We start from the raw sequence: 230,686 nt of genomic DNA, 5'->3' as shown, positions 1-230,686 counted from the left end.
TATCCGGGCGGGTGCCGTGTCCTTGTCCTCTCGCCGTGCCTCGCGGTGTTGGTCCCGCTCACCGAGGTCAGCGCGTGAAACGGAGTGGAAGACAAAACGGGCAGCGATTGGACCAAACCAACCGGTGCCCGCGTTCGTCTTCGTTCGCCTTCCCAGCGTATAGGCTATGTAACAATGAAATGGGGTGGATGATGGGATTCGAACCCACAGCCTCTGGAGCCACAGTCCAGCGCTCTCACCATTGAGCTACATCCACCACAATATTCCTGTTCAGCTCCGGCACGCACCCGTCAGGCCGTTGCAATGATGACTCGCGGCGACGACCAGAGTTGTTGATACCGGTGTTCGTTCTCCCGCGAGGGCCACTCAGAGGATATCACAGAACCCCTGCGGCGTCAAGAGCACGGCACTTCCCTCCAAGCACCCGCTCTCCCGACCGCCCACCCGCCAAGGGCCGGGCAATCCCGCTGCCCAGGGACAGCGCCTCACGTTCGCGTGGCGCCACGCGTTCATCCCTTGAGCGCGCCTGCGAGCAGTCCCCTGATGAAATAGCGGCCGAGGAGCACGTACACCACTACCGTAGGCAGGGCCGCGAGCACCGACCCCGCCATGGGCAGGTTCCACGACACAGCCTGCCCGCCCGCCAGGTTCGCCAGAGCCACGGTGATCGGCTGGGACGCCGGCCTAGCCAACGTCACTGCGAAGAGGAACTCGTTCCAAATCTGCGTGAACTGCCAGATGGCGACCACCAGGAACGGCGGACCGGAGAGCGGGAGGATCAGCCACCGGTATATGCGGAAGAAGTCCGCGCCATCGATGAAAGCGGCTCCAAGGAGCTCGTCGGGGATCTCCTCGTAGAAACTGCGGAAGAGAAGCGTAGTGATGGGCAAGCCGTAGACTACGTGGACGAGCACCAGACCGGGAAGGCCTCCGTACAGGCCTATCCCGCGCATGAACTGGAACAAGGGAACCAGGATGCTTTGGTATGGTATGAACATGCCGAAAACCACGAGCGGCAACACAAAGCGGGCGCCGGGGAATCTCCACTTGCACAGCACGTATCCGTTGACGGAGCCGAGCGCGGCCGAGAGGAGGGTAGCGCTCACGGCAAGCAAGACACTGTTCTTGAGCGAGGGGGCGAACTTCGCGAGAGCCGTCGTGTAACTAGCCCAATATGGACGCGCCGGGGGCACCCACGCCGTCATCAGGTTTATGTCGGCCGGTGCCTTCAGACTCGTGATGATCGTAAGGTAAACCGGGATTAGGTACACCACTGCAAGAAGGATGACAAGAGCCTGCATGACCCACCCTGTCCTGCCCGCACCGTGCTGATACATGGCCCGCTCAAGCCCTCCTTCCCCGGAAGGTCGCGACGAGATACGGGATTATCAAGAACGACACCATGACAAGCAAGACGACAGCGATGGAGGCTCCCTTCGCGAGCTCATTCCCGCGAAACGTCGTCAGGAACATGAGAATCGCTGGGACGCTCGTGGGAGCGTTGTCCGGTCCCGCCATCGCAAAGACGAGATCGAAGATCTTCAGCGCGATGTGCCCGAGGACTATTACGGCGCTCCACGTGATCGGAGTCAAGAGCGGGAGCTCCACGTACCTGTATACCTGAAGGGGACTCGCGCCGTCCACGCGCGCCGCCTCGCGCAGCTCGTCCGGGATCGTGCGAAGTCCGGCGAGGTACAGCGCCATAGTGTACCCCGACATCTGCCACGTCGCGGCTATGACCACCCCGATGAGGGCGAGGTTGAAGCCGTGAGGCTCCTCGAACGGGAGGATCTCGAGGCGCGCCAATCCCCCCGCAGCCGACCATGCCATCAGCACAACGCCTGGTAAGCCCGCCAAGGCGGCCGCACGGAGGCGCCGTCTGGCCGCCAACCACGCTGCCCAGGTGATGAACGCCGCCGCCGCGACCGCCACCGCGAAAATCGGCAGGGCCTGCCAGTTAAAACGGAGGGCTTGATCGCGGCTGCTGAGCCACAGGAAACTTGCGGGCGGCAAGCCCACGTACGAAGGGAGCACGTTCACGCCGCCACGGGGTTGAAGAAGCCATCGCCAGATCGTGCCTGTGACGATGAACGAAAGCGACATCGGAAACAGGAAGACCGTGCGGAAGAACGCCTCGCCTCGGATACGCTGGTCGAGGATGGTCGCCAGCATGAGGCCTAATCCGAGCGATGCGGCGACGAAGAGGACAGTGAAAAAGACCATGTTCACGAGGTCCTGTCGAAACCGCACATTGAGAAACCCGGTGAACATCTCCCGGTAGTTGTAAGCACCGACGAAGCGAGTATCGGGTTTGAGTGCCAGGGCGGCCCCCTGTCCCCAGTCGGTAAGCGAGATGTACACGGTCTGAGCGATGAAGCCATATACGAACACTGCGAGCAGGATAAGGGAAGGCAAAACGACAATCAGGGCCATGACGTGGTCGCGCCTGGACCGCACCTGCCACTCACCCCTTTCGATCCCGGACCGGGAGCGTGTGCCTCAACGTCTCAACGCGTAGTGTAGTCGGAACGCCGAGCTCGGCGTCCCCGGGGCCTTGGTCGAGGGCCCGCCGCCGCCCCCACGACGCTCGGAAGGTGCTTTTCGGCGTACCTAAGACGCCTCGCGGCAGGCCCTCTGTCGCCCGGTCCCCTAACGAGCTATGCCGGCCTGGATGGCTACAGCCTGAGCAGCGTTCGCCGCCGCCTCCGGGTTGCGGCTGCTCAGGAAGATCTCCATGACCGTCGCGAAGTCATTCATGAACCGCTCGTTGGCCACCACGCCGTGTGCGAGGCTGCCCGCGATGGCGTTTGTCCTCCAGTCTTTCGCTGCGCTCTGGAGGTAGGCGTTGTACTTGGACAAGTCGCTGTCCACTCGAGCACTTATGGACCCCTTGAGCGGGTTGAACGTGTCTTGGGCCTCCTTGCTGCCGAGCATCTTGAGCCACGCCAAGGTGTTCTCACGATGCGGCGCTCCCACCGGCAGCCCGAAGGAATCGGAAAGCATCATGAACACACCCGCCGTGCCTGGTGCAGGCGCCCAACCGAAATCCTTTCCGGGCTGAAGTTTGAGGGTGGTGAACATGTACCCCGCCGCCCAGTCGCCCATGACGTTGAACGCGGCCTGTCCCTTCACCACCATGTCGGTGGCCTGCTGCCAAGACAGGGACGGAGCGTCCTGGTTCGTGAACTCGAGCACCTTCCCGAAGACTCTCCAAACGTTCACGACGTCGGGGCTCTTCCACGAAAGCTTACCCTGCCACAACGCCTCCCATTTGTCCTTGCCCAGGCAGGCGAGGGCGACGCTCTCCCAGAGATGGGTGACAGTCCAGTTCTCGCCCAAAGAGAGAGGCACTATGCCCTTTGCCTTGAGGGTCGGCGCGATGGCGAGGAAGTCATCCCAAGTGGTCGGCACGTTGACGCCCCACTTCTGGAGGTTACCCGGCACGTACCAGAGCACGTTGGACCTATGAATGTTGACAGGCACAGACCATATACCCTTGTCGGTGCTGAGCAGCTTCAGCAGTCCCTCAGGGAATGCGGTCTTCCAGCCTTCGCTTGCATAGAGCCCGCTCAGGTCCTCCATACGCCCGGCCACGACCCACGTGCCGATGAGTTCCTGGCCCGCGTGCACCTGGAAGGTGTCCGGCGGCTCTCCGCCCAACATGCGGGTCTTGAGCACGGCCTTCGCGTTCACTCCGGCTCCGCCCGTGACTGTGGAGTTGATGACCTGAACGCCAGGATACTGCCTCTCGTAAAGCTTGATGAGCGCCTCCAACGCGGGGCCCTCATCTCCAGCCCACCAGGAAAAGATCTCGAGGCTGCCGCTGAGAGGAGCTGAGGTCGCCGCGGTGCCCAGGCAAGCGAGCAGGGTTACGCAGACTACCAGGACAGCCAGCCACTTCGAAGTCCTCATCTCTATCCCTCCTGATCTAATGATATCCGGGAGCAAGTCTCCCTCCACACTCTAGCGACTTCACCACAATCGAAGCCAACGAATCTCGCGGATCATTGGAGCCACTGGGCTCACTCCGCCAAGGTCCGACCGCGGCGTCGCCCGCGGCCGACACCACCTCCTTCCTTGTCTCGGCATGGCTCGCGGGGACGTCCCAGATCGCACGCCGCCACCGCGGCGTCGCCGCTCACGTCGAGGTCACGCACGCCCAGCCTGACCAAACCCAGCAATGCGAGGACAGCTTCATTTATGCTGTGAACTAAGTGAGCCGCCGCAGACTCTTCAGCCGTGCTCCGAGCGGCGCTCTTCCCCGCTCGAGCCTCGTCTTTCCTCACATTTCCTCGATGAGGAAGTCCTCCCTCGCTGAGAAGCCTTCCCCCTGTTCCGGCGGTACTTTCTACATCGCTCAAAGAACTCCTCCTGGCAGCGCCGCGCACCGCCACAATTGTCGGCAACGCGAGCCCCTTTGAACGTGAGGCATCGGTGGCGCTGCGCCGGTGAGCCATCCAGGCTTGGGCTGAAGCGGGAAACGTACGGAGCATGCCCTCGGTCAGTTCGGTTCCGACCGTCGCCTCAGGGGAACAGCTTGCGTCCTGAGGAAGGTAGCCCACCCGCACACCGTTGCGAAAGAAGAGTGCCCTGCCGCGCAGGCGCGGTCGACCGCGCCGGACTGTGACAGGGAACTCAGGGCAGTCACGTGCCGCACCCCGCTATCCTTCGGCCAGGAAGGCTATTTCCGTTGGGCACAGATTATCGACGTAGATATGCTCGTGGACAGAGAAGCCGACCACGGAGGCGCCTGCCCCGCAGGCTCCTCTGGCGTCCGCCGTGTACTAGAGAACTTTGCGAACCGTGTTCTGTTGATTGGGAAGTCTACCTGTTCCTCATCGCAGTCTTCCCGGTCGGCCTCCGTGAAAGGGGATGATGAGGTTCTGTCATGGGGTTACACACATGGCATTATGCCACGTTACATCACACATGGATCGCCATCCTGTGGACCGCCTCGGCGGCTTCACCTATCGCCTCCGCAAGCGTTGGGTGTGCGTGTATCGACCGTGAGAACTCCTCTACGGTCACTCCCATCCTCACCGCCGCCGCAGGCTCCGCAATCAGCTCCGTGGCGTGCGGACCCACGATGTGAACCCCGAGGAGCTTGTCAGTGCCTCCGTCCGCCACAATCTTCACGAACCCTTCCGCTTCGCCCATGGCAAGGGCTTTGCCGCTCGCTGAGAACGGAAACTTTCCGACCTTGACGTCGAAGCCCTTTTCCCTCGCCTGTCGCTCGTTCAGCCCCACGCTCGCCACCTCGGGCGAGGTGAAAATGGCGCTCGGCACGGCGTCGTACGACATGCGCCTCTTCCCGCCGGCTATGTTGTGAGCCGCCACGATCCCCTGCGCCGAGGCCGCATGCGCCAGCATGACCTTTCCGACCACGTCTCCGATGGCGTATATGCCCGGCACGTTCGTCGACATGCCGTCGTCCACCACGATCTCTCCCTTCTTCCCCACCTGAACGCCGGCATTCTCCAGGCCGAGCCCTTCCGAGTTCGGTCTCCTTCCGATCGAGAGCAAAGCTCTCGACGCCGTGAGCTGCTCACCAGAGTCGAGGCTGGCCACGGCTTCGCCTCTCTCCACAGCCATCCTCTCAATCTTCACGCCTGTCCGTACCGCTACCCCTCGCTTCTTCAAGGAAGCTGCCACGGCGGCTGCCGCATCTGGGTCTTCCATGGGCAGCACGGACGGCATTATGTCTACAACTGTGACCTTGCTTCCCAGGCTCGAGAAGATGAAGGCGAACTCGCACCCTATCACACCCCCGCCAACGATGAGCAGGCTCTCGGGCACGTCCTGAAAGTCGAGGGCTTCGTCGCTCGTGACTATGGTGTGGCCGTCGTGCCCGAACGACGGGAATATCACCGGTCTAGAGCCTGTCGCGATGATCGTGTCGCGCGCCCTCACCTCCACCTGCCCTTGCGCGTCGTCCGTCTCCACTTGAACGCGGCCCGGGCCGGTCATCCTGCCGGTGCCCGCGATGACGCTGACCTTGTTCTTCTTCAGAAGGAAGCCTATTCCGGCGCGAAGCCTCGCCACGACCTGGTTCTTGCGCGCCACCATCTTGTCGAAGCTCGCCCGCACCTCCCCAGCGGCGCCTGCCTCCACACCGTAATCGGCAAGGCGCCTCGCCATATCGAGAGCCTGTGTGCTCGCCACGAGCGCCTTTGTCGGGATGCAACCCCGGTTCAGGCAGGTCCCGCCAAGGTTCTCCTTCTCCACGAGGCACACTGAGCGCCCGAGCTGCGCTGCTCTAATGGCCGCAACGTACCCGCCGGGGCCTCCCCCTATCACCACCACATCGAACTCGGCCAACCCGCGACACCTCTTTCCCGGCAGCTGTCTTCCAGCTGGACCTGTGCACTATGCTTGCGATGAGTATATCCGCGGCACGCGCTTGCCTATGCCACACACGACTTCGTAGCTGATGGTCCCCAGTTTGTCCGCAACCTCTTCAACCGAGATCTCCTGGTCCCCCTGCCTCCCTATGAGGACCACCTCGTCGCCCACCTCCACCTCTAGGCTCCCCACGTCCACCATGCACTGATCCATGCACACGCGTCCGACTACTGGAAGCCTTCTCCCCCGTATCAGCACCTCGCCGCGGTTGGACAAGCCCCGCGCATAGCCGTCGGCATAGCCCACAGGGAGCGTGGCAATCACCGTGTCTTTCTTGGTAACATAGGTCGACCCGTAGCTCACGGGGGTGCCTGCACTCACCCTCTTCAGAAAGCTCACTCGTGTCTTGAGACACAAGGCCGGACGGATGTCAAGGTCCCTCTTTACCTTTTGAAACCTCTCCGTGCTGAACGGCGAGAGGCCGTACATCAGAATCCCCGGCCTGACCATGTCGAGCCAGGCTTCGGGAATGTCCACGCAAGCCGCGCTGTTCGCAGCGTGGCGAAACTGGATCTGCACCCCCGCGGAGTGCAGCGCCTCTATCACATCCATGAATCGAGACAGCTGCTCGTGGGCGAAAGTCTTGTCTTCTGCATCCGCACAGGCGAAGTGAGTGTATATCCCTTCGACTTCGATGTTGGGAAGCATCGCCACGCGGCGGACGAACCCCGCGGCTTGTCGCGCAGGAACACCGACGCGTCCCATCCCCGTGTCGACCTTGACGTGGCATTTCCCTTTCTTGCCTTCCTGCGTCGCAGCCACAGACAGCGCTTCGGCGAACTCGTATGTACTCACCGTGCAGGAAAGGCTGTAGTGAAGAGCCCGCCGCGCCTGGTTCGGAAAGAGCTGCCCGAAGACGAGAATTGGGGCTATGATTCCGCTCTTACGGAGGACCACACCTTCCTCGACTAGGGCGACCCCAAGCCACGTAGCTCCGCTCGTGAGCGCTGTGGTCGCCACCGGAACGGCTCCGTGGCCGTAGGCGTCGGCCTTCACCACAGCCATGATCTCCGGCCCAGGGCCGACTCTCCGCCGGATGGCCCCAATGTTGCGACTGATGTTCGCTAAGTCTATTTCAGCAACGGTAGGTCTGTCTTGCTGGCCCTCCCACATCCCCCTCACCCCTCTCGCCTACCAGGCCTTTGAAGCCCGCAAGCCTGGCCAGCGCCTCGGGCACGCACTCCAGGATGTCTCCAGCGATCATACCCATCTCGCCGCGCCTCGCAGCCGCGATGTCGCCGGCCAACCCGTGCACGTACGTTCCAAGCACCGCCGCGGCCAGCGCACTCATGCCTTGTGCGAGAAGACCAGCGATGAGCCCGGTGAGGACGTCACCGCTTCCTGCCGTGGCCATGCCCGAGTTGCCGGTCGGGTTGATGTACGCTTCTCCCGAAGGATCCGCTATCACGGTCCGCGCTCCCTTCAGGACCACCACCTTGCCCCATTGAGCCGCCGCCTTCATGGCGACCGCAAGGCGGTCTCTCTTGATCTCGTGCACTGAAAGACCGGTCAGCCTCGCCATTTCCCCAGGATGCGGGGTGAGTACGACGGGAGCCTTGGACGTCCTCAATGTCCCCGGGTCTTGAGCCACGGCGTTGAGCCCGTCCGCATCTATGACAGCAGGCACCGAGGTCGTCATGACCACGTTTCGCACGAGTTGGGCGGTCTCGCTGTGCATCGAAAGGCCAGGACCTATGGCGAGCGCCTCGACTCCTCTCAGAATGCCGTCAAGGAGAGCCTGCGCCTGCAGGGACACGCTTCCGGACTCCGTCTCGGGTAGAGCACGGGTGATGACCTCTGTGAACCTCGAGTGCACGATATCCTGCAAGCTCTTTGGGACCGCCAGCGTAACCAGGCCCGCACCAGATCTGAGGGCCGCGAGGCTGGTGAGCGTGGCCGCTCCCGCCATTCCTTGAGATCCGGCGACGACAAGCACCTTGCCGAAGCTGCCCTTGTGAGAATCGGGGTCGCGCACAGGAAGGCATCGCCTCACGTCGTCGGCCGTGGAAAGGTTCAGTTTGAGCCGTTCGTCTGCAAGGAAGGTCCTAGGGATGCCTATGTCCGCCACCACGAGCTCTCCTGCATAGGACGCGCCCGGGTAGAGAAGGAGCCCGATCTTGGGTAGTCCGAAGGTCACCGTGCATCTTGCCTTGACGCAGCTGGCGGACACCTTGCCGGTGCTCGCGTCCAGACCTGATGGCACGTCCACCGCCACCACCGGCCGCCCGGACTCGTTGATCGCATCGATCACTTGGGCGACGTACCCACCAGGCTCGCCCTTGAAGCCCGTTCCGAATATCGCGTCTACGACCACGTCCGATACCGACGCGGCGACTCTCACCCTGTGCACGTCGTCCGGGCCGATCTCCTCCACGTCGACTCCCATGCGCCTCAGAACGTCCAAGTTGACCTTGGCGTCTCCGCCCACCTCATCGGCCTTTCCGACAAGGAAGGTCTTCACCCGCACCTGGGAGTTCACGAGATGGCGCGCAGCTACGAACCCATCTCCGCCGTTGTTCCCCTTGCCGGCAACGATGCACACACGGCGCCCCGGCGTGCCCTCGAGAAGCCGCTTGACCGCATCGGCCACCGCCCGTCCGGCGTTCTCCATGAGCACCGTGCCGGGAATGCCCACCTCTTCGATGGCCTTCCTGTCGATCTCGCGCATCCCATCAGACGTCACGACCTTCAAACTCCCCACCTCCGAGCCCGATGGCGACTGCGAATGCTATGGCAGTGTCGCGAGTGTGGGCGATGCTCACCTCAACCCTGAGGACACCGCGTCGAGCGGCCTCTTCGGCCGCTCCGCCCGTGAGATGAACGCACGGCCTGCCTCCGGGCCCCTCCACGATAGCGATGTCAGTCCACCGAAACCCGCTTATCCCCGTGCCTAGGGCCTTGGCCACCGCCTCCTTGGCTGCGAAGCGTCCGGCGAGCTTGTCGTACCGGCCTCCCGCCGAAGCTCCCATCTCCTCGGACGTAAAGACCCGACCCTCAAGGCGATCGCCTTTGCGCTCTGCGAGTTCGCGGATGCGGGCCACCTCAACGATGTCCACGCCCACGCCCGTCACGCCGGGCACGCCTCTTCCCAGGCCAGCGCCGCTACCGGAGCCCCACCTCACCATTGGCGAGCCAAGGCCACCTACCGGGGAAGCGTCGTCGTCTCCCGTTGTCGGGATGCGGCTGCTGCCGCACCCGCTGCCTGCTTCCCCGGCTCGCGCCGGTGCCGTCCGGCGCGGGTCTTCCTCGTCCCGCGTTTCATTCGCCGGATCGGTCATCGGTCCCTCCGCCTCGTCCGGACGCCGGTGTCGGTCCCCCACGCGCCTCATTCCACTGTCACGCTCTTCGCGAGGTTCCTGGGTTTGTCTACGTCACATCCCCGCGCCACCGCCGCATAGTACGCAAGGAGCTGCAGTGGGATGACCGCCAGCACGGGCGCGAGGCACAGGTTGGCCCTTGGGATACGGATGACGTGGTCCACGTACTTGCCGATCTCATCATCTCCCTCGAAGGCGAGGGCGACAACGGTGGCTTCCCGTGCTTTCACTTCTTTGATGTTGCTCAGCATCTTCTCGTACACCTCGCGCTGTGTCGCGAGGGCGATGACGGGCACGCCCTTGACCACGAGAGCGAGCGTGCCGTGCTTCAGTTCGCCCGCCGGGTACGCCTGGGCGTTAATGTAAGAGATCTCTTTTAGCTTGAGGCTCCCCTCCATGGAGACCGCGTAGTCCAAGCCCCTGCCGATGAAGAACATCTGCTCCGCCCTGTGCAGCTGCTGCGCGAGGTCACGCACGACGCTGTCCTGCCCTAGAAGGATCTCTTCGGCGTACATGGGAAGCTTCTCCATGTCGCGGACGATCTCCTGCTCCTCCTCGGCACCCATGGTGCCCCTGCGCCTTCCCAGCCCCACTGCGATAAGAGCGAGCGCCACAAGTTGCGTGATGTATGCTTTCGTTGACGCGACTGCGATCTCCGGTCCTGCCCAGGTGTAGAGCACGTCGTCGGCTTCCCGCGCCACCGAGCTTCCCACTACGTTGGTGATCGCGACGACCCGGGAACCCCGTCTCTTCGCCTCTCTGAGCGCTGCGAGCGTGTCGGCGGTTTCTCCCGACTGGCTCACCACTACGGTAAGAGTCTTCGGTGAAACCATGGGATCCCTGTACCGGAACTCGCTCGCGACGTCAGCCTCCACAGGTATCTTCACGAGCCGTTCTATGAGCGCTTTGCCCACGAGCCCCGCATGGTAGGCCGTTCCGCACGCGACGATGAACACTCTCTCGATGCTGTCGAGCTCCGAGGCGGTGATTGGCACCTCGTGAAGGCTCACGGTCTTGGCGTCCCTGTCTATCCGCCCGGTGAGCGTGTCGCGGATGGCCCTGGGTTGCTCGTGGATCTCCTTGAGCATGAAGTGCTCGTATCCGCCTTTCTCGGCCATCACGGGGTCCCAATTGACGTGGACGATCTGCTTTCGCACCGCGCGCCCTTGTGAGTCGTATACGGTGGCGCTGTCTCGCGTGATGACCGCCACCTCCCCGTCTTCCATAACGAGAATCTCCCTGGTCGCCGCCATGACCGCGGGTATGTCCGACGCAAGGAAGTTCTCACCCTTTCCCAAACCTATGATGAGCGGGCTGTCCTTCCGGGCGGCGACTATTCTGTCGGGATCGCGCCGCGATATCACGGCTATGGCAAACGACCCTCGGGCGCGAGACAGCGCCTGCCGAACCGCACCTGCGAGATCCCCATCGTAGTGCTCCTCGATGAGATGCGGCAGCACCTCGGTGTCTGTCTCCGACTTGAACACGTGCCCTCTAGCCTCGAGCCAATCCCTCAGGGCCAGATAGTTCTCGATGATGCCGTTGTGGACCACGGCAAGCTGCCCCTTGCAGTCGCTGTGGGGATGGGCGTTCACATCGGAAGGCCTCCCGTGAGTCGCCCAACGAGTATGGCCGATCCCGACGCACCCGACTGGAGCTTCCCTGTTCAGCTGAGCCTCCAACTTCGCCAGCCTGCCCTCGGTCTTCCTGACCTCGATCGCCGCATTTCCCAGCACGGCGACGCCCGCGGAATCGTACCCCCTATACTCGAGTTTCTTCAGGCTGTCGATCAAGATGGGTGTTGCCTGGCGCGGCCCGATGTACCCGACTATTCCACACATGGTCTTGCTCCTTTCGAGTGGCTCAAACGATCAGTCGCTGCCGCTCTCTGCGGCCCTCCCGAAACCCGATGTCCCTCGGGGCACTGGGCCATCAGGAGAGAGCGTCGCCGATCACCTTGGCGACATCTCTTACCACTTCTTCCACGGCCTCCCGATCAGGTCCCTCCCCAAGCACCCGAACAAGAGGCTCCGTGCCTGACGGGCGGACGAAAATCCTCCCGTCGCTGCCGAGACGCGCTGCGGCGCGGGCGATGGCGCTATCGATCACCCCGTTGCCCACCAAGCCGTTCTTGTCGCGGACCCTCACGTTCACGAGGACCTGTGGAAACGTCTGCATCCATGAGGCCAACTCGGACAGACGCAGCCCAGTCTTGCGGACAACCGAAAGGAGCGCGAGGGCCGTTATGGCGCCGTCCCCAGTAGTGCTGCGATCGAGGAATATGATGTGACCCGATTGTTCCCCGCCCAGGACGACCCCTCTCTTCCGCATCTCCTCGAGAACGTACCTGTCGCCCGCCTTGGCCAGCACAACGGACCCGCCCTCACGCTCAAAGGCCTTCACAAGCCCCAGGTTACTATAGACAGTAGCAACGATGGTCTTCTGAGGCAACCGCCCCTGGCGGAGGAGGTACAGGCCGCATATGGCCATGATGTGGTCGCCGTCCACCAGTTGGCCCCTCTCGTCCACGGCCACGAGCCTATCTGCGTCCCCGTCGTGCGCCAGGCCGATGTCGGCTTTGGTCTCCAGCACCGCCCTGCACACCGCGTCAGGATGGGTCGAACCGCAATCAACGTTGATGTTGGTCCCGTCCGGCACGTCGCTTACAGAGACGACCTCGGCCCCCAGCTCCCTCAGCAGCCTCGGAGTGCTCGCGAATGCCGCGCCGTTCGCGCAGTCGACCACGATTCGCAGACCTTCCAAGGTCACGTCGCACGTGCTCTTCACAAACTTGACATACCTGTCTCGAGCGTCCGCGACCTCCAGACTCTTGCCCACGCCGCCACCGGTGGGCCGAGGCAAGCCGTCATCCACATCCAGCCTGACTCTCCCCGCCTCATCGAGGACGTGCCTCTCTATCTCCTCTTCCTCCTCGTCAGACAGCTTGAAGCCGTCGTGGGAGAAGAACTTGATGCCGTTGTACTCCACAGGGTTGTGGGATGCAGAGATCACGGCTCCCGCGTCCGCGCCGAGCTCGCGCACGAGGTAAGCCACGCCTGGCGTAGGCACGACCCCCGCGTGCAGGACGCGCGCACCGGCAGACATCATGCCCGCCGCCAAAGCCGCCGCGAGCATGTCCCCCGATAACCTGGTGTCGCGCCCGATGACGATGGACGGAGCGCCGGCTGTCGCGCCACGCTTCGCGGCCACCACTGCTGCTCCCGCGCGTCCGAGACGGAACGCGAGCTCGGGGGAAAGCGCGCCGTTGGCCACGTCACGCACCCCGTCAGTGCCGAAGAGTCTTCCCATCCGCATTGTCCCCCCGGTTTTCGTTTCTCCTCAACGGGAACTCTCTATCTTCCTCAGGTCCGCCCTCAACCGACTCTCTCCGGACCTTGGTTCAGGAGCGCCAACCGACCCAGCCTCACCCGCCTGCTCGAGCCGGTCGGAAGCCTCGCCAGCGCCTTGACCAGACATCTGACCAAGGCCCGCGTTGGAAGCCGCGGGCATTGACGGCGCGAGGTCGGTCCTGCCCTGAACCGGGACCGTGACCCGGGCTGCCGCCGGGTACACGCTCACCCCGTCCACGGGACTCCCGCCGCCGTCCACGGGTAGCACCGGCACGTCCCGCGAAACCTCTGCCGCGACCCCGGAGACGTCTATCTGGGCGAGTGCGTTCGTCACTGCTTCCACCTTGCTCCTCGGTCCCGCTATCGTCACCGATCTCGGTGTCGAGCTCGGTTGAAGCGGAACGTAACCTTCGGTGGGAAAACCCACGAGGGAGACTGACACGGGCATGTCTCGCCCGATGACCGCCTCCACCGTCACGCTGGTGCTGGCCGGCACCACCTCGATGACGTGCACTCCCTCGGGCACGAACGTCTGTACCCTCACCCCGTGTTCGCCCTCTCCGCGTCCCGCCACGGACACGTACGCCCTTACCTTGGACCCGTCTAAAGTCTCCACGACCTGTCTCGCCCCACGGATGCGGAGTTCCACGTCTTTGGGCTTTGACGTCACTATGAGGTTCGACGCTACGCCGCGGACCTCCAAGCCTACGGTGACTATCTTCTCGACCGTGTCCCCCTGGTTTCGTCTGATGTCGGCTCCAGCCACAAACCATACCACAATGGCGAGGAGCAGAGCCGCTATTCTAAGGTGCAGGTCGCGCGCCACCGGGAGCCTCACGTCGCATGCCCCCTCAGCCAGCCAGGCAAGCCCTGTCGGGCTCGTCCGGGCTCCAGCAACTCGCCGAGCCTCTCCCTCAGAGCGCCTTCGTCAAGGTAACGAGCAAGCTTCCCGTTGAAAGCGAGGGAGATGACCCCGGTCTCCTCCGAAACCACCACGACCGCCGCGTCGGACTGCTCAGAGATGCCCAACGCCGCCCTGTGTCTCGTTCCGAGCCTCTTGCTCACTGCCGGGTTCTCCGTGAGTGGCAGGTAGCACCCTGCCGCCACGAGTCTGTTCCCCTTTATGATAGCTGCGCCATCGTGGAGAGGCGTGTTTGGGGTGAAGATGTTGACCAGAAGCTCTGCGGAAACCACGGCGTCGATCTTCGTGCCGGTTTCCATCAGCTCAGCCACGCCGGTTTCACGCTCGATGACGATGAGCGCCCCCACCTTTTCGCGGCCCATCGTCGCCGCAGCCCGAGCCACATCGGTGATCAGCTTCGCCGCGTCCTCTTTCCCCAGGAATCCGAGGGGCCCCGCGAAAAGGCTGCCACGGCCGATCTGCTCCAGCGCCCTCCGCATCTCCGGCATGAACACTATGGGAAGAGCCACGAACAGCATGGTAATCGTCTTCTGCAGAAGCCAGTACACAGTCTGCAGCCCTAGGAGGTTGCTCAGCATGGTCGCGACAAACAGAATGGCGATGCCCTTCAGCAGAGACACCGCCCTCGTTCCTCGTATGATCACGAGTATCTTGTATATGACGTACGCCACTATGAGGACGTCCGCCACGGCGCTCACAGCCTGCTTGACGTTTATCTTGGCAAGGTCTTCAACAAACCTCGCCAAGCCGATGTCGAACGGCATGGGCCTCCTCCTCGGCTCTCGGTTCCGGTCCTGCTTGCAGCCTCTGCCACAACTATATACTATACGTTTGCGTTCGACGGCGCAAGGACCGGCGGCTGGGATTGCGTGGCGCTGAGTACGAACGACTCCGCCGCGTCGGTGAGTCGAACTACGCGACGCGGCGGAGTCACTGGAACAGAGATCTACGCTCCGAACTTCGCCAGTTTCAGAGCGTGCGCCATCGAAAGGGGCAACACGCCGAGGGAGGGGAACGTCCCGAGAGAGCCTGCGGCGCACGCTGTCTCTCCAAACTCCGTGATCCGGTCCGGGCGCACCCACTTGGAGAATATCAGGAATGGCACGGGATGCCAGCTGTGGGCCTTGAGCGTAGCCGGCGTAGAGTGGTCGCCCGTGATCACTAGGACGTCGGGCGCAAGATCCATGATCGCGGGGAGATTCCGATCGAAGTCCTCGAGCACTTCCACCTTGCGGGCGAAATTGCCGTCCTCTCCAGAGCTGTCCGTCTCCTTCACGTGGAGGTAGAAGAAGTCGAATCTTGCGAAGTTCTCCCGGAGGGTCCCTACCTCGTCCTGGATCGTCGTGCCTGTCTCAAGCACCTCCATTCCGACCAGCCTCGCCACGCCTCGATACATCGGGTAGGTGGCGATGGCCGCGGGGGTGAGCTTGAAGGCCTCCGACATCGTCGGGATGTCGGGATGCTTCGCGAACCCCCTCAGAAGCACCATGTTCGCGGGATGCTCGCTCCGTAGCACGCATCTCGCCTTATCCAGCCACTGGTTGATGATGTTCGCGGTACGAGCAGCTTCAGGACTGCGTGGCGCGGCGGGTTTCGGCTTCTCCCCCGTGTGCTGCGGATCCGTGTCCTCGATGTCCCCGGAGAGCCCGTCGCCCCTGAACACCGCCACGAACCTATGCAGCTTGCCCGGCTCGAGGATGACACTAGCTCCTTCAACCTGGATCGTTCGAAGCATCTCCACGAGCTCCCGGTTCTTCTCCGTTGGAATCCGCCCTGCGCGCCTGTCTGTGATGATCCCGGACTCGTCCACGGTGCAGAAATTGCCTCGAGCCGCCACGTCCGTTCGCTCGAGCTCCACTCCCACGCCGAGCGCCTCGAGCACGCCCCTTCCTATTTCGTACTTCAACGGGTCATACCCAAAGAGGGCAAGGTGGGACGGACCGCTGCCGGGCGTGATCCCGATCCCCACCGGTTCGACCAAGCCGCAGCTAGACCTGGCTGCGAGCGCGTCGAGATTGGGCGTTCGCGCCGATTCCAGCGCGCATCTACCGGTATCCGGATGTGGAAGACCACCCAAACCGTCAACGACCGCCATGACGATCTTCGACTCTGTCTTCTGAGCTAGGGCTTTGATGACTTCGATTTGCACCATCTCGGAATCTCTCCTTCCGTATGGGTCTAACAACTACGTGTCAATCTACGGCTGTTTCTATACACGTCGCGGTTTTCCTCCTCATAGCGGGGGAACATACTAAGGCAGGGTTCACCAATATCTCTGTCTTTGTCATCGAACGACAGGCCGCCGGTGACAAGCTCTCGCCTCGAGTCGCCGGCAACCCCTCCCGCGAATCGGATCGAGAGCAACGGCCGCGCGGACGGAGTTCCGGAATCCGCCACACCGGCCTGCCAGGCGGGAACGAGGTGCGGGGCTTGCGGAAACGGCACACCGTGCACAGACGAGTTGGACGGGAAGGCAAGCGAGATCAGGGTCGCCCTGAGGGCGAATCCGGAAGGACGCCGGGGTTGCGCCGCGGCGCGGTGTGGCGCCACATCGTCTTGGCAGCCGTGGCGACCTTGCTCGTGGCATTCGCGCTCGTCAGGGCGTTCCCGTTGCCGGCGAAGCAAGTCGGCAGCGTGTTCTATGACATTCGCGGGGAGGTCATCACGTCCACCGCGGCCGGCACCCGAATACAGGTACCCCTTTCCGCTGTCTCAACCCACCTTCGTGAGGCCATCGTAGCCGTGGAAGACGAACGCTTCTACAGGCATCCCGGCGTCGACCCCATCGGCATCGCCCGGGCGCTCGTGAGGAACATACGCGCCGGTCGCATCGTGGAGGGAGGAAGCACTATAACCCAGCAGCTCGCCAAGAACATGTTCCTGCCTCCGGAAAGGACCATCGCACGAAAAGTCGCTGAGCTCTTACTCACGTTCTATCTCGAGCTGAAGTTCTCGAAGGACGAGATCCTCGAGCGCTACCTCAACCTCGTGTACCTCGGTCACGGAGCGTACGGAGTCGAAGCAGGGGCGAGACTGTACTTCGGCAAGAGCGCACGCGATGTCACACTGGGGGAGGCCGCGATGCTCGCGGGCCTCACAAGGGGGCCTTTCTACTACTCGCCGTATCGCGACATGGAAGCCGCCCTTCGGAGGCGCGAGGTGGTGCTGCACAAGATGGTGTCAGCGGGATACATCACTCAATCCCAGGCCCGGGCGGCGACGCGGGAACCTCTCGTGCTCGTTGGGCTAGGGACGCGCGAGGTCCGCGCGGCACCCTACTTCGTTGACTACGTCATGGGGGAAGTGCTCAGGCGTCTCGGGGACGACGGGAACTTGCTATACTCCGGCGGATTGAGGGTGTACACCACTCTCGACATGTCCATGCAGAGAGCCGCGGAGATGGCCTTCTCAGCGGGGCTCGACCCCCTTACTACAGAGAGGCCCGCCGGGTCGGTGGTTCAACCCCAGGGAGCCCTCGTCGCTCTCGACCCCACGAACGGCCACGTACGAGCGCTCATCGGGGGAAGAAGCTATCGGGAGACTCAGTTTAACAGGGCAACCGAGGCAAGGAGACAGCCAGGCTCGGCATTCAAGCCTTTCTTCTACGCGGCGGCGTTGGACGAGGGCTTCACCGCCGCGACCACGCTCGCGTGCGAGCCGGTCACTTTCTGGTCCGCGCGGACTCCTTACACGCCCACTGACTACGGCGAATTCGACTACCACTTTCGGAGGCTCACGTTGAGAGAGGCTCTCGTGGTGTCGTGCAACGTGGCCTCTGTCCAACTTGCCAACCTCATCGGGCCCGCGAAAGGCGCGGAGTACGCGAAGCGGCTGGGCATCAAGAGCCCTCTCGGACCGCATCTCTCCCTCGTGCTCGGAACGTCAGAAGTGACGCCTCTCGAGATGGCCACGGCGTTTGCTCCTTTCGCCAACGGCGGGAAGAGCGTCGAGCCGGTATTCATCTTGTCTGTCAAGGACCGCCGCGGCCGCGAGCTCCTGCGAGACCGTCCGCGCGTGAGGCAGGTTCTCGACCCGAGGACGGCCTTCATAGTGACGGACATCCTCAAACAAGTCATCACTAAGTGGGGCACCGCAGCGAGCATCGCGGGCAAGGTCACCCGACCAGCCGCGGGGAAGACGGGGTCCACGCAAAGCTACACAGACGCTTGGTTCGTGGGGTACACCCCCGATCTGGTGTGCTCTGTGTACATCGGTTACGACGATCCCTCGACCCCACTCGGCAGGTCGGGCGGTGCGGCCGCCGCGCCCATCTGGGCCGACTTCATCAACAAGGCCTTGGCAGGAAAGCCCGAATCCGCATTTCGGCGGCCTTCCGGAATCGTATCCCGGGAGATCTGCCATGACACCGGGTTCCTGGCGACGCCCGCGTGTCCCAACACCCGTTGGGAGTTGTTCAAACAGGAAGCCGCGCCTAACGAGACGTGCCCTTGGCACGGCGCATCGCCGGTCACGGGCGCCAGCCTCCAAAGCCATTGACCAGGCTCGGGAGTGTTCGCACACCGGGGTCACGTTCGTCGGCCAGAGCCCGAAGAGCGGGTTGGTCAGACGTCTCGTCCGAGAACGAACCGGGATACCGCTTCCACGACCCCGTCGCCGCTTTCGCCGTGCGCTACGTAGTCCGCGGCTTGCTTCACTTCCTCGCGAGCGTTTCGGACGGCCACGCCGATCCCGGCAAACTCGAGCATGGGCACGTCATTCTCACTATCGCCAATGGCCAGAACCTCGTCGCGCCGAACCCCGAGATACCGCGCGAGTATAGAGAGAGCGGAGCCTTTGGACACACTTTCTGCGGTGAACTCAACGTAGCGCGGCATTGACCGAACTACGTGAAGGCGGTCGCCGAAGTGCTTCTTGAACTCGGGCAGGCGCCGCTCCACCTCCTCTTCCGACGCGACGACCAGCAGCTTCGTGGGAGGGCGCTTCATGAAGGCTACCAGGTCCCCGACGACCACCGCCTCGACCTTTGTGTGACTCGTGTACGAAGCCGTCTCGTCGTCGTAGCGTTCGACGTACAGCGTGTCATCCACGTACACGTTCAGGTGGAGACCCTCCCGCCGCGCATAGGCTGCCACTTCCCTTGCCTGTTCCAGCGGCACGGGCCTGTGGCATATGATCTCCCCGGTCTTGACCGACTTGATGAGCGCGCCGTCGTACGTGATGAGAGGGCCACCGATTCCGAGTTCCTCCGCAAAGGGAACAGTCGCGCGAAACATCCGTCCGCTCGTCAGGGTGACCACGCAACCTGCCTCGGTGGCCGCTTGCACGGCCGCCCGCGTGCGTTCACCGATCTTGAGGTCTCTTCCTACAAGAGTTAAGTCCACATCTATCGCCACAAGCCGTATCCCGATCTCTATCACCCCACAAGATTCAAGCCGTCAGGGGAGATCCGCACGACATCCGCTGTCGCCTGCTTCGGTGTCCGCCCGTTCCCCGACCCGTCTCCCCTGCACCCAGGCCATACCCACGTCACGTTTGCTCTAGAATGATCTATCACGTACCACGAAGCTCAGAATGCTGCTCCCGATTGATAGCAAGACTGAAGCCAGCACCGCTGGCCAGAAACCGGAGACGTAGAAGCCGCCCACCCATCTCGCGACAAGCCACAGCATGAACCCGTTGATGACGAACGTGAACAGACCCAGCGTGAGCAGCTGGATTGGCAGCGACAGAATGATGAGGACCGGCCGTATCAGAGCGTTCACTATCCCAAGCACGAACGCCGCGACGATCGCCGACAAGACTCCCCTCACCTGGACGGCTGGTCCCATGACGTACGGGATGAGAAGCAGTATGATCGCGTTGACGAGGCACCTATAGAGAAAACCCGAGAAACGCAAGGCCTCCATCCTCCTTCCTGCGCGCGCCGGGAGCGACTTGCCCGATAGCATGGCCACGCTAGTTGGGACTAAGCAAGGGAAGCATCCGTCCGGAAGTGGCGAGCGGGCTTCTCATCCCATCGGCGGAGCAAACACGAATACGACCTAAACCAGGCGGACAGCGATCTGGGTTCCGCTGGTGCCCTCGGCCACTTCGACCAGCGTGAACCCGCCCTCGAGCCTCAGGGCCCTTATCACATTGGCTGCAAGAAAGAACCACGAAGGCTCCCAGTCCACAGAGAATTCGATGGAAGATCGCTCTTCCCTCCCTGGCCGGCACCCGAGAGCGTGGGTCCTCTCCTTCATCCGCTTCATCCGAGCGCCCCACGGGTCCGGAAGGACGCTCGTCCCCGCCGAACCTCTGCCCGGAAGACCGGCCTCCCCATCCGTGTTGCCCCGAGCCCTTGGCAAACGAGCGAACCACAGATGAGAGAATACCGAGGCGAGCCAGCCCGCCGACTCCAGGACATCTTCCAAGACGAACAGCGGGAACACGACAGGAAGCGCGCGCCTCCACCCGGGGAGCCTCAGCGTCACGAGGAGGAAGAACGACGGCAGGCGAAACCCGGCAGCTGCCGCCCGGGTCTTGCGCCGCGCCTCCCCGTGACTCAAGAAAGGAGTGTCGTTGGCGCGGGCCGCACCTCCAGTCTTGGCCTCCGCCTCAACATCAGTCGACATAGACCTCCACCTTGGCCTCGTCGCTATCTATGTCCACGATCTTGCCGACCGTGGCATCTGTGATGCTCGCGAGGATCCCCTCCAAGTCGATGTTCTGCTCCTGGATCTCGGCCGCCACGTTCTTCGGTATGAACTTCATGGCTACTTTCACCAGAGCCAGCGGGAGATTGACGTGTACTTTGGTGTTGTCCTCCAGGTCGAGCACGCGCACCCGCAGCATTCTCGCGGCCTTTCCGACGCCCACCCCACCGGATTGGCCGGGCGGCGAACTCTCCAGGGCCTCGAGGAGCTTGAGCCCCTCGTCCACCGAGATCTTCCCTTCCCGCACCATCGTCAGTATCTGCCTCTTCTCATCGATCACAGCTGCAATCCTCCTTAGCCCCGAGAGTTGGCTCGGTCGCTTCGCACCCAGCACTTTCTCAGCTCAGCGTGTCAAGCATGTCATCGGTGTTCGTCCGGTTCCGGCGCGTCCGAGCCCTCGGCGGCACGGCTGATCTCGCCGCCCCCCAGGATCGTTATGGACCCGTTGGATGTCTCAGCTTTGATCATCACCTTATGTACACTCGCCTCGTAACCGGGTGTCGCAGCCACGATCTCCTCGTGCCCCATGGATTTCGTGTTGACTTGGTACGCGAGATCGGGCAGAGCTAGGCGGATCGCTCCTTGGGACGTACGCGCGTCCACGCGGCAGCCCACGCCGCCGCCCGCGTCGAGGAGGACTTGGATAGACCCATTGGAGGTGTGGAGTTCGTAGAAGGCCTCGCCTGTAAGCCCGGTCGGTACCACAAGTATACTCCCGTTGGATGTCTCGGCGGCCAGCCTCTTCGCCGTGCCCCTGTGATTGATGCGCCCGTTGGACGTCTCAAGCTCTGCATCGGCAGAGCTGGTGCCGTCCAGATCTATCCTGCCATTGGACGTCTCAACACTGATGGTCCCACACTCGAGCGCGCCGATCTCGACCTTGCCGTTTGAGGTCTCGAGCTCCAGGTCGTACCGGAAGCGTCGCGGGAGTCGAATGACGAGCGAGGCCCCGCTTACCGCCCGTCCGCAGCAGCAGGCGATCCGAAGATTGCCCGGGCCGGCCTTGTAGTCTATGGCCTCTTCCAGCATGCTCCGGGCACTCGAAGGATCGACCCCGGCTCCCCTTGCGCGGGCACGAATCTCGACACTGAACCCCGGGCCATCGCATGGTTCTACGGCAATGCTGCCGTTAGACGTGGCCGCTTCCACCGCCACTCTCTCGCAACTCCCGTCAAAGGCTCCCTCGAAGGTCTTTCTAACTTCGACGCCTGGAGCGAAGGTTCCAATGAACCGTTTGGCGAAGGTCTCCCCTACCAGAGGCGATTGGCCCGACCCGGGACATCCGGGCGCCCCGGAGTCGCCTTCGTCGTCCGACCTCTCGGCGGTGCGTTCCCTCGCCCGCCTGATGCGCTTCATGGCACGCTCTTTCTCTTCGACTGCCCTCTCCATCACCTTCTCGATATGGCCCGCCAGGCTCTCCAGCACCGGGCCGCACGAGGTCTCGGCGAGCTGCGCGAGTCTGTCCGCCAAGGCGTTGATCTTGGAGAGGTCCGGCCACGTGCCGGTGGACTCGCGCTTTTCGGCGCATTTGCCTGCCTGGCCGCCGCCAGTCCCTCCGTCATCCTCACCATCGGCTTCGGCCTCTTTGCGGCCGTCTTCGCCCGAGTAGCCCTGGTCGTCCCGGCCACCTTGGAAACCCGGCTCGGCCTGCGTCGCCTCGTCGAGAGCGTCTATGAGGGCAGCGGCCTCATCGCTCGTGATCTTGCCCTCCTCCAGCATCTTCAGGATCATCATGTGTTCTTCCCGCACGGTCCTCGCTCCCCCTGTCTGGGCTCTCCTGCACCGAGCCTTCACCGCTGTTTGAGAAGCTTTATGGCTTCGTCGGCACGTATCTCGCCTCTCGCGAGCGAGTCCAGGATGCCTTTGCGCCTCGCTTCCGTTTGTGCCTCGTCCTCCTTCTCTCGCTCGACCGGATAACCCAAGGCTTGTATGACCGCGTCAAGCCGGCCCCGAACGGTGGGATACGACACCCCGAGCTCCCTCTCGACTTCTTTGATATTCCCGCGCGACTTGATGAAGATCTCCACGAAGTCCTTCTGCTCATTGGAGAGTTGACAGAACTTGCACGTCTCGAAGCGACCCTCTATGGACGTGTCACACCTGGGGCAGGACAGCCTCGCCACGTGGAGGGCTTCTCCGCACACCGGGCATCTACCCAGCGCCCTTCGTCTCATGATCTTCCACCCTTCAATATCATCAACATGGTCCTCAATCTCGTTAAGCTCTACATTAACATCATAAATCCGTCGACTTTCGCTGTCAACAAGTTTGCCGGGTTTTCATCGCGGTTCCCGACGCACGAAAACCGCAAGGTGCTCGGCAGGAAAGTCGGGGCACATATCGAATGTATGTTCGAGCCGGTAAAGGAAACACCGTCATATGCTGGGCAGGCACACTCATCGGTGGGATCTGGTAGCGTTGCACTTGTGGCATGAGTGTCTTAGAATTGTAGAGTGAGGCGGCGCGCGGCCTGCGACGGCCCGCTCGCGGTGCGGATGGCCTCGATGAGGAGCTGCGGTGCAGGTGAACGAGTTCAAGCTCAGAACCAATCTCAAACCAAGGGGTGACCAGCCGAGAGCCGCGCGGGAGCTCGCAGAGGGAATAAGAGCGGGTTACCGTTGTCAGACGCTTCTTGGCGCGACGGGCACCGGGAAGACGTTCACGGACGCCCTTGTGATCCAGGAGGTCCAAAGGCCCACGCTGGTGATAGCCCACAACAAGACCCTCGCAGCTCAGCTTTGCAGCGAGTTCCGGGCGCTTTTCCCCGAGAACGCCGTGGAGTACTTCGTGAGCTACTATGACTACTACCAGCCGGAGGCGTATATTCCGCAGACCGACACTTACATCGAGAAGGACTCATCTATCAATGACGAGATCGACCGGCTCCGCCACTCCGCAACGAGCGCTCTGTTCGAACGGCGAGACGTGATAATCGTGGCGAGCGTGTCTTGTATTTTCGGACTCGGATCACCGGAGGACTACAAGAACCTCACGGTGATGCTCCAAAGGGGCCGCGAGGCGAACAGGGACGCTGTGCTGAGGAAGCTCGTGGGCATACAGTACACTCGAAACGACATCGGATTCACTCGAGGCACCTTCAGGGTTAGGGGCGACGTGGTGGAGGTAATCCCCGCTTACGGAGAAAACGCCGTTAGGATCGAGTTCTTCGGAGACGAGGTCGATCGCATCCTGGAAGTGGACGTGCTCACCGGCGAGGTGGTGCGAGACAGGGAGTCCATAACGATCTTTCCGGCAACTCACTTCATCACCAGCGACGAGAAGCTCAAGAAGGCCCTCATCAGCATCGAGCGCGAGCTGGAAGACCGGCTCGCAGAGCTCCGCGCAGCCGGGAAGCTGCTCGAGGCCCAGAGGCTCGAGCAGCGCACGCGTTACGATCTGGAGATGCTCGGCGAGGTGGGCTATTGCCAGGGGATAGAGAACTACTCAAGACATCTCACCGGTAGACAGCCGGGAGAACCCCCGGCAACGTTGCTCGATTACTTCCCCGAGGACTTCTTGGTCATAATAGACGAGTCTCACGTGACTCTTCCCCAGCTGCACGCGATGTACTCGGGCGATCGGTCGCGCAAGGAGACCCTCGTGGAGTACGGATTCCGGCTGCCGTCGGCGTTCGACAATCGACCGCTTACGTTCGATGAGTTCGAGCAGCGCGTGAACCAGGTCATATTCGCTTCGGCGACGCCCGGGCCTTACGAGCTCCGTATGAGCAGCCGCGTCGTCGAGCAGATCATTCGCCCGACGGGGCTGGTGGACCCGGAGGTAGAGGTGCGTCCGGTGATGAACCAGATAGACGACCTCCTCACAGAGATCCATGCGCGGGTGCGGGCGGGCGAGCGGGTCCTCGTCACGACGCTCACGAAGAAGACAGCCGAGGATCTCACAGATTACCTCGCGGACTTGGGCGTGAAGGCTCGGTACCTTCACTCGGAGATCGACACCCTCGAGCGTGTGGAGATTCTGCGGGACTTGCGGCTCGGGACGTTTGACGTCCTTGTGGGCATAAACCTGCTGCGTGAGGGCCTTGACCTGCCCGAGGTGTCCTTAGTGGCGATCCTCGACGCCGACAAAGAAGGGTACCTGCGATCGGAGACGTCGCTCATCCAGACCATTGGACGGGCCGCGCGCAACGTACACGGCAAGGTCATCATGTACGCCGACACCATTACCCAGTCCATGCGGCGGGCGATCGACGAGACCAACAGGAGGCGCCGGATACAGACGGAGTACAACGAACGCCACGGCATAACCCCGGAGTCCGTCAAGAAGGGCGTCCACGACATAGCGGAATTCACGAGGGCGGCCGAAGAAAGACCCTCGTACGGGGTCGCGTCTCGGGCTGCAGCTGCTGGAGCGCTATCCGAGGCCGTGTCCCGCGCAGGGTCGCATGCCGGGTCGAAGGCCCGGCGATCGTCGGCCGGGGTAGATGTGGACGCGGGGGCGGTGGAGGAGCTGTCCGACAAGGAGATAGCGACGCTCATACGCTCTCTCGAGGAAGAGATGCGCAAGGCGGCGATGGTTCTCGAATTCGAGCGCGCGGCGGAGCTGCGCGACAGGATTCGCTTCCTCAGGCGGCGGTTCGCACCCTAGGCATGCGCCCCAGGCATGCATGAACCGCCGGATGGGACCGCGCCAAAACCACTCTCACTGAAGCGCTCTTGCGGATTGACAGGCGGACTGGCTTCAGATAGTGCTCTTCGGCTCGGGCGCGTATTCGGAGGAAACTAAAGGTGAGCAAGCAGGAGATCATAGTAAGAGGCGCACGTCAGCATAACCTGAAGAACATCGATCTCGAGATCCCTAGAGACAAGCTGGTGGTCATCACCGGCCTCTCCGGCTCGGGCAAGTCCTCTCTGGCCTTCGACACCATCTATGCCGAAGGACAGCGACGCTACGTGGAGTCGCTCTCGGCATACGCGCGACAGTTCCTCGGCCAGATGGACAAGCCGGACGTGGACTACATCGAAGGGCTGTCGCCCGCGATAGCCATAGATCAGAAGAGCGGCAGCCGTAACCCCAGGTCCACGGTGGGCACGGTGACGGAGATATACGACTATCTGAGGCTCCTATTCGCAAGGATAGGAAAGGCCCACTGCCCGAGGTGCGGTAAGCCCATCACCCAACAGACAGTTCAGCAGATCGTCGACCAGGTCATGGCGCTTGGAGAGGGCACGAGAGTTCAGATCCTCGCCCCGGTAATCCGAGGGAAGAAAGGCGAGCACAGAAAGGTAATCGAGGACATACGACGGGAGGGCTTCGTCCGAGTTCGCATCAACGGGCAAGTGCGCGGCGTGGACGAGGACATATCGCTCGAGCGTTACAAGATCCACAGCATCGAGATAGTCGTGGACCGAGTGGTGGTTCGCCCCGGCGCGGAGACGCGCCTCGCCGACTCGCTGGAGCTCGCCATGAAACGCGGCGAAGGGATAGCCATCGTGAACGTCGTGCCCAACACGGCGTCCGGAGAGGCCGGCCGCGACCTCGTCTTCAGCGAGAAGTTCGCCTGTCCTGATTGCGGCGTGAGCTTCGAGGAGCTCGCGCCGAGGATGTTCTCGTTCAACAGCCCCTACGGAGCCTGCCCAGAGTGCGCAGGCTTGGGTACCAAGGAGGAGATCGATCCCGAACTCGTCCTCGATCTGGACAGGAGCATCGTGGACGGCGGCATAGTGCCGTGGGAGAGATCCTGGGATGGGACGCGGAGCGACTACTTCGCCCGACGGGTCATGGCGGTGTGCGAGCGACTCGGCATAGACCCATGCGTGCCCATCGGCCGACTGACCGAGGAGCAAAGACGCGTGCTGCTGTACGGAGCGGGCAGGGAGAGGTTCCGATACCAGTACCACAACTTTGCCGGAGACCTCATCTGGCACGAAAGCCATTATGAGGGGGTGGTGCCGTACCTGGAGCGCCGGTACAGGGAAGCGCACTCCGACGCGGCGCGAACGGAGATAGAGCAGTTCATCACAGCAAGACCGTGCCCGGCGTGCCGGGGGGCGCGCCTCAAGCCAGAGAGCCTCGCCGTCAAGGTGGGCGGCAAGTCCATCATGGAAGTGACCGCCATGTCGTGTTCGGAAGCGAAAGAGTTCTTCGAGGGCATTGCCCTGACCGAACGCGAGACGACCATATCGAGGCAGATTCTCAAGGAGATACGGGAAAGGCTAGGATTCTTGGTGAACGTCGGACTCGACTACCTCACTCTCGACAGGGCGGCCGGCACACTCGCGGGAGGCGAGGCTCAACGGATCCGCCTCGCGACCCAGATCGGCTCAAGCCTCGTGGGAGTCCTGTACATCCTCGACGAGCCCAGCATCGGACTGCATCAGCGCGACAACAGGCGTCTCATCGACACGCTCAAGCGTCTGCGCGACATGGGGAACACCGTCCTCGTCGTAGAGCACGACGAGGAAACCATCCGTTCGGCTGATCACATCATAGACATCGGGCCGGGCGCCGGCGCTGAAGGCGGGCGCGTGGTGGCTTCGGGAAGCATAGAACGCATCATGTCTTGCGAGCAGTCCATCACTGGGCAGTACCTCTCAGGCAAGTTGAGCATTAGGGTCCCGCCTCGCCGTCGCCCCCCGAACGGGAAGTCCATCATCGTGAAAGGGGCCCGCGAGCACAACCTCAAGAACATCGACGTGGAGATCCCACTCGGGGTGTTCGTGTGCGTCACCGGTGTCTCGGGATCCGGCAAGAGCACGCTTGTCAACGAGATCCTCCATCGCAAGCTGGCACATGAGCTGAACCGAGCGGCCGTGAAGCCGGGTGCCCATGACGCCGTCCTCGGCATCGAGCACCTCGAAAGAGTGATTGACGTAGACCAGTCTCCCATCGGGCGCACGCCCCGTTCCAACCCGGCCACATACACGGGAACGTTCGATCTGATAAGGGAGACCTTCGCGCTCACGCCCGAAGCCAGGGTGCGGGGATACGGGCCTGGCAGGTTCAGTTTCAACGTGAAGGGCGGACGGTGCGAGGCGTGCAAGGGAGACGGGATCATCAAGATAGAGATGCACTTCCTTCCGGACGTGTACGTTCCGTGCGAAGTGTGCAGGGGGAGAAGATACAATCGTGAGACCCTGGAGATCAAGTACCGAGGAAAGAGCATAGCGGACGTCCTGGACATGCGGGTCGACGAAGCGCTCGAGTTCTTCAGGAACCTTCCGAGGGTCAGACGAAAACTGGAGACCCTCAACGACGTAGGTCTCGGTTACATCAAGCTGGGTCAGCCGGCTACGACTCTCTCGGGCGGCGAGGCCCAGAGGGTCAAGCTTGCGACCGAGCTCGGCAGGCGAAGCAACGGGCGGACGCTCTACATCCTGGATGAACCCACCACGGGTCTCCACTTCGCAGACATAGAGAGACTCCTCAACGTGTTGGGACGCTTGGTGGACGCCGGGGACACGGTTATCGTCATCGAACACAATCTGGACGTCATCAAGACGGCGGACTACATCATAGATCTAGGTCCCGAGGGCGGAGACCGCGGCGGCACCGTCGTGGCTTGCGGCACGCCGGAGGAGGTCGCGCTGTGTGAGCGGTCCTACACCGGTCAGTTCCTCAGGAAGGTGCTGAGGACATGAATCACGATTCCGAAGACGGGTACGCTATCTCGACCGGGAGCCCGGGATCAGGAGGAAGCGACTCGGCGGGCTGGGACAGAGAAGCCAATGTCGAGAACAAACGGGCCGCGGCAAGGGAACGCCTTCGTGAGAGAGCGAAGGACCTGCCCGACAGGCCTGGAGTGTACCTGATGAAAGACGCGACAGGACGCGTGATCTACGTGGGCAAGGCGTCCTCGCTCAGGAACAGGGTTCGTTCGTATTTCCAGTCACCGAAGACGTTCGCCAGGCGCACACGACTCCTCGTCGGGAACATCGCCGACTTCGAGTACCTGGTCACCGACTCGGAAGTCGAGGCGCTGATCCTCGAGAACAACCTCATCAAGCAGCACCGTCCGCGGTACAATGTCAGGCTGAGGGACGACAAGACCTATCCTCACATCAAGATCACTTTGGCGGAGCCGTTTCCCCGGGTGCTGGTCACGCGGAGGGTTGAGCAGGACGGGTCGCGTTATTTCGGGCCGTATCCCGACGTCAGCGGAATGCGCAGCACACTGGCTTTCATTAAGCGCCTTTTCCCCGTCCGTGGCTGCTCGAAGAGGATTGCGGAGAGTTCGCGCGAACGTCCGTGCCTCAACCACCACATCGGTAGGTGCCTCGCTCCATGTGCGGGAGCTATAACGCGTGAGGCATACGCAGAGCTGGTGAAACAAATCGTTCTGTTCCTGGAGGGAAGGCAGGACCAGCTCGTCCGGGAGATGAAGAGGCAGATGCAGGCCGCATCGACCCTTATGGACTTCGAAACCGCGGCCGCCCTGCGCGACCGGATACGGGCAATGGAGCGAGTGATGGAGAGACAGAAAGTAGTGCTGAGTTCCCACCGCGACATGGACGTCATCGGCTTCGCGCGGGACGAGGACGGCGCAGAGGCTTGTGTGGAGGTCTTCTTCGTGCGCGGCGGAAAGCTGGTCGGTCGCGAACGGTTCTTCATGGCGAACTCCGACGACACGCCTGATTCGGAGATGCTGGCTGCTTTCCTGAAACAGCACTATGCGGCGGCAGCCCACGTGCCGGCTGAGATCCTGGTGCAGTCGAGCCTGGGCGACGAGGCCGGCTCGATCGCATCGTGGTTGGGCATGCTGAGCGGCTCCAAGGTGCGGATCACGTCGCCCCGCAGGGGCGAGAAGAGAAGCCTGGTGGAAATGGTGCAAGCCAATGCCAAGCTGGGGCTGGAGGAAGCCCGCATACGAGCCGCACGCGCTGCTGACATGGAGGAAGGCGCCATGGCGGAACTCCAGCAAGCTCTCGGACTTCCAAGACTCCCCCGCAGGATAGAAGCGTTTGACATCTCGACCATACAAGGCGCCGATGCGGTCGGATCGATGGTGGTTTTCGAGAGCGGGCGCCCGCTCAAGTCCGCGTACAGGCGGTTCAGAATCAAGACAGTGAAGGGACAAGACGACTTCGCGATGATGCGTGAGATCGTCACAAGGAGGTGCCGTCGGCTTGGAGTCTCGCGAGAGGAAGGCCGCGGCACGCCGGCGGCTCGAGGGCGGACGAGCGGCGGTCACGAGGGGCCGGAGAGTCAAGAGTGCGGTGAGGCAGCTCAGGTTCTCGACGCTCGCGGCAGGCAACGACGGGTATCCGAGAAGGACCCCTCGTCCGTGACAGTGCCGGGCGCGCCGGGCGTTCTGCCCGACCTGATGCTCATCGATGGCGGAAAGGGGCAGCTCAACGCGGCTCTTGAGGCTCTGCGCCAGTGCGGCTTGGATGAGGCGATCCCGGCCGTGGGCCTTGCCAAAGAGCACGAACTCGTGTTCCTCAAGGACAAACCGTGCCCGATATCCCTTCCGAGAGACTCGAAAGCGCTGTTCCTACTCCAGCGCGTGCGGGACGAGGCGCACAGGTTCGCTGTGTCCTACCACCGACAGCTTCGCACGAAGAGGGCGACCCTCTCCGCGCTGGAGGATGTTCCCGGAATCGGACGAAAGCGTCTGAAATCCCTCATCACGGCATTCCGCACGGTGGAAGCCATTCGGGAAGCCAGCGTCGAGGATCTCGCGAAGGCGCCCGGTATGACGCGAAAGGCCGCAGAGCGGGTCAAAGAAGCCCTGAGCTCCTTGCCCCGGCCATCCGTGGACTCCTCGGACTAGCCGGAACGAGGGTTTGCGTCATCTCCTTCGGAACACCTTTGCGAGCGGCCCGTCCACGCCTGCAGTGGGAATGCTTACGTGAGGTGGGTCCCCCGGGCTCGGCACGGGGACTATCCCAAGCCTATCCACGTCCCCGGGAATGGACTTAGTGAAACGCCGAGTCTGCACGTCGACGGACCACGGCGCCCCGTGGGTCCGGTGTGTCGCCTCCGCATCACGCTCGGCCTCAATGTAGAACCACGGAGGGGATCCGCTCATGGCGTCGAGAAGATCTGCGGCGTTCCTGACAGGCTGACCGTTCACGGCGATGAGCACGTCCCCGCTGCGCAGGCCCGCTCGCGCCGCGGGCGAGCGAGGCACTACGTCGAGGACTTTCAAGCCGCGCGGGTCGGGCACGTACGCAGCCCTCGACCTCGTCTCGGCCCGCCTCCCCGCCGCGATCACCATTTCATGTCCGAACGGTGAGAAGAGAGCGGCGAGCCAGCGCATCCAAGGCCAGATCGAGGCGCCGAGCGCCAGCGCCAACAGCACCACGCTGAACGCCATGAGGTTGCGCGCCGTTCGCGCGCTCCTTTCCTTGGGCGTCCTCGCTACGGCGAAGTCGCCGTACCCAAGCGCGGCGGGCAGGGCGAACATCGCGAAGAGCAGCTCGTGCCCCTCAGGCACCGCCATGTCCGGTTTGATGAGCGGCCACCAGTCGGGCATGCTTATCAAGCCTCGGGCCAGGCTCTCTATCTCGCTCAAACGCGGCGTAAGCAGCATCATTCCGACCAGCGGGATCGGCCAGAACTTCTGAAGAAGGAAACCTCCTACAACGTCGCCGTCGCGGGTTTTCATGTAGAGCGGAAGCGCTCCCTGAGACCCGGTCGTCCAGATGAGCGCGCTCTCTATGAGGTGAAGCACGGCCACGAGGATCATGAGCTCGGGTATTCCCACTTTGGGAACGCCGAAGGCAAGGCTGGAAAGCGCGAGCAGCCCCCCAGCATACGAGAAGCATAGAAACCTGGGATCGATGAGCATCAGCACAAGCGCAACGGGGAGTAAGAAGGCGACCCCTGCCCCTGTCACCGTGACGCCTACGAAAACGAAAATGAGGCTCGCGACGAAGCCCGCCGCCGCGCCCAACAGAAGAGAGGAGAGCACCAAGGACGCAGGGGACTCGATGGCCTGGCCAAATACGCGTTGCTCCACTCTGGCCATGCGTGCGTATTGCATCGCCACCAGGACGACTACCATCCAGAAAGTGGGATGCAAGAGCACCTGTGGAATGAGCATGAGAATCGTTGCGACGACCTTGCCGAAAGGAAACATCCAGGCCACTCCCTGCCGCCGGACGAATTGGACGCCTCAAGACTATTATACGCCGTCCTGCAAGTCCCGTTGCTCCCGTCGTCCCACGCCGGCCATCCTACGCTGCCTTGCGTTCCTCGATCTTCGCTTTGAGAGTCTCGATTGCCTTGTCAAGCTGCACATCGACCGGGGCCTCGCTCTCTGCTTCGTCCCGCGCATCACCGGCTGGCTTGGGCGGACTCACCTGTATGTCCGGCACTATGCCTCTCTTGTCGATGGAATGGCCGCCTGCCGTGAGGTACTTGGAGGTCGTAATGGAAACGGCAGATCCGTCAGAAAGCGGGTATATTGTCTGCACAAGCCCCTTCCCGAAAGTCGTCACGCCTATTACCGTGGCGACCTTCATGTCCTGCAGCGCGCCCGCTACGATCTCGGAGGCGCTCGCGCTCGCCTCGTTCACGAGCACGACCATGGGAACGGAGGTCTTAGGCCCGGGCCCCGCGTAGTAAGTCACCTTTTGACCGTCCCTTCCCACGACGTGCACCACTGGCGACCCGGCGGCCATGAACCTGCTCGCCACCTCGATCGCAAGGGGAAACGACCCGCCCGGGTTGTACCGAAGATCGAGGATGAGCCCTCGCATTCCCTTGCTGGCAAGCCCGCCCAACTCGCGATCGAGCGCCTCCGCGGTGTCGTCTCCTAGGAAAGATGAGATTTGCACGTAGCCGATGCCGTCCTGAAGCATCTCCGAGGCCACGTGGGGAACCCTTATGGTGTCCCTGATTATCCTCACCTCGAAGAACCGCGTCTTTCCATCCTCGTCGCGTTCCACCCCCAGCACTACCTCAGTGCCCTTCTTCCCTTTCATCAGGGAGACGGCGTAATCGAGAACCATGTCCTTCGTGGGCTTTCCATCGATGAACTTGATCCTGTCCATGGAACGGAGTCCCGCCCGGTCGCCAGGGGTGCCCTTGAGCGGCGCGACTATCGTGAGCTGTCCGTCGCGTATCCCCACCGTGATGCCTATTCCGTCGAAAGTGCCTCTTATATCCTCCTGCATAGTGCGGTACTGGGCAGCGTTCATGTACCGAGTGTAGGGATCGTTCAGAACGGCCAGCATGTCAGGTATGCTGCGCTTCTCATTGTATGCCCGCAGCAGGGCGCCCACGTCTACCTGGGAGACATACGTCTGCTTGAGGAGTTGCACTACTTCAAGGGCCACGAGAGCGCTGCCCTCACTCGATGATACACCGGAAGCATCTTTCTGTCCCGCAGGCTTCGTTTCGGTTTGGGCTTGTTGCTGAGCTTCCGTCCCCTTCTCAAACGAGAGGCCAGCTTCCGCTTGCGCTTGCGGCGGCGTTTGGACAGAAACCCCCGCTGAGGCGACTGAGGGAGGTCCGGTGCAGCCCGAAGGCGCACTGAGCCACCCGGCAAGACTCACCGCCGCGATGACCGTAAGCGTTGCCAGAAAGATTCCTGTTGCCCGAGCAAATCTGCTCATAATGTCCCACCAGTCTCCACGCGCTCCGGAATGGCCTCATCCTAGCCCGTGTACCGAGCTCCCCGGCCGTCATCCGACTACCCTGCGCAGCCGGCTCCTCGCTCCGCCTTCCGCCATCGGTCGTCCCACATCGGCCTGCCGCAAGCATGCACGCAAGTCCTCTTGGCCGTTCTCCTCGCGCCTTATTCGCGTCTCGTCCACGTCATTTCAACCACTGCCAGGGGTTCACCGGGGTGCCGTCATCCCTTACCTCGAAATGAACGTGCGGCCCCGTAGACAAGCCTGTGCTGCCCGACTTGGCTATCCTGTCTCCCTGGAGCACCGACTGGCCGCCCTTCACAAGCAGGGATGAATTGTGGCCGTAGAGAGTTGACAGCCCTCCACCGTGATCGATGATCACCGTGTATCCGTAACCACTGACCCATCCGCTGTATATCACCACGCCGTCGGCAGCCGCACGGACCGGTGTGCCGGTAGGCACGGCGATGTCTATGCCGGAGTGGAAGCGTGACTTCTTGAGTATGGGATGGAACCTCATTCCGAAATCAGAGGATATCCTGCCGCTCACGGGCATGACGAACTTCCCGGTCCATCTCGGCAAGGCCCTCCCGGCTTTCGCCTCACGCGCCTGCAAATCCCGAATGGCCTTCTCCAGCTCGCGGCTCATCTCTTCGAGCTCGTCGAGCGCCTGCTCGTACCGGGCACGCTCGCTCTGGATCCTGGAGAGAAGCGCCTCTCTCTCCCGCACCTTCGCCGCGAGCTTTGCCTCCTGGACCTTTACTTGCTCTTGCACGCGCGCTAAGTTGTCGCGTTCTTGCTGGAGCTTGGCTTTCTTGTTTGAGACCTCGGCCATCTTAGCCTCGATGACGGCCACCTCGGCCTTGGCCTCGTCCAAGCATTGGGCGTCGTATCTTGCAAGGATCTCTACGTACTCGAACCTGCTCACGAAGTCGGCGAAGTCGGTGGACAAGAACAGCACCTCGAGGTAGTCCGCGGGGCCTGAGATGTACATGGCTCTAAGCCTCGCCCGCAGCCGCGAGAGCGTCCGGTCAAGACGCTTTTGCGCCCCGGCGAGGTCGTCCTCGGCGGCGGCCAGCTCCCGCTCAGCCTGGGCAACGCCTTGCGTCAGTTGCTTCGCCCGGTTCGCGAGCGAGTTCAGGCGAGCCCTGGTTCTTTCCAGCTCCATCTCGGCCTTGTGGATCTCCGCGAGGACGCCCTTCTCCTTCTGCTGTACAGTTAGGAGCTGCTTCTTCGCCTCTTGCATCTGGTCGTTTATGTCACCGAGCTCGTCGCGCTTGCGCAGTAGCTCGGATGAGGACTGCCCAGATGCGAGGGAACACAGCGCCATGACGGTCGCGAGAAGCACAGCCATCATGAGAACGTGAGTGGACTTCATCCTGGTTTTCACCGCGGCACCCCCGACTATCAAGGCCTCGTCCTGGCGCCGGCGCCAGTCCCGTCGGAAGCTCTGCCTTTCCTGTTCCTGCGGATCCGTCAGACGCGTAAGTATCTCTTCACGAAGACGCCGCCGGCCACGGCCCCCATGAGCACGCCGGCAAAGAGCAACGCAACACACAATGCTGCCACCGGCTCGGAGGATGTGATGAGGGGAATGAAGGGTGCCAGCCCCGCCACATACCGTACTGCGAAGTTATAGCAAACAAACAGGAGCAGCCCCGACGTTGCGGCTCCCACAAGCCCCACTACCATGCCTTCGACCAGGAAAGGCCACCTTATGAACCAGTCCGTAGCGCCCACGAGTTTCATGACCTCTATCTCGCGAGCGCGTGAGATGACTGTGAGCCTGACGGTATTCCCGACGATGAACACCACGGCTGCCGCGAACAAGACGGCGACGCCCGCCCCTGCCACGCCGACCAGGCGCGTCGTGGCGAGGAGCTTCTCGGTGAACCCCTTGCCGTAGTTCACGCTGAGCACGCCCGGTATCCGCGCTATCCTCGCCGCCACTTCCGCGGTGTGCTGAGGATCGTCAACCCTCACGTCGAACGCGTCTGGAAGCGGGTTCTCACCGACGACCTCGAGGAGGTCTGCCCGCTCTCCGAGTTGGCTCCGAAGCCTTCGCAAGCCCTCCTCCTTGCTCACGAACGCCACGCGCGCCACGCCGTCCGTGGCCAGAATCTGTTCCTTCATGGCGGCAACACCTTCAGGTGAGAGGCCGTCCTCCAGGAACACCCTGACCTCTATCCTGGCCTGGAGCAGCTGGGACACATAGTTGAGGTTCATCAGAACGAGCCCTAGCACTCCCAGGACGAACAAAGACGCAGCGACCGTTCCCAAGGATATGAGGCTGACGTTGCGCCTGGCCGAGCGCCAGCCCTCAGCCAGGAAGTACCATGCCGTGGTCAGCCTCACGCCTGTACGCTCCCCTCTCGTCATCCCTGACGATCTTGCCGCCATCCAGTTCGATGACCCTGCGCATCATTCCATCCACGATCGATTCGTTGTGTGTTGCCATGATGACCGTGGTACCCCTCTTGTTGATCCTCAAGAGCACCTCCATGATTCCCCAAGACGTGTCGAGGTCTAGGTTGCCGGTGGGCTCATCGGCCAGTAGAACCGTCGGGTCACCCACAATGGCGCGGGCTATGGACACGCGCTGCTGTTCCCCGCCGGACAGCTCGTCTGGATATGCTCCGGCCTTGGACGCGATTCCCACAAGCTCCAAGGACTCCATCACCCGTGCGCGAACGTGCCGCGGGCTCGCCTCGGTCACGCGGAGCGCGAAGGCAACGTTCTCGTATGCCGTCTTGTTCGGAAGCAGCTTATAGTCCTGGAAGATCATCCTTACGGCACGGCGGAGGTAGGGGACCTCCGAGGGCCGCATGCGCACCACGTTCCTGCCATCCACGATGACCTGGCCTTGTGTGGGAAGCACCTGTCGGGTGAGGAGGCTCATGAAAGTTGTCTTCCCCGCACCACTCGGTCCAACGAGAAACACGAACTCGCCCTGCCTGATGAACGTGTCTGCGTTTAGGAGCCCCACTGCCCCGTTCGGGTACACCTTCGACACGTTGTAGAGGCGGATCAAGAGCATCACTTCCCGAAATCCCTAGAGGATCGAGCTTACCAGGCATACTTCGATATGCCTCGGGAAAAACCTCCTCACTCCCTCAAGAAGTATCTTCCATGCAAGGCCCAGGCACAGTCGCGACGCCATACTCGAGAGACCGGAAGGCGGCGCCAGCTACCGCCGGTCGGCTCCAGCGATGCTCAGAAGCAGCTCCCAAGCTGCTTCGGGGTGTCTTGTCTGGGCGCTGACTGCCAAGACCGTTCCCGAGTCTCTTGCCAGGCCGTATATCCCTCCGCCGACGCGCATCCCCTCAAGCGATCCGGGGGGAAGCCTCCTTGAGTCGTCGTTTCTCTCGATAAAGGGTTCGAGGTTCACGAGCGCGCCCTTTTCCGCGTAGAACTCGTATCTCTCCCTGGGCAGGTACATGACGTCGGGAGCGTTCCTGGCGGCGATGAGAACGATGAGCTTCTGCTCGTAGGCGGTAACCCCCCCGGCTATGTGCGTGCCAGGAGCGATCTCCAGTTGCACCCGCACGCCGGCATTCGCGGCCTCGAAGGCCCTTGACGCCTCCTCGACCCTACGCTGCTCCTCTGGCTCTCCCCACATCGCGACCCTTAGAGTCGTCCCGGCGCTCTTCGGTCTCCCACACCCACCGACAGAAAGCGCCAAGAGCACGCAGGCTGCCACGGTCACACAGACCCGCCCAGCCAGAGTCCCTGCCAACCGCGACACCCCGCTCACCGCCATCACCTCCTGAGGTCCGTCTCACGGCCCGTCCGGTGCTTTCTCTGGATAGCTCTCAAGGCCGCTTTGACAATGTCCTCGGCAAGGAGTCCGTAAGCCTCGAGAAGCTCCTCCGCCGTCCCTGACTGGCCAAACACATCGCGTATGCCGACCCTTTCCACAGGCACGGGGCATCCTTCCGCTGTGATCTCGCACACCGCGCTCCCGAGCCCCCCTATAACGCTATGCTCCTCGGCGGTCACGATGGCACCTGTGTCGCGGGCAGCGGCTATCACGGCGTCGCAATCGGCGGGCTTTATGGTGGCCATGTTCAGAACCCTCGCCGAGACGCCGCTTTCCGTGGCGAGGCGTGAGGCGGCCTCGAGACACGATGACACCAAGGCACCGCACGCTATGAACGTGACGTCGCCGCCTTCCCTCAGCACCGCCGCCCGTCCGATCTCGAACGAGTATCCTTCATCGAAGATGACCGGCACGCCGCTCCTCCCAAGCCTTATGTAAACCGGCCCCTTGTGGCGTGCCGCGGCGAACACCGCCTTTTCCGTCTCCACGGCGTCCGCGGGGACGATGACGGTCATTCCCGGGATCGCCCTCATTAGAGCGATATCTTCCACAGACTGGTGGGAGGCGCCGTCCTCGCCCACCGTTATCCCTCCGTGGGTAGCGCATATCTTGACGTTGAGCCCGGTATATCCTATGACCTGCCTCACCTGGTCGAAGGCGCGGCCCGCCGCGAACACCGCGAACGTGCTGGCAAAGGGGATCTTTCCCGCCGCAGCCAAGCCCGCAGCCGTCCCCATCATGTCTGCCTCGGCTATTCCCATGTCGAAGAACCTTCCAGGGAACCTCGCGGCAAACTCGTCGGTTTTCGTTGATTTCGCGAGGTCGGCATCGAGAACCACCACATCTGGGTTCACTTCCCCCAGCTTCACAAGGGCTTTGCCGTACGCCGCGCGCGTCGCCACCTTCTTCGGCATATCCGCCATGCCGTTCAGCCTCCATTTCCTCACGGGTCTGTTTCACGAAGTTCTGTGTTCGTTCAGTCCTGCTTTCCCCGCTCGATCCAGCGGATGGCCTCCTGCGCCTCCTCGCGAGAAGGGGCCTTCCCGTGCCAGTCCACTGCATTCTCCATGAACGGGACGCCCTTGCCCTTCACAGTCCGCGCCACCGCAACCGTGGGCCTGCCCTTCGTCGCTTTCGCCTCCTCGCACGCGCTGAAGACGGCACTCACATCGTGCCCGTCTATCTCCACCACGTGCCATCCGAAAGACCTCCATCTGGCGGCGACGTTCTCCATCGACTTGACGTCTGTCACGGGACCGTCTATCTGAAGGCCGTTACAGTCCACGAACGCCATGAGGTTGTCCAGCCTCCGGTGGACCGAGGTCATCGCTGCCTCCCAAACCTGACCCTCCTCAAGTTCGCCGTCGCCTAGCAGGACGTACACCCTCGTCGGACGTCCGTCGAGCCTGGCCGCCAAGGCCATCCCGTTCGCCGTTGAGAGACCCTGCCCGAGCGAGCCTGTGGACATATCCACGCCAGGCGTGTGCTTCATGCTCGGATGCCCCTGGAGCCTGCTGCCGAAGCGTCGCAGCGTGAGGAGCTCCTCAACGGGAAAGAAACCCGCCTCTGCCAGAACCGCATAGAGCGCAGGCGCTGCGTGTCCCTTGGACAGCACGAACCTGTCCCTGTCGGGCCAGCCGGGATCGTTGGGATCGATCCTCATGACTTTGAAGTAGAGCGTCGCTAGGATATCTGCGGACGACAGCGATCCGCCGGGATGGCCAGATCCCGCTTCAGCGGTCGCCCTCAACACATGAACCCTCACTCGCTTCGCCTTTTCCTGCAGCATTCGGACGTCGTCGTCCGTGAGAATGGACGACTGACAACGATGTAGGTCGTTACCGAGCACGTTCGTCACTCCTTATCTAGCCGTTTTAGAGGTTGCCCCGTGGGTCGCCACGCAGGAGTCTCTTCGCAAGTGCCATCGAGAGAACCTTGGCCATGAATCTCGGTAGAGCCAGCATCCTCGGAAACCTCTTGGGCTCGTGGGCCAGGCGATACAGCCACTCTAGACCCATTTCCCCGATCCACTTCGGCGCGCGCGAAGAGCGGCCTGCCAGGACATCGAAGCTTCCGCCGACCCCGATACACACCGACGGCGGCAGACGTTCCTTGTTACGGGCGATCCATCTGTCCTGGCGGGGCGCACCCATCGCAACGAAAACGAGCCTCGCGCCGCTCGCGGCTATCCCGTCCACTACGCTCCTCTCGTCTCGCTCTTCGAAGAAGCCGTGATGAGTCCCGACCACCCTCACCCCCGGCGCGCGTCCGGCCAGCACAGCTCGCGCGTCGTCCGCGACGCCGGGCGCTGCTCCGAGCAGAAACACCGGCCACCCCTCCGAGGCCGCGCATCTGATGAGTTCGAGCATGAGGTCGAACCCGGCCACCCGCTCGCGGAGAGGGGTGCCTAGCACCCGCGAGGCCCAGACTACGCCTGCCCCGTCGGGCACGACCAGGTCCGCGCCGTTGATTACTGAAGCAAGGTCCTCGTCCTTCTGGGCCATCATCGCCATCTCGGAGTTCAGCGTCACGACCTGGTACGCTCGGTCGTTCGCACCAAGCATCTGGCGCACCTTTCGGACCGCTCCCTCCATGTCGACCCTGTGCACGCGAAGGCCCAAGACCTCCACGAATCCCGTCTCGCTCACCCTATCACCCCTGCACTCCCTTGCCTGCCGGTGCGGGCGGTCTCGGCTGCAAGGAAAGCAGCTCTCTTCGCGGCCTCCGCTAGCGCGGGTCGTATCGCCTTGAGCGCCTCCCTGATGCTGTCGCGCCTCTCCCAGACGTCCGTCACCTTGCGGACAAGGGCTTCCTCATCCACTTCCTGCTCGCCCCGAGAGGCCGTCGTGATCCCCGGCTCCTCGCCCAACATTTCAAGCAAGCCATCGATCTTGGGGTCATACGACACGGCCACGAAGGGCTTGGCACGCGCCGCCGCGAACACCAGCGCATGATATCTCATGCCTATCACCAGGTCAGCGCGGTCGATCAGCGACATCATCTCTTGGGGAGAATAGTCTCCTTTCAAGACGTAGGACCTCCCGCGCATGAGTTCAGCCACCGCCCTGCTCGCGACCACGTCGCCGGGCTTGTGAAACGGCGTGAACACTACGGCCGCCCCAAGGGACCGTTCTGCTTCGTCCGCTGCTCGCGCGATGGCTTCGAGCCACCCAGTCCCGGCTTTCCAAGGTCTCACGGACACTACCACGAGAGGCGCGTTCGCGGACACCGGAACGCCCTCGGAAGCCAGCATATCCTCACCGCTGCGCACGGACGGCGAAAGCTCCATACCGAACACCGGGTCCGCGGTCACCTGGACGGGTGGGCGCCTTACTCCGATCGCTTCGAGGAGCCGGCGGGACGGCTCATCCCTCACCGTGATAGCAGTGGCCCCGTTCGCCACGAGCCTCACGAGCCATCGACTCCATGCGCGCCTCAGCGGCCCCACACCCTGGGAATAGAAGAACACTGGCGTCCCCATGAGTCTAGCCAGAGCGACAAGCCCTAGGTAATACGCGAGCGATCTGAAACTCGTGACGTCCTGCAGGAGGCTGCCGCTCCCACTGATGACAAGGTCGGCCGCAGCAACCTCGCGGATGATCTGACGCAGGGCTGTCCTGCCAATCGCGGGAATCCCGTGTGTCTGCATCGTCAATTCGGGGTGATTCGAAAGGGCGACTATGGCGGCGTCCGGGTCTACGTCCCTGAGGTGCTGGACCATTGCAGCCAACATGGCTTCGTCGCCCGTGTTCCCGAATCCGAAGTACCCCGAGACTACGAACCTCATCCTTCTAGTCTCTCCCCTCCTCCTACGTCAGTGTCTCGCCGGGACTCTCCAAACCCGACGCCCCCGCGTGCTGCAAGCCTCACGTAGGCGGAGTACAGACCGTAGCCGACCACACCGACGATCGCGCCCACAACGAGCCCATACACCGTTCTCAGGGCGGTCGCCAAGAGCGGAGTATGCAGGTGAGAGAACGTGTTCACCATGGAGATCTGACCTATACACCCGAGAAGGGCCAGCGGCAGCACTGACCGCCTGTCGCCTCGCACGAAAGCCAAAGCCGCCAGAATCATCGCGGGGTGACCGATGAGGAACTCTTTGGTCCTCGGGCGAAAGACTAGTGCTCTCTCGAGGAACACCCTCATCCCTTCGTCGAAGAACGGGACGGGCATCCCCAAGTAGACGTTTCCGGTCCGCATGATATACACGAGTCCCGCCATGCCGGTCGCGGCCAGCGCGACCACGTGCCAGACTCGGATGGGCTCCGATAGCAACTCGCCCGCCGCCGCCACAAGGCTTCTGCCTGCCCTGCTCTGCACAACGTGGTACATCCAATACAGAGATGCCACTACCATCAACGGAACGACGTGCGCGACCTTCACACCTGCGAATTGGTCGAGATGCAGCATGAAGCTCGTGCTGGACAGAGTGGCGGCGAGGAGCATGCCACCCAGCACTGATACTGCCGAAGCCTCGAGCCACAGCACGTAGGCGTCGCGTAGCCAGGCGCCTTCGCCCCAGCGGGCGCTTCGCGCACGGCGGGACCTCGTCAGGATGATGCCCACAGCCAGCGCAGGGAACACGATGGCAGCACCCAAAGCCGCAAGCTGGCGGAAGATGGTAGCGAATCGAGTGGCAACGAAGCCGCCATACGCGATGAGCCCGAGGACGAACAGTCCTAGCTCTACGACGGGAGGGACGTATGCGACCATGTCCAGGAGCATGAATCCTCCTGCTAGAATGCCTGCGGCCACCAGAACGAGCAGCACTCTGGCGGGACTGTACCATTCGAACGGGCTAGCTTCTCCGAGAGTGAAGCCGGAAGCTGAGATCCCGCGCGCTATCGCCTCGATGTATTCGAGGTTGTGGTTCACCGCCGCGAGCCCCTCCCCGGCCTTCGCGGGAAACGGACGGATGTACATGACTCTGATATTCCGCTCGCGAGCGGCGCGCACAAACCTATCCACCGCCGTCTGAACCTGAATCTTGTTCATCTCACGCTCAGTTATGCTGTGGACGCGCACGACCTCAGGCCCCATGAACTTGGCGAGGGCGGTGTCACCCTGTTGGGCCGCGAACTCCACGTGGCCGAACAGAAGCCCGTGAGAACCGAGAACGTTCGCCGCCTCACGGATGTGGTCCGGGTAACCGAGCACGTCTTGCCCTTCGAAGATAACCAGTCTGACCCCATCGATCTCCGCCAGCCTTCCCAAGAAGAACTCCATCTTCTCTGGGGTTACGGCCGTGTAGTTCCTAAACCTCGCCACGACGCGGAGATCGGCGGCCTTGGCTTCGCGGATCTCCTCAGGGTCAAGACCAAGGTTCACTTCCTCGACTTCCTTGAGCCCCTTTGCGGTCTCGATAAACCGCCCGAGTCGCGGAGAGTCGAACACTGACACCCGCTCGCCCGAGAGCCGCACGCTGATCAGCGGGGCGATCTCGCCATACGTTGATGCGTCGCGAGGGAGAAGGTACGTGTTGCCTCCGAACAAGCGTCCCTCGTCTATCATTCGTCTAAGTACCGGATCGGTCGTTGGGGCCAGCTTGTCGTAGTCCAGTATCTGCCTACCCGTGAAGCCCCGCACCTTGCCCGTTTCTATGAGATCGCCCACGGTGAGCTCATTCAGGGCCACTGACGTGAGCCCCGCCGTCCTCGCTCTCCTCAGGAAAGCGTCCAAGGGGTACCCGGCCATGCGGCAGAGCTCAATGGCAGCATCATAGTCCAACACCAAGTCCACCTGGCGGTTGGAGCGTTCCAGGGAAACCCGCCCGGCCGCGATGTACGCTGACGCCAGCGCAGCGGCTATCAGCGTCCACACCCAAAGCTTCCTCGCTCTCCATGATCCTGCCATCGAACCTCCACCCCACATTCCCGATCAACCGGCGGCCGCTCTCCCGAGCCCCACTCCGAAGCTCAGCCCCACCCGACCCAACCCAACCCTCTGTCCGGTGAAGTCCGGCATCCCCGACGGGTACCTCATCCCCTTCTCCGCGCGGCCGGACGTGCCAAAGGGGTCGGCTCTCGATCAGTGCGCCTTCCTGTCACTCGCCCGAACACGCGCTTCCGAAGATGTAGGCGACTCCATCTTGAACGTTCACGTCCTTCAGCGCAACGGGGACGGGCAGGCCGGACACGTCCACTGACAAGTCCACACTCCTCAATAACCCGTCCTTGATGACATCTGGAACCACCGTTCGTCCGACCGTGACGCGGTCGACGACGTACGCGAGGCGTGTGTCGCCGCTCACTACGAACCTACCCTCCAGCGCGAACTCCACCTTTGCACCTAAGACGCTTGCGCTGCCCGAGACTGTGGCGAAGTCCCGTCGGAGCCTCACCGTGAGGAATCTCAAGATCCCGTCGCGCGAGTGAAAGTACGAGTTGAGGTCGTCTTCAGCCAGCACGACCGTTACGTCACTACGGCCAACGCGTCGTACGACGAGCTTGCCACCACCTAGCACGGAGCTCACGTCTACCTCCGCATTGCGCGCGTCGATGAACAAGCGCCGCACCCGCAGCCCGTCCACGACCATGTTTCTCGCGTCAAGCCGGAGCGAGTGTATCTTACCGGCGGCGAGCGCAAGGGCGGGAAAGGTCCTCACGTGAACGTGGACGGACTCGATCCCGTCCACGCTCGCCGCTATCGCTCTCTCCAGCCTAGTGCTCACGACCCCTGGGATCGTCACCTCGCCGACCAGGAAAAGGCAGATTATCACAAGGCCAGCCAGCGCCGCAGCGTACTTCATGGCATCCCTCTATTCACCCTACGCGCATCACCCGACGCGCGCCCCACTCGGGTACGTAGGCAGGACTAGGCCGACGCTCTGGCGCTTGCCCTGAGGTAGGCCTCGATGAACTCGTCTATCTCGCCGTCCATCACCGCCTGGACGTTACCGGTCTCGAGGCCGGTCCGATGGTCCTTCACCATCGTGTAAGGTTGGAACACGTATGATCTGATCTGATTGCCCCAAGCTATTTCTTTCTGCTCACCACGGAGCTCGCCTATCTTCTTCTCCTGTTCCGCCTTGTAGTGCTCGAACAGACGAGCCTTCAGGATCCTCATGGCGACTTCCCGGTTCTGATACTGGGAACGTTCATTCTGACAGGCCACTATGATGCCGGTGGGGATGTGGGTTATCCTCACGGCGGACTCGGTCTTGTTGACATACTGGCCGCCGGCCCCTCCAGACCGGTACGTGTCGATCTTGAGATCCTCCGGCCTTATCTCAACGTCCACGTCCTCCGGTACTTCAGGGATCACATCAACCGACGCGAACGACGTGTGGCGCCTGGCGTTGGCGTCAAACGGCGATATCCTAACGAGGCGGTGGATTCCCTTTTCAGCCTTGAGGTATCCGTACGCGTGCTCGCCGCTCACGAGGACAGTGGCGCTCTTGAGGCCCGCTTCCTCGCCCGGCAGGACGTCGGTGATCTCTGCCTTGTATCCCCGCCGTTCCGCCCACCTCAGGTACATCCTTAGGAGCATCTCCGCCCAGTCCTGGGATTCCGTGCCTCCCGCTCCGGGATGAATGGACACGATGGCGTTGGCCCGGTCGTACTCCCCGCCGAGCAGATGCGAAAGCTCAAGGCCAGTCACAGCCTTCGCAAGAGCTTTCATACCCTGGCGAACCTCTTTCTCGACCGACTCATCGCCTTCCTCCAACCCCAGCTCAAGGAGGACCATGAGGTCCTCAGAGTCGGCGCGGGCCTTCTCCCAACGCTCGACGTCGCCCTTGATCTGGCTCACCTGTTGAAGGACTCTCTGCGCGGCCTCCCTGTCGTCCCAGAAGCCCGGGCTGCTCACTCGCTGTTCAAGCTCAGCGAGCTTGGCCTTCTTCGCTTCGACGTCAAAGATACACCCTCATCTCTTCGACCCTGGAAACGAGATCTTCCAGAGCGGGTTTCAACTCACTCAGCATGTCATCAGGCACTCCTTCCGCAGCATTTCTTGTACTTCTTTCCACTTCCGCACGGGCATGGGTCGTTCCTCCCGACCTTCTTCACGCGCCGCTGCTCCACCCGCGGTCGTTCCTCGTCCTGCTGGCCGCCACCGCTCATCGAAATGTGGTACCGACGCGCCTTGGGCTGCTTGTCGCCGCTCTCGACGCCCACGCGGAACATCCACGTCACGATGTCCTCTTGAATGCTCTCCTTGAGCGCCTCGAACATCTGCCAGCCCTCGATCTGGTATTCTTGCAACGGGTTGTGCTGACCGTACGCCCGAAGTCCTATTCCTTCCCGCAGGTCGTCCATAGCCTGCAGGTGATCCATCCACTTCGAATCAATTATCCTCAGCATAACGAGCTTTTCGAGAGCCCTCATGCGCTCCGGCCCGATGAGGGTCTCCCGCTCCTCGTATGCTTTTCGGGCAGCCCCCACGATGCGCTCCTCTAGCTCCGGACGGCGCAAACCGGCCAGTTCCGCTCTCGTGACGAGCGACGCCCCCGGTGCGAAGGTCCTGTTCACACGGTCCGCGAGCCCGTCGAGATCCCATTCCTCCTGGAACACCTTCTCGTTCGCGTACGTGTCAAGAATGCCCTTGGCAACCTGGGAGATCATCTGCATGATTCTGCCCCTTAGATCCTCGCCGCGCAAGATCATGCGCCTGTCGCGGTAGATGACCTCACGCTGCTTGTTCATGACGTCATCGTACTCGAGGACCTGCTTACGGATGTCGAAGTTGCGCGCCTCCACACGCTTCTGAGCGGTCTCGATCGCCTTCGACAGGCGCGGGTGTTCGATCGGGGTGTTTTCATCCCACCCGAGCCTGTTCATGATGTTCGTTATGAACTCCCCGCCGAAGAGCCTCATGAGGTCATCCTCGAGCGACACATAGAACCGGGACGCTCCCGGGTCACCCTGGCGCCCGGAACGACCGCGGAGCTGGTTGTCTATGCGTCTACTCTCGTGGCGCTCCGTTCCGATGATGAACAGCCCGCCCAGTTCGACTACTTTTTCATGCTCCCCTGCGCAAGCTGCCCTCGCCTCCTCGAGGTACTCGCTGAACTCCTCCCGGGCCTTGAGAACCTCGGGATCCTTCGTGGGAAACCTCTCCGCCGCCTCAGCCACCACCTCGCTGGCGTAACCACGGGCACGCAGCTTCTGCTTGGCGATATACTCTGGGTTGCCGCCCAGCACGATGTCTGTTCCACGCCCGGCCATGTTAGTGGCTATGGTAACCGTCCCCAAGCGCCCGGCCTGCGCCACGATCTCCGCCTCACGCTCGTGGTGTTTCGCGTTCAGCACCTGGTGCGGAATGCCGCGTCGTCTGAGCATCTCGCTGAGTCTCTCCGACTTCTCGATGGAGATGGTGCCCACCAACACGGGCTGCCCCTTTTCGTGGAGCCTTTCGATCTCCTCGACGACCGCGTTGAACTTCGCGCGCTCAGTCTTGTAGACCACGTCGGGATGGTCGACCCGAATCATCGGGAGGTGCGTCGGGACCACCACCACGTCAAGCCCGTATATCTTCCGGAACTCCTCTTCCTCCGTCGCCGCGGTGCCCGTCATGCCTGCTAGCTTCCGGTACATACGGAAGTAGTTCTGGAACGTGATTGTCGCCAGAGTCTGGCTCTCCCGCTCGACCTTCACACCTTCCTTTGCCTCTATGGCCTGATGCAGGCCGTCGCTGTACCGCCTCCCGAACATGAGGCGTCCGGTGAACTCATCGACTATGATGACTTGGCCGTCCTTTACCACGTAGTCCCTGTCCCTGTGCATCAGGGCATGGGCACGCAGCGCCTGGTTCAGATGATGCGCGAGCTCCATGTTGGAGTCGTCGTACAGATTGTCTATGCCGAGCATCCTCTCGACCCTCGCCACACCTTCTTCGGTTAGCGCCACGGTGCGGGCCTTCTCGTCCACGGTGTAGTCCTCTTCTCGTCTCAGCCTCGGCACAAGCCTCGCGAACTGATAGTAAAGGTCCGTGGACTCCTCAGCCTGGCCTGAGATGATGAGGGGCGTTCTCGCCTCGTCTATGAGGATGCTGTCGACCTCGTCGACGATGGCGTAGTTCAGCTCTCGCTGGACCATCTCGTCCTCTGAAGCGACCATGTTGTCCCTTAGATAGTCGAACCCGAACTCGTTGTTCGTCCCGTAAGTGATGTCAGCCGCGTACGCGGCCTTCCTCTGTGCGTAGTCCAACCCGTGGACGATGACACCCACGGTGAGCCCGAGGAACTTGTGGATAGTCCCCATCCACTCCGCGTCGCGGCGCGCGAGGTAGTCGTTGACGGTCACGACATGAACGCCCTCCCCAGAGAGGGCGTTGAGATAAGCGGGCAGCGTCGCCGCCAGGGTCTTGCCCTCGCCGGTCTTCATTTCGGCGATCCTGCCCTCATGGAGCACGATCCCGCCCATGACCTGCTCGTCGAAATGGCGCTGCCCGAGGACTCTCACCGACGCTTCACGGACAACGGCGAACGCTTCCTGGAGGATTTCGTCCAGAGACTCCCCGTTCGCGAGCCGCGATCTAAACTCCACCGTCTTCGAGGCCAATTCCTCGTCGGACAGCCTCGAGATCTCTGGGCCGAGAGCGGTCACCGCCGCGGCCATGTCCCGCAGCCTGCGAAGCTCTCTCTCGTTGAAATCAAGTGCCTTCTTGAGGAAGCCGAGCACCAGTCTTCCCTTCTTTCAATCCAGCCCACATACCCGTCAAGTCGTAATGTCCAGCGAAATGCGCTGCAACGCCTCAGGGTCCGGTGCCTCAACGCTTAGCCGGTCCTGTCCAACGCGTTCGTGGGTGCATTCGTGGGCCGCCCTCTTGGAGGCGGCTTCTCGGAACCCCACCGTCGCGCGAAGCGGCGGCGTCCTTTGGAACGGCTCGTCAGAGCGGCAGGCCGCTATCTTCGCCCCCGGCAGGCGTGTAGTGTCCATCCGGCGCCTTGCTGCCGCGAGGCGCCCGCTTGACGGCATTCGCACCCGCACAAGCTAACGCCAGAGGCGTCGCCGCTCGCGCAGCGAGGTCCCCTGAGCGCGAGATAATTATACCATCCACGCGCCGGTGCAGCAACCTCACGCCAGGCGGGCGGTCCCGCCACAAGCGTCCACAAGCGGCCACGAAGTCCATGGGCGAGAGTCGGGTGATCTGGAGACGCACTTTCTGCCAATGATGGGATCTGCCAATGATGGGATTCAGCTGCGGCGCCAGGTTCGCCCCAGTGTGCCGGCTCGACGGCCGAGCCGGGTCCGCGGGCTTCCATTCGCCAGCATCGCATGTTGAATGAGGAGGAATACGCCGACGGCCATGAGGACGTCGCCGACGCTAATGACTCGGTGGATAGGATACGGCCAGCCGATGGGGATGACGTCTCCGAGCTGCCACAAGCGGGTGCCTGAGTCTATGAGTCTGTACGTAAGGACGTTCCCCGCCTCTATCGAGGCAACCTGCCGCGCCATGCCCACCGCGTCCAACATATCTGCGGACACGGGCATTCGCATACCGTTGCAAAGGATGACCAGGAAGTTCAACGCCACGCCTATCCCAATGAGCGGCATCCAGCGAATACGGCGGTTCTCCCAGATGGCGTAAAGGAGCAGAACGTAGCCGAGAAAGAACGCGTAAGGCGCCACGGCGCGCACGACGGAAGTGCCACGGAGCCCAAAACCAACGATGGCGGTTTCGATGACGAGCGACGCTACTATGCACTCAACTCTCTTGAACGGAACTCCCCCGAGACTCGATAACGTCCCGCCCCGGAGCTTGCCGACGACCAAAGAAGCTACAGCCGTGTCAACCAGCATCGTCTACCACCTTCTGCTTCTTGAGGTGCTCGACAAAGGCCCTGACCACCTCCGGATCGAACTGCTTGCCTGACCCCGCCAGCAGGCGCCTCACGGCTTCCTCCGGAGGGTACCCGCGGCGGTATGGTCTGTCCGACGTCATGGCGTCGTAGGCGTCGGCCACAGCAAGAATCCGGGCGTGGAAAGGGATGTCTCGCTCGGTGAGGCCGTTCGGGTAACCATGCCCGTCGAGACGCTCGTGATGGCAACGTATCGTTGCTGCCACGTCCCTCAGGAAGCTGATCTCGGAGAGGATCCTGGCGCCCGTGACCGGATGTTGCTGTATCGTCTGGAACTCGTCCGTCCTTAGCTGGCCTGACTTGGAAAGGAGCTCGTCGGGAACGCCGATCTTTCCTATGTCATGCAGCAGCCCTGTGTACTCAACCTTCTCGACTTCGCTCTCGCCCATGTGGAGCTGGCGAGCGATAGCGGCAGAGTAAACGGCCACCCTGTCTGAATGCCCGCGGGTGTACTTGTCTTTCGCCTCTAGAGCAGCCGCCAGCCCGCGAACAGTGCCGGCGTACAGCTCCTTCATCTTCATGTACTCTTGGAATGAGTAGCGGGCGAGAACAAGAGGGATGAAGAATAGCGTCGTGCCCAACATACCTATGTATGGGTACGCTGCACCGATAAGAAAACCTAACGGAGCAAGAGCAAGGTAATTCCTTAGTACTCCAGATATGTTGCCGGACCAGGTCACGCGAAAGGGAGTCCCTTCTGAAACCGAGATAACCCCGGTGACGAGCGAAGCGTTCACTAGGAAGTACGTGAGTGCACTGAACAGCATCGGCATAGCATCGTCTGGCAGCTGAGGGAAGCCAATGTGACCGCCTGAAAACTGGTAGGCAAACCCCGATGCACCTACAGTCACTATGACCTGAGCAACATTGAACGTGGCTCTCTCCGGGCTGGCTCGTCGTCGCACAACATTCGCCAGACCGTCGAGAGACGCGACCCATGCCGCTCCGGGTCCGCACAGGAGGATGGCGGCGAAGTTGGTCGCAAAGCTCACTGATACAGCGCCACCTCGGGGAAGCGGCACGGGAAAACACTCTGCAACCACGGACAAGGCACCAAAGAACACTAAGGTACGCCACCAAGGGGTTTGCAGGAATGAACTCACAAGCAGGAGCACGATCACAGCAATACCTGCAAGAGCGAGTATGTATATGGTGAGCAAGCTGCTGCGACCCCGCTGACCGGTCGCGCGGTCTACGCCCTGACGCAAAATGTGTCCCACCTCGAAGAACATCCTATTGGGAACCCCCACCGGGGGCAGCTCCGTCGTGGTTGTACCAGAAAGGAGGTCACCTTCTCCATCTGCTACTGCAAACACGGAAAAGCAGAGCATCTAGCAGTTGGAATGACCACCCCTGATACACGCTTGCTTTCGCCCTATGAGCAGACGTCCCACGTGACGCGAGTCCCGTCTCCCACACGGTGAATTGGTACGTCTTACCACCAGAACGTGCCGCCGCCCGCCAAAACCAACGCCACAAGTGCAAGGATCGCCTTCACGATGTTCTTCATCTGCCTTCCAGCCTCCATTCGCATTTGTGAAATGCCGGGCTAGATCTGGCCCGGAGAACTCGGATCGGGACCTATTCTCCGCTCAAGGCGTTGTTCCAGGCCGCTTTGCCGCTCCTAGAGTTACTACGGTAACCCACGATAGCGGCCTGTTGGCGGTTCTCCGGCGGGGGGTTCCAAGGCTGATGACGATGTTCAGTTCTCTCGCCGCGTGTGCGTTGTCCCGAGGAGACACTATTGGGGGCTACCCGGCGTCTTCCTCGTAGGAGTCCTCTCCTCCGTATGTGAGAGTCACGCACCTGTTTACGGCGTGAAGGAGAGCCCTTATGACCGCCTCCTCTTCACTTCGTGTTACGTAAGACGCACCGCTAGAAGGCACATCGCCCCATGGCGAGCCGATGGTGGCAAGCACCACGGCGGTCTTCCTTCCCGACAGCCGACATACCTGTATGTCGTCCACCGAGACGCTCACGAGCCCTCCGAACGCCTTGTCGAGGGCCTTGAGCGCCGCAGCAGCGGGCACTCTGAACCTGTTCTGTTCGTTCGGAAGGTCGTCCTCCTCACCGACGAAGGTCTTGGAGCCGCATGACAGCTCGACCATGGCATGTATCCGGTCAGGGTACACGTTCACCCCCAACCGTTTCACGCCTATGCGTGGGTCAGGCCGGACGTCATCTTCACCGCCCTCACGCTCGCCGCCCCCACGCGGCGGCCTTTCGGCGCGTCCGGCAGCTGTACTGGACCGTGACACCACCCTGTACTTCTTCACCGCAGACACCTCAGTGCCCGGGCTTGTCGGGAGTTCGCCTCCGACGACCGCGTAAGCTGCACCGTCTGCCCCAGGCACCCGGTCATCCCGGACGCCGTCTCCGTGTCCCGCGGGTGCGCTGCAGACACCCGTCTCCGCTCCGCCCAAGGCCAGGCCGACCGCAGGCCCTGGTCTGAGGCCCGCACGTCTTCCATACATGGCCCCGGCGCGCTCCCTGGTAATGGTGATAGCTTCTGACGGCAACCTGCGGCCTAGGTGCGCTGCGCATGCAGACTCCACGTCTCGAACGATCCGCCGGGACTGGACTCCTTTCTCAACAAGCACGTCGATGGCACTCACGCGGCCCTCAGGATCGCTGCTGACGCTGACTGATGCCACACCCGATATCTGACTTATAGCCGCCTTGAGAGCGGCCGCCTGCTCCGGAACGCCTTCAGCGCCGCGTTCGTGACGCGTCCCTCGTTGGGGTGCCATAGAACAGGCTCCCTTGCTTTCAACTTTATGCCAACGCCTAACCTATTCTACCTCATAGATGGGAATCCTGCCTGGACCCCGGGGAGTGGTCACTTTTTTGTCTTCCTCGCCGGACAGCAGCGTCCACGAGCGCCCGCAACCCGCCCGACACCAGGCAATGGCCTCCCAGCACCACCGGAACCCTTGCGCCGAGAACACATCCTGTAAACTCTCGTGCCACATGGTTTACGATATCTCCAGGACGCAGCAAGTCGGAGTTGAATCTGTCGTTCGCCGAGAGTCTCAGGCCGAAGTGATGGAAAAGGACCCTGGAATCCACGAAGGCCGCGGTCGCTACCCTCTCGAGCGCCTTCGTGAGAGCGGCGAACCCTACCTGCTCGACCAAGCACCCGATCAGGGACACAACCTGCCCGCTGTGTTGTCTCCCGAGAGCCTTCATGCCCCGTTCTTCCGAGAACACCCGTGTCCTGCACTGGAGATGGCGATTGACGTACGAAACCGCATCGGGGTTCACCCGGCCCATGATGGCGATCTCCGCGAGAGGGGTCGCAAGGGCATCAAGCGCCGATAGAAGGCGCCCTCGCGCAGGCTCCAGGTCAAGCGCGCCTGTGACCGACCTGACGTGCGAGCCCGCAGCCGGATGCAAGCTCAGCACAGCCACGTCTGCCGGCGTGTCCACGTCAAACGTCGTCCCCACCGTCTCACTCATGCGCGTGATCGGCAGCACGCTCGACAACACCATGGCAAGAGCGTTGTCGGAGGGCGGCAGCGCAGCGGCGAGGCGCACCGCAGCGTGCGCTGGCGTGAAGCCCACTATGTCGCTGGAGAAAACGTTGTTGGCCACAACTAGCGTCTCAGCGCGCGCAAGAGCGCCTACGACTTCCGATACCTCTTCAGCTTGGAGGAGGGAACCCGACGCGCCGCCCATATAGAGCACGGCCTTCAGCCGATGCTTGCTGATGACCGCGGCCAGCTGCTCCCCGAAATGAAACCGGCCGCGCGAAGGCACCAGCTCAACTTTGATGTTGTCTCCCGTGCGCGCTGCTGCGGAAGCAAGGTCTTCATAGGTAGTGCATAGCAGGATTCCAGAGAGGTCTGGCAGGCACGCGAACCTCGCGAGGTTGTCAAGGACCACGGCCTTCCTGACGGCGACAACGAGCTCCTCCACCTCGCTTCTCGGTTCTCCTCCCTCGAACACGACCAGCGTGACCGCGCCCACCGCATCACTCCCCGACGTGCGGCGTTCCAAGCGACTCCCGAAGATTGCTATGTGACACGCGGCTCCCGCGAAGCCCGCGAAAGCCGCGCCAGTTGAACACTCATGCTCGAAGGCGAGACGCTGACTCAAAACTCCGGCTCTATCAGGCCGTAGTTCCCGTCCTTGCGCCTGTAGACCACGTTTACCTCCTCCGTCTCGGCGTTGGAGAACACGTAGAAGTCGTGCCCTAGAAGCTCCATCTGCATCACCGCTTCCTGGACAGACATGGGTTTCACCGCGAATCGCTTCGTCCTGACGATTCGAGCCTCGTCCTCGGCTTCCTCCACCGTCCCAGGCCCTTCGGGTACGAAGGCTTCTTCCACGAGGTGCGTCCCTATCTGACGGAGGCGGCGGTTGATGCGGGTCTTGTACTTGCGGATCTGCCTTTCGATCTTGTCAACGGCCCCATCCACTGACGCGTACATGTCACCTGTCTTCTCCTCGCCCCGGAGGAGCAGACCGTTTATCTGCATTGTGACCTCCACGATGTGAAGCCCTTTCTCAATGCCCATGGTCACCTGGGCATCCACCATATCGCCTTCGAAGAACCGCTGAATCTTGCCGACCTTCTTCTCGGCGTACTCCCGGAGAGCTCTTGTGACTTCCATGTTCTTGCCTTTGATGGTGATCTCCATCTCGACCAGCTCCTTTCCGGCTCGTGAGCGTAAGGCTTCCATGTATAGTATTCCCTCCTGCGTAGGGAAATCCTGCTCTGTAGCCTTTCGCGTCACGTCCCTCGAGTCTGCGGCCGAGCCCGTCCGGCCTTGCTCCTCCTCAGCGCTCAGCGCCTGACAAGCCCGCCGCGCCCTCGGTCGTCGCGCGCAAGCCCTAGCTGGCTGGCTCGTCTTGCGACGAGTTACCCCGGCACGTGGAGCTTCCTTTCAGTGACTGCCACCAGCCGTGAGATGGTCAAGGTCATCATTAGGTACATGAGCGCCACCATCATCCAAATCTCGAACGGCCGGAAAGTTCGGCCTATGACTATCTGGCCTTTTCTTACAAGTTCTTCCATGGCTATCACGGATACCAGAGACGAGTCCTTGAGAAGCGCAATGAACTCGTTCCCGAGCGGGGGGACTATGCGCCTGAACGCCTGAGGCAGAATCACGTGCCTCATGGCTTGCACGTAGGTCATACCGAGCGCCCTCGCGGCCTCCATCTGCCCGCGGTGGATCGACTGAATCCCCGCGCGCACTATCTCAGCGACATAGGCTCCGCTGTTGATGCTCATTGCGGAGACGGCGGCAACGTATGGCGGCACAGGGAACCCCAGCACCTGCGGAAGCCCCATGTAAATGATGAAGATCTGTACGAGAAGAGGGGTTCCGCGCAGAAAGTCCACGTAGACTGCTGCGAGGTACGAAACCAGCTTGGTCTTGGATATCCTGGCTATGCCTACGAAGGTTCCAATGATGATTCCGATCGCAATGGAGATCGTCGTGAGGCGCAGGGTCATCCACGCCCCCAGCAGGAGAAAGGGAAGCGACCTCTCGATCACGTCCCATCTGAACCCGGGCAGTATGCCTGAAAGAAATGAAAAGGCAGCGTTCAACTCTCTCCACTCCCACTCGCTTGTTGTGCCTTGCGTTGCCTCTCGGGCGACCTCGCGTGCCGGTGCCCAATGTTTCAGTAGTGCCCCGTCCCGGACTTGTACATCCCGGGGATACTCTACCGTCAGCCCGGTCAAACATGGTTCTTTAGAGGAGCCAGCAGATGCCTCTTCTGCTCCCGATTTTCGCTGCCGCACCTGTGTGGCGTCGGGAGCGCCTGCCGCCTTCCGGCTGGGCATGGGCGGTTGCAACGGGTCATTGACAGCACAGCGCCCACAAAAAGCAAGGCGTAACGCAGCCGCTGCTTCACCCGGACGGTGCCGTGCAGCTGTGTCACGCCGTGATCCCTTATCACCCTTCGTCTTTCGATCGGTCCTCTTGCGTACTCTTCATTTCGGTCCCACATCGGACCCGCGTCGGGCAGCCGGCTACCTTCTTTCGGTCTTTCGATGGCGTAGCCGGCTTGTCCATACTTGATTACTCACCGAAATACTTCGCGTAGATCTCGTCGTACTTCCCCGTGCTCTTGAGTGTGGCCAGAGCCTTGTTGATATTCTTGAGGAGGTCTTCCCTGTCTTTACGCATGGCGATCCCGTAGTACTCCACCGTGAACGGAGCGCCCACTATCCTCAGAGAATCGTCGTTCTTGACGGCGTCGGCCGCGACCGCGATGTCCATCACGCATGCGTCCACCGCGCCGTTCTTGAGCTCCAGGAACGCGTCGGGTGCGAGGTTGAACCTCTTCACTTCGGCAACGCCCTCGATCTTCGAGGCGGCGAAATCGCCCGTGGTGTTGATCTGGACGGAAACCTTCTTGCCCTTCAGGTCGGAGGGTTCATCGATCCCCTCCGTGTCTTTCCTCACCACTATGACCTGGCCAGCCGTGAAGTATGGATCCGAGAAGTTGACGCTCTGGGCGCGCTCGTCGGTGATGGTCATGGCCGAGACGACGACGTCGTAGTTGCCGTTGAGGAGGCCCGGCAATATGCCGTCCCACGCTGTATTGATGATTTCGGCCTTCATGCCCATCTGCTCCGCTATGGCCTGGATGAGCTCTATGTCGAAGCCTTTGAACTCCCCGGTTTGTTCATCCTGCCACTCGAAGGGTGGAAACGCAACGTCAGAGCCTACCTTGAGTACCGGGAGTTCCGCCTGGGCCCCGGGCCCAGTAACCGTCGATTGCTCCGGTGCTTTCTTCACGGCGAGGACCACGGCCAGTAGCACGATGACGGCGACGCCGATGACGAGTAAGAGGCCGGACTTCTTCATGTCTACTCTGCACCCTCCTTAAAGGCTCCTGGTTTCTAGTCCGATTATATTGCACTCGACTACCCGTAGCAAGTACAGGTTTTCGCCCTTCCATCACGGCACGAGTCCCGCTCTCGGCTGATCTAGCCTTGTCCTCAAAGAGGTCGCGACACGTCACGACGCCTGCCGGCCGAGCATTGCGGCTTAACCGACCGGCGTCCACGGCCTCAGGGGTAACCCCTGCCCATGGGACCTACTCTGGGACCTCATCGAGATCACGGGACTAGGTCAGTGGCACCGGGCATTGCACAGGAAAAGCGCGGCCTTACGGCCGCGCCTCTCGCCAGCTTCTTCGGACGGCGTCACTTGGACGCCGCGGACGACGCCGTCCGGCTCCTCTATTTCGTCAGTGTTCCGCCCGCCAGTGTTCCGTCCGTGTCACCACGAACTAGGCACCCCTGTAAGCCTTGTTCGCCTCGAAGCACTCCCGGCAATAGACCGGCCTGTCTTCACGAGGTTTGAACGGGACCTGAGCTTCCTTGCCGCAGGACGAACATATGACCGTGTACATCTCCCTTGGGCCATCGTTGCGCTGACGTTTCCGGGCCGCACGGCAGTCCTTGCAGCGCACGGGTTCGTGCTCGAACCCCTTCTCTGCGTAGAACTCTTGCTCACCTGCGGTAAAGATGAACTCCGCGCCACAGTCGCGACACGTCAACACCTTGTCCTTGAATTCCATGCTGGATGAATCCCCTCGCTTTGTGGTAATGACACCCCTGCTCAGATGACCCGTTGTACCCCGGCGCTCTTCTCTGGTCTGGTTGCGCCCTTGGCCCGCGGCCGGCCTCGAGTATACCGGAAGAACCTGAACAAGTTGGGCTTGAGTCTATTCTATCCGGCCCCCAAAGTAAATGCAAGTAAATTTGCAATTTCCTTTCTGTCCGCCAGAGCACGCCTGCACTCGGGCAACCGCCACCGCAGGCTCCCGCACCCGGCGGCTCGCACCGCAGCCGGACCCGGCCACCTCAACTCCGCCCGCACCGCAGTGAATGCCGATGCGGCCGCAGCCAGCGCTCCCGCCCGGCTCACGAAGTCGCGTCGCCTGCCTCCTGCGTGCCTCTCTCACCGCCGCGCGCGCGACCTCGCCCTCAGCCTGTCCACCGCCTTCAGCGTCTCCCCAAATGCGATCGTCGACATCGAAAGCGCCCAGACAGTCGCCCACTCTCCCGGCGTGAGCACGACCGTATCGAAGACGGGACGCATGACCGGCACCATCAGCGCTGCTAACTGCAAGGCTGCCGACGCTATCCAGGCTCCCACTAGGTACGTGTTGCCCAACGGACCAAGGCGGAACAGGGACTGAAGCGTCGAGCGGAGGTTGAACGCATGGAAGAGCTGGCTGAGCGACATCGTGGCGAAGGCCATGGTCCGCGCGGCGAGAATCGGGTCACGGCCAGTGCCCGTGTCTTCGCGAATTCCCAGCCAGAACGCTAGGAGAGTGATGCCGCCGATGAACGCGCCATACAGTCCTATACGCAGGACACCTCCTCTGCCGAAAACAGATTCCGCCCTCTTGCGAGGGGGACGCTTCATTACATGGGGATCCGGCGGTTCAACACCCAGCGCGAGCGCCGGGAGGCTGTCGGTCACGAGGTTCACCCACAAGATCTGAATGGGCGTGAGCGGTCGGAAACTGCCGGACACTATGGCAGTGAACACCGCCACGATCTCTCCGATGTTGCATGAGACCAGGTAGGCGATGGACCGCCTTATGTTATCGAAGATGGTCCTTCCCTGGCGGACCGCCTCCACTATCGTGGCGAAATTGTCGTCCGCGAGCACCATGTCCGCCGCTTCCTTCGCCACGTCGGTGCCGGTGATTCCCATGGCGCATCCTATGTCTGCGCGCTTGAGCGCGGGGGCGTCGTTGACCCCGTCGCCCGTCATGGCCGCGACGTGCCCCTGGCGCTGAAGCGCCTCAACTATGCGGACTTTGTGCTCCGGGGAGACCCGCGCATATACGGACACGCTCCGGACCGCTTCATCGAGCTCCTCGTCGCTCATGGCGTCTAGGTCGCTTCCGGAGAGCGCTGCGGGGAATCTGGATTCTGCCCCGCGGCGAGCCAGGATGTTCGCAGCCGTATCGCCCATCTTCGGCAGACTGCGATGGTCGTCTCCGCCGATCGCGCCAGCGCTCGGGCCGACACTCGCTGCGCCCTCGTATCCCGCCGCGTCCCGGCGCGAGCCCAGGCTCAGCCCGATGGCCTTCGCCACCGCCACCGCTGTGTCCCGGTGGTCGCCCGTTATCATGATCGGCACGATGCCAGCTTCACGGCACGTTTTCACCGCGGCGGGGACCTCCGCCCTCGGTGGGTCCATCATTCCCATGAGACCCACGAACACCAGGTCCCGCTCTACTTCGTCTGCCTCGAGGCGCGACGGCAGTAATGGCATGGCCCGGTACGCGAACGCGAGCACTCGGAGGGCTTCCGCGGCCATACTGCTGTTCACGCTCATTATCCGACGGCTCACACCTTCATCCAGCGGGCGCACGCTTCCCCGTTCGAAGACGAACGAACACCGCGCGAGAATCGAGTCAGGGGCGCCCTTCACCAGGGCAACGTACGCGCCATCTTCGCTCAGCTGGAGACTGGTGGATCCCGCGGGATCGGGCTCGGCCTCGCTCCCTTCCCGCAACTCCTCATAAGCGGGGGGAAGCGGCCACGAGACACGATGCACGGTGGTCATGCGCTTCCGGACGGAATCAAAGGGAATCTCTGCCACCCTTGGCGCCCGCTCCGCCTCGACATCTCCGAACCCGGCCTTCCTTGCCGCCACAACGAGAGCCCCTTCCGTCGGGTCGCCTGTCACGAACCACTCGCTGGACTCAGAGTCCCGGCGAAGCTCAGAGTTGTTGCAGAGCGAAGCGATTCGCACCAGCATGTCAAGGTGCGGGTCCTCCAGGCCGACGCCCGCATCGCCCACGGCAGTACCGGTACCAGCGGCGACTTCGTCAGACGCCGCGATGGAGTCGCAAACCGCCGACCCGCCGAGCGCCGGACCGCCTGCCACCTGGAACTCGCCCTTCGGCGAGTAGCCTTGGCCTGTAACGTTCAGGAGCCGTCCGTCGACGTACGCTCTCACCACCGTCATCTGGTTCTCCGTGAGAGTCCCGGTCTTGTCGGAGCATATGGCCGTGGCGCTTCCCAACGTCTCCACGGCGGGAAGTTTGCGGACGATGGCGCGGTGGCGCGCCATTCGCTGCACTCCAATGGCGAGCACCACGGTGACGATGGCGGGTAGCCCCTCTGGAATAGCGGCAACGGCAAGGCTGATGGCAGTGAGGAACATCTCAAACGCAGGGATGCCCCGCAAGAGCCCGGCGATGAACATGACGGCGCACAAGCCCAGGGCCGCTCCACCCAGCCACTTGCCCAGCTCTTCAAGACGCTCCTGTAGCGGGGTCTTCTTCTCGATGGACGTCTCCATGAGGCCGGCGATGCGTCCCACCTGCGTGTTCATGCCGGTTGCGACCACTACCGCGCGGCCGCGGCCGTACACGCAGATCGTCGCCATGTGAAGCATGTTGACACGGTCGCCGATGGATGCGTTTCTCGGAAGCACTGCATGGGCGACCTTTTCCACGGGCACGGACTCGCCTGTGAGCGCCGCCTCTTCCACCTTCAGGGTAACCGCCTCGACGACGCGCATGTCAGCCGGGATGTGGTCCCCCGCCTCTATCAGGACCACATCCCCCGGCACGAGTTCTCGCGCGGGTATGCTTACGGTGGCTCCTCCCCTGCGCACCCTCGCGTTAGGCGCCGCCAGTTTCTTGAGAGCCGCGAGAGCCTTCTCGGCTCGGCTTTCCTGCGTCACCCCCAGGACCGCGTTGAGCACGACTATCGCCATGATGACGACGCCCTCGGTGACCTCGCGAAGCGCCATGGATACGGCAGCGGCAGCGATGAGGACCAAGACGAGTGGCTCTTTGAACTGGGCGAGGAACATCTCCAGCACGCTCGGCCCGGGCTTCTCGCGGAGCTCGTTTGGGCCGAAGCGCTCCAGGCGCGTCTTCGCCTCATCTGGCGCAAGTCCGGTCGCGAGGTCCGTTCCGAGAAGGCCGGCGACGTCCGAGGCCGACATGGCATGGTAGGCCAACGCCGCCTCCGTGGCGTTCGTTGCCGGTCGCGAGTTCGCGTTGTCAACGGGTGTAGCAGCTGCTCTTCCTGTCATACTTCATTTCCTTTCGACCTGGTATAGGTTTGTGTCACGCTTTCGTCCGATTCACCGCGTGATCCTTCCTACTTGGACAAGAAGACCCTCACACCATCGCAGTGGTGCGAAGGTCTTGCCAAGCCTACAGGAGGCTGGTAAAGCCAGGCCAAAGGGCCGATTGTTGACTTTACCCGAACCAGCTACTCCCCTTCGCTCAACACCGGTTTCGGGGCTTCTCGTATGTCATTATACCCGTCCAACCACAACGTTCGCAATACAGTTGGTCAACACACGTTCCGCTTGCTCCGAAAGTCCGCTCCAAGTCCGCTCCCGCGTCCCCGAGACCGCCCCGCGCCCCGCGACCAGCCCCGAACGCAGGAAGGCGCAAACGTGCCGGCTCAGCGCACGGAGAGACCTGGGCACGGCGCTATCTCACGATAGCCCGCACAACCGCGGCACCCACGAGGACCGCTTCCGGCACCGCTATAAGCTTGCAAACCCTCCCGAAATCCGCCTTGAAATGCGCGACGGTTAGGGTGAGACACAGATGCGCCGGGGACAACATGACCCCTGCCTGGCCGCTCACCACGCCGAGGAGGGCGTAACCGATGGAAGGCTCGATGCCGGCAGCGCCAACCATCGCACCGACGCCCGCCGCCGAGGCCCCGAGGCCTGCTACCACAGGCAAAGCAAGGCCGGCGTACGCCGGAGCGTAGCCCGTGAGGAACCCCACTAGGAACGGCATTAGGAACGCTACCAGCACCATCGGCACCCCCGCTGCCTCAAAGAAGGCCGGCAACTCATTGAGCGCTCCCGAAGACTCGAGAACGCCTTTGAAACCCATGACACCCGCCACCAGAAAGATGACGTTGCTCGCCACTGCCTCCCTCGCGAACTCGATCACCATTCGCGCGGAAATGCGCGCGTAGGCGGCGGTGAGCAGAGCAACCGCGCCAAGCACGAGAGCGATGTCCAGCTTGAGCAGCACCGCCCCAATGACGACAGCCATGATCGGGACAAGGCCGTTGGCGAGCGCCACCCAGTCAGCGCGAGTAGCCCGTCCCGCGTCGCGATCAGCCCACACCGAGCGAGGAAGCCCGTGAAAACCGACTAGCGCACCTGAGATTATGGCGATCACGAAGAAGGGGGCTGTCAACGCCACGTACGCGGAGATGCCCAGTCCCAACAGCTTCGAAGAGATCATGACCCCTGGGTACAACGGCATAACGAACTCCATGGGGTGTCTAAACCAGAAGTTGATGAAGCTCCGTCTCTCCGGCGACACGGGCATCCCACGCGTGGCTTCGCCCACCATGGGCGCGGAGAAGAGTGCGCCGCCAGCCGAGGGCAGGAAGCCCACCAAGAGGGGAAGCGACGCCGCCACAACCCTCCTGTCTCGCACCAGCCTGCCGAGCGCGCTTGTCATCCCGCCCAGAAACCCGGCTTGACGCATCACGTTCTCGAGCACCATCACTAGTAGCAACGCCAACACCAGTCTCAGAGAGTCCAATGCGAACACCGACGCGACGATCCCTTGCGCAAGCGCTGCGGGCTTCATCCCGAACATCAACCCAAGGCCTACGGCGGCCACGAACATGGCGACGCCTAGGTTGATCTGACGCCGAAGCGCCACCACAATGAACACGCACACAAAGACTAGTTTAGCAAGCGCAGCCACTTTCAGCCCTTACCTCCGTCTCCTTGTCCCTGTCTTCGCCCATGGTCGTTCTTTGTGGATGCGGATCGAACTCGGGTGCGGACCGGACTCGAGTCCGGGGACACCACCTCTCCCCCGGCCTCTCCGGTCTGCGAGCTCGCGACCAGCCACAGCTTCGGTCACTGCGAGCCGCCGCACACTACGTGACTCCTGCCGCCTCAAATGACTCGTATGGCGAACTCAGGACACACGGGGCTACAGTAGCCGCACAAGATGCACGCGTCCACGTCCACGGTCGACTTCCCGTCCACGAGTGAGAGCGCGCCGTTTGGGCACGCCTCCACGCAGGCCCCACACCCCTTGCAGTACTGAGAGACCACCTTGAGCCGTTTCGTCCTGAGCGTGGCTTCTCGTTCGCTATCAGGAATGGACTCCCCAGAGAAAATGCGGCAGTTCATTTCGACTTCCGCTTCGGACACCATCCCGACCGCAACGGCACCCACCCCGGGAAGCCCAAGCACGTACCTGAACGCTTCCTCGCGCCTGGCGACCAGATGCCCGCCACCCAAGGCTTTCATCGCGTACACGCCTTTGCCGCGTTCAGCCGCAAGGCGTATGGCCGCCGCCATCTCGTCGGCAGTGCCGCCGAGGATGCCCAAGCCCGCGACGTTGATGAGCGGGTGGATGACGTCTACGTCGTCTCTCTCGGCTGCCGCCCTCACCACGCCGACCCTGTGCGTCGAGATGCCCACCGCTCTCACGAGGCCCTTCGCCTTGTATTCGCGGAGGCAGGCGTGTGCGCCGGCTCGCTCTTGGAAAACGCTCTCCCCCAGCCGATGCGCGTGCAGCAGGACTATGTCCAGCGCCTCGACATCCAGTTCACTCAGGGCAAAGCTGACGTGTGCCTCGGCCTCCTCGTATGACGATGCCGGAGTCTTCGTGGCCACGACGAGCGGCCCGGTCCATCCCTCCTTTGCCCTTCGAATATGCTCGTACGTCTTGTACCCGTGGGCCGTGTCGATGAACGTGACGCCCCGCTCCAGGGCGCGCCGTATGACTTGCGCCGCCTTCTCGACCGGCAGGTCCGCCTGCACGGGTCCTATCGGCAGCGCGCCGAAGCCCAACCTCGTTACCTCGATGCCGGTTCTGCCGAGCGTGGCTCTTGGTAGCAATGATCAACCCTCCCCTGCGAGTGCCGCCGCATGTCGTGACTTCATCCGCCTCTCCCGCGCCATACTTCCCTGCGCACCACGTGCGGAGGAACGGGTTCGTCGCCCGGACCGTGGGTGTGACCCGCTCCTGCATCACTCGTCGACCTCGTCTTCGGCCTCTTCCTCATAATGTCGAGCTGCCGCGGATATGCCCGCACCCGGCTCCACGCGGTGGCCTGCGAACGCCAAAGCGTCCTCCAACGCGCTGAGGAACAGCATCACGTTGGCCCGAGTGCAAGAGTGTCCCATCAATCCCACGCGCCATATGCGCCCTTTGAGTGGGCCTAGACCGCCACCTATCTCCAAGCGGTACTTGGTGAGCAGGTATTGCCTGACGCGGGCGTCGTCAACTCCGGCAGGCACCTCGACAGAGGTGAGCATCGGAGCTCTGTACCCCTCTTGAGCGAAGAGCCGCAGGCCCATGGCTGACAACCCTGCCTTGAGTGCGTCGCTGTGAAGGACGTGCCTTGCGAATCGCGCCTCGAGCCCCTCTTCGTGGATTATGCGGAGGCTCTCGTAGAGCGCGTATATCATGTTCACCGGGGCTGTGTGATGATAGAATCGGTCCTTGCCCCAGTAGCTGCGCAGCATGGTGAGATCCAGATACCAGCTCTGCACCTTGGTCCTGCGCGCATCCAGCTTCGCCCTGGCACGGTTCCCGATCGTGATGGGAGCAAGTCCCGGGGGACAGGAAAGGCACTTCTGTGTGCCGCTATAGCAGACGTCGATGCCCGTCGCGTCTACGCGCACTGGAGCCCCGCCGAGGGACGTCACCGCGTCCACTATCAGCAGCGCTCCGTGCTCGCGCGCTGCCTCCGCCACCTCTTTCAGAGGCTGCAGCACTCCGGTGGACGTTTCCGCATGAACGATCGCCACTATGTCCGCGCGGGAAGACTCAAGCGCCCGCACTACGTCCTCGGGCTCGATTATCCGCCCCCACTCCGCTTGAACGACGGCGAGATCGCCCCCGCACCGTGTGACGATATCGGCCATTCGCTGACCGAAGAGACCGCTTTCGCACACCAGAACCTTATCCCCTGGCTCGATGAAGTTCACGAGCGCGGTCTCCATTCCGGCGCTTCCGGTGCCAGATACCGGGATGGTGAACTCGCTTTCTGTCTCGAACGTCTTCGCGAGGAGCTCCTTGGAGAGGTTCATTATCCCGAGGAACTCCGGATCAAGGTGACCAAGCGTGGGCACGGCGAGAGCCCTGAGCACTCTGGGATGAACGTTGCTCGGTCCCGGTCCCATGAGCGTCCTGCCCTCGACCGTGACTCCGGGGTAATCGCGCACGGTAACCACCTCCATGCAGCACGAAGCTCGAGTCGCGGAACTCGCCGCACCACAATCACGATTCTGCGCCTGGAGGCCATTTCCTTCACGCTGTTCGTTTCAGTTGTCTCCCGCAAACTCGAACTCATGCTGACGCGGTCAGACCGGATGCCTTGCGCGGTCACGCCCGAAGGTTTGGGCGGCCGACCGCTCCAGCGCGAGCCTCTCCTGTGAGTCTGGCAAGGACGGCGTTCTTGGAACGGACTATGTGAAGGCGTCCGAGCCTTTCGGATTCCTCCGCGTCCCCGCACGCTATCGCGGCTAGAATGTCTTCATGCTCGCGCATGGCCTCGGCTACTCTGCCCGGGTTCGATTCGATGGTTCTGCACAGAACCCCTATCGATTCCCTCAACACCGGGAGCAGCTCCATGAGCTTCCGATTGCCGCTAGCTTCCACTATGATCTCATGGAACCTTGAGTTTTCCTCAACCCACTTGTGCGGCTTGGTCTTGGGAGGCAGGAGATCCCCCATGCGCTTCACGCAGCTACGCAGCTCGGACAGCTTCTCCGAAGAGATGTTCCGGGCGGCCAAGCGGGCCGCTAGACCTTCGAGCACCTCTCTCAAGTCATAAAGCCCCACCGCCTCGTCGGGAGGCATATTGATCACGGTGACCCCTCTGACCGGAGCGACCTCGACCAGGCCCTCCGACTCCAGCCTTCGAATGGCATCCCTGACCGGGCTCCTGCTCACCCCCAGTTGCTGTGCGAGTCTGTCCTGTATCAGGCGCTCGCCGGGGGCGAAGTGTCCTTCGACGATTGCCCTGCGCAGGCGGGCGTACACTTTCTCCCTTATGGTCTCCCGAATCTCGCGGCTGTCCAACACGAAGAAGTCGGGTGCAGCGTCCTCCCCCAGCTCTCTTCTTTGACGTTCGGCCATCGCGTGCGTCCGTCACCTCCGAGGTCGTTTGATGTTGTGTCCCCCCTGTCAGCAGACACACCGACAGACAGATAGGTAGATAGATAGACAGATACGTCTCAATGTCACTCTAGCGGCGCCTCGACGCCCGATCGAACAGGAGAACCTGCTCCGCCTGCGAGAACGCGCCCGATGGCCATCGCCCTCTGTCTCACCGCACAGTAGCGCCTGTAGCCGCACACGAAGAAGATGAGCCCACACGCGCCTACCCCAGACATGCACCAGTATACGGCGTCAAGAGGGAGCCTCTCGGCAATCCGTCCCGCTGCCACACCACCCAGCGCTATTCCCACGTCGTACATGCCCATCAACGTCCCGAGCGCCGCGCCCCGGCGCCCGGCGGGAACGTGGTCTACCGTGAGGGCGGTGACCGTAGGCTGCATCACTGAGAAACCCATTCCGTATATCACGGCCGCAAGCGCGAAAGAGGACAGGGATCTCGACGAAGCCAGGGTCGCCATGCCCAAGGATATCGCTGCAAGGCCCGGGGCTATCACGGACGCCCTACCGTGTCTGTCGGAGATCTTCCCCGCAAACGTGCGCGTCACGAACATCGACAACGCGAAGACCGTGAAGAATACGCCTGAGTTGCGCACGCCCCTCCAGCCGGCGTACACGGCCACAAACGACGCAATTGACCCGTACGTGGCCGAGCCGAAGCAGAGCGTGATGGACGGGAACAGCGCCTCGAGACCGAAGAACGACACTAGACCAGCCAAAGCCTTACGCCACCAGGGTGGCCTCGGAGACATCCGTCTCGCGCCGTTCCCCTCGGAGAAGGCGCCGCCTTCGGTCGGCCCCGGCCTCCTGTCTTGCCGACGCGTGGTGAATGCGGAGGTTGTCGGGGACCCCAGACTCTGTGCGGGAGGCGCCGCGATGAAAAGCACGCAGATGACGACGATCCCTGCCAAGAGGGCCGACGCCCCAAACAGGGCGCTGTACGACATCGCCTCGGTTATCGCCACCCCCACGACAGGTCCCACTGCCATCGCAAGGCTCGTTGCGAGGAGGAAATAACCGAGACCCTCGCCGCGCCGATGACGCGGCACCGACTCTGAGACGAGGCTAGACGCCGCCGTCGAGTACATGCCCATGCCGAGACCGTGAAGCAGCCTCACTGCGACAAGCCCTGTGACGTGCGACACGACCCCGTACAGGATCCCAGACGTGACGTACACCACGGCCCCGGCTAGCATGAGGCCCTTCTTGGCACCGCGGTCGACCCAGCGCCCGGCGACAGGCCTCATGAACACCGAGGTCATGGCAAACGCGCTCATCACCAGACCGACGTCGCCCTCTGTCCCGCCGAGTCCGAGCACGTACATGGGCAGCGTCGGAAGGAGAACGTGAAAGCTCATGTAGAAGAGGAGCGTCGAGAAGCACGTGAGTATGAAGTTGCGGGTGAACAAGGTCTCCCCGCAACCAGCCTTCTTCGTCAAAACCCTCACCCGTAAGATATGATCGTGCACCTTCGCTGCACTTTGATACTCCCGCGACTTGTCGCGTGTCACGACGGAAAAGTCAGCCGCCTGTCGAGGGGCACCACTCTCGGCTCGTACTGATAGTCGGGAGTGGGCCATCCGAACTCGCGCCTTTGGTTGAGCCTGTACATGCCTGCGTGTTTCTTCGATTCCCATCCAAGACCGCTCGCCGGTATCAGCGACGGGTCGTGCGGCTCGACCTGGATGTACCCTGCGTCCTGCGCCTTTCGCACGAGATCCTCGCCCACATCGGTTCTGGTGACCGTGGCCACTATCCGCCTGTCACCGGGTCTCACGGGCTGGAAGATGTCGCCGCACGAAACATCCGCGAGCTCTGCCGAGAAGTCGGTACACATCAAGCATCTATCCCGCTTGAACGTACCTGCCCCCAGGAAGTGCCAAGTATAATCGTGCTTGCTCGCTACGAAATGGATCTTGGCGTCCCTCGTCACTGCGTACATGCCTCCAGGCCACTGTCCACCGCGGTAATCAAGCCTCTGGACCTCACCCATGTCCTTGATGTCGCTGAACTCACGGACTAGATGCCTCACTCCCTCCCAGTAGTACGTCGAGGCGCAGAAGAGGCCTATGACGAACTTGATGGACGCTGCCAGCTTCTTCGGCCGGCCTTTCATCTGAAGCTTCCTCAGTCCGTGAACGTGGCAAGGAAGGCCGACGACCCCCACTCTCTCGTGTTTGTCCCCGAGCACCGCCTCGGCCAGGAGCGCGTTGTTGGGCACTATCACCATAGCCGACCGGGCGGCCTCGGCGACCTCCCGGGGGCTCGTGCAAATGATCGGTCTGCAGCGCGCGGGCTCGTCCTTGCTCCAGCCGGCCATGATGACCGCATCCACGATGCCGTTCTCTAGGGCGTAATTGCACAGCCCGGTGACGACACCTCCGCTGCTGGACGTGGCCTTTACGTACGGGTCCGTGGACCACCCTCGATAGCACGATCTGAAAACCCCGACAGGCTCCTTCTCCTCGTCTCGCTCGCGTCCGAAGAGGAACCTGTCCATATCCCTCAGCGGCACGTCCTTGCCCGGACAGGCATCAACGCAAGCCCCGCACGAAGTGCACCTCCCCACGAGTCTTGGCAGAGGCTCGTCCAGTGCGTAATCCATTTCAATGGCTTTCGTCGCACAGACGCCGACGCACGTTCCGCATGAAGTGCAAAGCCCCACCCTGACTACGTCCTCGTGTAGGTCCTGGAAGCTCCGTCTGACACGTTCTGCGTTCACCGCCATATCCCTTCCTCTTCCCCTGCTCTACAGCGTCGTTTTCGTGCCCGCCGCCTTGAGCGCGGCTCTCACTTTCTCCGGAGTAAGCGGCAGGTCCGTGATTCTGACGCCCGTCGCGTCGAAAACGGCGTTTGCCACAGCGGCCGCCGTGGGCGTGGTCACGATCTCGCCCAGCCCCTTCGCTCCGTATGGGCCGAGAGAGTGTGGGGCATCTTCAACGATGACCGGCACGATCTCCGGAGTGTCCGCGGACGTGAACACCTTGTAATCCAAGAGAGTCGGGTTGACGACCCTGCCCTCACGAACGATGGTCTGCTCCCAGAGAGACTGTCCGAGAGCGAAAACCACCCCTCCCTGGATCTGCTGCTCGCAACCTAAGCGGCTGATGGCTTGGCCCACATCGTGCGCGGCCACCACTCTCAATACTCTCACGTCGCCCGTCTCGAGGTCAACCTCCACCTCTGCTGACTGCGCCGCGTACATCCAGAAAGCGACTGGCGCTTCCGACTGCCCCGTCTCCCTATCAAGGGGTATGACGTAATCGGAGGCGAACATCCCTCTGCCAACGAGCTCGTTCGTGGCGCGGTGCTTGCCTTTCCCGAGCACGTCCGTGATGGCCACCGACTCTCCCAGGCCCTCAGCGATTACCCTGCCCCCTTCGAACCTCAGCGTCTCTTGAGGCACGCCGAGCCGCTCGGCAACTATCGACGCGATCTGATGACGGAGATCGCGAGCCGCCGCGCGCGTAGCGTTACCGGTATGGAAAGTCGCTTTGCTTGCCGTGGTAAGCTCGTCGAACGGAGTGAAGTCCGTGTCGGGCTGCGTCACGCGCACGTCGTCGACATGAATCCCAAGTTCCTCCGCGACGATCTGCGCGACGACCGTGTGAAGGCCTTGGCCCATCTCGCTCGCGCTCACGAGAGCCCGCACGCGCCCGTTCCTGTTGAACCGCAGCACGACAAGGGACTCGGCGGGACCGGCGCAAGCCTTCACCGTAGCGGCGATTCCCCTGCCCCGCGCCTTGCCTGGAGATGTCGTCACTTTGGGCTCTCCCCATCCGATTCCCTTTGCAGCAGCCTCGATACACCGGTCGACCGCCACGTGCCTGACCTTCTCGCCGTTGGCGTTTTCGCCGCCATCTCGGAGGACGTTCTTCAGCCTGAACTCAACCGGGTCCAAACCCAGCTCCCGACAGATCATGTCGGTATGAGACTCGTACGCCCACGTCATCTGAGGCGTGCCGAACCCGCGCAGAGCGCCGGCCGGCACCTTGTTCGTGTAAACGCAAGCTCCGTCGATCCACACATTGGGGATGTCATAGGGGCCGCTCGCGGCGATGCTCCCATTCCGCAGCACCAGGGGACCGATGCGGGCGTACGCCCCCGTGTCCAGCACGGCGTCGACTTTTCGGGCGATGATGCGTCCGTCGCGATTCACACCGGACTTTATCGTCACGACACTTGCGTGCCGGGTCGTAGAGGCCGCGAACTCCTCCTCGCGGTTCAGCACGACACGCACAGGCCGTCGGCACTTGAGAGCCAGCGCCACCGCAACCGGCTCTACGTGCATAGGCACCTTGCCACCGAACCCGCCACCATACGGCGGCTGGATCACCCGCACTTTGTAGAGGGGGATCCCGAGAGACGCGCTCAACAACTGCTGGAGAAGGTGGGCGCCTTGCGTGCCGCTCCACACGGTCAGCGCGCCGGTGCAGTCATACTCCGCTATGGCGCAACACGGCTCGATGTAGCAGTGCTGTATGGGCGGCGTCGCGAACCTGTGCTCGAACACGAAATCAGACCTGGCGAAGCCAGCATCGACGTCGCCTTTCCTGATCCTGAAGCTGCTGCACATGTTGGTGCCGGGGACGGGCGTCGGAATGGGCCCCTTGCGATAGGATTCCAGTTGAGGATGGACGAGCGGGGCCGTAGGACTGAGCGCCTCCTCGACATCGAACACCGCTGGAAGCGGCTCATACTCCACGTAGATGTGATCCAGAGCTGCCTCCGCCGTCTCTTCGTCCACAGCTGCGACTGCCGCCACAGGCTCGCCTATGTACCGAACGACCTCGCGGGCAAGGAAGGGCTCGTCCTCCACCATGCGGCCGTATGAGTAGGGGGCGTCCGCTCCAGTGACGACCGCTACGACACCGGGCAGTCGCTCTGCATCCGAAACATCCAGCCGGACTATCCGTGCGTGGGCTTCAGTGCTCCGAAAGACCTTCCCGTGCACCATCCCAGGTACGCTGATGTCTGTTACGTACTTGGTTTCGCCCGTCGCTTTTCCTGCCGAATCGATCCTCGGCACACTTGTCCCAACCACGCTAGTATTGCTCATGATCTATCGTCACCCCCGCGCTCTCCCGCACTCGAGGCCGCCTGGGCCGCGTCGGCGATCTTGTGGTATCCGCCGCACCGGCAAAGATTGCCAGAGATGGCGCTCATGACTTGTTCGCGAGTCGGGTAAGGCTCGCGGTCGAGCAATGCTTTGAGAGACAGGAGCATGCCCGGGGAGCAGTATCCACACTGAATCGCGCCGTACCTGATGAAAGCCTCCTGAAGAGGATGCAGTCCGCCGTTCTCCGCCAAGCCCTCGACAGTGAGAACCTCGCCGTGAGCGGCGTCCACAGCGAGTACGAGGCACGAGTTCACGGGCTTTCCGTCCAGGAGCACCGTGCACGCGCCGCAGTCTCCAAGGACGCATCCTTTCTTGGTGCCGGTGAGCCCAAGCCTCTCTCTGAGCACATCGAGCAGCGTCTCGTTGGGTCTCACAGACACCTCCCGAGCCTTTCCATTCACCCGGAGCCTGATAGTCACCATGTCATCGCCCGCATGTCCAACCCCATTCATCCCCGACCATCCCTCCCACAGGAGGCGAGAGCCGTGAGGGCCCTTGCGACCAGTGTCTCGCACATCTCAAGTCTGTACCCAGCTGAGGCGCGGACGTCGGAGATGGGCCTTGCGGCACGCGCCGCAAGTCTACCCGCTTCCCTCGCCGCCTCCGAGGTGAGGATCCTGTCCTCCAGGTAGGCTTCAGCCTCTCGCGCCCTGAAGGGCGTGGGTGCGACAGCCCCTAGGGCGATCCTGGCTTCCCTCACGCGGCCTCCGTCCTTGAGCGCAAGCCCGACAGCCACTCCCACGACCGCGATGTCCATGGCCCTGCGCGGGCTGTGTTTGATGTAAGTTGTCCACATGTCTTGAGGAGGCTCCGGCACGGCTATCCCAAGGAGGAGCCTGCCCGACGAGCACAAAGTGACCCCTGGACCCAGGAAGAAGTCATCGAGGTCGACGACCTTCGCCCCGCCTCCGGGCTCCGCCACGTGCGCCTTGGCACCCAGCACCAGCAGTGGCGGGGCGGTCTCAGCCGACGGCGCCCCGTTGCAAAGGTTGCCTCCCACCGTGGCCCTGTTGCGTACCTGCCACGAGCCCACGACGCCAGCGGCCCGAGCAAGGCAGCCAAACCCACGCGCCACTTCCGGGCTGTCCGCCACGGCCTGCATAGTGGCGAGAGCTCCGATAAAGAGCCCGTCGGCGCGAGCTTCGATCGTATCGAGACCGGGAACGGTCTTCAGGTTGACCAGGGCGTCAGGCCTCGCTCCCTTCATTCTCATGGCCACGAGGAGGTCCGTTCCCCCGGCGAGCAGCTTCGCGCCGGGTCCCAATTCTTTCAGGAGAGACAGAGCCTCCTCTACCGAGCGGGCCTCCATGTATCTGAATCTGGGCAATCTCTCACGCATGAGCGGCAATCACCTCTCGAGTCGGGCTGCACCCCAATAGCGCCCACAGCGCCACGTCCGCACTTCGGACGCCGCTGCGATTTACCTGACCCTTAATTCCAACCGTGCGCCAGATGCGGCGAGCGACCTCAGGGGGATCGCGGTACCGTTGATGACAAGATCTTGTTCTCCATCGGACACCCTGACCCTGACGAAAAGCGGGTCGATTCTCTGGTTCATCCCGCGGTACACGGTCCAAGCGCCCTCCCGGACGACCTCCAGGGCGTAACGTGCAAGCTCTTCTATCTCGGGCCTCAGGATCTCCGCCCGGACCTCTCTGAGGACGATTCTGCAGTCGGGACCCAGCGCAAACCTCATCTCCATTGGCCCGCCCGTCTGACTGTGAGTGTACCGCAGAACGAACTCCAGCCCGGGAGCCGCCGGAATCTGGAGCACAGGCCGAGCGCGATTTTCGGCGATGACGACCAGACTGCGACTGCGGTCCCGATGCCAAAGGCACCACGCCGCGACGCCACAGACCGCAAGGATGACACACAGCACGGACAGAGCGGCTGCCCGCGTGGTCCTTATCCTATTCTTCGAGCTCGAGCTCTCCGTGCGAGGTTCACAGCCTCCGTGCATCGTGTTCCACCTCGACCCACCTGGATGTCACCGCCTGTCACCGTCGAAGATACCACGGTATCTTCGGAGCCGGCCTCCCTGGCCGCCCGGGCGCGGCCGAGGCCGCCGTACCTAGCCGGCTTCACGCGAACCAATGGTACGGCCCGTTTCGGCGGTTCGGCCGTGCCCGGGTGCCGTCACGCATCCGCAGCCACGCGGGACTCCTGCGCCCTGCTGACCGGACGGCACCCGGCGTGTGACATCGCCATCATACGAGAACCACGTCCACATGAGGGCGGAGGGTCGGTCGGACAGGAGCAATTGCCCGTGGCCAGCTGGTCCGGCTTGCTCCTTTCACCTCCGTAACCTGCGACCTCTCAACTAGCTGGAGGGGTTCATGCAGTTCAGATCGACACTTGAGCCGGCTCCTTCGTGCTACTCCCTGCCAAGCTCCACCCCGTCCCTCAGTGAACCGTGATCCCTATCTCCTTGTAGTACTTCGCCGCGCCGGGATGGTACGGGATCTTGACGGTACTGGCGTTCTCTGGACGGATGTTGGCCGCCTCCTTGTGGACCTTCGCGAGCTCATCGTTGTGCTCCATGATCGCTTTCGTCAACTCGTACACGACGTCGTCCGGCACGTCCTTCCGAACTGCAAGGACGTTCCACGCAGCGAAGCTGCGAACCTCGTAGTCCTGGGATTTGTACCGTCCCTTCGGAATGACTGTTGGGACATAGTACGGTACCTTCTCAACTATGGTGTTGAGCTCCTTTTCAGTGAGCGGGACTACCCTGATGGGCTTGACGGACTCCAGGTCCAACACCCACGAGGACGGAGCCGCGGTGACGATGATGGCTGCGTCAACCCAGCCGTTCTTCATTCCCTCGGCGGTCTCGCTGAACGAGAGGTACTCGGGCTTGAAATCGGTGAACTTCAGGCCGAGCGCGTCGAGAAGCAGCTTGTTGCTTTCCAGGATGCCGCTGCCCGGTGCTCCGACGGATACTCTTTTCCCTTTGATGTCCATTATCGACTGGATGGGAGAGTTGGCCGGGACTATCAACTGATAGAGGTTGGGGTACAGCGGTGCCAGAGCCAGAATGTCTTGCTTAGAGGTGAACGGGGTAATACCCCGATATGCTTGGTCCGCAACCTCCGGGGTGAGTATCCCCAGCTCTATCTTCCCTCCGTGGAGCAACTTCGTGTTCTCCACAGCGCACGCCGTGACCTCGGCTGTCGTCGAAACGTGGAGGTACTTCTCTATGATTTGGCTCACACCCGCGCCGACGAGGTAGAAGGTTCCTGCGGTGCCACACGCGCCGAGCGACAGGTGTTTGGGCAGAGTGGTGCCTGCGACCGCAGCAGATCCGCAACTCATCAATAAAACAGCCACAATCACCAACCAGACGATTCGCTTGGTCATTTTGCCAACTCCTCTCGGCTGGACGAATTGGTGCGTCGAGATGACCCGTTACCGTTCCGTTGGTCGTTCTGTGCCCCGAGACTACTCAACCTACTGCACTCCACGCTCCTCCGCGTCATCCAATTGCGCCGCTGAAGTCACCTCCTCTTGTGCTCCTCGATCTCGTCGCCCGGAAGCGCTGGAGGGCGACAACGAGAGCGAGACCGACGAGTCCCATAGCGTTGGTCAGCTGACCCGGGTCGATAAGCCCTAGAGCGCTCGCCAAGAGCACAACCCTCTCCGGAACGCCAATGTCCCCCATGAACCACCCGATCGCCGCTCCGCTCAAGAGAGCGGCTCCGACCGCAGCGGTGGCGCCAGCCCACAGTACTGAGGGCAACGTCCCCTCGAAAAGCAGAGGAGGGTTGAAGATGAAGAAGTACGGCACAATGAACGCAGCCACGCCAAGCTTGACGGCGTTAATCCCCGTTTTCCAGAAGCTCGACTTGGCGATGCCGGCAGCCACGTACACGGCAAGCGCTACAGGCGGCGTTATCATGGAGATACATCCGAAGTAGAAAATGAACATGTGTGCGGCGAGGAGCGGCACGCCGAGCGTCTGGAGCGCTGGAACCCCGAGCACCGCCAGCACCAAGTAGGCCGGCGTGGTCGGCAAGCCCATGCCCAGCACCAGCGACGCAAGCATGATGAGCACGAGCAACAGTGCAACGTTGCCTCCGGCGGCGCTCACCACGATGTTGGAGAAGCGCAGACCGAGCCCGGTGAGGTTGACTATTCCTACAACGACGCCTGCGCAAGAGCAGGCCGTGATCACGCTGATGGCACCCCTGGCCCCATCCCGTATCGCCTCGACCGCCTCGGTCAACCCGAACTTCCTCTGGTGCTGCAGAAAGCCGACGATCACGGTGGCGAGCAGCGAATACACGGCGGATTTCGTCGTGGTCCACTTGACCACGATGAGAAGGAATATCATCGCCGCAAGGGGCACGAGATAGAGCCACCCTTCTCTCAGTACCTTGCGAAGGTTCGGGATCTCGTCTTTCGTCAGCCCAGGAATCCGCGCCCTTGCGGCCTCGAAGTCGACCGAGAAGAGGAGCGCGGTATAGTAGATCAAGGCAGGGATGAACGCGGCCTGAACGATACGGACGTAGGGAACTCCGAGGATCTCGGCCATCACAAACGCCGCCGCACCCATGACCGGAGGCATGATCTGCCCCCCGGTAGAGGCGGCCGCCTCCACCGCCCCGGCAAATTCAGATCGATAGCCTACGTTCTTCATGAGAGGAATCGTTATCATCCCGGTTCCCGCCACGTTGGCTTGGGCGCTGCCGGAGATCGTCCCGAACAGCGAGCTGGCTATGATGGCCACCTTGGCAGGACCTCCCCTAGCCCGCCCAACGAGCGCCTTGGCGAGGTCGATATAGAACTGCCCAGCTCCCGTCGCGACCAGGAACGACCCGAACAATATGAAAAGGAAGATGTAGTCCGCGGAGACTCCCAACGGTATCCCGTAGATGCCTTCCGTCGTCAAGTACATTTGGTTGAGGACTCTCGGAAGATCGTATCCCCTGTGATAGAGGATGCCCGGGAGGTACGGCCCCAGAAACGCGTATAGCAGGAACCCAATGGCGATCAAGGGCATTGCCCATCCCAGGGTTCTCCTCGCGGTATCTAGGACCAACAAGAGGGCGACGGCGGCAAGCGCGAGGTCGAGGCTGTTTGGGCTGCCGAAGCGCATGATTATTGCGTCGAAGTTGGTGATGACGTAGATGCCGGTGGCAGCTCCAAGGGCCGAGAGTCCCAGGCCGGTAAGCTTCGCCGATGTCGTCTTGCTCTTGGATGAATGCATGAGATATACGAGAAGGAACCCGAATGTAAGGTGGATGCTGCGTTGCCACATCGAAGTGAGAGAGCCGAAAAGCGCAGTGTAGGTGTGGAAGAGCGCCATCGCAACTGATACCGCTGTGAGGACAGCGCTCATAACCTTGTCGTACTTGACCATTTCAAACACCGCCCCTCTCGCACCAGACTGTCGCAAAGAAAGGTCATGAGGGTCATGGGCGCTGCGGGAGACATGACACTACCCGTCTCACGTCGTCCGCTTCGCACACCCTTCAGATTCAGCAGATTGGGCGTAAACGGCGCCCTGAACGGCGTCCCGCTGCATACATCGGCGTGCTCATCGCCTCTTGACTCGAACCCGTCATCCCGACCGCACCACCTCCGTTTTCGGCTGCCAAGAGCACTGCAAGGGTGGTATCCTCTAATATATGCTTTTTGGTATACCAGCCAATTGACCAAGTCCCTCTGCATCAGGAATGGGACGACCTTGGAAGGCAATTTGGATACAGTACCCGGGATATGATTCATTCACCTCTTCGCCGCGATCGCGCGTAATCCTGCTGCCCAGAGTGAAAATACCATGAGCCACCGCTCCCCTTGGCCCTTGGCGGACTAAGGTAGCGAACGGGACAGGCCCGAACCTCCTTCCTCAACCGCAAGAATGCCTCCCCAAGCACGTCGTGGCGGCGCCAGGACCAAGAAGGAACCGGGCCGCGGCGCGGGAAATCGCCTCCATGCGCGGTTTTCCGAGCCGGGCCCGGTTTTCGTCCGGTTTTCGTCCAGAGCCCATGGCGTCCCTGAACCTTGACCTGCTTCGCACCCGGAACCGGATTAGCACCTAGAACCGAAGCCTTTCCCACTTCTCAGCGGCTCTGGCGAGGTGCTCGGCGGGCGGCATGGCTATAGCGGGGTACTCGTGCTTCTTCGTCGCGTCTATGAGCACCTTGGATGAGACGTGCCGCGATGGATCCTCTTTGGTGACCCCTTTCGCGGCCTGAGACGGGTCGTTCATGACGGCCGCCGTTCCACTAACGATGTGCAGGTCCCGCTCCGGTTGAACCCGAAAGCTCATGGCCCAGTCGAGCTGGAACGGATCTCTGATGTCTATGTCGTCGTCCACTATCACCGTGATCTTCCCAAGCGACGGGTCGACTGTCCACGCTGCCCAGGCAGTCTCCCACACCTGACCGGGGTACTGCGGTCGCATGGAGATAGCAAGGTATGCCGCGCTCCCGCCGCTCTCCTTCAGGTGAACGTCTCGAATGGGCAGCTTGTGATCGGCGACGAGGTGGGCATATATCGAGGACTCCCGCCCGCACCCCCTTATCAGGCTGGACTCGCTCGGAGGCATCTGGCTTACGAAGGCGTGGAACACGACGTCGTTTCTGAACGTAATGCACGTGACGTCCACCACCGGCGCGTCACCCGACGCTCCCATGTAGCCGGGATACTCCCCGAACGGCCCCTCGAGCTCCCTGTATCCTGGCCTGATCAGCCCCTCGATGACTATTTCCGCGGTCGCAGGCACTTCAAGGTCGACCGTCTCGCACTTGACCACGTCCACCGGCTCGCCCCTCAGCGCCCCCGCGACTGCCAGTTCATCGACGCCGAACGGCACAGATGACACAGAAGCGAGACCCACGGTGGGATCGCTCCCCACGACAATGGCCACAGGCGTGGGCCTGCCCTTGGCTTCATTCTTCTGTATGTGTCTGTAAATGTGGCGGGTCTTGCCCATGTGGATACCCGTCTTGTTGCGCTCCTTGAGTTGAATCCGGTAGGTCCCAACGTTCCTCGTCCCTGTTTCGGGGTCCTTCGTCACCACGCACGGCGCGGTCAGAAAAAGCCCAGGATCCTCTCCTACCGTCCACATGGGCACCGGAAACCTGAACACGTCTATGTCGTCGCCGGTGAGGATGTTCTCTTTGCAAGGTCCGGTTGTCACGAGCCTGGGCGCGACCGGGTTCTTGATGGCTCGGGCCCACCGCTGTGCTATCTCCGTGAGCACGTTGCCACCGAAAGTGTCGATGCCCAAGGCCATCGCGTACACACGGCGCGACGCTCCCAGCACCCCGGCCACTACCGGCGAATCGAACCCCTTGACATTCTCGAAGAGAAGAGCCGGCCTCGTCTCCGACGGCAGCTTGGTGAAGGCAAGACGGCACAACGCAGCGATTTCCCAGTCTTTGTCGACTTCCTCAGAGATTCGTTTCACGAGCCCGTTCTCCTCGAGCGCCCGGACATACTCCCTCAGATCAGCGAATCTCAACTTCGCACCCCCACTCGGTTTTCGTCAGCTCTCTTCGTGCCAGCCAGCTTGCATTCGGACGCGCGCCCGGGTCAGCGCAAGTCACGGCCAGATGCCGCAGTTCATCGGGACCTTGAGGAGCACGTCGAACGCGATGTAAAGGCCAGCTCCCACGGTCAACGCCAAGCCAAGTGATACCGCGAAGCCCTCCCTGAACTTGCCCCGTGCCATCAGGAACAGGAAGACCGGAATGGCCACGGTGAACCCAACGAGCCAGATGAGGGCGGTGAACCCCACGATCCACCCTATGATCGACACCTCCGTCGCAAGCGTGACGCGCGCCCCGCCGCCCACGCGTTCCCCACTGGCGTCCTCCCCACTAGCTTCGGTGTGCGATCCTTGCCCCCCTGCCTCGCCACTCGGCCCATCTTTCAACGCGCGCGCTCTGCCCTGGCTCTTCATCCGCTGTAGAAGAATCAGCATGAGACCCAGGGTCGGCAGTCCTATCGAAAGCGGCGCCAGTCTCGCTTGGGGCAGGTACCCCATCCCCATGACCACAAAGCCTGCAAGCATCACCGCCACCACGAGGCCGAAAATGTACTGCTCAGATGCTTTCACGCTTCAACACGCCTCCTTCCCGCCACGACGCGCTGCACTGCCGGACCGAACGCAAACACGAGGATCAATGCTAGGATGACCAAGGCTATCGGCCGGAGAACGAATCCCAGGCCATAGATCTGCAGCGAAAGATGGAGGTTCACCTCGGCCAGACCCCCTAGCACGAGCCCTATCATCAGGGGCGCGCGCGGATATCCGAGCTTCTTCATCCAGTAGCCAAAAATACCGAACACTAGCGCCACGAGCACGTCCGCCACGTTTCCAGACGTAGCGAACGCTCCCAGCAGCGATATGGCGATGATCGAGGGGGCCAAGAGCGACACCCTCACCGAGCACAGTCGGACCAGCCAACTCATGAAGGCAACTCCGATCAGGGAGGCTATGATGTTTGCGAACGCCACACCCCACGCCATCTGGAACACGAGGTCAAGGTGTTCCTTCAGCATCTCGGGTCCCGGCACGAGCCCGTGCAGCATGAAAGCGCCGAGGAGCACCACGCACATCTCGCTGCCAGGGATACCGAAGGCCACTGTCGGCACGAGGGCTCCACCGAAGCTGGCGTTGTTCGCGGACTCGGGAGCTATCACGCCTTCAGGCACTCCCGTCCCGAATCTCTCCGGACACCTGGACGTCTGAACCGCGTGGCTGTAAGCCACGACGTTCGCGGTCCCGCCTCCTATGCCTGGAATGATGCCTATCACTGTTCCGATGACGCTGGATCGGAGGAAGAGCCACCAGTGCCTGAACACGTCCTTCATGCCCTCTACGAGCCCGCCAGGCTTTTCCTCGACGTTCCCCGATACGATGGTGCTCCCTTCAACCATCAACGACATCATCTCGGCGATGGCGAAGAGGCCGATCACCGCGGCCACAACGTCGATACCGTCGTACAGGTACAACGCGTTGAAAGTGTAGCGGAGCGTGCCCGTCACGGGGTCGTAGCCAACGAACGAGAGAAGGATTCCGAGCCCTCCCATGACCAACCCTTTCAGCATGGTCTTGCCGCTCACTCCGGCTATGGCGGTGAGCCCGAGGAGGCAGAGCATGAAGTACTCGGGAGGCGCAAATGCCAGGACGACCTTGTGCATGACCGGGATCAGGGCGAGAAGGACGATCGCGCCCACCACGCCTCCCAGTGCCGAAGCTGTGGCACTGATGCCTATCGCCCGCCTGCCCTCTCCACTCCTCGTCATCGGGTACCCATCGAGACACGTCGCCACGCTTTGGTTAGTGCCCGGCGTGTTGATGAGGATCGCGCTGACAGACCCCCCGAAGGCGACGGCGCTCGCCGCGCCGATGAGGAGCGCGAAGGCGCTCGTCTGGCCCAGCTTGTAGGTCAGAGGAACGAGAATGGCCATCGCTGTGATTCCGCCGAGACCCGGAGCCACTCCGAAAGCGAGCCCCACTAGGATTCCCAGCAGCATGTACGAGAACGGCTGTACGGCAAGGAGGGCGCTCACGCCCTGGAATGCTTGCGACAACATGAAACCTACCTCCCAGGGACGGGCGGCACGGGGCGCGAGTCCGCCCCGTCCGCCTGCCCTCTTCCCTCTTCTTTGCGGTTTGACTCGCTCTTTCGCAGTCTTGCTCGATCCGCAACGTCAACCTTTCTCGGTTATGGCTTTGAGCTCACGCTCGAGTTTCGTGAAAGCGTCAACGTTCTCTCTTACCAACTTGTCGAGCGCGGCCCCGTTCAGGTAGTCAACGGGACACTTCATCTTCACCGACCAATCGATGAACTCCTGATCCGCGAAGACCTTGTCGAACGCTGCCCGCAAGGCGGACACGCGCTCCGCCGGCACCTTGGGTGGAGCGGCGATTATGTACTTGATCTCGAAGAGGCTAGTCAACGCACGTGCGAGTTCGCGGTTCTCAGGGGGAACCACCTCGAGGGCAGTGGGGACGCCCGGAAGGTCCTTGTGGCGCTCGAACGCCAGTTGTACCACCGGCCTTACGTCACCCGTCTCAATGAGGGATACCAACGAGCCGTAGAACGCTGAGGTTCCGTCCACGCCTTCGCCGCGCACCACCGCGAGGTTCGCCTCCCGCGAACCCGGAAAGCCGGTAACGACCTTGTAGTTGATTCCCAGGGCCTTCAGCAGCAACAGTGACCCATAGTAGTCTCCGCTGCCCACCCCTGTCTGGGCGAAGACTATCGGCCTTCCGGCACCGGCGAAGTCCTTGACCGTCTTGAACGGGGACTTGCCGGACACGACGGTGAGGAGCGGTTCGGTCGTGACCCGGGCAAGCCAGTTCATCTCCTCCAAGTTGAACCTCGTCCCCGGCGTCTTCAACACCTGATTGATCACCGCTCCTGCCCCGTGCGCAATGCCTATGGTCAGGCCGTCCGGGTCTGCGGCGTACAGAGTATTGATTCCGATCATCCCGCCGCCGCCAGCGACATTCTGCACCACGACGGTTACACCGGGGATGTACTCCTCCAGATACGGCGCCATGGCCCTGGCGTACGAGTCAAACCCGCCCCCAACGCTGTACGGCACGATGAACTTGATGACCTTGCCCTTGAAGAACGACAGGTCCCCGTTGGCTGCGGCAAGAACCCCGGCACCCGCGAGACTGGCGAGGACCATCATGGTTACGCTCGCTAGAACTATGCGTCTTATCGCCTTGCTTGCCATGATCGTTTGCCTCCTCTGGCTTTACTGCAGATAAGGTTTGTGACGTCGGTTCCTCCCACTCGTGTAACTTCACATCACGTGCCACCAGGCTCGCGACGGCTCGGCGCAACGACTCGGCGCCGCCCCACGCTGGACCGCGTCTCTCCAATAGGACGCACCTTCACTCGCTGTCGCCGCGAAGCGCCCCTCCGCGTACGTGCCCGCTACCCTGTCGCACGGCCCCGGCTACACAGCTCCGGGCGAGCTCCCACGCTATGTCCCGCAGGCACTCAACGTCGTCCGGCGTCGCCCCGTCCACGTGTATCCCGACCACAGCCACTACTGCCACCTTGAGCCTCGCAGCCATGAACTCCGCTATGGGCTTCGCAAGCTCATCATCCTTGTGTCCGACGAGAGTTATCACTGACGCGGTCGCGCTTGTCACGGACGGGTCACGCAGACTCGGCCTCGGCACCGCCACGGCGACCGAGCCTATGTGAGGAGCGTCCCCGCCGGTAATGGTAACCACGAGGTCGTTCCCGGCCCACGTCGCTGCGAGCGACAGACGGAACCTTCCTTCGCCCGCCGAGATCTCGTACACAGCCCCGCTATTCCCTCCGCTCATGTTCGCAAGACCCCCACCTTGGGAAGAGGTCGTGGCTCAACCCGAACCTATCAAGGATCTTCCCAACGAGATGGTTGACTACATCGTCGATGCTCCTCGGACGGCAATAGAAGGCGGGCACCGGAGGCATTATCGTGACGCCCAGACGCGCGAGTTTCAACATGTTCTCCAGATGAATCGCACTAAGCGGAGTCTCCCTCACCACGAGAACCAGAGGACGGCTTTCCTTGATGGTGACGTCCGCGGCTCTCTCAAGAAGGTTCTCCGAGTATCCGTTGGCGATAGCCGCGAGAGTCTTCATGCTGCAGGGGGCTATGATCATGCCTGCGGTGAGGTAGGACCCGCTCGAGATCGGAGCGTCGAGTGCAGAAGGGTCGTGACAGTGGGAGGCGAGAGCCTTCACTGTTGCAACACTATACGAGGTCTCGACCTCTATCGTTTTCTCCCCCCATGGGCTTATCACGAGATGAGACTCGATGCCGCCTGCCTTGAGTGCTTCCAACACCCTTATCCCGTATATGGCTCCCGTGGCACCCGTGATCCCGACTACCAGGCGCATTCAGTTTCACCGTCCCGTGCGACTTGCAGATGTCCGCGGATTGCCCGGACCAAGTCTCGCCTCGCCGTGAACCGCGCCCCCGCGATGCCCGAGCACCGCGGGGGCTTCTCTACCAGGTATGATGGGCGCAACGCCAACGCCGGCTCATGCCGACGGGAACGTGAGCGTCCTCGGCAGGGCGGTCACAGCCAGCGGATACTGGTAATCCGGGGTGGGCCACCCATACCTCTTCCTCTGTATCAGCCTGTACATCCCGGCGTGCTTCTTAGCCTCCCACCCCATTCCACTTGCCGGGATGAGAGCCGGGTCGTGGGGTTCTATCTCGACGTACCCCTTTGCAAGCGCGCCGGCGATGAGCTCCTCGCCCACGCTCGTCCTGGGCAGCGTCGCCACGAGCCTTCGGTTCGAGTGGCCGACCTCCTGGAAGATGTCGCCGCACGACACATCGGCGAGCTCCGCGGAGAAGTCTATGCACATGAGGCACCTGTCCCGCTTGTAGCTAGCCGATCCGAGGAAGTGCCACGTGTAGTCGTGTTTGCTGCCCGCCCAGTGTATCTTGCGATCCTTGGTCACTACGTAGAGTGAGCCCGGCCACTTGCCCCCGCGGTAGTCCATGGCGATTATGTCGTCGAGGTTCTGCACGTTCGCGAACTCCTGGACCAGGTGCTTCGTCCCTTCTCCGTAGTAGGTGGCGGCACAGAACACCCCTATCGTGAACTGGATTGCGTCCGCGAACTTCTTGGGCTGCCCTGAGGCCTGGAGCTTGCGGACTCCGTGTATGTGGCACGGACACCCCACAACCGCGATTTTGGACAGCTTCCTTCGGGATACCGCCTCCGAGATGAGGGAGTTGTTGGGCACCATCATCATGCCGGTGCGGAGCCCCATCGACACCTCCTCCGGCGTCGTCGCTATGAACGGACGGCATCGCCAGTACGGAGGTTCCGGATTCCAGCCCGCGAGGAGCACTCCGTCGATCAGCCCCTCATTCAGGGCGTAATTGAGAAGCGCCGACGTCATCCCGCCGCTGCTCGTGCTCGTCCTTACGTAGGGATCAGCGGCCCAGCCCTTGTAGCACGCCTTGTAGATGCCGAGCGGCTCCTTCTCGGGGTCCCTCTCCCTGCCCAGAAACCTCTTGTCAAGGTCCCTCAACGGAATGTCCTTGCCTGGGCACACCTCAACGCAGCGCCCGCACTCCGTGCATTCCTTCACCAGTTTCGGCTCAGGCTCATCCAGGCTGTAGTCGATGGCAATGCTGCCGGATGCGCATACTCCGACACAGGTCCCGCAGCCCATGCATAGCCCTTGATCGATCACTTCGCGCTTCAGATCGTCGAAGGTCTTCACGCTCGTCCCTCCCTGCAGAGTGTGCTGTTCACTTGGCCGTACCCATGGGACTGTCGCAGATTGTCGTCAGCATGACACAATCGGTCTGCATTACCCCTCCTCCCCCGGATGACCCCCTAGCAGAGCCGTGTCAGCTCCTTGCCCTGCCGCCGGGCAATGCTCTTTCGGCACCGCGCACCCGCGCCACCGCGCCGCGTCGCTGTGCAGCTCTCGCCCAGCGCCACGGCGGCGCGCGTCGTCCGCGGCTCGAAAACCAGCATGGGCCACTAATGCCGGGAGTGCGGCGCGCCGCCCGCGTTTCATCCTCGACCGCCCGGAACGTTCTGGCATGGCGGACGCCGGCGTTGCGGACGGCGGACTGCGCTTGTTCTACTCAGGTATCGCCATGTCAGGCTGGCCAGGCTCGGACTGCTTCGCCTCTGGGAAGTACCGCTGCATGATCTCCTTCACGATTGCGCACTGAGCAGCCATGTTCCTTCCGTCGTTCGCGTTGGTGATTATCCCGTGAGCGCTCACCGCCGAATTACCTGACTTGAGATACACGGGGGATGCGACTCTTACCATCTCAGGGGCTTCGTACGTCCTGATGAAACCACCCGATGCGGGCGGGTTGTCCGTGTGCAGATCAATGGGCACGTCCACGGCTTGCCTAAGTGCAGCGATCATGGGGAGCTGCAGGTCACGTATGGGGTTGATGCTGTTCGCGCCCAGCCTCTCGAACAGCTTGAAGGAGGCGGGGTTGCAGGCGCCCATGTGCGCCGATAGTTTGATATGAAGGTTCGCGGGGAGCTCTCCGGCCTTTCTCATCTCGTCCATGACCCAGAGCATCCCCTCGTCGTACACGATGATCCCCCGGACACCCAGATCGCACGCTCTCTTCACATCTTCGATAGCCCTCACGAGCTGCTCCATTCCACGCAACCTGTACCCAACCCGCACGCCCTGCGAGCTCAATACTGTGGCACCGGTATCGTAAGTAGCCCTCGGACCCACGGAGAAGTTGAGCTCGACGCCGTAATCCTTGGCGATGGCGACGTACTCCTTTATCTCCTGCGCCGTGTGTCGTATGATCCCGTACGTGTCGTCCACGCGGTTTATATTGTGATTGTACACCTTCTTCGCCGTCTCCACCAGCACTCTCATGGCCTCCGCCGAGTTGACCGTGGGAACCTCGCTCCGCCAGTGAGCCCCGTCGGGAAAGGTCTTGCCCGACGTGGGGAGATCCCACGCGTCTGAGCCGGGTAGGCCCAGCTTCTCCATGAAGGCCCTTGTCTTCTCGAAAATCATGAAGTCCACTCCTTCCAGCAGCCATCTCGCCACGAGCCCTGCTCTCGTGAAACCGGGTGGCTTGATTCCGAATCAGCTTGAGTCAGCTCGAGTTGCTGTGGGCTAGCCCCGAAGTCGCTTCGTCTCGTGTCGCTATGAGGGCTCGTTTTTCGAGACCCAGGTCCCGTCCCACATCCTCCATCCCTCGCCGGACCGGTGCGCGCGCAGGCGGCGCCCGGTCCGGCGAAAAGCAAGACCGTCGCCGGCAGGAGGGGCCTATTTATCCTTCCACGCCGCGTACTCGTCTTTGATCCACGTGTTCATGTCCGCCTGGTGTTTGGCTGTTTCCTGGTACCACTTGCGCTGCTCGGTGTCGACGAGGTAGGCCTTGACCATGTAGTGCAGCATCTCGACGATGTTTACATTGATCTTCTCTGGTATCTGGTCCACCACCGCGACGCCGGAATATCCGTATGGCGAGGCTATCGCACCCGCCCACGCCGCGGCTCGCAGGATCCTTTCCTCGTCCTCCGCGGAGTGAATGATGTCGGTCCTGCCAAGCAGCATGGCCAAAGCCGCCTCGATCCCGTAAGCGCCCCAGTTCGACACGAACGAAACGATCATGCTGTCCGTCTCGGTCGTGGCAGCCACCCCTTGCCCGCACGGGCAATGGCACTTCGCGCCAACGGGAAGGTACTTCTCGATGGCGTCCCTGATGCCGCCCAGACCTATCTCGTTCCCGCCGTCACCGATCCCTATCGTGAAGATGCCGCGCCGCTTGGCCTCTTCGACCAGGCGATCGTACTTTCCGGTGAGCGGGGTGATGTCTATTCCCCACAAGGAGTGGTAAATCCCCGTCTTACTGCGGCTTCCCTTCTCAACCGCGATGACTGCGGAAGGCTTGAGTTCGTCGAGGATTTGCTTGATGACTCTCTCCGACTCCTCCACACTCATGTACGGATGGAGCGGCGTTTCCACTACGACCCGCCTGGGTATCTTGAGGGCCTCTTTGCGGTCATACACGCGCAGCCCAGCCCCTCGGCAGCTCGCCTCCACGATCTCCTTGAGCTTCGGCTCAGTCATGATCACGGGAGTCGCGCCCAGACCGAGGTCGATCGCACGGGCGAGACCGGCCGTCCCCGGAGGTCCATCAGTCTCTCCCGACATGAAGTGAGGAAGGTACCATCCCGTCACCATCAGCACCACATCGCCAGGTTTGACGTGATCGACGAGTCCCTTGGCCGCGTAATACGTGAGCGGCACCTGGCCCGGCGTCCGCTCTCTCGCTACTTTGTACAGAGAGCGAATCAGAGGTTCCTTCTCCCACTTGTGGAACTTCCCGCCGACCGCTGCGGTGACTAGCGTGTCTATACCGTCCGCTGCAATCTTGACTTCTTCTTCAGTCATCCGTTCCATTGACGTCATACCTCCCGTGCTTCAAAATGATGGTGAGATGCGAGACCCTTCCAAGCAGAACCCCCGGACTCACCTCCCGCGAGGCGATTCTTCGACCCCACGACACATCGCGCACCTCCGCGCGCCTCGCTGTGTCCTTGCAGCCCTCGTCTGCTATCGCAACACGCTATCGCCACGCAGACCTGACATCGTTCACGAGTTTCTCCGTACGTTGTCTCACTTCCTCCGGATCCACCTTCACCCGTGCGACGCCGGACTCCATCGCCGCTTTCGCGACCGCGGCAGCCACCGCAGGCGCCACACGGGGATCGAATGGCCTCGGGATGATGTAATCAGGCGAGACCTCTTCGTCTGAGACCAGGTCCGAGATAGCGTATACGGCCGCAAGCTTCATGTCTTCGTTGATGTCCGTCGCGCGCACGTCGAGCGCGCCTCTGAACACCCCCGGGAAAGCGAGGACGTTGTTGATCTGGTTCGGAAAGTCCGACCTGCCTGTAGCGACGACTCTCGCTCCTCCCTCTCTCGCCTCGTCAGGCATGATCTCAGGCACGGGGTTCGCCATGGCGAACACCACGGCGTCACGGGCCATGGCCTTCACCATGTCCTTGTCCACTAGACCGGCCTTGGAGACGCCGATGAACACGTCCGCGCCGGCCAGGACCTCCTTCAGCCCGCCTGTGACGCGTTGCCTGTTGGTGACCTGAGCGATCTCTTCCTTGTACGGGTTCATGCCCTCTCTTCGACCCTCATAGATCGCACCTTTCGTATCGCAGAGGATGACGTCGCCCACCCCCAGCTTGAGGAGGAGTTTCGTGACTGCTATGCCCGCCGCCCCCGCTCCGCTCACTGCGACTCTGATGTCCTGAGGCTTCTTGCGCACGATCTTCAGGGCGTTGATGAGTGCGGCGCAGGTCACGATGGCCGTTCCGTGCTGGTCGTCGTGGAACACCGGGATCGCGACTTCCCTCTTGAGCCGAGACTCCACTTCAAAACATGTGGGGGCTGAGATGTCTTCGAGGTTTATCCCCCCGAAAGTGGGTTCCAGTAGCTTGATTGCTTCAACGATCTTTGCTGCGTCTTTTGTCGCAAGGCAGATTGGAAAGGCGTCTACCCCAGCGAATGCTTTGAACAAGACAGCTTTGCCTTCCATGACCGGCATCCCAGCCCCAGGGCCTATATCGCCGAGTCCGAGGACGGCCGTGCCATCGGTGACGACCGCCACAAGGTTTCCCTTGCTCGTGTACTTGTAGATCTTCTCCGGGTCCGCGTGAATCTCTTTGCAAGGCTCCGCGACTCCCGGCGTGTACGCCAGGCTCAGGTCTCGCGCGTCCCTCACAGGGACCTTGCTCTCCACTCTGAGCTTGCCCCTGTTCGATTCATGAAGGCGCAAGGCCTCCTCTCTCATCGACACCTCGTCGCTCCCCCTTTTGTTGTCGTGTGTAATCATCCGGTGCCAGGTGTGCGCAGATCACGGCGCGACGCACCATGGCTGACGTGCCAAGACGGTCGGGTATGACACGCGGGATTCTATTTGGTATACCACTATGCGCACTAAGAAGGTTCGCCACCCATCACGAAATTCCTTCCGACACATGTCGGATTTTCCGACATTCGCGGGAAGGACCTCATAGAGTCAGAGGCCTATCCCAAACCCGCCCTGTTCAGTGGTTCTTTGTGCGGCGTAGAGCAGGCCGGCAAGAAGGCCGTCGATGTGCTGGCGCATTGCCTCTTCGGCGTATATCGACGTTCCCTCCTTCCGAGACCTGGCGAGCTCGCGAACGATAGCCTCGTGTTCAGCCACGGAGTTGCGCGCCCGACCTGGTGTCAGCAACGACGTCAGCCTATGCCGAACGGTCTGGGTCTTGAGGAGGTCCAGCGTTTCCGCCAGGCGCTTGCTCCCGCTCGCGTCCACTATGATCCGGTGGAAGACTCCGTTCAAGTCGGAGTATCGGTAGAGGTCGTTCTCGTCAACGGCCTTCTCCATTTCTACGAGAATCTCCGCCAGTCGCTTCATTGCGTCGTCTGTCAATCGTGGGACGGCAAGCCTGCACGCCAGCACCTCCAGCGCTTGCCTCATCTGAAGGATCTCAATGGCGTCCTCTGGCGAGAGGTTCACCACAACGGCTCCCCTGTTCGGCACCAGCTCGACCAACCCCTCGGAGAAGAGCCTCTCGAACGCCGCTCTCACCGGGGTACGACTCATACCGAGCTCCTCCGCGACGGTCCGCTCCACCAGACGGTAGCCGGGACCCCAGATGCCCTTCTTAATGCGGTCTCGGATTTCGAGGTACGCTTTCTCGGCTTGCTGACCTCTGTTTGAAGCATCGCATTCTTTGCTCACACACCGGTTCCCCTTCTGTCTGATGATTTGGGTCATGACCCACCGAGCCCGAAGCAGACCCTCAGAGTCCCGGTCTTAGTTTCGGTGTGCGGTCAGGCATTCCTGCTTGTCGCCATCCGCAAAGCGGCGACTGCGGCGACTGCGGCGACTGATGAGAGCGTCTTACGTCTTCCATCTTTGGTCACACCGTCCGCCAACACGTGCCAAGTCGCACGCGACAAGACGACGGCACTGCAAAGCCGGGCATCTCGCCCGGCCTGCGTCAGCTCCCAGTCCTTGCGGCGGCCTGGAGCTTGACACCCGCCGATCGATTGCGCCCCGTCCTCATGCGGTACCAGCGGTATGCGATGACGGCGATTATGATGGTTACCCCAACGTACGACCACATGTCAGGGTTAACAAGCATCAAGCTGCCGACTCCCATCAAAGCCCTCTCCCAGGTGGATAGCCTGCCCATCAAGTATCCGTGGGTGCAACAAGCCGTCGACAGACACGCCACGGCGGCCACGCCGACGGAGACGAGGAACCTTGAAAGCGTGGTGTGTAGGCCTAGCAGTTCCGGCCTATACACCAACAGGAACGGCAGAAGGAATCCAGGCGCCGCAAGACGCAGCGCAGTCATTGCCGTCTTGTTCGGGCTCGAGCCAGCGATCCCTGCGGCCGTGTAGGAAGCCAGTGCCACCGGAGGCGTTATCCCGGACAAGCAGCCGAACCAGAACACGAAGAAGTGTGCCGCCAGTGGCGGGACGTTCATCCGCACGAGCGCCGGAGCGGCGATGGTCGCGACCACGACGTAACACGCGGTAGCGGGCAGCCCCATGCTCGCAACGAGGGAGGCCAGAAGCACGAAAACGAGCGCGAGAATCAAGCTGCCCCTTGCAAGCTCTATCATGTTGTAAGCGACCACGGATCCCAAGGCGGTCATTCCGGTCACTCCCACGATGAATCCCACCACCGCGCAGGCAAGGCCTATGGGCACTATGCTCCGTGCGCCTTGGGCAAGGGCTTCCACTATCTTCTTCAGACCCATCCTCGACTTCCTGCTCACAAAGCTTACAAGGACCGTCGATATGAGGCCGGCGAACGCCGAAGTTATCGCGGTGAGACCGGAGATGAGGGCGTAGATGATCACGAGCACGGGCACGATCAGGTAGCCCTTCTCCTTCAGCACCCTGCCCAACCTCGGCAGATCCGCCTTCGGAAGACCTTGTAGTCCGAGCTGCTGCGCCTCCATGTCTATCACGAAGAACAGAGAGAGATAGTAAAGAATCGCCGGGATTATGCCCGCAACCATGATGGTGGTGTATGGAACACCAAGGAACCCCGCCATCAAAAACGCTGCTGCGCCCATGATCGGCGGCATGATCATCCCGCCGGTGGAGGCGGTGGCCTCCACGGCTCCCGCAAAGTCAGGTGTGTACCCGATGCGTTTCATGAGCGGGATGGTGAAGCTCCCCGTAGTCGCCACGTTTGCGATGGAACTCCCGCTTATAGTGCCCATGAGCGCGCTCGAAACCACCGAGACTTGTGCGGGGCCACCCCTTCTGTGGCCGATCAATGAGAACGCGAAGTCGTTGAAGAACTCACCCACCCCGCTCTTCGCCAGGAACTCACCGAAGAGGACGAAGAGAAAGAGGTACGTCGAGGAAATGGTGAGGGTCGTTCCGAAAACCCCGGCGTCGGTCATGAACATCCTCGACACAATGCGGGACCACGGAAACCCGCCATGCGCGAAAACGCCCGGAACGTATCGGCCGAACCTCGCGTACAACAGGAACACGATTGCCAGGACCGGGAGTATGGGTCCCGTGGACCTCCTCCCTGCCTCGAGGACGAGGAGAATGCCGATGACCGCGACAACGTAGTCCCGCGGAAGAGGGATCATGCCACGGTTGTACAAGGCATCGAACGAAAAACAGAAGTACAGGGCACACCCCGCCCCAACTATGGCCAGGATCCAATCTACGGCCGGTATCCTGTCTCTGCTAGCCCCCCGCCGCGCCGGATACAGAAGGAAACATAGGGCCATCAGAAAAGCTAGGTGAATCGCGTTGATCTTCAGGGTGGGAAGGAACGAAAAGCTGTTGCTCCATATTTCGAAAACCGCAAAGGCTACGGCTATTATCGAACATATGGATGCCGCGATGCCTGCTACACGCCGTGGTCCTGATCGAGAGCTCGATGTGTTCTCCGAACGCGCTGTCACTTGCGTGCCTTCCATGCGTTATCATGCCTCCAACGCCGCCTTGAGCAGCCAAGCTGGCGCCGGTCGGGCCCCGCAACCGCTTTCCGTCGTCGGGGCATCCGGGGCCCGACCGCTCGCCGCCGGCCCAAGTCAGCTCAAGGTCATCTGTGCGGCGTCACTTGGTTCCTCTGGTTGAACGTGCTGCTCTGCCTGGCGAGTTCCCTGTCGCTTGCCTCGAGCCGCTCGTGGCGCCGAGTCATCCTTTGTACTCGGGCGGAATCAGCTTCTCAGGGATCTTGATGCCACGCTCCTTGAAGTACCGGATCGCCCCGGGATGCAAGGGAGCGACGAGCCCCGGTATGGCACGCTCGAGCGACATGTATGACAGTCCGGAGTACGACCTGTGAATGTAGTCTAGGTTCTCGAATATGGTCTTGGTGATCTTGTAAACGAGGTCCTCCGGGATGTCCTTTCTGATACCCAAGGCCGTCGTCGTGGCGATTGTACGCACCGCGTAGTCTTGGCCCGGGTACGTGTTCGGCTCTATGGTGAACTCAGAGAACTCCGGGTGCAGCTCAGACGCGCGCTTGACCTCGTCCTGCGTCATTGACAGAAGCCGCACCCCTACCCTGCTGGCGAACAGGTCCAGCACTGACGGATGAGGGATACCTCCGGACAGCTGCGCGGCCACGATTCGCCCATCCTTTATCGCGTCTGCGGACTGGGAGAATCCCAGGAACTCCGGGACTATATCCTTGTATGTCATTCCCGCGCCGTCCAAGGCGGCTATGGTGTTCGGCTCTGTGCCGCTTCCAAGTTGACCGACTGAGACCCGCTTTCCTCTCAGTTCCTGGTACGTCTTGATGCCCGATTTCTCGGTCACGACCATCTGGACGACGTTGGGCCACAGCACCGTTATCATCCGAAGGTCCCTGTAAGGCCTGTCCTTGAATGCCCCTTTGCCGTTGTAAGCGTCAACCACGACGCTTGCAAGTAGAACCGCGGCTTCCGCCTCGCCTTTAGACATCATGTTGATGTTCTCGGGAGATCCTCCTGATTCCTGGGCAGATGCAACGACGCCTTCCTTACCCAGCTTGTCGTTGATGAGGCTCGCGATGACCGAGCCCGCGGGATAGAACGAGCCTCCCATGCTCGCCGTGGGAATGCGGATGAATACTTTCGTGGCAGCCTCCCCGCCGATGCCCACCATGCTCAAGACGAGTGTGAGCGCCGCTACCATGACCATCGCCTTCGTGAATCTTCGCACGAATATCCCCTCCCGGCTTTCGCCCGCCAAAGCGGGGCTGATTCATCAACCGCTTTCCAGCTTCCTCTTGGTGACATGCTGCTGCAGCTTCTTTACGATGTCTTGTTCGGGATTCGTCCTAGCGCACGCTCGGCTACTAATGCTAGACCTCCTATAGCTTCTTGTAGCCGGTCCCCCCTTCCCTGGTGGCGTTATCTCGTCGGCATTCAAGCGGCAGCATTCCAGAGGGCTGTCCGCCCCCCGTCCGCTCCTGGGGATCGTAGACGCATTTGGTACACCAAATGTCATACCATACCACCTCAATGTGTTCTACACGGAGCGCCGGTCTCCTGCTTCGGAAACGAAAAACGGTGGCGGTCCTTCGTCCGCGCGGTTCGTGAAGGAGATCAGGGGGCGCGTGGGGAATTCTTATTTGGCAGTACCATTACACCACCATCGCCGCTGCCCGGCATGTCACACCCGCCAAGCACGTGATCGTGCGCCGCCGCAGAGCAGGTCACACTCCAGGCGATCTGCAGCTTCGACCGTCGCGCCTTTTCGGAGCATGGTCGGGAAACCCGATGGATGGCTGTTGGCCCGGCTTGCCAACCTATGAGGTGATGTGACATGGCGACAGACGTTCGCATACGCAACGCGCGGCCGGACGACTCCCCGATAGGCGCGGCTCTCTTGAGGATGTCCTTTCCGTCGGAACGCGCGGCAGACGCCGTTTTCGGACTAGGCGATCCTGATCGCGCGCGCGGAGCGCTGAGGGCCTTTTTCATGAGGGACGCGAACCGGTTCAGCTATGAGTTCGCCTTGGTGGCTGAGGAAGGAGACCGCGTCGTCGGAATGCTCCTCGGATACGAAAGCCGTAGAGTGAGACGGCTGAATCTCAACATGGCCTTTCAAGCTCCGTTCGTGTACGGATTGCGGAGGGCCTTGCGCGTCGCCATGTCCTCGGGTTCCCTCCTTTTTGCCATTCCCCGGCCAGGACCGGGCGAGTTCTACATAGAGCGCGTCGCTGTGCTTCCGGCGTGGCGAGGGCGTGGCATCGGCACACAGCTCCTCGAAGCGGCTGAGAAGAGGGCCAAAGCCGCCGGAATCGGCAAGTGCTCCCTGGACGTTGACATCGACAACGAGGCCGCTCGAAGGCTGTACGAGCGTCTGGGCTACAATCTTATTCGCACGTACGTTCTCCGGGGGAAGGCGCGCAGGTGCGGAATCAGAGGCCTGCACCGGATGGTAAAGACACTAGCATAGGTGCCGCCTCCAAAGATTTCGCCTGGACGCGGTCACGTAGGTCAGGGCTTCGGACCGCGCGAACGCTGGTCTAGCGGAGAGATTCATCATGGAGAGAATGGAGACAGCGATGACTTCACGCAGAGCCGGTACAAGCTCATTGACGAGGGTGGCGGTCTTCGCCGCGCTCACGAGCGTGCTGGCATTCATATCGATCCCCTTGCCGTTTGGCCCAGTCCCCATGACGGCGCAATCCTTCGGAACGATGCTCGCGGGCCTGATCCTCGACCCCGGTGAGGCCGCGTCAAGCCAGGTGCTCTACATATTCCTCGGCATCGCGGGCATGCCCGTTTTCGCAGGGAACTCCTCGGGCTTGGGAGTGCTGACAGGGCCCACCGGGGGATATCTCTGGGGGTTCGTTGTGGGAGCGTACGTGATAGCCCTCCTGACTCGAAGAGGGACGCACGGCAAGCCGCCCAGCACGACCTCATCGATCACGGCGTGCGTGTTGGGCGGCGTACTGGTTGTCTATGCCCTGGGAGTCCTGCAGCTTTGGACGGTTACACGGCTTCCGCTGGGCAAGGCCATCTTTGCGGGAGCTCTGCCTTTCCTTCCTGGCGACCTACTGAAAGCTTGCATAGCAGGGTCAGCCGGCTCGCGGCTCCGCAGGGCGGTGCGCGCGTCACAAGCCCACCGGACCATAGGATGACGCCTTCGGACCGCATCTGAAACCCTTCCCAGGCGCAGAGACCAAAGACCGCGACCCACGGGCCATGGTCGCGAGCGGTGGAGCAGTGGGCCGCGGGCACGCTGTGGACACAATCGTCTCTGATTCAATGGTCATCCAGTTGGCCATAGTTGGCCTTCAGGAATTCGACCTGCTTATTCACTACTTCCTCCGGAACCGGAGCGGGTCCGCCGGCAAGCCTGCTGAGAAGGAACACCATAGCGGCCCTCTCCACGATCTCACACACGTTCATGGCTTCGTCGAGGTCGCGCCCCACCCCGATCACCCCATGGTTCGCCAGAAGCACGGCGCTGTCTCCGCCGAGGGCACGCACCGCAACCTCCGCGAGCTCCCGCGACCCCGCGGGGGCGAACTCCGCCACCCTGACCTCGCGCCCCCTCGTTGCGGCTATCAGCGTCTCGAGAAAGGGCGGAATCGCGAGGCGCGCCGACGCGACCGCCGTGGCGTACGTGGAATGGGTGTGCACGACCGCTGCCACGTCGGCTCTCGCGCGCAGGATGGCGGCGTGCATCATGTGTTCGATCGACGGTCGTCTTGCGCCATCTACCACGCGTCCGTCGAGGTCCACTCCCACGATGTCTTCGGGTCTGAGAGATTCGTATGCCATGCCACTCGGAGTGATGTAGAAGCAGTCCATGCCAGGAACTCGCGCACTGATGTTGCCGCTAGTCCCGTATGTGAGGCCAGACCGTATCATGTGAATCCCAGCATCGACTATCCGTCTCTTGAGGACCAGGATCTCCTCTTGCGCCATTCACAATCCCTCCGCAGTGGCCGATGCCCGGAACGCGCGCGATGCCTGCGTACGTGTGCGAGTAAGCAAGTGTGCGAGTATTCGGCGTCCGTGGCAGCGCCTTATCCAGGCCAGCGTGCTCTTCTATGGCAGTATCTTCCCGGGATTCATGATGCCCGCGGGATCGAACGCACGCTTCAAGACGCGCATGGCAGCCATCGTAGGCTCGTCCAAGGCTTTCGGCATGAACCTCTTCTTGAAGATGCCTATGCCATGCTCTCCGGTGATCATTCCTCCGAGGCTGAGGGCTGTCTCGAATATCGCCTCGTTCACCCTGTCAAGCTCGGCGTTCCATTTCTCGTCGCTCACTCCACGCTTGAGGACTCCCACGTGCACGTTGCCGTCGCCCGCATGACCCCAGTTCACTATGGGCAAGCCGCTCCGCTCTGATATGTCCTCCACCGCGCTGATTAGCTCCGGGATCCTCACCCTCGGCACCACGACGTCCTCCACTTCGACCCTCTCACTGATGGCCTTGAGCGTCTCCAGGAGCACGCGCCTTGCGTGCCACAGCTGCTCTCTTTGGAAGGCGTTGTCCGCCACCAGCACGTCGTCGGCCCCGCTTTCGAGGCAGATCTCCGCCACTATCTCCGCCTGGGCGTCGATGTCCTCCCTCCTATTCCCATCAAGGCCCACTATGAGCTGCGCTTCGGAGTCGCTGAACGGCAGCTCCTTCTCCAGGTACTGCTCGCACGCCTTCACGCTCTCCCTGTCCATGAACTCCAACACCACCGGCACGATGCGTTTCGCTCTGATGATCTCGGTCACAGTGCGCGTGGCGTCCTGAAAACTGTGGAACGGAACGAGGAGATCGATCCGGCATTGAGGCAGGGGGATGAGTTTCAACACTGCCTGCGTCACGATGCCGAGCGTTCCTTCGGATCCAATGAGCACGTTCGCAAGGTCGTAGCCGGTGACGTTCTTTACGGTCTTTCCTCCGTATCGCATCACGCTCCCGTCGGGAAGGACCGCCTCGATGCCCATGACGTAGTCGCGGGTTATCCCGTATTTCACCGCCCTCGGCCCGCCAGCGTTCTCTGCGATATTGCCGCCTATGCTGCAGCTATCAAGGCTCGCCGGGTCGGGTGGGTAGAAAAGCCCTCGTGCCTCGACTTGCTTATGTAGCTCACCTACTACCAGGCCGGGTTCCACGACAGCCATGAGATTGCTCTCGTCCACCTCGACGAGGCGGTTCATCCTCTCCATGGATACAACCATGCCGCCATGCACCGGGAGGGCTCCTCCCGAAAGGCCCGTCCCCAGGCCTCGCGGGGTAAGGGGGATGTTCTCCGCCCCGGCAAGCCGAACCACGTGCGCCACCTGTTCTGTCGAAGCCGGCTTCACGACGACATCGGGCTTGAAATGCCAACCAGGCATCTCGTCGTGCGAGTACGGCTCCAGGCCTTCCTCGCTGGTCACCACGGCCTCGGGCCCCACGATCCGGGCAAGCATTTCCACGATCCGCTCATCAACCTTGCGATACACGCTCATCCCCTCCCGCGAAGAGTTTACCACCGCGGACACGGATGCGCAAACCGCCCTCTTGGCCAAGTGCGGGGCTGTATCGAGGCCGATCGCACAGGCCGTCACCCGCGTGGCGCCTCGGCCGACCCATGCGCTCCGGAACCATGGCTAGCTCGTCGCGGGCTGTTTGGACAAAGACGCAAGGGAAGAACTGCGACCCGGCTACCGCGTTAGCCGTTCGCGCTTGGAGGAGGCTTCGATCTCCCTTGCCCTGAGGACTTCCTCAGAAAGAAGGGACCTGATGGTGTTGAAGAGCGGAAGGAACCCGGGCTCCCCACGGATCTCCGAGACCTGTCTCGGGCGGGGCAAGGTCACGTCGATGGACGCCTTGACTCTGCCTGGACGGGCAGTCATGACGATAACCCTGTCACCCAAGGCGATGGCTTCGTCAATGCTATGAGTGATGAAGATGGCGGTCTTGCGAGACCGCTCCCATATCCTCAGGAGCTCCTGCTGGAGGAGCACTCTGGTTTGCTCGTCCAAGGAGCCGAAGGGCTCATCCATGAGCAGGATCTCCGGGTCGTTCGCAAAGGCTCGCGCCACGCTGGCCCTCTGTTTCATTCCCCCGGAGAGCTGATGCGGGTACGCGCGGGCGAACCCGGAAAGACCGATGAGCTCGATGTAGTGTTCGGCTATTCTGCGTCTGTGTGCCACAGGCACGCCGCGCAGCCTCAAGCCGTACTCCACGTTGTCGCGGACCGTCATCCAGGGAAAGAGAGATTGCTCCTGAAACACTACAGAGGCGAGAGGCCTCGGCGAACGCAGCGGTCCGGAGTACAAGAGCGCCTCTCCGGGAGTCGGACGCCCCCGGGCCACATTGGGACCGCCGCCCGACCGGTCCGGACGATCCCCCTCGCATCCGCCGAGCGCGTTCGAGGGGCAGCCGAGCGAGGCTCCCGCTTGGCCGAGCCCGATCTCTCCGGGGACCAGAGCGCGATACCTCACTAGTTCCCCGGTATCCTCGGCGAACTCGGGGTTTGCTCCGACTGAGATGTACACCTTGCCAGACGTCTGTCGGTCGAGCCCCGCAAGTATACGCAGGAGGGTCGTCTTCCCACACCCGCTTGGCCCGACCATGCACACGAATTCTCCCTCGGCAACGCCGAACGAGACTCCGTCCAGAGCGAGAACGCCACCGGACCGTCGCCGGAAGACCTTAGTGATGCCGCGCACATCGATCTTCGTATTCTCCGAAAGCAACACCGGTCTGCGGTGACGAGGCATCCCTTCGGGAGCTTCGGCACTCCCCGCCGCGGTCTCGCGAACCACTTTCTCACCACCCGCAATCGTCCACCGCGCTTCGCCCGTCCAGAGCCCAGACTCACTTTCATCAGGTCGGTGCGTCAGCCGTCCCTCGAACGTTTGCGCCGGCACGGTTCGCGCCGACCTGCCTACTAATCAAGCGTCAGTGCTTCCACGGAACGACCACGCGCTCGATGGCGTCCAACAAGTTGGAGAGGACGTATCCCATCAACGACATTGTCATTAGGCCTACGAACATCCGCTCGATGTCGAACATGTCGTACGCTCTCCAAATCATGTACCCAACCCCAGCTCGCGCCGCGGAAAGCTCAGCAGCCACGATTAGGAGCAGCGCAGTGCCCATGCCCAGCTTGAGACCGGCGAATACCATCGGTAGCGCCCCCGGCAGCGCCACCGTAAGGTAGAAGTCCTTTCGGCTTGCGCCGAAGCTCCTGGCCACATCAAGATATATCTTGTCGATGTTCATTACTCCAGCCATCGAGTTGATCAGCACCAAGTAGAACACGCCCACCGCCACTGTAACGACCTTCGACGCCTCTCCCAACCCAAAGACCAGCAATATGAGGGGCATTATCGCAAGCTTTGGGATGGGGAACGTCGCTGCGACCATCGGACCAAGCGCTGCACGCACAGGCGGGGCCAGGCCCATGGTTATGCCGAGGAGGATCCCGGCCCCGCTTCCGATGAGAAACCCCAGTAGGACACGCTGCAGGCTCACGAGTGTGTTGACCCACAACTCCCCCGACGCCACCACAGGCACGAGGGCCTTGAGAATGAGGGAAGGCGCCGAGAACAGCCTCACGTCCACGGCGCCCGCCCGCGCCAGAAGCTCCCACGCAACCAGGATGAGCGCAGGGGAGGCGAAGTACAACGCCCGGACGAGGAATCCGTTCACGCCGAACACTCTCTGTGCCAAGGACGGCTGTCGCTCTTCCTCCAGCACGAGCACCCTGCGCCGTACGCCGCCTGGTCGCGCCTCACTTCGTCGTGGGTCGCCTCGTCGCGCACGGCCCGTGTTGCGCGCTGCCGACTCCCCCACCCCGCTCTCCGTCATTTGTACTCGCCCAAAACCTTCACCGCGAAATCGCACCATTGGTTATCCACCACGTCCTCCGCGCGGAGCACGCCCTTGATGAGGCCGTGTGCCTGGTACCAGTCAAGGTCCAGCTGAATGCCTTTCATTCGCACGTATCCGTTGGGGTTCAGGCCGACTGGGAACATCTTATCGTACACGGCCGGGTCGTTCACGACAGAGGTCTCCGCCAGTATTCTCACTATCTCCTGTCGGCCTTTGTTCTTGAAGAAGGCGTCGTTGTAGTCGCGGAGGGACTTCAGGTACGCCACCATGAACCTCTTCGCCACTTCGGGCCTAGCCTGCATGCTCGCCCCGAACACGACTATGGCTGTCTGAGCGTGTGGATCGTACTCCGAGGGGTCCTTCCAGGGGTCTATGATTCCCTTTTCCACACCCTGCGTTACGAACGGCTCTATCACCATCCCGGCGTCTATGCTTCCGCTGCCGAGCGCGGCCAGGATGTCGGGAAAGGACCTTATTATCTGCAGGTCCACGTCCTTCGTGGTCAACCCACCTGAGGCGAGGCATCTGTCAAGAGCGATCTCGTCGAGGGAAGCCGTCCCCACGATCGCCACCCTACGCCCTCGTAGATCGGCCGCGGTGTTTATCTTTCCGACCAGGTCCTTTCTGATCACAAGGCGGTAGTAGCCCCTGCCCGGCACGTTGGTCCCCTTGTCAGCCACGACCTTGATAGGAAGCCCGCGCAGCATCGCGTTGAACAGACCGGCCGCGGTCACGGTGCACCCCACGTCAAGTTGGCCGGACCCGAGCAGGTTGATCATGTCCTGCCCCGTATTGAATTGTACCTCTTCGAGACGGATGCCCAGCTCCTTGTAGTATCCTTTGTAGCTGCCGATGAGGAGGCCACAGTCTGATGGGGCGCGTTTCATTCCTACGGTAACCTTGACCTCCGGGTTGAGCGGCTCGAGCTCGGTCTTACCCATGGCGAACTCGGAGGGCGCGACCGCGGCGCCGACGAGCACGCATATGAACACCACGAGAAGGGCCCGTATCCTCAACTCCTCTTACCTCCCCTGCTGCCAGTCTAGACGGGATGAACCCGCCAGGTCGCCTCGCGCGGTGTAGTATCACGGAACCTACCGGTCTGAGCTAGAGCGGCGTGCTAGTGAGTGTCACACAGCCTCATCACCTCCCCGAACATCCTCCCGCCTCTCCTTGGGGCATGCGCTTCCGCGTCCGTCGCAGGGATCCACCGCCCCGTCCTCGACACGCGTTCGCGCGCTCAGGGGCGTCACTGTGCCTCTCTGACAGAGCACGCATCGTCGGCGTGCAATCTCCGAGATAGACTCACGCAAAGGCCTCCCAGGCTAACGCTACCGTCGGCGCTGAGCTACCATGAGGGATGCGGATCCCGCGCGTCGCAGGCTGCGTGCGCGCGCTTCGCAGGTGCACAATCCATGATATGAGGCTCGGCGATGAAAGGTGAGGCGCGAGGAGCCAGGTGGCAGGCAGAAGAGCAGGTAGCCCAAGGATCATCGGGCGGCTAACGAGTTCACCTGAGCCGCACCGGGAGAGACGCAGAGAGACGCGAAGAGACACGAGGGGCTATATACGAGAGTGCCGCGCTTTGGAGGAGCCTCCGGAGCCTGAGATCAGGTCGAAAAGGGCCTTGGCCGCACCCTCCGGTCCTGCCAGCTCCCAACCGGGGATGCCCAGCCTGGTGCGGACTTGCCCGACGTACACCCCCGCCTTGAAGGCCGCATGGAAGACCCGTCTTGCCAAGGTTTCATGCAAGTCGCGGTACTGCGGTGGCCCGAAGATGTTAGCGAAGTAGGCTCGCACGAGACCTTCCGAGGCCGTCGTGCCTTTGGACATGGCCACGCCTTCCCGGAACACCTCTAGAGCCTGTTCAGCGTTGGAGAACCTCTCAATGACCGGGTGGTCCTCGTCCACTTCCTCGTAGTTGTTGGCGTAAAGAAGGTATTGTACGGGGTATCCCGCCAGCACCTCTTCGATGTTGGTCACGGGAATCACGGCGCGGGCGTTCGTCTTGTGTGGACTCATTATGATGGCCCGGTCCACCTGATCGAAAGCGTACCCTGGCTGGAGATCGTCCAGACGAACGAAGGCCCCGACCTCCGTGCCATAACCTCGGATGCTTCCGTCTGGAGCCACCTCAAACGAGCCCATGTCATCGGCGACGACCCGGAGCTCGCGGATGAGATCCTGCCCAAGCACCCTGAAAGCTTCGAGAGACTCCGATTTCCCGGTTCCGGTATCTCCCACTATCACGACACCCGCCGAGGGCCCGCTCCTGAGCGCGATCCTGGTCATCGCCCCGTGGAAGGGCATTCGACCGAGCTTCTTCATGACGAGGACGTTGTGGAGCGTGAGGATCATCTTCTTCAGGTATCCAAAGTAACCAAACCTGTCCTCTCCGGGGACGGCCGCAACGAAGAGGTCGTTGCGGCGATCCTCGTGAAAGACGGCCGGAAGCTCACCGAACCTTCTCATGTTCTCGGACGGGACTCCGAAGGCGTATATGGCGTCAGGCCCCCGTCTGACCTGATCCTCCGTGGCCAGCTCGAAGAGGTTCGCGAGCGAGCACCCGAGGCCCATGAACTTGTGATGGAAGTACACGAACACCACCACGGGGCCGACCTGGGCGGGATAGCACAGCCACTCCTCCGGCCTGAGGATCGCCCCCTCCAGGGGATTCTCGTCCACTCTGAGGAACTCCCCAGTTCGCTTGTTCATCAAGGGATCGATGATGAGCGGAGGATCGATGAGGACCTGGCGGACGAAGCGCACGTCCCGGAGCCCCTTGTAATCCTCAGGACACGGCCAGTCCTTCGGAACGGCGATGAGGCCGGCTTGTGCCCCAGCGGCCACCTGCCTGTAGATGCGGGGATGATCCCCCGTGATGTTCTCGCAGATGTCCCGGTACGCCGCCCTGACCACGTGCGTGAGCTGTTCCACGGTGTCGTTGAAGGTGCGGTACGGCCTCCGGTCGAGGCCAACGCCGGCGCCGGCCATGTCGCTCGGGCCGCCGTCGGCTTCGGAGTAGCAGATGAGGAAACGGTTGAAGCGACGCCAATAGTCGTAGAGAGCCTCCACGAACTCGTGGAGCAGACGCGGATCCCGCGCGAACCCCTCGGCTCCGGGAACGCTCCTGGCAGCTTGTTCGAGAGGAAAGGCCGCGAGGGCTCTAAGGAGAGAAACGAGCACGGCCTCCCTGCGCCGAATCCGCGTCTCGGAATCGTGTGCGAGCTGTGAAGCGTGTGTCGACTGGCGGTCCCCGTCCCCGTCGGGCTCCTCCAAGATGGCGAGCAGGGGCGAGTCTCTGCGCTCCAGCCAGCGGACGAAACTGTGAACGACCTCGCCGAAGAGGCCGCTGGACAAGAGCTCCCTGGTCGTGCTGCATACCGCGCCACGTGTAAACATGATGACCTGGCGCGGCAGCCAAGAGATGATCATGTTGGACATTGCCTCTCCTCCGGGCACGTCAACCTGGCGCCGCATGGTGCGCTGAAGCGGCACGCTGCTTGTGTTGCATTATATGTCAAGACCGTGTGTGAGTCAATCGCGACCAGCTCGGGTGATGTTCAAGCTGACTTGCACGTAAAAGCCCTGTGAAGAGGTTGACCCACGACATCCCCCGGTCTAAAATGGAGGAGGGTTTTGACTGACACAGGAGAATGTTACGCTAGTGGCTGGTTCTGCCGGTCGGTGCACGGCACCTCGTTCCGGACATTGGCACGGGTATGCCGCCGACGGCTATACAGCTTGTCGAAAGTGGATCCAGTATCAAGAGCCGTGGACACCCGCCGTGGTCTTGCATGTCAGCCCACGGAAGGCTCCAGCGCGAGAGCCTGACCCTGACGAAGCACTCACGGGTTCGAGGAAGCGTCTTGGTGCTTTCGCGCTGTCTAGCTCTTGTACTCCAGTGAAGTGACCACAATCACGCTCTCGCCGAGCGAACGAAAGGCACCATCGTGACATCCGGGGACGCTCCAATGATGGACGAGGGCGGACGTGTAGGCATGTTGCTGGATGGAATCGTCGTCGATGGACCGGTCGCTGGAGGAGGACTAGTCGCCGGAGGAATTCTCGAAACATTACACCTGGGAGGTCGTCGGGCAGTGGACGTTCGGAAGGTCGGCATCGTGGGCGCTGGCACAATGGGATGCGGCATCGCTGAGTGTGTTGCGGAGAGAGGATACGAAGTCATCCTCGTAGACCGCACAGAGGATCTCATCGAAGAAGCACGGAACCGAATTGAGGCGAGTCTCAACAAGAAGCTGGAGAAATGGGCGATCACGGAGGCCGAGAAGAGGGTCACCCTCGCCCGCATCCGCCCCAGCTCGCAACTGGCCGCCATCGCCCCCGCTGACCTCGTGATCGAGGCGGTAGTGGAAGACCCCGATGTCAAGAAGGAGGTCTTCCGAGCGCTCGACAATACCTGCCCTGAAGGCGTGGTGTTCGCGACGAACACGTCCACCCTGAGCGTGACGGAGCTCGCGGAGGTCACCCGAAGGCCCGACAGAGTCATCGGTCTTCACTTCTTGAACCCCGTGAACAAGATCAAGCTCGTGGAGATAGTTCGGGGCCTGAAGACGTCCGACGAAACTTTTGCCACGGCGAGCAAGTTCGTGACGAGCCTCAGGAAGACAGGGGTGGAGGTCCACGAGTCGCCGGGTTTCGTCACTACGAGGGTACTGGCACCGCTCCTCAACGAGGCGATGTACACCCTCATGGAGGGAGTCGCGTCGGCGAAGGGCATCGACACGGCGATGAAGCTAGGTTTCGACTTGGGCAAAGGGCCGCTCGAGCTTGCGGACCGCATGGGTCTGGACACGGTACTCGCTTTCATGGACCGGCTCTTCCGCGACTTGGGGGATCCCAAGTTCAGACCGTGCCCGCTTCTGAGAAAGCTGGTGCGCGCCGGGCACTTGGGCGTGAAGACCGGGCAGGGGTTTTTCAAGTACGACGCGGACGGAAACCTCGTCGATTGACGTACGCGGCTTTCCACTTCGGCGTCTTGATGCGGCATCATAGAGCGACATCCGTCAGGAGGCAGCGCCATGAAGGTATTCGTACTCAATTGCGGTAGCTCATCTGTCAAGTACCAGCTATTCAACATGGATGACGAGTCGGTGATGGCGAAAGGACTGGTGGAGCGGATCGGCTCCGACGACGCGATCCTGACGCATAGGCCGGCAGGGCGGCAGCCGGTCAAGCAAGTTGCGCCCATCCTGGATCACACCACCGCCATCGGTAAGGTCCTAGCCGTGCTCACTCACCATGAGCACGGCGTCATACGAGATATCAGCGAGATCGCGGCGGTTGGGCACCGCGTGGTCCATGGGGGGGAATCGTTCACCGGGTCTGTGCTCATAACCGAAGAAGTGAAGAAGGCGTTGCGCGACTGCATCGACCTTGCGCCGCTTCACAATCCGCCGAATTTGACAGGCATCGCGGCGGCGGAAGCGCTGATGCCGGGCGTACCTCAGGTTGCGGTGTTCGATACGGCTTTCCACTCGACCATGCCTAGGCACGCCTTCCTTTACGCCATCCCGTACGTCCTGTACCAGCGCCACAAGGTCCGTCGCTACGGGTTCCACGGCACCTCTCACAGGTACGTGGCCTGGCGCGCCGCAGCGATCCTCGGGCGGCCGTTGGAAACCCTCAAGATCATCAGCTGCCATCTCGGCAACGGAGCGAGCATCGCCGCGATAAAGGACGGGAAGTCTGTGGACACGAGCATGGGATTCACACCGCTCGAGGGGCTCATGATGGGCACCCGCAGCGGAGACGTGGATCCAGGTGTCATATTCTTCGTGATGGACCGCGAGCAGCTGACGCCGGCAGAGGCCAACTCCATGCTGAACAAGCACAGTGGACTCGTGGGGTTGTCGGGCTTGAGCAGCGACATGCGGGAGATCGAAGCTGGAATGGCCCAGGGCGATCCGCGGGCGAAGGACGCTTTCGACGTGTACGAGTACCGGATCCGCAAGTACATCGGCGCATACGCCGCCGCCATGGACGGCGTGGACGTCATCGTCTTCACGGCCGGTGTAGGCGAGAATTCTCCACTAATGCGGCAGCGGGTCTGTGACGGCTTGGGCTTCTTGGGAGTCAAGATCGACGCCTTGAAGAACGACATCAAGGGCAAAGAGGCTGACATCTCCGCCGAAGGCTCCGCTGTCAAGGTGCTGGTCATTCCCACCAACGAGGAGCTCGTGATCGCGAGAGACACGTTGGAGATCGTTTCCACCCTGCCGGCGGATAGTCGGATGCGTGCAGATCGCCACAGGCAGTAGGCCACCGTTCGGCTACCTCAGGTACTGCCGTATCGTCTGGATTTTGCTTTCTATGCCCTCAGCGCGAACGAGACTGTCGATTAGTTGCTCTCGGGGCATATTGCGGATTTCCTGGAGACGGTCCTCCCAGTACTTCACCTGTAGGCGGGCCTGATTCTGGAACTCCTCTTCGTAGCTGTGCTTCGCTTCCTCCAAAGCACTCTCGCTGCCTCCCGAAGCCCTGACGACGGCAGCATCCACAGCCTTCCAATAGGACGGACCCCGCACACCAGCGGGGTCCGGAATGGTCTCTCCTACTTGCCAGATGAGCCGCAGATATGGCCGCTGACCTGCTGACCTCGCTGTCCTCACCAGAAAGTCCACATGAGCAAATGACAAGAGTGTCACATTGTATCGGATCGCCTCATCATATAGCCGGCTGTTACCGCCCGGAAACTGAGTGTGCGGCGCCACCAGGAACGCATAGTCCGCTTCTTGGTTCCTACGCCACCTGTCCACGGCCTCAATCTTATAGTCCTTAGGGTTGAGGGCAGTTCGGCTTAATCGAAAGGACTTCACATCACATATCGATGAGTACCCCGGGCCGTCGATACAGAGGTCTGCGGCATTACTGCGTACATTGCTCACAGCTGACTGAAACCCCATTGCTCTGAACGCCTCCGAGACAACGATGTCGCAGTACTTGGCATAGACCTTTTCTTCTGATGAGTCGTGGGCGTACATCTCTGGGATTACCCCGGCGGCGCGGAGTCTGGCAGTAATTGTATCCACATCCCACGGCATCAACCTCTCGTACAACCTGTTGACCTTCTGAGGAAAACTCCCGCCCGCCTCGCAGACTTCTGTGATCAAGCGAGTGACATCCCCAGACACTGTGTCTCGTCCCCTTTCACAGTGACCGGCGCGACTTGAGGCTAAATTCAGGGATGAGCTCTCGAGTGCGGTGGTAGCAGGTTTCAACTATACTGCGAACTCTCACCTCGTCCTCCCGATCGCCGGTACTCCATGATAGGCTCTCTGAAAGTTGCCAGCCTGCACGCTGCACAAAAAGCGCGAGGCCGACCTCCATGGGAGACCAACCGTCCTCTAGAAGAACTCTCTGCACAACGGAAAGCCTACTCTCCTGCTCTTTCTGATCGAGCCATCGCCGTCTGCCACTGGCACCTGCCTTAGTAGCGACGATCACAGCAGAAGCGTGCACAGCTCCGTCCGCGAGCCCCCTCGGCCGCGCCCTCCTCTCTATGCAGAACGGCCAGCAGGCAGAGACAGTGAACCCGGCGCCAACAACCGCAGAGAAGGCCGCAGCCCAACCGTCAAGCGTGCTGTGCGAGAAAATCAGGCTCAAGACCCCTCCGGGTTTCAACACGCGATATCCCTCGGCAAGAGCAGCCTTCAACTCCCTGGAGTAGAACTCCATGGCCCGATCTGAACTTCCCTGCCGACGCGACGAGGCGACTATCTCCTCGTCGGTAGGTGCTTGCAGCAGAGCGAACTCCCCGGGAAACACGTCATGCAGACAGAGGCGTTTCCACGTGTAAATACAGTCAGAGAGAACTGAGTAATACACATTATCAGCATACGGCGGATCCGTGACGATGGCATCAACAGACGAGTCGGGCAGACAGAGTCTAGTGGCGGTACCAGACAGGACAGTCGGCTTATGAACGAAATGAGGCACGAGTTCACAGGCGTGCACGATACGCTCCAGTTTGTCCCATAGATTCGCGGGGCCCCGACTACAGGGATCTATCTCGGCAAACGTCCATTGCATAGGCATCCCAGGGCCAGCAAGGGAGCGACCCATTTGCTCGTTCGTAGGCAGCCAGATACTGAACGAGGAATTCCAGTCTACCAGTTGGTCTATCAGTCCAGATAGGAAAGCAACGACGGCTCTCGCTGTCTCTAACCCATCTTCCGCAACGATTTCCCGATAAAGGATGCGTAGGTTCCGTATGAGAGTCAGAAGAACTAGGAGCTGCCTCGGACTAAACATGTCCCGATGACTCACAACCCCGTATACCGTGGGATTCGTTATTCCGGACCATCGCGGTAGCCCCGTGGAAGGCAGCGCGCTTCCTATCGCAGACAACTCCCGATCGATGAGGGTATCGATGGGCAACTCCTCGCAACGATAGGGAACATAAGACTTGCCTTCTTTCCCCACGACACACCTTGCTGCCGGTGTAAGCGAAAAGGCACCATCCTTCAGGTGAAGGTCATCTTTCCCGAGCATTTGACCGCAAAACGGACAGCGTGTAGGCCAGTCTTCCGTATCGGAGTGACGTGACCGTTCCGCGTCCGATGTCTGAATCTCGAAGCAACCAACATCTCTTGATGCGGCGAACACAGCCCAAGTGCGAGACCCTCTCCGTGACCTCAGGAGAACCTTCCTTGTCACGGGCAAGACCGCGGCACATTTCCGATTCGGACATCGGCTGCTCCGGACCCAGAAGTAGGCCACGGTATCCCCTTCCGCCGTCGACCGATATGGAAAGAGCGGTGCAGTGTCGGCGCGCAAGCGACGCAACAAGCAATGACCGTACCGTCTGACCTTACGGGGCAACTCCTCGACATTTTGGCTGTAGTCCATGAGGGTCCGCTGGACGAATACTGCCAGTGGGTTCAGTTCTACGGAGATGGCCTTACATCCCAGACGGGCCGCCTCGAACGCAATGCTCCCCCCACCACCAAAGAGATCGAGAACCACACGACCGTCCCCAAGTACTTGTCGAGCACTCATGACTGCCCCAAGAGGAACAGGCTGAAAGCGGGCGAGTGCCGCACACAGATCAAAAGAACGCTTGAAGTCCTCCTCGCTGCTAATCCTCGCCAACGAGGCAAAGACGAGAGCACGCATGGAGCTGAGAGGTCGCCTCGCCCACCAGACATGCACACTGTGAGGTGTCTTGCCGTGCGAATAGCGCTCCGCAGTACCTTGAGCACTGATGGTCCGGGACGGCAACGCAGTACTGATTAACACCGAGTTCGGCGCCTCGAAACCAGATAGACGATCACAACCTTCACTGAGGTCCGTAGCTGAGCCCTCGAACATGCTGAGCTGCTCTTGTTGCATGACCAGAGACCACGCCCTCCTGTCAGACTACCTGCGGTGCGCGCATGGCAACACCCGCATGCCAGACCGACTGAAACAGGTACTTCCCTTCTTCTCGGACCCACACCTTGCTAGTTGTCTCAAACACCTGCGGCCAGGTCTACATTTTCAATGTAATGGATTTGCGGTGCTCGTGCAACCAGCAAACCCAGCAGCGCAGCAAGATTCCTAGCCTAGTCCTCTATGGCAACCACGGCGCCCAACAGCAAGAGAATTGGAGCGGCAGCTACCACCTTGCTGACGAGTCCGACAAGGTCACGGCAGCAACCAATGCGAGCTCCGCGACGCCGACCGCGAAGTGCCTGGGCAGAGGCGCAAGACCGAGCGCCGTCTGCCCCGCGTTCGCCGCGACATGAGGCAGCGCCACGAAGAGACCGCCGGCCGTCATGGCTTTCAGATAGACCCCGGGAGACATGAACGGGCTCACTCTGGCTCCGCCTCCTCCCTCGCCGGCCCTAGCGCAAGTGCCGCTGACCCGTGTGGCGCCCTCTACACAAGTGCCGCCGCCGTCTCGGACGCTTCCCTTCCCACGGTCCAGCCGCTCTGACTTCCCTAGCTTCCCCAACCTCCGAGACGATCCTGACCGCTGCAAGAGCACGAACCCGGTCACGAGCGACCCCGCAGCGGCCTGCAGCGCCCCCGACCCGCACGAGGTAACAAGGACACGCATCTCCGCCCGCCCTGTGAGGGCGGCCATCGCGAGCAGAACGACGACCGACACCATGTACGTCGTCGTGGCCACGGCCGCCTTGGCTGCCAGAGTCCACCGGGCCTCCACGGGAAGGGTTCTCACGTAAGATTGCCCGACCGTTTCCACGTTGAACAGGGCAGGCACCGCGGTGACCGCCATCAAGGCCATGAAACTGACAACGCCCAGTGAACCCGCGCGAAGCCGGCCGCTCGAACCCATCACCACTGCCCAGGGAATGACGGCCGCAGCCGGCATTATCAGCAAAGCCGCCTCAGACGGCGACCGGAACACGAGGCGTATGTCTTTGACGAGCACGCCCAGCCAAGGTGTCACAGGCCTCACCCGGAAGCTCCCGTGCGAAGCAGTGGGCCGCGACACGCCGCGACGGGCGCCGGCGACTCCGCCCAGCGCCCGCGCCCTCAGGCGCGCACCGACCCACGCGAGACTTCGAGCTGCGAGCGCAGCATACGCGGCAGAGGCCACGCCCGAGGCCACGAGCATCCCGCGCGTGGCGCCATCTGCGCCGCTCGCCGCAGATGTAAGAAAGCCGAAGCACGCTGGATACGAAAACTGGAGCGCGCCGGCGAGCGAGGGATTCTCTGCAATGGCCGCGAGGATGGCTTTGCCAAGGGAGGCCTGATAGGAGAACAAGAAGTACATACCCATCCCAGGCATGATAGTCATCACGAGGTATAGCGTTCTCGCCAAGTTCCGGAGCCCGCCTCCGGTCCGATTGAACACCTTCGCGTAGAAGAGCTCCGCCAGAGCGAAAGCGAGCACCACCGCGAAAGCCTCCGCGGTCGCGACTCCCGAAAGATAGGCGATCGCCCCGACGAACGAGCGCGCGAGGACGGCATGGGAAGCGGCGAACGCCAACAAGCCTACCACCAAAGGGACATCGAAGATTCTGAGGAATCCGAGCAGCGCCGCGGCCGCCACCTCATGTCGAGAGAGAGGCAGTAGCACCAGTGTGTGCACGGCTTTCGACGCGACGAACCCTGTCACCATGTCCATCGCCATCACCGTGATGATGAACCCTACCAAGAGGAGAGACACGCCCGCGGCCACGGCCATGCTTGCAGCACGGCTCACACCCGGAAAGGAGGCCTTGGCGGCCCCGAGAGCACCTCCCACGGCGGCGCCCGCCAAGAACACGCAGAGAAGCAGCTTCATCACTACCGCGCTCTGTCTCATGAATCTCCTGAAGTCGCCGGGCGCCTTTGTCTCGGGGAGCCGGCCTCCCCGCTTGAGACCGTAGAGGCTCTGAAACATCGCTTCCCTGTAGACGATCGCGGACATGCGCCATAGGTCGGCTCGCGTCCGAACGGTGCGCGACGTCTCAGTCTTTCGCCCCATTCCCCCCACCCTCCCAATCGCCTTCCAAGGCCCTTATGGTTTCGGCGATCCCGGCCTCCTCGGCTGTCACCTTTAGGAATATGTCCTCTAGTGATTCATCGGCGTGCACGAGCTCCCGCAGCTCCTGGATGGTTCCCTCTCCCACCATGCGACCGTGGTTGATTATGCCCACCCGCGTGCATAGGCGCTCAGCCACCTCCATGACGTGGGTGCAGAAGATGACGGCGCCGCCCTTGCGCGCGTGTAGGCTCACGAGCTCTTTCAGTATGCGCGAAGTACGAGCGTCCAACCCGTTGAGAGGTTCGTCGAGCACGAGGAGCGGTGGGTCGTGAAGGAGCGCCGCGATGACCGCCACTTTCTGTTTGGTGCCCAGCGAGAGCGTTGCGATGGGACTGTCGAAGTACGGTTCCATCCTGAACGCCCTGACCATCCGCTCTATCCTTGCGTTTGCCTCAAAGGCAGCAAGACGCCGAACGGAGGAGATGAACTCCAAGAACTCTCTGGGCGTCAGGGAGTCGAAGAGGAGGACATCCTCCGGAACGAATCCGATCAGGCTCTTTACGACCATCTCATCCCTGTGCGAGTGCCCGAACACCCTGACATCCCCTGAAGTGGGCTCCACAAGTCCCACGAGCGTCTTGATCGTGCTGCTCTTCCCCGCGCCGTTGGGACCGAGGAGCCCGTATATCTCGCCCCGCCCCACCTCGAAAGAGAGGCCCTCCACAGCCACTACAGAGCCATACTGCACGACGAGCTCGCGGACGCTCACCGCCTCAAGACCTTCGCATTCCATCGCCATCGCTTCCCGTCTCCTTGCCTCGGTCGCCTTGGCGACCCCACTTTGGGACCCGTGGAAACCCAGACTACTCCCCGCACGCGTGGCCCAGGACCAGCCCAAGAACCATGCCGCGTGCTTCCCACCCGAGACCATTGCCCGGTACTGTTGGACGACGGGCAGGGCCGTATCATTCGCGTCCTGCTGCGCCGTCCTGAGCTGGACTCCGTCGGACTATGGGACCGTCGGAGTCGGAGCTGGCGGGGTCTTCGCGGAGAACCGCGACGAGACAGTTAGGAGTCTTGGCGTGCCCATGGAGGCAGGCGCAGAAGCCACCCACACCCACCCACGCCGCCGATGCAGGACCGGTCGACCACTCCAAGCGCAATCAGCGCCAGGCGAGACGTGCTCTCATCCCTTTAGCCCCGACATGGACATCCCCTGCACGAAGTACCGCTGGAACAAGAGGAAGACCACGAGCATCGGCAGGATGTTGAACAGCGACCCCGTCAGGACCAGGTGCCAAAAGGTATAGTACTGGCCCCGCAGGTAATTGAGGCCGAGGGCGAGCGTGAAGTTCCCCGGCGAGTTGAGCACGACGAGCGGCCAGGTGAAATCGTTCCACGTGCCCTGGAACGTGAAGATGGCGAGCGCGGCCATCACAGGTTTGCACAAGGGGAGTATGACGTGGCGGTACGTCCCGAATCGTGAGCAGCCGTCGATCTTCGCAGCCTCCTCCAGTTCCTTCGGAATCGCCTTCATGAATTGAACCATCAGGAAGACGCCCAAGACGCGGGCGACATCCGGGAGGACCAAGCCCGCCAGTGAGTCAACCAGCCCCAATCGGTGAACGATGATGTAGCGTGGTATGAGAGTGATTTGCCCCGGTATCATGAGGGTGCCGAGGGTGGCCATGAACATCGCATCTCGGCCCGGGAAGCGTAGCCGGGCAAAGGCGTAGCCTGCGAGCGAGCACAAGAACAAGTTCGTCGTGACCGTGATCGTCGACGCCAGAGCGCTGTTCAGAAGCCATTTCGGGAAGAGCGGCGAGACGGTCCAGACCGCCCTGTAGTTGTCCAGGCTGAGTCTGGATGGGATGAAGGTTGGAGGCCAGTCCAGGACCTCGGAAAGGGTCTTGAACGACGCTGATATGGTGAACGCGAACGGAGCCAACGTGACGATGGCGACGACAATGGCTAAGACGTGTATGGCCACGCTTGCAGCACGCCGCTCAAATGCGTGCCTTCTGCTCTTGAGGCGAGTGCGCAGACGGGACGGCTCGACCGAGGCTCCACAGCCTGGGATTCCACGATCGGAAGACATGTCTCGCACCTCTCCCTTTCCCCTTCCCGATGTCCGTGTGTCCGTGTGCGGTCGCCTGGCAGAGACTTGCGCAGAACACGTGTGCGACCGCGAGAATCAATACTCGATCCTGATATCGAGGAGCCTCCGCTGAATCAAGGTCAAGACGAAGATGACCGCAAACAAAGCGAAGGCCATGGCCGCTCCGTAACCGAACTTGAGATCACCGAAAGCCTCAGTGTACACGAGGTACACGATGGACATCGTGGACTTGAGCGGCCCACCTCTCGTCATGATGTAAACTTGATCAAACACCTGCATACACCCTATGGTCCCGAGCACGACGACCAGGAATATGCTCGGCCTCAAGAGCGGCAGCGTCACGTGCCGGAAAGTCTGCCAGGTGCTCGCGCCGTCTATTCTCGAAGCCTCACAAACACTCACAGGTATGTCCTGCAGCGCAGCAAGGAACACCACCATGAAATACGCGGATGTCGTCCATATCACGAGCGTCATTATGGCTGGAAGTGCGGTGGATGGGTTTCCCAGCCAGTCAGTATCCGAAGGGAGCCTCAAGAGCGACAGGATGTAGTTGATGATGCCCTGCTTATAGTAAAGCCACATGAAGATGATGGAGCTGGCCACCGAGGACGTGATGCACGGGACGTAGTACGCTGATCGGAAGAACCCTCGTAGCTTGAGCCGCTGGTTCGCCAGGACCGCAAGGAAGAGCGCCACAGCTGTCTGGATTGGCACCACGCCCGCGGCATATATCACCACGTTGCGAAGAGCTATGCGGAGGTCGCGGTCGGCCAGGAGCCTTCGATAGTTCGCGAGCCCCACGAATTCAGGGGGAGTGAAAAGATCGTACTTGTGAAAGCTGAGATATAGCGCATATACAGCCGCCAGGAAAACGAAGGTGCCTATCGTCAGGAGAAACGGTGCGACGAACAGATAGCCGGTTATTGCTTCGGACACCTTCTCCTTCCGAAGGCGGGCCGCCGCACGCGACCACGCCGAGCCTGGTTGGGCGTTGGATTGGGTGCCAGGCAAAGGGTTCATCGCTCTCACCACCTATCGAGCAAGCGACGTGCAAGAGACACGTCTCCTCCTGCAGCGGTTGCTCTACAGCAGTCGCTCTCCGACGCCGCCCGGCCGGCCGGCTCAGGCTGTGCCGGCCGGCCGGGCGCCTTCCTTCCGTCATGGCACATGCCGCGACGTGTCAACGAGCGAACCCATACTCGTCACTCCGACAGGATCCCGTCGATCTCCCGGACCGCGTCGTTCATGGCCTTGTCGGGCTGCTCGTTCTTCAGGTATATCTTCTCAATGGACTGGTTCAGCACGTTCATTATCTTCTCGCCGTGCTCACCGAATTGCCACGGAACGGCGTACGCGTAGCCTTTGAAGATCGCCGCCATGTTGGGGTTGCTCTTGAAGAACGGATGATCCCCCAGCGCAACCCTGGTTGGGAGGGCGAAGCCCGTTTCCAGGACCTTCTTCTGGTTCTCGTACCCGGTCAGGTGCTCCACGAGGAGCCAGGCTTCCTCGGGGTGCTTGCAGCTTGCGGCCACGCTGTAGGAGACCGTGAAGTACACGTTGCCGCGTCCCGCGGGGCCCTTGGGCAGCTCGCAAACGCCGTATTCGACGTTGGCGAAGTTGTTGTCAAGGTAAGGAATGAGCCAGCCGCCCTCAAGCACCATCGCGACGCGCTCCTTGCCGAAAGCGTCGCCGCCCCAACCTGCGCCGACCTCGGAGGGTATGACCGCCGACTTGTCCTTCATCTTGAAGCTCGTGTAGTAGTCGAGCGCCCTCACGCCTTCAGGCGAAGCGAAGAGGCACTTCTTCCCCGTCTTGTCCAGGAACTGGGCGCCGCTTTGAACAAGGAACGGACGAAAGCGCGCGGCGTCCACAGGCAGGCATATCCCGTAGCGATCCTTCGAAGGATCTCCCACGATCTTCGTCAACTTCTTCGCAACTTCGCGCAGCGTTTCCCATGTCCAATCCGGCGTGGGATAGGGTATCTTCGCCTCGTCGAACATCTTCTTGTTATAGAATAGGCCAAGCGTGTTGAAGTCCTTCGGAATCCCGTACGTCTTGCCGTTGTATGTAAAGCCGTTCAAGAGAGTCTCGGCGAAGTCGGAGCGCTTTGTTCCGGTCTTGGCCATGTATGGGTCGAGAGCGAGAAGCATTCCGCGGGACATCAGCGGTTCAGCCCAGAAAATGTCAACGTAGAAGACGTCGGGAGCGTTACGGGCGGCAAGCATTGTCTTGATCTTCGTCGCGAAATCCTCCACGATGGGCTCGTACTTCACCTCGATGTTCGGGTGCTTCTGGGCGAACACCTTCAGGGCATCCGCCACGAGTTGCTGCTCCTCGGGCGAAGCCTGCCAGCCGGAAAGCACGAGGGTCACCTTGTCCGCCGCAACGGCGCCCGCGGCCAACGCAGCGATCAGCACAGCGCACAACACCACACACGCAAGTCTCTTCATTCCAGGACTCCCTCCTCTTGTATTAGTCGAAACGGCACCTTCCAGACGCGCGACTCCTCCAGTTGGTCTCCAAGTCCGCTTCGTCGCGTCTTCCACCTCCCTCTCTCGACCGAGCTTTAGTCTTACGCCGCACCCTGTTCCCTTCCCCAGGCCCAGGCGCCACCATCCACGAACCGCGGCCTCCTCGCCGTATGGCCAATCATGGCGAGACGTCAAAGAGACCTCTCAGCCGCAGACTCTTACGGATGTATGGCAAGATCCGTCAAACTCCACGCGCATTCGTGTGCCACGCCAAGTGAGAGTCGCCGACAGGCGCCTCCACCGGCCTGGCAGACGCGGGTCGACTCGCAGCGTCCCGCCAGCCCACGGAGAGAGACTGGCATCCCTTTCGCGAGGCACGCTCACGGGGGCCTGAATTCCCGCGAAGCCGTTCACTATGGCTTGCCACAGGCCACCTTGAGTGGCCATGTGGATTCCGTTCGCAGAGTTACCCATGGCGTCTGCAAGGTCGATTCGGGCGGCGCGCTCGAAGTAGCGCCACGCTTCCTCGTCGAGCCCCAACATGCTGGCAATGGTCGAGTGTATGGCGCAGCTCAGGGACGAACCGTGATCCGTCCTCGGCTCATAGTAGTCCCAGTTCGCCCGCACAACCTCCTTCCAGGAAGCGCCCGCAGGGTGCCGCAGTGGCAGCGCGTGACCGCCACCAGCGGCGATCCCGCCGCCAGCACCGATCCCGCCACCAGTGCTGGTCTCGCCGCCAGTGCCGATATCGCCACCGGCGCCGACCTCACCGTCAGCACCACCTGCGCACGTTTCACCAGCAAGACTGATGTCGTCCGCAACGCTCTCCCCCAGGAGGTAGAGAGCCATGAGAACGTCTGGCTGCTTCACCACCTGCGATCTGGCTACAGCTTCGGGTCCTATTACGGTTTCCATCGGCCTGAACTCCGGCCCGTCCAGCTTGATCACCACGTCAGCGAGGTCTCGAAACCCGTCGAACTGTTCGATCACGGGCGCCCCTGGGACGAGGGGCTCTCGCTGTCCCCCAGCCCCAGCTCTATCCCATGGCTTCCCGCCTGGCACGTCCTGGGTCACAGCGTCCGCGAAAGGCTCTGGCGCGAAGAGCGCTCGGCCGCACACGAGCCGCCTGGCTACGTCAGCCATGTGGGCTAGTTCGTCATGGTTGATACCGATGGCGGATACAAGACGTGACCACTCAGCCGGGTGGCTGGCCATCAAGTAGTTGCTCAACGCCAACGCTGCCCGAATGTTCCAGCGCGCCATGGCATTGGTGTAGTAATTGTTGTTCACGTCCTCGTGGTACTCATCAGGGCCTATGACGTGCAGGATCTCGTACGCCTGAGTCGACGGGTTGTAAGACGCACGGCTAGCCCAGAACCTACCGGTCTCGATGATGATCTCCGCCCCTCGACGCAGCAGGAACTCCTCATCCCCTGTGGCCATGCAATACTGCCACACGGCGTAAGCCACGTCGGCCGTGATGTGGTGCTCCAGGTCACCGCAGAGGATCCGCCGTCTCGCGCCGGTCAGCGGGTCGGGATCCCCCCACGAAGGCGTGGTCTCTTCGCCCGTATCGGCGCTCTCCCACGCAAACATGGCGCCGCGATAGCCTTTCGAGGCCGCGTTCCTGCGCGCGGCCGCGAGCGTGTTGTACCTGTATCCGAGGAGGTTGCGGGCCACTTCGGGCAGGGTGAACGTGAAGAATGGCACCACGAACGTCTCCGTGTCCCAGAAGACGTGACCCTTGTAGCCTTCTCCGGACAATCCTCGAGCGCCTATGCTCACGCGGTCCGTGTGGCGCGGCGCGGCCTGTACCATGTGGAACATCGCGAAACGCGCCGCCCTCTGGGCGAAGTCATCCCCTTCTATGACGATGTCACATCTGTCCCATATGTCGCGCCACACCCTGCGGTGCTCTTCCAGGAGTCCCGCAAAGCGGCGCTCGGCGCCGCGCCTCGCGGCGCTCAACGCAAGCGCGAGCGGGTCGGCGACGTCACAACAATCACTCGTCGCGGCATCGAGGGACGTGCCGAAGCCTACGTACTTCTCAACGGCAACGCGCTCCCCACGCCGGCACGTCAGCTTCAGCAAGGCCGAGCCCGTATCATGCGAGACCCAGGTTGCGGCGGGGCAGGGTTCGCACCCCTCCGACCCGGCGTCCCCTCCAAAGGCCTCCACTATCTGAGCCTCGGCTATCGTGACGCCCGACGACCTGGTGCGCGCCACGACATAGCTAGCCTCCCCATGGCGCCCCTGCTCCACCACGTCAAGGTGAACAGCCCTGGCATTCGAAACTCGTCCGTCGATGGCACAGTCCACAACGACCTCGACGTCGCTGTCCTCGGGTTCGATCGAGAGGCTCACCGCTCCCACGTGGATGTCCGCCATCGACACCAGCCGACGCCACGTGAAGCGCACGGTCCGGCCTCGCGAGCCTCGCCATCTCACGGCGCGCTCCAGGATCCCTTCACGCATGTCAAGCGTTCGCCTGAAAGACAGCAGCTCTCCTCGAGCCATTCCGAACTCTTCGCCATCGACGGTGATGCGCATGCGCAGCCAATTGGGCGCGACGACGAGCTCCGGCACGCCGCCCGGAGCGGTGTCGAACACCCCTGCGATGAAAGTCGCCGGGGTCGACCCTGGGTGGCCTTCCTCGGGAGCTCCCCTCACGCCCAGATAACCATTTCCCAAAGCGCAGACTGTCTCCCTGTGTCCTGCTTTCGCAAGGTCGAGTTCGTCCTCGACTATGCACCATCCGTGTCTCTCGCTGGTCAACTCGTTCCCTCCATCCGATCCCGGCCGGTCCGTCTCTGGTCCCTCGCTCATGCATCCCTGGCGATCCGTCTGCGTCGTGTGGCGCCGTGAGGAGCTGTACGGCGCCGTGCGAAGCCGTGCGTGGCCATGCTAAGCCGCGCGTGGCCGCGTCGCACCCCGGGGCGCCGCGCTCCGCACCGCTCAACAGCCCACTACGCTTGGGGGAATTCCCCAAGGAATGGAGAGCCCCGGGGGAAATGCAATTACTTCAACGTTAAAGTAACCAAGGGTTATCTCACACGATTTCTCCCTCGAAGTCCCCCTGTCGCCCGCAGCACGCGACGGGCTTGCCACGTCCGCGTCCCCCGCTCCGCATTCCCCGCAGCCACCCGCCGCCACCAGCCACTTTTCGGCGCCGCCTTCCTTGGCGCACCGCGTCAGGCGCGTTCGCTACGCGGCGGTGCCGTAGAGCCTCTCACGATGAGATTCGTCGCGAGCCGGAACCCAGGAGCGGGAAACGCGTTCCCCGATCGCCCGTCCTGCAGACGGCCCAACACCATTCTCGCAGCCGTCGCTCCAAGATCGTACCGGGCCTGCCTCACCGTGGTGAGCGGCGGGTCCACGTGCGACGCGCTGGGTATGTCGTCGAACCCCACCACTGACACGTCCTGGGGAATTGAGAGCCCCATAGCCTTGAGCGTCTGTACAAGGCCAATTGCCATCAGGTCGCTCGCCGCCACCACCGCGGTCGGACGCGTGTCGCGCGGAAGCATCATGAAGTACTCCGCAGCCTGCGCCCCGCACTCGCTCGAGAAATCGCCTTCGAACGTCAAGGCTGGGTCATACGGTATCCCGGCGTTCATGAGGGCAATCTTGTACCCTTCGAGCCGCTCCCCGCTGACCGTGGCATGCGCGTGTCCGTTCAGCATGCCTATCTTCCTATGCCCAAGTGAAATGAGATGCTCGGTGGCGGTCTTTGACCCGAGGACGTTGTCGGACGCCACGAAGCCTATCCCATCCCCCGGCGGAGCCACGTCTATGAGCACGCATGGCACGTCGAGCTCGCTGAGCGAACGGTACTGCGGGTCATCCGTGCGAAGTCCCATCATGATGACCGCGTCCACCTGACGCTCCTTGCATTTCCCCACGTACGACCGGACGCACGACCTCCCGTTGGGCCGCCCGCCTTCGGACGGACCGCCGACTCCGTAGAGCACGAGGTCGTAACCGGCCGCGCTCACCGTGTCCATGACACCCAGGATGACTTCGTACGCGAACGGATCACCGAATCCGGTAGGGCCCCTTCCAAGGACGAAGAGACCGATCGTGTCGGTCTTCTTGGTCACGAGCCCTCTCGCAATGGCATTGCGCCGGTAACCCAGCTCCTGAGCCACTCGCTTGATCTTCTCGCGCGTTTCCTCGCCGATGTCGCGGTGATCGTTGAGCGCCCTGGAAACGGCTGTCGGGGAAACGCCCACTATCTTTGCGATGTCCTTAATCGTTACAGCCATGAAAGCCCGAAACCTCCCAGACTGTCGCAGGCAGCAACCGGGCCGATCCCAAGACAGCGCGTGTTGGGTCGGACTCTCGACATCCGATGGCTCACCCCGTCTACTTGAACGTTTCAGCGCCCTCGTATGTTTTTCTGTACGTCTGACGAAAATCCTCCTTTCGCTTTCGAGAATCGTGTGGACTCGCACGCGCGCCCGCCGCCCCTTCATATGGCTGGACGTCGCGTACTGTCGCGTACTGACCGCGCAGGCTGGTAATGATATCATGTATCTGGTTTATCGGCTCTCTCGCACGATGACGCGCACGAACAACGGCCGCCTCCGCGGGCACCCCCAGACGCCGAGTCAATCCCCAAGTCGATCGACAGTCGATCGACAATGGGGTGCCTCGCGTGGCCCGTATCCGAGAACTTGAACAGAGGAGGGTGTCGCCGGGAAATGGTTTCGTCACAAAGTGAGCTCACGTCGATTCTGCGACGCATAGACCACCGAGGCTACAAGGCGTATCAGGACATCCGCGGGCATTTCGCATTCCCAGGATTCGAGCTCTTCATAGACCACGTGCAGCCCGACCCGTTCGCCCCGCCAAGCAGGTTCAGGGTCCGCGTCCCTCAGAGTGTGGCGCGTTTCCCAGCGCGGTCCTATTCTACGCCTTCGCGGCGAATCGCCCTCTCGGATTTCCTCACCCGCCGTTTCAGCGGCCTCGCCGCTTCCGAGGCAGCTGCCGGAGGCATCGGGCGGAGCGGCCGGATCTCGATGGCGCGTCCGGGACAGGAGGTCCTCGCCCGTAACTCTGTCCTCGTGGACGAGGACTTCGTCGAAGCCCGGTTCACAGTGGGGCTCCCCGCAGCGGGGCGCACGGTCCTCGGCGGCGTGGCCGAGGACCTCATTTGCGGCGCCGTCCCCAGGCTCGTCCGGGAGTCCCTCGTGTTCGCGTCCCTGTCTGATGCTGAGGCCGCCGCTCTCGAGCGACACGTCGCCGCGGCGGAAGACGCCGACGCCCTCCGCGAAGTCCTCCCCGAGCTCGGGATCGTAGCGTTCGTCGCGAATGGCGCCATCCTGCCACGGCGCAGCGGTGTGGACGAGCGTCCCCTGGACCGGGGCAACGTTGTGCCGTTCGAATCCCCGCCGTCACTCGAAGTCGAGGTCGTCCTCCCGAACCGTGGCCCGGTCCGAGGGATGGGCATCCCACTAGGCGTAACCCTCATCGTGGGCGGCGGGTACCACGGCAAGTCCACGCTCCTTCGCGGGATAGAGCGAGGTGTTTACAACCACGTCCCCGGCGACGGCCGCGAACTCGTGGTAACCTCTCCGCTGGCCGTGAAGATCCGAGCTGAGGACGGCCGCGCCGTCACCGAGGACGACATCAGCTTCTTCATCGCCAAGCTCCCTTTCGGCGCCGACACCCGGCATTTCTCCACTGAGAACGCGAGCGGCAGCACGTCCCAGGCGGCAAACATAGTGGAAGCCGTTGAGGCGGGGGCGAGAGTGCTCTTGGTGGACGAGGACACTTCCGCGACGAACTTCATGATCCGGGACCGCCGCATGCAGGCGCTCGTGGCCAAGGACAAGGAACCCATCACCCCGTTCATCGATCGCGTGCGCACCCTAGCGGAAGACGGCATCTCAACCGTGCTGGTCCTCGGGGGCTCGGGAGACTATCTCGACGTCGCGGACACCGTGATCATGATGGACGAGTACAGGCCGGTGGACGTGACCGGCCGCGCGCGTGAAGTGGCCGCTCGCTTCCCTACCGGGCGCGCCTTCGAGGGCCGCGACGAAGATCTGAGCGTCGCCGGCAGGGTGCCGGTCTCCCTTGGGTTCGCAAGGACCGGGGACCGCCGCTCCGGAAAGACCAAGGCCAGGGGCACCGACGCGATCGTCCTCGGACGCGAAGAGATCGACCTGCGCAACGTGGAGCAAGTGGTGGACCCGGGTCAGACGAGATTCATCGCGGATGCCCTCCGCTACATAGAGACGCGCCTCCTGGACGGCAAAGCGACAATCCGGGAGCTCATAGAGCGGCTCGAACGGGAGGTTGCCGCGCGCGGGATGGACGTGGTCGCGCCGTACGTCCACGGCGACTACTGCCTCGCTCGCCCTATCGAGATCGCAGCCGCTCTGAACAGGTTGAGGACCATACAGGTCAGAGCCATTCAGTCTCGGCACTCGGTGCAGACTTGACGAGGATATGATTACGCGGAGCTGATACAGCTATCGCGGAACCTCTCACGGTATCCGGAGGACATCCCCAGGGTAGATCAGCTCCGGGTTGGCTATGCTGTTCGCGGCCACGAGCGCCTCCACCGTGGTTCCGAACCGCTTGGCGATGGACCAGAGACTGTCGCCAGGCTGCACCACGTATGTGCGACTCCCGGGTTCCTCAGGGTCTCGAGGACGGTCCGACCCAGGGGTCCCGAGCCCCCAGGGTTTTCCACTCTGCCCATCAACTGAGGACGGGCTCCCCGCGACGCCGCCGGCTTTCCCGAGGGACGGCCAGGAGCTCACCGGCCCGGTGATGACGATGACCGGAGTGCCTATGTCCACGAGGCCGTAGAGCTCTTCGACGTCCCGATTGTGCATCCTCACACAGCCGTTGGAGACCGCCTGCCCGATGAGCTCCGGGCGGTTCGTGCCGTGGATGCCATGCATCTGGTGCGTGAACCCCATCCACCTCGTGCCGAGACCCCCACCGGGGTACATGATCTTCTCGAGGATTCTGTGGGTTCCCACGGGCGTAGGGGTCGAAGGCTTGCCGATGGCCACGGGGTACCGCCGCACGAGCCGGTCGCCTTCGTAAAGACCAAGAGCGCGTTCGCCCACGCTTATGACGATCGCCCGACCTCGATTAGAAGCGTCCGACTCGGCCCCAAGCCCGTCGCGTGCGTGTCGGACGAGACCTTCACGGCCGGACCCTTCAGGAAACTCGCTGCCGCCGCCCTCGCCTCCGCCATCACCCTCCCCACAGCCACCGCCACCACCGCCACCACCGACGCCACCGTCGCCACCGTCGCCACCGCCGCCACCGCCGCCACCGCCGTCGACTTCGACGTCGACGGGCCCTTCCATCAAGACGGATGGATACCCCTGCGGGTCTACCTCCTCGTATAGCAGCTTGAGCGTCGCACAATCCAGAACGCCCGTGACCTCGAGCCCGTACTCCCGCTGAAAGGCGCGCACCGCGTCCTCGGTCTTCGACACGAACACACCCTCGGGAAGGCCAGGGTCGAATCCAAGTCTCGCCAGCATCTCCTGGGCTTCAGCAATGAACGGACCCGAGTCGCCGCGCTTGAATTTCACGGGCCGTTTCGCCACCATGGCCATGCGCCACCCCCTCCGCTCGCCTCGACCCTATCCTATTCAGCACCCTCCCTGCCTGCACCAAGGCGCCGTGCGGCGACGTCGGCGTTGGGAGGAGTGGCGGGCCGCGCGGTGGATCGGGATCCGGGCCAGGCCGCGAGCTGCGGCCCGGTGCTGTTGGACCGTCCGGGAAACGCGAGGCAGGCGTGATCTCAGCGACCAGATGTCGCGACATGACGGAATGAGACTGAAGAGAGACGGCGTGATGCAAATGGGCGACACGGCTCACAAGTCCGAGGCGTGAAGCTCAACTTCGCCGCCTCAGTCTGGGATGAGAGTGGCTTTTGCGCGCGACGTATTGCGCGCGACCATGATTGTTGGCTATCATCGTACAAAGAGGATTCGCGTCGGACAAAGCGAAGGACTTAACTTGGAATGCAACCGGTTGCAGCGCCGGGACGCCTATCCGGGACGAGAGCCGCAGTTCCGGTAGCCCAAGGGCGGCGGTCTCAGTCTCACGTCCGGTCTCTGTCTCATGGCCGATCTCAGCCTGACGGCCGATCTCAGTCTCAGAGCCCGCCTAAGCCTCGGGCCGACGGAGGCGAGCTGGTGTCTGCTGGTCTTGACCGTCGAAGTGGACGCGGGTTTGGCCGGAATGCCGGCGTCAGGCCAAGGAGGATGACGACGTGCCCGTCACCATGCAGGACCTTGCCGAGTGGCTGAAGATCTCCAAGTCAACCGTGTCGAGAGCTCTCGCAGGCGACCCGCGCGTAAGCAGCGAGACGCGCGCGCGAGTCCAGCATCTCGCTCGCGAACTCAATTACAGGCCGCACTCCGCCGCGAGCGGTCTTGCGCGACGCCGCACCAACGTCATCGGCCTCGTCATCCCGTTCGCGCCCCGTTCCCTGTCCGACCCGTTCTTTCTGGAATTCGTGGGCGGCATAGGAGACTACGCTGTCACCAAGGGGTTCTCGATACTGCTGTCAAGCCCGAGAGCGTCCCAGGGCGGGCCGTCGGGCAGCACGACCTTCGCGGAGATCGTGAGCTCCCGACGGGTGGACGGACTCATTTTGACAGAGCCCAGGATCACCGACGAGCGGGTGGACTTCCTCAAAGAGCGCGGCATTCCCTTCGTGTTCTTGGGCAACCCCGGTCGAAACAGCGACGTATGCTGGGTTGACGGAGACAATGAAGCCGGCGTGGAGATGGCCGTGGACTATCTCGTCAGCCTTGGGCACAGGAACATCGCGTGCATCGCGGGCCCACCTGACCAGACCGCCACGTTCCGCAGACTTGAAGGATATCGAGCAGCCCTCGCCCGCCACGGCATCCCCCATGATGAGTCGCGAATCGCGCAAGGGGATTTCACGGAGCCCGGAGGCTACCGCGCGACCATGGACATCCTCGATCGAAACACCGGTGTCACTGCGGTGTTCGCATCCAATGACATGATGGCAATAGGTGCGATAAACGCCGCAAGGCAACGCGGCCTCAGGGTACCACAAGATCTCTCGGTGGTGGGGTTCGACGGAATCGCCCTGGGTGCGTACGTGACCCCCGCCCTCACAACAGTCACGCAGCCCATCTATCGCCTTGGCCAAGCCGCGGCTGAGCTGCTCATAAGGCTCGTGGAAAGGCAGAGCCCTTCAGAACGGCACGTGCTGTTTCCCCTCACCCTGACAGTGCGAGAGTCCGCGGCCAGAAGAGCGGAGACCGCCACCATGTGGCCGCATTCGAGGCCAGCGCCGCCGGTACGCACCTGAGCACCGAAGCTCGCGAAATTCCGCCGCCGAAACCGCTTCCAGGGCACCCTCACAAACCGAGACCGGCCGCCAAGACCGGCCCGTCAGAACGCTACCACCCACTCTAGATTGAGCGTGCGGTTATGACCGTTCTTGAGAGACGCGTCCTCCTGCGTCCACCACGACTCTCTGAAGACCACAGAGGCCGTGGACCGTTTTCCGACGGCGAGTTTGACCGTACCCTCGAAACCCGTCTCGGTCTTGCGCTGTATAGGTGCTGAGGACGGCCCGCTGAAGCTATCGCTTGCCGTCGTGAAGAGAGTGAGCGTCCCCTGGAGGCGGTTCGGCACGATCTGCCCGCTTGCCGTCACCCTCGCGGTTGCCGAGTCCGTGCGCTGTCCGTCGTCCAGCGATTCCTTCCGGGACATGTCAAGCCTTCCAACTGCGCTCCACGACCCGATCGGAGCTGAGCATGAAGCAGACAACCACGCGACCCGTGACGTCTTCCCCAAGACGCGGTCCTCCGTCGAACCAGCGGAGTACGTTCCCTGAATGGCCAGCTTACTTCCCCATGCGCGGAGCTGTCCTGACACTCCCAGCGACGCGGTCGCCGAAACCGAGTCTATGGTGCGGTTCGGACGATCGTCGCTCTGCTTGAGCTCGCCCTGGTACGACGAGCGCACGTTCCAGCCCACTGCCAGAGGATAGTAGTATGTTGCAGCCAGGTTGAGACGGTTCACGGTGTATGGCGCGGAGCCGTCCAGATTGTCGCGGGTGAGAGCCGCGTTCACATTGAGGACGCCCTTCGCGGAGACCTTCGCCATCGTCCGGAGCCCATACCGTGCCACCCCGCCCCTTTGAGGAGAGAGCGAAGCCGGTGCGCCGGGGAGAGGATATCCCGGCTGGATCAGCGCAACATCCATGCCCAAGGACGACGACGCGAACGGCACGTCGAAGTGGGCGGCAAAGCCGGCTCCGGCCTCTGTGCCGTCCCTCGTCATTCCGTACACCATCTCGAGTCCGAGGCTGGACCTCCCGGCCACTTGCGTCTGACAGGTGGCTCCCAACATCAGACGTCCATCGGACCCTCCCTTGTCCATCGAGACGCACGTCGCACCGAGCGTCAGGCCGCTTTTCGCCTTCCATCGTTCGCTGAAGCCCACTACATCGTATACTGAGAGCTGCAGGCCGCTCGAGCTTGCGAGCTTGCCGTAGAAGGCGGAGATGTCGTGCTGTCCCGCCGGGAGGCGAACCGAAGTGCTCGCCACGACGCCCCTAACCTCCCGGCTGACCTGGAATATCTCGGATGAGATCGGGATCGAGGCATGTCCGGCGGCGACGGTGGACGAGCCTCTACGGAATTCGAGAGAGTATCTATCCAGGTAAGCATTGTACTCACCGTGGCTGAAGAGTGGGTTCCCACCAGGGTAGTTCGTCCCACGGCCTTGGAGTCTAAGGCGCAAGTCGGAAGACGCGAGTCTCGCCTGCACTGTAAGGTCCAGTGCGTCCGTTGCCTTTGAGATAGGGTACCATTCGATCTTGAGGGTGTTCCTGCCTCCCACTTCAAGACCCTCGAAGAACGGCTCTACCTCGAAGGTCCATCCCACCTCGGCGAGGTTCCCCGCGCGGTCTCGAACGCTGAAATGCACCTCGTGATTGCCCCGAGCAAGCGGCACGGCAGGCCTGTACCTGACCTTACCTGATGCCCTGAAAGAGCCCGCAATTGACCCGGCAAGCTCCGGCCACACGACAGCCATGGAGGTTACGTCCACGTTATCGACGGAAAGACGCAAAGTCGCCTCGTCTATGCCCGAACCCACGTCCTCGAAAGCCACTTCGATGGAGGGCCTGCCAGTGGTCACGGTAGCGCCTTCCACGGGTGAGACGACCTTGAGGACTGGTGGGAAGATGTCGGCCGCCGCGTCGACCGGCACGAGCTCGGCCGGCTCGTCAGTCTGTGGTGTCTCCTGAGCCTGGCCGACAGGTGCCACGAACGCGAGGCAGCCGATGACAAGGAGGAGGACCGTTGCCGCGTATCTGCTGTGCCGCGCGGTTGCCATCTGAGATGCCTCCGATCCTAGTGTTCGACGACTGCGCGCTATCCGCCAGAGCAGGCAAGCTTGTCCATACTCCGGTTCAATGCTTCCCCGCTCGATGCCCCCGCTCGACAGGAGGGCAGGCGCGCCGGCCTGCCCTCCCGAGCCCGGGTCTCTCTACCTCTGCGCTGCGCCTGCGCTAGGCGCAACCGGTGTACACGAGGTCAACTCAGTGCCCAAGGCCTGGAACCCCGGCACCGAAGCCAAAGCCTCTGGACACCGGGACCGACGGTCGAGCGGTGGCACGCAGCTTCGTACCAGACTCAAAAGTGATGGTCATGGCTGTGGCCTTCCACTCTCCGCTGATCTTTGCGAAATGCCAGGTGATCTCCCCGCTGTCCGTGAGCAGCGCGCTATCTGGGCTTATCCCAAGAGCGGTCGCGCTCTCGTAGACCTCGTGGGTCTGGGTCACGATAGCTCCGGTGGCTGTGACCCTCGAGAACACCTGCGTCCCAAGCCTGAGATCCAGCGCGTAGCCGAAGCCTGCCGGTTCAGGCTCCCTCCAGGCGAGCTGGCTCTGCTCATCCGCCTCAAGCTCGCTCTGGAGCGTGGCAAAGTCCTTGTCGTACGAGTAACCGTCCTCGATCAGCGTCAGCTTGAAGCCCGAGCCGGACAGGCATTCGAGCATTCCGTCGACGTCATAGGCCTCCACGGCTTCCTCGAAATCGTGTATGACTGCACCGATGCCGGCCTTAATCGCCTCCTCGTCGATGGGCGGGGGCGCCTGCCCGCCGCGGATGCAGCCGGAGACCGTGACGAGGGCCAATGCTGTGACTGCCAACAGCAAGACTCGTCTTGTCATCTATTCATACCCTCCTTAGCTCAAGGTGGCTCCCCACTTGCACCTTCCCGCTCCCAGGCGCGGGGCGGGCGGCGGGGCCGGGCTGCACAACGTCCAACCCCGCCGTCTCCTTGTCGATGTCCTCCCGCAGTAGGATCACCCCTGGCTGCAGGAGCCTCGCATAGCCAGCCGCTGGCCTCTGGGCGTTGGAAGCCCTGGGAAGCCCTCCTAGTCGGCGTCCTCGTCGGGGAATCTCAGCCTGCCGAAGCCGAAGCCTTCGCGGTAGAGCTCCACCTTGAAGCAGGCGTGGATCGTCGACTCGTTCCCGACGACATCCATTGCCTTGACCTCGATGGAGTGCCACTTGTCGTCGTAGGCCTCGAACGGGAGGTTCACCACGTAATAGAGTGTGCCACTCACTATCGCGGTGGGAGCCACCCATTCGCCCTCATCGATCTTCAGCCATACCTCGGACTGGTCGATGCCCGAGCCTCTGTCGAACAGCTCGGCGAGGATCGTGGACGCCGTCGTGATGTTGAGCCTCGCGCCGTTCTCCGGGTTGATGAGAGTGATGATCGGCGCCACCGTATCCACCAGGACCTCCGCCGGCCCGGCCCAGGCGCTCAGGTTACCCAAGTCGTCGAGCGCCCTGACCCTCAGGTTGTGCACACCGTCGGCGAGCGCAGGTGCGGTGAAGCTGGTCGCATCGCCGACATCCACGGGCGCCGCGCCGTCGAGCGACACCTGGTATCTTTCGACGTCGCCCTCGGAAGCAGTCCATGTCCACGTCGGTGTGTTGTCGCTGGTCGGGCTCGGCACAGCCAGGTTCGTGGGAACGCCAGGCGGTGTCATGTCGATCTCGACAAAGGCAGCCGCGCTCCAACCACCCACGTTACCCAAAGCGTCGTATGCCCTGACCATGACGTAGTGGGTGCCGTCGGTCGTGAAGTTCGTCTCGTAGACGTCCACGTTGCCCACGTTCGTGTACGTCTCGGGCGGCGTGACTCCGTCAACCGACTCGCCGAAGTCGTACCTCGTGGCGTCAGAGGGTCTCGACCAGGCCCATACCTGCGGTGTCTGGTTGGACGGACTCGGCGTGATCCGCATGACCACTGGCGCCTCTGGGCCGGTCATGTCTATCACCACATACCCGGCCTCAGACTTGGCGCTTTCGTTGTCGAGGCCGTCGATCGCGCTCACCTGCAGGTAGTGCTCGCCGTCCTCGAGCGCGTCCTCGTCAGGCACCGTGTAGCTGGGCTCATCCATGTTGTCGACCAGCTCGTCGTCGAGGTATACGTTGTAGCTCGCCGCTCCCTCGACACCAGCCCACGTCCAGGTGGGTGTCGCGTCGGCGGTCGGGCTCGTCGTCTGCGGCATGCCCGGCACTCCAGGCGGCGTGGCGTCAGTCGTTACGACAGCGAACACCAGAGGCTCGCCCTTGTTGCCGAGCTCGTCAACGCCCACGACCACCACTAGGTGATCGCCGTCCTCGAGACGGGACGCCGGCGTGAACCAGGTGTCGGTCGTCCAGACGGTGATGTCCTCATCGAGGGTTACCCAGTAACCCGCGACACCGCAACCGTCACCATCGTCGCCGCTCCACTCCCAAGTCGGCGTCGCGTCGTTCGTGTCCACCGGTTCGGTCGGCCACTGCGCCGTCACCACAGGACCCGTCCGGTCCACGGTCGTTGACACCACGTTCGACTCGTCGCTCACGTTGCCGGCCGCGTCATAGGCAACCACCTTGCCCTGGATGACGTCGCCATCCTCCGCACCGCTGATGTCTACCGTGTACGTCTGCACCGTAAGGTCGGCCACCTGATCCCACGTCTCTCCACCGTCCACGCTGTAGCTGAAGTCGTAGCCCACAGCGTCGGTCACTGCGGACCAGATGAACGTCACGCTGTCGTCTTTCGTGTACTCCGGCAGCGAGAGCATGCCGGGCGCCTCCGGCTCGGCGGTGTCTATCACCACATACCCGGCCTCAGACAGCTTGCTTTCGTTGCCGAGCGCGTCGAGCGAGCTCACCTGCAGGTAGTGCTCGCCGTCCTCGAGCGCGTCCTCGTCAGGCACCGTGTAGCTGGGCTCATCCACGTTGTCGACCAGCTCGTCGTCGAGGTATACGTTGTAGCTCGCCGCTCCCTCGACACCAGCCCACGTCCAGGTGGGTGTGTCGTCGGCGGTCGGGCTCTCATCAGGCCGCGGCATGCCCGGCACTCCAGGCGGCGTGGTGTCAACCGTCACCGTGCCGATGCCGGACCATTCGGAGTAGTTGCCCGCCACGTCCACGGCCTGCACGCGGATGTCGTAGGTGCCGTCCTCGAGCCGCAGAGCCTGCTCCCACGTCTGGTCGCCGGGGCTGCTGGTGGAGTCGGGAATGTCAAGCACCGTGTCAAGGACGTCCCAATCCACGGAACCGGCTCTCCTGATCTGGATATGGTAGAGAGCCACGCCGGAGATCGCGTCCTCCGAGCCGGCCCACGTCCACACGGGCGTGGCGTCTCTGGTCGGGCTCGTCGTGGACGGGGCGCCCGGAGCCGTCGGCGGATCGGGGTCGTACACGATCTCGGGGTCGGCCCACTCAGAGGCGTTGCCCAGCGCGTCGAACGCCTTCACGCGCCCTGAGTACTCCACGCCCGCGGACAACGGAAGATCAGACGCCGGTGTCCACTGCTGCACGCTCGTGCCCGGCGTAGCAGCGATGTCGCTCTCGTCCACGAGCGCCTCAGGCCATTCGTTTGTTTCCGAGCCGGGCTTGGATGCCCAGGTTCCAAATTGGAACGTGTACCGGTCCACCCCAGAGCCGGCCGTCCCGTCCGAAGCGGGCGGGTCTATCCCGGCCGGCCAACTGAAGGTGGGACGCAGAGTGTTGATGTACCAGCGCCCATCGTCCCCTATGTTCCCCGCGACCGGTCCGCCAGGCTGAACCGGCCCCGTGGCGTCGACCTGGAACGTCCACTCGAGCCGGTTGGAAGCATTGCCCGCCCGGTCGTAGGCTTGGACTTCCACAGTCCACGTGCCGTCGGCATAGTCCGCTGGGCCGTACCAGATAGTCCCGGAGGTCGCGCCCCAGGCCGGTTGGTGTAGTGAGCCTATCGGGACGTTCGTCGGATCGGTGTCGTCGGCGTCGTGGAACACGAACTCCGTGAGGTCCGAATCGAGCCCGCTCTCGTCATAGAAGTAACAGAGAAGAGTGATGTCGTCGCCGCTGGAGAGCCAGTCGGTCGGGCTTTCATTCGACAGCTCCGGGGCGACCGTGTCAATGGCCACATAAGCCCCGCTGAAGGTTTCGCTCTGATTACCCGCAGCGTCCACGGACCACACCCGGATCTCGTAGGTATCGTCGATAGTCAGCGCATCCGCGTCAGGCAGCGTCCAGCTCAACGGGCCAGCCGCGTACGCCACCTGATACGGCCCCCTCACCAGAGAGCCTTCGCAGTATATCTCCACGGCATATCCTGCAAGGCCGCTGCCCGGCGATGGGTCGCTCGCGCCGCTGAACGTGAACGTCGGGGTCGTGTCATTCGTCCAGGTGTCCGCGCTCACCGTGGGCGGCGTCGGAGGAGTCGTATCCACGAAGAAGGTCCACTCCAGAGCCGCAGAGTTTCCGGCCCTGTCTTCCACGGTGATGCTCACCGTGTGGGAACCATCTTCGAGGCCGGACGTGTCCTCCTCGATTTCGCCGGACAGGTCTCCCACAGAAGGCTCGTCAATGGGAGGCAGCAGGCTTGTGCTGTCGAGGTCAAGAGCGGTCGTCGAGCCGTACCCGGTCTTTACCGGTCCCGCCGTGTCATCGAAGGAGACTCGTATCGTGGGACTGTCGTTATTGATGAACCCTGTTGGCCCGTTGGACCCGAGCGTCGGTTCGGTCGTATCGATGACGACCACGCTCGTGTCGTCCCCGACCCAGGCGCTGCGGTTCCCGAGCACGTCCACGGCGCACACCTGTAGGTAGTAGGTGCCGTCCGCAAGGCCTTGCTCGCCGGGCGTGACCGGGTCGATGTCGCACGCCCACGTCGTGACGTTCCCCACGTTCGTGGCCGCAAGGACGTCCTCGCCGCCCACTGTCGTGCCGATCCTGACTTCGTAGTGGTCGACGCCCGACCCATTCGTCCCGTCTGGGGCTACCGGGTCACCAGCAGACGCCCCCCACGTCCAGACCGGCGTGGCATCGTTCGTAGGCGTGGTCGTGCTCGGCGATCCTGGCGCCGCCGGCGCAGTGGTGTCGACAAGGAAGACCCACCCACAAGAGAGGGTGTTTCCCGCTCGATCCTTCATGTCCAAACCTACGTTCCACTGGCCGTCAGTAAGGCTTCCGGGAACGTAGCTGATCGTGCCGCTCTGATAGTCGGGCCCGCCTGTTGCGGTCCACGTGCCGTCCTTGATAACACCATCGTCGGACCGGCGCAGCCTGATGTCGTTCTCCGCCGAGATGTCAAGTCCGGAAGGATCAGCGGTGTAGTTCACGCTCACCGTAGGTGAGGCGTCCGAGATCCACCCACGAGGCTGCCAGTCGCTGTGCACAGGCCCAATCAGGTCCACCCCGAACGCCCACGTGGCCTCGGCCGAGTTGCCGTCAGGCGCGGCGTTGTCGAACGCCTTGACGTACACCGTGTGTATTCCAGTGACAAGCTCTGAGAATTGGCCGCTCAGAACGCCTCCTGAGAAGCTCTGCGTGCCGTCGTCGGGCGGGTTGCCGTCGACGGTGAAGATGGACGCTTCGTCATCCACACCCGATATGTCGTCGGACACCTCGACCGAAACGGTCAAGCTGGCGACGTTGCTCCATGACCCTTCCTCGGGCTCGACGGTCTGCATGTCGATCTCGGGTGGTGCGTCGTCCTGCGTCGAAGACTCTACCTCGGACCAGTCGCTCTCGCTACCCGCAAGGTCACGTGCCTTGACGCGGTAGTAGTATTGAGTGCCGCTTTCGAGATCGTCGAACGTCCAGCTCGTCCCAGGTATCCATTCGCTGGAGGCAAGTGAAGTCGCGAAGTCGTCATCGCTCACCTCGACAAAGTACTCACACGTACCGGTAGTCGCATCGCTCACCGCATCCCACTCCACCGTGTTGCTAGTGCCCTTGGTGAAGGGTGGTTCACCAGTGAGCATTGGAGCGTCTGGCGGTTCGGTGTCAACGATGAAGGTAAGCAGAGCCGCTTGTACGCCGGTATTGCCCGCCTTGTCTTCCGCCTTCACGCGAACGGTGTACTGGCCAGGAGCGAGCTCGTCCGCGCCGGGCACGGTGTAGCTCGTTCCCTCGACCTCTCTCCACGAGAACTCGTTACCGATCTCAATCCAGTACTTCGCAATGCCGGACGGCGGGTTCCCGGTGTCGGTGGCTGCGGTCCAAGTGAAAGTGGGCGTGCCTGTGTTCACGTACCCGTCAGGCCCCGGATTGGCGTCTTGCGTGATCCCAAGGTTCGTCGGGGCGTCCGGCACGCTGTTGTCCACGATGATCGCGCCCGTCTCCCAGTCAGTTACCGGATTTCCGTCGCTGTTGGTCAAGATGACTCTCGCATCGTAACTGCCCTCCGGCAGCCCCGCGGGAATCGTCAAGTTGATCGATGCGGAGAGTCCCGAGCCGTTGGGTAGATCCTGCCAGGCCTCGACCAAGACGGTATCGAGCCCCGGATCGTTTGGGTCCGCGCCCACCTTGCAGATCCTGGCGAGCGCCCGCGTCGTCGTAGGCGCTACGCTAGGATTGGAAGTGTACTGGAAAGCCACCGTGACCGACGCGCCCGGTTTCCTCGCCAACCAACTGGCCCCTGTCGGCTCGGTGATGTCCACGTACTCGGGAGGCGCCGCGAGCACCGGAATCGCGGGAAGGGCCACGGCCGCGACGAGCGCCACTAGAACAGTGCGAAGCAACCACTTCGGCTTAATCCGTCCCATCTACTTCTCCCCTTTCTTCTTCGGATAATCGACCTAGTCGGGGTCGATTACCTCTCTTTGTCCTCCTCGACAACGCTACCCGCTCCTCAACCGTATGATGGCTTCGATATGGGTCACCTCCCGCCGGATAGCGAATTCCACATGCCCCGCCAAACCGCCAAGGTGATGAATGCAGCGCCTCTCGCAGCTCTCGAGAAGACGAGGCTTGTCCACGTGCTGAGCCGGGAAGCCCGGGAAGCCGCGCGCGGTGCGCCGGACGCTTGACGCCCTCGACCTCCGCCACGCCCAACCCCACCGGCGGCAATGCTCCAAAGCGCGCGTGCGTGCCTACCTCAGCCGGACCTTCTCCGTGCGGTCTATCTGAACCACCTTGCCGTCCTGGACCATGATGACCACCTGGCCGTACGAGACACTGCTTATGGCACGGACGATCTGGTCCAGCGCCTCGCGGCCGAGCTCACTCGCCCACCACTTCGCGCTCGCCGTGCCACCATCGCCTGTCTCGGAGCCGCCGCCTGCAGACAGCCTCTTCTGGCGATCCGGCTCGTTGGCATCAATCCAACCTGCTGCCATCCCCTGCACCATCCCCTGCCGCTCCACTCCGCCTCATACCGGTCAGGATGGAACTCGTGTGGGCTAGTTAAGTCGGGCGAACCGCAGTGGACTAGCCACCCCCTCCTCCCGTCCTTCGCAATCGCCGTGCCAAGAGTGCGCGGGACCGTGGACGGAGGTCGAAACCATGTTTACCTGCGTGTACGCTGCCGTAGACGTCCCGGCACAGCCCGGGCGCCGTGCCCTCGCGCAAGGAGCATGTGTCCGGCACGCGGTACAGCTTGTCAACCACTTGGCTCGTTCCAGAGCGCTAGCACCTGTTTGCCAAGGTGTGTGGGAGAGCGCACGTGTCCGGCGATCGGGACGTCCGGACGGTGAGGCCGCCTCCCATGGACCACGGTACATAGCAGGAAATCGCGAAGCGTCGACGAATCGTTCCGATGGGAGGGAAGCCAGTTGGTCCGGAGCATCGCCGACGATGAGCTCGTGGCCATGTGTCTGGCAGGGCGTCGCGAAGCGTGGGAGACTCTAGTCACCCGGTACGGTTCGTACGTGTACGCCATAGCCATCAGGTCTTTTCACATGTCCGCTGACGAGGCCGAAGAGGCATTTCAGGCGGTGTTCACGAAAGTCTACACGAGTCTCGAGCAATACCGAAGCTGCGACCGACAGGAAGCGGGCGGCTTCAAGAGGTGGATCTCCAGGGTCACGAGGAGCGTCTGCATCGACCAGATGAGAGCGAAGGCCAGGTCGGGCGGCCCTGAGATTCCGTCTGGACAGGTCGAGGCTTGGACGGACGGGCACGAGCCGGTCGACGGACGAGCCGCCTCGCGCATTGATGATGAGATCTCGAGACTTGCCGACAGGGTCACGGTAAGGCAGGCCCTGGCCCGGCTTCCGGAGGAGAGTCGCAAACTGCTCTACCTCCGCTTCTACAAAGACCTGCCCTACAATGAGATTGCGAGACTCACGGGTCGCAGCGAGAAAGTGGCCGCCGCGCTGACGTCGCGATCGCTCGCGCGCCTCAGGCAGGTGCTAGTGAACATGGGTGCCGTAACCTAGACGCACGCGCCTGACCCGGCTCACCCGCGGGAAGCAGCCCGCGGTGGGCACCTCCCGGGGCGGAAGGCCGTCATTCGAGCGGCCGAGCGGCGACCGGCGCAAGGCAGGGATCGGGACCCGGATGGCGTTCGCCTAGGACAGTAAGGTAAGCATTGGGAAGGGCATGGTGTTGAGAATGCGTTGCCTCACCCGTAGGGAGATAGCTGATTACGCTCTCGGTCTCTCTGAGACCGAGACTCCGTCGAGACTTGTAGCTCGCATGCACCTGGCCGGCGGCTGCGAGAAGTGCAGCAGAGAGCTCCAGGCCATGAAGGCGCTCGCCGCGTCGCTCCGCGAGGACGATGTGTGGGAGGAGGTTCCTGAGCGTGTCCTGAAAAGGGCGTTCGACATATTCCCCGCCGGCGCCGACGCACGAGCGGAAACAGGCTCACGGGTGGGGAGGCGCCCACAAGGCGTGTCAAGAAGCCGCGCTGCTGGGCGGCTTCGCGTGTACGGACCGGGCTTCCTCGTTCCTCAGACCGCCACTCGCTCAGCAGAATCCGCTCCCTTGCCTTCGGGCGGGACAGTACAGGTCGTCGTCAGGGGACACGACGTGCGGGGCCAGGTCTTCGACGCATCGCGCGAGGATCTTTCAGGGCTCACTCTGGAGCTCCTGGACGTTCAAGATAGCCTGGTCGAGCAGACCACCACCGATACCCTCGGTCGATTCGTGTTCAGAGGGCTGCGACCGGGCACGTATACTCTAGTCGTGAAGAACCACAAGGGCGACGCGAGATGCCGCGTTGATGTGAAGGCACACTGATGCGAACCGCAGCGGGCTGAGAAGCGCGTCAAAGCCGAGCCGGGAGGCACGAGCACCGTGGACGCAAGCCTCGCCGAGGCTCTCTTGCAGATCTTCACCCTGCTGGATCAAGGCAAGGCCGAAGCCGCATTGGACGCCGTCGGACGCTGCAGGCAAGCGATCGGGAGCCCCCCGCCGAAGGGTAACGCAGGAATGGTATCGGGAGGGGCCCGCGAGGCTCTGCCCGAGGGCCTCTCGGACATGCCGGCGACGACCGACGGGAAAGGCACACCCTGGACACGACTACTCCCTGGTGCCGCCGCCGGGCTGCTCTGGCTCAAGGTGGCTGAGGGCAGGGCCCTGTCCCTATTGAGCAACCACGAAGGAGCCGAGGCTGTCCTTGAGGACGCCCGCAAGCAATGGGAGTCGCTGGCCGAGTACCACCTCACCGGCGCGCCCGAGGACACCGCCGCGCAGGATGAGGGCGCGCTCAACACTGACAGCTCCGGGAGGGCCTTGGCGCTCCTCGGACTCGCAGCGTGCGAAGCGGCACTGGGAGAGGTGCACCATAGGAAGACGGAGTTCCGCCAAGCTCTGCACCATTTCAGGAACGCCCTGGCGAATTACCGCCTCATCGGAGAGTCCGCGTCTGACGCCGCCACCCACCGCACTGCCGCCCAAAGCCCTCCGGACGTGGCGCAAGGAGCCTTCGTGAGCGATCCTTCCCCGAGCTTCGCCCGCGTCCCGCGCGGGCCAGGCTACGCCGGTGATGCACGGTACGTCGATCGAGAAATTGCGCGCGTAAAGGTGATGATGGCAGAGTCTCTCATGTCGTGTGGCGAGTTTGCGGAAGCTGCCGTCTTGTCCGACGAGGCCTTGGCGACGTTCACGCAATGTGGCGACCTTGCATGGCGCGGCCGGGCGGCGAAGGCCAAGGGCACGGTGTCCTGGTACCAGGACAGGTTCAACAACGCGCTGGAATGGTACGAGAGGGCGGAGGCCGACCTCGTCCAAAGCGGCATGCTCGTCCAGGCGGCCTTCGTGAACAACAATCGCGCGCTCGTCTACTGGAAGATAAACCGGCCCGACGAGGCCCTAAAGCTCTTCGAGAAGGCGAGGCCGGCGATAGCCTCAGCCGGGATGGAAACGGAAGCGGCGACTATAGATGTGAACGCGAGCATCGCCCTTGCGAGCCTCGGTAGGACGGACGAAGCCCTCGAGCTCCTCGACCGTGCGGGGAAGGCTTTCGAACGGCTTGACGTCCGCCAGAAGATGGGATGGGTGGAGTATTACAAGGGAAGGCTCCTTGCCGAGACCGGACGTCATCGCGAGGCGATCGAACGTTTCGCCTCGGCGCGAACGCGCTTTCAACAAGATGAGTCCATAGACACCTACAAGGCCCAGGCGAGCCTTTACCTCGGGCTGTGCCACGTCGAGCTCGGTGATCTCGCCCAGGCCCGGGAAGCGTGCCAGGAAGCCCTCGACGTCGCGGCGGCGCGGGACGTGCCGGACCTTGCCTACCCCGCGCTCTACGGGCTTGCGCGAGCCGCCGAGGCTTGCGACCCGTCTCGCGCTCTCGATCTCTACATGAGCTCTATTCGGGAGATCGAACGGATGAGGCAGTCTCTTTCCGAAGACCGCCTCAAGACCAGCTTCGTCTTTGACAAGACTCGCGTGTACGATGCGGCCGTATCCCTAGCGCGCAGGCTGGACAGAAAGATTGATGCCCTTGCGCTAGTGGAGAGGGCGAAGAGCCAAGCTTTCGTGGACTGGCTGAAGCTGGCCACGCGTAGTGGGGTCGCTATCGACGGTTCGCCAAGAGTGAATGGGCGGCCAGGTAGCGCTCCTCATCCTCCGCGCCCCTTGCGGGGGGCCGGTGACGACGAACGCTTCGGACTGGAAGTCTCAAGTGATCCGATGATGTTCGCAGACAGGGCTCTCTCGGACGAAGACGTCGCCGACGCCATCATCGAGTTCTACCTGCTACCTAGCGAAGCCCTCGTCTTCGTCATCACCAGGTCCAATGGATGCGCGTCCCGCGGGAGCACCCGCCCGCCCGAAGTGCAGCTCGTGACCGTCGGAATCGACAGAGCTCGCATCGACGACCTTATAGCCTGGCTGTATACCGACATAGAGATCATGCAAAGCACACCGAGGAGCTTCGTCTCTTGCCACATGCGAAAGCTTCTCGAGTCATACGAGGACCATGCCCGTGCCCTCTACGACGCTCTCATGGCCCCTGTCGAAAGCCTCATAGCCGGAAAGCGTCGCATTCTCATCCTACCCCACGGGCCCCTACACCACGTGCCGTTCCACGTCCTGCACGATGGACGGAGGTACGTGATAGACAGCCACGAGGTCTCTCTCGCTCCAAGTCTCAAGGCGCTCGCGGCCATCTGGGCAAAGGGCCGCCGCGCCGCCCGCACGTGCCTCGCAGTCGGTGTGAAGGACGACGCCGCCCCGCTTGCGGAGCTCGAGTGTGAGAGGGTCGCAGAGCTCTTCGGAACCGGAAACGCACAGCTCTTACTGGGCGAGGACGCGACGGTACAGTCGCTCGCCCGAAATGCATCGGGCTTCGACGTAGTCCACATAGCGGGCCACGCGGTCTTCGATCCTGAGGACCCCATGAGATCCCACATCAGACTCGCAAGCGGCTCTCTTTCGGCCTCGGACATCTTCGAAACGCGGATGGAGTGTGCCCTCGTGATGCTGTCGGCGTGCCAGACGGGTGTGGCGTACGTGTCAAGCGGCGATGAGCTCCTGGGCTTGTCCCGTGGGGTGTTCCTCGCAGGTGCATCGTCACTGGTAGCAAGCCTTTGGAAGGTTAACGACGAGAGCACCGTGGACCTCGCGGTGGAGTTCTACCGATCGCTGCTCGCCGGACGGACAAAGCCCGAGGCCCTGAGGAGCGCGGCGATGCGCATGAGACGCCGCGCCCCTCATCCGTACTACTGGGCGCCCTTCGTGGTATTGGGCGATCCTAGGCCTTAGCGCGACTCCTCCTCCGCAGCAGCAGCCACCTCCCGTTGGACCCGGCAGCGCGCACGCTCGGCGGGGAAGCGGTAGGCACTACACCATGTTATACTTGCGCAGCTTCTCGTAGAAGGCCGACCGCGAGATGCCCAACTTCTTAGCCGCAAGGCTTCTGTTGTTGTCCGTTGCCCGGAGCGCCTCGACTATCGCCTCCTGCTCCGCCCTGGAGATGACGTCGTCGAGGGCTTCGCCCGCAAGTCGCATGGACAGACGGCCAGGCCTCCTGCTAGCGCTCACGACGTGCCCGGGCAGATGCTCCACGTCAATGACTTCGCCATCCGCTAGGTTGAGCGCCCTCTCGAGGACGTTCTCCAGCTCCCTTACATTGCCGGGCCAGGAGTAGTCGAGCAAGATCCGAAGAGCCTCGGGTGACACCGACGTGACTCTCGTGGGACAGCGTGCCGACAGCTTTGCCAGCGACCTGCTGATTATCAGCGGTATGTCCTCTATTCGCTCCCGCAGAGGCGGTATGCGGATGGTTACCACATTGAGACGGTAGTACAGGTCCAACCGGAACGTCCCTTGCCCCACCATCGCTTCGAGGTCTTTGTTTGTGGCAGCCATGACACGCACGTCCACATCGATCTCGCGGGTCCCGCCGACGCGCTCCACCTTATGAGTCTGCAGCACGCGCAGCAGCTTCGCCTGGAGCTGAAGGGACATGTCGCCGATCTCGTCCAAGAAGATGGTTCCCCCCGACGCCAACTCGAACTTGCCGGGCTTGCCGCCCTTGGTAGCTCCCGTGAACGCGCCATCCGTGTAGCCGAAGAGCTCCGACTCCATGAGGCTGTCGGGGATAGCAGCGCAGTTCACGCTCACGAATGGCCCGCCCTGGCGTGAGCTTGCGGCGTGGATCGCCCTGGCGAATACTTCCTTGCCGACGCCGCTCTCCCCCAGCAGGAGCACGGTGGACCCGCTTCTTGCCGCCCTTTCGGCGAGGTCCTTTGCCACAGTCATCTGGCGGCTCGCGCCGTAAATGTCGTCGAAGGACGACGTCCTCACCGACACCAGCTCGGCCTTCATGTGCTGGACCTTGTCCTTGAGCCTCTCAACGAGGTACTGCAGGCACATATCAGAGCGTGCCATGTTCTGATAGACGGCAATAGCGAACGCCCTGCAGGTTGGGTACCCGCACATTCCGCAATCCAGGTGGTCCTGAGGCGACAGCCTTCCGGCGAACGCAAGAATCTCAGCTATCTCTGACTCGCTCGGTATCGGCAACCTCACCCCACCCGGCTTGAAGTCGCGTCCGAGATCGCGGGCGTCGAGCTCCGTCCCGCCGGCGGCGTCAAACGGGCGACCCGCGCCGTGTTCGTCCCCGGCTGCGGCCGCATCGTCGACCCCGCTCGATGAAGGGTCGGGCGCGTCAGGACCGCCACCATGTGAGGCGAAGACCCGGCACACCCTCTTGCGTACGGAGATCGACGAGAGTCTGCGCAGCGCGGGCGCGTCTAAACATCCGCGGCACATCGATGCGTCCACGAACGTGGAGGTCAGCACGCCCCGCGCAAGGTCGCTCATGACCTCAATGCATCGCGACTTGCCCGCCGCGATCACGAGGTCTTCATCAGCTAGTCCTTTCGAGATTCCCATCAACCACGAGAGCCCGCCGGCGAAAGCCGTGTACCGACCTCTCGGGGCAACGGTGCCGTCAGGCGCGCGTGGGGCGAGGTCCCGAAGGACTATGTCTCTCTCCTCGAACACCGCAGCGAGCTCGTCGAACGTCAGGACCGCATCGATCCCTGACGCAATGCCGAGGTCGGAGACTTCCGCCTTTCGGGCGAGGCATGGACCTACATACACGATCCTTGTGTCCCGGTCGGTTGGTGGCAACGCGGCGTCTGTGCGACCGTGGCCTTCGGAACGCGTGCCTGGTCCGGTGCCGCAACCCGCTCTGACTTCTGCTCGTATGGCGCGCGCCGCCACGACCGGGGGCGAGGCCATCGGCACGAGGTTCCCCACGAGGTCAGGGTAGTGCCTCTCCACCAGGCGCACGACAGCAGGGCACGATGAACTTATGGCCGGAACGACGAGAGGACGCCCGAACGGCATGAAGGAGTCCTCGCCCGCTCTCGAACCCGAGGCCAAGCCCGAGCCAGAGTCGGGCCCCTGGGTTGGCCGCGGAGCCAGATCCGATAACGAGGAAAGGACAGGACGTCCCTGACTGGTCCCAACCCAGTCCGTGCGGTCCGTCTCATCCCGCGCGCAAGAACGCAGCAAAGCCCTGTACGCCTGAGCCACGCGCACCGTGGCCAGCGAGGTATCTCGCACCTCCGAGAACCCGAGAGCCGCCAGGCCCGCCACCACGTGACCCGCCGAGACCGTGGGGAACGCCGCTGGGAACGATGGATCCAGCAGTGCGACGGCCCTCCCCTCCGCCAAGAACGTATCGATCGAACCAATGAAGTCCTCGCCGCGCCGCGCCCCCGTGCCGCATGCCTCGAGGCATTCCCCGCACGCGATACACATGTCATCGATCACTCTCAAGAGGCCGTCCTCAACCTTCGTGGCCTTGACGGGACATGCCCTTATGCACGCATAGCACTTTCTACACCTGCTCTCTTCTATGGCAATAGCGCTCAATGACGCATCACCCCGCCTGTGAAAGCGCTTCGAAAGTCGCAAGAATCGTGGCCGGCGCGCCGATGTGCGCAGGCGCAGTGCGGTTGCATGCGGGACGTCACAGCAGACCACACCTCTCCCTCGGAGCGCGCTGCCTGGTCCACCGGACAGTCCCGGCGTGCGGCACACGAGTCGCAAGGATGCCTCCCGGACCGTTGTCCCCCACCAACGGACCACGCCCCACGCGACGCCGGTCTCCGCCCGCTCTCTCCTCGCCGGCCTCACGGACCGCATTGATTATGTCTGTCTCACATTGAGCTACCATACCCCCCCCTTTAAGCTCACCTTAACAATCCTCTTGATTCCTCACGACTTCGCTCCCGGGCCTCCTCCATACCAGTGAGTCTCAGTTCCACGAAGCAGCGCCTCCGTGGTCGATACCATAGTCGTCCGAAAGTTTGGCGCCGGAAACGACTATCCGATGCTCTTTGCGAGCATCGTTGCCGGTTCATGGAACAGAAGCCGGGCGCTCGCCTAGACGAGTGTCCTCAATCGGAGACATGTCGCGATATCCCGACACGTCCCGCTCTCGCCATGTGCATATTGTCGCACACCACAGGTCACGGACGCAGTACCATTCTCAGTACCAGATCTATCGGCACGTACCAAAAGCGCGTTTGTACACTAATACGCACAGTTGTCCGAAAACATAACACCCTGTCTTGGAGAACGTGGAGTTCTAGTGCGGACGGAGTACGAATGTGGTGGACTCGGTGCTCAAGAAGGAAACGAGAGGTGAAAGACTCCGCACGACTATGAGAAGGACATGACACGGGACTTGCACCGGACTGCGGGAGGTCAAGCTATCGAGGGTCTTCACTGGAGAGCGTACGCCGGACGGCAAGCGCCTCGACGACGCCATGCCCCCGGACATCGGGCCCTTGCACACCAGGCCCTGGGGTACACAAGGGGATTCCTGCCTGTGTCTCACCCATTCACCGTGACCAAGTGTCACTTACACTTGAACGCAACCACTCCTCCTCTAGCGGTGCCACTGCTGCGGCAAGCACACGCACCGTAGCGGCCCCGGCGCGCAAGAGCGCTCGAGAGCACTCGTTGGCGGTGGCGCCAGTTGTGATGACGTCGTCCACGAGCAGGATGCTCTTGCCAGCTACCTCAATGGGATGAGGGACCACGAATGCTCCGCGGAGGTTGTCGTGCCTCTGGCGCCTTCCGAGCTTGTTTTGTTCGCCCGTGAGGATGCTGCGCGCCAGAGCCGTCCTCGTAGGTAGGCCGAGGCAGGATCCAACCGTCCGTGCGAGCAACTCCGCCTGGTTGTAGCCGCGCTCCGCCAAGCGCTTTGGATGCAGCGGCACAGGCACCAAGAGTTGCGACGTCCTCATAGCCTTTTCACGCGCAGCGACTCTGGCCATAAGGACACCGATACCCTCCACAAGCTCACGGCGGCCGTGGAACTTGATGGCATGAACGAAGTCCTTGAGGACACCGTCGTACACGCCGACCGCTCGCGCAAGCGTGAAGAACCTTCCTCCTGACGCGCAGTCGCGGCATACGACTGTGTCTCTCACGGCGACGCCGACCGTGTCCGTGCGCGCGCCTCTCAGCGGTCGGCCGCAAAGCTGGCAGTACGGCGACCGCACGAAAGGTATCCTGCCAAGACAGCCGGAGCATATCGGGGCGAAGAAAACCTCCTCCATGCCCTTGCTGCGAACCTGTCCACACAGGACGCAACCTGTCTCTTCCGGCAAGAGGATGTCGAGGACGTCTTTGAGAAACCTCGCAACGGCCTGCTTGGCTCCTGACCACGCGCCGCTCGGCGCGGCATCGGCGCCGCGCAGTTCGTCATCAGAGCCACGTGACTCGCCCGGCGAGCTGGAGGACGACCATGCACGTGCCCCCGCGGCACTCTCACTTGAGCAATCTGCGTATGATTGTCGGCGTGCTGACCAATGAACCATACGACACCCCCCAGCCGAACTTGCCCCTGAGTGCGTCTCGGGCACAAGCAAGATCAATGCTTCCCATCGTCTTACGGCTCCGTGAACCGGGCGGCCCTTGCGTGCTTGGTTTCCAGCATCCAACGCAATGTTAGCATCCTCACAAGAGAGACACCATCACCAGAATGAATGATTCTTCAACAATGGATAACAAGATCACCTGAATGTGTTATAGTTGGGTGACATACCACTTTGTGGAAGGACATGACGTTGCTCGCTCGAAGGCTCTCTACGATAGAGCCGAAGGCAACCGGTCTCCATGGGACGTGTCGGGGGAGTGCTAAATGCTAGGTGACCTCTACTTCGTGTACGTTGCTCGCACGCCGTGGGAAGGAACACCCCAGGTCGTGGGCGTCACCCACTATCCGCCTCTGGACCTTGCGGTCCTCGCAAGAAGGGGATACGAGCAGCTGACAGTCGTGAGCGGTCCCATGCCGATCGCTCTTGCGGAACGCGACGCGGCGAGACTAAGAGAGCGGGTTGACGATCGCTTCGCAAGAAAGCTGACGCGGGCAAGGCGTGAGCTTCGGCATGGGACGCGTGGGGCGAATCTCGAGTGCACCCATCCCGGGGGCCAGAGTTCCGCGGAGAGCGACCGAAGTCGAACGGCCGGCGGCCGGCTCTTGTCGCGACTTATCAGCGCGCTGCGAGGCCTCGACCCTCGAAGCGATCCGACTGACCCCCGTGCTAGATGGGCCACCATAACCGTTGCAGATTGCCAGGCAGTGGAGGTACCATCGTTGGAGCAAGTCGAGGAGGTGCGCGAGGTCCTCGAGGGGCGGATCCTGTTCGACCACGAGATCAGACGCGCTCTGGAAGAGCGGGGCTGCCCTGTCAGCTGGCGGCTCGAGGACAGTCTGCAGGTGCTCATCGTGGGCGGCCTTGTCAGTCGTGCCCCGTCAGTCTCCGTGGACCGCTTCGGAATCGCGACATGCGTGAGGTGCGGCGGACGCGACGTCGTCGAGGCGAGCTGCGCCTCGTGCGGTCGCGATGATTGCCTGCGCTGCGTGGAGTGCGCTTCCATGGGGGAGGCAAGGTCGTGCCGGCCCCTCTATTACGCTCCAAGACGTGCCGGACGTGCCGGGCTGCTACTGGCCCCGAGGCACCTGGCAGACTCGGAAAGCCCCGGAAGTACAGGCGCTCCCACCTTCCGCACGGACCAGGTTCCAGCGCGCCAGATACAACTGCCGTTCGAGCTCACCAAGGCGCAGCGGGACGCTTCGCGGTTCCTGGAATCGTTCGTTGCTGAGGACGATCGCCGCGAATGCCTCGTGTACGCCGTGTGCGGAGCGGGCAAGACCGAGGTGTGTCTGGGCGCCGTCGCCCTGGCCCAGCAGCGGGGCGGGCGAGTGCTCTTCGCGGTTCCAAGGAGCGACGTGGTGGCAGAGGTCGCGCCGCGTATCTCCGCAGCCATGCAGGGCTCGAGCGTAGTCGCTCTGCGCGGCGCCTCCCGCGAACGATTCCGGGACGCGGACATCGTGGTCGCCACGACCCACCAGGCGCTCAGGTTCTACCGGGCTTTCGATCTAGTCGTCCTCGACGAGGCTGACGCATTCCCCTTCCGCGGAAGCCGGATGCTCCGCCACGCCCTCCGCCGGGCAACGGCGCCTGACGGCAAGACGATATACATGACGGCGACGCCTGATGATTCCCTGCTCGTCGCGGCGAACCGCGGCGAGATCGCAGTGACGAGGATCTCAGCGCGCCACCATGGTTATCCTCTTCCGGTGCCCGAAATCGTCATCACACCCCTTCTCCCAGCTTGCGAAAGCGACGTGCTATCAAGGCCGTCGATGCCCGGGAGGAGGCCGAATTACCCACGCGCGCCTCAGGCGCCGCCTACGGTGGCGTCCATCGTCGAGGACTCGCTTCGCGCAGGTCATCGCGTTTTCGTGTTCGTGCCCACCGTGGATCTCGCCGGACGAGTCTGCGCGCTCCTGAGGGCATCCCTCATCTCCCCTGGCTGGCCCGCACCCCGTGACCCCGCCGTTTTGCCCGTGCATTTCGATTCTCCCGCGGCCGCCGCCACCTCGACGGAAGCCTCAGTTCTCCCCGCCCGCCTCGCACTTGGCGGGTCCGAAGTCCACCACGGTCCCGATTTCCAGAGCACTGCCTTACGCGGCGTTGGTGATTCTCATGACGTCCGGCGCGCGTCCACCGCCCAACTGACTTGCCCCGCCGATTCCGGGCCCGGGGTCGGTCGCGCCGTCGGCGGGCGCGATCCATCGCCTGCACACGCGGCCCGGGCGCGGGTTGCCTTCGTCCACTCAAGGCACCCTGACCGCGACCGGATACGCGAGGCGTTCAAGGATGGGGGGATCGACGTCCTCGTGACCACCACTATACTGGAGCGCGGCATAAACGTGCACATGGCGGACGTCGTGGTCCTCTACGCCGACTTCGAGCGAGTGTTCGACGTCGGCACGCTCGTCCAGATGGCTGGACGCGCCGGCAGGTCACAGGAGTATCCCTGCGCTCGCGTGTACTACGTCGCCGAGCGCACGTCCCCGGCCATGCGCGCGGCCGTCGCCTCGATCCGAGACATGAACGAGCACGCGGCCAAGTCAGGATACCTTGTGACGCGCGATTGCCTACGACCGACGTGAGCCGCAGCCACGCCAAATCACGCCCATGACAGGCTGCGAGCGGCCGCGCCGGGGGCAGTCCAACGGCTCCCGCATGCTCTCGCCGTCGCTCACTGACGCCGCGGTCGACCGTGACTTCATCCTCGGAAGGCCGGACGGTACGCCTTATTCTTCACCTCCGCTCGAGCCGCAAGAGGATTTTCGGATGTTATATAGAATAGTCATTATGTTGTTAAGTGTCTGCTCGTTTCGCAGTAGCAATGTCTTGGATTTAGCGAGCGCAGCCCGCCGGCACCGGCTTGAGTCTGACGTCGATACGCTTGCGTCACCACGTCCTTGTGAACACCTCGTCGCTGTGGGCGTACGCAATGAGCGTACGAACCGGGGCGGCTAAGACTGCAGTACTGGAGGAGTGGTGGCACGTCCCCTCCCGATCTGACCGGCAGGGCCGGGCTCAACTCCGTAACTCAAATGCTGGATACCCGGTGGCACGACCTAGCGGTGGGTCGCGCTGTCGGGTATTCCGTCTTCTTGGGGAAGTTCGACACGAGGCGCCCCTCGTCGCTCTTAGCGGGCAGAGCTCGCGGTAGCGCGAGAAAACCCGATCCGTGGCATCGCCACTGGGGGCTCGTTTCGAGGCGGTGGACCACCGGCCTCGATCGCATGTCGGTCGCAGGGCTCCGCATATGCTGGTACTAGCATGCCCGGACACTACTGATACGCATTTGCGGATGCGCGGACACGCGGGCTCGGAGCCGCTCCGTCGGCGTCGGCGTGCCCCGGCCCTCAGTCCACCGACGCCCAAGGAGGCCACAGGGCTGGACCACGCTTGTCGTGGGCCGGAGTAGTGGGGGCCGGCTGCCGAAAGGGTCACCACAAGAACCAGAACGCGCCACAGCCCGAGTACCTACCTTTGGTGGCAGAGAGAGGTGTAAAGGCACATGACACCCGTGATGCACGGCACGATTGCCCCGGGGGGCAGACACGTTCACAGGCAAGACTGGAACAGCGCCCGCCTTCATGGGGCCGAACGCGATCCCTTCTCGGCCATCATCGGCCGCAGCCCCGGCGTGGCCGCGGCCCGCGACCTTGCCCGGCGAGCGGCGCGCGGTGGTTCCAACGTCTTGCTGCTCGGCGAGACCGGTGTCGGCAAGGAGGTATTCGCCCGCGCCATACACGACGCGAGCGGTCGGGCAAGCGGCCCGTTCGTCGTGGTGAACTGCGCCGCCGTTCCCGAGACGCTGATGGAATCGGAACTCTTCGGTTACGAGGAGGGGGCATTCACTGGGGCTCTTCGGAGCGGCAAGCCCGGCAAGTTCGAGCAGGCCTCAGGAGGCACCATCTTCCTCGATGAGATCGGAGACATGCCCCTCGTTCTCCAGGCGAAAGTCCTGCGTGCGATCCAGGAGCGCGCCGTAGAGCGGTTGGGAGGCACCAAAGAGGTTCCAGTGGACGCCAGGCTGATCGCTGCGACGAACAAGGACCTCCGCAAGATGGTGTCGACAGGGGAGTTTCGGGAGGATCTGTACTACCGTCTGGACGTGGTCACAATAACTATCCCGCCGCTCAGGGAGAGGAAGGAGGACCTGCCGGAGCTCGTTGATTGCTTCCTGAAGAAGTTGAACAGGCTGTGCCACACGTCCGTGACAGGGGTCCACCCCGCTGTCATGGACGCCTTCCTGAGCTACCATTGGCCTGGAAACCTCCGCGAGCTCGAGAACGTACTCGAGCGAGCCCTAAACCTCACGGATGGCGACGAGATTCGCCCGGAGCACATCCCGGTGTACTTCTGGGGAGCAGTTGGTGCACACTTTGACGCCTCCAGAGGATTCAGAGGACAGGGGCTCGGCGAGTCTCTCGCTGCTCAGGAAGGCGCGATCATCGTGGCAGCGCTCCGCGCTTCGGGGAACAACAAGACGAAGGCGGCGAAGATGCTCAACATATCGCGGTCCGGGTTGTACAAGAAGCTCAAGAGGCACGGCATCTCGTCCAAGACGTGAAGGCGAGGTGCTCATGCATGAACCGCGTGCGAACCACCTCCCACTCCAGGTTACCGGCGCACGGTGCGCTACTGGCGCCAGCCGGGCGTCCGGCGCAAGGCGAGTTGCCGGCGCAAGGCGGGTTGCCGCCCGCTCGAACGGGCGGGCGGGCGCGCGTCGCTCCGGCAACCCGCCGGCTGGATGTGAAGAAGCCGCTCGCGGACTAGAACCGTCTCGTGAGCGTGATGCACTGTCTCCTTATCTGTTCGTCGCTCGTGAGGAGCGCGTAAGACATCTCGAAGTCACCGAATCGCAAGCCTATCCCACCGGTGAAGGCCCTGGCCTCCGGGACCTCACCGTCCCCCAGAATGATCCCGCCCCGCAGCGCGATGTGCGGCGTGAGCCACCCTTCGAAGCCACCGGTATATATCTCTTGGCTTGCGTCGTCTTGCCCCACGCGGTGGGCGTCGAACGCAAGCACCGCCCCGGACGCGGGACGCAAGCTCAGGCCCGCGGAGTAGCTCGGCCGCACGCTCACGGTCGTGCCGTCGTCGAAGGCAAGTCGTGTCGTGTTGACGTCGCGGGCGATCACCCCGAGCGAAAACGCGCTGTACTTCAGCACGACGCCGGCGTCCATGGCAAGGCCCCTCCACCTCACGACGCTCTCGCCACCGCCACCTCCGCCGCCAGCTTCGCTTGCGTCGCCACGGAGGTAGCGCAATCCGAGACCGAGGGCCCCCCAACCGGCGAGGCTCTTGCCCACGGAGTAATTGAACGTGTTCCCTGATAGTCGTGTGTCACCCTCGTGCAGCTGGTACCCACCCCATGCGAACCCGCCCGCTCCCGCACCTCGTTCCACGTCGGATACGGCGATGAACTTGAAGCTGTCCGGGTCGGTGCCGTCCGTCCAGCCACCTCCGAGCGAAAACACGAGCGAGTCCTTGCCGAGTCCAAACGAGGCAGGGTTCGAGTAGAGAGGGTTGGGCGCGTCCCACACCGCCACGTACGAATAACCCATGCCCATGAGGCGCGCGTCAGCGAACCCGAATGGATCCATGAAGCTGTAATCGTTGCCTGCCGCGGCCACGTTGGATAGCCCTACGCCGGATAGCACTACCGCGAGCATCATCAGGAGCATGGCCGACGCGAGCCGCCGGGCCGCGATCTTGATCGGATTGAGAGGACATCGTCCTCCGCCGGCCAACGAAAAACCGCGCGCATCGCTAGGCTTGCGACCGGGTCCGCGACAGACCTTCATCCCAGTCACGCCCTCTTCCCCCTTCCTTCGCTCAAGACAGCATTTGACCGACCTTGTCCGGGTTGCCGGGACCGCGCGGGAACGGCGGACGGCGGGCCCCTGCCCCTGGAACTCTCGGCGGAACTCTCGGCCCCAGAAACCGGCAAGGCCGGACGACGAGACCTCGCCCGGCAGCCCGGCCGTTGCCCGCCCTCGGCCCTTCCGACCCGAGCCGACCTGGACGCGCGACCTCCAAGCCGCGAGCCCAGGCTCGTGGTCTGTGCTCATCGGACGATCTCTGCGCCCTATTCCATGATCGTCGGCGTTATGAATATCACGACCTCGGTCTCGGTGGACGCCCTCCTCGTGCTGCTGAAGAGGAGACCGAGGATGGGTAGGTCGCCGAGCAGCGGCACCTTTGTCTTCGCCTCATACTCCGACTTCAGCTTGAGGCCTCCGATGACTATGGTCTCGCCGTTCTTCACCCTGATCGATGTCGAGGCCGTGCGCCTGTTCACGATGGGCAGGCCGTCCGCGGTCTCCACCGCGTCGCTCACTTCCGGCTCGATCTTCACCAGGATCTCGCCGGTCTCCGACACCCGCGGCGTGAACTTGAGCGAAATGCCCGTTCGTATCGACTCTAGCCTTGTTGTGGTGTCGCTGTTGGTACCCGTCGTCACCGTGAAGTACTTGTCCTTGCCGAGGAAGATCTCCGCGCGCTCGCCATCGATCGTGGCGATCCTCGGAGTCGCGTGTATCTCGGCCTTCCCCGAATCCAGAAGGACCTTCATTGACGCGATGATGTGCTCGAGGCCTCCTGCCACGTTGTACTTCGCTCCCCATATACCCGACACGAAGTCCACGAAGCCGGAGGCAGGCACGGTCGGATCCGACTCTCCGCCGCTGCCCTCGTAACGCCAGTCGGCACCGAAGGACTTCCCGCTGTCAGACGATATCTCCATGACGAGCGCTTCCAGCATGACCTGGGGCGCCGGTCTGTCTATTCTCTCGATGTCGGCCATGATGCGTCGCACGAGGCCCGCGGAGCCCGTGACTACCAGGACGTTATCGGCCGCGCCTACCTTGACGTATGGAGCGAAGAAGTCCGAGAGCAGCTTGGCGGCGTTCTCCGCCTTCGCGTACTTGAGCTTGATGACTTCGGTGGTTGTCAACAGCGGGAAGCTCGGGTTCTTGACGTCAGCCGATCCGACGATGTAGTAATCCCCCACCCTGACGAACGTGTACCCGAGCGGCACGACTATCATCTCCAGCGCCTTCTCCAAGGGAACCTCGTCGAGCTCGACCGTGACCCACCCCTGGACGGTTGCGTCGGCGATGATGTTCACCCCGGTCTGCGCGGAGACGTCGCGCAGGACGCTCAGGATGTCCGCCCCGTCGAACACGTTGCTCACCAGAGGCTCTTGAGCCATCGATGCCTGCGGCAGGGCCATCGTGATGACCGCCAGTGCAAGCGCCAGCGCGAGCCCTAGTGCCAGTCTCCCGGGTAGGGTCTGCCTGCCCCGCACGGAACGTCTTGACCCATTCATCCGTGATTCCTCCTCGCAAATCAGCCTAGACTCGGCCAGGGCTCACGCGCCCCGCCGGTAAGATGCGCGCGGCCGTCAAGGCTGCCGTACCTCGAACTCCCTCGACACATATAGCGGTGCCTTGCCGCCGTACCTAACGGTTACCTCGACCATGTACCTCCCCGACTCGAGAGCGCGCGCGTACCCCGCGCGAAGCAGCCTCGTTCCTCCCGGGAGGACCGTGTTCTCCAGCTCGCCCAGGTCTACCGAATCCACGTCTTCCCACGATCCGGGGCCGACGTATTCCACCCCGGGGACGGATTCCGGGACGACATGCCTCTTTATCCCGAACGTGACCTGCGGCTTGACGTGGGTGGTCCCGGTGTTCTTGAACACCGTGCTGAATATCAAACCTACGGAAGGACCGCCGTCCTCGATCCTGAGCTCTGACAGCTCCGCGATCTTCTCCACTTGCTTGCCAACGGTAAGGGACACCACCGCGCCGGCTTCACCGGCCCACGCCGGAGTCTCTCGAGGCGACGGGGTCTCCGCGCTCGCGCGGCTGCCCGCCTCGCCGCGCCCCGCGCCGCCTCCTTCTCCCGAAGGCGTGGCGGTGAACACGAGGTTCGCGTACCTGCCGCCGGCCTGGTCCCTCGGAATGCTTATGGTGACGCGCACGACCTGCTGGCCGCCCGGCCGGATGTCCATGCTGGAGGGCTTGAGCTCGATCCAGCCCGCGCAGCTCCACTTGGAGGGCGTGGCCGCGAGCGTGGACTCGTCCTGCACGAGCTCGCCCTCCTCGTCATAAGCGAGCGGCAGCGCCTTGCCCTCGACATGGAGGGGCACGTCGGATTCGTTCTTGACCACGATCGACCTGGCCGCCACGGCGCCGGCAGGGTACGTGAGGTCAAGGCTCGCCGGCTCCACGCTGAACGGAGCCAGCTTCGTCTCGCCTCCAGCGCCTCTCGTCTCAGCTCCGCTCGAAGACACCGTGAAAGGCACCTTCGCGAGCGCCGGCCGCATGCCGCCGTACTTCACGGAAATGTCCGCGATGTAGTTGCCCGGCGCAAGGCCGGAAGGAAGCACCGAGACCAGGTTCACGGTTGCCTCAGGAAGCACCAGGCCGCGCCCAGACCCAAGCGGTATTTGACGCAGGCGCTTGCCCGAGCCGTCCCTGAGGGTCAGGGACCCGCGCGCGAAGACGTGCGTGTTCCCTTCGTTCCTCACCTCACCCACGAGGATCAGCGCATCGTTGCCGTACGCCGCTGCATATCTCGGGTTCTCCGCGGCGGCCCGCACGCTGAACCCCGACACGCTGAGGGCCTTTCGCACCCTGGGCGCGGGGATCGAGACCTCGATGACGGTGGCAAACCTCTGCACGAACTCGGCGGAGGCAAAGACCTCCTCCCCGTCCTTCCTCTTCTCAGGGGCGAGTTCGAACACTACCGCCGCGTACCGCCCGCCATAGACAGCTCTCGGGATAGCGAGCTTGCCGTCGACGGAGAGCGCTTCGCCCGGGCCCAGCGTCGCCTCCTCCCTGGACAGCTTGATCCACCTGGCACACGAGTACTCAGACTCGCCCTGCTCGACGACGCGGTAGTCGCCGTTCGATCTCTGTATCACGTCTGTCGCGAACACCCGGAAATGCGCGGTCGCGGCCTTGCTCTCGTTCACGAGCAGGATGTTGAAGGACTTGGTTTCGCCCGGCGCCCCGGCAAGCTCGATCAGGAGCGGCGTGAGGCTGATGGACACCTGGGCTCGCGCCGTGCCGACCAGGCAACCCACGAGCATTGAGGCGACGATCGACGAAAGAACCACATTGAGCATTATGCGGCGAGCCCTGCTTCTCTCATGACTGAGTCCGCCAGGGCAGTCACGACTCGATGAATGAGGAACCATCATGGGTCTATCTCCTCTCTGGTCCGAACAGGGGTGGCAGGCCGCCACCCCTGTTCTTCCCGTGTATCGCGCAAGGCTCACCTTTCCAGGTGACACAGGGCGTCCAGGAAGGACTCCGCTTGGCCTCGTCTCATCCAAAGGGCGGGACTCGGAGTCGCCCGTCACGGCGACGGCTACTGCTGGACCTGCGCGAAGTTGCCAGACTCGGCATCGATCCAATGCTTCACGTTCTGGAGCACGAGGGTTATCGTGGCGGTGTCCTCGTACTCGCAGGACGAGTTGCAGTTCTCAACGACGATCTTGTTCCAGAGTTTGAAGTTCAGGCCCGCGTGGAGGCCCGCGCTGTCCTCTAGCAAGTCATCGCTGTCGTTGAGCGCGCTCGCCCTGACCCAGCCTCTCGACTGGGCTTCGGCAAGCGTGGCGCCGTAGGAGTAGTACGTGTCTATGGTCTGCTTCACGCCCTCGCCTTGCTCGAGGTAGGCGAGATCGGCGAAGCCGTCGTACTGGACAGCCACGTCATTGTTGCTCTTTATGGTGAAGTTGATGCAGTCCGCGGCGTACGTCCCGGGCTTCCTGATGCGCCAGTCCCATCTCGTGCCGCCTATGGACCAGTCGATCCACTGAGCGACCGACGCGTGGTGCGTGACGTCGATCACCCAGCTCTCTGCGTTGCACGCTCCGCTAGCGGGGCCGCTCGACCAGCAGCGTGCCAGCGCCGCGGCATTCCCGGTACCCTGCGAGACCCACTGCCCGGCGTTGTTGAGATACCATGTCTCTACTTCAGCCGCACCATCCGGGAGCGGCACCCCCGGGTTATACGCCAGGGCGGCGGCGGGCACCAGAAGCACCGCCATGAGCGCCAGTACCAAAACCATCCTCTTCATATTCGGGATTCAACCTCCTTGTAGGTTTCTTGGGACCCTTTCGACGCTCGAGCAGCGTCTCTTTACACATCTCCAGAGTGGCTTCTCCGCGGTTCGCGTCCCATAGCCTGCGAGCCCGCGCCCGCGCGGACTTGTTCCAAGCCCCACCCGCTCCATTCCGAGTCCAACGGTGCCTTGGCGAGTCCTTCCCGATGCCCAAGCTTCGGTCGGCGTCTCAAACGGGCCTTCACGACACGCCCGGATGATGTGCAGGGCAGCCGCACCGCACAGTCTGTTTCCGCCTTCCGTGGAACCGGGCTTTTCACGTGCGCCTTCGAGCGGCCTCCCGCGCCAGGCGTGCTTCTTTCGTCAGACCGGACATCGCTCACGCTAGTTGTTGCTCACGATGAACGTTACCACCCCCACATCCTCGTATTCGCTCGACATGTCCTCCTCGCCCACGTCTATCTTGGACCACATCCTCAGCGTGACGGGGGTTGACGGGTCGAGCGTTATCGGACCGCGCGAGTTGGCGTCCAGGTTCAGGTCGTTCGCGCTTATCCATCCCGAGGTCTCCACCGCGGCGAGGTCGTTCCCGAACCCGTACCACGCGCGGATGAAGTCCGGCCCGCCGTCCTGCTGCGCAAGGTTCGTAAAACCCGAGAAGTCAACTGTTAGCTTGCCCACGCCAGTGAAGCTCATCTCCGTAGCGAGCGCGGCGTACGTCCCGGGTTTCCGCACGCGCCAGTCCTGCCGGGTGGAGCTGAGGCTTACGTCCGCCGTCGGGCTCGCTACCACGCTTATGCTGCCCAGCCAGGCTCCGCCCGACCCGTGAGGGGGCCAGGTCCACCCCAACGTTGCGGATCTTACGAACTCGTACTCGCCTAAGGCAGCGTACCCCGCCGTGTACACTTTGAGTTCCACCACAGCCTGCGAGCCCGGAGGGAACTCGGACGGGTCGCCTGACCACTGCCATGAGACGTGGACCGGGTCGGTGGGCGACGCGCGGGTTATGCTGAACGTGTCGCCGGTCACCGGATCCGTTCTCGAGATCTCCTCGACCGAGAGCTCAGCCCCAAAGTACAGGTTCATGTCCCAGTGATCCCACCCGGGAAGGTTCCAGGGGTTTGCGATCGTCACGGTCACCTTCCACTCTGCGTACTCCCCCGGTGGGACCACGAACTTGCCCCCGTCTTCACTGATGTTGGGCGTCTCGCCCGCGGCGACAAGGTAGAACATCGGCGTCCACGGTGAGATGTCTCGCGTGCCGACGTCCTGGGCCTCCTGGGCGACCCGCGTGATGACCGCGCGCACGTCCGGCCCGTCGCCGACTATGGGGGGCAGGACGGGCACGACGGATCCCGCGCCTGTGCCCCCGCCTGCAATGGGGTCGGCATCAACGTCGAACGGCGGCCCCTCGCTGCGGAGGGCGCCCATGTCCTTGCGAGCAATCACGCTGCCGCAGCCTGCGTTGCGCACTTGCTTCTTTCCAGCGAGGGTGTAGGTGAGGCGCGCGCCCGTGTCAATGGAGTATATCCCAGGACGAGAGAACTGCATGTTCCCGTCACGGTCGCGGGTGGTCACCACGCTGGCTTCCGCCCTCGCGGCCTCCCCGGGGCCGAGATCCCCGACGTCCCATACGAACGTCGGGCAAAGAGGCAACCTGGCAGCAGGGTCGTCGCCCTCGATGCGGGCCTCCCCCGCCGACTTGCCCGCAAGCGACGCACGAAAAGCCCGCCCGAACTCGTCCCGCACCTTGACGTCTCTCATCGGGATGTCGTTGGGGTTTCTCACCGTTACGACCATCCTCCACTCGAGGCGCCTGCCCAGAGGAGCGATGAAGAGGTTAGTCGCGTTGGTCCGGATGTCACCGGACACCGGGATGAACTGCACGCTGAGCTCAGCCCTTTGCGTGTCCGGCTCGAACGTCGCGGTCGCCCGCACCGGCCATGACACTGACCCAGCGTTGCTCCAGCCTTGTAGAGGGGCCTCCCCCATCGCCGCGGCGTACGGGTTGACCGGCGGGAGTTCAACCCATCCGCTGGATGGCTCCAGTCTGTAGACGGTGAGGGAGTCCCCGAAAACCGGCGGGGCTACGAAACCAAGCAGGAGTATTCCGACAAGCGCCCCCAGGAGTGTCCGCCGCCGCACCATTGGTAGCCCTCCTCGCGTGTCCACGAGTCCGTGCTCATGACGGCCTTTGTACATACGAGCAACCGCCGTCCTAGGGCGTTCTTCCGCAAGAGCCGTGCCTTGCGTCATCCGCTCGGCGGCGAGAACACGAAAGCCCGCCCACGCTGGCCTTGAGGGCCGAGCGAAGCGGGCTCGACCGACGTTGGGAACGTGCGTGCGATGACTTGCGTAGACACCGTGGAAGTCGGAGGTGGGGCATCATCGTCCGGCTACACTGCAATGATGGCGGTCAGAGGGAACTGTCCGGAGGTGGGAACGTGCCTACAGCCGTATACAGTGGTGGACGGGCCGCTCGGCCACAAAGTGAGAACAGCTCGATGCCGCAGCTATCGGCGCAGCCTGGCGAGCCTTTCCGCCAGCCCCGAATAGCGGCGGTCTTGCGTGCTGTTCTTGACGGCGATGGCGAGGGCTTTGCAGGTGCCCACCAGCACCACGAGGCGCTTCGCCCTGGTGATGGCGGTATAGAGGAGGTTTCGCTGTAACATCACGAAGTGTTGGGTGGTGATCGGCATCACGATCACCGGGTACTCACTGCCCTGGCTCTTGTGGACCGAGATCGCGTAGGAGAGAACGAGCTCGTCCATTTCGTGCTGCTCGTAAGTGACGCGGCGCACGCCGTCGGGCTCCACGAACGCAACCACGACTTCCTGGTCCTCTGGGTTCACTTTCACCACGCGGCCGATGTCCCCGTTGAACACCATCTTGTCGTAGTTGTTGCGGACCTGCATGACCTTGTCGCCCTCGCGGAGCACGAACCCGCCCATGCGGATCTCCTGTTTGCCATGGCCGGCGGGGTTGAGGGCGTCGCGCAGCACTGTGTTGAGGTTTTCGACCCCGGTGACCGTCCTCCGCATCGGCGCCATGACTTGGATGTCATCGATGGGATCGCACTTGACGTACGCCGGCAGACGCCGCGTAACGAGGTCTCTGACCAACGCCGCGACCTTCTCGGGGTCTTCCTCCGCTATGAAGAAGAAGTCGGCCTTGCCACCCTCCGTGAAGCTCCTGTTCATGAGAGGCATCTCGCCCCTATTGACGCGGTGGGCATTCGTCACGATCATGCTCGTCCTCGCCTGTCTGAATATCTCCGTGAGCCTCACCACCTCGACCGTGCCTGATGAGATCGCGTCACGGAGCACGGATCCGGGCCCCACAGACGGCAGCTGGTCCACGTCGCCCACCAGGATCAGCTTGGCACCGGGCTTGACCGCCGCCAGAAAGTAGCTCATGAGCTGGATGTCTATCATGGATGTCTCGTCCAGGATTAGCACATCCGCGTCGACGGGAGCGCCCTCGTTGTGTTCGAATGACATCTGCCCTTGTCCGAAACTCACTCCGAGGAGCCGGTGGATCGTCTTTGCCTCACGCCTCGTGGTCTCGGCAAGCTTCTTTGCGGCGCGCCCGGTCGGCGCGGCAAGCGCTATCCGCAGACCCGCCGCCTCGAACACTCTCAGCAGCGTGCGGACTGTGGTGGTCTTTCCCGTGCCCGGACCACCCGTCAGGACGAGAACCCCGCTCTTTGTCGCCTTTTCCACCGCCGCCTGCTGCTCCGCGCTGAGCTGGACCCCGTCGCGGCGCCTCACTTCCGCCAAGAGCCTTGTCACGTCCACCGAAAGAGGGTTCGACGGGTAGCGAGCGAGTTCCGCAAGTCTAGTGGCCACGCTGGTCTCAGCCCGATAGAGATACGCCAGGTACACGGCTTTCTCTCCCCCGACCTCGTCTCGAACGATCGCGCCTCGTTCCTCGAGGTCCGGCAGCGCCTTCGCGACGAGGTCTCGTTCGACGCCGAGCACCTCGGCGGCCTCGCCAAGGAGCGCTTCCTCGGGATAGTATACGTGCCCGTCAGCGGCAAGCTCGTTGAGGACATACATGACGCCTGCGGCGACCCGCTCCGACGCGGTCGGCTCAATACCCAACTCAGCAGCGATCTTGTCCGCGGTCTTGAAACCAACCCCGTAGATCTCGTCCGCGAGTCTGTAGGGATTCTCGCGCACGGCTTGGATGGAGGCGTCGCCGTACCGCCGGAAGATCTTGATGGCAAGCGCCGGGCTGACACCGTGCCCCGCCAGGAACACCATGACTTTGCGTATCTCTTTCTGCTCCTGAAAGGCGCGGGCTATCGCGGCCGACTTCACCGGGCCGACGCCCTCGACCTCGGTGAGCCTCTCGGGCTCACGCTCGATGACGTCAAGAGCGTCGAGGCCGAAGTGTGATACCAGCTTCTTCGCGGTCGCGGGGCCGATGCCCTTTATGAGGCCCGACCCCAGGTACCTTTCGATGCCCTTCAGTGTGGCGGGAGCGATCGATTCGTAGCTCTCCACCTTGAACTGGCGTCCGTGCTTCGGATGGTCCACCCATTCCCCGTGAAGAAGGAGCTTCTCTCCCACTGTGATGAACGGGAACGTGCCCACCACTGTCACGGGAAGCGCCGGCCGGCCCGATGCCCCGCCGCGCGGCGCCTTCGCCTCAGGGACGTTCCGGCTTCCGTCGCGTCCGGTGTCCCATTCAGTGCACGTGAGCCTGGCCACGGTGTAGAAGTTCTGGTCGTTCCGGTATGTGATCCGTTCCACGGTGCCCTTGATCGAAGGCATGTCCAACCTCCGTGGCGAGCCGCTCCCTGGGCGTGCCGAGCCACTGCCTGGGAGGACGTTGGTGTCTTGGCTTCCTCATTTTAACATACACCGTGGACCGAGTAAACGCCGGCCGGCAGGGATGCCCACCACCCACCCTGCTCACCGCGCTTGCGGCGTTCGCAGCCACGGTTCGCGCAACACGGCTTGCTCCGTCCGGCGCTCTCCAGTCCCGCGACCCTCATCACGGTGCGATCTCGGACGCGCCGTAGGCCGCCGGCGGTCCGGGCGCCACGCCGTCGGCACCCGAGGCGCCGCTCCCGGAATCTCCTTGGGTGCCCTCAGACGTCGCGGGAGCGGCTCTCCCGTCGCCGGACGGGCCCGCTGGAGCCTGGGGACGCCCGGGAGATTCGAGCCTCTTGCCGGTCGCGCCGAGGATTCCGCTCAAAGGGACGAACTCGAAGCCTCGCGACATGAGCTCCTCTATGAGGGCGGGCAGCGCATTGGCCGTCTGCTCCCGCACGTGCAGCAGGACGATCGCTCCATCCTTCGCGGCGGACACCACACGCCGGACGATGGCCGCCTGACCGGGGTTCCTCCAGTCATCGGGGTTGAGAGTCCACAGGACCGTCGCGGCGCCCTCGTCTTTCGCTATCCGCCGGACCTCCTCATCGTAGCTGCCGTACGGCGGGCGAAACCATCTCGGTGTGACGCTGGCGGCGGACCTAACAGCTTCCTGCGTCCTGGAGATCTCGCGGCGCACGGCTTCGAGCGGGAGCGTCGTGAGGCGCGAGTGTGAGTAACCGTGATTCCCCAACTCATGCCCTGCCGCGACCACTTCGCGGACGATCGAGGGGTAGCGCGCGACTTGGCTGCCGATGAGGAAGAAAGTGGCCTTCGCTCCGTATCGTTCGAGGACCGAGAGGATCCTTCTCGTATATACGGCGTCGGGGCCGTCGTCAAACGTGAGGGCGATCCTGCCCGCGGAAGGCCGCTTATCAAGCCCACGAGGATCGGCAAGATCGCTCTCCTGACCGTCTCTCGTGGGCGAGACGGGTCCAGAGGCCACAGACGTGATAACGACGACAGGTGTGGTCAAGGTCGCGACCGGCAGCCCGGCCTGGGGAACACCATCCGGAGCGCCCGCTGTAGGAAGAGGGTCACTCTCGGACACCGCGAATCTCGGAAACGCCGGGGCCAACGAGACCGGGCTTGGACACGTCACCGGTTCCTCGTCGCACGAGGCCGCCGGCACCGAAACGACCACTCTCTGAACGCCGTTCGTTAGGACGACCGCCCTCGACGTCTCGTTCCACTCGACCCAGCACCCCAGGATCGTTGCGAGCTCCCTCGCAGGGCAGTACGCCTGGCCAAGCACTATCACGCTCCTTGTCAGGTGCCCGTCCACCAGCGTGCCGACGCCCGGCACCCAGTGCACTATTGCCCCGTACGCCTCCGCCGTCGGTCTGACCGGCACCATCATGCAACCTTCGCGGATGAAGCCGAACACGTGCAGATCCGGAGAACGCACGATATCGAGCGTCTCCACGTAGGTCTCCACATGGACGTCGGACAGCGGTGCCGCCTCGACCGTCTCTGACTGCGCGCCCGCCAGCGCCCCTTCGCAGCCGAACGGCGCTCCCACCGCCGCCACCGCCAGCAAAGCGGCGATCACCAGCCTGCGCGCAATGTCGCGGCCCGCCCCGCCTGGACCATGCGGCGCTCGACTCAGTCGAAGGGTCCCGGCCCCCATCGTGTTGCGGCGCCACCACGCCGTCCTCGAAACGCCGTTCTCCCCAGCCGTGTCTCGATGTCCCTGCCACGACTCAAGCTCAGCCACAGCGAAACCTGCCCCCTCTCAGATTCACGTCTGCTCCGCTCCGCGAAACGCCCGCCCTTCTGGCACTTGCCATGGCGCCACGCGGACCTACCCGGCGCCACGCCAACCTCATTAATCCGTATGCTTGGACGAGGCTTATATGCCTGAGGATCGACGTGTCGTAACCGGGAAACTGAGTTCGGAGGGATCACGAGTTCCGGGTGGGCGAACAGCCGTGGTCTGGCGGCAGAGTGGTGACAGCGGCAACAGAAAGACGGCAAGAAAAAGACCTCATCGTCGTGACGAGCGTGACGAGGTGAAGGGACGCCGCGGGGCTCCGGGCAATGCGACCGCGTCAGACTCCCGGTCAGTGACCGTTCGCTCGCGCCGATTCCGAGGTAACCGTGGGCGTGTGCGGGAAGTGCGGGCCCTCACCGGTGCATGGGGCAAGCATACTCAAGTCACGCCATACTCAGGCTCAGGCCGGTGACAATCACCCCGGCAAGGACCGTACCCAGGGAGATCGCGGCAAAGGCCTTCCTGATGCCTATGCCGAACAGGAACGCGGCGACTGCAGCCGTCCAAGCGCCGGTGGACGGAAGCGGCACAGCCACGAACAGCACCAGCCCGATCGGGCCGTATTTCTGAACAATTCGGCTCCTTGCCCTCGTGCGGGTGAAGAACCAGTCGGTCGCGTGCCGGACAGACGCGAATCGCCGTAGCCAACTCGCGGCGTACCGAAGGAAAAGCATCACAGGAACCACGGGAACCAGGTTCCCGAGCACGGCCACAGCGCATGTCTCGAGTGGGCTCATACCCAGCGAGATGCCCAGGGGAATGGCGCCGCGCAGCTCGATGACGGGCATCATCGCAGTAAGAAACACGAGAGTCTCCCTGGACACAATGGAGACCCACTCACTCCAAGACTCGACCAATAGAGATTCTCCTCTCTCAGCTTCGTTCCGATGTATCGGTCCTTCCTCTCTTTCCGCGTTCCACCCCAAACTCCTCCCGCGTTGACCTGCCTTCCTTCACGCGTCGCCGCGCGCGTCGCCGCAACGCCGGAGGAGCCTGTGCACCGGTCTTGCCGGGTCAGGACATCCGGACGAAAAGACGGCGGGGCGCACCGCGCCCTGCCGCCAAGCGCTCGCAGGAGGAAAGCGTCTTCTCGCCCGTGACCGTCAACCCGTCCGGTCTACCGATAGTAGAATACCTGTAGCCTGTCGCCGACCACCGTACCGGTGCGGGCGAGCACCCCCTCGGGGAGCTCCACCACCCACCTCGCCTCGCGCACCACGGGACCGGCTTTTCCCGGGACGAGCGGCGAGAGAACACACACTACCGTGCCGGCGTCGTTCGCGTACGCGACGTCGATAGCGAACTTCATCCCGAAACTGTGAACCCCCAGGCACGGCCTTATGACGAGCCCCTCCCCGTCCCTCAGCGAGGTCCTTCCGAGCAGCCCGCGCGCGCGCATCTTTCCCGAGAGCGCCAGCTCGGCCCTGGTCGCCAGCGCGACCGAGCGGGTCACATTCACCACGGCGACCTTTGAGCGCGTCGCCCGCTCCTGTCCTTCGTTGATGTCCACTCCTGATGGCAAGACCGAAGAAACGGCGTTCCCTATGGCGCCAAAGCACGCGCTGCCCGTCATCGACAAGGCCAAGTTCCACCGCCTAGTCTCCATCTTCCGCCCCGCCCGCGTAATGATGGACCCATCAGAAAGTCGTCATGAACGTCGTCGCCACCTGGATTATGGCCGGCCCCAGCAGCACCACGAAAAGCGTGGGGAATATGAAGAAGACCAGCGGGAAGAGCATCTTGATCGGAGCCTTCATGCCCGCCTCTTCCGCCTGCTGGCGCCTCTTCGTTCGCACCTGGGCCGACTGTATGCGGAGGATGTTCGCTATGCTCACCCCGAGCTGATCCGCCTGGACGACTGATGCTATGAACGACGTGATGTCGTCGATCTTGACGCGCTCCGAGAGCTCCCGGAGGGCGTCCCTCCTTGGCTTTCCCATGCGGATCTCTTGCAGCAAGAAGGCAAACTCCTCGGCAAGGGGCCCTTTCTTCCTCTCAACGACCTTCGCGAGGGCAGCGTCGAACCCCAGCCCCGCCTCAACGCTCACCGTGAGGAGGTCGAGCACGTCCGGGAGCGACCTGCGGATCTGCTTCTCGCGATCCCTCTTCTTCGACTGTAGCATCATCTCGGGAACGAGCCATCCAAGGGCTGCCAGCACGAACGCCAGCAGCGCGGCAGTGCCTGGACCCAAGCGAAGCGCAAGCCCGAACCCGGCCAGCGGGATGATCGCAAGCGTGATAACGCGCATCAGGATGTAGTCGCCGGGCGTCATGTTCCATGGGTTCCCGGTAACGTCGAGCTTCTCCTTGACCGCGTCCACGACGTGTTTGGGGGTGACAGATATGATGAGATCGTTGACGAACCGCACCACCGGACCCAAGAGCCGCTCGCTGAGCGGCCGAGCCAGCTTCTTCTCGCGCTCACTGGGAACGCGCGTGAGCACGGCTAGGCGCTTGAGCCGTTCGTCCGCAGTGGGTTCTCGCTGACCCATCCCCATGGACCACATGGCGATCGCCGTTACGCTCACAAACACGAGCGATGACACCAGAAGAGCCACTCTTCCGCTTCCCCCCTACGCCCTACACCTCGATAGTGACTATTCTCCTGATCACCATCGCCCCAACGGCCTCGCCGATGGCGGCCATGACGATCATTACCCGTCCTATCGGATGGGTGAACAGCAGCATTATGTAGCTTGGATTCATAGCATAGAGTAGGAGCCCGAGCGCTACGGGCAGGATCCCGATGATTATCCCGGACAGCCTGCCCTGCGCGGTGAGCGTCCTGATCTCGCCGCGTATCCTCACCCGCTCTCTGATCGTGTGGGCTATGTTGTCGAGCACTTCCGCGAGGTTCCCGCCCACCTGTCGCTGGATGAGGACAGCTGTAACCACGAGCTCGAGGTCCTCGCTCCCCACCCTGTCCGCAAGCGAGGTAAGGGCCGCCTCCGTAGGGGCCCCGAGGCTCATCTCCTTCATAGCAGCGGAGAACTCATCGGAGATCGGCCGGGACATCTCCCGCGATACCATGTCCATCGCTTGCAGGAAGCTGTAACCTGCCCGCAGCGAGTTTGCCATGATGGCGAGGGCGTCTGCTATCTGGCCGTTGAGTCTTCCCAGCCTCTGGCCTTGCTTCCACTTGATGTACATGTTTGGAAGGAACCCGCCCGCCATCCCAAGCGCCACGGAGACAATCACCGTCCGCGTGAATATGACACCGAGGACGAGCCCGGCGAGGACGGCAACGAGGTTGAGGACTACGAATTCCGACCCTCTCAGGGGAATGTCCGCTCGAGCGAGTTCCCGCTCTACCTTGTCCGCGTAGGCGCCTCTCTCAAACGCCTTGCCGAGGAATGCGAGGGCAGGACGAAGTGCCGCTACGAGCTGTCCCTGGCTCCTCGCGATCTGTCTTCTGCCCTTGCTCCCGGTCCCCGCGGCTCCGGTCCCGGTCCCGCTCCCACTCCCACCTGCGACCGCACCGCCGACGCCCCCGGTCCCGCCCGCCTGACGGCCGCCTGGCGTCTTCGAGGACGCGCCCCAAAGGCGCGCGAGACGCCACGTGCCAGACCGCCGTTCGCCGGCGGCCTGCAGTATGGCGTGCGCCACAAGGGCGACCGAGATGAACACGAGCGCCGACACCGCGGCAGCAAGTACGTGGCCCGGCATAACCTGCTCTCCTTCACTTGCGCTTTTCCCGTTCAGCCGTCCCTCATAGGAAATCCACGAACATGCCCGGTTGCAGCGGAATTCCCATCGCCTCGAACCGCTCCAGGAACTTCGGCCTGATTCCGGTGGCCTTGAACCTTCCGGTCACCCTGCCTTGCTCGTCCACGCCCGTTTGCTCGAAAACGTAGATGTCCTGCATCGTAATGACGTCGCCCTCCATGCCCTGGACCTCGGTGAGGTGCGTGATCTTGCGGCTGCCGTCGCGCAGCCTTGCCTGGTGCACTATGAGGTCGACGGCAGACGAGATCTGTTCTCGAATCGCCCTGAGCGGTAAGTCCATCCCCGCCATGAGCACCATCGTTTCCAGCCTCGCGAGCATGTCTCGGGGGGAGTTCGCATGGCCCGTGGTGAGGGAGCCGTCGTGGCCCGTGTTCATGGCTTGAAGCATGTCCAGCGCTTCGCCTGACCTCACCTCGCCGACGACTATCCTGTCGGGCCTCATACGCAGGGCGTTTCTGACAAGGTCCCTTATGGCGATGGCGCCCTTCCCCTCGAGGTTCGGAGGTCTGGCTTCGAGCGTAACCACGTGCTCCTGGCGAAGCTGCAGCTCAGCCGCATCCTCGATGGTGACTATGCGTTCGTCGTGGGGTATGAACGACGACAACACGTTGAGCGTCGTCGTCTTGCCACTGCCTGTGCCGCCCGAGACCACGATGTTCAACCTGGCCTTCACGCACGCGTCAAGGAATTGCGCCATTTCCCGCGTGAGGGTTCCGAACCTCACGAGATCGTCTATGGTGAACGGCTCGCGCGCGAACTTTCGGATGGTGATGCACGGTCCGACCAGGGAAATAGGGGGTATGATCGCGTTCACACGCGACCCGTCCGGCAGCCTCGCGTCCACCATGGGGCTTGCCTCATCTATCCGCCGCCCCAGAGGCGAGACGATCCTCTCGATTATGTGCATGACGTGATCCGCGCTGCGGAAACACACCCTCGCTCTCTCGAGCCTGCCGCTCCGCTCGACGTACACGTTGTTCGGACCGTTCACCATTATCTCGGTAACCGAATCGTCCTCGAGGAGGGGGGTGATGGGCCCAAGCCCGAGCACGTCATCGATGACCTCTGAGATCACCTGCGCTCGTTCCGAACGGATGAGTGGCAGCGGCTCCTCATCGAGCACCTTGGACGCCACCGCCTCCACCTCGCTCGCCAGCTTCTGTCTGTCCGTCGGCGAGTCGGTCTTGCGCAGCAGCTCGTTGTCTATCTCCTTCACGAGTCTTTCGTGGATCTTCTCCTTCAGCGCAGCGTACGGGTCCTCCTTCGGCACAGCGGGAGCCTGCTCAGGCTGCGCTGCCCCAGCTCCATCCAGCCGCGCGGACTCTAGCACGCGCAACACCCTGTCCTGCGGTTGGACGCCGCCGTGGAAGGCAGCCTGACCCTGCCCGAGGCGCGAGTTCGTCGCCGCCCCTGCCTGGCCGGGCCTCGTTTGGCCCTGTTTCGCTTGTTGCTCTTGCTGAGTCAGCCGCGCCTTCTCGAGACGTGCTTGAAGAGACATGGCTCACCTTCACCCGCCCGTGAAGAGGCTGAAGATCCGCCCGGGTATGCCCGCATGACGCCGCACACCGCGGCCCCCTGCGTCCGCTGCCGCCACGGCCAGCGGCGCTCCGGCAATCCCGACCGCGCCCGCCCCGGCCACGCTCACCGATTGCTGGGCTGCAGGCTTTTCATCGACATCCGCCGCGCTCACTTCCCGCGCCAGATCGCGTATCGTCTGGGATATCCTTGCCGACGGATAGCTCGTCACGAACGGCACGCCCTTGTTGACGGACGGCACGACCACCCTTCCGTCGCTCGGAATGTGAATGTCAACGGTCCTGCGGAGTGTCTTCTCTGTTTCCTCGATGCTGAGACCTATGTCCCTCGAGGACCGGTTCACTACCAATCTCACCTTTTCCTCGCCGTATCCCAGAGCTTCCATGATCTCCAGGCACAACCTGGCATTCTTTATGGCTGGGAGCTCCAAGGTCGTCACCAGCAGGATTCTGTCAGCCGCGTCTAGCGCGGCCAGGGTAATGTCGTTGAGGCCTTGAGGCATGTCGACCACGATGAAATCATAGCTCTCGGCAAGGAGCGACAAGATCGCCTCCACATGCTTGGCCGTGACTATCTCCGCCTGCTCCGGGCGTAGCGGCGACGCGAGCATCCTGACACCCGACTTGTGCGTGAGCAGGCACGCCTCCACGAGCTCAGAGTCGATCTCTTCCTCCTTCGCTATGTCGGCTATCGTGCGGATGGGGATGGAGTCGAGCATGATCGCCACGTCCCCGAACTGAAGGTCGAGGTCCATGAGGACCACGCTCTTTCGCCCGTGGCTAGCGAGCTCAACAGCGAGATTGGTGGCGATGGTAGTCTTTCCTACCCCGCCCTTGGTGCTGAACACTGCCACGATCTTTCCCGTCTTGCGCTGGGCTATCGGCACCGGGGCGAACCTCGCGCGCCGCTTCGCGTCCATCTCGTAGGCCCGGCGTATGGTGTTGATGAGATCGTCGGCGGAGAACGGCTTTATCAGGTAATCGCGCGCTCCAGCCGCCATGGCCTCTCGGAGGTACTCCGACTCTCCCTGCACCGAAATGATTATCACGGTGGTGGTGGGCACCTCCACCGACACGGCCTCCGTCGCCTCTATCCCGCCCATGACAGGCATGTTTATGTCCATGAGGACCACGTCCGGCCGGATCCTCTTCGCGAGGGCGATGGCTTCCTTGCCGTTCTCGGCCTCCCCGGCCACGACGAACCCGGGTCCGAATGACAGGAGCTTCCTCAGATTCTCCCGCGTTTCGGCCACATCGTCCACAATGAGAATCTTGATCCTCTGCTCCGACACGGTCGTCACTCCCCCGGCCCCCTCGCGGCCGCCGGCGCGGGTACCGGCGCACGCGATCCTTCGGGCTTCACCATCATGTCGCGCGTGACGACGTCACCCGCCCTCACCACTTTGGTGGTGATGAGGATGACTAGCTCCGTCTCGCCTCTCTGGAACTCCTCGCTCTTGAAGAGCGAACCGATGATGGGAATGTCTCCGAGCAGGGGGACTTTCTTTGCTACCTTCACGTCAGCGCTTTGGAGCAGTCCGCCGATGGCGATGGTCGCGCCGTCTTCCACTACGAGGTGCGTCGAAGCCCTTCTCACCTTCAGGGCGGGGACGACCGCCTCCCCTACGTCGAGAGCGTTGTTCCAGTCCAGGGAAGACACCTCAGGCTGGACGTCTATGACTATGCGGCCGCGCGCATCCACGGTGGGAAGCATGGTCAGTTTGATGCCGTACGGACGCCACTCGAACACGATCTTCCCGTCGCTCTGCCCCACGTACACCGGGATTTCCCCGCCCACGAGGAAATCCGCCTGCTTGCCGCTGAGCGTGAGAAGGGACGGCGCCGCAAGCACCTCCGCCACATCCTGGCTCACCAGGAGATCGAGGACTGCGCGTATAGGGCTCAGTCTCCAGATCTCCGCCACGGGGCTGCCCTTCGGAATGAGACTCCGCCACGCCTCCCATGTCTCCAAGTCACCGGGTAGGGGCGGGAGAGGCGGAAAACTCACCTCACCGAACAGGAACGACCCGGGCTCGATTCGTTCGCCGTTCACGCCGCCCCACGTCACACCGAGGTTCTTCAGGGAACCCCTGTTCACCTCCACCACATTCACCTGCAACAGGACCTGCGCGGGGTCGGTCATCTCAACGAGGTTCACGACATCTCTGCTGAACATGCCCGCTATCTTGTTGACCCTTTCGAGTTCGTTCTGCGACGCGACGCTGCCCTCGAGGAGCAGCTTGCCGTCAACCGACCGCACCCTCACGGTGGGCACGCCGATGTACTCGCTGACCCTGTCCTCGAGTCGCGGCTCTTCTGCTGCAACCTTCTGAGCCGGCGACTCCGGCGCGACCTCTGGCGCAGGCCCGGGCCCAGGCGCGGGCACGGGCGCGGCGGGCGCGGGCCCAGGCGCGGGCGCAGGCGTCTCCGGCTGCTGTGGTTCCTGATGCGGCTTTGGCGCTTGATGGGCCGGAGCCGCTTGTGCGGGTGCAACCTCCTCGACGCGGATGATGCTCACTACCTTTGGAGAGTACAGCCGCGCCACCGTCTCCGCGCGCAGCTTGGCATATTCGCTCTGCACCAGTCCTTCGAGGAGCACCGTGCCCTTGACCACGGTGATCTCGACGGCGGGGTCCCGCACAGCCGCCGCCACCATGTCGCGCAGCGCCGCATCGGGGTCGATCTCCTCGGGCACTGCTGAGGGCTCGCGCGCGGCGGGCTCGGATGCGCCAGCTGATTCTTCCAATGACTGCGCGGGCCCCTTCTCCGCTCCGTCCTTGACGTCGCGCTCACCGCTCGCTCCGCCAGCCTCACCCGCCGAAGCCGACCCTTGAACCTGGGGCGCGGCCTGGTCGGCAGCCACCGGCTCACCATCCTCCTCGCTCGCACCTGTGGCGGAAGGGGGCAGAGGCTGGCTCACCGAGACGAAGCTCAGCACGTTGGCCGTGAAGATCCTCGAGATCTTCTCGGCTCGCTCCGCGTCAAGAGCGCTCTCAACCTGTCCCTCCAGGATCACGGTGTCCTTGACTACCCGTACGGATACGCCCTGAACACCGATGGCCGACTCGACCTCCACGGCATCGATGGCGGGCGGCGGAGGTGGGAGGGCAGGGCGCCTAACCGTCAAGAGGTTGACCACCTTGTCCGCGTAGGCCTTCGCTATCCTCTCGGCCCTCTCGGAATCTCCATCGGTCTCGACGAAGCCATCGAGGAGCAGCGTCGATCTGGCGAACCTCGCGGTGACGCCGCTCATCCCGATGGTCTCTTCGATCTCGCGGGTGAGATCGGCGTTGTCGACGCAGACTCGGACGTTGTAGCTCGAGCGACCCGAGGCGTCCCAGACGTGGAGGGTGGTCCGACCCTCCTTTTTCCCGTTCACTATGACCTCTGTCTTGGACACGACAACGACATCGGCGACACTGGGATCGGCCACCGCCACTCTCACAAGGTCGTTGACCTGTAGGATCCGCGACTCCCCGACCACCACTGCGAAAGTGCGGTTCGCCACGGCCGCGCTTGGCTGCAACGCCTGTGGTGTCGGTCCTTGCCCTTGTGCCTGCTCCGGCTGGGCCTGCCAGGCGCCGACCGTTTCATTTGCGGCCGAGGCCGGGGTCGCCATGAGTAGCGAGGCGATAGCCACGGCCACGAGGGCGGACCTTCTCAGACTGACCGATCTCCTTCCACTGCGGTAACAAGGTAAAATCATTGTTTGGTCGCCTCCCCGCTATCACCCAAGGAGACAAAGGTCCTTTGTGATCCCTTGATGACCTCCACCACCTGGGGCTCGGGAATGGGAATGACCGTGCCGGCGGATTGAGGAGGAAGCGATGACGGCCCGTGCGCCACAGGGGTTGGGGGAGCCTGGCGCGTTATGGTCACGGCGGGTCCCTGGGACTGCGTCCCAGGGGAGACCACAGGTGCACCGGACCGCGGGGTGCCCTCATCTGCCGGTCTGGGAGGCGACCAACCTTTAACCCCTCTCAAAAGATCGCGGGCGACAACGCCCGAACTCTTCGCAACGGAGGCGACGATGGGGCGCAGCGCAAGACGTATTCTCCCCATCTCTTCGGCGAGAGCCAGCTTCTCCGCTTCGGACGGAGTAACGGCCAGAGTGACGCTTGTGGAAACCTTCGCTTTGCCCTGGTTCTTGTCCTCGGTATCCTGCGCCACCGCAAGGACCTCTACGTCCTCGAGAGCGGTGAAGGCCACGTTTCCTGTCGCTGCGTCACCGCTCATGGTCACGACGACATCAACGCGGTCGCCCGGCTTCACGAATCCCGCCACCCCAACCACCTCATTGACCGCGATGGTCACGGCCCGCTTGTCGGGAGGGACTGAAGACACGAGGCCCACCGGTTCATCCTCACCGAACAGCCTGTCCATGACTATAGGCTCGCCCTCGAGTATCTCGTGCTTGGTGAACAACCCGATTACGTGCTCCGCGTCGCGCGCCGTCCTCGCGTGTACGGCGGTCTCTGGCACTTCTTTCACGTAGATCATGTCAGGCGTGATCTTGGTGCGGGGCGCTATCGTCACCTTGGCGGCAATCACCGGCACGTTCTTCACGCTGACGGGTTTGGGCTTCGCCGCGTTGCTGATATACACGTAGGTCATAACGGCAGCTAAGAGCCCGGGAATCAGGGCGAGCACTATCGTGAGCCTACCGCCCTTCATTTAGCCACCTCCCCTTTTCCTCGCCCGCGCAAACCTGCTAGCGCCCATCCGTGAGGCTGGCAAGGTTGACCATCGCACGCGCATGGCGTACCACTCTGGGATCCGAAAGACAGGACGCATAGACAGGACGCAGAACACGCTTGCCTATTCCTCCAGCCTGCTGGCGACCAGGCCATAGTACCCCGCGCCGCCAGGCTCTCCATCCGCCACCCATCTGAGGAACCTGCCCGTGACTTCGCATTCGTTCCCGTGACCCCACACACCCTCGAGGAAGAACGCGGCGAACCCCACCAAGCGTACTTGGCTTCGCCCGTGAAGCTCTTCCGGGTCGAAATCAGCCACCGGCACCACCACGACTCTCGGGCAGGCTCTCGCGCAATGATCGAACGTGCAAGGCGGAAAGTGGTCGCACTGGGATATCCTATACGTGACCCCGCGCACCGTCGGGCCGGACATATTGCCAGGCTCCGTGTCCAGCCACACCTCCTCCCATTCGTCAACGCGCAACCAGCCCTGGTAGCCATACTTGATGTTGTTCTCGTAGGTGGCTGCGCCCCATCCGCCCAGGGCGAGGGCGGCGAAGTTCCCGTGTTCTCCGTCGCCGCCACCGTACTTCAAGACGTACTGCTCGCCGTACAAGAACTCCTGGTCGGGAACGACGAACGGGGCCGCTCCGCGCACTGCACTGGCCGCGCCTATCGTGGCCTTGGCGCTCGCGCGGACGTCACTGGATGCCATGCCGAAGATCCTGGCGAAGCCTAGCGGAACGGTGCGGGACACGGTGACCTTGATGCTCCTGCTGTCCGTCAGGACCGTGGTCACCCTGCTTTCCTCCACTCCGTTCTTCACCGCGTACGACACCGCCGCTGCCTCCGCACGACCGGGGTTCTCGGGCAGCTCCTGCACGCCGGCGAGGGCTGCGGCGTCTGCCGCATTGGAAAGCGCCACCCTGTTGAAATAGAGGACGCCCAGGTCGACCACGAGCGCAGCCAAACCGAGCAAGACAGTCAGCGCGAGAGCCACGAACACTATGACGCTTCCTCTCTCATCCAACGGGTTCTCCCCTTCGCACGCGGCCGTGTCCATCGGCTCCATCGGCCCGGCCACCTCCTCGTCAGTTCGTCCGTTCGCCCGACTCGGAGTGGACGCTACTCCACACGCATGACTGTGACACCACGCACCGGGTAGGGATTGGTCAGCATTTCGCTCAACAGCGGAACCACGATATCAACCAGGTAGCTGACCTCCACCCTCAATTCCGCGCCGCGCACCCGCTCGGATGGGGTGGGCGTGACGTCCACCCCAATCCTGCTCTCATCCAGAGAGCCAGCCGCCTGGAGGACCCTGTTGACTATCTCCGCATCGCTCTTGCCTAGGATCCCGATCCTCGCCCCCTCGCGCGAAGCATGAGCCACGACGAGCTGGGCGCTGAGGATCCTCCCGAACTCGATTATCCCGGTGAGCAGGAGGAGGAGAACCGAAAGTACGATCGCCATCTCCACCAGTGCCTGGCCGCGGTCGCCTCGCGGAAGAGAAAAGCCTTCATTGCAGAGCATGCTCCGCCTCCCTCCTCCTCGCTCGCCCATCCTGCAGGGCGCATCTCTCTCGCTCTCTGGTCTGCTGCAGCCTGCGTACGGCCCGGTGCACGCTGGACTGTCCGATCATCCACCAGTTCCTGGACTGTCCGATCATCTACCAATTCCGCGTGAGGTGATGTGCGCGTCCTACAGTGCGCACGTCCCACGGAGAGAAGTGTGCTAGTCACCCTGTTGGCGCTCGTCCCCGTCTCCTCCCGACTCACGTAAACACCAACGAGAACCCCGTAGCGATAGCTATGACCAAACCGATCCCGATGGCGGCCGAGTAAGGGATGGCGGCTCCCGAGTGAGGCACGTGCGCCGCGCCTTCGAAAGGGCGCACGACTCCCCTGGTGCGGCCGATGAGTCCGGGAATGACGTATACGATGAAGCCCACCAAGCCCACGGCGATAGCGTTCAAGGTCATACCCAACCTGCGGCGCCTGACGAGAACGATGGCGGACATGACCCCGCCGGCGACAGCACCGTAGAGGATCGAATACGCGACCCCCCTCGGGCCGAGAATCGCCCCGATGGCAGCCAGCAGCTTCACGTCGCCCGCGCCGACCCATCCGAGGGCGAAGGGCACGAAGAGAATGGCAGCCCCGGTTAGGAGTCCGAGAGCGCTCTCGACCAGCCCGTGGACTCCCCCTGTGAAGAGTCCAAGCGCGAGGCCGGCCGCGATGCCCGCCGTCACCAGCCGATTCGGGATGCGCCTATCCCTGCAGTCACACCATGTCCCCGCCGCCACGACCAACAGTGCCACCAAGCTCCGTGCCATTACTACCACCTGCGCCAGGACCGCTGCTATCGCCTATTCCATGGCGTCGATCGCCCGCCCCAACAAATCTCCCGCCCTCACACCTATGACTCCGACAAGCCCAGCCAGGACCACCGCTACCAGGGTAATAATCAGCGCATACTCCGCCATGCCCTGGCCGCTCTCATCACTCATCAACCCGGCTAGAAGTTCCACCATCGGCGACGCCTCCTTCACAGCGCCATTTCGAGGTTAACCGAGGGGGCAGTCGCGCGCCCGAACCACTGCAACCTCCGGGACATGCGGAGTGCCGCCCTGCCGGAGGGGTCGGCAGGGTGACCAAGAAACCACACCAGTGCTATTGGGCAGCCTCTGGGTTGTCAAGAGCCGTTTGCGCGCGTGTGAATATACCCTGGAGACCACCCCTCAGAGCAACGAGCGCACCGATCAGAACCACAGCGACAAGAGCGATGATGAGCCCGTACTCGACCATGCCTTGCCCGTCTTCTTCCTTGAAGAGCCTCTTCAGCAGCGCCACCGTGACTTCCACCTCCTTTCGTGCACGTGTGCCCGACGACCGCTCGAAAGCAGGCCCGTGGACAACCGTCCCGAACACTCGGTCTGGTCAGGTCAGGCAAGAACCGATCGTCTCGTGCAACCCGGCTGACCCATAGGCCCTTTCGCGGCCTACCGAAGAGACTCTTCAGAAAGACGAAGCCCGCCCGTCGGCGTTGCCAAACGAGCAGGCTTCAAAAGTCCCTTCTCTTCGGCAACCCGGCTATCATGGCCAGAACCCCTCCTGGCTTTAGACCCGTGGCTTTGCGTCCCCGCCTTTCGACGGGTTTGCCTTTGTCGGGAGAACGTTTTCGGTTGTAAGAAACACTCGATTCCTGTCTAGAAAATTACCACCGATGGCAGGCCCTGCCTATCAGTCTCACGACTCATTTTGGAGTGGGCCTTTGGTCGTGGGCCTTCCGTCTTGGGACCCCGGGGGTCCGGAAAGCCCCTGGCTGATCGCCCAGATGGCGGCCTGCGTGCGTCTGTCGGCTCCGAGCTTGTGGAGAAGGTGACTGACGTGGTTCTTCACCGTCTTCTCGCTTATGGAGAGCATACTGGCTATGGCGCGGTTGCTCTTGCCGCGGGCCACAAGAGAGAGCACCTCGCGCTCCCTCGGGGTGAGCGGGGTGCCGCAGCTTTCCGCCGCCGTGTAGTCTGATGAACCTGGCTTCGCCGGGCTCGCCACGGCATGCGCGACCGCCTCTTCAAAGCCTGACGCCACCTCTCTCAATCTGGCAAGCCCTTCCAGCAATACTCTCAACACCAGCGGTGAAGCGAACTGTCGTCCGCGGAAAGCCGCCCGAATGGCGCAAACCAGGTCCTCCGGATCGGCTGAGCGATCGAGGCAGCCAAGCGCCCCGGCAGCGAACACGTCCATCACCGCGTCCAGAACGTCACGCCCACCGTCCCTCATGTCCACCACCCCCACCAGCGCACACCCACGGCGTGTGCTGTCTGGTGTATTCTCCGCTGCCCGCGCCTCTGTCCCTGCCTTGCCTTCAGCCAGGTTATGTTCCTTACCGCTGGTCCACGCGCCGGGCAAGGAGCGCCACATGACAAGGCCGGACTGTGTCAGGCCTCCCAGGACGATCACGTCAGGACGGCAAGAAGCGGCCAGCCCGGCCACCCGCTCGACGCGATCGACCTCCCCGACCACTCTTAGGTCAGGCTCGGCCTCGATGGCACGGCGCATCCCCGAGCGGAAGAGAGCACTGGAATCAGCGATCACTACTTTGACGACGCGCGATCCTCGAGCGCTTTCCCCCCGCGCAGCCACGTCCTGCACGTCACCTCCCCGCCGGTCCGCCCTCCACCGGGTCTTCGATGGGGATCCTCACAGTCACTCTGGTGCCACGCCCGGGAGCAGTGTCAATATCCAGAGAACCGCCTAAGAGCTTAGCTCGCTCTTTCATTCCCGCCAGGCCGAATTCCTCGGACTTCGCGACACCGCGTGTCACCACCGCGAGGTCGAAGCCCTTTCCATCATCCTCTATGCTCGCGCCGACGGCGCTCACGCCGTACCCGAGTGTGACCACGACCTTCGAGGCGCGTGCGTGCTTGCGCGCGTTGTGGAGCGCCTCTTGCACGATTCTGAACAACACGAGCTCGATTATGGGATCGATCCTCGTTTCCTTCCCCAGAACGTTCATCTCCACACACAGTCCGTGCCTCTGACTGAAATCGCTGATGTAACGACGCAGGGCAGGCGCGAGACCGAGGTCATCGAGCATCATGGGGCGCAGGTCGAAAATGATACGCCGGATCTCCCTCAGGCACTCGGAAATGGTCTTTCGGAGGTCTCGGATCTCCTCCAGGGCGCGCGAAGGATCTTCAGAGATGAGCCTTTCCACTATCTCTAGCTGCAGGATGGAATTCGCCATCATCTGAGCAGGGCCGTCGTGGATGTCTCTCGCCACGCGCCGCCTTTCCTCTTCTTGGGCCTTTATGACCCGCTCGACCGTGTCTTCTCCTTTCGCTCCCGCTGAATACACGAGCGCGTCACCTCTCAAGATGCGGAAAGTACCCGTGCAAGATTGGACGCGAGGTTGTCACACGCACTTGCCTGATGCGGGCACGTCAACGAAGGAAACGAGAGTTGAGTATGACTGGCGACAGGCCGTTCAGAATCCAAGCCCCTTCCAAAAAAGGCGCGCCTTGGCCATGAACCCCTCCCTGGCGCCTGCCGCTGCAACACTGGAGTCTATGGGCACGTATTCGCCCCCGCGCCGAAGCGACTCCTCAGCTCTCTCCAGCACGCGGACCACCTTCGCACCGTTGACGCCGTCCGTGAGGGGGCGTTTGCCTTCGCGGATACACTCGAGGAAGTGAAGGCACTCGTTCCGCAAAGGCTCGCTCATCTTCAGCTTCGGAATGTACACGTCCCCGTACGTGAACGTGTACTGAAAGCCCGAGAACCCGTTCAGCGTGTCCACACCGTTCGTAGCGTCCCCGACGCTGTCCGATCCTTCCGCCACTCCATTCGGGTGGGTGCCGCCCTCAGGTTTCTTCGTAAAGTCGCGGCGGCGGTTCACGCCCTTGTTGTACACCTTCACCTTCTCGAGCGTCTCGGCGTCGTCGAACACTATCATCTTCTTCTCGCCGATTATCGTGGTCCTGCTCGCTTTGCATGGGTCAAGCCAGCTCAGGTGAATGTTGGCCATCACGCCTGAGGAGAATCTGATCGTGACGAACGCCACGTCTTCTATGCCGTCGTTCACGTAGGCCTCGCCTGTGGCGGCGACGCTCACGGGCTCGTCTTCCAGCAGGTAAAGGAGGGTGGCGATGTCGTGCGGAGCCTTATCCCACAAGACGCTCACGTCTTCCCGCACTATTCCGAGGCTTGTCCGCGTAGCGTGCAAGTAGTACACCTTGCCCAGCTCGCCCGCTGCAACATAATCCTTCACCACTCGCAGCGCGGGGTGATAGTCCATTATGTGCCCGACCATGAGGACCTTGCCCGCCTTGGTCGCTATGTCAACCAAATGATCCGCGTCCTCCGAGGACAGGGTGAACGGCTTCTCCACTAGGACGTGCTTTCCGCGAAGCAGGCAAGCGCGGGCTATCGCATAGTGCGTCTCCGGAGGAGTTGCAACGACCACCGCATCTATCTTCGGGTCTGACGCCACGGTCTGAAAAGACTTGGTCAGTTTCACCAACGGGTATCTCTCTCGGATGGCCATGAGCCTGGCGTGATTTGTGTCGCAACACGTCACTAGTTTCGCCTCGGGAATCTCGGAGAAGTTTCTGACGTAGTTCTTCCCCCAGTTGCCGCAGCCGATTACACCCACGTTCACCACTCTCGTTATCCTCCTCACACTCACAACGCCCGGAGGCGACAAGCCAGCGCCAAGTAGCAGGACATGCAGGGACACGACAAAATCGGGCGAAGCGCCATGAGGCCCCGGGGCTCCTCGGGGCAGCTCCTCGTCCCGTCCAGAGCAAACCGATGTCTAGGAGTGTTTCTACACAAAGCAGCAAATTCCTCTTCCCAAAGTAGGGCGCGTTGCCACGCGCCCCTCCTTCTTCACGGCCACGGCAGCTGTGCGGCACTCTCCGTCCCGCTCGATCTGGAAGCCAGCCTTTTCGCACAGACGGGCAGGCGGGCAGAGTCCGAGTGTCCTCGGTTAGTATATCCGCGGCATGGCAAAAGCGCCAGAGACTCTGAGTGACGCTCCGAGCGGCCCTTGTGTCAGCCCTGCCCGGATCGCACAGCGGCGCGCGGGCCGGTAGAGCCAGCCGCCCCGCGCGCCGCGACATGCCGACGACGACCGATGTCAGAACGCATCCGCCCTTAGGTCGCTCGCCTTGTCCAGCCTCTCCCAAGGCAGGTCCAGGTCAGCCCTGCCGAAATGGCCGTATGCGGCTACTGGGCTATATATCGGTCTGCGTAGGTCCAGCCTGTCTATTATCGCAGCCGGCCGCAAGTCAAAGTGCTTGCGGATGAGGTCCAGGATGCGGTCGTCGCTGATCTTGCCCGTGCCGAAAGTCTCGACACCCACCGACACCGGGCGAGACGAGCCGATTACATAAGATGCCTGTACCTCACACTTGTCGGCGATACCTGCCGCAACGATGTTCTTCGCCACCCACCTCAACGCGTAAGACGCGGACCTATCCACCTTGGTTGGGTCCTTTCCCGAGAACGCTCCTCCGCCGTGGCGTGCCGCGCCTCCGTATGTATCCACGATGATTTTCCGCCCGGTGAGTCCCGAGTCACCGTGTGGACCGCCCACCACGAACCTGCCGGTGTTGTTCACGAAGAACCTGGTCCGCTCGTCGAGGAGGGAAGGAGGAATGACGTGGTGTATCACCTTCTCGATGATCTCCCTTCTCAACGTGTCGTAGTCCACTTCCGGATGATGCTGGGCGGATATCACGACCGCATCCACCCTCACAGGCGTGTCTCCATCGTACTCCACAGTGACCTGGGTCTTGCCGTCGGGACGCAGCCATTCCACGATCTCCTTCTTCCGAACGTCCGCTAAGCGCCGCGCCAGTTTATGAGCGAGCATTATCGGCAGCGGCATGAGTTCCGGTGTCTCGCGAGTGGCGAAACCATACATCAGCCCCTGATCTCCCGCGCCCAAGTGCTCGAAACCGTCCGCAACGCCCGCGTTCAGGAGCTGTCTTGCCTCGAGCGAGTTGTCCACACCCATGGCGATGTCCGCGGATTGCTCGTGGATGGATGTGATGACACCGCACGTGTCGGCATCGAAACCGTACTTCGCCCTCGTGTATCCGATCTCCCGCACCGTGTTGCGGACGATTTCGGAGATCTCGACGTAGCACGAGGTAGTGACCTCGCCGATGACGATGACCAGCCCCGTCGTCGCGGCTACCTCGCATGCTACCCGGGCGTCTGCGTCTTCCCTCAGAATCGCGTCCAGCACGGAGTCGGCGATCTTGTCGCAAAGCTTGTCAGGGTGGCCCTCTGTCACCGACTCTGAGGTTACCAGTCTCCTCGACTTGGTCTGGAAGCCCTCGGTTGATTCAGCCATGGAAGCACTCTCCTTTCCGTACGCAGCGAGCTCTATGTGAGAATGCGCGAGCTCGCAAACTATATCATCCCCGCGCAGCACACTCTGTAGAGGCCCGTGCCGATCGGCACGCTGCCAGCTAAGCCTGTGCCGCGCTTCACACACCGGTTCGCCCATCGATCGCCCAAGACCAGCCCGCGGGGGCGCGGCGGTTCCACCCCATGACCCGAGGGCACCGGAGCGGATACGGAAGCGTCCCGGCCCGCGGGCAACACAACACAAAAACGCCCCTTCCTCGTTCGGGAAGAGGCGTCACATCTCTCATCTCCCAGAACGGAAAGTTCTGCAGGAATTGGCACCGTGCAGGCGGGTCTCCCGTCGCCGGTTGCCGGGCTTCATCGGGCCAGTCCCTCCGCCTCTCTAGATAAGAGCCGCATGTATTTCGTTTTGGAGGCTGGCAATATTATACCACCTAGCCATGACGGCACGCAACGGCATCCACGCCGAAATCCGCGCGCCCCATCCAGTGAAGTCCGTCGCGTCCTCTCGTCGCCGCGTGCGACGCGGGATGTGACTCGGGACGCGACACGGGGCGCGTCCGGTGCGGGCCACAAGCCCGGCCAACCGGCCTACCGCGCCCCGCAGTCTCGCAGTCTCACAGCAGGATAGCCAGGGCCTGTGTAGCCAGGACCACAAGCACCAAGGCGAACGGGTACGTAGCCGCATACGACGCCGCCACCTCGTCGCTCCCGGCCGCTGTGATCAGCGCCCCCAAGGCCGGCGTGCTCGTCATGCCTCCGCAGATGCTCCCGAGGTTATCAGGGAGGCTCAACTTGAAGAACAGCGCAGAAGCCGCGAACCCCAGCATCATCGGAATCACGGTGATCCCCGCGCCGCTCGCGAAGAGCAACCACCCGTACTTAGCCACGGTTGCAACGAACCCGCGCCCCGCAGCGACCCCCGCGCCCGCCAGGAACAGCATGAGTCCCATCTCCCGGGTGATTCCGAGAGTCTGCCCGGACGGTCGCAAAGACCATCGCCCGACGCCGCCGAAGTGCCCGACTATCAGCCCCGCCATCAGGGGCCCTCCCGCTATACCCAAGCTCACCGCGCCGACGCCGGGGATCTCGAGGCGGAGCCGGCTTATCAGGAGTCCTACCGCTATCACGAGCGCAAGAGCGAGCATCCCCGTCCGCTCCAATGGCCGCCTCTGCCGTCCCAGGACCGCCTGGAACCTGTCCATCGCGGACGGGGCGCCGACGGCGCGCACGACGTCCTTCTGCTCGAGCACCGTGTCCGCACCTGGCGTGAACTCCACTCCCGCCCGCCTGACCCTCGTAAGTATGATGCCGTACTGGCCGTGGGCATTCAGCTCGCACACGGTCTTCCCTGCGACCTCCCTGCTCTCTACCGCCAAGTCTCGAACCTCCACGCCAGGCTCGTCCATGGGAACCTGGGCCTGTCTCCCTACGACCGCCTCCAGTTTCGCGAGGGCTTCCTCGGTCCCCACCGCGCGGATTCCATCGCCCTTCAAAAGAACCGTGTTGCCGAGCGCCGCGAAAACCTGCCGTCCGCGCTTCACCCTCGACACCACCGCGCCCGTGCGAGAATGGATGGCGAGCTCCGCCAGGGTCTTGCGGTCCACGTCGGGATTCTCCACGACGAACTCCCGGACGAGCAACGTCGGAACGAGGCCCGCCTCGCGGTCGGGCGTCTGGGATAGCTTCGCCACTTCTTCCCTCAGGTTCTTTCGAAGGAGATGCGGCATGAGCTGGACAAACAGCACGACCCCCACCACGCCAAATGGATATGCTATGCCATACCCGATGGACGCCGCGCTGTCGCCGGTCGCCTCGAGCGCCACCGCCAGGCCAGGTGTCGTGGTGAGCGCCCCCGTGTAGATTCCCACCGCGAGGGCGCGCGGGATGTCGAACAGCCTCGCGGCCATCGCCGTGGCAACGGCCCCGGAGCCAACGATGAGAAGGGCTAACAAGCCGTACGACAAGGCGTTTCGCCTGAGGTTTCGAAAGAACCTCGGCCCCGCGGTCAGGCCGACGGAGCCAACAAACAACGCAAGACCCAGGTCTCGCACGATCCCCGGGACCTCGTACCCTAGGTGCCCGAAATACAGGGCCGCGAGGAGCACACCAGAGGTCCCAAGCTGCATGTTCCCCACGCTAATGCCGCCGAGGACGTACCCGGCGGCAGCAAGAATGAAGAGGGCCTCCAGAGGAGTCATCATGCTTTCTCTTCCAACCTCCTAGCCGCACTTAGGTGCCTTGCGCCAGCGCGCCAGTGTCCCGATGCCCCGTGTTGTGCCAGATAGCGTCGTGCCCGTCCAAACGGCCTGCCCGTCGCCCAACCGCCCGACTCCCCATCGGCGTCCAATCGGATCTCAAATCGAGCCAGCCGGCAGTCCGGCCGGCAGCATTGTACTACGTACACCCGCCGGCGGCCAGAGAGGACACTCCGTGTTGCGTTCCTCGCCCCCCTCCTCTCGAGTGCGTCAGCTCTCGCACGTAATCTACGAACCGAGCCGCGCCGGTCTCGCCCCCGGCGGCAAGCTCGCGGCACGTTTCCAGGAATTCCTGGATGCTCCCGTCTAGAGCCGCCGAGCTCTTGGCCACGAATACCCGCTCGTGGCACGTGGCCACAGTCCCTTCCTCGGCTGTCAGGAGTTCCTCAAACAGCTTCTCCCCCGGACGCACCCCCGTGAACTTCATCTCTATGTCGCGATCTGGGTCGAGACCGGACAGCCGCACCAGGTCGCGGGCCAAATCCACTATGCGGACGGGCTCACCCATGTCTAGGACGAATACTTCCCCGCCTTCCCCCATGGCCGCCGCCTGAATGACCAGCTGAACGGCCTCGGGGATCGTCATGAAGTAGCGCGTCATGTCGGGGTGGGTGATCGTTATGGGGCCTCCCGCCTCAATTTGCCGTTTGAAGAGAGGAATCACGCTTCCCCTGCTGCCGAGGACGTTCCCGAATCGTACCGCGATGAACTTCGTCTTGCTGTGCTTGTCCAGGGCCTGAACGATCAATTCAGCGGCGCGTTTTGTGCTTCCCATGACGCTCACTGGTTCCACTGCCTTGTCCGTGGAAATGAGCACGAACCTGGACGCGCCGTGCCGGTCGGCGGCAGTCGCCACGTTCCACGTGCCGAAGACGTTGTTGGTGATGGCCTCCTCGGGATTCACCTCCATGAGCGGGACGTGCTTGTGCGCCGCAGCATGGAAGACGACGTTCGGCTCCTGCCGCCCGAACACGCCCTCCATTCGCGCCGCGTCCCTGATGTCTCCGATGACCGGCACAGTCCTCAGGCCAGGGAACGTCTCTCTGAGCTCGAGATCTATTTCGTAGATATCGTTCTCTGCATGCCCAAGCAGCACGAGGCTCTCCGGCTCGAACCTGGCCACCTGTCGGCAGAGCTCTCGGCCTATGGAGCCTCCTGCTCCGGTCACGAGCACTCTCCGCCCACTTAGGTAGCTGCCGATCTGCGCGAGGTCCACCTTGATCTGCTCGCGCCTGAGAAGGTCCTCTATCTGGACGTCCCGAATGTGGCTTGCGTCAACCTTGCCGTCGATGAGCTCGTACACACCGGGAAGCGTCTTCACTCTGGTCCCGAGCCCCTCGCACGCAGCCACGATCTCCTTCACCACACGTCCCGGCGCCGAAGGCATCGCTATTATGATGTCATCCACGTCGTGCCTGGCCACAAGGGCCGCGAGGTCCTTCCGCGTGCCCAGCACGCGCAGGTCGGCCAACATGTACCCCTGTTTCGATAGGTCGTCGTCTACGAACCCTACCACATCATAGCCGAGCTCGGGATGTGTCCTGAGCTCCTTCGCCGCCATCACGCCCGCCTCGCCCGCTCCCACGATGAGAGCGCGCGTGAGCCGGCCGGCCTCCCACCGAGGGCTCGGTGGCTCTATTGTCGAGGCCGAATCCGCCCGGCTGTCGCGCCCCACGCGCTGGCCTGCCCTTGCGGCTAGGACCCACTCCCTTCTCAGGCGGGCGAGGAGACGGACCCCCCCACAAAGACATATATTGAATATCCACATGAGGAGGGTCGCGCTCCGAGGAAAGCCCGGCCCCTCGATAATGTGGAGCAAGATAAAGTCGCCGACGGAAGCTACGGTGCCGGCCTTGGCGATCGCTACGAGCTCTCGAACGCTTGCGAACTCCCACAGTCTGTTGTATAGTCCGAACGCTGTGTACGCTGCGATGCGCACCAAGAGCAACGCGGGCAACCGCTGAGCGATCATCGCGACATACGGTAACGCCCGCGACGGGTTGAACTCGAAGCGGACGAGCAGCGCAATTAGGATGCTCGCGAGACAGCACGCGATGTCACAGCTCACCAGGATGGTCCTACGCACTCCACGCGTCACTGTACTTCACTCTCCACGTCAGCCGCCAGGCCCCCGCCAATTGTTCTGAAGCGATGCACCGCCCCGCCCCCGCATCGCTGCCGATCGAGCGATCGTTCCGACCACCCGATCAGTCTGTCGTTTGTTTTTCGTTACAGGAATGAACTTTTCCTTCACATGCCAGCAACTTGTGTCGCATCCGGGCAAGAGGGCTGTCTTCTCCACGAAAGACCCCTCTTATCCAAGCGAGCAGTGATGGGGATCACATCGTGATTAGGAAATCATCTTCCCAAGAAAGGAATGTCGTGGAAGGAGTCGAATTGGACCATACGAGAGTCACCGGGAGGGCGCGCCGTCCCGGCGACCACAGGAAGGATCGGAAAGGTGACGTGTTCAAGGCCCATGATGAGACGGTTTCATTCGGTTTTCCGCGCGTCGATCTTGCCGGCTATCATACCTGCGATCTTGAGCGTGCTTGCCATGACGTCCGTACGGCCTGCCTCGGCCCAAACAGGCCCCGTGTCAGCCCAAGGTTCTCCCGGAAGCTACGTCGTCTCCGCAGGGGATGTGCTCGACATAACCGTTTGGGGTTACGAGGACCTGTCAGCGGCGGTGAAGGTGAGAGAAGACGGCAAGATATCGTTCACCAGCTTGATAGAGGAAGTGACCGCGGCTGGGCTCACGGTTCCCGCGCTTCAAGAGGTCCTCACCGACAAGTTGTCATACTACCTGAAGAACCCCAAGGTGACCGTGTCGGTGCGTGAGTGGCGGCTGGTCCGGGTGAACGTCATCGGAGCCGTGCGCTCGCCCGGCACGTTCAGCTTCCGCGAAACGCCCAGCCTGATCGACGCCATCGCGGCCGCTGGGGGCGAGACGCCGGACGCAGATACGACTTGCATCAGGATCTCTCACAGGCCGGAGTTCGTGACCAACCAGGGCACCGCCGGCGGGCCGGTGACAGTGGACCTTGGCGCCGTCCTTGCAGGTGCGATGCATCCTTCGTCGTGCTTCCTTCTGGACGGGGACACCGTCTTCGTTCCGAAGGCGCTTGCGGTCAGGGTCATGGGGATGGTCCGGTCTCCGGGAACGTATTACCTGGAACGCGGAGCGCGGCTCACTGACGCCATCGCCAGAGCGGGCGGGATTCTCCCGGAGGGCGACGCCGGCCGGGTTTCGGTGTCGCGCGGGGAGACCGCACGGACCGCAAACTTCGCATATGCCATACTTGTTCCTGGCGGTGATGAGAATGTAGCGTTGGCTGATGGGGACGTGATTCACGTTCCCGAGGCTGTGCGCACAGTCTCCGTGCTTGGTGAAGTCGAGAAGCCCGGCATCTACCCCATCGGCCCCGACACCAGGGTCTTCGACGTCATAGCTGCGGCCGGCGGACCGGGCTTGAACGGAGACATCAGCCATATCCAGGTCACGCGGACCTCGGACGCGACCACGCAGGTGTTTGAGGTGGACCTTGGCGCTTTGGAAGATTCGCCCAGCCAGAACCCGTCCGCGTCGAACCTGGGGGGCACGTTGAGGCTGCGGCCCGGCGACATGGTGTACGTCCCGAGGGCCATCGAGGTCCAGGTTCTTGGGCAGGTGAAGTCCCCAGGCACGTACCGTTTGCGAGTGCGAAGCCGCCTCGTGGACGCTATCGCCCGGGCAGGCGGACCGACCGAACAAGCGGATACGTCCCGCGTTTCCCTAACTCGCACGTCTAGTGGCGATGCCGATACGGCGTCACGAGCGCACGCCAGCCCCGGCACCGTCCCTGGAACAGGCACCGGCGGAGCCGCAGGCCCATACGCAAAGGTCCTCGACCTCGAGGCCATCTTGAAGGGAGCCAAGCCCGAGGACAACGTGATCCTTCAGGACCAAGACATAATCTCAATCCCAGAGCTCATCCAGGAGGTTTCCGTGCTCGGGGAGGTGACCCGGCCCGGGACGTACAAGATCCACAAGGAAACGAGACTCCTCGACGTGCTGGCGCTGGCGGGCGGTGTGCGACCGGAGGGCGACGCGACGAGCGCGGTGCTCACCAGCAAGCATCCCGACGGTGAGATGCGCCGCACCATCGATTTGGATAGGCTCCAGGCGGCGGGCGGAGGCGAGGACAACTGCCTGGTGAAGAACGGCGACGTGCTGTATGTACCGAAATCGATATCCGTAATGGTACTAGGCAAGGTGAGAGCCCCGGGAACATACTCCTTGAGAGCCACGGCAAAGTTCATGGACGCCGTGTCGCGTGCAGGAGGCGTGAGCGAGGACGGCGATCCCTCGCTGGCCACCCTCACGAGACAGACCGACAGCGCAGGCGGGCAGAGCGTGCAGACTGTGAACATAACGTCCATAATGGCCGGCTCCGATGACCGAAACGTGCCTCTTCGCGACGGTGACATCATCTTCGTGCCTGACCTGGTGCGTGAGGTCTCCGTCCTGGGGCAGGTGGCGCGACCAGGCGTGTACCGCATTCGGGAAGGTACGACCCTCCTCGAGGCGCTGGCGATGGCCGGCGGCGTCACTGAAACGGCTGATGAGCGTGCCATAAGGCTGTCGACTAAGGCCCAGGACGGCAGCGCCAAGGTCATGATGGTGGACGTGGACAGCCTCGACAGCAGTATCCTGGTTCACAACGGTGACACTGTCTTCGTGCCAGAGAGCGCCCGCCAGGTGTCCGTCCTCGGCGAAGTGGCGAAACCCGGAGTATACCGCGTGCGCAAGGAGACAACCCTGCTCGAGGCTTTGGCGATGGCAGGTGGAATCACCCAAATGGGCGACGATCACGCCGTCAAGGTCACCGTTCGTGGTGCTGACGGCTCTTCCGACACTCTCGAGTTCGACTTGCGCCGGACGGGAAAGGCTCACGACGCTTCCGCGTGGATCTTGCGCGGGGGCGAGGTCATCTATGTGCCGAGGTCCATAGCTGTGCACGTCGTAGGAGAAGTGGCTAAGCCCGGCTTGTATTACCTGAAGGCGGGAAGCTCCGTTGCTGACGCTCTGGCGGCGGCTGGAGGTCTCACCGACGATGCCGACGGCTCGTCGGTGACGCTCACGACCCGTTCCCAGTCTGGGGATGAGTCTTCATCGTCCAAGGAAGGGGTCAGCGTCCTTCTCCTCAACGCGAATGAGATCCTGACGGGCTCCGACCCGCGTGCGAACCGGACCATATCGGATCGAGACACCATCTTCGTACCCAAGGCCCTGCGTGAGGTGGTTGTCGTCGGTGAAGTGGCAAGGCCCGGTGTTTACAAGATCCGCGATAGTGCCAAGCTCATGGATGCTCTAGGATTGGCAGGTGGTCCCACCAAACGGGCGGCCTTGGAGTCCGTCTGCATCTTCAGGGACGGCCGGATAGCCGCAGGCGAAGAGGTCTCACTCGGACAGGACAACCTCTTCTTCACCGGCAGAGCAGATGAAAACCCGCCCGTGGCAGGCGGAGACATAGTGTACGTCCCTGCCGCGTCAAAGATCGAGTGGGACACGGTGTTCTCGTTCCTGTCAGGGCTGAAGCTCGTCAAGGACCTTCTTGCACGGTAGTGCTACTCAGGGGTTAAGGAGAGATGACAAGATCCCATGGACCAACTCGAGCAGGAAGTAGACCTCATCGAATACTTGAGAGTGCTGGCCAGGAGGAAGTTGCTCATCCTTGTTCTCGTGGCGACCAGCGCGTTGACAGCGTACGTGGTTAGTTCCCAAATGACCAAGATCTACCAGGCAACCTCTACGATAATGGTCCGAACGGACAACCCGATGGGAACGATGCCCTTTATCGAGGACATAGCGGGCTCATCCGGGAATGACATCAGGAATTACATGGAGTTCCTGAAGAGCCGGACCATAGTGGAATCTGCCCTGGCTCGTTTGGGCTGGTTCGAGGACGTGTCCTCCGAGCAGGTGGCACTGTGGCAGAGAGGTCTTTCAGTCCAGCAGGTTCAGGGAACGGACGTGGCGAGGCTCTCCGTTGAGTCGGATGACCCCGAGAAAGCTGCTGCCTTTCTGAACGCGCTCATAGAGGTCTTCAAGGAGCATAGCCAGAGGCTGAACCAGGAGTCGGCGCGCGCCGCAAAGGAGTTCATCGCGCAGCAGCTTTCGATCTCTGAAGAATCGCTTGAGAGAGCCGAAGAGGCGTTGCTTGAGTTCAAGAAGTCAAACCTCGTCGTCGAGCCGTCGTCTGAAACCAAGGCGCAGATAGACAGAATTGCTCACCTCGAGAGGGAACTCGCCGCTGCGCAGGTCGAGCTCAGAGCGGCCGTGGCTGCAAGGCGGGAGATGGAAAAGAGCCTCCAGTCCGCCGATCCCACGCTCGTCACTTCGACGATGCTGGTAAGTAACCCTCTCCTACAGCAATACAGGATTCGTCTGTCCGATCTCGAGACGGAGCTTGCCGGGGCGCTGGAGCGATACACCGACAATCATCCGACGGTCATAGCGCTGAGGGCGCAGATAGCCGAGGTGAAGGCCAAGATCTCCCAGGAAGTGGGCGACGTGATCGGATCTCAGACTAGATCGCTGAACCCGCTTTATCAGGAGCTTCGCACGCAACTAGTGGAGAACGAGGCCCTCATAGTGGGGTTGGAAGCGAAGCAGGAAGCGCTTCGCGTGATGTTGCTCGAGGCGGAGGAGAAGCTCGCGGCGATACCTGACAGGGAGGTCGAAGTTGCTCGACTCGTGAGAGAGCAGCGAGTGGATGAAGAGATATACGTCATGCTTCGTTCGAAGTACGAGGAAATGCGCATAACCGAGGCCATGAACGTGTCTGACGTGTACGTAATAGACGGCGCGGTCGTGCCCGAGAAGCCTACCAAACCGAGGAAGCTACTGAACACCGCTGTCGCAGCGTTTCTGGGACTATTCGTTGCGGTAGGGGTCGCGTTCATCGTCGAGCACGTGGATACATCCTTCAAGAGCCAGGAGGAAGTCGAGCGGCTCCTCGAGCTGCCCGTGCTCGGCGTGGTGCCCGACATGCGAAAGTTCCGTCGCAAGCGGTCGGGACGACGGCGCTCGAGGCACGCAGAAGCCCACGTTTCCTAGCGTGCAACACACGGGCATGACGTCAAAGGTCAAAGGAGGGCTTTGCACCATTGTCTCAGGCGAAGAATCGTCACAGAAGCCTCATCGTGTACCACGATCCGAGGTCTCCGGTGTCAGAGGCGTTTCGCACCCTCCGGACGAACCTCGAATTCGTGTCGCCCGATAGGCCTGTGCGCTCGATGCTGGTTACGAGCGCCGGGCCTTCGGAGGGCAAGAGCACGGTGGCGGCCAACCTTGCGATCTCGCTCGCCCAGGCGGGGCGGCGGGTGATCCTGGTGGACGCGGACATGCGTAGGCCCGTGCAACACGACTTGTTCTCGCTCCCAAACGTCACGGGGCTCACGACGGGCCTAGTAAGGGGCACAATGCCCGATATCTACCAGAATACGTTTGTTCCAAGACTGAGCCTCATCACGAGCGGCCCCATCCCTCCCAACCCTTCGGAGCTCTTGGGATCCAGCATGATGAGTGCGTTGGTCGGGACGCTTTCTTCCGAGGCCGACCTCGTGATATATGACGCGCCCCCTGTGATGGCGGTCACCGATGCCATCGTTCTCGCACCCAAGCTGGACGGCGTGCTTCTTGTCTTGAGGCTCGGAGTGACGGCGAAAGACGCAGCTATGAGGGCGAAACAACTCCTCTTGGGAGCGCGCTCGAGGCTCCTTGGGGTCGTGCTCAACCAGGTGAGGCCCGGACACGGATACGGCTATTACTACTACTATTACTATGAGGGTGAGTCGGGCGGGGAGTTCTCCGACGAGGAGCTGACAGCGGCTGTCAACGGAAACACGGCCGGCGGCGGGTGAGCATGGATTGAGACGTGAGAGCGCCGTTGAGGGCATCGTAGACATTCACACGCACATACTCCCCGGAATGGATGATGGCGCCCAGAGCCTTGAGGATGCTCTTGCCATGGCACGGGTCGCCCAAGAGAGCGGCACCAGCCTTCTGGTAGCGACTCCCCACATGGACTTCGCAAGCGCAAACACAGGAGGTGCATCCGAGGTCGTGCGAAGCCGCGCTCGCGCCCTCACAGCCGCCCTGGAGTCCTCGGGCATACCCGTAAGAGTGTTGCCAGGGATGGAGACGGCGATGGACCTTCACCTCCCGCGCCTCCTGGCGTGCGGCGAAGTCCTGACCATCGGGGACTCAGGCCGGTACGTCCTCGTTGAGCTGCCGTTCCAGCAGATTCCGGAGTACGCCGAGAAGGTGGTATTCGAACTCGCGAGCGCAGGTTACACTCCGGTGATCGCCCATCCCGAGCGGTGCGCAGACGTCCTGAAGGACCCGAACCGGATGTATCGGTTGGTGAGGGCGGGCGCGATAGGCCAGGTGAACGCCGGAAGCCTCACAGGCGCCTTCGGAAGGTCGATAGGGAAGGTAGCGAAGATCCTTCTTGGACATGGGCTTGCACATGTGGTGGCGAGCGACGGGCACTCACCCACCGGCGCCAGGCCGTGCAGGCTCGACCAGGCGTTTGCGGTGGTATCGAGGCTGCTAGGTCGGGAAGGTGCCACGCGCGCCGCAAAGGATGTCCCTCAGGCTATGGTCCTTGGAGAGAGTGTGAGGCTGGAGACCCCGGAGCGGTACTCGGCGAGGAGATGGTTCGTGTTCGGCGTGGTGCGCGGGTAGTCCGAGACAGAAAGGGCGGCTTGAGAGTGCCTGGGTTGTCACGTGTGATTGCCGTCTTCGTCGTAGCGGGAAGCCTACTTGGCGCGGCGTCGACAGCCGACGCGGGTGCGTCCCCTTTCCTGCGGAACGCGTCCATCGGAGTCGAAGCGACCTGGGACTCCGCGCGCGACTCGCCGAGCCTGTCCCTTGACGCGGCAAGCATTACAGTTGAGCATATCCTCGCTGGCAAGATGCCCGAGAGCGCTGTCGTACTGGGAAGACAGACCCCAAAATGGGGGCACGGCTTGTCAGGATCGCTCCTCCTCTCCGGATTCACCCCGTTGGACGCGCTGGCCCTTTCCGTTGAGGCCGGGTCTCTTCGCTACTCGCAGCTCATCGCGGCGCGAGATGTCGCGCGCGGGAGATGGCTGCTCGCTCACCGTCTCGAGGGACAGATTGCGGAGGGTGTGGAGGTGGGGGTGTCTGAGGCTTGCGCCGTTTCATCAGGATTCCGCCTTCAGCCCTACCACCTATTGCCCGGCTGCCCGTACTTCCTCGACCAACACCTCAGTATCGTGGACGAAAGGTCCCAAGACTGGTGGTCGAATGTCCTCGCAGCCGTTGACGCAAGCGTGGAAGTAGGCAGTGGCGTGAAGGTGTATGGGGAGTTCATGGCGGATGATTTCCCGTGGGCACCGAGCGCGCGAGGGAAGGTCCCGTACATGGTTGCCGGGCTTGCCGGCGTGCAGGTCGAGCTGCCGTCCGGCTCCGACTCGTGGCGTTTCGCAGCAGAGTACGTGCGCGTCAATAACTACGTATACTCCCATAAGAACCCGGAGAACACTTACGTGGTCCGGGAAGACGAACCAATCGGGCACCCGCTCGGCCCGGACGCGGACGCGCTGTACGTCTTCGTGACTCGCCCCGTGCGGCTCGGGGCAGCCATACCCTTCGGAGAAATGGAAATAACGGGCCGGCTCGGGTACGAGCGTCACGGCGAGGGTGCCCTGGGGATCGCGTGGAATCCTTCGGAGGGGGTAGCTCGTGAGTTCCTCTCGGGCACGATCGAGACGCGCGCGAGCCTCGGTCTCTGGGCAAGAGCGGGAATGAGCGCGCCTCTGCGCGTCCTTCCGGGGACACCCCGAGGCACCATTGAGTTCGCTGCCGTGGTCGAGAGCCTGGGAAATGCGGACCACGTACCATCCGCCAGAGCCGTTGAGGCCAGCGTGCGCCTGTCGATGAGGCTGATGTGGAATCGGTGAGATCACGCCAGCCGTCAAATCGATGCAGGCGGCCGGCGGATGTTCATGCGCAGCACAACGCGAAAGGAGCAGAGACCATGCCTGTGGTTGAGAGAGCGCGCCCCGGGAGAAGTGCGCTGCTCCTGCGTTTCTTGGGACCCTCTGTTCTTGTCCTGACGGCGATCCTCGTCGTGTGGTCCGCGCCTTGCGCAGCGGAGACCGTGCCAGGTCCCGGAGATCTGCTGGCTGGGATCAACACAGGTGCCTGGTACCTGCCACTTGCCGCGTCCGAGCTCGCAGCGGGCGGGGCAGGAGTCTGGCCGAGTCTTGAGTGCGGCGCCCGCGCTCGCAGCCTTGTCGTCTCGTTCGGTTCGTGGTCGCCGGAAGGCACCAAGGGAACGTCGTGGTCGAGCGGTCTCGACCTCATACGCGGGGCGGGAGCCGGTGACTACGACTTCCTCGTGGGAATCAGAAGGAGCTGGGGAGTCAAGGACCTCGTGTTCCCGTCCGGCGGTCCGGTGAGGTTCGGGCTGGCCAGAACCGAACTGGATCTGGCACGAGGCTGGGCCGAGCACCGAGAGCGAGCTGGAGAGATCCGGACCATTCAAGCGTGGGTTGGGGAGGCAGCGATCCCGATCCGAGGCCTCATCTTGGAAGCGAGACTTCACGTGCTCGACGGATCCTTGGAAGGTCGCTTCTCCAGTGAATTCGGCGGAGAGACGACGCTTCTGGCTGGCGGACGCGGCTACGCCCTCGACCTTGGGATGTCTACGCGACTGGCCGCGGGTCGACTCGGACAAGTGTCAGCCCGGGTCGACGTGGTGAACGTGTTGGCCGACATGAGGTGGGACGGCTCCATTGCGTCGGGCGGGACCTCCCGACCGTGGACGAAGAGCGAGAGAGCTTGCACAGGAACGGCCATGTCCCTGGCGGTGATGCCCCCGTCGCTCTCCCGGGTTCGTTCCGTCACCGTCTCACTTGAGCCATCTGGCGCCAAAGGCCCGTGGGGCATAGCAGGCGTTCCGCACGCGGCACCGTGGCAGCTCGGACTGGGTGCCCAGCTCGAGATCGCTCCAGGGCTCGTAGGAACGGGAGCGGTTTTCCTGCGTCCCGACAGGAGCCCTTGTGGATCGGCGGGAGCAAGGCTTGAGTTGGGCGGGATGTGTACTGACGTCGCGTTCGCGTTTGATGAGAGACTGAGTGTGGCGAGCAGAGTGATGGTCACGGGACGTGTTACGTTCTGATATGCCTTGTCTCACCCCTCGTCCCATCCAGCTGGAAAGGCCTCGTCCAGGTCAGGAAGAAGGAATCCGAGCCTGCAGCGCGAATGTCCTGTTTTGTGGACAGTGCCACTCCGTAGTGATACTCCGTCATGATCCCATGATTGGGCGAGAAAGGAAGGAGGGGGAAAGCCACGGCTGTCCTGTCCCGCTAAAGGGCAGGATTTCGTGCCGTGCAGCGATGGCGCAAGACGGCGGGTACACAGACGAGATAGACCTGAGGCAGTACATTGAGGCCCTCTGGCGCGGAAGGTGGGTAGTCCTCGCGGTGACCCTGTGCGCTATGTTAGCGGCGGGGCTGATAAGCTCCTTGTTGCTCGACCCGGTGTATGAGTCCACCACTGTCCTCACCGTGAACCTTCCCACAGAAGTGGGAGCAGAGCTCGGAGACCCTGTCATCACCGGCATCATCGGAAGCACCCCCCAAGCGCACGTCAGGCTGTTGCGAGACCCGATCGTCCTCGACCGGGCCGCAAGGTCCCTCGGCAGTACCTCGTTGGACGCGGCTGCCCTCGCCAAGAAGGTCACTACCAAAGTGGCGGGTGACGCAAGCAAGAGCGACAGGCTCGTGGAGATCGCTGTCAAAGACCCCGTCCCTGAAAACGCGAGGGCCTTGGCGGAAGCGATCGTCGAGGCATACAGGGGCTATCTCTCCGACCTCGTGTCCGCGCGGCTCTCCTCTCGGAAGCAGGCGCTCTCTGCGGAGCTAGCCCACCAAGAAGCAGCCGTTTCAGAGAAGCTGGAGAGGCTCAAGGAGGTCGTGGGGAGCTCGGGTGGAACGGACCTGCTCACTCAGGAGATTAACTCCAAGGCTGCCGAGCTGGCTAGTTACCGGTGGGAGTTCGCTCAGCTCACGAGCGAGGAGCGCGCCGCATCGGACTCCCTCAGAGTTCTGGAGGAGCAGCTCTCAGCCATTCCGCGGACGGTGGCGCTGGAGCGGCCTTCGGGCGGGCAGACCAACGGAGCGTCGGGCCCGGAAACATGGAGCCTCGCGCCAGTTCAGCTCAATCCCGCGTACACGTCGTTGCTGGAGGACGTCGCTCGCAAACGGGCGAGCCTCGCTGAGACCAGGGCCCGACTGGCCGCTGCCCGCAAAGCCATCCCGGTGCTCGAAGCCGAGATCGCGGAGCTGAAGACGAGGCTCATGGAAGAGGAGGCTCTCGAGGAAAGGCTGGCCGATGAAGTAAGCGTCAGCAAAGGTCGAGTGGTCGATCTTGCGACGAAGTTACAGAACCTCGAGGGACGGGACGCGAGCGCCTTGGTGAGTTCCGCCATAGGGATAGCTGCGCCCGCCACCTTGCCCGTGGAACCTTCAGGACCGAGGAAGGTGCTCAACGTGGCCATAGCAGGCGTCCTAGGTGCGATGGCGGGCGTGTTGTCCGTGTTCGCCATGGACTTTTGGCGCAACACCCAGCCGTTGGCAGGCCCGAAGGAGCCGGTCGCGCGGTAGTTCTGCGGTAGATCTGGTCCACCTTCGAGCTGGGTCAGCTCAGGATGGCCCAGAAAAACCCCACGATCATCCCGATCTCCACCGCGACCTTGAGAACAGTCCCGCCAAGCAGGCCTATCAGGGTCCCAAAAGCCGCCCTGAACGCCGCTTCGGCTCGCTTTCCAGTGGCGAGTTCGCCTATGAGAGCTCCCGCGAACGGCCCCACGACCAGACCGAGCGGGCCGAGGATGAACGGACCGGTCACGATTCCGGCGACGCTTCCGTAGATGGCGGCTGCGGACCCGCCATATCGTTTCGTCCCGTACGCAGTGGCAACGTAGTCTATGACGAGGGTCAGCACGACCGCGACACCCTGCCACACGTAGAACCCCACGGTCAGTTCGGCAAAACCCGTGAACAGCCCGTACACGAGCATCCCGAGCCATAGTAGTGGAGCGCCTGGGAGGACGGGCAACACGGTCCCAGCAAGCCCCAACATGAAGAGGAGGACTGCCAGGGCCATTCCAACGACAGCCACGAACTACCACCTTGATGCCGAGTGCCGCGCGAGCCAGTCAGTCACGTCTGCCAGCACCTCTGCCTTGTTTACGTCATTCAGGACCTCGTGAAAGCTCTCGGGGTACACGCGGATCTCCCTGTCGCGGCACGTCATGGCCGAGTAGAAGCGCCTCGCCGCATACGGAGACACTATTCCGTCCCTGCCTCCCTGAAGGATGAGGCACGGCAACTGCACGAACGGCGCAGCAGCCATGATTTTGGTCATCTGCCTCGTCAGCTCGATGTAGAAACGTAGCGTGATGCGGGGGTTCCGCAAGGGGTCGCCGACATAGGCGGCCACCACCTCGGGATCTCGAGATATGGCTTGAGCGGGGATCCCCGCGTCCACCGTCACCGTCGGAAACACGCGCTCAACGGCACGGCCGAGCGTCTCTTTGAGCCACGGCACCTTCATCGACAGGGCCAGACACGGTCCCGACACTATCAGGCCTTCCACAGGACACGAGTCCTGCGTTCCGTGTTTTACGGCGTACGAAAGAGCCGTGAGCCCTCCTATGCTGTGACCCAGCAGGAACAGCCGCGCCGTTGCTGGCGTCCTCTCGCGGACGAACTCGCAGAATGAAGCCAGGTCATCCACGAGTTGGTCGTAGCGGTCCACGTGTCCGCGTCTGCCTTCAGACCTACCGTGGCCCCTGTTATCAAGTCCCCAAATGGCGAAACCACGCGGCAAGAGGTGCTCGACCACGCTCTGGTACCGCCCTGAGTGCTCGGCGCCCCCATGCGTGATCACAATCGCCGCCTTGGGGACCGCTCCATCAGGCAGCCAGCACTGATAGAAGAGCTTCACGCCGCCGGTCCCGTTCACGAACCCCGTCTCGCTTGCCTCCACCGGAATCCTCCCCCGTCTTCCCTCTCGCGCCCCGGCCTACCCCATCGACAAGTTCGCCAGAAATCCCCTCGTCCCTTCTTGCTCAGGGCCTCGCGAGGCACCGGCGTCTCCCCGCAGCGCCTCGCAGCGCGCACCGCGCTTCGCGATGACCGTAGGGCTCCTCCGCCTCTCAACACGGCGGGATCTCACAAAAGACTGACCAGCGCGTTTCCCGCGCCGTGCGGAGGCTCACTCGCCGCCCAACCTGCGGAGCTCGGCGTTCACTTCCTCGAGCTTGCTGCTGAGCTGCCTCAGCTGTTCCTGTGCAAGCCTCATGTAGTAATCCAGCTCTTCTTTGCGGCTCCCTTCATCCTTCTCGAGCAGCCGCTTGCACTCTGAGTATATGTCAAGAGCCCGGTCCATCTCCGCACGCAACACCCTCGCCTCCTCCTCGGCGGCCTCTGAGGGGCCTTTCACGTGGGAGACGTCGGGCAGGAGCACCTCCTGGTACCATGAGGCCTCGTCCTGGCGCTCGAAGTTCAGCGAGACGCAGATCTGCCTATCGCTGTTGCTCGCGGCCGCGACGAACGCCATGGGATTGGGAACGATCACTCCGCCCACCGTCGCTCTGAAGGGCTCGGCAGGCCAGACGGTGAGCCTTCCCTGCGATAGCCTGACGGCGATGTCGGCGCCCGCGGGGTTTTGCACGAAGTGGACCCGGTCCACTTGACCGGTGAGAAACCCCATGAGGTACGCGAACGCCGGATCGCCTCCGACCATCATCGTGAAGTTCTGGAGCGCCTCGAGCTTCTTGGCTCGGCTTATCATCCCGTCAAGACCCTCCCGAGCACCGGCATGAAGAAGCGGCCCTTTGCCCTTCCCTTACTTATATTCTAACGCAAATGCGGCGTCTTGAAATCCCCCCGAGACCATGGGCGGATCTGCGTCGCGTCTCGGGTGACCGCGCGACACAGGATGTCACTCATGCATCCGAGAGAGCCGAGATACTCTTGAGGCCCGGCAACCGAGCGCACGATTGCAGGACCTGGTTTGCGTGCTGTAGAATGTGATGTGAACAAAGGCGGGTGGACGAGGCTCCCCGGCCCCGGGGCTGGGCAGCCCCGCGACAGCCACGGTCACTGGAGGGAAACCGCATCGACTCGCTCGGCAGGCTCGCCGTCCTCTATGAGCTTCCTTTCGCCAACCTCGGAGGGACGGAGAAACACCTCCTCACCTTGTTGAGCTCGCTCCGAAGCGACGTGGTCCCGTGCCTCCTCGCGCCCGAAGGGAACGCGCTCCGGCTTTTCCGCGATCTCGGCGTGCCTTACCGCACCATAGTCCCACTGAACCTAGGGCCCGGCATGCGGCATGCCCTGCGCGTGCACCATGCGGCTTTCAAGGAGCTATTGGAGGAGTTCAAGCCCTGTCTCGTTCACGTCCATGCCGGAGTTGAACTCGCCGTAGCGGCGCGCTTGGCGTGCCCACGCATTCCTCTGGTCCACACGATCCACGGCTATCCTGACGCGGCGAGCTACATCGTGTCCGCGCCCATAGCCAACCGCCTGATCGAGGAGGTAATCTGCGTTTCAGAGGCGGAGAAGAGGGCCGCCCAGCGCCACGGCTTCAGGAAGGATAGACTCACAGTGATCCACAACGGCGTCGTCGCCCCTGCGACCGCCGCGCGTTCTGGCGGACGGGAGTTTAGAAGACACCTGAGCGTGCGGGAAAACGTCGTGGTCGTCGGAACCGTGTCGCGGCTCGAGCGCAGGAAAGGTCTAGCCCATCTCGTGTCCGCCTTCGCTCGCGTCCGTGGCGAGTGCCCGGGCGTGCGATTGCTTGTGGTGGGCGACGGACGGATGAGACAGGATCTAGAGCGGCTCGCCGGCGACCTGGGCGTAGGCGAACTAGTCGCGTTCACCGGCGCCCTCGAGGACCCAAGCGACGCCCTGGAGTCGATGGACGTCTTCGTCCTTCCCTCGCTCCAGGAAGCACTGGGCATAGCCATCCTCGAAGCCATGGCCAGGGCGAAGCCGGTGATAGCCACGACTGTCGGAGGCATCCCGGAGGCAGTGGCCCACGGCGAGACGGGTCTGCTCGTGCCTCCGGGGGACGACGCCGCCCTGGCCTCAGCCATCATCGCTCTAGTGCGCAGCCCTGAGCAGAGACGCGAGATGGGCGCCCGGGGGCGCGCTCGCTTCGAAGCCTTGTTCACCGCGAACTTGATGGCGCGCAGGACTCTCGAGGTGTACCGGCGAGTCTTGGCCCGCGCGTCCGTCGGGCCGCGCGTCACGCGATCCCCCAGGCGGGCATGACACATCTTCTCCAGCTTCGAGGAAATCCGCGAGAACGAGAAAAGCGCGCTCACCTTGGCACTCGTCTCTCGTACTCCTGAAACACTCCCTTGTTGTGGTCCGCATCGACGCCTCTCACATTCGGGGACACGAAAGTTGAAGGCTTGATCCCGGCCGCCGCGAGCAGCTTCGCGACTTCCGCTACGATCGCGCACGAGATCGCCACCGCAGCCACGGTGGACCCGGCCGCCACGGGTACGTCGAGCCCGTCCACGTGTACCAGCGCATCCTCGAGCGGCACGTGGGTGTCGATCATCACGTCCGCCAGGTCTCCGAGTTTCTTGCCGCTAGAGTGCGTCGGTCTCGCCTTCCTGTGATTGTCGCCAGACACAACTGCCACCACGGGAAGGCCCCTCTCCCGCGCGTACAGAGCCGCCTCCACCGGCGCAGCGTTGAGCCCACCATGGGAGAAGACCCACATAGTGTCCTGCGAGTGAAACTCGAAGCTTTGAAGGAAGGTGGCAACGTAGCCCTCCTGTCGCTCGAGCCAAAGAAGCTCTCTCGCGCCGCCAGGGCCCACGACGTTGCACCACATGAGCCTGGGGTCGAGCAAGGGATGAAACCCCACGAAACTACCGTAGCGCGGGAAAACATCCATGACTGGGATGACGGAGTGCCCGCTCCCGAAGAGATGCACGAGATGGCCGCTTCCGATGGAGTCCGCCATCAGTCCAGCAGCTTTCCCTATGTTGTGCATCTCGTGCGTTCTGATGCTGTGAGCGATCTCTTGGATCCTTTCGAAGTATGCGATCGCGCTCATCATTTTTGCCTCCTGTCTTGCAGACCCACGTTTCTCAGTGCCCGCACGGCCGCGGACAGCCGACCGTTCCTCGGCCGGAGCCGCTCACGCCGCTCAATTGGAATGGGGCATGCCATCCCGCGCATGCCATTCGCTGACGAAGCGTGCGTCGTGCCCCGCCCCCGTCCACAACGCGCCCTGACGCCTCTTGCGCCCAGCCCGCGCTGGAGACCGCCTACCCGAACGCCTCCAGGGCAAGCCTCGCGGCGCCTATCACGCCCGCATCGTCACCCAACTCGGAGCAAACGATTCTCATCGCCTTCGCAGCCTGGGGCTGGGCTGTGGCAGCGACGACGGCGCGGATCTGCTCGAGGTACGGCCCCAGCCTGCGACCAACTCCGCCTCCCAGCACAACCACTTCTGGGTTCAGCGCGCTCACCAGGTTCGATACGGCCATTCCGATGTAATTCACGACGGTCGCTATGACCCGCCCAGCCGTCTCGTCCCCTCTTTCCGCACACTCGAATGCTACCTCGGCGGTGACCGCACGCAAGTCGCCACCCGCAACCTCCAGCGCGATGCTCCTCTCCCCTCTCGCGATCCTTTGGCGCAGTTGCCGGGCGATGCCGGGGCCTGCGGCCATGGTCTCCAGGAAGCCCTTCTCGCGGAAGACAGGATCGTCGATAGCTCCTGGCTCTAGACACGACCATCCCATAGCGCCCGCTATGCCTCGGGAACCCCTGTACACGCGACCGTCAAGGATGAAGCCGGCTCCCACTCCGGTACCGAGGATGACTAGCGCCACGTGGTCGCACCCTCGTGCCGCGCCCATCCACCGTTCTCCCGAGACCGCACAAGGCCCGTCGTGGTCCAATAGCACCGGCAATCCCGTCGCTTCCTGAAGCATCTCGCCGAGGGGAAAGTCGCGCCAGCCGGCGATGTTCGGCGCCCAGATCACCTTGCCGCTCGGCCTATCGATGACCGCGGGGACCGCCACACCGCAACTGGCCACTTGAGCACCCATGCTGTGCGCCGCGCCCGCGACCTCGCGTACCATCCCGGCTATCTGTTTGAGGGGTCCTTTTCCCGTGCCGTCGCCTGAATCGATAGCGGCGCGGCGCCTCTCGAGGACCTTGCCCGAATCGTCGACCAATCCGCAGGCAACCTTGGTGCCGCCGATGTCAACGCCCACCGCTGTCTTGCGCGCCGTCCCCGGCCCGCGCGCAGTCTCCGTCTCGAGCGACATCTCCGTCTTGCGCTCCGTCTCACCCGACCGAGATCTTGACAACCCAGATCTCACCCCCGCCAAGTTCTTTACTTAGTTCAGCACGGCCGCCATGCGCTCTCACATCGACTCTCTTTGAGGTGAAGAGATCCTCGGCTGACACGGGCCTCGCCCCGTCGCCCCCTGGAGCGTCGGCCGGAGTGCCAAGCGCGACGAAGAACCGCGCGTCCAGGGGGTCATCACCGTGGTTGAAGGCGAAGAGCACGTGCGCCTCTTCGCGTGTCCCGAGCTTCGACTGCAGCACCCGCGCCTCCACGGTCCCGCGGGGAGCGGTGGACTCCACGATCACGGGGCGCGACACTCCCGCGTTCTCGGCGAAACTCCCTAGGAACCTGCCTGTGGGGGCGTGTCGCCGAGCCTCGTAGGCGAAGCTCAAGTAGGTGCCGGCCAGAACGGCAAGCCCTTTGCCGTAAGTGTTGGCAACCACAGCAGGCGCGCCGTCCTCGAACGTGGCCAAGACACGCGCCGAAGGTGCCGTAACCTCCAGCGCCTGCCTGATGCCGTATCCCATGATCCGCTCTCCGCATCGAAAGTGTGGAACGCGCTCGGCTGCCCCCTCCGCCACGACGAGGTTCACCGTGTCATCCACCTTTAGGGCGCCGATCTCCTTGCACCCGAACACCGCGGAGAGACCGAACCCAGGCACGGCTTCTCCGCACGCGCCCACCTCGTCGTTCCAGCCCGTGCGGGCTTCTGCCACGACCGTTCCGCCGTTCCATACGAACTCGGCGATCCTCTGAGCGGCCTCGCGGGTGATCATGATGGAGAACGGCATGTAGAGCACCTTGTATCTCGCGAGGGCACCTAGCGAGATCTCGTCTAGGTGGACGTAGTCGGCGGGGATGTTCTCCTCGAAGAGAGGCCGGTAAGCGCCTGCCAAGGATCTCGACGGGATGTACGTGGATTTCTCCCGCATGGCTGTCCACATGATGTTGGCGAGGACGTTATACAGTATCGCTACATCCGCTTTCGGAGGCATGGCGTCGAGGAAGAGCTCCATGTTCGCGCTTACGACCTTTCCCGCCGCCCCCGCAACTCGAGCCCGCTCGCTCGGAGTGCCGTCGAGCTCCGCGAGGCCGAAGCCGGCCGATTCGTATCCTCGTGTCATGGGGTACCACGCATAGAAGCACAATCCTTTCGCCCCATGGCTGATGGGCTGCCACGTCCACTGTGCCTCATCCTCCGCCGTGGCGCTCACAGCGAACGACCCCACGTACCCGTGGCCGCCCTGCAGCTCGCCCAGCCAGAAGGGGCTGCCAACCGAGGAGCACGCCGAGCGCGTCGAGCAGAGCATCGCGGACCGAAGCGAGGGATCGTTGGTTTCCTTCGCACCCACGTGCTTTGGGTAGAAGGAAGTCCCCCACACGTCCACGACCTTCGCCATCCGCCAATCGTCTGGCGCCCCTTGGCCCAACATAGGAAGGGTCATGATGCACGGAATGTCGGAGTGGCTCGTGACAATGTGGTCCGGGTCGACGGCCTTGACCGTCCTCGCCCGCCATGCCAGGTCCTGAGCGATCTTGTCGAGGATGAACTCCTGCCAGTCAATGAAGTCAGTGTACGTCATGAGTGAAATGAAGCGCGGGGCGTCGACCACGTCCCAGCTGGAGAACGTGCGGTACCACGCTTCGTTGAGGGCTTCTATCGTGCCGTACTTGGCCTTCAGCCACTCGCGGAAACGCCTGACCGTGTAATGGCAGTAGCAGAACACGGCGGGCTGTGGAAGGTAATCGAAGTACGCCCACTGCACCACGTGTGGCTCGCTCCAAAGATCCCATCCGAAGAACTCCTCGCGGTCCTTCACACGCGCAGCGACAGCCGTCATGAATTCCTCGGCCTTTCTTCGCACGCCCGGGTGATCGTAGCAGTAACCCGGTGACCCTTGCGATATGATCCGATCCCCGCCCTGCGACACGTATGCTGAGTCTGGAAACTCGTCGAGAAGCCAATCGGGCGCGGAGTCGAGGTAGAGCTGGATGATGACCTGAAGCCCCGCCTCGCGCGCGAGGTCCATGACGAGCTCCTGGGCGTCAAACCGGTACGCGCCCGGCCTCGGTTCGCTCGCGGCCCAATCCACCCAGCACCTAACCGTGTTGAAGCCGCATTCCTTGATGTTCGCGATGTCACGGCGCCAGTCTTCGGCCGAACGTGGTCCGGGATGCTTGACCATGGTCGCCCGCGTGCGGCCGCCCCCGTACCACACAGCCATCGGAAAACATCTCTTCACCCCTGTGCCTCCTCCCGTCCTCGTCACACGGTCTCCAGTTCGTTCGCACGGTGGGTTCACTTGAACCCGCTCAAGACGAATCCCTTGATGTAGTAGCGTTGGAGCGCCAGGAAAACGCACACCGAGGGGGCAATAGCCAATACGGTCGCCGCGAGGAGCTTGTTCATGTTGACAGCCGTGCTGTACGCCGTGCCCATGAGCCTCAGGCCAACTGGCACAGTCATGAGATGCGGGGCCGACGTGGTAACGATCATGGGCCACAGGAAGTAGTTCCATTGCCCGATGAACGTGAATATGGCCAGCGTCGCCAGGGCGGGCTTGACGAGCGGCATCATGACCCTGCCGAAAATGCCGAGGTCCGAGGCGCCATCTATCCTCGCAGCATCGATGAGTTCGTCAGGGATGGTCATCATGAACTGCCGCATCAGGAATATACCCCAAGCGCTCACAACGAACGGCAGGATGAGCGACACGTACGATTGAAGAGCCCCTGTTCCTCCCATGCCGAAGAGGTTATTCCCGCCGAGGAGCGGGAAGCGTTTCAGGATGTAGTATACGGGTATCAGGAACAGGAACACCGGGAACATCATGGTAGAGAGGGTGAAAGTGAACACGGCGTCGCGTCCTGGGAACTTGAGCTTAGCGAGAGCATACCCCGCCAGAGAGCTCGTCAAGAGAACCGCCGCGGTGACCGCCGTAGACACGATGAAGCTGTTCTTGAAGTACTTGAACAGCGGCACGTTGGGGTCCCGAAGGACGGCGCCGTAATTGCCCCACTGAGGCGTCGACGGCATCCACTTTGGAGGTATGGCCGTGACCTCCTCGTACGTCATCACCGACGCGGACAGAATCCAGTAGAATGGCAGAAACATGGCGAGGCCTACGATGACCACCAGCAAATGGGTGATGGCCTTGCGAACAAGGCGCATCCGACGGCTACCCCGCCTGGTGCTCGGACTGACATTGAGCCGGCCGCCGGGTCCGCCTTGCGCGCCTCGTTTGTCCGCCTGCGTGACTCGGCGTCCCGTCGTCGCGGCATCGCCGTGGGCAAACAGCCTCTCGCCGCCTGCCCCTGCATCCCCGGCGGGCATCTTGGACGATACTAGTGGAAGCGGTCGCTTACTCATAGGACTCGACCCCTCCCTTCCTGAGGACTCTCAGCACAATGAAGGAGAACGCCAACACGATCAGGAAGAGGAGAAACGCACCCGCGCACGCCCTCCCCATACGCAGGTTCTTGAATGCCATCTGATACAGGTATAGCGCGAGCACTATCACGCTCCTCACGGGGCTCGTTCCGGACTCCGTGCCGCCCACCGCAAGCATGAAGATCAGGTCGAAAGCCTGCCAAGCGCCTATGAGACCGGTCACGGACAAGAAGAGGATAGTCGGCTTGAGCATGGGCACGGTGATGTGCGCAAACTCCGCCCATGGTCCCGCACCGTCCAGTTTCGCGGCGTCGTAGTACACGTCGGGGATCCCTTTTAGGCCCGCGGTGAACACTATCACCGTCGCGCCGATCCCACTCCATACGGCTATCAGCATGATGGAGTAAAGGCAGATGTCTGGGTCTGCCAGCCACTGTTGAGGCGGAAGGTGAACCATCTTGAGCATGGCGTTGGCGAGGCCTTCTGCCGGCCTGTAGAGGCCTCCCCAGATGCGCGCCACGGCCACAGACGGCGTCACGACCGGCGCGAACATAACAAATCTCCAGAAGGTCGCGCCGCGCACCTTCAGGAGCAGCATCGCGACACCGAGCGCAAGCGCCATGCCCGCGAACACGGTCCCCGTCGCGTAGATGATCGTGTTCTTGACTGCAATGAGGAAGAGCTCGTCCCTAGTAAGAAGGTAAATGTAGTTTCGCAGCCCCACGAACCTCGAATTCGCGAGCGGTACGAGCATGTTCCAATCCCGAAACGAGATGTACAAGGACATCCCGATGGGTATCACGAGGAAGACCAGGTAAAAGACGAGTGCCGGCGATAGAAACAGGTAACCCGTGAGCGTCCGTTTGAGGAGACTCCTCCTGGCGGAAATCGCACCAGGGCTCAACTCCCTCACCTCCCGACGGCCTGTGACCCGCGGTCAAGCCCCTTCCAGTCGTGCCCGGCTGGGCGCGACCGTCGCGCGCGGGAGGCAAGCCTCCGCAGCCTCCCGCGCGGTGCCACGGCAAGAGGCTCAGCGCCTCCGGGCTTCAGCGCCCGGAGACCAGCCGAACCATCAATAGAACTCCGAGAGGATCTCGTTGATCTTGATCGCGGCGTCATCGAGCGCCTGCTTCGCGGACTTCCGTCCATGCCAGGCCTCGACGATCTCGTTGGCGAGGATCGTCTTTACCTCTGCGCCTTGCGCCACGTTGGGCTCGGGCCTCGAGTTCTTAAGCTGTTCAACGAAGGTCCTCGTATACAGGTCGTTGAGAGTGTCAGGGTGGTTGGCAAGGTCTATCTCCCTGCATGGCAGGCCGCCAATGGTTTCAACCATCAGGTCTCCGAGGCGCGTGGTGCTCTTGGGCTTCTGAACATCCGCGGAGAACCACATCAGGAAGTCCCACGCGGCTTTCTTGTTCTTCGAAGCGCTGTCCACCGCCAGGAACCATGTGTACCCGGCGTTCACCGGCTTCTTTATGTAAGGAACCGGAGCCACGCCTACCACCTTGTCGTATTTGTCGCCAAGACCTTGCTTCAAGCTCTGTTCGTACCACGAAGCCATGATCATCATGGCCACCTTGCCTTGCGGGAAGCTCCACACGCTCCCGGCGGGGTCGGTGCCGCCCGTCTTGAAGAGCTGCAGTTCGGCCTCGAGTGCCTGCACGCCTTCGGGGGAGTTGACGACGCACTTCCTGAAGTCTGGCGACAAGAAGTCACCCCCGAGATCCCAGAGGAGGCCCAGATACGGGTGAACGACGGCAGACTCCCAGCCTGCCAGGAAAGCGAAACCGTACTGGGTGATGACGCCGGACTTGTCTCGCACCGTAAGCTTCGAAGCCATGTCCACAAGCTCGCTCCATGTCTTCGGGGGGGCATTGAAACCCTTCGCTTTAAGGAGCTCCTTGTTGTAGACCAGGCAGTAGTTGCCGACTTCCATCGGGATGCCCCAGATCTTGCCGCCTATCGTCGTACCGGCCACGGACACCGGAGTGTAGTTCCCTCGGACATCCTTCACCACCGCGTCCGGCGGGGTATCGAGAATGCCGTTCTGAGTGAGTTGCACGCCCCAGAGCGAGTAGACCCCGTACAGGTCAGGCGCGACGCCGGACGACCGGGCCACGAGCACTTTCTGGAGGTACTCCTCCATGGGAACGGACTGGATCTCGATCTCCACGTCGGGGTGTAGTTTCATGTATTCCTCGACATACTGGCGCAGCCCTTTGCTCACCAGCTTCCTGTTTGCCCCTTCGCCCGAGTACACGCCCTCCACCTGAAAGTCGCTCCAGTGCACCTGCCAAACGAGTTTGGTCTTGGCGGCAGCGGCGCTTCCCGTGGTTGCCGCCAGCCCGAGCAACATGGCAAGGCAGACGACGAGAACGATAAGCCTTCTCATTGTCAACTGCAGCCTCCTTTACTTTGGGTGCATCTCGTTCACGTGAGACTCGAAATCGCCGACAGGTCGTGACTCCATAAACCACCACGAGCGTCCCCCTGGCGCGCCAGCTCACTAGTCCCGCTCTTCACCCCCTCCGCGACTCATCCAGTACCTCGCTTGGCCCACCGCGAGCGCTCGAACCTGATCCCGACGTTCTCCGGCCGTTCGTGGAGCAGGATCCTCGAGTGCCCAGCTTCGCAGGGACTGAACTCGACTCCCCCTCCCGGGCAGCCGTCAGTCGGCGCCCCCGATCGCTCCCCGCTCCGCCCCAGTCCGCGTGGACGCCTCATAGCTCGCCGCCCTGCCCTGCGCCGCCGTGGATTCCCCCTGGAGGTCCACGCTGAGCGTGTACCTGTCGGCTCGGAGAATGGAGACGACGTATTCCAAGGCTCTGTTGTCGGCAAGATAGGCCATTCGCTCGGCAAAGAGCGCCGGGGAGCCTTCAGGCACCTCGAGGAGTCTCGCGTCATACGAATCGAGGACGATAGCCGTATAATTCTCAAGGGCTCTGGCAGGAGCAAGGCCGTACCTGGTTCTCAGAAGCTCGTACAGGGAGACGTTCTCCTTCAGGTGGTCCGCCAGATCCGGACACATGTCTATGGGCACGTAAGCCGTCTGAACTCCCATGATCTCCGCGTCTGCCAGGCGCAGCCGGCGCACCTTCGTGACGAGGGTCCCCTCCGCCACAGCTAGGGCCTCGCGTACTCGCCCCCTCGCCGCGACGATCTCAACCTCTAGGATCTTCGTGGAAGGCGCCATACCCCTGTCGCGCATCTGCTGGCTGAAACTGGTAATGCGGTTGAGGGAGTGGGCCACTTTGGGACGCGCCACGAACGTCCCCTTACCTTGCATCCTGTACAGCAGGCCTTCCTGGACCAAGCTCTGGATGGCCTGTTTGACGGTTATGCGGCTCACCCGATATCTCGCACTAAGCTCTGCCTCAGAGGGTATCCTCTCACCCGGCTTGAATTCGCCGTTCTGCAGCTCGTCCCGCAGGAAATCGCGGATCTGATGATACAGCGGTGTCGAGACGTTTCTATTGGGAATCACCCTGCGGACCTCCTTCCCCGCGTTCAGGAGACATCACACAACCGTTCCAGCCAGGGCTTATAGTTGATATATCATGTATGTATATGTTGTTAGTATGTGTTATACAACGCGGCTTTCGGAATTCCTCCCTATCGGAAGCAAAAACGCCCGGTCGGGTTCGACCGAGCGCGGAAAGCATTTCTGGTGGCGAGCCGGTCCTGGCGGGCTCCGAGCTCCAACTCGGCCTTCGGGCCGGCGTGAGACCGTCTCTGTCAGCCCATCTTGGTGGAAGGTCGCTGTGCGAGGCCGATGGCTTTCACCACCGCAAGGGATATCCCCGAATCAACCAGGTGATGCATGGCTGTGCCGAGGCCCACCACCACGCCCGCCCTCTGAAGCGTGAAGCCGAAAGGCAGTACTATCAACGCTTCTGAGAGAGCATGGATGGGCATCGTCCATAACAGCGCTCTCCAGAAAGGCATTCCTCTCCTCACGAGAACGGCCCCGACAACGGCAAACACCGCGTGCATCGCGGCTCTGGCTGCAATGACAGGACCCAGCTTCACTAGGAAGCCCACGGCTGACCCGGCACCTACCAAGAAAGCCACCCACGGACCGAGGAGCATGGAGATCATGACGGGCACGTGCGATGCGAGCGTCGCTGAAAAGGGAGGGATCACGACTCCGAGGAATCCCCCGAAGGCCAGCGGAATGACGAGAGCCAGTGCTGTGAGTAGAGCCCCAAAGACAACTTGCTTTGCTCCCATGTGTGCACCCCCTGTGAAGAGTGAGCGTTATTTCCTCGGCGGCGCGTTCGGCCGACGGCGCCTCACCCACCATGCCACCGCTCCAACCGCCGCAAGCACGGCAACCACCGCCACGACGGCACCGCGAGACACTTCGCCGTCTCCCCCGCTCGGCGCGAACACCGGTACGAGGACAGCAAGCGACCCCCTGTCTACATCGTACGACCCCAGCATTCTTTCCTGCGAACCGCGACCGCGCTCCGGGGCGAGCACGTCTATGACGTTCGGGTCCACCTCGAGGTCGCTGCCTCCTCCGAATACCCACGGCCCCGCCTTTTCCATCACTGGGCGGAAGTCGTCCTCGCCAAACGCGTCCTGCGAGCCAACGAGCACGTAGTAGCCCCATTTCCTTGATGGCTCGCCTATCACGGCCTTCGGCACAGAGACCCTGACCGTCTTGCCGTCCGTGAGCACTCCAGCTGAGAGGCCATCCGCTATGCCCCTGGCCTCCGGCTCATCCTGGGCAGAAAACACCCTGCACCCGCCCCAGCCGAGGGCTTTTATGAGAAGGTCCCATCCATACCTCCTGTCGAACGCAACGAGAGCTCCCTTCCGGAGAGTATCCGTCCTGCCGGCTCCGGGTGTCGTGTCGATGTATATGTTGATGAGCTGGTGGCTGAACCCTTCCGGCGCGTTCCAAGGGTTCGTGATCTCTCGAAATGTCGCGTCAAAGTATACGTACTCGGGGTCATGGCTCACCCTCACATGAGTGAGATCGAAAAGACCCGGAACGAAAGCTTTGTGCGTCGGATACCCATACGTGCCCGGCCCGTAATCGTCGCCCACGGGATCGTCCATGTCGAGAACCACAACAGCTTCGGCTTCGGCGGGTGCCGTGTGGAACACAACGCCGACCCCCGCGACGACGAGCGATCCCACGAAAATGGCCATTAGAGCCAATGAGGTCCGCCGCATTGCACACATGCCCCCCATCTCTCATGCTAGCGGAGAGTCTCGCTCCTCCTGCGTCACATGCATCAAAGCGCAGGCGGATCCACCGAGGCGCTCCTGCCTAAATGTACATATTCAGGCATGCAACGTGTAATGCGGGTTTCCCAAGCGCGCCGAGGTGCGGCAGACTCGCATCCGGCCAACGCATGCCAATCCCTCTAGCCCCCGGCGGCCGTCATCGGCCTGTCCCTGTTCCGCGCTTAGCCGCCGCCTCAGTCGCCCGCAGCCTTGACAGCGCGAGACACACGGCGCCTACCACGCCTGCATCTGCCCCGAGCTCCGCGCCCACTATTCTCACGGCCTCGAAGGCCGGCTTGAGTGCTCGCTCAGCTACGACTTCCCGCACCGGCTTTAGGAGTATCCCCCCAACTCTAGAGACTCCCCCTCCTATAACCACGGTATCCGGATTCAGGATGTTCACGAGATTGGCGATTCCGATGCCGAGATAGTCCGCGGCTTTTCCAAGAATGGCTATTGCTGCCGCATCCCCAGCCATCGCCGCTTTACCGACCACCTCCGACGTCACGAGTTCGACGTTTCCGTGGACGAGTTCCAGTATCATGGTCTCCTCACCGTGGCGGATGAGTTCCCTGGCCATGCGCGCGATGGCCGGGCCGGACGCGAGGGCCTCCAGACACCCATAGTTGCCGCAGCCGCATCTCGGGCTCCCGTCCTCATCTGTGATGGTCATGTGTCCGATCTCTCCCGCGATGAACGAAGAGCCGCTGTAGATCTCTCCACCCAGGATGAGACCCCCGCCGATGCCTGTGCTCACCGTGATATAGACCATGTTCTTCGAACCACGGCCGGCACCGTACCTGGCTTCTCCAAGAGCGGCGAGATTCGCATCGTTTTCGATGTACACCGGCACGTTCAAGGCCTGTTCCATCATGGCCACGAGCGGCACGTCGTGCCACCGAAGGTTCGGCGCGAATATCACCATCCCGGTCTCCGGGTTGAGAGGGCCTGGGCTTCCCACTCCCACCCCCGCCACGTCTTCCAGGCTTGCGCCGGCCTCTGTCACGGCTTCCTTCACCGAATCGATGATGGTGGCCACAACAGCGTCCACGCCACGATCGGGCTCTGTCTGCCTCGTCACCCGCGAGACTATCGCTGCATCAGCACCGGCTGAGGCAGTCGCGACCTTGGTGCCCCCGAGATCCACTCCAACCACAAGCGGTCTCGCCATGTCTGTGTCCCACGTCTCCTCTCCACCAGTGATGAGATCCTCCTTACCGCACGCACGCCCACTACGGAAGCGGGATGAGGAGTATCTAAGCCCTGGCGAGCTCCCCTTTCAGGTAGTCTATCACCTCTACCGGCTTGGGATCCACCCCATTCAGGAAAGCGAGGTACAGGCTTGCGAAATCTCCGACATATACGAGGGACAGTAGCCGCGCCACCTTCGACCTCCCGAGACTGTGAACCTCGTCTATTCCGGCCGCCGCGGCCATCAGAGTCGCAGTGATTTCCTCCCTCCGTTGCACCCTGGGGTGATCCCCTTTGTCTTTCAGGAGCACCACGCGCAGCCCCCTCGAGATGTCCTCCCTCGCACCCCATCCCACGGTCTCATTGTGGTTTAGCTCTGGGAAGGCGTTCCAGAACGCGTGAGTCTTGCTGTTCTCGTTGATCTGCGTCTTCCATCTCAGGGCCGCCGCGGCCGCGATGCCGGACGAGCCGTAGATGAGCGGGATCTTGCCGTACATCCCGATCGCCAGTCGTTTCGCCTGATTGACAGACACAGGCGACTGGGGTCCCAACACCAAGGAGAGGTCGCCGAGGATGAGCTCGGCTTCGTCAAGCCCCTCAGCTGCGTCCTTCACGTATCCCAGCCGCGCCAGCGCCGCAAGCATGGGCACGAACAGGTACGCCAGCGCCGTGCGCGGCGGGAATCCCTTCGGAATGAGGACCAAAGGCATCCCGTCACGCGAAGCGAGCTCGGCAAGGCGCCCCCCACTCGTGATGCACACCACCCGAGCCCCGCGATCGCGCGCGATGCCGTACGCGCTCAGCGTCTCCTCAGTATTCCCCGAGTAGCTCGACGCGAAAACGAGAGTGTCCCGGTCCACAAACGCGGGAAGGCCGTAATCCCTCACGACTACCATGGGCACTCTCAGCTCTCCCGCGACAATCTCGCGAACCACGTCACCTCCTATGGCCGAGCCTCCAAGTCCAGCCGCGACGATGCATCTTGCTCCGGCGAGGCTAGATGGCAGGTCTGCCTGCTCCGCGATGCCCAGAGCGTCCCGTATCTGCTGGGGGAGTTCGCCTACAATCTTCAGCATCCCGCCTGGGTCCAGCCTGGCGATCTCATCTGTGTCGTCCAGGATGATGCCGCGGTCGATGTTGTCGATGTTGTCGCGTTCCACTTTGCCGGTTGCACTCGTCAACTCCTTGACCCCCTCACCCAAACCCCATCTATCATGAAAAAGGGGATAGCTGGAGATATTCTCCCCATCTATCCCCAGGCGCAATCGCTCTCGCCACGGGAACTCTGGGCGCACGGCAGCGCCAGGTCACCTAATGGCTTTCTGAGTCGTCTTGTCGAACAAGTGAGCCTTGTCCGTGTTGAACACGAGTTGGTGAGACGACCCGTCTCTCGCGGTGGTGCGCGCGTCCACTCTCGCTATGAAGGAGTGCGGCCCCACCGTGGCGTAGAGATAGACCTCGGAACCCATCGGCTCCGTCACGTCTATGTCCGCCGTGATTATCCTATCAGCAGGGGCATCAGGGACGAACTCCCTGTCGTCGATATCCTCGGGTCTGATGCCGAAGATGACTTCCTTGCCGATGTACTCGCCCACCGTCTCGAACCTCGTCGAGGGCAGCTTCACCTTGAAGCTCTTGGCGTCGATCCAGAGCTCGTCATCCTTGCTCACGACCGTCGCGTCGAGGAAGTTCATGGCCGGGCTTCCGATGAACCCGGCGACGAAGACGTTGTCGGGGTGATCGTAGATCTCCATCGGCGCGCCCACCTGCTGGATGAAGCCGTCTTTCATGACGACTATGCGATCGCCCATGGTCATGGCTTCAGTCTGGTCGTGGGTAACGTAGATAATCGTCGTCTGGAGCCTGTTGTGCAGCTTGGCCAGCTCCGCCCTCATCTGGACACGGAGTTTCGCGTCAAGGTTCGATAGGGGTTCATCCATGAGGAACACCTTCGGCTCGCGCACGATGGCCCTCCCCAGCGCAACCCTCTGCCTCTGGCCCCCTGAAAGCTCCTTGGGTTTCCTCTTCAGCAGGTTCTCAATGCCGAGAATCGCCGCGGCCTCCTTGACGCGCTTGTCGATCTCGGCGCGCGGGAACTTGCGAAGCTTCAGGCCAAAAGCCATGTTGTTGTACACGTCCATGTGGGGATACAGAGCATAGTTCTGGAAGACCATCGCGATGTCGCGGTCCTTCGGCGGGATGTCGTTCACTATGGTGTCGCCGATGTAGATGTTCCCCTCGGTGATCTCCTCCAGACCTGCCACCATCCGCAGCGTCGTAGACTTGCCGCACCCCGACGGTCCGACGAGGATGAGAAACTCCTTGTCCTTGATCTCGAGCGTGGCATCGTTCACCGCAACGACATTACCGAACTTCTTGGTCACATGCTCCAGGTAGACCCTTGCCATCTCTCGAATACCCCCTGTGCCGTCTTGCGGAGCCGCTCGAAACGCACTCCCGAGGCAGCGTAATTAGAGAATGACTCACACGATCCGCAAAGCCACCAGAATACCACGGAGCGCCTCAACTCACGTCGCCAAACCCCGGCGATCACCTCCATCGTCTCAACACCGGAAAGCCTTCACGGGAAGTTCCCGGAAAGTATTCAACACGCGCGACCGCGATCCTTCTTTGAACCTATTCCTTCACCCCACCTAGGGTCATGCCAGACACCAGCCACTTCGACGAGTAAAGGAACAGCGCGAGCGCGGGAATGGCAACGAGCACCGAAGCTGCGGCGAACTGGCCCCATGCGGTCTGGAATTGGTCCATCAGCTTCTGAAAGCCCACTGGCCACGTGAACATGTCTGCCTTCTGGAGCATCACCCTGGCCATCATGTAGTCGTTCCAAGCCGTCATGAAGCTGAACAGCCCGGCGATGGCGAGAGCCGGCGTGGACAGCGGAATGACGACACGCCAGAACGCCGCAAGCGGACTCGCCCCGTCGACTAGCGCAGCCTCTTCGAGTTCTCGAGGTATTGTATCATAGTATCCTTTGAGGATCCAAATGGAGAACGGCACCGACCCGACTGAGTAGGCAATGGTCATGCCCGTGTATGTGTTGAACAGCCTGAGCCTCACGACCATGACGTATATGGGGAGAAGGAGCATTCCCGCAGGAATCATCTGCGTCGTCAAGAGGAATAGCAGGCCTTGGCGACGGCCCGGGAACTTCCACCGAGAAAACGCGTAAGCCGCAGTGGCCGCCAGCATGAGGCCCACGAGCACCGACGCCGCGCTGACGATGAGGCTGTTCCACAGCCATATGGTGAAGTCTCTCTCGAAGATGAGAGCGCGGTAGTTCTCGAGGCTCGCGCCCGGCGGCACGAACGCCAGGCTGGTAGAGAGCAGCTGGTTGCTAGGCCTAAGCGACACGCTCACGACCCGGAGGAACGGGTAAACTGATACGACACAAGAAAGGATCAACACGAGGTGTATGGCCGCTCTCTTGACAGGGCTGTCCCCCCTGGCCCTTCGGAAGACGCTGCGCCCCGCTCGGATTCTCATGACTCCCAGGCCCCCTTGAACCCGCCGCTCAGCCGCAGATACACTGCGGAGAAGATGAACAGGAACACGAATATGACCATGGCATATGCCGCCCCGAATCCGTACCTATAGAACTCGAATACCGCCTTGAACATGGACGTGACCAGGAGGTCGGTGCCTTCCATCGGACCGCCCTTCGTCACAAGATAGATCACGTTGAAGTTGTTGAACGTCCACACTACCCCGAGGATCACGGCAGGTGTGAGAACCGGCTTCAGCAGGGGCATCGTGATGGATCGGAATTGCTGCCATCCGGATGCTCCATCTATTTGAGCCGCGTCGTAGTACTCCTGGGAGATGCTCTGAAGACCGCCGAGGAGCACTACCATCATGAACGGGATCCCGAGCCAGATGTTGACCAGCACGACCGCGACAAACGCCCACCTTGGGTCGGATAGCCAAGGCACCGGTCGCAGACCAAGTCTCTCGAGCATCAGGTTGACGAAGCCGTACTGAAAGTGGAATTCGCCGCGCCATGCGAGCGCCGAGATGACTTGCGGGAGCGCCCACGGCACCACGAGAAGGGTTCTGTAGATCCCCTTGCCTTTCATCGGCCTGTGGAGCAGGATAGCGAGGGCGAGGCCGCCCAGCACGTGGAACACGACGTTCACAACCGTCCAAAGGACCGTTCGCCCGAGCAGTTGAAGGAAGGTGACTTTCTGCAGCACAGGCAGTCTGAAGACGTCGAGGAGGTTGGTGATGCCGTAAGAAATGCCGACAGAGAAGTCTTTGAACCGGAACATGTTCATGTTGCTGAAAGCAAGGTAGACGTTGAAGCCGAACGGGTATACGATGAGCGCCAGCACCCCGACAAGGGCAGGAAGGAGCAGCATGAGCGGAAGCGAGTACTTGCACTTCAGAAGCTTGTGAAGAACCAGGTACGCCATGGTTTCTAGGGCGATGACGACCGCGGCGACTATCCCTATCAGCCTGCCGATTTCGCCGAGCCCCCTGGTCACAACATCCCACGTCAAAGCCATCTATGCCTTCACCACCTTGGAAGAAGGCAGGCCCGGACGCAACCCGCGCTCCCGCCCGGGCCTGCCTTGCGCCTGGCTTTTCGTGAGACCTACTTGGTCATCTCGCGAATCGCCTTCTCGGCGGCTTCCTGCATCGCCTTCGCAGCGTCCTTCGGGGTCATCTTGCCAGCCATGACGGCCTCCTGATTGGGTCTGATGGCGTCCCAGCAAGCCCGCATCTCAGGCACCGTCGGCATCGGCTTTCCGACAACCATCTGGTCAGACGAGCCTTTCAGGATCGCGTCCTGGGTCACCAGTGGGCTCTTGAGTGCGCTCGCCGTAGCGGGCAGTCTCTTGAACTTCTGGAGGAACCTGAGCTGGACCTCGTCCGAGACCAGGAAGTCCACGAACCCCTTCACGGCGTTCAGCTTGTCGCCCTCGAGGTACTCGGGGAACATCAGATAGATGCCGCTGGTCATGGGCGAAGGCCATTTGCCGGTCTTGACGACCTTGGGAATCCGCGCGACCCCCAGATCCACGTTCTTCTTGACATCATCGGTCACATATGCACCGAGAGACCAGTCGCCGTTGATTATCATGGCCGCCTTCCCCTCCTTGAACAGGGAGTCGGCAGCGTTGTAGTCGGCTTCCATTGGCACTATCTTGTGCACAAACTTCAGATCATGGAGGAACTGCAGAGCGTCGACCATGGCCTGGCTGTTGAGGGTGGGTTTGGTCCCGTCCAAAGGCCAGCCACCAAACCCTCCGAGCCACGGAGCCAGCCAGAAGGGCTCGTTGAGGTTGTACACGAGTCCGTACTGATCAGGCTTGCCATCGTTGTTGAGGTCCTTGGTGAGCTCCTTGCCTACCTTGATGAGCTCATCGGTATCCTGGGGCGGCGCCTTGATGAGCTTCTTGTTGTAGAGGAGCATCAGGTGGTTGCCTACGCTGAGAGGGACTCCCCAAACCTTCCCGCCAAGCTCAACCGCTTCCACGCCCGGCTTGACGAATTTGTCCATGTACCCTGCGGGGAATATCTGGTCCACAGACTTGATGAGTTTCATCGCCGTGAACGGACCGGCGTGGTCGGAGACGGTCCAAAGGAGATCCGGGCCCGTGCCCGCGAACGCCGCAGACTGGAAGTTCTGGCGCAGGTCCTCCACGCCGTAGTTCACGACTTCGAAAGTCACGCCCGGATGGCTCTTGGAGTACTCTTGCGTGAGCGCTATAATCTCCTGCAGAACGCCCTCCGCCTCACCCTCCTTGGTCCAGATCGTCAGAGCGACTTTCTTCTGAGCCGTTGCGCCGACAGGCAGAAGCAGGGCAACCAGCATCAGAAGAACCAGGACTGAAACAACCGTTCTTCTCACAGTGGGTCCCCTCCTCTTTGATTTCGCGTGTCCCCAGCCGCCGCTTACCGGCGTCTGTCAACAATTTGCAGACTGCCGTCGAACCCGTGCGATCAGCCATTTCCCGCATTGCAGGTACCACGCGCTGCACGACACCGCACACGACTTGACGGTCGTTCGTCTCTAGGCTCGCGACTGTCCCTGAGTATCACCTCCTTCAGACGTTCCACCCCCGTCAGACGACACCGTCCTCGCGCCACATGACTCCCTGACAACCAGTTCGGCGGGGAGGACTATCTTCTTCGGTATCCTGGCAGGGTTGGCGATCAACCTCAGAACCTCCTTGGCAGCGCTCCTGCCCATTACCTCGCTTTGCTGTTTCACGGTGGAAAGCGTCGGCCTCACGTAGGACGCCGCCTCGATGTCGTCGAATCCCACGACCGCCACGTCTAGTGGAATCTTTCGCCCCTCTTCACGCAACGCCTTCATGGCGCCTATGGCCATGAGGTCGCTCGCAGCGAAAACCGCAGTGACGTCAGGCGAGCTTTGGAGTATGCTCTTCATGGCGGCTCGCCCGCCTTCTTCGGTAAAGTCTCCCGCGAGGACGATCCTCTCGTCCAGCGGCAGACCATGACGGGCCAGCGCCTGCCTATAACCCAGGAATCTGCCTTCTGAAATGGCAGACGGAGTATGTCCGTCAATGTATGCGATCCTCCGGTGGCCGAGAGAGATGAGATGCTCCACGGCCGACTCGGCCCCACCTACGTTGTCGGAGGTGACGTACGTCATCCGCGGGCCTTCGAAGGGGATGTCGATGAGGACCGTGGGAATTCCGCTCTTCGCGATCTCGTCGAGTATCGCCCTGCCGCGCAGAGTTCCCATGAGGAAGAGGCCTTCGACTTTCGACTCGTAGCACCTCCGGAGGCTCTCACGCCAGCGCCTGTCACCCGCGTTCTTCACGCTGAGCACCAGGTCGTAGCCGGCCTTTTCTATCTCGGCGGTGATTCCACAGATCACCTCGTAAAAAAACGGGTGGCGCAAGCCCTCGACGGAGAAGAGCATCAATTCCAGGACGTAGCTCCTCTTCCGGACGAGACGCCGCGCCAGGGCGCTCGGATGGTAGTTCAACTCTCGCATCACTGCTCGAACGCGCTTCTCGGTCTCCGCGCTTATATCGCCGTATCCGTTCAGCACATGGGACACGGTGCTGACGGACACGCCCGCCTTGCTCGCGATGTCCCTGATCGTCGCCACTATCTTGGGTCCTCCGCCCGCAACCCTCGGAGTCCAGTTCAAGTCAATAGCAACGTCTCCTGAGGGCTACAACGTTGTAGCGCGATTCCATTATAGGGTCAGCTATCCATCTGTGTCAAGGAGGACTTCGCATGGAAGTCGCGTGAAAGCGCACCGCCGCCCGGTGCTGGGGTTGGGCGTTGGAGGTTGGAACGCGAGAAAAGCCCCCGGACCGAGGCGGCCCAGGGGCTTTGCCGGGTTTGACGCACCGGCGGCGTGACAAGTGAGAAGGTTGGTTTTCTCTTAGAACTCGACCTTCATTCCCGCGGTCAAGCAGAACCCATTCGGCCTCGACGTGAAGTCGCCGAAGTTGCCCTCATCGTACTTGGCGTAGCTGCCGATGAATTCGATGCCGTTGGGCGCCGTGTACTCAGCTTGCCCAATGTACGCCATCTGCCCGTTCGCCCACTTGGCGTTGCCCGACAACTCTATGCCAGAGAGCATGGGAGCGTCGAAGACGGTGGAAGCCGCCAATTCGTGGACTGTCGAGTCTATGTTGGACATCGTGAGGTCATACTCGGTGTTCACCACTATCGGCCCGACCGGGACGTCGTAACCGAGGCCGAGAGTGACGAGGGTTTTCATCTCAGGATCCGCCTTCACCTGGCGTTCGAGGATGGAGTAGTCCGCGTTGACCGTGGACCACGTGGTCTTCACGCCCGCCTCGATGTCGAGACCCGCGTACCGGGTGGCGGCAGTCGCGCCGAGGCTCTTCCTCTCGCCCACGATCTGGCGGTCAGCGTTCCTCTGCTGGTGCCAGTCGGCGGTCCCGACAAGCTCCACACCCATGACCGTGGTAGCCACTTCGCCGTTCACGCCGCGCTTGCCGGCGTTGAGGTCCACGACGTTGATGTCGTTGCCGTCATCGTCTTTCCGATCGTCTCTGTAGATCGGGTTGAACTTCGGGTCGAAGTCCCTCACGCCGAGTTTCGCGCTTACCCCTGGGAGCACGGGAAGCTCCGCGATGCCCGCCTCGGCCTTCACGACCGCAGCTTCGTTGGAGCCGTCCCATGCGGCCGCGCCGGTCAGGTCGAGACCCGGAACCGGTGCGAAGCGAACAGTTCCGGCAAGGGCGATGTCGTCGCCGGTCTTCACGGCCGCGCCGGTGAGGCCGATACCCTGAATGTCCGCGGCGGCCGCGACTCCGGCGTTGGCGAACCGCTCCTGCTGGTCTTCGGAGATCTGCCGGGTCGCCCAGCCGTAGAACGCGCCGAGCTCCACCGGGCCGACGCGCACGCCGCTCACTTGCGCGCCCTCGATCACGCCGTCCGTCTCGGAGACGTGAGCTATGTAGGGCGAGTAGTCAACGGCAAGATCTCCCAATCTGGTGGTGACGTCCTGTCCACCCGTAAGGAATGGGCCGGTCGTCTCGAGATACGCTTTCTCGATAGTGAGCTGCGCGAGGCCGAGCGTAACAGGCGTAAGCCCCTTTGCATCCATGTTCCCGCCCGCCAGGGCGTCGGACCCCGGATTCGGGTCGGTGCTCGGGCCGAAAGGAGCGTATTCTATGGGCTCGAATCCCACGAATGCCCGTATTTGCTGGCCTGAGGCCATCTCCATGGAGAAGTTGAGGCGTAGGTCAGATGTGGCGGTGATCCCGTTGTTGTCCGACCCCGCGGGAGTCACTTGGAAAGTGGTCTCCAAGGACCCTCCGAGGTCGATTGCGGGGGCCGCCCACACCGGCGCCGCCATGGCTAGAGCCACTATAGCGGCTAGTGCAGCGACTATTCTTCTCATCGTTCATCCCCCTTGGTGTGTCTTGTGGTTCGTGACTGCTTCAGGTCTTGCTGCGATGGGGGCCTTCGGCAAGTAGCCTTGTTTCCTTGCTTGCGTCCCCCGGCTGCGATGTGTGCTCTGTATTACATGTCTCGGCCTCCGGCGCTTTCTGGGGAGGCACCTCCTTTCCGCCGCCTGCCGAGTCTGGAATTCATGCTCCGTCTACTGCGTCGAAATGAACATCGTTGCGTTGTATAGCTTCATGGCCAGCTGAACGGCCCCTGTGCTTCCCGTAATTCTCCGTATTACTCGCTATTCCTTCATGAAGCTCGTGCGTGCGCTCATGTAAGTGATGGCACCGAAGGAAACTGAAAGCCAGGACAGGTTCTCATTCCCTGCCCTGGCCCCGTCGCCCCGACTACTTGTACGATCTACTTGTGCGATCACCCCGCGTCACTAGCTGCTTCCCGGTGACCCCAGGTCGAACTCGTCGTACAGGGCGCGCACCGCGCGCGCCACGCTTGCTTGGTCGATGAGGCAGGAGATGGTGATCTCCGAGTCGACCGTCTGCATTATGTGAACGCCCGCCCGGTGAAGGGACTCCACCACCCTCGCCATCACGCCCGGCACTTCTTGCATGCCTGCGCCCACCACCGACACCTTAGCGCACTCCGCCATGACATGGCATGCGTATCCCTCCGACCTCAGCGCTTCCTCGGCTGCTCTAGCGAATTCGTCCTTCACGGTGAAGAGGATGGCTCGAGGGGTGACGTTTATGAAGTCGACGTTGATCCCAATCGTGCTGATCGCCTTGAGTATGGCCACCCTAGCCCTGGACGGCTCAGCAGGATTCGGATAGAGCGCCTCCACGCGGGCGAGTCCGTCCACGTGGGCGATGCCTGTTATCACTCGTCGCTCTACCTCATCCGTTATGAACGTGCCCTCGGATTCCGCAAAAGTGCTCCGCACCCTCACCGGAATGCCGCCTTGTTGTGCTATGTGAACCGCCCTGGGGTGGACCACCTTCGCGCCGTTGTTGGCGAGCTCCTCGACCTCGAAATACGTGATTGCCGAGATCAGTCTGGCATCAGGAACGATCTTCGGGTCGACGGTCATGACTCCCTCGACATCCGTGTATATCTCCACGCACTCCGCCCTCAACGCCACCCCAAGCGCGGTCGCCGTGGTGTCGCTCCCTCCCCGGCCGAGGGTGGTCGTCTCGCCGTCGTCGGTCACCCCCTGAAAGCCGGCAACTACCGGGATCTGTCCGGATGCAAGCACATCGAGCAATCGAGCGGTGTTTATGCCCTGGATGCTAGCGTCTCCGAACTCCGCGTCAGTGCGTATCCCGGCCTGCGCGCCCGTCAGTGGGACTGCTTCGAGCCCCGCCGCCCTGAGGTGACCCGCCATCACGACAGAGCTTATGATCTCCCCGCACGACGCGAGGAGGTCCAGCGCCCTCGCATCAACAGGCAGGCCCCTGCCCCGCACGAGGTCCAGAAGCGAGTCGGTGGCGTACGGACTTGGACGCCGACCCATGGCGGACACTACGACGACGGGATCGAATCCCTGTTGCCTTGCTGAAATCACCCTGTCTCGAGCTTTCAGGCGTGCCTCTTCGTCTCCGACGGATGTCCCCCCGAACTTCTGCACGATTATGCGCACCGTTTGCTGTGAACCTCCTGCACCCTTGTTTGTGGGATGGTGCCGCCCCGCCGGAACAACCGGCTCCGCGCCGCTCGCCCGCGACGCTCGCTCGAGTCGGCCGCGGCCGCGAGCCCCGGAACGCTGCCCGGGTCGTCTGCCCTCCCGAATGTGTACGGGTGTCGCATATGGATACGGCGAAAAGCGACGTTATCCTGCTGTCACGTGGGCAGGGCGGGGGAAAAATCAACTGCCAGCCTCTCGAGACACCGCACCCGTGGCCCGGGCCTGGCTTGCGAAGCGCCCGCGTGAGAGACGCGGCGGGACGGTGCCGCTGGACCGCCGCGAGCCTCCAGACCGCCGCGAATCGCTCCCAAGCCGCTGTTCTCGGCCTTACTCCTCGGGTTTCCCTGCCGCAGGATCGCGTCGAGGAGCACTGCTCAATCCGAGAGCTGCCCTGGCATCGGCGAGGGCCGCCTTGACCTGCCCGGGCGCCGTGCCGCCGGGGACGGATCGCGCAGCTAGAGACGTCTCCACCCGTGTGCTTGCGATCACATCCCGGGACGCCTCAGGGGCAAAGTTGTGCCAATCGTCCATGGAGAGATCCTCGAAGCCCTTTCCCTCCCTCAAACATCGCAGCACAAGCCGCCCCACCTCAGCGTGGGCCTGCCGAAACGGCACGCCCTTCCTTACCAGGTAGTCCGCAAGGTCCGTGGCGGTCGTGAAGCCTCGCCCCGCAGCCTCTCGCATCGCGGCAGCATTCACCTTCATGGTCCGGAGCATGGGCGCCATGACCTCCAGGCATGATGCTACGGTGTCCACGGCGTCGAAGAGGATCTCCTTGTCCTCTTGCATGTCCCTGTTGTAGGCCAGTGGCAACCCCTTCATGACGGTGAGCATCGCCACGAGATCCCCCACGACCCTCCCGGTCTTGCCCCTCACGAGCTCTGCCACGTCGGGGTTCTTCTTCTGCGGCATCATGCTGCTGCCCGTGGTGAAAGCGTCGTCGAGCTCGATGAACCCAAACTCTTGCGACGACCAGAGCACGAGCTCCTCGGCCAGTCGGCTCAAGTGGACCATGATGATCGCCGCAGACGCAAGGAACTCGATCACGAAGTCCCTATCGGAGACCGCGTCGATGCTGTTCCTCGTGATCCCGCAACACCCAAGATCGCGCGCGATCGCCTCCCGGTCCACTTGGTATGCGGTGCCCGCCACTGCCCCCGAACCCAAGGGGGAGACGTTCGCACGGCGCGACGCGTCCGCGAGCCTCTCCTTGTCTCTCGCGAGCATCTCAAAGTAGGCCAGCATGTGATGGGCGAAGAGCACTGGCTGAGCGTGCTGCATGTGGGTGTATCCGGGCATTATCACCTCTGCGTTGGCGTCCGCCACCTCCACGAGCGCGCTGCGAACATCGTCGATGAGCGCCACCAAGCGCCCGGCCTCCTTTGTCACATAGAGCCGCATATCCAGGGCGACCTGGTCATTGCGGCTCCTCCCCGTGTGCAGCTTCTTGGCGACTTCACCCACCTTCTCGCCCAGCATTCTCTCCACCGTCGTGTGGATGTCCTCATCGGACGTCGAGAAATCCACGGCCCCTGATTCAATGTCTCCGAGCACCGCACCCAAGCCGGCGACGAGCGCCTCCGCCTCGTCAGCGGAAATGGCTCCGCATGCGGAAAGCGCGCGCGCGTGGGCGATGCTCCCCGCGATGTCCTCGCGGTAGAGCCTCCTATCAAAGTGCACCGACGCGGTGAATTCCTCGACCTTGACCTCGGTGTCTTTCTCAAATCTCCCCGCCCACGGCTTCAAGGACCTCGCCTCCGCTCTCCGTCCCGGAAGTGGAGTCCTCCCCCACCCCTGCAGCACGGCTTCTCGCTCTTGCGGCAACAACCGTCGGGAGCCCGAAGATCTGAATGAACCCTTCGGACGCCGCGTGATTGAAGGCGTCGTGCTTGTCATACGTGGCAAGCGAACGATCGTAGAGCGAATGCGGCGACCGCCGCCCTACCACTGAGACCGAGCCCTTGAAAAGCCGCAGTCTCACCTCGCCCGTCACCGTCTCCTGTGTCTTGTCGATGAACGCGTCGAGGGCTTCACGAAGCGGCGAGAACCACAAGCCAAAGTAGGCCAGCTCAGCGTATTTCTGGTCTATGGCTTGTTTCATGTGGTAGGTCTCTCGGGGGAGGGTCAGGCTCTCCAGGTCTTTGTGGGCCGCGATGAGCGCCACCGCCGCCGGAGCCTCGTACACTTCCCTGGACTTGATGCCCACGAGCCTGTTCTCTACCTGGTCTATCCTGCCTACCCCGCACGCGCCGCACAGCATGTTGAGACGGGTGACGATCTCCACCGGGTCCAAGCTCACTCCGTCGAGGCTCACGGGCACGCCCGCCTCGAAACCCACCTCCACGTACGTGGGGTTGTCCGGGCAATGCTCCGGTGCGGTAGTCCACATGAAGGCGTCCTCTGGAGGCTCACGCCACGGATCTTCCAGGACGCCGCACTCTATGCTCCTGCCCCAAAGGTTTTCATCTATGCTGTAGGGGCTCTCTGAGGTCACCGGGACGGGTATGTCGTGTTCCCTTGCGTACTCCATCTCATCCTCGCGTGACATGGGCCACTCGCGCACCGGGGCGATGACTCGAAGCTCAGGCGCCAGCGCAGCGATGGACACGTCGAAGCGCACCTGGTCATTGCCTTTTCCGGTGCAGCCGTGTGCGACGGCGTCGGCGCCTTCATTGAGGGCTATGTCCACCAAGATCTTCGATATGAGGGGCCTGGACAGCGCGGCGCTCAAAGGGTACTTCCCCTCGTACAGCCCATTCGCCTTGAGGCTCTTGAACGCATAATCCTCCAAGAACTCGCGCCGCGCGTCGACTACGTACGATCGACACGCCCCTACTCTGAGAGCCTTCTCCCTGATGAACTCCAAGTCCTTCTTCGCACCAACATCAACCGCGACGGCGATGACCTCCGCGAGGTAGCGCTCCTTGATCCACTGTATTGCAACGGATGTGTCGAGGCCCCCCGAATAGGCGAGCACGACTTTGCGAGCAGATTTACAAGCCGCTTTCACCGGCCTTCCTCCCTTGCATCAGCAGGACGAGGATGGCCTTCTGGACGTGGAGTCGATTCTCGGCCTCGTCGAACACTACAGAATGGGGGCCGTCCATCACCCCATCGGTGATCTCCTCCCCCCTATGCGCGGGCAGACAGTGCATTACCATGACGTCCTCCTTTCCCGCGGCTTCGACGAGCGCCTCGTTCACCTGGAACGCAGCGAGGGCCCGCGCCTTCTTTTCGTGTTCAGCTTCCTGACCCATGCTAGCCCACACGTCGGTGTATATGACGTCTGCGCCTTTCACAGCCTCAACGGGGTCGTGCGTCACCCGAATGGTGGCGCCCGTGGCCTTTGCGTCTTCCCCCGCCATCTCCACGATGTCCTGGAGAGGCTCGTACCCGGGCGGGCACGCCACAGTGACGTCGATGCCTACCTTCGCCCCGCCGAGCATGAGGCTGTGCGCTACGTTGTTGCCGTCCCCCACGTACACCAGTTTCAGGCCTTTCGTCCTGCCTTTCTTTTCAAACACAGTGAAGTAGTCAGCTAGAGCCTGACAGGGATGCAAGAGGTCCGTCAGCCCGTTTATCACTGGAACCGTGCCGTATCTGGCGAGGTCCTCGACATCCCTGTGATCGAACGTGCGTATCATTATGCCGTCCACGTAACGCGAAAGCACTCGCGCCGTGTCGGCGATAGTCTCCCCCCTCCGGAGTTGCAGCTCCTGCGCGCTCAGGAAGAGCCCATACCCTCCCAGTTGCCAGATGGCTACCTCGAACGACACCCTCGTGCGGGTGGAAGGCTTGGTGAATATCATTGCGAGCGTCTTTCCGCGCAGTAGGTGGTGCTCAACCCCGGCCCTCGTCTCCTCCTTCAGCCTCGCCGAGACCTCGAAGATCTTCTCGACCTCCGCCACGGAGAGGTCGTGGATGGACAGGAGGCTCCTCCCCCTCATGCCGACGGCGACTTCGTCGTGAAGATAATCCCTCTTTTGCGTCACGCTGCACACCGTCCTTCTTGCGTAATGCTGTGCCCGCCCTTTGTATCTCGCGGCGCACCGACATATATTCAAGGACCTCCGCGAAACTCCTCCCCGCGAAACTCCTCCCCGCCGGAGCAGACGCCCCGGCGCGGCAGCACGGCGTCAGCGTCCTTTCGCTCGTCACCTCCTGACACGATGTTTGCAGACGGTCACATGCCCCCAGCCCAGGCCGCACGGATTGCACCCACGAGGCGCGCCATCACCCGAGCACATCTCTCATAGCCCGTTCGAGGATGGCGACGGCTTCGTCGATGTCTCCCCTGGTAACCACGAGCGGCGGCAGGAAGCGAAGCGTGTTGTCGTTCACGGCGTTCACGAGGAGGCCCCCGTCGAGGCACGCCGCTGCCACCGCGCGCGCGGGCGCTCCAAGGGCTCCCCCGGTCCCGCCGGCGGCCTGGTCAGCGGCCAAGTGAAGCGACCGGAGCTCCAGGGCGATCATGAGTCCCTTACCCCTCACCTCAGCTACTTGGGGAAACCTCATTCCAAGGTCCCGCAAGGACTCCGCGAAGTAGGCTCCCACGTCCGCGGCACGCTCAGCCAGCCCCTCGGACTTGATGGTCTCCACGACCGCAAGCGCGGCCGCACAAGCCAATGGGTTCCCGCCAAAGGTGGAGGCGTGCGTACCTGGGGTGAACGCCGCTGCGACCTCGTCCTTAGCGAGCAGGGCTCCGATGGGGACACCCCCTCCCAGGGACTTCGCCAGTGTCACGGCGTCGGGCTCGATCCCAGAGTGTTCGAAAGCGAACATCTTCCCGGTGCGCCCCATCCCCGTTTGGACTTCATCCAGGATGAGCAAGGCCCCACGTTCGTCGCAGATCTCCCTTGCCCGCTTGAGATAGGCCTCATCGGCGACCTTGACCCCTCCCTCGCCTTGGATCGCTTCCAGGAGGACGGCGGCGGTCTGGTCGCCCACAGCCTCCTCAAGGGACGAAGCGTCGTTGAATGGCACGTACCGGAAGCCGGGAGGCAGTGGCTCGAAGCCTTTCTGGTACTTTGCCTGCCCCGTCGCGGTGACCGTGGCAAGGGTGCGCCCGTGGAACGAGTTGAGCGCCGTGACAATCTCATAGCGACCCTCTTCCTCCCTCACGGCTCTCGCGTACTTCCGGGCGAGTTTGATCGCGGCTTCGTTCGCCTCGGCGCCGCTGTTGCAGAAGAACGCCTTGCCAAACGGGGTGCCGTCCAGGAGGGCCTTGGCCAGAAGCGCCTGCCCTTCGATGAGGTAAAGGTTGGAGCAGTGGATCATCATGGCTGCCTGCTTCTGCACGGCGGCCACGACCGCAGGGTGTGCATGCCCAAGGCCGTTGACGGCGATGCCACCGAGAAAATCCAGGTACTCTTTGCCGGATGCGTCCCACAGCCTCACGCCGGATCCTCGGATCGGAGCCACCGGAGCTCTCGAGTACGTGTTCATGAGGTAAGTGCGAGAGAGTTCCGCGATTCTCTCTGTCGTGTCGCTATGTGAAAGCGCAATCATCGTTGCGCCGCGCGATCCCGCCATCCTCGGTCCGCTCACGACGGGACCCGCGACAGTCCCCCCTTTCCCCTGGTGACACTCTAGACACTCTCGGCACGCCTCTCCCCGCTACCGTGTCTCGGGCGCCCAGCCCTGTCCGCCGATGATCATCGTGCCGATCCCCTCGTTCGTGAACATCTCGAGCAGGAGCGAATGGGGTCTCCTTCCGTCGATGATGTGCGTTCTCGGCACGCCCCTCTCGAGAGCCGCGACGCATGCGTCCACTTTCGGAATCATGCCCGAGTCGATGCGACCCGCGGCGATCATCTCCCTCGCCTCGGCTATCGTCACTTGTTGGAGAAGGGACCCGGGGTCGCCGGGGTCAGCAAGGATGCCCTCGACATCCGTGAGGACCACGAGTTTGAACGCTCCGAGCGCTCCGGCAAGGTGCCCTGCTAGATGGTCGGCGTTTATATTGAGCGTGGCACCGGTGTCGTCCGAGGCCACCGGGGATATCACCGGAATGAACCCCTCTCTGCTCACGACTTCGATGATGTCCGTATTGATCGCGACCACGCTTCCCACGTACCCCAGATCTATCTCCTTGTCCCCGTGAGTTTCCTGGCCTCTTCTCTTTGCCACCACGAGGTTCGCGTCCTTTCCCGAGAGTCCGAGAGCCTTGCCACCACCTCTGTTGATCAGCGCCACTATATCCTGATTGATCCTGCCAGTCAGGACCATCTCTGCTATTTCGGCGGTCTCGCAGTCGGTGACGCGTAGGCCGTTCACGAAGACCGGCTCTTTGCCCAACCGCCTCATGACGCCGGTGATGTCCTTGCCGCCGCCGTGGACAATTACGGGATTCATGCCGATGTATCTCAGAAGGACGATGTCGAGGGTCACCGTCTCCTTTAGCGTTGCGTCGGTCATTGCTGCCCCGCCATACTTGACCACCACCGTCTTGCCGAAAAACGTCCTTATGTAGGGGAGGGCCTCGACGATCACCTCCGCCTTTTCCGCACTGGACAGACCCTTCGCCGCGAGCGCGCCCGCTCCGGGAGCAAGAAAGCCATTCATGGATGTCACCTCCTCAGCTTCTGTAACTTGCGTTGATGCGCACGTACTCGTACGTCAGATCACACGTGTACGCGACCGAGCTTTCGAATCCCGCGTGCAAGTCGACGGCGATCAGCACTTCTTTCGACGCCAACGCCTCTCTGGCGCGGGCTTCGTCAAACTCCAACGCGGCACCATTCTTGGCCACGAGCACGTCTCCGATAGTGACGTCCACGAGGTTCGGGTCGAACTCGACTCCCGCTCGTCCGGCCGCCGCAAGCACGCGGCCCCAGTTGGGGTCGGCCCCGAACACGGCCGTCTTCACGAGATTCGAAGAGGCGATCGTCCGTGCGATCAGTTGGGCTTCTCTCTCCGTTCTCGCCCCTCGGACTTCAACTCTGACGACCCTGGTAGCCCCTTCGCCGTCCCCCACGATCATGCGAGCTAGCGCACGGGCGACGTGCTCCAGTCCTTCGACCATGGCATCGAAGTCCGCGCCCTCCGACACGATGACGGGATTCCTCGCCAATCCGCTCGCGAGCGCCACGGCCATGTCGTTGGTGCTAGTGTCGCCATCTACCGTGATCATGTTGAAAGTCCTCTCGACGGAGCGCAGAAAGGCGCGTCTCAACATCCCCGCGCTTATGGCGGCATCGGTGGTCACGAACGCGAGCATAGTGGCCATGTTGGGGTGGATCATGCCCGACCCCTTGGCGATTCCGCCGATGCGCACCCTGTGCCCTCCTATCTTTCCTTCCACTGCGATCTCCTTCAGCGTCCGATCCGTGGTGAGGATGGCTTCCGCGGCGGCCCTTGACCCGGCGGAGTCAAGCACCGACGCAGCGACACGGATTCCGGCGCAAACCTTCTCTACGGGCATGGGAACGCCTATGACGCCCGTGGATGCAACCACGACCTCCTCGGGGGGAAGGCCCAGGACCTCGCCAGTGACGCTTGCCATAGTCTTGGCATCTTCGAGGCCTTTCGTGCCGGTGCACGCGTTTGCGTTGCCGCTCGCCACGACCACAGCCCGGCACCTGCCCGACTTGAGGTGTTCCATGCTGACGAGAACCGGCGCGGCCTTCACCCTGTTAGTCGTGAACACGCCCGCTGCCGCCGCCGGTCCGTCGGAGACGATGAGAGCGAGATCGGGTCGGGCGCGCTTTATCCCGCAGTGCACCCCCGCGGCGCGAAATCCCAGAGGGGCGGTGACGCCGCCGGGAATCTCCTCCCAAAGCGCTTCGTCGGCGTGTGCCGGTTCGATAGCGATCATGCCCAACTCTCCTTTCCACAAGTCTCCACAAGTCCACCGGTCGGATTCACGGCCAGACGGGAGGATTCTCAAGCCCCATTGATTCCCTGAGGCCAAAGAGTATGTTCATGTTCTGGACCGCCTGCCCGGCTGCGCCCTTCACGAGATTGTCCAGGGCGGAGATAGCTATCACCCTCCCGGTCTCTTCTTGAACCCTCACGGCGACGTCGCAGAAGTTCGACGCGCGCACCGCTTTCGTCTGAGGCAGGTCGTCCCGCAGCACCCTCACGAACCTCTCTCCCGAATAGAACCCCTCATACAGAGATGTGAGAGAATCTTGGGCGCTCACCGAGTCTCCCGGGGCCGCCCCAACTCCGCATGTGTGCGGCCTCCCCCCGAACTCGGCCTTCGCTCTCAAGGAGGAGTACGCCGTCACGAGTATTCCGCGGCTCATCGGCACGACATGGGGCGTGAAGGTAACGGCGAGGTCCAAACCGCCGCCTCCAGAACCCCACTTTCGCGCATCGCTGCCTTCCACGCCACACCCCGAAGCCACGCGCCGCAATTCCTGCTCTATCTCCGGCGTGTGACGGTGGCACAGGATCCCGTACGGCCGAAGGTTCTCTTCGCTCTCGGGAAAGTGGTAGCCTTGCGACGGCGTCCTCCCGGCGCCCGAAGCTCCCGACTTCGCGTCTATGATGATGCTTCGCGGGTCAATGAGGCCGTGTCGCGCGAGCGGGGCCAGTGCAAGCAGCGCCGCAGTAGGATAACAGCCCGGGTTGGCTACGATACGTGCAGCCCTTATGTCCTCCCTATACAGCTCAGGAAGGCCGTACGCCGCCTCAGCGGCAAGCTCCGGGGCAGCGTGGATCGAGCCATACCATTGCTGGTACAGGGAGGGGTTCTTGAGCCTGAAGTCCGCGCCGAGGTCGATGATCCTCACGGACGGGCGTGCTGCCAAGATCTCCTTGGCAAGAGCTGCGGACGCCCCGGCGGGAGTCGCCATGAACACCACGTCACACTTGCGGGCCAGCTCGTCCGGAAGGATGTCGGACACGCGAGGAAGGTCATACCCGCGAAAGGCCGGCAGTACCTCGAACGCCGCCTTTCCCGCGCTCCCCCGCGAGGCCAGCGCCGCGATGGTCACCTCCGCGTGACCGAGGAGGAGCCGCACCAGTTCCCCGCCAGCGTATCCCGACGCTCCCGCTATCCCTGCTCTCACCATGATCCTGTCCCCCACGACCCCCTGCCCATGATTTGTCGGTCGAACCAGGTTGGGCAAGGATTGTGGTAATTATACATCACTACTGTATATCTATGCAATATCACACGCGAAAGAAAACCCGCGGCCCTTTCCGCCTGACTGGCCGCGGGTCACAATGTGCCGAGATTCACAAACTCCAGTACATCTATACGGTTACATCACCGGGCTACGGTCCGATGCGCGGGTGAGCCTACGACCCCGCGATGCGCTGTCTCAACCAAGCACCTCGTCAGGGCTGTGATATTCGATACCAAACGCGTCGGCCACGCCCTTGCACGTGAGCTTCCCCTTGTACGCGTTCAACCCAAGCCTGAGCGCCGGGTCGCGCCTCATGGCTTCCTCGGCACCGAGGTCCGCTATCTTGACAGCGTACGGGAGCGTCACATTCGTCAGGGCGAAGGTGGACGTTCTCGGGAACGCGCCGGGCATGTTGGCCACAGCGTAGTGCAATACGCCGTCCACGAAGTAGGTGGGATTCGCGTGAGTGGTCGGATGAATCGTCTCGATGCACCCTCCCTGGTCAACCGCGACATCCACGATGACTGCGCCCTTCTTCATCAGTTTCAGCATGTCCCGAGTCACAAGCTTCGGCGCCTTCGCCCCGGGTATCAGCACCGCCCCGATCACGAGGTCGGCATCGGCCAGAGCCGCCTCAATCGAGTGTCTATTTGAGTACAGAACCTTCACGTTCTTCGGCAGTATGTGGGCTAAGTATCTCATGCGGGTGATGGAGACCTCGAACACCGTCACCTGCGCGCCAAGCCCAGCGGCCATCATGGCGGCGTTCGTGCCCACCGTGCCACCGCCGATCACGACCACGTGAGCCGGCTCCACACCCGGGATGCCGCCCATGAGCACGCCACGCCCACCGTTGGGCCCCGCAAGGTAGTTCGCGCCAACGACGGCAGCCATAGCGCCCGCTACCTCGCTCATCGGTGACAACAGGGGCAGGCTTCCATCGGGAAGCTGCACAGTCTCGTAGGCGATGGCCACAATGCCGGAATCGAGCACGGCCCGGGTCAGGGTCTCGTCAGACGCCAGGTGGAAATACGTGAACATAACTTGGCCGTTCCTCATTAGGGGATACTCCGGCGGCAGGGGCTCCTTGATCTTCATGATCATGTCTGCCTGTGACCACAAGTCCGCCACGTTGTCGACAACGCGCGCGCCCGCACTTGCATAATCCTCGTCGGATATCCCGCTTCCCTGCCCGGCCCCCTTCTCCACGAGCACCGTGTGACCCCTGTCACACAGTGCCATCACGCCCGAGGGCACGATGGCGACGCGGTTCTCGTTGTTCTTGATCTCCTTGGGCACCCCGACTATCAATTCGACCACCTCCATTATGACGTCACGAAAGCCCAATATCCGCCCTGATGTTGTATGATTCTACTCACAGTGCCACAATCCTTCCAGCCAGGAGCCAACCCGGACCGCGCGACAACCCAACAAAGTCAAGAGGCTGCGCCCCGCACCAAGCGTGACGCAGCCTGTCCGTCCCCAGTCCACCCAGGAATCATCTCCGGCTCAACACATGTTCTCTTTCAAGTTTTCTCTCAAGCATCCCACGTGGCTGAGAACCATCGCCGCGACAGAGAACCGTCTGGTTAGAAGTTCACCCCGACCAGCAAGCGGTAACCGGATCCGCCCGCGCCCTCCTGGCTGCTGTACAAGGCCTCACCCGCAAGCCAGAACGGCGACATCACATCGGCCTTGAGACCGCCGAGCACTTCGAACCATGAGCTGGCGCCGCTCTCGAACGCCATTCCGCCCCTGCCGTAGACGGCGATCCGCGGAGCGATCGTCTGCTCGCCGAACACTCCGACCTTGAAGATGCTCGCGTTGAAACCCTCTATCAGCTTGATTCCTCCGAACGCCCCCAGGGAAGCCCCACCGATGTCTTGGAAAGCATACTTGCCGTAGATCTCGGTCTCCGCCGCACCCTCGTGGCCGACGTACTCAAGCCCGACAGACATCGCGCCAGTCAAGTTCAGCTCTCCAGCAAACGTAAGGTCCGAGTCGTCTCCGTGGAAGTAGTACCCCACTCCGATCTTGTTCTCCGCCGATGCGACCCCCGCCGCGACCATCACCAGGGCGAGCGCTACGGCCAAACAAACTGCCCTCTTCATTGATATCCCTCCTTGCCCGAGTCGGGTTCATCATGTCATTCGACGACCGCCTCGAATCTCCTCCTGGGCCTGGAAAGCCATTCTCTGGATCAGAGAAGATACTCTCGGCGCACGACGTCCCACATCCGCGGGTCCTCCGACCCGAGCCGCCAGAAAGCCAACCCGTCGATGCCGCGTTTCCTGACGAGCTCGAGCTTGAGTCTGAGGCTCTCGAGGTCTTCGTAGTACACCACGTGTTCCGTTTCACCTTCGTAGTACCTGAGCACGGGACACGCTGCGCGCTCATCCCATGCTGGCACGAGACCGGGACTAGAAAGCAACTCCGCCATCCTCTTAGTGTCCAACCCTCTCCCGGGTGACGGCACTCCTTTCTCAATCGTCCAGTGCCGTCCGTAGAAGGGGAGGCCGATCACGATCTTGTCCCTGGGAACGCACGTGAGCGCGTAGTCGATCACATCCTCCAGCCACCAGAGCGGCGACACCGGTCCGGGGGGGCCGCCAGATGGGGAGTAGTCGTACCCCATGATGATCAGATGGTCAACCTCACGCGCAAGGCCCGGATAGTCGTATGCCTGAGCCCATCCCGTGTCATCAGGACCCGGAGGCGAGGTTTGAGCGACCACGTCCACGGATACGTGCTTGCCATGAGGTCTCAAGCGCCGCGCGATCTCGCCGACGAGCATGGTGTACCTGTCCCGATCCCCCTTCAAGAAGGCCCCTTCGAAATCCATGTTGATCCCGTCGAAACCGCGTTCCAAGACCAGGGAGGCCACGTTCTCCGCCGCGCGCCGTCTCGTGTCTTCGCTCGCGAGCACGTCGTGGGCTACTTCTGGACTGAATCTCTCGTTTGCAATGAGAGGCACGACCGCGATCCCTCTGGTTCTCGCGAGATCGATCGTCTGGAACACATCTCTCTCCTCGCTCTGGATGTTTCCGCATGCGTCCATGGAATACCAGCATGGACTGACGTGGGTTATCACGTCCGCATGTTCCATGTACGACCGGATGCTGTCGTCGGCGTACGGCACCTGCCACCCAAGAACCATCCTGCCCATCGGATGCGCCTCCCAGTTTCGAGAGATAGCCCGTCTTCCCTTGCCATTCCAGCGGAACGGGCTCCCGGGGCCGCCATGCTCGCGTCTGTCGGCGATTCCATATTTCAAGGAGCACCCGTCGAAACCTCCTCAACAAGAGGAAGGGCGCGGCACGCAAGTCGCAGTCGCCAGGCGACACCTCTCATCTCGCCGCACTACGAGCCGACCTACCGCAACATTCTTATGCATTCGTGTCAACGGACTGTGATTTTGTCACCCCAAAACACATTCATCTGGACTGAGA

At 62.5% G+C, this 230,686-nt stretch carries 169 protein-coding genes, 1 tRNA gene, 1 pseudogene and 2 riboswitches (1 of these 173 cut by a window edge); of the genes and pseudogenes, 23 read left to right on the top strand and 148 right to left on the bottom strand.

Annotated elements, in window-relative coordinates:
- The 15 genes from NUW12_04895 to NUW12_04825 form a co-directional block, all read right to left on the bottom strand.
- A protein-coding gene (locus tag NUW12_04895) for a hypothetical protein (protein MCR4402108.1) crosses the window boundary here: on the bottom strand, positions 1-62 show its beginning. 367 nt of this gene lie to the left of the window's left edge; the window shows 62 of its 429 coding nt (coding positions 1-62); it begins with the start codon at positions 60-62; the stop codon falls past the left edge of the window.
- 118 nt (positions 63-180) lie between these two features.
- Positions 181-256 (bottom strand) — tRNA-His (locus NUW12_04890).
- 253 nt (positions 257-509) lie between these two features.
- On the bottom strand, positions 510-1,337 hold the full coding sequence (locus tag NUW12_04885) for a carbohydrate ABC transporter permease (protein MCR4402107.1): 828 nt from the start codon (positions 1,335-1,337) through the stop codon (positions 510-512).
- Between the two features lie 7 nt (positions 1,338-1,344).
- Positions 1,345-2,433: a sugar ABC transporter permease gene (locus NUW12_04880; protein ID MCR4402106.1), complete on the bottom strand. Its 1,089-nt coding sequence runs from the start codon at positions 2,431-2,433 to the stop codon at positions 1,345-1,347.
- 216 nt (positions 2,434-2,649) lie between these two features.
- Positions 2,650-3,912, bottom strand: coding sequence for an ABC transporter substrate-binding protein (locus NUW12_04875; protein ID MCR4402105.1), 1,263 nt, complete (start codon positions 3,910-3,912; stop codon positions 2,650-2,652).
- A gap of 110 nt (positions 3,913-4,022) precedes the next feature.
- Positions 4,023-4,361, bottom strand: coding sequence for a hypothetical protein (locus tag NUW12_04870; GenBank protein ID MCR4402104.1), 339 nt, complete (start codon positions 4,359-4,361; stop codon positions 4,023-4,025).
- A gap of 562 nt (positions 4,362-4,923) precedes the next feature.
- Positions 4,924-6,318, bottom strand: a complete 1,395-nt coding sequence (gene lpdA, locus NUW12_04865) for a dihydrolipoyl dehydrogenase (protein ID MCR4402103.1) — start codon at positions 6,316-6,318, stop codon at positions 4,924-4,926.
- Between the two features lie 48 nt (positions 6,319-6,366).
- Positions 6,367-7,515 carry an alanine racemase gene (gene alr, locus NUW12_04860; protein ID MCR4402102.1) on the bottom strand — a complete coding sequence of 383 codons (1,149 nt, stop codon included), beginning with the start codon at positions 7,513-7,515 and terminating at the stop codon, positions 6,367-6,369.
- Positions 7,478-9,085 carry an NAD(P)H-hydrate dehydratase gene (locus tag NUW12_04855; protein MCR4402101.1) on the bottom strand — a complete coding sequence of 536 codons (1,608 nt, stop codon included), beginning with the start codon at positions 9,083-9,085 and terminating at the stop codon, positions 7,478-7,480. Before NUW12_04855 ends, alr begins: the two co-directional genes overlap by 38 nt.
- On the bottom strand, positions 9,075-9,680 hold the full coding sequence (gene acpS, locus NUW12_04850; GenBank protein MCR4402100.1) for a holo-ACP synthase: 606 nt from the start codon (positions 9,678-9,680) through the stop codon (positions 9,075-9,077). The genes NUW12_04855 and acpS overlap by 11 nt, the downstream gene beginning before the upstream one ends.
- A gap of 47 nt (positions 9,681-9,727) precedes the next feature.
- Positions 9,728-11,560 (bottom strand): glutamine--fructose-6-phosphate transaminase (isomerizing), encoded by a 1,833-nt coding sequence (gene glmS / locus NUW12_04845; protein ID MCR4402099.1) that lies wholly within the window; start codon positions 11,558-11,560, stop codon positions 9,728-9,730.
- A gap of 91 nt (positions 11,561-11,651) precedes the next feature.
- On the bottom strand, positions 11,652-13,028 hold the full coding sequence (gene glmM, locus NUW12_04840; GenBank protein ID MCR4402098.1) for a phosphoglucosamine mutase: 1,377 nt from the start codon (positions 13,026-13,028) through the stop codon (positions 11,652-11,654).
- 30 nt (positions 13,029-13,058) lie between these two features.
- Entirely contained in the window at positions 13,059-13,907 is an 849-nt protein-coding gene (locus NUW12_04835) for a CdaR family protein (GenBank protein MCR4402097.1), read from the bottom strand.
- Positions 13,904-14,755 (bottom strand): diadenylate cyclase CdaA, encoded by an 852-nt coding sequence (gene cdaA, locus NUW12_04830; protein MCR4402096.1) that lies wholly within the window; start codon positions 14,753-14,755, stop codon positions 13,904-13,906. The genes NUW12_04835 and cdaA overlap by 4 nt, the downstream gene beginning before the upstream one ends.
- A 182-nt stretch (positions 14,756-14,937) precedes the next feature.
- Positions 14,938-16,143 carry a 2,3-bisphosphoglycerate-independent phosphoglycerate mutase gene (locus NUW12_04825; protein MCR4402095.1) on the bottom strand — a complete coding sequence of 402 codons (1,206 nt, stop codon included), beginning with the start codon at positions 16,141-16,143 and terminating at the stop codon, positions 14,938-14,940.
- 278 nt (positions 16,144-16,421) lie between these two features.
- Here NUW12_04825 and NUW12_04820 point away from each other — a divergent pair, with 278 nt between their 5' ends.
- Positions 16,422-18,488: a penicillin-binding protein 1A gene (locus NUW12_04820; GenBank protein ID MCR4402094.1), complete on the top strand. Its 2,067-nt coding sequence runs from the start codon at positions 16,422-16,424 to the stop codon at positions 18,486-18,488.
- A gap of 65 nt (positions 18,489-18,553) precedes the next feature.
- Here NUW12_04820 and NUW12_04815 read toward each other — a convergent pair whose 3' ends face one another.
- The 6 genes from NUW12_04815 to NUW12_04790 all read right to left on the bottom strand — a co-directional run bounded on the left by NUW12_04815 (position 18,554) and on the right by NUW12_04790 (position 22,821).
- Entirely contained in the window at positions 18,554-19,369 is an 816-nt protein-coding gene (locus NUW12_04815; GenBank protein MCR4402093.1) for a Cof-type HAD-IIB family hydrolase, read from the bottom strand.
- A 120-nt stretch (positions 19,370-19,489) separates the two neighbouring features.
- Positions 19,490-19,858: a phage holin family protein gene (locus NUW12_04810; protein MCR4402092.1), complete on the bottom strand. Its 369-nt coding sequence runs from the start codon at positions 19,856-19,858 to the stop codon at positions 19,490-19,492.
- Positions 19,859-19,993: 135 nt separating this feature from the next.
- The gene (locus tag NUW12_04805; GenBank protein MCR4402091.1) at positions 19,994-20,566 is read right to left on the bottom strand and encodes a hypothetical protein; all 573 of its coding nucleotides are present in this window, start codon (positions 20,564-20,566) and stop codon (positions 19,994-19,996) included.
- A complete protein-coding gene (locus NUW12_04800) occupies positions 20,556-20,927 on the bottom strand; it encodes a hypothetical protein (GenBank protein ID MCR4402090.1) in 372 nt (123 codons plus the stop codon). The genes NUW12_04805 and NUW12_04800 overlap by 11 nt, the downstream gene beginning before the upstream one ends.
- A gap of 80 nt (positions 20,928-21,007) precedes the next feature.
- On the bottom strand, positions 21,008-22,396 hold the full coding sequence (locus tag NUW12_04795; protein MCR4402089.1) for a DUF4097 domain-containing protein: 1,389 nt from the start codon (positions 22,394-22,396) through the stop codon (positions 21,008-21,010).
- Positions 22,397-22,437: 41 nt separating this feature from the next.
- Positions 22,438-22,821, bottom strand: coding sequence for a DUF2089 domain-containing protein (locus NUW12_04790; GenBank protein ID MCR4402088.1), 384 nt, complete (start codon positions 22,819-22,821; stop codon positions 22,438-22,440).
- Positions 22,822-23,170: 349 nt separating this feature from the next.
- Between NUW12_04790 and uvrB the strand changes: the two are divergent.
- The 3 genes and pseudogenes from uvrB (at position 23,171) to uvrC (ending at position 30,380) form a co-directional block, all read left to right on the top strand.
- Positions 23,171-25,249 (top strand): annotated as a pseudogene (gene uvrB, locus NUW12_04785) (excinuclease ABC subunit UvrB).
- A gap of 146 nt (positions 25,250-25,395) precedes the next feature.
- Positions 25,396-28,248: an excinuclease ABC subunit UvrA gene (uvrA, locus tag NUW12_04780; GenBank protein MCR4402087.1), complete on the top strand. Its 2,853-nt coding sequence runs from the start codon at positions 25,396-25,398 to the stop codon at positions 28,246-28,248.
- Entirely contained in the window at positions 28,245-30,380 is a 2,136-nt protein-coding gene (gene uvrC / locus NUW12_04775; GenBank protein MCR4402086.1) for an excinuclease ABC subunit UvrC, read from the top strand. Before uvrA ends, uvrC begins: the two co-directional genes overlap by 4 nt.
- An 18-nt stretch (positions 30,381-30,398) precedes the next feature.
- Here uvrC and NUW12_04770 read toward each other — a convergent pair whose 3' ends face one another.
- From NUW12_04770 to NUW12_04535, 48 genes are all read right to left on the bottom strand, one after another.
- Entirely contained in the window at positions 30,399-31,691 is a 1,293-nt protein-coding gene (locus tag NUW12_04770; GenBank protein ID MCR4402085.1) for a PDZ domain-containing protein, read from the bottom strand.
- 97 nt (positions 31,692-31,788) lie between these two features.
- A complete protein-coding gene (locus NUW12_04765) occupies positions 31,789-32,892 on the bottom strand; it encodes a S41 family peptidase (protein ID MCR4402084.1) in 1,104 nt (367 codons plus the stop codon).
- Positions 32,893-33,373: 481 nt separating this feature from the next.
- A complete protein-coding gene (locus tag NUW12_04760; protein ID MCR4402083.1) occupies positions 33,374-34,579 on the bottom strand; it encodes a peptidoglycan DD-metalloendopeptidase family protein in 1,206 nt (401 codons plus the stop codon).
- Positions 34,580-34,665: 86 nt separating this feature from the next.
- Positions 34,666-35,544, bottom strand: coding sequence for a permease-like cell division protein FtsX (gene ftsX, locus NUW12_04755; protein ID MCR4402082.1), 879 nt, complete (start codon positions 35,542-35,544; stop codon positions 34,666-34,668).
- Entirely contained in the window at positions 35,510-36,220 is a 711-nt protein-coding gene (gene ftsE, locus NUW12_04750) for a cell division ATP-binding protein FtsE (GenBank protein ID MCR4402081.1), read from the bottom strand. Before ftsE ends, ftsX begins: the two co-directional genes overlap by 35 nt.
- A gap of 156 nt (positions 36,221-36,376) precedes the next feature.
- The gene (locus tag NUW12_04745; protein MCR4402080.1) at positions 36,377-36,943 is read right to left on the bottom strand and encodes a hypothetical protein; all 567 of its coding nucleotides are present in this window, start codon (positions 36,941-36,943) and stop codon (positions 36,377-36,379) included.
- Between the two features lie 5 nt (positions 36,944-36,948).
- Positions 36,949-37,923 carry a transketolase family protein gene (locus NUW12_04740; protein MCR4402079.1) on the bottom strand — a complete coding sequence of 325 codons (975 nt, stop codon included), beginning with the start codon at positions 37,921-37,923 and terminating at the stop codon, positions 36,949-36,951.
- A 62-nt stretch (positions 37,924-37,985) separates the two neighbouring features.
- Entirely contained in the window at positions 37,986-38,798 is an 813-nt protein-coding gene (locus tag NUW12_04735) for a transketolase (GenBank protein ID MCR4402078.1), read from the bottom strand.
- Between the two features lie 85 nt (positions 38,799-38,883).
- Complete coding sequence (locus tag NUW12_04730) at positions 38,884-39,657, bottom strand: WecB/TagA/CpsF family glycosyltransferase (GenBank protein ID MCR4402077.1); 774 nt, start codon at positions 39,655-39,657, stop codon at positions 38,884-38,886.
- Entirely contained in the window at positions 39,654-40,796 is a 1,143-nt protein-coding gene (csaB, locus tag NUW12_04725; protein MCR4402076.1) for a polysaccharide pyruvyl transferase CsaB, read from the bottom strand. The genes NUW12_04730 and csaB overlap by 4 nt, the downstream gene beginning before the upstream one ends.
- Complete coding sequence (locus tag NUW12_04720) at positions 40,793-42,865, bottom strand: DUF5693 family protein (GenBank protein MCR4402075.1); 2,073 nt, start codon at positions 42,863-42,865, stop codon at positions 40,793-40,795. The genes csaB and NUW12_04720 overlap by 4 nt, the downstream gene beginning before the upstream one ends.
- A 190-nt stretch (positions 42,866-43,055) precedes the next feature.
- On the bottom strand, positions 43,056-43,760 hold the full coding sequence (locus tag NUW12_04715) for a DUF2993 domain-containing protein (GenBank protein ID MCR4402074.1): 705 nt from the start codon (positions 43,758-43,760) through the stop codon (positions 43,056-43,058).
- 65 nt (positions 43,761-43,825) lie between these two features.
- Positions 43,826-44,933 (bottom strand): peptide chain release factor 2 gene (prfB, locus tag NUW12_04710; GenBank protein MCR4402073.1). Its coding sequence is split into 2 segments (ribosomal slippage): positions 43,826-44,863 and positions 44,865-44,933, totalling 1,107 coding nucleotides; the frame shifts between segments, so codons are not numbered across the junction.
- A 4-nt stretch (positions 44,934-44,937) separates the two neighbouring features.
- Complete coding sequence (gene secA, locus NUW12_04705) at positions 44,938-47,631, bottom strand: preprotein translocase subunit SecA (protein MCR4402072.1); 2,694 nt, start codon at positions 47,629-47,631, stop codon at positions 44,938-44,940.
- A 516-nt stretch (positions 47,632-48,147) separates the two neighbouring features.
- A complete protein-coding gene (locus tag NUW12_04700) occupies positions 48,148-48,756 on the bottom strand; it encodes a DUF5317 domain-containing protein (GenBank protein MCR4402071.1) in 609 nt (202 codons plus the stop codon).
- Positions 48,746-50,035, bottom strand: coding sequence for an HD-GYP domain-containing protein (locus tag NUW12_04695; protein MCR4402070.1), 1,290 nt, complete (start codon positions 50,033-50,035; stop codon positions 48,746-48,748). The genes NUW12_04700 and NUW12_04695 overlap by 11 nt, the downstream gene beginning before the upstream one ends.
- Positions 50,036-50,566: 531 nt before the next feature.
- Positions 50,567-51,565 carry a hypothetical protein gene (locus NUW12_04690; protein ID MCR4402069.1) on the bottom strand — a complete coding sequence of 333 codons (999 nt, stop codon included), beginning with the start codon at positions 51,563-51,565 and terminating at the stop codon, positions 50,567-50,569.
- 52 nt (positions 51,566-51,617) lie between these two features.
- A complete protein-coding gene (locus NUW12_04685; GenBank protein MCR4402068.1) occupies positions 51,618-52,913 on the bottom strand; it encodes a hypothetical protein in 1,296 nt (431 codons plus the stop codon).
- The gene (gene raiA / locus NUW12_04680; GenBank protein ID MCR4402067.1) at positions 52,910-53,458 is read right to left on the bottom strand and encodes a ribosome-associated translation inhibitor RaiA; all 549 of its coding nucleotides are present in this window, start codon (positions 53,456-53,458) and stop codon (positions 52,910-52,912) included. Before raiA ends, NUW12_04685 begins: the two co-directional genes overlap by 4 nt.
- Before the next feature lie 221 nt (positions 53,459-53,679).
- Positions 53,680-54,375, bottom strand: coding sequence for an amino acid ABC transporter permease (locus NUW12_04675; protein MCR4402066.1), 696 nt, complete (start codon positions 54,373-54,375; stop codon positions 53,680-53,682).
- A 475-nt stretch (positions 54,376-54,850) separates the two neighbouring features.
- Entirely contained in the window at positions 54,851-55,642 is a 792-nt protein-coding gene (locus tag NUW12_04670) for a basic amino acid ABC transporter substrate-binding protein (protein ID MCR4402065.1), read from the bottom strand.
- 427 nt (positions 55,643-56,069) lie between these two features.
- Positions 56,070-56,360: a zinc-ribbon domain containing protein gene (locus NUW12_04665; GenBank protein MCR4402064.1), complete on the bottom strand. Its 291-nt coding sequence runs from the start codon at positions 56,358-56,360 to the stop codon at positions 56,070-56,072.
- Positions 56,361-56,743: 383 nt separating this feature from the next.
- Positions 56,744-59,854 carry a cation-translocating P-type ATPase gene (locus tag NUW12_04660; protein MCR4402063.1) on the bottom strand — a complete coding sequence of 1,037 codons (3,111 nt, stop codon included), beginning with the start codon at positions 59,852-59,854 and terminating at the stop codon, positions 56,744-56,746.
- Between the two features lie 409 nt (positions 59,855-60,263).
- Entirely contained in the window at positions 60,264-61,514 is a 1,251-nt protein-coding gene (locus tag NUW12_04655) for a DUF401 family protein (GenBank protein MCR4402062.1), read from the bottom strand.
- Between the two features lie 197 nt (positions 61,515-61,711).
- Complete coding sequence (locus NUW12_04650) at positions 61,712-62,665, bottom strand: aldo/keto reductase (GenBank protein MCR4402061.1); 954 nt, start codon at positions 62,663-62,665, stop codon at positions 61,712-61,714.
- 132 nt (positions 62,666-62,797) lie between these two features.
- The gene (locus NUW12_04645) at positions 62,798-63,997 is read right to left on the bottom strand and encodes an alanine--glyoxylate aminotransferase family protein (protein ID MCR4402060.1); all 1,200 of its coding nucleotides are present in this window, start codon (positions 63,995-63,997) and stop codon (positions 62,798-62,800) included.
- A gap of 160 nt (positions 63,998-64,157) precedes the next feature.
- Positions 64,158-64,913, bottom strand: coding sequence for a GntR family transcriptional regulator (locus NUW12_04640; GenBank protein ID MCR4402059.1), 756 nt, complete (start codon positions 64,911-64,913; stop codon positions 64,158-64,160).
- A gap of 104 nt (positions 64,914-65,017) precedes the next feature.
- On the bottom strand, positions 65,018-66,421 hold the full coding sequence (locus NUW12_04635; protein ID MCR4402058.1) for an MFS transporter: 1,404 nt from the start codon (positions 66,419-66,421) through the stop codon (positions 65,018-65,020).
- A gap of 38 nt (positions 66,422-66,459) precedes the next feature.
- Positions 66,460-67,680, bottom strand: a complete 1,221-nt coding sequence (locus NUW12_04630) for a Coenzyme F420 hydrogenase/dehydrogenase, beta subunit C-terminal domain (GenBank protein ID MCR4402057.1) — start codon at positions 67,678-67,680, stop codon at positions 66,460-66,462.
- Between the two features lie 21 nt (positions 67,681-67,701).
- Positions 67,702-70,011, bottom strand: a complete 2,310-nt coding sequence (locus NUW12_04625) for a xanthine dehydrogenase family protein molybdopterin-binding subunit (protein MCR4402056.1) — start codon at positions 70,009-70,011, stop codon at positions 67,702-67,704.
- On the bottom strand, positions 70,008-70,493 hold the full coding sequence (locus NUW12_04620) for a (2Fe-2S)-binding protein (protein ID MCR4402055.1): 486 nt from the start codon (positions 70,491-70,493) through the stop codon (positions 70,008-70,010). The genes NUW12_04625 and NUW12_04620 overlap by 4 nt, the downstream gene beginning before the upstream one ends.
- A gap of 26 nt (positions 70,494-70,519) precedes the next feature.
- On the bottom strand, positions 70,520-71,410 hold the full coding sequence (locus tag NUW12_04615; GenBank protein MCR4402054.1) for a xanthine dehydrogenase family protein subunit M: 891 nt from the start codon (positions 71,408-71,410) through the stop codon (positions 70,520-70,522).
- 81 nt (positions 71,411-71,491) lie between these two features.
- Positions 71,492-72,031 (bottom strand): DUF1850 domain-containing protein, encoded by a 540-nt coding sequence (locus NUW12_04610; GenBank protein MCR4402053.1) that lies wholly within the window; start codon positions 72,029-72,031, stop codon positions 71,492-71,494.
- Between the two features lie 443 nt (positions 72,032-72,474).
- Positions 72,475-73,431 carry a TAXI family TRAP transporter solute-binding subunit gene (locus NUW12_04605; protein ID MCR4402052.1) on the bottom strand — a complete coding sequence of 319 codons (957 nt, stop codon included), beginning with the start codon at positions 73,429-73,431 and terminating at the stop codon, positions 72,475-72,477.
- Positions 73,432-73,546: 115 nt separating this feature from the next.
- Positions 73,547-75,433, bottom strand: coding sequence for a TRAP transporter permease (locus NUW12_04600; GenBank protein ID MCR4402051.1), 1,887 nt, complete (start codon positions 75,431-75,433; stop codon positions 73,547-73,549).
- A 678-nt stretch (positions 75,434-76,111) separates the two neighbouring features.
- A complete protein-coding gene (locus NUW12_04595) occupies positions 76,112-77,542 on the bottom strand; it encodes a UbiD family decarboxylase (protein ID MCR4402050.1) in 1,431 nt (476 codons plus the stop codon).
- An 81-nt stretch (positions 77,543-77,623) separates the two neighbouring features.
- Positions 77,624-78,139 (bottom strand): tripartite tricarboxylate transporter TctB family protein, encoded by a 516-nt coding sequence (locus NUW12_04590; protein ID MCR4402049.1) that lies wholly within the window; start codon positions 78,137-78,139, stop codon positions 77,624-77,626.
- Positions 78,136-79,623, bottom strand: a complete 1,488-nt coding sequence (locus NUW12_04585) for a tripartite tricarboxylate transporter permease (protein MCR4402048.1) — start codon at positions 79,621-79,623, stop codon at positions 78,136-78,138. The genes NUW12_04590 and NUW12_04585 overlap by 4 nt, the downstream gene beginning before the upstream one ends.
- A gap of 117 nt (positions 79,624-79,740) precedes the next feature.
- Complete coding sequence (locus NUW12_04580) at positions 79,741-80,778, bottom strand: tripartite tricarboxylate transporter substrate binding protein (protein MCR4402047.1); 1,038 nt, start codon at positions 80,776-80,778, stop codon at positions 79,741-79,743.
- Between the two features lie 160 nt (positions 80,779-80,938).
- On the bottom strand, positions 80,939-81,382 hold the full coding sequence (locus NUW12_04575) for a hypothetical protein (GenBank protein ID MCR4402046.1): 444 nt from the start codon (positions 81,380-81,382) through the stop codon (positions 80,939-80,941).
- The gene (locus NUW12_04570) at positions 81,366-81,941 is read right to left on the bottom strand and encodes a UbiX family flavin prenyltransferase (GenBank protein MCR4402045.1); all 576 of its coding nucleotides are present in this window, start codon (positions 81,939-81,941) and stop codon (positions 81,366-81,368) included. The genes NUW12_04575 and NUW12_04570 overlap by 17 nt, the downstream gene beginning before the upstream one ends.
- A gap of 144 nt (positions 81,942-82,085) precedes the next feature.
- A complete protein-coding gene (locus NUW12_04565; GenBank protein MCR4402044.1) occupies positions 82,086-83,288 on the bottom strand; it encodes a Coenzyme F420 hydrogenase/dehydrogenase, beta subunit C-terminal domain in 1,203 nt (400 codons plus the stop codon).
- A 369-nt stretch (positions 83,289-83,657) separates the two neighbouring features.
- Positions 83,658-84,575 (bottom strand): U32 family peptidase, encoded by a 918-nt coding sequence (locus tag NUW12_04560; protein ID MCR4402043.1) that lies wholly within the window; start codon positions 84,573-84,575, stop codon positions 83,658-83,660.
- Positions 84,576-84,830: 255 nt separating this feature from the next.
- Positions 84,831-85,970, bottom strand: a complete 1,140-nt coding sequence (locus NUW12_04555) for a DUF4392 domain-containing protein (GenBank protein ID MCR4402042.1) — start codon at positions 85,968-85,970, stop codon at positions 84,831-84,833.
- Positions 85,971-86,136: 166 nt separating this feature from the next.
- Entirely contained in the window at positions 86,137-87,381 is a 1,245-nt protein-coding gene (locus NUW12_04550) for an NAD-dependent malic enzyme (protein ID MCR4402041.1), read from the bottom strand.
- Between the two features lie 222 nt (positions 87,382-87,603).
- On the bottom strand, positions 87,604-88,311 hold the full coding sequence (locus NUW12_04545) for a GntR family transcriptional regulator (GenBank protein MCR4402040.1): 708 nt from the start codon (positions 88,309-88,311) through the stop codon (positions 87,604-87,606).
- A 262-nt stretch (positions 88,312-88,573) separates the two neighbouring features.
- Positions 88,574-90,517: a TRAP transporter permease gene (locus NUW12_04540; protein MCR4402039.1), complete on the bottom strand. Its 1,944-nt coding sequence runs from the start codon at positions 90,515-90,517 to the stop codon at positions 88,574-88,576.
- A gap of 235 nt (positions 90,518-90,752) precedes the next feature.
- Positions 90,753-91,763, bottom strand: a complete 1,011-nt coding sequence (locus NUW12_04535) for a TAXI family TRAP transporter solute-binding subunit (protein ID MCR4402038.1) — start codon at positions 91,761-91,763, stop codon at positions 90,753-90,755.
- A 606-nt stretch (positions 91,764-92,369) separates the two neighbouring features.
- Between NUW12_04535 and NUW12_04530 the strand changes: the two genes are divergently transcribed.
- Complete coding sequence (locus tag NUW12_04530) at positions 92,370-93,005, top strand: GNAT family N-acetyltransferase (protein MCR4402037.1); 636 nt, start codon at positions 92,370-92,372, stop codon at positions 93,003-93,005.
- A gap of 88 nt (positions 93,006-93,093) precedes the next feature.
- Entirely contained in the window at positions 93,094-93,693 is a 600-nt protein-coding gene (locus tag NUW12_04525) for a biotin transporter BioY (GenBank protein ID MCR4402036.1), read from the top strand.
- 124 nt (positions 93,694-93,817) lie between these two features.
- Here the strand turns inward: NUW12_04525 and NUW12_04520 are convergent, their stop codons facing one another.
- The 6 genes from NUW12_04520 to NUW12_04495 form a co-directional block, all read right to left on the bottom strand.
- Positions 93,818-94,486: a class II aldolase/adducin family protein gene (locus NUW12_04520; protein MCR4402035.1), complete on the bottom strand. Its 669-nt coding sequence runs from the start codon at positions 94,484-94,486 to the stop codon at positions 93,818-93,820.
- A gap of 123 nt (positions 94,487-94,609) precedes the next feature.
- On the bottom strand, positions 94,610-96,010 hold the full coding sequence (locus NUW12_04515) for an FAD-binding protein (protein MCR4402034.1): 1,401 nt from the start codon (positions 96,008-96,010) through the stop codon (positions 94,610-94,612).
- 201 nt (positions 96,011-96,211) lie between these two features.
- A complete protein-coding gene (locus NUW12_04510) occupies positions 96,212-97,273 on the bottom strand; it encodes an ABC transporter ATP-binding protein (protein ID MCR4402033.1) in 1,062 nt (353 codons plus the stop codon).
- Positions 97,274-97,454: 181 nt separating this feature from the next.
- Entirely contained in the window at positions 97,455-98,261 is an 807-nt protein-coding gene (locus NUW12_04505) for an ABC transporter permease (protein MCR4402032.1), read from the bottom strand.
- Positions 98,262-98,362: 101 nt separating this feature from the next.
- A complete protein-coding gene (locus NUW12_04500) occupies positions 98,363-99,406 on the bottom strand; it encodes an ABC transporter substrate-binding protein (protein ID MCR4402031.1) in 1,044 nt (347 codons plus the stop codon).
- 547 nt (positions 99,407-99,953) lie between these two features.
- Positions 99,954-101,834 (bottom strand): phosphoenolpyruvate carboxykinase, encoded by a 1,881-nt coding sequence (locus NUW12_04495; protein ID MCR4402030.1) that lies wholly within the window; start codon positions 101,832-101,834, stop codon positions 99,954-99,956.
- A 656-nt stretch (positions 101,835-102,490) separates the two neighbouring features.
- Here NUW12_04495 and NUW12_04490 point away from each other — a divergent pair.
- Both NUW12_04490 and NUW12_04485 read left to right on the top strand, forming a co-directional pair.
- Positions 102,491-103,363: a 3-hydroxyacyl-CoA dehydrogenase NAD-binding domain-containing protein gene (locus tag NUW12_04490; GenBank protein ID MCR4402029.1), complete on the top strand. Its 873-nt coding sequence runs from the start codon at positions 102,491-102,493 to the stop codon at positions 103,361-103,363.
- A gap of 69 nt (positions 103,364-103,432) precedes the next feature.
- Complete coding sequence (locus NUW12_04485) at positions 103,433-104,671, top strand: acetate kinase (protein MCR4402028.1); 1,239 nt, start codon at positions 103,433-103,435, stop codon at positions 104,669-104,671.
- A 12-nt stretch (positions 104,672-104,683) separates the two neighbouring features.
- Here NUW12_04485 and NUW12_04480 read toward each other — a convergent pair whose 3' ends face one another.
- The 9 genes from NUW12_04480 to NUW12_04440 all read right to left on the bottom strand — a co-directional run bounded on the left by NUW12_04480 (position 104,684) and on the right by NUW12_04440 (position 118,685).
- On the bottom strand, positions 104,684-105,544 hold the full coding sequence (locus NUW12_04480; GenBank protein MCR4402027.1) for a HindIII family type II restriction endonuclease: 861 nt from the start codon (positions 105,542-105,544) through the stop codon (positions 104,684-104,686).
- Between the two features lie 16 nt (positions 105,545-105,560).
- Positions 105,561-106,835, bottom strand: a complete 1,275-nt coding sequence (locus NUW12_04475; GenBank protein ID MCR4402026.1) for a hypothetical protein — start codon at positions 106,833-106,835, stop codon at positions 105,561-105,563.
- Positions 106,836-108,009: 1,174 nt separating this feature from the next.
- Positions 108,010-109,830 (bottom strand): hypothetical protein, encoded by a 1,821-nt coding sequence (locus NUW12_04470; GenBank protein ID MCR4402025.1) that lies wholly within the window; start codon positions 109,828-109,830, stop codon positions 108,010-108,012.
- Entirely contained in the window at positions 109,814-110,629 is an 816-nt protein-coding gene (locus NUW12_04465; GenBank protein MCR4402024.1) for an ABC transporter ATP-binding protein, read from the bottom strand. Before NUW12_04465 ends, NUW12_04470 begins: the two co-directional genes overlap by 17 nt.
- Positions 110,630-111,016: 387 nt before the next feature.
- On the bottom strand, positions 111,017-111,820 hold the full coding sequence (locus NUW12_04460) for a carbohydrate ABC transporter permease (protein ID MCR4402023.1): 804 nt from the start codon (positions 111,818-111,820) through the stop codon (positions 111,017-111,019).
- 204 nt (positions 111,821-112,024) lie between these two features.
- Positions 112,025-112,969 (bottom strand): sugar ABC transporter permease, encoded by a 945-nt coding sequence (locus tag NUW12_04455; GenBank protein ID MCR4402022.1) that lies wholly within the window; start codon positions 112,967-112,969, stop codon positions 112,025-112,027.
- Positions 112,970-113,151: 182 nt separating this feature from the next.
- Positions 113,152-114,399: an ABC transporter substrate-binding protein gene (locus NUW12_04450; GenBank protein ID MCR4402021.1), complete on the bottom strand. Its 1,248-nt coding sequence runs from the start codon at positions 114,397-114,399 to the stop codon at positions 113,152-113,154.
- Between the two features lie 225 nt (positions 114,400-114,624).
- Entirely contained in the window at positions 114,625-117,195 is a 2,571-nt protein-coding gene (locus tag NUW12_04445; protein ID MCR4402020.1) for a hypothetical protein, read from the bottom strand.
- 416 nt (positions 117,196-117,611) lie between these two features.
- Positions 117,612-118,685, bottom strand: coding sequence for a LacI family transcriptional regulator (locus NUW12_04440; GenBank protein MCR4402019.1), 1,074 nt, complete (start codon positions 118,683-118,685; stop codon positions 117,612-117,614).
- A 438-nt stretch (positions 118,686-119,123) separates the two neighbouring features.
- On the opposite strand from NUW12_04440, the gene NUW12_04435 reads away from it, so the two are divergent.
- A complete protein-coding gene (locus NUW12_04435) occupies positions 119,124-120,869 on the top strand; it encodes an ABC-ATPase domain-containing protein (GenBank protein ID MCR4402018.1) in 1,746 nt (581 codons plus the stop codon).
- Positions 120,870-120,914: 45 nt separating this feature from the next.
- Here NUW12_04435 and NUW12_04430 read toward each other — a convergent pair whose 3' ends face one another.
- A complete protein-coding gene (locus tag NUW12_04430) occupies positions 120,915-122,009 on the bottom strand; it encodes a L,D-transpeptidase family protein (GenBank protein ID MCR4402017.1) in 1,095 nt (364 codons plus the stop codon).
- A gap of 662 nt (positions 122,010-122,671) precedes the next feature.
- Between NUW12_04430 and NUW12_04425 the strand changes: the two genes are divergently transcribed.
- Positions 122,672-123,748 (top strand): LacI family transcriptional regulator, encoded by a 1,077-nt coding sequence (locus NUW12_04425; protein ID MCR4402016.1) that lies wholly within the window; start codon positions 122,672-122,674, stop codon positions 123,746-123,748.
- Positions 123,749-123,831: 83 nt separating this feature from the next.
- Here the strand turns inward: NUW12_04425 and NUW12_04420 are convergent, their stop codons facing one another.
- The 4 genes from NUW12_04420 to NUW12_04405 form a co-directional block, all read right to left on the bottom strand.
- Entirely contained in the window at positions 123,832-125,787 is a 1,956-nt protein-coding gene (locus NUW12_04420) for a hypothetical protein (GenBank protein ID MCR4402015.1), read from the bottom strand.
- 205 nt (positions 125,788-125,992) lie between these two features.
- Entirely contained in the window at positions 125,993-126,625 is a 633-nt protein-coding gene (locus NUW12_04415) for a hypothetical protein (GenBank protein ID MCR4402014.1), read from the bottom strand.
- A gap of 207 nt (positions 126,626-126,832) precedes the next feature.
- Positions 126,833-132,499, bottom strand: coding sequence for an Ig-like domain-containing protein (locus tag NUW12_04410; GenBank protein ID MCR4402013.1), 5,667 nt, complete (start codon positions 132,497-132,499; stop codon positions 126,833-126,835).
- 327 nt (positions 132,500-132,826) lie between these two features.
- On the bottom strand, positions 132,827-133,072 hold the full coding sequence (locus NUW12_04405; protein ID MCR4402012.1) for a YezD family protein: 246 nt from the start codon (positions 133,070-133,072) through the stop codon (positions 132,827-132,829).
- Between the two features lie 435 nt (positions 133,073-133,507).
- Here NUW12_04405 and NUW12_04400 point away from each other — a divergent pair, with 435 nt between their 5' ends.
- The 3 genes from NUW12_04400 (at position 133,508) to NUW12_04390 (ending at position 137,885) form a co-directional block, all read left to right on the top strand.
- The gene (locus NUW12_04400; GenBank protein MCR4402011.1) at positions 133,508-134,113 is read left to right on the top strand and encodes a sigma-70 family RNA polymerase sigma factor; all 606 of its coding nucleotides are present in this window, start codon (positions 133,508-133,510) and stop codon (positions 134,111-134,113) included.
- A 175-nt stretch (positions 134,114-134,288) separates the two neighbouring features.
- Positions 134,289-134,915 (top strand): carboxypeptidase-like regulatory domain-containing protein, encoded by a 627-nt coding sequence (locus NUW12_04395; protein MCR4402010.1) that lies wholly within the window; start codon positions 134,289-134,291, stop codon positions 134,913-134,915.
- A 57-nt stretch (positions 134,916-134,972) separates the two neighbouring features.
- Positions 134,973-137,885, top strand: a complete 2,913-nt coding sequence (locus NUW12_04390; protein MCR4402009.1) for a CHAT domain-containing tetratricopeptide repeat protein — start codon at positions 134,973-134,975, stop codon at positions 137,883-137,885.
- A 78-nt stretch (positions 137,886-137,963) separates the two neighbouring features.
- Here NUW12_04390 and NUW12_04385 read toward each other — a convergent pair whose 3' ends face one another.
- A complete protein-coding gene (locus NUW12_04385) occupies positions 137,964-140,510 on the bottom strand; it encodes a sigma 54-interacting transcriptional regulator (protein MCR4402008.1) in 2,547 nt (848 codons plus the stop codon).
- A gap of 974 nt (positions 140,511-141,484) precedes the next feature.
- Positions 141,485-142,468 (bottom strand): ComF family protein, encoded by a 984-nt coding sequence (locus NUW12_04380; protein ID MCR4402007.1) that lies wholly within the window; start codon positions 142,466-142,468, stop codon positions 141,485-141,487.
- A gap of 323 nt (positions 142,469-142,791) precedes the next feature.
- On the opposite strand from NUW12_04380, the gene NUW12_04375 reads away from it, so the two are divergent.
- Both NUW12_04375 and NUW12_04370 read left to right on the top strand, forming a co-directional pair.
- Entirely contained in the window at positions 142,792-145,113 is a 2,322-nt protein-coding gene (locus NUW12_04375; protein MCR4402006.1) for a helicase-related protein, read from the top strand.
- A 920-nt stretch (positions 145,114-146,033) separates the two neighbouring features.
- Positions 146,034-147,092, top strand: a complete 1,059-nt coding sequence (locus tag NUW12_04370) for a sigma 54-interacting transcriptional regulator (GenBank protein ID MCR4402005.1) — start codon at positions 146,034-146,036, stop codon at positions 147,090-147,092.
- 202 nt (positions 147,093-147,294) lie between these two features.
- Here NUW12_04370 and NUW12_04365 read toward each other — a convergent pair whose 3' ends face one another.
- The 26 genes from NUW12_04365 to NUW12_04240 form a co-directional block, all read right to left on the bottom strand.
- Entirely contained in the window at positions 147,295-148,338 is a 1,044-nt protein-coding gene (locus tag NUW12_04365) for a hypothetical protein (GenBank protein MCR4402004.1), read from the bottom strand.
- A gap of 275 nt (positions 148,339-148,613) precedes the next feature.
- Positions 148,614-149,855: a hypothetical protein gene (locus NUW12_04360; GenBank protein ID MCR4402003.1), complete on the bottom strand. Its 1,242-nt coding sequence runs from the start codon at positions 149,853-149,855 to the stop codon at positions 148,614-148,616.
- Between the two features lie 75 nt (positions 149,856-149,930).
- Complete coding sequence (locus NUW12_04355; protein MCR4402002.1) at positions 149,931-151,736, bottom strand: hypothetical protein; 1,806 nt, start codon at positions 151,734-151,736, stop codon at positions 149,931-149,933.
- Positions 151,737-151,906: 170 nt separating this feature from the next.
- Complete coding sequence (locus NUW12_04350; GenBank protein MCR4402001.1) at positions 151,907-152,617, bottom strand: hypothetical protein; 711 nt, start codon at positions 152,615-152,617, stop codon at positions 151,907-151,909.
- Positions 152,618-152,986: 369 nt separating this feature from the next.
- On the bottom strand, positions 152,987-154,750 hold the full coding sequence (locus NUW12_04345; GenBank protein ID MCR4402000.1) for a hypothetical protein: 1,764 nt from the start codon (positions 154,748-154,750) through the stop codon (positions 152,987-152,989).
- Between the two features lie 365 nt (positions 154,751-155,115).
- On the bottom strand, positions 155,116-157,380 hold the full coding sequence (locus NUW12_04340) for an ATP-dependent RecD-like DNA helicase (GenBank protein MCR4401999.1): 2,265 nt from the start codon (positions 157,378-157,380) through the stop codon (positions 155,116-155,118).
- A gap of 223 nt (positions 157,381-157,603) precedes the next feature.
- The gene (locus NUW12_04335) at positions 157,604-159,199 is read right to left on the bottom strand and encodes a polysaccharide deacetylase family protein (GenBank protein ID MCR4401998.1); all 1,596 of its coding nucleotides are present in this window, start codon (positions 159,197-159,199) and stop codon (positions 157,604-157,606) included.
- A gap of 440 nt (positions 159,200-159,639) precedes the next feature.
- Positions 159,640-160,113: a small multi-drug export protein gene (locus NUW12_04330; protein MCR4401997.1), complete on the bottom strand. Its 474-nt coding sequence runs from the start codon at positions 160,111-160,113 to the stop codon at positions 159,640-159,642.
- A gap of 260 nt (positions 160,114-160,373) precedes the next feature.
- Positions 160,374-160,862 (bottom strand): DUF192 domain-containing protein, encoded by a 489-nt coding sequence (locus NUW12_04325; protein ID MCR4401996.1) that lies wholly within the window; start codon positions 160,860-160,862, stop codon positions 160,374-160,376.
- A 31-nt stretch (positions 160,863-160,893) separates the two neighbouring features.
- Positions 160,894-161,814, bottom strand: coding sequence for a type II secretion system F family protein (locus NUW12_04320; protein MCR4401995.1), 921 nt, complete (start codon positions 161,812-161,814; stop codon positions 160,894-160,896).
- A gap of 22 nt (positions 161,815-161,836) precedes the next feature.
- Positions 161,837-162,922, bottom strand: coding sequence for a type II secretion system F family protein (locus tag NUW12_04315; GenBank protein ID MCR4401994.1), 1,086 nt, complete (start codon positions 162,920-162,922; stop codon positions 161,837-161,839).
- Between the two features lie 43 nt (positions 162,923-162,965).
- Complete coding sequence (locus NUW12_04310) at positions 162,966-164,480, bottom strand: CpaF family protein (GenBank protein ID MCR4401993.1); 1,515 nt, start codon at positions 164,478-164,480, stop codon at positions 162,966-162,968.
- Between the two features lie 9 nt (positions 164,481-164,489).
- The gene (locus NUW12_04305) at positions 164,490-165,818 is read right to left on the bottom strand and encodes a response regulator (protein ID MCR4401992.1); all 1,329 of its coding nucleotides are present in this window, start codon (positions 165,816-165,818) and stop codon (positions 164,490-164,492) included.
- Positions 165,815-168,223 carry a BON domain-containing protein gene (locus NUW12_04300; protein ID MCR4401991.1) on the bottom strand — a complete coding sequence of 803 codons (2,409 nt, stop codon included), beginning with the start codon at positions 168,221-168,223 and terminating at the stop codon, positions 165,815-165,817. Before NUW12_04300 ends, NUW12_04305 begins: the two co-directional genes overlap by 4 nt.
- Positions 168,220-169,191 carry a Flp pilus assembly protein CpaB gene (gene cpaB, locus NUW12_04295; protein MCR4401990.1) on the bottom strand — a complete coding sequence of 324 codons (972 nt, stop codon included), beginning with the start codon at positions 169,189-169,191 and terminating at the stop codon, positions 168,220-168,222. The genes NUW12_04300 and cpaB overlap by 4 nt, the downstream gene beginning before the upstream one ends.
- Before the next feature lie 144 nt (positions 169,192-169,335).
- Positions 169,336-170,286, bottom strand: coding sequence for a pilus assembly protein TadG-related protein (locus NUW12_04290; protein MCR4401989.1), 951 nt, complete (start codon positions 170,284-170,286; stop codon positions 169,336-169,338).
- 53 nt (positions 170,287-170,339) lie between these two features.
- Positions 170,340-170,747 (bottom strand): pilus assembly protein, encoded by a 408-nt coding sequence (locus tag NUW12_04285; GenBank protein MCR4401988.1) that lies wholly within the window; start codon positions 170,745-170,747, stop codon positions 170,340-170,342.
- Between the two features lie 241 nt (positions 170,748-170,988).
- Positions 170,989-171,549, bottom strand: a complete 561-nt coding sequence (locus NUW12_04280; protein MCR4401987.1) for a prepilin peptidase — start codon at positions 171,547-171,549, stop codon at positions 170,989-170,991.
- 33 nt (positions 171,550-171,582) lie between these two features.
- Positions 171,583-171,747: a Flp family type IVb pilin gene (locus tag NUW12_04275; GenBank protein ID MCR4401986.1), complete on the bottom strand. Its 165-nt coding sequence runs from the start codon at positions 171,745-171,747 to the stop codon at positions 171,583-171,585.
- Between the two features lie 139 nt (positions 171,748-171,886).
- Positions 171,887-172,066, bottom strand: a complete 180-nt coding sequence (locus tag NUW12_04270) for a Flp family type IVb pilin (protein MCR4401985.1) — start codon at positions 172,064-172,066, stop codon at positions 171,887-171,889.
- A gap of 227 nt (positions 172,067-172,293) precedes the next feature.
- Positions 172,294-172,386: riboswitch (cyclic di-GMP riboswitch) on the bottom strand.
- Positions 172,387-172,462: 76 nt separating this feature from the next.
- Positions 172,463-173,362: a response regulator transcription factor gene (locus NUW12_04265; protein ID MCR4401984.1), complete on the bottom strand. Its 900-nt coding sequence runs from the start codon at positions 173,360-173,362 to the stop codon at positions 172,463-172,465.
- Between the two features lie 10 nt (positions 173,363-173,372).
- Positions 173,373-174,077, bottom strand: a complete 705-nt coding sequence (locus NUW12_04260; protein ID MCR4401983.1) for a sensor histidine kinase — start codon at positions 174,075-174,077, stop codon at positions 173,373-173,375.
- Positions 174,078-174,206: 129 nt separating this feature from the next.
- Entirely contained in the window at positions 174,207-175,382 is a 1,176-nt protein-coding gene (locus NUW12_04255) for a Gfo/Idh/MocA family oxidoreductase (GenBank protein ID MCR4401982.1), read from the bottom strand.
- Positions 175,383-175,859: 477 nt separating this feature from the next.
- Positions 175,860-177,083: a methionine adenosyltransferase gene (gene metK, locus NUW12_04250; GenBank protein ID MCR4401981.1), complete on the bottom strand. Its 1,224-nt coding sequence runs from the start codon at positions 177,081-177,083 to the stop codon at positions 175,860-175,862.
- A gap of 297 nt (positions 177,084-177,380) precedes the next feature.
- Positions 177,381-177,493: riboswitch (SAM riboswitch) on the bottom strand.
- A gap of 224 nt (positions 177,494-177,717) precedes the next feature.
- Complete coding sequence (locus NUW12_04245; protein ID MCR4401980.1) at positions 177,718-179,304, bottom strand: YidE/YbjL duplication; 1,587 nt, start codon at positions 179,302-179,304, stop codon at positions 177,718-177,720.
- A 193-nt stretch (positions 179,305-179,497) separates the two neighbouring features.
- The gene (locus NUW12_04240) at positions 179,498-181,456 is read right to left on the bottom strand and encodes a polysaccharide biosynthesis protein (GenBank protein ID MCR4401979.1); all 1,959 of its coding nucleotides are present in this window, start codon (positions 181,454-181,456) and stop codon (positions 179,498-179,500) included.
- A gap of 363 nt (positions 181,457-181,819) precedes the next feature.
- Between NUW12_04240 and NUW12_04235 the strand changes: the two genes are divergently transcribed.
- The 7 genes from NUW12_04235 to NUW12_04205 all read left to right on the top strand — a co-directional run bounded on the left by NUW12_04235 (position 181,820) and on the right by NUW12_04205 (position 192,042).
- Positions 181,820-184,966, top strand: coding sequence for an SLBB domain-containing protein (locus tag NUW12_04235; GenBank protein ID MCR4401978.1), 3,147 nt, complete (start codon positions 181,820-181,822; stop codon positions 184,964-184,966).
- A 36-nt stretch (positions 184,967-185,002) separates the two neighbouring features.
- Positions 185,003-186,460: a Wzz/FepE/Etk N-terminal domain-containing protein gene (locus NUW12_04230; GenBank protein ID MCR4401977.1), complete on the top strand. Its 1,458-nt coding sequence runs from the start codon at positions 185,003-185,005 to the stop codon at positions 186,458-186,460.
- 50 nt (positions 186,461-186,510) lie between these two features.
- Entirely contained in the window at positions 186,511-187,266 is a 756-nt protein-coding gene (locus NUW12_04225; GenBank protein ID MCR4401976.1) for a CpsD/CapB family tyrosine-protein kinase, read from the top strand.
- 7 nt (positions 187,267-187,273) lie between these two features.
- A complete protein-coding gene (locus NUW12_04220; protein MCR4401975.1) occupies positions 187,274-188,092 on the top strand; it encodes a tyrosine protein phosphatase in 819 nt (272 codons plus the stop codon).
- Positions 188,093-188,127: 35 nt separating this feature from the next.
- Entirely contained in the window at positions 188,128-189,333 is a 1,206-nt protein-coding gene (locus NUW12_04215; GenBank protein MCR4401974.1) for a hypothetical protein, read from the top strand.
- Between the two features lie 77 nt (positions 189,334-189,410).
- On the top strand, positions 189,411-190,556 hold the full coding sequence (locus NUW12_04210; protein ID MCR4401973.1) for a hypothetical protein: 1,146 nt from the start codon (positions 189,411-189,413) through the stop codon (positions 190,554-190,556).
- Between the two features lie 115 nt (positions 190,557-190,671).
- Entirely contained in the window at positions 190,672-192,042 is a 1,371-nt protein-coding gene (locus tag NUW12_04205) for a Wzz/FepE/Etk N-terminal domain-containing protein (GenBank protein ID MCR4401972.1), read from the top strand.
- 34 nt (positions 192,043-192,076) lie between these two features.
- On the opposite strand, the gene NUW12_04200 is transcribed toward NUW12_04205, so the two are convergent.
- The 3 genes from NUW12_04200 to NUW12_04190 form a co-directional block, all read right to left on the bottom strand.
- Positions 192,077-192,559, bottom strand: a complete 483-nt coding sequence (locus NUW12_04200; protein ID MCR4401971.1) for a DUF456 domain-containing protein — start codon at positions 192,557-192,559, stop codon at positions 192,077-192,079.
- A 3-nt stretch (positions 192,560-192,562) separates the two neighbouring features.
- Positions 192,563-193,429 (bottom strand): lysophospholipase, encoded by an 867-nt coding sequence (locus NUW12_04195; protein ID MCR4401970.1) that lies wholly within the window; start codon positions 193,427-193,429, stop codon positions 192,563-192,565.
- Positions 193,430-193,657: 228 nt separating this feature from the next.
- Positions 193,658-194,236, bottom strand: a complete 579-nt coding sequence (locus NUW12_04190) for a hypothetical protein (GenBank protein MCR4401969.1) — start codon at positions 194,234-194,236, stop codon at positions 193,658-193,660.
- A gap of 257 nt (positions 194,237-194,493) precedes the next feature.
- Between NUW12_04190 and NUW12_04185 the strand changes: the two genes are divergently transcribed.
- Positions 194,494-195,720, top strand: a complete 1,227-nt coding sequence (locus NUW12_04185) for a glycosyltransferase (protein MCR4401968.1) — start codon at positions 194,494-194,496, stop codon at positions 195,718-195,720.
- A 49-nt stretch (positions 195,721-195,769) separates the two neighbouring features.
- On the opposite strand, the gene NUW12_04180 is transcribed toward NUW12_04185, so the two are convergent.
- From NUW12_04180 to NUW12_04045, 28 genes are all read right to left on the bottom strand, one after another.
- On the bottom strand, positions 195,770-196,519 hold the full coding sequence (locus NUW12_04180) for an SIS domain-containing protein (GenBank protein ID MCR4401967.1): 750 nt from the start codon (positions 196,517-196,519) through the stop codon (positions 195,770-195,772).
- A gap of 214 nt (positions 196,520-196,733) precedes the next feature.
- Complete coding sequence (locus NUW12_04175) at positions 196,734-197,786, bottom strand: ROK family protein (protein ID MCR4401966.1); 1,053 nt, start codon at positions 197,784-197,786, stop codon at positions 196,734-196,736.
- On the bottom strand, positions 197,764-200,010 hold the full coding sequence (locus tag NUW12_04170; GenBank protein ID MCR4401965.1) for a beta-galactosidase: 2,247 nt from the start codon (positions 200,008-200,010) through the stop codon (positions 197,764-197,766). The genes NUW12_04175 and NUW12_04170 overlap by 23 nt, the downstream gene beginning before the upstream one ends.
- A 56-nt stretch (positions 200,011-200,066) precedes the next feature.
- Positions 200,067-201,137 carry a carbohydrate ABC transporter permease gene (locus NUW12_04165; protein ID MCR4401964.1) on the bottom strand — a complete coding sequence of 357 codons (1,071 nt, stop codon included), beginning with the start codon at positions 201,135-201,137 and terminating at the stop codon, positions 200,067-200,069.
- On the bottom strand, positions 201,130-202,062 hold the full coding sequence (locus NUW12_04160) for a sugar ABC transporter permease (GenBank protein MCR4401963.1): 933 nt from the start codon (positions 202,060-202,062) through the stop codon (positions 201,130-201,132). The genes NUW12_04165 and NUW12_04160 overlap by 8 nt, the downstream gene beginning before the upstream one ends.
- A 168-nt stretch (positions 202,063-202,230) precedes the next feature.
- Positions 202,231-203,550, bottom strand: coding sequence for an ABC transporter substrate-binding protein (locus NUW12_04155; GenBank protein ID MCR4401962.1), 1,320 nt, complete (start codon positions 203,548-203,550; stop codon positions 202,231-202,233).
- 276 nt (positions 203,551-203,826) lie between these two features.
- Positions 203,827-204,642, bottom strand: a complete 816-nt coding sequence (locus NUW12_04150; protein MCR4401961.1) for a GntR family transcriptional regulator — start codon at positions 204,640-204,642, stop codon at positions 203,827-203,829.
- A gap of 251 nt (positions 204,643-204,893) precedes the next feature.
- Entirely contained in the window at positions 204,894-205,388 is a 495-nt protein-coding gene (locus NUW12_04145; protein MCR4401960.1) for an ECF transporter S component, read from the bottom strand.
- Positions 205,389-205,415: 27 nt separating this feature from the next.
- Entirely contained in the window at positions 205,416-206,342 is a 927-nt protein-coding gene (locus NUW12_04140; GenBank protein ID MCR4401959.1) for a hypothetical protein, read from the bottom strand.
- A 211-nt stretch (positions 206,343-206,553) separates the two neighbouring features.
- Positions 206,554-207,567, bottom strand: a complete 1,014-nt coding sequence (locus NUW12_04135; protein ID MCR4401958.1) for an ROK family protein — start codon at positions 207,565-207,567, stop codon at positions 206,554-206,556.
- Positions 207,568-207,652: 85 nt separating this feature from the next.
- Entirely contained in the window at positions 207,653-208,768 is a 1,116-nt protein-coding gene (locus NUW12_04130; GenBank protein ID MCR4401957.1) for a bifunctional phosphoglucose/phosphomannose isomerase, read from the bottom strand.
- Positions 208,769-208,894: 126 nt separating this feature from the next.
- Complete coding sequence (gene ugpC / locus NUW12_04125; protein MCR4401956.1) at positions 208,895-209,995, bottom strand: sn-glycerol-3-phosphate ABC transporter ATP-binding protein UgpC; 1,101 nt, start codon at positions 209,993-209,995, stop codon at positions 208,895-208,897.
- Between the two features lie 229 nt (positions 209,996-210,224).
- A complete protein-coding gene (locus tag NUW12_04120) occupies positions 210,225-211,094 on the bottom strand; it encodes a sugar ABC transporter permease (protein MCR4401955.1) in 870 nt (289 codons plus the stop codon).
- The gene (locus NUW12_04115) at positions 211,091-212,113 is read right to left on the bottom strand and encodes a sugar ABC transporter permease (GenBank protein MCR4401954.1); all 1,023 of its coding nucleotides are present in this window, start codon (positions 212,111-212,113) and stop codon (positions 211,091-211,093) included. The genes NUW12_04120 and NUW12_04115 overlap by 4 nt, the downstream gene beginning before the upstream one ends.
- Before the next feature lie 89 nt (positions 212,114-212,202).
- Positions 212,203-213,462: an extracellular solute-binding protein gene (locus tag NUW12_04110; protein ID MCR4401953.1), complete on the bottom strand. Its 1,260-nt coding sequence runs from the start codon at positions 213,460-213,462 to the stop codon at positions 212,203-212,205.
- 162 nt (positions 213,463-213,624) lie between these two features.
- Positions 213,625-214,737, bottom strand: coding sequence for a LacI family transcriptional regulator (locus tag NUW12_04105; GenBank protein ID MCR4401952.1), 1,113 nt, complete (start codon positions 214,735-214,737; stop codon positions 213,625-213,627).
- A gap of 240 nt (positions 214,738-214,977) precedes the next feature.
- Positions 214,978-216,471: a hypothetical protein gene (locus NUW12_04100; GenBank protein MCR4401951.1), complete on the bottom strand. Its 1,494-nt coding sequence runs from the start codon at positions 216,469-216,471 to the stop codon at positions 214,978-214,980.
- 435 nt (positions 216,472-216,906) lie between these two features.
- The gene (dapG, locus tag NUW12_04095; protein ID MCR4401950.1) at positions 216,907-218,115 is read right to left on the bottom strand and encodes an aspartate kinase; all 1,209 of its coding nucleotides are present in this window, start codon (positions 218,113-218,115) and stop codon (positions 216,907-216,909) included.
- Positions 218,116-218,487: 372 nt separating this feature from the next.
- Positions 218,488-219,906 (bottom strand): argininosuccinate lyase, encoded by a 1,419-nt coding sequence (gene argH / locus NUW12_04090; protein MCR4401949.1) that lies wholly within the window; start codon positions 219,904-219,906, stop codon positions 218,488-218,490.
- Positions 219,881-221,170 (bottom strand): argininosuccinate synthase, encoded by a 1,290-nt coding sequence (locus NUW12_04085; GenBank protein MCR4401948.1) that lies wholly within the window; start codon positions 221,168-221,170, stop codon positions 219,881-219,883. Before NUW12_04085 ends, argH begins: the two co-directional genes overlap by 26 nt.
- On the bottom strand, positions 221,154-222,107 hold the full coding sequence (gene argF, locus NUW12_04080; protein MCR4401947.1) for an ornithine carbamoyltransferase: 954 nt from the start codon (positions 222,105-222,107) through the stop codon (positions 221,154-221,156). The genes NUW12_04085 and argF overlap by 17 nt, the downstream gene beginning before the upstream one ends.
- A gap of 286 nt (positions 222,108-222,393) precedes the next feature.
- Entirely contained in the window at positions 222,394-223,668 is a 1,275-nt protein-coding gene (locus NUW12_04075; protein MCR4401946.1) for an acetylornithine transaminase, read from the bottom strand.
- Between the two features lie 108 nt (positions 223,669-223,776).
- Positions 223,777-224,724 (bottom strand): acetylglutamate kinase, encoded by a 948-nt coding sequence (argB, locus tag NUW12_04070; GenBank protein ID MCR4401945.1) that lies wholly within the window; start codon positions 224,722-224,724, stop codon positions 223,777-223,779.
- A 13-nt stretch (positions 224,725-224,737) separates the two neighbouring features.
- Positions 224,738-225,976: a bifunctional glutamate N-acetyltransferase/amino-acid acetyltransferase ArgJ gene (gene argJ / locus NUW12_04065; protein MCR4401944.1), complete on the bottom strand. Its 1,239-nt coding sequence runs from the start codon at positions 225,974-225,976 to the stop codon at positions 224,738-224,740.
- A gap of 46 nt (positions 225,977-226,022) precedes the next feature.
- Entirely contained in the window at positions 226,023-227,180 is a 1,158-nt protein-coding gene (argC, locus tag NUW12_04060) for an N-acetyl-gamma-glutamyl-phosphate reductase (protein MCR4401943.1), read from the bottom strand.
- A 252-nt stretch (positions 227,181-227,432) separates the two neighbouring features.
- Positions 227,433-228,548, bottom strand: a complete 1,116-nt coding sequence (gene ald / locus NUW12_04055) for an alanine dehydrogenase (GenBank protein ID MCR4401942.1) — start codon at positions 228,546-228,548, stop codon at positions 227,433-227,435.
- 278 nt (positions 228,549-228,826) lie between these two features.
- Complete coding sequence (locus tag NUW12_04050) at positions 228,827-229,348, bottom strand: hypothetical protein (protein ID MCR4401941.1); 522 nt, start codon at positions 229,346-229,348, stop codon at positions 228,827-228,829.
- 89 nt (positions 229,349-229,437) lie between these two features.
- Positions 229,438-230,403 (bottom strand): glycosyl hydrolase family 18 protein, encoded by a 966-nt coding sequence (locus tag NUW12_04045; GenBank protein MCR4401940.1) that lies wholly within the window; start codon positions 230,401-230,403, stop codon positions 229,438-229,440.
- Between the last annotated feature and the right edge of the window lie 283 nt (positions 230,404-230,686).

Source organism: Bacillota bacterium, from assembly GCA_024653485.1.
Classification (GTDB): domain Bacteria; phylum Bacillota; class SHA-98; order UBA4971; family UBA4971; genus UBA6256.
This window is presented reverse-complemented; position numbering and strand designations above follow the sequence as displayed.

Bases quoted from the DNA above. Each gene is read 5' to 3' on its own strand.
- NUW12_04885 (MCR4402107.1), bottom strand. From the start codon at position 1,337: ATGTATCAGCACGGTGCGGGCAGGACAGGGTGGGTCATGCAGGCTCTT.
- NUW12_04880 (MCR4402106.1), bottom strand. From the start codon at position 2,433: ATGGCCCTGATTGTCGTTTTGCCTTCCCTTATCCTGCTCGCAGTGTTC.
- NUW12_04875 (MCR4402105.1), bottom strand. From the start codon at position 3,912: ATGAGGACTTCGAAGTGGCTGGCTGTCCTGGTAGTCTGCGTAACCCTG.
- alr (MCR4402102.1), bottom strand. From the start codon at position 7,515: ATGTGGGAGGGCCAGCAAGACAGACCTACCGTTGCTGAAATAGACTTA.
- acpS (MCR4402100.1), bottom strand. From the start codon at position 9,680: ATGACCGATCCGGCGAATGAAACGCGGGACGAGGAAGACCCGCGCCGG.
- glmS (MCR4402099.1), bottom strand. From the start codon at position 11,560: ATGTGTGGAATAGTCGGGTACATCGGGCCGCGCCAGGCAACACCCATC.
- glmM (MCR4402098.1), bottom strand. From the start codon at position 13,028: ATGGGAAGACTCTTCGGCACTGACGGGGTGCGTGACGTGGCCAACGGC.
- cdaA (MCR4402096.1), bottom strand. From the start codon at position 14,755: ATGCCGTTCGACATCGGCTTGGCGAGGTTTGTTGAAGACCTTGCCAAG.
- NUW12_04825 (MCR4402095.1), bottom strand. From the start codon at position 16,143: ATGGTGCAAATCGAAGTCATCAAAGCCCTAGCTCAGAAGACAGAGTCG.
- NUW12_04810 (MCR4402092.1), bottom strand. From the start codon at position 19,858: ATGGAGGCCTTGCGTTTCTCGGGTTTTCTCTATAGGTGCCTCGTCAAC.
- NUW12_04805 (MCR4402091.1), bottom strand. From the start codon at position 20,566: ATGTCGACTGATGTTGAGGCGGAGGCCAAGACTGGAGGTGCGGCCCGC.
- NUW12_04790 (MCR4402088.1), bottom strand. From the start codon at position 22,821: ATGAGACGAAGGGCGCTGGGTAGATGCCCGGTGTGCGGAGAAGCCCTC.
- uvrC (MCR4402086.1), top strand. From the start codon at position 28,245: ATGAATCACGATTCCGAAGACGGGTACGCTATCTCGACCGGGAGCCCG.
- NUW12_04770 (MCR4402085.1), bottom strand. From the start codon at position 31,691: ATGTTTCCTTTCGGCAAGGTCGTCGCAACGATTCTCATGCTCATTCCA.
- NUW12_04740 (MCR4402079.1), bottom strand. From the start codon at position 37,923: ATGCCGAAGAAGGTGGCGACGCGCGCGGCGTACGGCAAAGCCCTTGTG.
- NUW12_04735 (MCR4402078.1), bottom strand. From the start codon at position 38,798: ATGCTGCAGGAAAAGGCGAAGCGAGTGAGGGTTCATGTGTTGAGGGCG.
- csaB (MCR4402076.1), bottom strand. From the start codon at position 40,796: ATGAGGTTCGTAGTCTCGGGGTACTTCGGATTCGGGAACACGGGCGAC.
- NUW12_04720 (MCR4402075.1), bottom strand. From the start codon at position 42,865: ATGGCAGGATCATGGAGAGCGAGGAAGCTTTGGGTGTGGACGCTGATA.
- NUW12_04715 (MCR4402074.1), bottom strand. From the start codon at position 43,760: ATGAAGTACGCTGCGGCGCTGGCTGGCCTTGTGATAATCTGCCTTTTC.
- NUW12_04700 (MCR4402071.1), bottom strand. From the start codon at position 48,756: ATGCTGGTTGACACGGCTGTAGCTTCTTTGGTCGTCGGCAAGCTCCGG.
- NUW12_04690 (MCR4402069.1), bottom strand. From the start codon at position 51,565: ATGGCACCCCAACGAGGGACGCGTCACGAACGCGGCGCTGAAGGCGTT.
- raiA (MCR4402067.1), bottom strand. From the start codon at position 53,458: ATGGAGATCACCATCAAAGGCAAGAACATGGAAGTCACAAGAGCTCTC.
- NUW12_04670 (MCR4402065.1), bottom strand. From the start codon at position 55,642: ATGAAGAAGTCCGGCCTCTTACTCGTCATCGGCGTCGCCGTCATCGTG.
- NUW12_04665 (MCR4402064.1), bottom strand. From the start codon at position 56,360: ATGGAATTCAAGGACAAGGTGTTGACGTGTCGCGACTGTGGCGCGGAG.
- NUW12_04660 (MCR4402063.1), bottom strand. From the start codon at position 59,854: ATGACAGGAAGAGCAGCTGCTACACCCGTTGACAACGCGAACTCGCGA.
- NUW12_04640 (MCR4402059.1), bottom strand. From the start codon at position 64,913: ATGGCCGAACGTCAAAGAAGAGAGCTGGGGGAGGACGCTGCACCCGAC.
- NUW12_04630 (MCR4402057.1), bottom strand. From the start codon at position 67,680: ATGGCGGTGAACGCAGAACGTGTCAGACGGAGCTTCCAGGACCTACAC.
- NUW12_04625 (MCR4402056.1), bottom strand. From the start codon at position 70,011: ATGAGCAATACTAGCGTGGTTGGGACAAGTGTGCCGAGGATCGATTCG.
- NUW12_04620 (MCR4402055.1), bottom strand. From the start codon at position 70,493: ATGGTGACTATCAGGCTCCGGGTGAATGGAAAGGCTCGGGAGGTGTCT.
- NUW12_04615 (MCR4402054.1), bottom strand. From the start codon at position 71,410: ATGCGTGAGAGATTGCCCAGATTCAGATACATGGAGGCCCGCTCGGTA.
- NUW12_04610 (MCR4402053.1), bottom strand. From the start codon at position 72,031: ATGCACGGAGGCTGTGAACCTCGCACGGAGAGCTCGAGCTCGAAGAAT.
- NUW12_04605 (MCR4402052.1), bottom strand. From the start codon at position 73,431: ATGACCAAGCGAATCGTCTGGTTGGTGATTGTGGCTGTTTTATTGATG.
- NUW12_04600 (MCR4402051.1), bottom strand. From the start codon at position 75,433: ATGGTCAAGTACGACAAGGTTATGAGCGCTGTCCTCACAGCGGTATCA.
- NUW12_04585 (MCR4402048.1), bottom strand. From the start codon at position 79,623: ATGTTGTCGCAAGCATTCCAGGGCGTGAGCGCCCTCCTTGCCGTACAG.
- NUW12_04580 (MCR4402047.1), bottom strand. From the start codon at position 80,778: ATGGCAAGCAAGGCGATAAGACGCATAGTTCTAGCGAGCGTAACCATG.
- NUW12_04575 (MCR4402046.1), bottom strand. From the start codon at position 81,382: ATGAGCGGAGGGAATAGCGGGGCTGTGTACGAGATCTCGGCGGGCGAA.
- NUW12_04570 (MCR4402045.1), bottom strand. From the start codon at position 81,941: ATGCGCCTGGTAGTCGGGATCACGGGTGCCACGGGAGCCATATACGGG.
- NUW12_04560 (MCR4402043.1), bottom strand. From the start codon at position 84,575: ATGATTTTCGAGAAGACAAGGGCCTTCATGGAGAAGCTGGGCCTACCC.
- NUW12_04555 (MCR4402042.1), bottom strand. From the start codon at position 85,970: ATGGAACGGATGACTGAAGAAGAAGTCAAGATTGCAGCGGACGGTATA.
- NUW12_04530 (MCR4402037.1), top strand. From the start codon at position 92,370: ATGGCGACAGACGTTCGCATACGCAACGCGCGGCCGGACGACTCCCCG.
- NUW12_04525 (MCR4402036.1), top strand. From the start codon at position 93,094: ATGGAGAGAATGGAGACAGCGATGACTTCACGCAGAGCCGGTACAAGC.
- NUW12_04520 (MCR4402035.1), bottom strand. From the start codon at position 94,486: ATGGCGCAAGAGGAGATCCTGGTCCTCAAGAGACGGATAGTCGATGCT.
- NUW12_04510 (MCR4402033.1), bottom strand. From the start codon at position 97,273: ATGCCTCGTCACCGCAGACCGGTGTTGCTTTCGGAGAATACGAAGATC.
- NUW12_04495 (MCR4402030.1), bottom strand. From the start codon at position 101,834: ATGTCCAACATGATCATCTCTTGGCTGCCGCGCCAGGTCATCATGTTT.
- NUW12_04485 (MCR4402028.1), top strand. From the start codon at position 103,433: ATGAAGGTATTCGTACTCAATTGCGGTAGCTCATCTGTCAAGTACCAG.
- NUW12_04470 (MCR4402025.1), bottom strand. From the start codon at position 109,830: ATGGGGCGAAAGACTGAGACGTCGCGCACCGTTCGGACGCGAGCCGAC.
- NUW12_04465 (MCR4402024.1), bottom strand. From the start codon at position 110,629: ATGGCGATGGAATGCGAAGGTCTTGAGGCGGTGAGCGTCCGCGAGCTC.
- NUW12_04455 (MCR4402022.1), bottom strand. From the start codon at position 112,969: ATGAACCCTTTGCCTGGCACCCAATCCAACGCCCAACCAGGCTCGGCG.
- NUW12_04450 (MCR4402021.1), bottom strand. From the start codon at position 114,399: ATGAAGAGACTTGCGTGTGTGGTGTTGTGCGCTGTGCTGATCGCTGCG.
- NUW12_04440 (MCR4402019.1), bottom strand. From the start codon at position 118,685: ATGGCTGTAACGATTAAGGACATCGCAAAGATAGTGGGCGTTTCCCCG.
- NUW12_04435 (MCR4402018.1), top strand. From the start codon at position 119,124: ATGGTTTCGTCACAAAGTGAGCTCACGTCGATTCTGCGACGCATAGAC.
- NUW12_04430 (MCR4402017.1), bottom strand. From the start codon at position 122,009: ATGGCCATGGTGGCGAAACGGCCCGTGAAATTCAAGCGCGGCGACTCG.
- NUW12_04420 (MCR4402015.1), bottom strand. From the start codon at position 125,787: ATGGCAACCGCGCGGCACAGCAGATACGCGGCAACGGTCCTCCTCCTT.
- NUW12_04415 (MCR4402014.1), bottom strand. From the start codon at position 126,625: ATGACAAGACGAGTCTTGCTGTTGGCAGTCACAGCATTGGCCCTCGTC.
- NUW12_04410 (MCR4402013.1), bottom strand. From the start codon at position 132,499: ATGGGACGGATTAAGCCGAAGTGGTTGCTTCGCACTGTTCTAGTGGCG.
- NUW12_04405 (MCR4402012.1), bottom strand. From the start codon at position 133,072: ATGGCAGCAGGTTGGATTGATGCCAACGAGCCGGATCGCCAGAAGAGG.
- NUW12_04395 (MCR4402010.1), top strand. From the start codon at position 134,289: ATGCGTTGCCTCACCCGTAGGGAGATAGCTGATTACGCTCTCGGTCTC.
- NUW12_04380 (MCR4402007.1), bottom strand. From the start codon at position 142,468: ATGGTTCATTGGTCAGCACGCCGACAATCATACGCAGATTGCTCAAGT.
- NUW12_04375 (MCR4402006.1), top strand. From the start codon at position 142,792: ATGCTAGGTGACCTCTACTTCGTGTACGTTGCTCGCACGCCGTGGGAA.
- NUW12_04370 (MCR4402005.1), top strand. From the start codon at position 146,034: ATGACACCCGTGATGCACGGCACGATTGCCCCGGGGGGCAGACACGTT.
- NUW12_04360 (MCR4402003.1), bottom strand. From the start codon at position 149,855: ATGAATGGGTCAAGACGTTCCGTGCGGGGCAGGCAGACCCTACCCGGG.
- NUW12_04355 (MCR4402002.1), bottom strand. From the start codon at position 151,736: ATGATGGTTCCTCATTCATCGAGTCGTGACTGCCCTGGCGGACTCAGT.
- NUW12_04350 (MCR4402001.1), bottom strand. From the start codon at position 152,617: ATGAAGAGGATGGTTTTGGTACTGGCGCTCATGGCGGTGCTTCTGGTG.
- NUW12_04345 (MCR4402000.1), bottom strand. From the start codon at position 154,750: ATGGTGCGGCGGCGGACACTCCTGGGGGCGCTTGTCGGAATACTCCTG.
- NUW12_04340 (MCR4401999.1), bottom strand. From the start codon at position 157,380: ATGCCTTCGATCAAGGGCACCGTGGAACGGATCACATACCGGAACGAC.
- NUW12_04325 (MCR4401996.1), bottom strand. From the start codon at position 160,862: ATGGAGACTAGGCGGTGGAACTTGGCCTTGTCGATGACGGGCAGCGCG.
- NUW12_04315 (MCR4401994.1), bottom strand. From the start codon at position 162,922: ATGCCGGGCCACGTACTTGCTGCCGCGGTGTCGGCGCTCGTGTTCATC.
- NUW12_04310 (MCR4401993.1), bottom strand. From the start codon at position 164,480: ATGTCTCTTCAAGCACGTCTCGAGAAGGCGCGGCTGACTCAGCAAGAG.
- NUW12_04300 (MCR4401991.1), bottom strand. From the start codon at position 168,223: ATGATTTTACCTTGTTACCGCAGTGGAAGGAGATCGGTCAGTCTGAGA.
- cpaB (MCR4401990.1), bottom strand. From the start codon at position 169,191: ATGAAGGGCGGTAGGCTCACGATAGTGCTCGCCCTGATTCCCGGGCTC.
- NUW12_04290 (MCR4401989.1), bottom strand. From the start codon at position 170,286: ATGGAGCCGATGGACACGGCCGCGTGCGAAGGGGAGAACCCGTTGGAT.
- NUW12_04285 (MCR4401988.1), bottom strand. From the start codon at position 170,747: ATGCTCTGCAATGAAGGCTTTTCTCTTCCGCGAGGCGACCGCGGCCAG.
- NUW12_04280 (MCR4401987.1), bottom strand. From the start codon at position 171,549: ATGGCACGGAGCTTGGTGGCACTGTTGGTCGTGGCGGCGGGGACATGG.
- NUW12_04275 (MCR4401986.1), bottom strand. From the start codon at position 171,747: ATGGTGGAACTTCTAGCCGGGTTGATGAGTGATGAGAGCGGCCAGGGC.
- metK (MCR4401981.1), bottom strand. From the start codon at position 177,083: ATGGCTGAATCAACCGAGGGCTTCCAGACCAAGTCGAGGAGACTGGTA.
- NUW12_04245 (MCR4401980.1), bottom strand. From the start codon at position 179,304: ATGATGACTCCTCTGGAGGCCCTCTTCATTCTTGCTGCCGCCGGGTAC.
- NUW12_04230 (MCR4401977.1), top strand. From the start codon at position 185,003: ATGGACCAACTCGAGCAGGAAGTAGACCTCATCGAATACTTGAGAGTG.
- NUW12_04210 (MCR4401973.1), top strand. From the start codon at position 189,411: ATGCCTGTGGTTGAGAGAGCGCGCCCCGGGAGAAGTGCGCTGCTCCTG.
- NUW12_04190 (MCR4401969.1), bottom strand. From the start codon at position 194,236: ATGATAAGCCGAGCCAAGAAGCTCGAGGCGCTCCAGAACTTCACGATG.
- NUW12_04180 (MCR4401967.1), bottom strand. From the start codon at position 196,519: ATGAGCGCGATCGCATACTTCGAAAGGATCCAAGAGATCGCTCACAGC.
- NUW12_04165 (MCR4401964.1), bottom strand. From the start codon at position 201,137: ATGAGTAAGCGACCGCTTCCACTAGTATCGTCCAAGATGCCCGCCGGG.
- NUW12_04155 (MCR4401962.1), bottom strand. From the start codon at position 203,550: ATGAGAAGGCTTATCGTTCTCGTCGTCTGCCTTGCCATGTTGCTCGGG.
- NUW12_04145 (MCR4401960.1), bottom strand. From the start codon at position 205,388: ATGGGAGCAAAGCAAGTTGTCTTTGGGGCTCTACTCACAGCACTGGCT.
- NUW12_04140 (MCR4401959.1), bottom strand. From the start codon at position 206,342: ATGCGGCGGACCTCATTGGCTCTAATGGCCATTTTCGTGGGATCGCTC.
- NUW12_04135 (MCR4401958.1), bottom strand. From the start codon at position 207,567: ATGGCGAGACCGCTTGTGGTTGGAGTGGATCTCGGGGGCACCAAGGTC.
- ugpC (MCR4401956.1), bottom strand. From the start codon at position 209,995: ATGGCAAGGGTCTACCTGGAGCATGTGACCAAGAAGTTCGGTAATGTC.
- NUW12_04120 (MCR4401955.1), bottom strand. From the start codon at position 211,094: ATGAGAATCCGAGCGGGGCGCAGCGTCTTCCGAAGGGCCAGGGGGGAC.
- NUW12_04115 (MCR4401954.1), bottom strand. From the start codon at position 212,113: ATGGCTTTGACGTGGGATGTTGTGACCAGGGGGCTCGGCGAAATCGGC.
- NUW12_04100 (MCR4401951.1), bottom strand. From the start codon at position 216,471: ATGAGAAGAATAGTCGCTGCACTAGCCGCTATAGTGGCTCTAGCCATG.
- argF (MCR4401947.1), bottom strand. From the start codon at position 222,107: ATGAGGGGGAGGAGCCTCCTGTCCATCCACGACCTCTCCGTGGCGGAG.
- NUW12_04075 (MCR4401946.1), bottom strand. From the start codon at position 223,668: ATGATTGCGCTTTCACATAGCGACACGACAGAGAGAATCGCGGAACTC.
- argB (MCR4401945.1), bottom strand. From the start codon at position 224,724: ATGAATGGCTTTCTTGCTCCCGGAGCGGGCGCGCTCGCGGCGAAGGGT.
- argJ (MCR4401944.1), bottom strand. From the start codon at position 225,976: ATGATCGCTATCGAACCGGCACACGCCGACGAAGCGCTTTGGGAGGAG.
- argC (MCR4401943.1), bottom strand. From the start codon at position 227,180: ATGGTGAGAGCAGGGATAGCGGGAGCGTCGGGATACGCTGGCGGGGAA.
- NUW12_04050 (MCR4401941.1), bottom strand. From the start codon at position 229,348: ATGAAGAGGGCAGTTTGTTTGGCCGTAGCGCTCGCCCTGGTGATGGTC.
- NUW12_04045 (MCR4401940.1), bottom strand. From the start codon at position 230,403: ATGGGCAGGATGGTTCTTGGGTGGCAGGTGCCGTACGCCGACGACAGC.